Genomic DNA, 199,234 nt, shown 5'->3' with positions numbered 1-199,234 from the left:
CCGTTCATGAGTAGTTTCCTATATTATACAACATTAACGCGGTGTCGTGTGAAATTAATATTCCATAAAGAAGGCTGTCGAGACTTTCTCGACAGCCTGCATAATTTATAATTATAATTCTTCACATTATGAATAGTTCCTTGTTATACGACAGTAGCAGTCAATCAGGACAGAAACGATATTTTGACGTAAAATCAAGGAAACCGGTTTCCGAACGCATAATCCGTAGAAAAAGTAAGCATTTACCATATAAACTTCCGATTTACAGCTCAAAAGCTCATTTGACCGCGCTCCTTTCCGGATACTATAATCGGAATCAGGAAAATTCATTGGATCAGAAGCGGCAGTCGCCGCTTTATTTCAGCCTATCCGTGCAAACGCATACAATGAGCTTTTCTGTCAATCCATGGGGGTGATGGATGGTTTGGTTCAGGTAATGATGCAATAGCAGGAGGATCTTTTATTCGCTTTTTTGCAAACGTTTGCGCAGTAAACGATGGTGGCATCACACTCAATCATTTCTCAGGAGGTAGTTTATTTGCTAAGAAATCAAACGAGGCGTTTTCTTTCCTGGCTGGTTATTGTTGCGCTCTGCTTCAGCTTGTTTGTTCCATCAGGCAGTGCGTCTGCCAGCAATACCAATTATACGGTTACTTACACCAACAGTACGGCTACGGCGGTAACCCTGCACTGGACGGCCAACAACTGGTCGAGTTCTACAGACACCGCAATGACCAGAAACGGAACGACCTTCACGGCCAATTTAACCGTCGCTGAAGGGGCTACCCTGATGTACTGTTATCACATTACCGCTCCAACTGACAGCTGGGACAATAACGGCGGCAAGAACTGGACCGTAACCGTTCCCACTACCGGCAGATACGAAGCGGAGAACGCGGCTCTTTCCGGCGGTGCCAAGGTAAACACCAACCATACCGGTTACTCGGGGGCTGGCTTTGTTGAAGGATATACGGTCAGCGGTGCAGCCGCAGCCTTTACCGTACAGGCTTCAGCTGCAGGTAACTACAATGCTGTCCTACGTTATGCGAACGCCAGCGGCAGTGCCAAGACGGTATCCGTCTATGTGAACGGGACCAAGATCAAGCAAACCACACTTGCGAATCTAAGCAGCTGGGATACATGGGGCGAACAGAGCGAATCGCTCAGCCTGCAGGCCGGCAGCAATACCATCACCTACAAATACGATACAACCGACAGCGGAAATATTAATATTGATTATGTAACGATCCAGGCCGGAACGACACCAACGGCAACTCCATCTGCTACATCTACTCCAGTGGTTACTGCATCACCAACGCCTACGAATACGCCTACAGCAACTCCTACACCTACAGCAACTCCGACACCGACTGCGACACCAACAGCAACTCCTACAGCAACTCCTACAGCAACCGTAACACCGTCACCTACAGCAACGGCAGCCGGCATTACAGTCCATGTCAAAAAGCCGTCCGGCTGGAATTCAGCCATGCGCATCCATTACTGGAACCTGAGTCCGTCATCGGTACCGAACAGCGGAGCCTGGCCGGGTATTCTGATGACGGCAGACGGGAACGACTGGTACAGCTATACTATTCCGGGTGCAGCAAGCACCAGCCTGATCTTCAATGACAGCAACGGCAAACAGACGGGCGATTTAACCCGTAATGTAAAAGAGAGCTGGTACTATACAGACAATGTCTGGTATACCGCCAATCCGGAGGCGCTGAAGACACCGGTAATTACGGTCTCGCCTGCTCCAAAAACATACGATGTTGCACAAACGGTTGCATTAACGAGCAGCAACACCGGGGACAAAATTTACTATACGACCAACGGTTCTACACCTACGACAGCCTCGGCCTTATATACTGCTCCTATTCAGGTATCGTCCTCCATGACGATCAAAGCGTTTGGCGTTAATGCGGACGGCGTAGCAGGCAGTGTTGCCTCTTTCGCCTATGTGATTGACCTGAACGCCGATCTGCAGCCGCCGGTTATTACGCCGAATCTGCCGGTAGGCCAGTCCGCCACAGCGGTCAATGTCTCTTTTAACATCAAGGACAACAAAGCCGCAGCCGTAACCGCCTACTATACCGATAATGGCTCAGAGCCTACCACCAGCTCCAAGGTATACCTTACGGGGAATGTACTGGCCGGAGTGACCGGACCGCAGATTCTGATCTCCAAAACAACTACCCTGAAGTTCCTGGTCATTGACGCCGCCGGCAACCGTACGACCCAAAGCTTCGTCTACAGCATCGGCAGCAAAGGGGATTTCCGCGAGGATTCGATCTACTTTGTGATGACTTCCCGCTTCTATGACGGCGATACCAGCAACAACGTCCATTCCTGGGATGATACAAAGGCCGGTAATCCGGATACCGATCCTGCCTGGAGAGGGGATTTCAAGGGTCTGATTCAAAAGCTTGATTACATCAAGGCGCTTGGCTTCAGTGCCATCTGGATTACGCCTGTGGTGCAGAATGCCAGCGGTTATGATTATCACGGCTATCACGCGATTAATTTTGCCAAAGTCGATCCAAAATACGAGTCCGCCGGCGCCTCCTACCAGGAGCTGATTAACGCCGCCCATGCCAAAGGCATCAAGATCATACAGGATATCGTCGTCAATCATACCGGAAACTTCGGAGAAGAGAACCTGTTCCCGATGTTCAAGAAGGATGCCAGCAAGCCGGATACAATCGCCAACATGCTCAAAATCACGAACAAGCTGCCAGCCAATTACGATACCATGACACCGGATCAGCAGTATCAGGCCAGACTGGCCCTCATGAAGACCGCCGAGACTAACAATAATATCTATCACACCGAAAAAAGCCTCTCCTGGGAGTCGTACACCGTCCAGACCGGACAGATCGCCGGGGATTGCGTGGACCTCAACACGGAGAATCCGGTGGTCAACCAGTATCTGATCGACAGCTACAACCAGTACATTGATATGGGCGTGGATGCTTTCCGGGTGGATACGGTGAAGCATGTCAGCCGCTATATCTTCAACAAATACTTCGTTCCGGCATGGAAGGAGAGAGGCGGTTCCAATTTCTTCATCTTCGGGGAGGTGGCTACCCGGTACAGAGATGTGTGGAACAGCGGCATTCCGGCGATTTCGACACCGTTCTATACCTGGAAATCGGCAAAAGCCTACCCGGGCGACGGCAAAAATGACTACGCCACCAACAAACTGTCCGTCGAACAGGAATGGGCTGACAATTCCACAACGGCGGGCCAGCCGACGTCGAACAATGCTTTTCTGATCGGCAACAATTATCATACCCCGGACTACTCGATGAAATCAGGCATGGATGTGATCGACTTCCCGATGCACTGGGCATTCAAAACAGCGCAGGAAGCATTCAGCATGCGCAGCGGAGACCAGTTCTATAATGATGCTACCTGGAATGTGACTTATGTGGATTCACACGACTATGCCCCTGACCAGGCACCGGAAAATCAGCGTTTTGCCGGAACACAGGACACCTGGGCTGAGAATCTGGCGCTGATGTTCACCTTCCGCGGTATCCCGGCCATCTACTACGGCTCGGAGATCGAGTTCCAGAAGGGAAAAGCGATTGACGTCGGCCCGAATGCGCCGCTCAGTACGACAGGACGTGCGTATTACGGCGATCATATTGAAGGCAGCGTTACCGTGCAGGATTTTGGCAGATATACGAATGCTACGGGCACACTCGCTGAATCACTGAATCATCCGCTGGCCAAACACATCCGTCAGCTCAACCTGATCCGAAGAGCCGTGCCAGCCCTGCAGAAGGGGCAATATTCCACAGAGAACGTCAGCGGAAATCTGGCCTTCAAGCGAAGATATACTGATACCTCCAAAGGCATCGACAGCTTTGCGCTGGTCACCATCTCCGGCAACGCCACCTTCACGGGCATTCCGAACGGAACTTATGTGGATGCTGTGACGGGAGATACCAAGACGGTTACAGGCGGCACCATTACGCTGAACTGCTCCGGCAAAGGCAACGCCAGAGTCTACGTACTGAACGGCAGCGGCGGGATCGGTGTGAGCGGGACTTATCTAAAGTAGAAATAATGTTCCATTAACAAGCTATAGCGCCCCCTGCCGGAAAGGCAGGGGGTTATTTGTTGCGGTGTTGTGCAGTTCAACAAGGTAAGGTATGATTTGAAAATAATCATCGCTAAGTGAAATAGTATAATCTTTGGAGGCATAATTACCATGAATCAGCGTTTTCGTATCACCCGTTCAATGCAGGAAAATAGTACAGAGCCGTCCATTACATTGGATGAGTGTAAAGAGTACTTTGCAGCGAAAGCCGACTTTTCGTATTCAGATACCCTTACCGTTAAAGGGCCGGAAAGCATTATGACGATTAATGGAGATTTTTTCATGTGGCAGCTTGGGGAAGCACAAATCCCTTTTCGGCTGTACTCGGGAGATCTGTATGTGGCCGTGTCACATGAAGCGGTGGTTCCCCAAATGCTTGAAATTGCGACCGATCTGCAGGCAGATATCGTTGAAGGATAGACTGGTAAAAAAGCAGCAGGCTCCCGACAGGGAGCCTCCAGGTTTGGCGATACTGGGAGTTACCAGAAAATAATTGCTGCGCTAGAGAGATGATCCGTTGGCTTAAAATGACGTAAGGTTCCAGTCTGACAATGTCCACGATTTTGTAGCACTGGTTGGTGTAATTGTGAAAGTCATTCCACCAGAAGGGCCATCTTTATTGTAGCCAACATTCCCGCCTACACTCCATGTAATTCCTTTATCATCATACGTATGAACAAACTTTGTATTATACTCCACTTGAGTAGCCCCGGTCTTCTTGGTCACATAAACTCCGGCGTATGTGTAATCCCCTGAATACATGCGCAAATCTTCTACATTAAATAATACGATTCCTTTGCTTTTTTGGGAGATATCCATCAGTGTACTGAAATTACTGTCCGTAGTGTAATTATAAAAATCTGCACTATTGTAATCCCATTCAACACTTAAAAGATCTAAGGAACCAGTGCTTATCGGTGTGTATACCCAATTAACTTGGGCTATAATTCTGTAATAAGAATCTCCAATACGTTTTGTGGTATAAATGCTCACTTTACTATCGGAAGGAAGAGATATCGTCAATGGTTGAATGGCATTGTCTGTGTCTGTAAAACTTAAGTCGACACCCACTTTGGCCAAATCGCTTTCGATTTGATCATGGCTAATTCCTTTTTCTTCTTTATTGTGCACATACTCGGCAATGTATGCATCGAACTCTGCATCTGTCTTTGCCTGAATTTCTCGTGCCGTTCTATCATAAGTATTAAGCTCAGCTCCATAAACAGAGCTCGAGCTGACAACAAATGCGGCAAACATCAAACCGATAAATCCCAGTTTATTAAATTTCATAACTTCATCTCCTGGTATAGTTATTATTAAATATTACTTGCAAGATACATTATTTTCATTAGGTGTGATGTTGTTGCTCTTATGTATATGGACAAGGATAGTTCATCAGGTTTGCCTCCTTCTTAAATGGTCTATGAAATAGTCTTCACCTATTTTTCACTTTCTTAAGAATATCTGTTAGGAGAAAACTACTAACATCATGAGTTAATAGTCAAAACCATAAGTAGAATATATATCCATTATTGTAATATAGTTTGCTAGAAAAATAAACCATATAGATCCATTAAATCTATTAATCGGGTTACGTATGTGGATCGTGGCAGAGATATTCAGAAAACGACCATTCTTTTAAAGGGATTGAAGAAGCTGAATTGAGGTGTAGAATTGGAATTGAAAGTTATTGAATTGGCCATTGTGCTAAGCGAAGATGGACCGCAGGGCCGAGTTGAAGCTTGTGACCTGGTTGCGCTACCTTTTATTCCGAGAAAAGATGAGTTAATCCTGTGGAATGGTAAGCTCTATGTTGTAACCAATGTAATGTATTATTTCAATACAGATCCGGCCGATTATAATTATGACGCAAGTCCGTTAACACAAAGCTCTGTAGCCCATGATATAGCCTACAAGGTTTGGTTGAAATCTGCCAGATAAAGAGCCCGTGCCCAGCGCGGGCTTTTGCTATTACGGATCAAGTTCTTGTCTATTTACAATGTAAATTTTGACAAATCCCATTATAATGAATTGCAAGCGGTTTCCAAGGAGGTGGTTGTATGAGTGAAAGCGATATTAGTGACATTCCCCCGACTAACAAACCAAAAATGATAAGGAGATGCTTTTATGAGCTACAACCCCGAAATTCCAAGAAGCAGGTATGATAACTATGGTGACCGTGAATGGACACGGCTTGAACGAGATGGGCATGGCGAGCTCTTATATGAAGTACATCTTGATATTTTGAAGCGTTATGTTAAACGAACCGATAAAGTTCTGGAGGTTGGTGCGGGTTCAGGAAGATATACTAAGGATCTAGCTGCAATGTGTACTGAATTGACCGTTGCCGATATCTCCAGTCATCAGCTGGAGTTCAATAAGTCCAAAATGCGCGAGCTATCCCTGTTGGATAGAATAAAGTCATACCATGTTCTAGATGTTCTTGATATGAGTATTTTTGCAGATGCTGCTTTCGATTGCGTGGTCTGCATAGGTGGCGTAATCAATTATCTTCTGGACAAAGAGAAAGAGGGGATACAAGAACTTCTGAGAGTGTTGCAACCGGGTGGAATATTGATTGTCGGGTCCATGAGTCTCATTGGCGCTTCGCTATATTATCTTGATGGCATAAGGTATGAGAAAGACCAATTCGGGCTTGAAGCTACAAAGTGGATTCTGGATACAGGAGTTCAGGACGAAGAGCATTATCCGGTGGCAAGCAAGCATTACGTCCATATGATGCGAAGCACCGAATTGGATGCATTATTTGCGCAGTTTCCTGTAAGCGTTCTAGAGAGAAGCTCCGCTGGTTTATTTACACAAGCCGGAGATTCTGCTATAGAGAATGCCCGCAACGATCAAGACTTCTGGAAGCTGATTGTCGAGCGAGAAATTGCGTTTACCAAATTACAGGGCACTCTTGATTGTGGAATGAATATCATCTATGTTGTGCAAAAGCTGTAATTTCACCATTGGGAGGAACCGTCTTAACAACTGATATCAATCCCCTTTAAATTTATTTTTGGCACATCTCGGGATATATCAACAATTGTTCTGTAAATATCAATGGCGTTGCTTCAGTGTTGCATTATAATCTAAAGGTGTGCATTGATATGCCAAACTTGTATCTGAAAAGATTGAGATAGGATCACGTAAAAAGATTATGAAGGCTACAAAGGGAAGGGTGGTTATTTAGTGGAATATCATGTTGCAATTCATGGAAGCGATCAATCGCCGGGTACGGAGACACAGCCTTTCCGCACCATCTCCCGCGCTGCGGGATTAGCGGAGCCGGGAGATATCATAACTGTGCATGCCGGGGTTTACAGGGAATGGATTAACCCGGCTAACGGAGGAACAAAGGAGCAGAGAATTGTATACCAGTCTTCCGGAGATGGAGAAGTGGTTATTACAGGTGCCGAACCTGTAACGGACTGGAAAGACGAAGGGGGCGGTGTCTGGAGGACGGAGGTGCCAAACAGTCTGTTTGTCATCCGCAACCCCTATCAGACTAAATTGTACGGTGATTGGTTGTTTGATGGTGCGTTCGAGCCGCATCTTGGGGATGTGTATCTTGACGGAAAATCTCTATATGAGGTTGAAAGCGTTAACAGTCTGCGCAGCCCCCAGGTTTGGCCGCAGGCCAAATATGCGGAGGACTCTTTGATGCAATGGTATGCGGAAGTAAGTTCAACCACCACCACCATTTGGGCGAACTTTGGAGGCAAGGACCCCCGCCAAGAGAATGTGGAAATCAATGCGCGTCCTTATTGCTTCTGGCCCGAAAAGACCGGCCGCAACTATATTACCGTTAGGGGCTTTACTCTCCGGCAGGCATCTCCCCAGTGGGCCCCGCCAACGGCTTTGCAAGAGGGGCTTATAGGTCCCCATTGGAGTAAAGGCTGGATTATTGAGAATAACCTGATCAACGAGTCCAAATGTACCGGGATCAGCCTAGGCAAAGAAATAACTACCGGGCAGAACGAATTCTCGAACAATCGCATGAAAGGCGGAACGCAACGGGAGCAGGAGGTTATTTTCCGTGCATTGCGCAAAGATTGGCATCAAGATCATATCGGAAGCCATATTGTCCGCAATAACGTCATTCATGATTGTGAACAGGCCGGGATCGTTGGACATTTAGGTGCTGCTTTTAGCCGAATCTACCAAAACCGCATTTTTAATATTCACCACAAGCGCATTTTCCACGGCGCAGAAGTGGGGGGAATCAAACTTCATGCCGCACTGGATACCCAGATTTGCGGGAATGTCATCTATAGCTCCTACCGGGCGCTTTGGCTGGATTGGCAGGCGCAAGGCACCCGCATCAGCCGAAATATTTTTTATGACAATCTGTCCGAGGATCTCTTTGTAGAAGTCTGCCATGGCCCTTATACGGTAGATCATAACCTGTTCCTGTCGCCTATGAATTTTCGCAATATGGCTCAAGGAGGTGCGTTTGTTCACAATCTGTTTACCGGCAGATTTGTGGTGCGCTCCGAGCTTACCCGCTATACTCCCTACCATATGCCTCATGAGACAGCGGTTGCCGGATACAGCAACATCACGGGCGGCGACGACAGGTATTTCAATAACATCTTTATAGGTGATGACGATCCGGTCAAAGAACCGCTGCCTATGACCTTTTTCGAGCACCTTCCGCTCACTGAGAGGGAGGATATGGCTTACGGCAGTGACGCTGTGATGGACGGGGTACCGGATAACTCCCGCTGTTATCTCCATCCTGCCGGATTGGGCGGCTACAACGATTACCCGGGTACTCATCAAAAGCGGTGGTGGGATTATTCCAAGGAAGAAATTGCGGCTTTAAAGGAATCCGGAAAGCTATTTCAGCCCGATAAGATGGCACTCCCTGTTACGATACAGGGCAATCTGTATTTGAAAGGCGCGGTGCCCAGTGTTCATGAATCGAGTGCAAAGGTTTATGACAGCAGCGGGATCGAAATCGAAATCGACCCGGCTACCTGCAGGGTACAAGTGTATGTTCATAACCCTGAAATCATGCGTGCTGCTAATGCGGTAGTCACAACCGATCTTCTCGGCAGAAGCTATCACGCTGAGATGTTTTATGAGGAGCCGGATGGATCTTCTTACCGTTTCGACCGCGACTTCTTTCATAAGCTGCGCCCGGAAAGTAATGTAACACCCGGACCATTTGAGATATTTGACAACAGTCCGCTGAAAATTGTTCTGTAAACAGAATTACTAAAAATTAAAAACAACGGCTTCACTGTCCCAAGAGGACAGCAAAGCCGTTGTTTTTAGAAGCGCATGTGGAGACGGGAGACTACGTACAAGCTGGAGACAAGCTGTTGACGTTTGACCTTGCCGAGATTTCAAAACGTACGGCATATTTTTTATTTCGGGAGGGAATTTGGGGTTATGGATAGAGCGATCAAACCTTTTAATGATCTTTGGTTAGATTGTATCTCAAACAACCTGATAGCTATGCTTATCAGTGATAATGAATCATTCAAGAATATTCCATGTTATATGGATGCAATTTATTTAAAAAAGGTGTTAGATCAACCTTATAGTTCTGAAGCTGTACAAGGAGAATTGTTGGATCATGGTGCGTTCTTTCCTAAAATCCAATATTCGCTAGGCATACTTACTGACTTAATATACAGAGAATCATACGAATACGATATATTTAACGATCAAGTACAGAAGGTTATACAAGAAAATCTTGATCTTGGTTTCTTTGTGTTTCTTACTATCGACCGCTTTTTTTATCCTTCTGGTGTGAATGCGAAGACATCCCATATGGTTCACCCTGCTTTTATATATGGCTATAGCGATAAAGATGAGTGTTATCATGCAATTGAGGATTGTATAACTATGGGGAGGATGGACTATTATAGCATTCCCTTCACTTCTGTCGACTTATCAAGCAAATACTTGTTGAGTATCGGAAAATCTATCAATGTTTCTTATTGCAGAACAAACAAGTCAGTAAAACAATTTAAACACCAAGTAACACTATCACAGGTAATAAACTCACTGGAAATGACATTACGTGGTGGTCAGATTTATAATGAAAATTATGATTTATATTATTACAGTGGACTGGATGCACTAACTAAGTATTTGGAAGAATTTGATCATTTGTTCCTCAACTTAAAAGATGAAAACCATTTTAAGGCACGAATTCTCTCTTTCTGCCAGTTTCATGAGCGTAACAAAAAACTGACTCAGCTTATTTCAGAAAGCTATGGACTGGATATCTCGAGAGTTGATGAAACTTTTTTGAATCTACAGAATAAGTGGCAAGTATTCAAAAACAGAAGTTATTACCTGTTAGAAATGAATAGAATGAATGGTATCAATTTCAACCAGAATGATCTTGATAAGTTGCGTTCCAAACTGGAAGACATAATTGAGTTGGAGCGGAGTGCTGCAGAGAGTCTGTTGCTTTTATGTAAAGGGTATCGTCCAATGAATTGATAATTGGGCGATATTTTTTTATTTATTTTATTATATAATTGCATCTCATTGGGAGAGGTACCGCTGGTAGACAACGCAGAGGAGCAGTCAACTGTCCTGTGAGTATGCGCATTGTTGAGTAAAAGTGTATTGTACGTAATCCCGCACTTTATTAAGTGACTTATTTCACATACTACTCGTTTTTAAAGGATTACTATATTAACATTCATTATATTACTCGCCAGTAACATACTATCAACACCAGGAGGCCATCATCATGAATCAACCGTATGCACAGCTGTTCACTCCTTTCTCCATCGGCACCATGGACGTCAAGAATCGGATTGTTATGTCCCCGATGGGTACCAACTCCGCCGGCCCGGACGGGCGCATTTCACTGGATGAAATTGATTATTATGAAGAGCGGGCAAGAGGAGGCGCAGGTATGATCATTCTGGGCGCCCAATTTCTGACTGAGGATTTAGCCCAGGGCGTTCTTGAAGGCATCGTGGAAAAAGATTATGTCGTTCCGCTGCTCACTGATCTTGTCGATGCCGTACAGCAGCATGGCACCCGGATTATCGCTCAGCTCAGCTGCGGCACAGGCCGCAATGCTCTGATCGACCGTTCCGACAAGCCACCGGTCTCAGCGTCCGCCATCCCTGCCTTCGCTGACCCCAGTGTGATCTGCCATCCGCTGACCGTCGAGGAGATACACGTCATTATGGAGCAATTCAAGAGCTCGGCTGCCCGCCTGAAGAGAGCCGGCTTCGACGGCATCGAAATTCATGCCCATGCCGGTTACCTGATCGATCAGTTCATGTCACCGCTTTGGAATCATCGTGAGGACGAATACGGCGGCAGCACAGAGAAGCGGATGCGCTTTGCCGTGGAGATCGTGCAGGCCATCCGTGAAGCCGTCGGCCCACACATGCCAATCCTGTTCCGCATTGCGCTTGATCACCGGTTCGAGGGCGGCCGGACCGTAGAGGACAGCTTAGAGATGCTGCAAATCCTGGAGCGTGCGGGTGTAAATGCCATCGATATCGATGCCGGGGCGTATGAGCGGATCGATTATATTTTCCCTCCGGCTTATCTGGGTGACGCCTGTATGGATTACATGTGCGAACCCGCCCGTAAAGTTGTAAACATCCCTATTCTTAACTCGGGAAGCCATACGCCGGAAAGCGCTGTTAAGCTGATCGAATCCGGAAACGCAGACTTTGTCATGTTCGGCCGCGCACTGATCGCCGATCCCGAACTGCCGAATAAACTGCGTTATAACCTGCGCGATGACATCCGTCCTTGCATCCGCTGCAATGAGGAATGTATCGGCCGCACCATCGAACGCAATACCAAAATCAGCTGTGCAGTCAACATCCAGGCAGCCAACGAGAAGCGGTTCGCCATCCGCCCGGCGGCAGCCCCTGAGAAGGTTGTCGTTATCGGCGGCGGTCCATCCGGCTTGGAGGCAGCCCGCGTCGCAGCACTTCGGGGCCACGACGTTACGCTGTTCGAGAAGGAAGCAAGCATCGGCGGGCAGGTAACCAGTGCGGCAACGCCGGAGTTCAAGAGTCAGCTGCGCGGCCTGATCCGCTGGTATGAGCGGCAGCTCAGCCAGCTTGGCGTGAAGGTACAATTGAACACGGAGATTACACCGGATGATGCTGTGCTGGAAGAGGCTGATCATATTCTGATCGGTACGGGAGCAGTGCCGCTGGTTCCGCCGATTCCAGGGATTGACATGGGCCATGTGATTGGCGCCATTGAAGCACATCTGCAGCCTGAGCTGGTTCGCGGCAGTCATATAGTGATTACCGGAGGCGGCCTGACCGGCTGCGATCTTGGACTGGAGCTGGCCATGGAAGGCAAGAAGATTACCATCGTCGAGATGCGCCCTGAAGCCGCCCAGGATGTCATGTATATCAATCGTGCCGCGCTTATGCCTATGCTGGAGGAGTACGGCGTCCGTATTCTTGGCGGTCACAAAGTGCTCTCCTTCGAGGAAGGAGGCCTGTGGACCGAGCAAGCAGACGGCACCAAGGCTTTCCTGGAAGCTGATACCATCATCAATGCGTTTGGCATGAGAAAGAACACCCTCGTCGCCGAGCAGATCAAAGCCCGCTACGGATACAAAACCAGCCTGATCGGTGATTGTGTAAAAATCGGCAAGGTCGGTACTGCCGTCCGTTCCGGCTTCTATGCCGCCAATGCGATATAATCCCAAGAGCGGAAACGATAGCATTCCTGATTGCAAAAACCGGGGCCAGTTGCTGGCCCCGGTTTTAGTGTATTATGTATTCTCTCCGCGCTTCGCCACATCCAAAATCCCGTAAAAAAACAGATCCTGTGTCTGCTGCGCCAGTGTCAGTGGGCTTTCAAGCCCCGGCAGCAGCTTGATCAGCGTTAAGCGTTCCACAATGCCAAGCAGCGATTCGGCAAAAAATTCCGTATCCACATCCTGCCGGAAATACCCCGCCTGCTGCTCCTCAATCAAATTCTGTTCCATTAGCCGGGCTACCTCGGCCTTGATCTCCGTCGCTTCAGCAGCTTCGAACAGTCCGATCTTCGTCAGATCCGGGTGGCTCCCCAGGTAATGATAAATCTGCTCCAGCCCCTCCACAACAGACCACTTCAGGTCGCCCTGATTCTTGCCAGGCGGGACATGGCTTTGCCGGACAACCTCCGTAAATCCTCTCCGGAACTCATTTACCAATTCGGCAAATGCGGCTTCCTTATTCGCAAAATACAAATAAAAAGCAGGCTGTGTTACGCCCGCCTTGGCTACGATCGTGCTGATTTTGGTCTGATGAAATCCTCTATGAGCAAACTCTTCCACTGCGGCCTCCAGCAGCCGCTGTCTGCTTTCCGCTCCAACCGCCCCGCGCTTCCTCAAAGGCGTCTCCTCCTTTGCAAACCTATGCAGTATACGAATTAAGTATACGCCACCAGGCGGGCAAAGGAAATCTAAACCGGGCAGTTATTTACAAGCATTGGGTCTATTCGGATTCAGAACGAGAAAATCACCGGGCAGCTCGGACAGCTTGGCAACCAGTTCATCCACACCGGACTCCAGTTTGAATTCCATCTCCTCCCGGTAAAGCGGAACCAGGAAATAAACCTGAACCTGATTGCCATCTTTCGTATGGACTGTGCTGACCTCTTCCGGCAGAGCAATCAGGATCGCACCGGACAGCTCAGTGTTAGGCGCATAGGGCTCGTAATCCTCCGCGTTGGGGATGGTATGGCCGTATCCAAGCCACGTCTGATACATATGCGGGAACCGGGCAAGCATCTTCATCAGCCGGATCGGCCAGTAGTTCTCCTCCGCTTCAAAATCCTTCTGCGTAAGCGGCCAGTCCGCCGGCAGAAACATCATCAGCTCCGAACGTTCAAGATGCTTGTACTCTTCACGGATCTCCTGCGGGAGGGTCATCGGCAGATCGCTCATCCCATTAGTGTACAGCACGCGGTATGGCTCATCAGGTGTAGCTTCCATAATGTTCACATCGATATGTACGATGTCTGAAATCAGTTCATGAAACACGCCGGTTTCCCGGTTTGGAAAGACTTTATTAAAATGGTCGTTTAATTCATCCATGTACAAAATTTCGGAGGGAGGCGTAAGCTGCCGCTCATCCGGAGCGTCATAGCCGTAAATGGTGGTGCCGTCTTCCGATTTGCCCATTTCTTTGCCGCCAAACAGTTTTTTGAAAAAGTTCATGTCTTTGCGCTCCTCTGTGATTAAATTCCTGATTCTAGGAGGTTTGAAACCTCACTTGGAAGTATACCAAAAGGCATCCCCCCGGAGCGATGGGTCTTTCGATTCGAATTGCCGGAAGATGTACGATTGAATGTTGTGTGATACTGAAACAAGAATATGTTATGATCATAATAAACAACTGGGGATGGATACTCGGTTGTTTTTTATTGTCTGCGTATTAAGGTTGAAAGAGGGGACGTTTGTTGAGAGAACTTAAAAATGTAGAAGAAAGAATACTCGATCGGGCACTGTATTTAATGGGAAAGAAAAAAAGCTGCAATATATCCATCCGGGCCATCGCCAAAGAAGCCAATGTTAATGTGAGTGCCATCAACTACTATTTCAGGTCTAAAGAAGAAATGCTCAGGCTGGTCAAGGAATTCTATATTCAAAATTCACAAGGTGTGCTCTCTTTCTTAAAAAACGATGAATACACTGACGAAGAACGCCTTCTGTTAGCTTCAAACGAGATTATGGAATACGCACTACAATATCCTGGCAATATGATTATTTATACGCATTCCTTGGAATCAGCAGATTCCGATCCAACCTCAAAAATGGTTGTAAATATTTCTCAGGAAATTGGTGGACTGCTCCAGCAAGCAATGGGAGGCCTGATGTCCGAAGATAAATTCATAAACCAATATAAATATTTGATATTTATTTCATCAGTCAATTACCCCACGGAATCCGAAAGTATCGCTTCTTTTGATAGATCCTGGTTAGAGGATAAAGAAACCCGGATGAACTACATCAAAGCTGTTATTAATTCCGTGAAGTCATTATAAATTACAAGTTCGGTAAAAATTCAAACACTTTGTTTTAAACGTATTGTTTACATGCCATTTCTCTTATATAGTAGATATAAAGACCTCGTTTTAATATTTGTGAAAGTTATCACAACAAAGAGGATCTTGTATTAACTAGTAGAGGAGCATGATAGGTGGTATATCCAACGCTTTTTAGCCCGTTAAAGATTAGAGGACTGGAACTGAAGAACCGCATTATATTCCCGGCTATGGGTACCAAAATGGCTACGGAGGATCGTTTTGTCTCTCAACAGCTCATTGATTATCATGTGGCCAGGGTAGAAGGCGGCTGTGGGTTGAATATTGTAGAGGTATGTTCAGTCTACGGTCCGGCCGCTCCGAAGAAGTTTTTATCCATCGCGGATGACAAATACATACCTGAAATGAAGCGTCTAACCGATGCGGTCCATGCAGCCGGAGGAAAAGCCGGGATACAGTTGTGGCTGGGAGGTATGGCAGTAGGCAGTGATCCTGAGAGCATGTTTGTGATTCCAAGTTCTGTACCTATACCCGGAACAGAATATACGATTCCCGGAGCAACTGTTGAGACTATACAAGAAGTAACCACTGCATTTGGCCAAGCGGCTCGGCGGGCTGTTCAGGCAGGGTTTGACACCATTGAATTCCATGCGGGCCATAATTACACGCCACACTCTTTCCTAAGCCCGTTTTTTAACCGCAGAACCGATGAATACGGTGGAAATCCAGAAAACCGGGCCCGCTTCCTTATTGAGTGTATTGAATCAATCCGGCATAATATTCCAAACGAAATGCCACTGTTTATGCGTATTAGTGCACATGATGATTACTTGGATAATGGTCTTACTATTCAAGAGGTCATTGGGTTCTGTAAAATGGCAAAGCTTGCTGGCGTTGATGTGCTCGATGTATCTCGAGGCAATTTTTCATCAGCTGCAATTAAATATGAAGTTCCACCGATCGACCTTCACAGAGGGTTTAATGTAGATAATGCCGCTCATATCCGCCGAGAAACGGGGATGGTGACTGTTGCTGTAGGGCGGATTAATGCGCCAGAACAAGCAGAAGAAATTCTCGCAGGTTGCCAAGCGGATATGGTCGTCATTGGCCGTGCTCAACTGGCTGATCCTGAGTTCTGTAACAAAGCTTATAGCGGAAAAACTGAGGATATCGTAGAGTGCGTAGCCTGTAATCAGGGCTGCTATGATGGATTTGTTTCGAAAGATGTACCCTTCATTACATGCCTGAGAAATCCGGCCTTAGGTAAAGAAGTAGAATACAAACTGAAGCCTGCTGCCATGCGAAAAAAAGTACTCATTGCAGGAGCAGGGATAGCCGGCCTGGAGGCAGCAATGGTTCTAAAACGTAGAGGCCATGAGCCGATCGTTTGTGAATCCGGCGGCACACTGGGAGGTCAGTTTGCCTTAGCTGGCGAAGCGCCTAGGAAAGAAGAGATGAAGGCAGCAGCCTTATCTCGCGGTGAACAGGTGAGGCGAGAAGGCATTGAAATCCGGATGAATACTCTTGTTACCACAGAAATCTTAGAAGAAATCAAACCCGACGAAGTCATTATAGCGATAGGTGCAGCTCCGATGGAGCTAAAGGTTCCCGGTTCAGATCGCGCAATGGTCACAAATTCCCACGAGGTGTTATCAGGGCAAATAGAGGTTGGCGGAAGAGTAGTTATTATTGGAGGTGGTTTAGTAGGGTTGGAGGTCGCCGAGTACCTGCACGGCAAAGCTACGGAGATTACTGTTTTCGAAATGCAAGATAAAGTAGCTAAAGATTTAGGTGAGTTACGTTCCATTTGTGTAATGGAAAGTTTGAAGGACGCTGGAGTTCAGCTCCTCACGAACACCAAGTGCCTGGAAATCATAGAGCAAGGTGTAATCATTGAAACTAATCCTGGGCATAAGGAACACTATCCATGCGATTCTGTTGTGGTTGCTATCGGTGCGAAATCAAGAAGCTATGAATCTCTGCAGAACCATTGCGAGGAAAAGCATATTCCTTTTCACGTCATCGGAGATGCGGTGCGTGCCCGCAGGGCCCTGAACGCTGTCAGCGAAGCCCATGAAGTTGCTAGAGCAATTTAAGAATAAAAACTAGGGGTTGTCCCAGGCATCCATTTTCATGGCTTAGGGGCAGCCCCTTCTTGCCGGTACAGTTGACATAAAACTTTATCCCACGCACGCGCCTGAACCCTGGTGATATTGCGCATTTTTTGGGCGAATATGTTGTCAGGACGGAATGTTCGCAGCGGTCTGAATATTTTTCAGATCAAGCTGAATTTGCTCCGGAATATGGTAGGGGTGGTATAGGCCCCGCCGCATCATATAGTCTGTTATCTTTTCATGGGAATGAATAGCCTCGCCGAGTTGTTTCATCAAAATATCCTTGATTTCGGGGGTAGCACATTCGGTCACAGCCATGGCGTAGTTTCTGACGCTGCTCTTGGCATTCATCAAAAGATCCATTGCGATTACGTCATCGGTCAGCATATGAAGACCTGTCAAGTGTTCTAATATTGGGTTCATTTTTTCATCTCCTATACAGTTACTTTAGATAGCACTCCACCAAGTTCCTGAAGCTGCTGTTGTGATAATGTCGCATCTTGTTGCAAAAATTGCATGAGCTCCGGGTCGGTTACCAGAGCTTGCATGGTCTTAGATTTCGTTATGCAAACCGTCTTAAACGCAGCTATTTCACGGACCTCAAGCATCTCATGCAAAGCGTAATTAGAATTCATTCAGGTTGTCCTCCCATGTATCTATCCATATTCAAGGCTTTAAGATGACTTTAATGCAATCGTCCGTTTTTGTATCGAACACTTCATAACCCCGCTTGGCATCGCTGAGCGGAATGACGTGAGTAATAATGTCTCCAGGGTCCACTTTGCCGGACGTGACCAACTCATACATATACGGCATGTAGTGAATGACCGGGGCTTGCCCGGAGCGGATATTCACGTTGCGCTGCATGATGTCGCCGAGGGGGAATCCGTTATAGCGTCCGCCGTATACCCCAGTGACTTGGATGGTCCCGCCTTTACGGACAGCCTGAGATGCAATGATAAATGCGCTCATGGTGCCGCCTTGCAGTTTCAAACCGCTGGCCAGAAATTCAAGATCGCTCATCTTGCCGTCCATTCCTACCGCATCAATCACGACATCGGCACCGCCTTTGGTCATTTCCTTGAGATGGTTGCCAATATTCTTATCCTGTTCGAAGTTGACGATTTCCACATTGTTTGTTCGCTTCGCATGCTGTAAGCGGTAATCGACATAGTCAACGGCGATAACCCGCTTTGCTCCCTTCAGCCAGCAGAATTTCTGGGCCAGAAGTCCGACCGGACCGCATCCGAGCACGATGACCGTATCTCCATTCTTGACGCCGGCGTTATCTACGCTCCAGAATGCTGTCGTCATGGCATCGGCGATCAAGCTAAGCTTTTCGTCCGGTTGTTCGCAGTTCTCGGGAATCTTGAAGTGAGTAAAGTTGGCAAACGGAACCCGTAAATACTCGGCTTGCCCGCCAGGATAACCACCGGTTGTTCCAGAGTAGCCGAAATATGCACCCATATCCCCATGTTCGTTAGAATTGTCGCATTGGCTTTCCAGATGATTCTTACAATAGAAGCATTCTCCGCAAGCGATGTTGAAAGGGATGATCACTCTGTCTCCTTTCTTTACCTTGGTCACTCCAGGGCCTACTTCTTCTACAACCCCCATCGGTTCATGCCCGATGACATAGTTTTCCTGAAGGTTAGGGATCATCCCGTGAATCAAGTGAAGGTCCGAGCCGCAAATGGCAGAACTGGTGACTCTTACGATCATATCGTCCGGCTTCTCAATCTTTGGGTCCGGCACCTCTTTGACCACGACATTCTTAATCCCTTGATACGTTACCGCCTTCATGCGTTGTGTCCTCCAATATGTTCATCTGGGGTCCGATCAAACATCCCTTTACGCGACGTATCATCCGGGAACAAATTCATCTGCGCGATCATCACCGTATTTTTGGCTGAAAGCTGGTCGAGTTGGTACTGTTCGTTAAGCTCATAAGGATGGAACCATTTTTTGCGAATCATAAGCTCCGTGATTTCTTGGTGCAGTGCAATCCCCTGCATAAGATGATTGCGCAGCAGCGCTCTTACATCGGGAGAAGCCGTTTCCGTCAGGGCGATGGACAAATTTCGCACACCTTCCTTGGCACGAATAAGGAAGTCCATGGCAAAAGTCATATCTGCCATCTCCGGCATATTAAGTGCATTAATCGGGTCTAAATAATCGGTGTTCATGGGCGCTCCCCTTTTAATGAGTGATAGGCGTTGGGCTATTCGGAACAGGCGCTTGGAATGGAGCTCTTGCATAGATGGCCTGGAGCTCGGCGATCTGTTGCGTGGATAATATGACGTCCTTCTGCATTAACGCTTTCAGCTCTTGGTTAAAGACCAAGCCTTGCATAAGTTTTGACTTAGCGAGGCAGAGCGTTTTGAAGTTTAACGCTTCATGCAGTTCCATCGATTCGTGTGGCGCTAGCGTTGGCATATTCATTGAGTAATTATCCCTTCCTTTCATCAAAGTTAGATTTTCCTGCGCATTGGATTTCTATTCTAGAATGGACAACACGTTGTTAGTCGCTGTAGATTTAAATACTAATTCAATTGTGAAAACGATAAGAAGGCATAACGGTCGATCCCATGGCAGGATACAATCGCTCGAAACTTTAAAACATACTGTTTGCCCGAGAATTAAATCGACTATGACTTGTTATTATACGTAGATGTAAAGATATAGCTATGGAATTCATATCAGGAAATATATATTTCCCGATCAAAGATACATGAATTTAACAGGTGTGGCTAATATTATAATAAAACTTAAGGAGGCACTTTCATGTCTGACGAACAGAAGGAACAAAAACACGTACACCGGGAAACCTTGACGACACGTCAGGGACACCCAGTAACGGATAATCAGAATATCAGAACCGTTGGTAATCGGGGACCGGCTACACTTGAGAATTATCATTTTATCGAAAAAATTTCTCACTTCGATCGGGAAGAAGTTCCGGAACGGGTGGTCCATGCCCGTGGTGCGGGAGCGTTTGGATACTTTGAGACTTATGGGAAAGTTGGGAACGAGCCGGTAGAGAAGTATACACGGGCGAAGGTATTTTCCGGGGCCGGAAAGCGAACACCGTTAATGGTCAGATTCTCCACCGTTGCGGGGGCGAAGGATTCACCGGAGACGGCAAGAGATCCACGCGGCTTTGCTGTGAAAATGTATACGGAGGACGGGAACTGGGACTTAGTGGGAAACAACTTGAAAATCTTTTTCATACGCGATGCGATGAAATTCCCCGATATGATTCATGCATTTAAGGCGGATCCAGCCTCAAATGTATCTAATCCACAGCGGATGTTTGACTTCGTTTCCCGTACACCTGAAGCTACCCACATGATAACATTTTTATTCTCGCCCTGGGGGATTCCCGCGACTTATCGACATATGCAGGGTTCTGGTGTAAACACTTATAAATGGGTAAATGAAAAAGGCGATGCGGTGCTTGTAAAATATCACTGGGAGCCTAAGCAGGGAATCCGCAATTTAACCCAGGAAGAGGCTGACACTATACAGGCAAAAAATGTTGGTCATGCAACGCAAGATTTATATGAGGCTATTGAACGAGGGGATTTTCCGGAATGGGAACTTTTCGTGCAAATCATGGAGGATGATTACCATCCGGAACTCGATTTTGACCCGCTTGATGATACGAAGCTTTGGCCGGAAGATAAGTTTCCTTGGCGACGCGTCGGTCGAATGGTTCTTGATCGTAATCCCGTGGATTATCATGCAGAAATTGAACAGGCCGCATTCGGGACAGGAGTTCTTGTCGATGGAATGGACTTCTCCGATGATAAAATGTTACAGGGCCGTACCTTTTCCTATTCCGATACCCAGCGTTACCGCGTTGGTTCGAACTATTTACAGTTGCCTGTAAATGCACCGAAAGTGCCTGTGCATACGAACCAACAGCGGGGCCAAATGGATACCCGCAATCCGAAGGAATCTGGAGAAAGCCCGCATATTAACTATGAACCATCCATGGTTGGCGGCCTTCAAGAAGCAAGTAAAGCAGAGCGCCCCCCACACCGTCCTACCTACAATGCGGCTGTGATGAGTGAACCTATCGATCGTCCGAACAACTATGGTCAAGCGGGTGAGACGTACCGTCAGTTTGAAGATTGGGAACGAGAGGAATTGATTGACAATCTGTCCGGGGCCCTTGCGATATGTGATAAACGCATTCAGGAGGCCATGATTGAACACTTCACGCAAGCCGATGAAGACTACGGTCGGCGTGTGAAGGAAGGCATTGAAAGCAAAATGAAGGGAATTGAACAAATGAAAACAGTAAACAATGTTCCAGGTCGTGAAGCAGGCATCTCAAAATATGGCGAAGGTTCGATCGATGCAAATCAAGCGGTAAAAGATGCCATAAAAAAAAGCCACGAAGCGGATCCATATTAATATCGAATCTCAGATTATTCATAATAAAGGTTACCCTATGGACTCGTAAGAGCATCAGAAGGGTAACCTTTTTGGTGAGATGATGGATAATTAATCTTGGATGGTTATGCCGTATCATGTATGGGTTGTCGAAAACGGGGACGGTGTTGTGCTCGTTGATGCCGAACCCGAATTTCGTGGTGTTTCAGAGTTTACTATATCTGAGTGGATCTTATGCGAGAATCGGAGGGAAATTGAGCAATTCATCGGCCGGATAAGAATGAGGCTAAAGAAAGCGTCACCACTGCAGGTAAAGACGAGTGTTTGGATTATTTTGCCATCGCCTCCGTTTTACAATGAATAGTGACAGGAGTAAGATTCAATCAGCAACTGAATGAAATATAACTGTTCTCAAATGGCTGAATTCCAAGTATGGGAACGGGGGAACCAATGGTGAGTGCGGTTTTTGCTCAGGATTACTGCCGCTCACTTGGGGTGAATCCTTGCTGTGTGTTTGAGAAACGAACACAGGCAAGGTAGGGCAATCTCGCTGCCCGAATCCGTCAGCTAACCCCGTAAGCCTTGAAGAGAGAGGATGAGCGCCATGATCGATTAACCGACCACGGAGAGCCCTGCCGCTTCTGTGGTCTTTTTGCTGTGCGTGCAGACAGGGAAAATAGTCAATAAATCCTATAACAACGTTAATAAGAGTGTCGATGTTTTATCTATGCTAGGGAGGAGGGATTTTTATAGAACCTATATTTTTCGTGTGTTTTTGGGTTGGATTTCTGCTTCTGCTTAGCGGCACATTTTTTGGACATAGCTTGACGGGTCATTGGCAAATAGGGGGCGGCGATGCTGGAGGCCCGGGATTTATGCCTATACTTCCTTTGATGGTTTTTATCACGGTCTGGGGAGGCACCGGTTACGCGCTTACCCGGTTCAGCGAAATGACTATGCTTGCTGTGATGCTGCTCTGCACCATAGTTGCCTTGCTGCTCGGCAGTCTGATGTATATAGTGCTGGCCCGGGTGATGATCCGGTATGACAACAGTATGAATGAAACGGAATATGAACAGACGGGGCAACTCGGGTACATCAGCATTGCTGCAGGGGATGGAGCAGTCGGGGAAATGAAATATGTGCTGCATGGAACGATGCGCTCCATTGGAGTTCGGGCAGAAATGGGCCAGCAGCTCGCCAAGGGAGACAGAGTGATTATTTTGAAGGTGGATAAAGGGATAGCGGCTGTGACTCTCTTCGATAGGCAAATCGAACAATTATAAAAGACGGGAAGTGTCGATCAAATGGTAACACTTTATTTCATTGCTGCCATTGTTATTGTTATTCTGCTGGCTTTGTTCAGTATTGTGAATGCTTATAAAAAGGTTCCACCCAATCAGGCGATGATTGTATACGGTCTCGGCGGCAAAAGAGTGGTGCAGGGGGGCGGGACATTCGTCATTCCCGGCTTCCAGAATAATAAGACCATCTCCATGATGCTGATGAGCTTCGATGTCATCCCGGCGCAGGCGATGTTCTCCCGGCAGGGCATTAAGCTCAACCTGGAGGCTGTAGCCCAGATTAAGATCAAAAGTGATCCTACTGCGATTTTGACGGCCAGCGAGCAGTTTATCGACCGGCCGGAAGAAGACCGCGAGACGATTATCCTGCATTCGGTGGAAGGCCATTTGCGCGGTCTGATCGGGCAATTAACGGTGGAATCCATTCTGAAGACTCCTGACGAAATCAACAGTAAGATGCGGGAGACGTGCTCGGAGGACCTCGACAAGATGGGGCTTGAGGTGGTCAGCTTCACTATTAAAAAAATTACCGACGACAAAGGCTACATTGATAACATGGGGGTTCCGGAAATCGAACGAATCCGCCGCGATGCCAGCATTGCCAAGGCGGAAGCGGAACGCGACATTCAGATCAAGCAGGCCGAGGCAGAGAAGGAATCCTCCATTGCAAAAGCCATAGCGCATCAGGCCACCATCGAAGCGGGAACTGCCGCCCGCGCCAAGGAATCCATGTTCGAGAAGGAACTGAACATTAAACAGGCAGATTTTAAGCTGGAAACCGAAGTAAAAAAAGCACAGGCGGACCTTGCCTATGAATTGCAGCAGAATAAAATCAAACAGTCACTGGTTACCGAGCAGGTCAAGATCACACAGATGGAGGCGGAAGCGAACCGTACCGTACGGGAAATCGAAATTGAGCTGAAACAGAAGGAACTGGAGGCAACCGTAATCAAGCCTGCCCAGGCGGAGAATCAGGCAACAATTATGAGGGCGGAAGCGGCCAAACAGAAACAAATTCTTGAGGCGGAAGCAGAGGCAGCCACGACGACCAAACGCGGGCTGGCAACGGCGGAAGCTGAGCTGGCGAAGGGGAAGGCGAGCGCAGAAATTGTTGAGCTGGCTGGAGCGGCAGAAGCGGCGGCACTGGAGAAGAAAGCCGAAGCGTATAAACAGTTCACGCAAGCCGCGCTTACCGTGGAGTTCCTGAAGATTCTGCCTGAACTGGCTGAGAAAATCGCCTCCCCGCTGGCCAAGGTCGATAAGATCACAGTGATTTCCCAGGATGGAGCCTCATCTGGTGTGAACAGAATTACCGGCGACATTGCCAAAATCATGGCGCAGGTTCCTGATTTGACTCAAACGCTTACCGGTATGAATGTGACAGAGGCACTTAGCGGGTTGCTCGGCCGGGGGAAAGAGCAGTAGCACTATAACTTTTAGACCGGATCACGAACAGCGGACAAAAACTTTTAGACCTATGATCCGATCACACCACCGTACGTACCGTTCGGTATACGGCGTTTCAACCGCATAAGTTCAACTTACGTAGATGCTCGTACTGTGCAGGGATTAAATCCGAATTGCTTTTTTACTGCAAGAAAGGGGAACTTATATAAAAACAGAACGAAAATCGAGCTATGTGGTGTATGACACTGCAAGAAATGTCGGTGGACAAGAACATAGTCCCATTTGAGCCCGCGCCTAGCGCGGGTTCTCTGTTTTATGGGACCAAGTTCTTGTCTTTTGATAATATGCGGGCAAAATGCTTATTTCCCGTCGCTCTTGGCCGAGCCAATTTCGTAACCGAATTCGAAAGCTGCAGTAAAGGCAGGCTGCAGGCACTTTCGATCAGTATGCTATGAAGATCAGTTCACTACTGCTAATATGACCTCAGAATCGCCCTTATCTAAATGAAAAATCTATACAAGCTAATTATTTATATGTAATAATAAATAACACTTAAAATTATATATATTAACATGACTTGTGGAAAGGGGTTACTCTATGTCTATGAATGAAAATTTCAAAGACAAGAAAGTTATTACAATTGGAACCGTCTGTGAGTTGACTGGATTGTCTGCAAGAAGGATCAGATATTATGAAGAACGCGGGCTATTATTCCCTGAGCGTTCGTCAACTGGTAATCGGAAATATTCGTTCTCAGACATAGAGGCCTTGATGGAAATCGCAAATCAGCTCGAAGACGGAACAAAAACGAATGAGATCAAAAAAGAGTTGAAGAGAAAAAATATGTCAGATAATATAACATACAAAAAGACGAGGAGACAGAAAACTTTATAATTTATGTTGTAAGGACATCAGTACGTGAGTACAAGTGATTCATGTTAAAAAGGAGGAATTATAATGGAGTCGATCGATTTGCTGATTACTCATGCCAACGTGCTCACAATGAATGAATCAAACCGGATCGCGGGATCGCTTGCTGTTACAAATGGGCGGATAAGCGGAATTTGGAACCATCCGGAACCGCCGCGTCACGAGGTAAACGTCACAAAGCATACAAAGATTCTCAATCTAAATGGAGCAACATTAATTCCGGGATTCATAGAAACGCATAATCATCTTTTGCAATGCGGTTATATCAAGGGAAGTATTGATTGTGGAAGTTTACGAACCAAAACGATGGCAAGTTTACTTAATTCTATCAGCGAGAAAGTGGCCTCGACACCTGCGGGACAATGGATTCAAGGTTTTGGCTACGATGATACACTGCTGATAGAAAAGTGTCACCCTACACGGTTCGAATTGGATGAAGTATCTCCCTATAATCCTGTTTTTATCACGCATATCAGTGGACATATAGGTGTTGCCAATTCCAAGGCGATGGAACTTGCAGGAATTGATAATGATATTGCTGGAAGTAAATCGAATTTCGGACGAAACGACAACGGTGAATTAAATGGAGTATTGTATGAAAATCCCGCGATGGGGCTTGTACAGAGAGTTATCCCGATGTTGGACGATGCAACATTCATCGATCAACTTGGGGATGCTGCCCAGGATTATATCGCGCAAGGTATTACGACAAATACAGATGCTGCCATTCCCGATCTCACTACTTTAAATATTGTGCTAAAAGCGTCTGAAAAAGGACTTATTCCTATGCGCATGCAGCTGATGATCATGCACAGCCTGCTAGGGAGTAAGGGGGCCTATGCTAGCTATGATGCAAGACAATTGGATGAAGAAATCCGGCAGCGCTCAGGAGGGAAAGCGCGCTTAGACAGTGCGAAAATGTTTCAGGACGGATCGATTCAAGGGTTAACTGGAGCTTTAAGGGAGCCTTATTATTGTAAAGATAACGTATACGGAGAACTGTTTCATGAGCAAACGGCTTTCAATGAAGAGGTTGCGGATCTCCATAAGCGAGGGTTTAGGGTTGCAATTCATGGTAATGGCGACCGGGCAATTGGTTCAATTCTTGATGCTTATGAATATGCGTTAACAAATGCCCCACGGATGGACCACCGACATCGGATCGAGCATGTCCAGACGGCCACGAACGAAGATCTCGACCGAATGGCGCGCCTAGGAATAGCGGGATCATTCTTTATTAATCACGTATATTATTGGGGAGATCGGCATGAAGGGATCTTCCTTGGCCCAGAACGGGCCAAACGGATTAGTCCACTTCGGGAAGCGCTAGACCGGAGCCTCTTGTTCACACTTCACTCGGATTGTCCGATCACACCGATATCTCCTTTATTCTTGATCTGGACTGCGGTAAACCGACTTACTTCGGAAGGACGGGTGTTGGGTCCGGATCAGAGAATAGACGTACTTTCGGCAATAAAGGCTATGACAATTGACGGTGCTAGATTGAATTTCCGGGAACAGGAAGTTGGTAGCATCGAGGTTGGCAAATGGGCTGATTTCGCAGTATTAGATGAAGATCCTCTTAAAATAAATCCTTTGGGTATAAAGGATATCTCCATTCTTTACACAATTATTGGCGGACAGATTAAATATGAGAACTATAACGTCAGAGTATAAATAGATGAACTCATTTACCATATTTATTTTAAGGGGGAAGAGCATTTGAGTAGAGCGGCAGCCTTTACAAACCCAAAAATGATTATTTTTATACTTTTTTTAGGAAACTTGTTCTCTTCATTTGACCGGTTCGTCATAAACTATGGCATTGTACAAATATCTGATGAGTTTCAATTGAACGCTTCTGCCAACGGTCTCATTCTAAGCATCTTCTTCTTAGGATATGCAATCATGCAAATTCCCGGCGGCTGGCTGTCTGATCGTTTCGGTGAAAAAATTATTTTATTTATATCTATCGTTGGTTTTTCTCTTTTCACGGGACTAACGGGCTTGGCTTGGTCGGTAACTGCACTTCTTATCATTAGGTTTCTATTCGGAATAGCAGAAGGCAGTTTTTTTCCTGCAGGTTCGAAATTGATTTCGACAAGCATTGAAGAGAATAGACGTTCACGTGCGATGTCGATTTTTCTTTCTGCGTTGACGGTAGCCGGTGTCGCTGCGCCAATTCTAACAACCTTATTTCTTGTTCAGTTAGGGTGGAGAACCATGTTTATCATCATCGGTGGATGCGGGCTCTGCATCGCGGTTCTGTATTGGTTTGCTCTAAAGCCGAATGTGAAAAATATTTATAGGATATCTGAGACTCAGATGGCAACATCGAAACAATTAACCAAAGGGAGCTTTAAACGTTTGTTAAAAAACCCCTTAATCTGGCGGCTCGTAATTGCCTCCTTTGGCTATGGTTTTATCAGCTGGGGCACTTCTTCCTGGATTCCCACCTATCTGGTGAAAGAACGGGGGATCAGCCTTTCTTCTCTAGGGATATTGCAGATGATACCAGCAATTACTGGAGTTGCATTTTTCCCGATCGTTGGTGTTATTATGGATAAAGTGAAAACCGGAACAGAAAAATGGTTTGGAGCATTTAGCGGAGTTGGACTGGCAGTCACGGTTTATCTTATGTTTCGCGCAGAATCACTCACAGGAGTGATAATCTTCCAATGTCTTATTCCAGTATTTTCCGCTTGGCTTTCTGTCATCATTTATAGTCTGCCCATAAAACGTTTACCAGAGGAAACGAGCGGTTCTGCAGTCGGGCTTGTTAATATTGGAGCCCAAATCGCCGGGTTCGCAGCACCGCTTGGAATGGGTCTCATTATTGATTTTTTCAATGGTTCCTACGATGGTGCAGTCTGGTTATTGTGCACATTCGGCCTTGTGATTTTTATGTCTTTCTTAACTCTGCAATCCAACAATAAACCTGCTGCAATATTGAAATTATCTGAGGAAGGAAGATGACTATGATTGATCTAAACAGTAAGTTACCTTACTATTCCCAGCTAAAGGAATATATACTGAACCAGATAAATAGCGGAGTTTTAGAGAAGGGCAACAAGATCCCTTCGGAGTTAGATTTGGCCGAACAATACGGTATCAGTCGACCAACGGTTAGACAAGCGATCGGAGAACTCGTGCAAGAAGGCTACCTTGTTAAGAAAAGAGGTCTGGGTACCTTCGTCTCTTCCCCGATCATTACGGGGAATGCAAATGTGTTCACCACTTTCGCTGAGGAGATGATGGCCAGCGGGCTTAAGCATGGCGCGAAATTAATTAGTAATCGCATTGTGCAAGCGTCCGATAAACTGGCTTCAGAGCTAAAGATCAAGTACGGTAGTCATGTGTTCGAGATTGTTCGCCTTCGCCTGGCCAACGATGAACCTTTAGCCATCCGTACATCCTTCATTCCTTGTGAACTCTATCCCGATTTACTGCAAGAGGATCTTGAAGGAATACCGTTATATGTTCTATTTGAAAAAAGAGGGCTTATTGCGAACGGCTCCACACAGTCCTTCCAGGCGGTCTCGGCGTTACCGGAAGAAGCTGAATTACTTCAAGTCGAAGACGGTTCTCCTATGATGCTTTGCAGTGGAGTTGCCTACAACGAGAAGAAGATACCTATCGAGAAGTATAAGGCTCTACATCTTGGAAATCGATTCCGGTTTACTATCGAACAATCGATTAAAACTCCTGCTGCTTTGTTGCAAGAAGGGATAATGTCATTCGAACAAATCCACTTTTAGAGTGCGGTCAAGTATAGGGAGCGTGTTTATCACTTATCTATTCAGAAAAATTATGTTAGATATTCTGACAAAACTTTAAAAAAACTAATTCGGGCCTATTATAATGATTGCATAGTTATAGTTGTAAATACATCATTACAAGTGAGGGAATAAGATGGCTAATTCTTTGAGACAGAGTGAAAAAATGTATTCAATCAATCCCTCAACGAAGCAAATCCTTGCCGAGTTCGAGACGATGAGCAAGGAAGGAATTGAGAATGCCATTATCGTAGCTTCGGAGGCGCAGAAAGATTGGAGTCGAACGCCCGCTCCCATTCGGGGGGAGTTCCTATTTAAGATTGCTCAACTGCTGGAAGATCGATTGGATGAGTGGGGAAGATTAGTCACAGAGGAAGTCGGCAAATGCTTAAGGGATGGAATTGGTGAGATTCAGCGAAGCATTTCGTTTTTACGTTTTTTTGCAGGCGAAGGATATCGCATGAAAGGAGAAACGATTCCTTCACGACAGCCTGGAATTTTCAGCTATACAAAGCAGCAGCCCGTGGGAACGGTTGGAGTTATTACGCCGTGGAACGTGCCTCTAGCAATTCCTGTATGGAAGATTGCTCCAGCGCTAGTCGCAGGCAATGGTATCGTGTGGAAGCCGGCGCCTCAGTCGCTAATCATTTCCCGGAAGTTCGTTGAGCTCTTGGAGGAAGCAGGATTGCCACGTAACCTGGTCGTGATGCTGATTGCAGACGGGCCACTTGTCAGTGAAGTGTTTGCAGAGAACAAGCTAATTAAAGCAGTCACGTTTACGGGCTCGACTCAAACAGGGAGGACAATTCATAAAGTACTTGCTCCACGAGGCATTCGATTTCAGGCAGAGACGGGTGGAAAGAATCCCTTTATCATCCTGCAGGATGCGGATTTGGAACGGGCTTGCCAGGATATCGTATCAGGTGGACTTCTCGATGCGGGGCAGCGCTGCACCGCAACCAGTCGGATCTTTGTACACGAATCAGTGTATGACAAATTCCGTGATCAGATGGTCCGCACACTAGAGAATGTCAAGGTTGGACTACCAACGGATGAATCATCAATTATTGGTCCTGTTGTTGATCAGCGGCAATACGATACTATTCTGAGATATATTGAGATCGCAAAATCAGAAGGTGCCGTACTTCTTTACGGTGAAGATGAACCGAAAGCTGAATGGGCCAAGAACGGTTACTTCATCAAACCGAAGTTGTTTGACCGAGTGACCCAAGAAATGACGATCGCCAATGAAGAAGTCTTTGGACCAGTACTTGCTCTCCTTCAGTTCTCCGACCTTAAGGAATGCTTGAAGCTCTGCAACTCCATTGAATATGGGTTATCTTCAAGCATATATACGAAGGACATTGCTTCAGCAATGGAGTACGTCGATGAGATCGAATCCGGGCTTGTACACGTTAATATTCCCTCCACTTACAGCGAACCACAAATGCCGTTCGGAGGCATCAAGGCGACGGGCATTGGCGGTTTTCGCGAACAGGGGAGCCATGCCATCCTGTTCTATACGGAATGGAAAACCGTTTATGTACGGGCTTGAACTGTTGAACGGCGGCAGAGGGGCTGAGGAAGAATGAGCGTTAGTCTCGGGGCGGTGCTCCTTCTGTTTGCGGTACTGAGCGGTCTGGCGAAAGCTGGCTTCGGCTTTGGAGCAGGAATGCTGCTGAATCCCATTTTAACCCTCTTTGTTACTTCTACAACGGCGACGACACTGCTTGCTCCTATCCTATGGTTCAGCAATTTTACAGGAGCACGGGTTCATCGAAATTCCATCCAATGGAAGGTGGTCGTGAGGATGCTACCAATGGGGATGGTTGGAACTGCGGCAGGAACTTTGATGTTAGCCTACGTCGATGAGCAGGTCCTGAAGCCGGCTATTGGTATCGGTGCTATAGTCATGGGGGTACTGCTACTGTGGGTTCGAAAATGGAAGCGAATGTCTGAAAAAGATACCCCGGAAAAACACAGCAAAACGAAAACTGTGATCCATCAGCTTGGGGCCACTACCTCCGGCTTCGTCGGTGCAACAGCGAACTCGGGCGGACTGCCCTTGATCTTATTGTTTTTACGCGATTCATCGGTAGGTAAACAGCAGTTTACAGCGAACATCGCTATGCTTCTGGCGGTAATGGATACGGTGAAGGTGGTTTCTTATCTAATGTTGGGCGTTTTGTCGTTTCAAAATCTCCTGCTTGTCCTGCTGTTTGTGCCATTCATCTATGCTGGCGGTTATATAGGTAAACGGTTAAACGACAAGATTACTGAAAGATCCTTCTATTTAGTAGTTCATACCATCATCTTTATCACCGGGATTTTATTGATTTTTTAAATCTACTCAGAGAGGTGCCACACTACTATGATTATCGGCGTACCAAAAGAAATTAAAAATAACGAAAACCGGGTTGCGATAACACCGGCTGGTGTTTTCTCCTTCGTCAGCGCGGGTCACGAAGTATGGATTGAAGATAACGCTGGACTAGGCAGTGGAATTACGAATGAAGCCTATATAAATGCAGGAGCTAGAATAGTTTCTGCTGCGAGCATAGCTTGGTCGGCCGAGATGGTTATGAAGGTAAAAGAGCCACAGAAAGAAGAATACAACTACTTCCGACAAGGGATGATTTTGTTTACGTATCTGCATCTTGCCGCAGAGCCGGATCTTACACGGGAACTTATCACGAAGAAGGTAACCTCGATTGCGTACGAGACTATTCAATTGGATAACGGAAGTTTACCACTCTTGACGCCGATGAGCGAGGTGGCGGGCAGAATGTCCGTTCAGGTCGGAGTGCATTCTCTGGAAAAGTTTCAGGGCGGGAAGGGAATTCTGCTCAGCGGAGTGCCTGGTGTTAAAGCAGCTAACGTCGTTATTATTGGAGGTGGCGTTGTAGGGACGAATGCGGCAAGAATGGCACTCGGATTAGGAGCGAACGTTACTATCCTGGACGTTAATCCTGAGAGACTGAGACAGCTTGACGATCTTTTTGAAGGGAGAGTGCAGACCGTTATCTCCGACCGATTCCATATTGCTGAAGAGGTCAAACGGGCTGATCTCTTGATTGGCGCAGTCTTGATACCAGGAGCCAGAGCGCCGCAACTTGTTACCGAAGCCATGATCAAGGAAATGGAGCCGGGTTCTGTCGTCGTTGACGTTGCTATCGATCAAGGCGGATCTATCGCGACCGTGGATCATACAACTACTCACGATCAGCCCACCTATGTAAAGCACGGCGTCGTTCACTATGCCGTGGCCAACATGCCGGGAGCTGTTGCCCGTACATCAACTTACGCCTTGGCCAATGTAACGAGTCAATATGGACTTTATATTGCGAATAGCGGATTTGAAGAAGCGGTACTCCATAATCCTTCCATTGCGAAAGGCGTGAATACGTTCCAAGGGGCTGTGACATTTAAAGCCGTTGCCCAAGAGCTGAGAGTACCTTATACACCGTTAGCTAAGCTTGTCGCGCAGGAATCTGTATCCTGAGTCCGAATATAACAGAAGGGGAGATTGTAATGAGCATTGGAGACAAGCAACTGGAACTGATTGAGAAAGACAAAAACTATCTGTGGCATGCGTTGTATAAAGACTCGGGAAATCAAAGTCCTATGATCGCTGCGTCTGGGGAAGGTTCTTGGTTCTATGATACCGAAGGCCACCGCTATTTCGATGGGGTCTCAGGGCTGTGGTGCTTGAATCTGGGCCATGGGAGACGGGAAATCGTTGAAGCGGCTGCTGAACAGATGATGAAGTTATCCTATTCTCCGTTAACTTTGAGCCATGAACCGGCAATCGAGCTTTCTGCCAAGATCAGCGAACTACTGGGAGGAGGGAATTACAAGACGTTCTTTTCCAATAGCGGATCCGAGGCTAATGAGACCGCCTTTAAAATCGCCCGGCAATATCATGCGCAGAACGGTAATCCCGGAAAGTACAAATTCATCTCCCGTTTCCGGGCTTACCATGGCAGTACGCTGGGAGCCTTAAGTGCTACAGCACAGGCCAATCGACGCTTCCACTATGATCCTCCAGCACCCGGTTTCCTGCATGTGGAGCCTCCGTATAGGTATCGTTCGATGTTCGGCGATACGGCAGACGCGGATATGAAAGCAGCGGATATGCTGGAGCAGACGATCATCTGGGAAGGAGCAGGCACGATCGCGGCAGTCATTATGGAGCCGTTCATCTCCGGCGGTGGCGTTATCATACCTACGGATGGTTATCTGCAACGCGTCGCGGAGATTTGCAAGAAATACGATGTGCTTCTCATTATGGATGAAGTGGTGTCTGGCTATGGGCGTACAGGCAAGATGTTCGGATTCATGCACTTTGAAGGAGTACAGCCGGACATCATCACGATGGCAAAAGGGCTGACAAGTGGCTATCTTCCGCTTGGTGCGACGTCCGTCAAGGAAGAAATCTACGACAAATTCAAAGGAACGGGACCGAATCAATCGTTTCGGCATGTGTCCACATACGGCGGTCACCCTGCCTCTTGTGCGGTGGCACGGAAGAACATCGAAATTATCGAGAGAGAAAATATCGTCTCGAGAGTGGACCATTACGGCCAACAAATTCTAGGACGTCTTCATAAACTAATTTCCCATCCGAACGTAGGGGAAGTCCGCGGCGTAGGCTTCCTGTATGGTATTGAACTCGTTGAGAATAAAGAGACAAAGATGCCCATATCCGAAGCCGTCATGAGTCAAGTTATTGCTGCTTGTAAGCAAAAGGGCATCATCATAGGAAGAAATGGGGAGACTGTTCCAGGCTTCAGTAACGTGCTCATCATTGCCCCTCCGCTCTCTTCTGCGGAAGATGACCTTGTTTTTTTGATAAATACAATTAAAGAAGCAATTTACAGTCTGTGATGATAGAGAAAAAAGGTCTACCCTATAAATGGGCAGACCTATTTTTATTAAAATTAAACTTTTATGCTCTGTAGAAGGAAAAATTCCGCTGATGCAGTATTAAGCGACTGGGGACAGGGAGGTGCGAAACCAAATGATGCGAAAGGAAACATCTCCATGGAACAGCGTGACTTTCTAAGAATTTAACATAAATGTTAATTGACGGAGCGAATTGAGTGTGATAGCATTGGTTTAACTTAAAACGAAAAGGCTATGATGAGAAATAGTAGCTATTAGGGATCTCACAGAGAGAAGATGGTTGGTGCGAATCTTCATTGATCTAATAGTGAAGCAGTCTCGGAGCTGTGAACCGAACAGAGGAATCTTAGTAGGCTTCAACGGAGTTCCACCGTTATTCCGGAAACAATATCGGAGATATCCCGTATTGATAGAGTGCAGAGAAATCTGAAATTAGGTGGTAACACGGACATAATAGTTCGCCCTAAGTTGACAAGAAATATGTCACCTTAGGGCTTTTTTGTTTTATTTTTTCTCGTTTGAAAATAATAATTGAAATGGAGGTATTGAGCATGGTGAAAATGACACCAGATGAGTTAAGAAAATCTTATATTGATTTTATGAAAGGAATAGGGGCTAGCCAAGTGCCCTCTTCTGGCTTGTTACCAGAAAATGATCCCTCAACGTTGTTTACAGGAAGCGGAATGCAACCTATGGTTCCATATTTATTGGGGGAAAAGCATCCGATAGGTAATGAGATTGCTAATATTCAGAAGTGTTTAAGGACAGTGGATATTGATGAAGTAGGAGATACGTCGCATCTGACATTTTTTGAAATGATAGGTCGATGGGAATTTAAAGCAAATGAAAATAACTATAAGAAAAAGCAAATCGATGCCATTTGGAATTGGCATATTAACGAATTAGGAATTGATCCTGGCAGGCTGTATATCAGTGCTTTTATAGGAAGTGATGATTTGAATATACAGAAAGATACGGAAGCCATTCAAATCTGGTCAGAAAAATTTAAATCAGTGGGCATAGAACCTGTCATTGAAGATGATCCCTATCAATATGGGGCTTCTAGAGGTGGAAAAATATTCTTGTACGATGAAAAAGAAAATTGGTGGAGTCGAGCAGGAAGTCCACTCCATATGCCTGTTGGTGAACCGGGTGGGCCTGACAGTGAAATGTTCTATGATCTTGAACCAGGCGGTGATCCACTGGATCATCCTGCTTCTGTAAGCGAGAGGTTTTTAGAAATTGGGAACAACGTATTTATGTGTTACAAAAAAGGAGACGCAGGATTTGTAAAAATGCAAAATCCCAATATTGATTATGGAGGCGGATTAGAAAGGGTTGCAACAGCCCTTAATGGTGACAAGGATATTTATAATACGGCTTTCTTCCTTAATCCCAAGAAAAAATTGATGGAGTTAAGTGGTAAACAATATGCTGACGATTTAAAGTCGTTTAGAATCATACTTGATCATGTAAGAGCGGCTACTTTTCTAATTAATGATGGTGCGGAGCCAGCTAATAGTGATGCAGGGTACATAACAAGAAGGTTATTAAGAAGGGCGATTCGTGCAGGTAAAAAAATAGGTATACAAGGAAGTTTTGTGGGTGAGTTGTCTGAAGTTTATATAGATGAAGCAACAGCTTATGAAGATTTGATCGGTAATAAAAAGAAAGTTATCGAAATAGTCAATAAGGAAGAAAATCTTTTCTATAGAACTTTACAGCAAGGCGAATTTGAAATACAAAAACATCTTAAAAATAAGGGTAAAGTTACAGGTGCAGATGCCTTTTATTTTTACGAAACATATGGGTTTCCCTTGGAGTTGACAGAAGAGTTTCTAACTGAAAGTGGATATAGCATGGAGGACAAGGCGTCTTATATAGAGGCGGCAAAGAAGCATGCTGAAAAGAGCAGAACTGCTTCTGCGGGTAAATTTAAAGGTGGATTAGCTGAACATTCAACAGAAACAACAGCGCTGCATACGGTATCTCATTTATTACTCGCTGGTTTAAGGAAAGTTCTAGGTGATCATGTTCATCAACAAGGAAGTAATATTACTTCAGAACGATTACGGTTTGACTTCAACCATGATGAAAAACTTACGCCAGAGCAATTAGCTAAGGTGGAAAAGTATGTGAATGATGCTATTTCATCAAAAGCAGTTACCTATATTTCAGAACTGCCTAAACTTGAAGCGAAAGAAAGTAATGTCGAAGGGAATTTTTGGGATAAATATCCGGATATCGTTAAGGTGTATACAATCAAAGATAACGAAGGAAAAGTATGGAGTCGAGAAGTATGTGGTGGACCTCATGTAGAAGATACAACAAACTTAGGAAAGTTCAGTATTAAAAAAGAACAATCCTCTGCTGCTGGAGTTAGAAGGATTAAAGGAGTCATTAATACAAACGCGGAACAATAGCTGATGGTTTAGGATGGCCATTTGTAACAACGTTATGGGTTGCCGGAATCCAGGATGAATGATGAATCCGGCAATCGAAGACGGTTTGAATCGCATGGCCTTTCCGCTGGCGGTACCTGAGCACAGTATTCAAAGAAAGGGGAACATATATGCAGTTATACGTAACTTCCAGGGAATGTAAACGTCTAAATAAAGTAAGGAACGAGGAGGCAGATATTTCATGGGAGGAACGAATGTATGGGATGCGGAGTGGGAGGTTAACGAAGAGCAGGCACGGACGCTGATCGGCAGACAATTCCCTCAGCTGTCATCGAAGCAAGTGAAGCGATTGGGCTGGGGCTGGGACAATACGGTTTTTCTCATCGGTGACGAGTACGTGTTCCGGTTTCCAAGAAGAACGATTGCAGTTGGCTCGATTCGAATGGAAGGGAAGCTGCTGCCGAAGCTGGAGGCATATATGACCATCCCCTATCCGAAACCGTTGTTTTATGGCGAAGCAAGTGACGAATACCCGGCACCATTTCTTGGCTATGCCTACGTGCCAGGAGATTTCCCCATCGGTTTGACGGAAGAATGCCGGGCTTTATCGGCAGAGACGCTGGCGAAATTTTTGCGGAGATTGCATGAGTTTCCGGTGCAGGCGGCGCTGAAGTGCGGAGTTCAGCAAGATCATCGAAGCTTGACGGACATCGCATCGCGCAAAGTGAAATTGGAGGGCTTTCTATCGAAGGTGGTTGAACACTTGTCGCCGGAGGAGTCCGGTGTGATCGAAGCGTATGTTAGCAGGTTGCAAACGGACCGTGTCGAGGCGGTGAATGCACTGCTACATGGCGATCTTCATTTTAAAAATATGCTTGTGAATGAGAATGGGATCGTTTCCGGCATCATTGATTGGGGCGATCTGAGCGTAGGCCATCCGGCTTGCGATTTGAGCGTTGCCTACAGCTTTTTACCACCTTATGCTCGCGGCGTATTTTTCGAAACTTACGGAGGAGCGGACGAGGAAACGAAGCTGCTGGCGCGGCTGATCGCGGTATACATCCCCGTACTGATCTTGATGCAAGCGGTCGATGACGGGAATGAAGCGATTGCGGCAGAGGCGAAATCCAACATCATGCGAGCACTGTCGGATTAGGCTCATTATTTCGTTGCAGCTATGGAGCTATGGCTATTGGCAATTGGAGTTGCATAAGGGTTAAGGTTAGGTTGTAAAAATAAAGTTACCAGATATTTGTATTACGTATGGACATCAATATTCAAGAAATGGAGTACAAATAAAATATTGTACTCCATAAATTTATCTGCAGGTCATTCATTTGTTTTTTTAATTAAAATCATCATCGATAGCTGTGTAGAGGTGTTGGTATGTTTGTATACATATGTACAAAATACGGGTTTTGTGAAAAAGTAGTAAGTAAATAAACTGATTTAAGTGATTTCACGGCCGTTTCTGTGTCTGATTTGCTATACATGATACTGTGTGCATTTGCTCTCATTTTTGCTTTTTAGTCCCGATTTTATTGCTCGTAAAGATTTTTTAATTGCTCGCAAATTTTTTATTTGTTCGTTGTATGATTTCACGCTGCATTGCAGCGTATCTAAACATTGACGATCATAGGTTTTAAATTGATCACCTCACAACTTCTAATAAATTACCACATAATAACATTTATAAGTTATATATAAATGATTTATCCCGCAGTCATCCCGCAATCTGCTTTGGCCGCATTTGCGGGATGACTCAATTTCGTTCTACGCATTTAATTTTTGTACTAAAGCCATGATGCGGTTGTTTCTGGTTTCTTCCTTTTTGGCAAGCTCAATATGGTTGATCTGCTCCCGCTTGATGTAATCAGGCTGACTCAGGAAGGTGCTCAGCATGTCGTGGGCTGCAAGAGTGTTTGCGATGGCTTCAGGGACAACAACTTCACGCTTCCCTTCGCTTTTTCGAAGAATAACATGCAGTGTATCTCCCAGCTCTTTATGTACCGCTCTGCGAATCCATTCATTATACACAAAGTAATGCCCGTTTTTGGATGGCAACAGCGTATGCTCAAACTCATGCCCGTCGATAGAGATTTCAACCGGCACTTTACCGTTAGTACCAAATTCCTCTTTGGATGAATATGGGAAATAAACCACCTTCCATTTCATTTTGCCTTCCAGCAGCTTGATCTCACTGTCAAATTCATAAACCATCCGGATTCCGTCCCTCCTGTCTCATAACCACCTTACGGCTTCGAGACGCTTAGCAGTGAGAATGTGATTACAGCAGCCTACATGATGTTGAACATGCCGGATTTGCATCAGGACTACATCGGCTTTTGTAATCTCTGCGAACAGTACACAAGGCTCCAGCAAGCTGTCATCGGTAAGGTCATCCATAAATTGATAAGCAACACCCAATATCTCCTCTACGTACGCCGTCATTTCCGCTTGGGTAGGATAGCCGGTGCATTCCTCATCCATCGCTTCGGTTACATCCTTCCCGAGATCAGGGATGATAAACACTTCCTCCTTCTTCTGCCTGAACCAAAACTTCAAACTGGTAGTCGCGTGAAATATTTGCTTCCAGTACTTCTGGCGGGCATCCATCCATAAATCCTCCGGGCATACATCGATCAGTTGCCTCAGCATTTCCAGCGTAGGTTCAAGCTGTCTTCTTAAGACAGCCACCATCTTATCGCTCATGATCCTCAACTCCATTCTCACAATATGGAAATATACGTATATTCTAGATTACCTCGTATCAGACCTTCCCCCGATCACCTGTGCTATTGCCAAATTTGTGAAAATAAGAACCTGTGCTTTGTAGTCTTTTCTATACCGATTTATCCCGGTTATTATGGGTAATGAACTAGGAGAATGATAGCGAAAGGAGCCGCCAATGCATACAACCTACTGGAAAGAAAATGTAATCTATCAAGTCTATTTACGAAGCTTTAAGGACAGCGACGGAGACGGCATCGGCGATCTGAACGGCCTGCTCTCTAAGATTGAATATTTATCCGAGCTTGGCATTGATACGGTCTGGCTCTCCCCTGTCTATCTGTCCCCGAACGTGGACAACGGTTATGATATTAAAGATTATCGTGCGATCCAGCCTGAGTATGGAACCATCGCAGAGTGGAAACAACTCTTGGATGAGCTGCATAAGCGAAGCATCCGCCTGATTATGGATCTGGTGCTCAATCATACATCGGACGTGCATCCGTGGTTTATAGACGCCAAGTCCTCCCGGGACAGCCGCTACCGCGATTTCTATATTTGGCGCCCGGCGTCTGAGGACGGCGGCCCTCCCAATAACTGGACCTCCTATCTCGGAAAATCCGCCTGGACCTTTGATGAAAGCACCGGTGAGTATTATCTCCATCTTTATAATGCCAAGCAGCCAGACTTAAACTGGGATAACCCGGAGCTGCGCGCCGAGATGTATAAGATTATGAAGTTTTGGCTGGACAAAGGCATTGACGGCTTCCGCATTGATGCAGTGAACTCGATTTCCAAGGATCAGCGCTTTCCGGACACAGAGGAGTCGAAGCTGCAGGCCAGCGGCGAGCCTTATACGAAGAACGGTCCGCGGATTCATGAGTTTTTGCGTGAAATGAACGATGAGGTGTTCTCTAAATATCCTATTTTTACAGCCGGTGAAACCTCCAAGGTAACTGAGGATGATGTACTCATGTACACAAAGCCCGAGCGGCGTGAGTTAAGCATGGTGCTGTCGGCTGAAGCCTCCAAGCTGGCGGATCTCGATGAGGATCAGTGGCAGAGCAAGGAATGGACCCTGGACGATCTGCGCAAAGTAATGCTGAAATGGCAGAAGGACGTCGGAGAACCCGGAGGCTGGTTTGGCCTGTATTTGAGCAATCACGATCAGCCCCGCATGGTGGCCACCTTCGGTGATCAGGGGCAATACCGCAACGAGTCCGCCAAAATGCTGGCGATTATGCTGCACACCCTTAAGGGTACGCCTTTTATCCTGCAGGGCGAGGAGCTTGGAATGACCAATCATCCCGGACTGCAACGGATCGAAGACTTCAACGAACAACAAGCGCATGCATATTATGATGTGATGGTACGGGAGCGCGGCGAGCCGGAAGATCTTATTATGGAGCGTATCCGGCGGAAATCGCGTGACCATGCAAGAACCCCCATGCAGTGGGATGATAGCCCTAACGCCGGCTTTTCTGATGGAACCCCCTGGCTGCCCGTTCATCCCGATTATCCGGAAGTGAATGTGAAGGCGCAAAGGGACGACTCGGGCTCGGTGTTCAACTTTTACCGAACATTAATCCGTCTGCGCAAAGAGCATCCTGTCATGGTCTACGGTAAGTTTGATGTGCTGCTGGAGGATCATGAGCAAATCTTTGCTTACCGCCGGTATGACGAAGCTGAAGAATGGCTCATCCTGCTTAACTTCTCAGGTGAGCACGCACATTGGGAGCTTCCGGAAAAAGACGCTGCGCGGCTCGAAGGCGCCTCCTTCCTCTTGGGCAGCGATCCGGACGGGACTAAACCACCATGTCACCGGACAGGTACGCTTAAGCCTTATGAAGGGCTGGTGTACCAGCGGCTTGAGCTGCCCGGCGCCTAATAGCGAAGCAGCAGACATTATTAGCAAGTATCGCCCGGTATGGACAAACTTCGCCTTCACAGCATAATAACGAAAAGGACCTTTCGATCGAAAGGTCCTTTGTTTGCTCTACTATTCCCGCCAGCATTACCAGTTGGCGTTCTCTCTGTTCGTTTCGATCACTTCCAGGAAGCGGTCGGGATAATTCGTGTATACTCCGTCTACTCCCCACAGATATGCTTTATCCATGTTGACCTGGTAATTTACAGTATAGGGGATCACCTTGAGTCCGGCTTTCCTTACCTGTGCCACATAGGTTGCGCTGATGCTCTGGAAGTTCGGGCCGATGCCGACGGCATACGTCTTGACATCTGCCAGAAAAGAATCCGAAACCCGGGCTGCCGTATAATCGTACCAAATGAGCTGATATAGCGGAATATCAGGATTAAGCTTGTGAAACTTCCGCAGACTGGAGGCGCTGAAAGAATGGATCGCCACCTCATCCTCCAGATCGTATTCGATAATCAGATCATTGATAATGGATTCGATATTCCTGTCCGGCTTGGGTGCCTTAATCTCAAGCACATAATGAAGCTCCTTGCCGAAAGTCTCGAACACCTGTTCCAGTGTCGGAATTCGGACACCTGCGTAGCTCTCCCGGGCGAACATCGGATACGCTTCGTTGAACCAGGAACCCGCATCGAGCTGTTCAATCTGCTGCAGGGTCATATTCTTCACATACCCCTTTCCGTTCGTCGTACGGTTCACCGTATCATCATGAATGACAACAGGAATGCCATCCTTCGTCAGATGAATATCAAGCTCAACCGAATCCGCCTTCATCCCGAGCGCCAACTCGAAAGCAGGCATTGTATTCTCGGGAGCATACCCTGAGGCGCCCCGGTGGGCGATGGTATAGACCCGGTCGGCAGGATCAATCAGCTCTTTCACTTTGACCCGTATCCAGGGAAAAGAAGCATAAAGCGTCGTGAATATGAAGATAACCAATAAAACATGAATGCCGATAAAATAAGCCTTGCGTAAGTGTACCTTTGCCATAGATTGCCCTCTTCTGTATGTTTTCTTATGTTGTCAGGTTATCGCGTTCTAAATAATTCGTAATATATACCTCTATCTGATCCAGCCAGCTATCAATTGATCTTTTGGAGATAGCACTGCTGAATCTTCCCAGTTCATTATTGCTATAACTAATGACAATGGTCGGTGTATAAGCTATTTCGGGATGTGTGTTCTGATCCACTTGGATACGTTCAACTTTCAAACATGGCCGTTCCTGCTCCAATTGATCAATGATGGTATGAAATTTGCGGCAAGAGCCACAAGTTTCATTATAATAGTAATAAAGTATATATTCCATAATATCCTCACCATGTTTCGCATAAGTTCAACTATAATCCGGAAACTTGCTGAACTGCCTTTTGACGGATGTAATACAGAACTCTCGTTGAGTAGGTTGAAGCCTGGCAGCCGCACACCTCAAGAAGCTCGCTGACATCATGAATGCCAAGCAGGGTTTGTCTCTCCCGGGTCTCTTCGGCTACAAGCGATATCTCCCGGTCGTACTTTGAAGAAGCAGCATCAGCCTGTGGAGCATCTTCCATGTCTTGTTCATTAATCTTATTCCGGATTCGGTTAATCGTTCGGCTGATTGTCATGGGATATACTTGCAGCCTCTCTGCAATTTGCGCATTATTGACTTCTTCCATGATCAGCCGCATCACTTGTTTCTCAAAGTCGGAGAACCTGCTGTCCTCAAGCAGTGACTGTACATAAAGTCGGTTAGCAACGGAATCCTCAAAATCACAGGTACGGGAATCTGCAATGTCGAAATTCTCCATGCCGTCATAGTGCTCGAGATCATTGCTGAACATAGCGATTTCCCGATAGCGGTCAACGGAAACCTGAAGCAGCTCCGCCATTTCCTTTTCGTCGGGACGGTGTCCCAAGATTTCTTCAATTTCCACCATTTTTTTGATCAGATCCACCGCGCCTCGGCTTAACCGGACCGCCTGCGAATCATTATACAAGAGCAGATTGATTTCCCACAAAATCGGCCGAACCACATATGTAGTGAATTTAATGCCCCTGTGAAAATCGAAGTCACGTAAAGCAGTTATGACGCCAATGCAGGCATGCTGAAACAGTTCTTCTTCGGTTACCCGAAACTTCGTCCGCAGTTCTTCTATATTGCCTTTATAATGCATCAGAATAGAGAATATAAAGTCACGGTTAGCCATCAAAAAATCGCCCAAAAGATCCTTGTCACTATTGCAGGCTTCAAGCAACTCCATATTATGAAGATCTTGAATCCCTTTTCTGCGCAGGAGTTGATAGTTGCGGCTAGTCAAGCTGCTTACCCCCTTGCGCCGTCTTTTGATAACCGTTAGTAAGTAAGCCGCCATGGACAAAAATACAGATCATTCGCATACCTTCCAGCTCCCTGTCATCGATTTCAAATGCCGATACTATTAGTGGTCGTCCCACACCGGAGCCGGGTTGCATAAAAAAACCCCCGATATCGGGGGTGGGTTTTGGCAAACAGAATCTGTTATTTATTTCCACTAAGACTATGGGTTCCTGATCGCAGCCATAATCCGCTCAATTCTGTACAAATAAGCTTTACTGTATGTTCCTTTCCTTACATTCCCCTCTCCCTGGTTATATGCAACAATTCCAAGCCTATATCCGAACCGCTTCTGGCAGTAAGCCAGATATTTCGATCCTGTCTGTATATTGACCGATGGTTCAAACAAGCTCCCCTTAATCCCCATGTATTTTTGCGTAGAAGGCAGAATTTGCATAAGTCCGGTATCTCCATGTTCTCCGACCAACCGCCGGTCATAGGTGCCACCAGTTTCCGCTTCCATGATGGCCAATACTAAATAAGGATCAACTTGATATGCTGCCGAATGCTTAATAATGAGCGATGCATATTCATCCGATTTTTGGCGGCTAAGCTTTTGGCTGATCATGTGAGCCGCAAGGGCATGTTCCACCCGCCCCTTTTCTAATGCCAGGCTGTGGGCGGTGGCAAGGATTCGCTGATGCTGCGGTGCAGCTTTGCCCCGGTATTCCCCACTGTCAGTTGCTGAACAAGCGGCAATCATTAGCAGTAAGACAATTATGATAGACCTATACATCGTTTTCATCATAGTCGACACTCCTCCCTTTATTCCCTTCGTTAAATAGTGGTCGGGGTATAGACAGATTCGGTTGCGAAATGATGGGAGATCGCTCTAAATATGCATGCAAAAGAAGCGGGACAGTTGTCCCGCTTCTTCATGTTTATGTAATTCCGTTTTGGCTAAGTCACTCCAAACGTTTCAGGCAAACTTTAATATTGCTTAAAGTCTCCTTAAAATTACAATGAATAGTCACATCCGAATTATACAGGGTCATGTAATTCTCAGCCAGCCGCCTTTGCTCCTCGTTTAAAACAGCCTGCATCCCACAGCCGGAGACACGAAGCATATCAACGCCGACTGCCTCCGCCGACTGTCTGGCCCCCGATAACAGATCGTACACATCCCGAAATAGTAAAGACATTACAATCGCGTCCTTCCAATAACCTCAGAAGCATCATTGATATTCCCTGTACAACTGCGCAGTGAAATCTTGAAACCATTAACAAGCTCCGTCAAATTCACGCTGCATGTTACATCAGAATTCATAATGAATTCCAGCGTCTCCTCCAGCTGAGCTTTAATGGTTCGGAGGCTGTCAATGGCGGCTGGGGATGCATGCCGCATAGCATGTTCTATCTTATTCCTGGTTGCTGCAATTTCCTCAACCTGATCTGCTGCAATTCCCAGCGTATAGCTTTCAGATATCACACCAATTCCCTCCGTATGAGCAATGACATAATTATTTGCTTTGTCCATTGTGGGCATAGTAATTTTCTGCGACAAAAGTTGTATACTCCCCGTCACAGCGAACGACGGCAACAAGGATATTGTTGTCGGTAAAAGCCACATATTCCCCGTCAATAAGCTTGCATTCCTCCGCCCGGCCATATGCCATGTCAATGATCTGCTGAACACGGCCCTTACCGCTTTTTCCGTAAAGTCCATCTGAAGCGAAATACGCCTGGAAATCCCCGGGAAATGAAGGGGTGCTCACCGGATTGACATATTCCTCACCGGCTTTAATCAACTCATCCAGCAATTGCTGTTGTTCAATAAGTGCTGCCTGAGCTTCAATGCAGCGTGTCGCTTCGGCAAGAACGTTTTCGAGTTCTTCAATCCTGGCCATCATTTCCTTCAGTCGAAGCTCGTTTACAATGTGATACGGATTTATGGAAACTTCATCCTTTTGTTGTCGAAACAGATTCATATAGGTCTCCTTCGCTGATCGATTGCCTGATCATTTCCTCAATTTGTTCAACATTCAGTATCCACCAGGAGACTTTGGAGAAGGGAAGTCCCGCAGCTTCGCCAGTCGCTGTCCGAACAGTAAATACCTCGCCGTTTGTATGCATTTTCCGGAAATGCTTCATATAATGATCCTGAACTTCCGCAGCACTCTCCAGCGTGGTTTTGACAGGATGCTCGGGGTGACCGTATACCATTGCCGGATCTGCAATATGCCACTCCAGCTGTTTCTTTTCCCCGTTGTCAAAGCAAAATTCGGCCATAATCCGCACCTTCACCCGCGCGCACCTTCTTCCCTGTAGTTGTACCCGAAAAAATCTTTCAAGTGTAGTTCGATTTTCTCAAGAATTCCGGTGTTCACTGCATTAAGCCGGGTTTGGATGAGCAGCAATTCTTCCAGAGCATGTTTGCCAATCGGCGGTACCACCGTTTCTTCCCCTTCTTCATAGCGTATCCACCACCTTCTTATGGTCTCAAGCGTTAGCGTCTGATTAATAAAATTTTGACAATGCCGGCACCACAATACCAGCGTCTTATCACATTCCATTTCCTCAGGCACAAAATTAGATTCGCCTCCGCAATGGGGACAATAATTCATGAATCCAACCATGCCGCCACCCCTTTCTACAACTGATCTTCCGGTTGGAACAATGAGAAATAATCGTGCTGATCACTGATTCTCTGGTACGTATATCCGTTATCGCCGGGATAATGAGCCGTATGCAGCACTTTTGACATCTGAATCTCTTTGGGGATCCCGTTAGGAAAAGCCAAACAGGTCATTTTACTTCTTTCATCACGGTTAAAATGTCTGCAAAAAACACAAGGCGCTGTTATATCCAAAAGACTCACTCCCAAATCGCATTTAACATCCGGCGTTGTATGTTACCATCCGGAACATTGAAATCCGCCATACTGCTCATACCATTCCCATATTTTAGAATCCACAGGGACTCCGGTCATTTTTGCGGTAAACGTTTCTGGTATGAGTTCAATAGGAAACCATTTTGTCGCGTAATTACATAAATGATTGGAGATATAGGCGGCATCCGCATTGGACAATATCGTCTGGCTCCCGTAATTATCCGGATCGAGGGCAGAATATTGGTAAAACATCGATTCTCCGGCATGATGAAAGTGCAGCCAGTGCCCAATCTCATGAATAACGGTCCGCAATTGATGTGGAGAGGATTTCTGTCCGGTTTCATATTCAGCTTGGGCAATGGTCCCGGCATTTTGAAACGGATAAGTTCTGCTTACCACCACTTCATTAGTAGGAGGGTTAAAATACCCGTTTGCTCCCTGCCCGTCCTTGATATTGATATTAAGAGGATAGCGCATGACCATGTCGGCGAATCCGCCACATGTATTAAACAACAGTGCAAGAGCTTCAGTGACATAATTTGCCGCATCGGTCTTCCCCGCAAAATTGCAATGGACACCCAGTGCGCTTGCCCATGCCTCTGCAGCACTTGCTGTTTCAAACGGAGACCATGCAACAGGAAGAGAAATGCTTCCGTTGGCAGGCGGATAGGCCGGTTGTCCGCTGCCTGGCAGCTCCGGTGGCGGATCAGGATAATTCCCCAGGTCGGTTGTACCCACTAGTTCCAAATAAACCCCGGGATCAGACAACAGATGGAGCATGATCCCTATGTTTCTCGCAGCTCCGTCGGCCGTGTGAAATTCGAAATAAATCTCTTGGCCCGCTTGCACCGGCAGCACTACCTGAAAGTAGAGACCTTCCTCATAATTAAGACAGTGAATATTTCTGGCCACTTCCCTGCCGCTGACGGTTAGATTCCAGTAGTCCCTGAAATCTGTGCTGTCTGTCTTGAAGGAGACCGCGTACACTTCTGCAGATTCTGTCAGCCGAAAGCGGTCCGTGATAACCCTGCTGACATCGGCCGTTCTGGGAATCTGAATTTCCCGTCCAACAAAACACGGATACGTTTTGGTAGGCCAATATGGCGGGTCTAGACGCCCTCCTGCAATTATTCTCTCAATCATCCGGTTTCATCACCATTCCTGAGTTCTCGCTGATCCTGTGCAACAGCGTAACGTTGTACGATAGGCCCAAGCCCAAGCATGACCACCTCCCGCAATTGCCTGCTAATTATAGTGGTCGTTTCAAGCCCGGAAAAAGTTGAGCATAAAAAAAGACCCTTCACGGGTCCGGCGGCAAATAAGGAACAGTATCCGTTGCCTATTTATCTTCTTACCATAATCCTACTTAATATCACATATTTTAAAACAACCAAGGCTCCCGGTATGCTCACATTTGATCCGCGAAACACACTGACAGAAGTTTGTAGATGAGTACTTTCCGTCTTTTTTACCCTGATACTCGCAGGTATATCCAGCATCACCTGTTCAGTGACTGCCGGTTGAACCTCATACGGCATGGCCCCGATAAATTGTTCAGCGCCGCTTCCTTCTACGCCCATTGTAGCTTCTTCGGAAATATCGTTGGCTTCAAAAATCAGCACAGTTCTTGGATCATCATCATGGATCCCCCCTGCCTTTGCAGTAACAGGGCAGTTTGCCTCCAGAAGCTTATCGTTGACATGCTGCACAAAATTCGAGGTGAAATGCTCATGACTTGTCGGGTACGATCCTGCATCCAAAGTAATACTGAACTCTGTATCGTTAACATTAATTACAAACGTATCGTTGATATCTTTAACCACTAGCCGCTGAGGGGCAAGTTGGGTATTTCCCCATACCTTTATACCAGATGATGGCATATTCATGCTCCTTTCAATCCATATCTAAAGCAGTACAAAATATTTTTCTTTCACCTGTTTCAGACTGATATACATTGGGTAAATAAAAGGCGTTGTATTGTATAAAGTCAATACATTATAAAGCTGCAGATACCCTTAAACACATTTGTCTGTGACAAAAATGTTGCAGCTGTTTTTTTGATATGCTATTCTTAGTTTAATTATCCGAATATAGTTAGGCTTGACATAGTTTTTTAAATTTGGTCATGGCGCGTGATGCATGGGACTTATTGATTCCGAGATGATTGGAAATTTCCGTAGGCTTCATATCTATGCCTTCTTCAGTGAACAGCATAAATTCAATAATCTTACTTTCCTGAGCAGTGAATGAGGAGCGGTTAATACGGTAATCATTGCGGATATCGGAAATTCGATAGCCATATTCTTCTGTTTTGAAGCTGAAATATTCATTGGTTGATCCCCGCTCTTCATCCGTTCCATCGCAGAAATTCACCAAAGTAGAAGCTCTTGTTATCATTCGTTTATTTTTCCGGTAATAATCATATACAGTGCGTTGAACAACGGTGTGGGCGAAGGTAAACACATCTTTTTTGATTTTGTCATTTTCAATAGCGTTTAAGATCCTTACAATGGACTCGCTCTTCACATCCTCACGATCTTCCCGGCGCACCCCTTTTAGAACAAAATTAAAAATGGGGTTTAAAGAATTAATATCAAAATCTTGAACTGTTGTTTTATCCATACTATTCCTCCTCAGGAATTTTGCGTTAGCGAAGCCAGTACTATGAGTTGTCGCTTTATCTCTTCCAAAAGATGCAAAGTCTCTCTGGGAAATAGAGAGTACATGCTAGACTTTAAAATGTAAGCGCTTACAATTTATATTTGTTCGTTCCCGTCCTCTGATCGGTTTCCATGTGACCAGGCAAGCTTTAATTATCGGATTTTCAATGTTCAAATAAGCTTAGGTGCTTCCGTGTTTCATGCAGCATTTTTGATCAGAAAACCTTATAAAAAACAAAAAAGCGGAGTCAGAATGTCGCATGTCGTTGACAGCGATACTCCGCTCCGCTAGTAACAGTTCACTAGTAACTACGAGTAATGAGTAAAATGACTTGATTACCTTTGTTATGCAAAACCGTCAATCCTGATTGATCTATAGCTCATCTAAAAATAAGGTCTTTTGGCGCAATTTCGATATGCAAGATATTTCATAAACCTACAAATTATGATGTTTACCAGTTGTTTAATTAGTTAATAAGTACCATATAAATAGCAGTGAATACAGTATATCACGGCCACTAGATCAACTGTCAATACATGTATTACATCCCTTATTTCGTCGTTAAATGTCGAATAATAGTCTTTGCCCTTCATTTAGGATAATGTCTAAGCTTATACCACTTGTATCATTTTGAACTGCTGCCCTTTTGGGGACATTCGGAAATCATATGTATAACCTTCTCCAAAACATTTTTCATCGTTTTTCCACATTTTTCGCAATTGTAATTCAACCTTTTCCCACCTTAACCGTTTTGTTTTCCTGGGGCCCTATCTGAAAGATACCGGAAAGCCTTGCCCGCTATAATCAGTAGTGGGCTATAACATGCAAAACGTTGCGAAAGCAAAGAAAGAAAATGAACCAGCCAAAAAATATCCATTATTTGTTATTTTGCCACATTTAGAGGCACTTCTGTGTGAATACGGTTTCTCTTCCTTCGTATGATATACAGTCTGACTTCATTCCATCTATTGAAGGAGGAACTAGTATGTTATTGCATGTCAAAAGACTGGTCATGGCAGTATTGGCAGCCTTGCTGCTGGCAGGCCTGACCGCCTATTCCGGGAACGGCAGAGTGCAGGCCGCCGCCGGCGAAGGGTACTTCCACACCTCTGGCAACAAGATTGTAGATGCATCCGGCAACACGGCGGTGTTCAACGGGCTAAACTGGTTTGGATTCGAGACCGCCAATTATTCTCCGCACGGCTTATGGTCCCGCTCCATGGATGATGTGCTCGATCAGGTGAAGGCGGAAGGCTACAACCTCATCCGGCTCCCCTTCTGCAGCCAAATGTTTGACGCAAGCTCCCAGGCCAACAGCATCGATTACGCCAAGAACCCCGATCTGGCGGGCCTGAAGCCGGTTGAAATTATGGATAAGCTGATTGAAAAAGCAGGCCAGCGCGGCATCCGCATCTTTCTGGACCGCCACCGTCCGGATTCCGGCGGCCAGTCGGCGCTGTGGTATACGGCCGCTTATCCCGAGTCCCGCTGGATCAGCGATTGGGTCATGCTGGCAGAGCGGTACCTGAACAATCCCGTGGTCATCGGCGCCGATCTCCACAATGAACCGCACGGCGACGCCAGCTGGGGTACCGGTGTACTGGCTACGGATTGGCGGCTTGCCGCCCAGCGGGCCGGCAATGCGATTCTCGCCGTCAATCCGCACTGGCTAATCATTGTCGAGGGCATCGAGAAGAATGTGCAGGGCAATACAAGCGGCTATTGGTGGGGCGGCAATCTGACCGGGGTGCGCAGTTATCCCGTCGTACTGAATGTAGCGAATCAGGTGGTCTATTCCCCGCATGATTACGGCCCCGGCGTCGCTTCGCAGACCTGGTTCAGCGATCCCGCCTTCCCAGCCAACATGCCAGCGCTGTGGGATGCCACCTGGGGATACATCAGCAAGGAAGGCATTGCACCCCTGATCGCCGGCGAATTCGGCGGCCGCAGCGTGGATACGGTATCCGTGGAGGGTAAATGGCAAAATGCGCTGGTCGATTATATTGGGGCAAATCAGCTGTACTGGACGTATTGGAGCCTTAATCCGAACAGCGGCGACACAGGCGGCCTCCTGCTCGATGACTGGGTCACCTGGAATAGACCGAAGCAGCTGATGCTGGACCGGATCATAAAGCCGGTTACGTTCACTCCCATCGGAGGCAGTCCCGGCGGCGGGCCCGGCCAAGAGGTAGTCAACCTCACTTCCCTGTACCGTGTGGGTGACACGGGAACCTCTACGAATTCGATCCGGGCCGATCTGCGGCTCGCAAGTGCCTCTACTGTAGCGGTCCCGCTGAGCGAGCTGACGGTCCGCTACTGGTTTACCAGTGAAGGAAATACTGGACAAACGGTAGAGATTGATTATGCCGCCATCGGCAAAGCCAATATTATCGCCACTGTCGTGCCGTTAGGTACACCGGTCAGCGGTGCGGATGCCTATGCCGAATTCTCGTTTAAAGCGGGTGCCGGCCAGCTGGCTGCCTCCGGAAACAGCGGGGATATCCAGTTCCGTATCCATAAGAATGACTGGTCCGGCTATAACCAGGCTAATGACTATTCCTTTGCCCCGCTGTCCGCCGGCTTTGCAGCGAATGAGCGGATTACCGTGTACCGTAACGGGATACTGGTATCCGGTATGGAGCCTTGATTTTGCGGATATACTGGTGATATGACAAGAAGGCGCCCTAATGGCGCCTTCTTGTCATCTATTTACCAATTGACATCTGCCATCATTAAGTTTAAATTTAAATTGTTTAAATGTATTAATTATTTAAGGCTTTTAACTATATATCTTTGATCGGGGGACTGAGGATGGACAGCCGGGAGCAGCTTTCCCATCTCATCAGCAAGCATATGCTGACTCTGGTAGCCAGCTATACCAAGCTGCTTGACCCTGGCCTGACGGCGCCGCAGTATTTCATTTTGCAATCGCTGGCCAAGCAGGATATGCAGACGAGTTCTTCTTTTGCCGCGATGCTGGGTGTATCCCTTTCGGCCATAACAAACTTGACAGGTAAGCTGGTGCAGAAAGGCTATATCGAGCGTATTGCTTCCGAGTCCGACCGGCGACAAGTCTACATGAAGATTACCGATAGCGGGCGGGCGGTCGAAGAACAGATGCTGGCTCGTTACAAGGTGTTAACAGAAGGCGTATGGGATGATTTCTCCGATCAGGAGTTGAGCCTGCTGATTGAAGCCTATCAGAAGATGATCGGCAAGCTTGAGCAGCAGAACGGAAGCGTTAAACCACATTCACAGGAGGAATAATCATGGGCAGATTGGATCATAAGGTAGCTATTATTACAGGAGCGGCCGGAGGTATGGGCAAGGCGGATGCCTTGCTGTTCGCCAAAGAAGGCGCCAAGGTGGTCATTACGGATTTGCAGGAAGACAAGCTTCAGGAGGTTGTACGGGAAATCCGGGAGAACGGCGGCGAAGCCACCGGATTTAAGCAGGACGTCACTTCCGAGCAGGACTGGACCCGTGTGGTTGAAGCGGCTGTGGAGGCGTACGGACGGATTGACATTCTGGTCAACAATGCGGGCATTTCGGACCCTACCCCGTTTATGGAGCAAACCGTAGATCATTGGGAACGCACGATGCGAATTAACCTGACCAGTATTTTTATCGGGCAAAAAATGGTCATTCCGCATATGATTGCAGCCGGAGGCGGCTCCATCATCAACATCTCTTCGATTGCCGGCCTGACGGGCGGCAGCGGCGCTGGACCATACACGGCAAGCAAAGGGGCTGTGCGTATGCTGACCAAAGCGACGGCCGTGGATTATGCGAAGCACAAGATCCGCGCCAATTCGATCCACCCCGGCTACATCGAAACGCCAATGACCGAAGACCTGCTGAAGGATGAGAAGATGAAGCAATGGTTCTTCTCCCAGACACCGCTGCAGCGTCTCGGCACTGCGGAAGATATCGCCAAGGGTGCATTGTTCCTGGCTTCGGATGAATCCTCATACATTACCGGGGTGGAACTGCCGATCGACGGCGGATATTACGCCAAGTAAGCACTAAGCATCAATGACCGGATAACCAAAGACTCGCACGACAGGGACGGCTCCCGGTTGTACGAGTCTTTGGGCTTTCTCGGGGCTAAAAGGCCAGCTGCACAGAACCGTCTTCATAAATGTCCACTCTTTGCGCGCACAGCAGCATCCCTGGCCCCGAGGCAGTGCCATTCTCACGGATATCCCGTTCCCTGCGCTCCCAGATGTCACGGTCATGGATGATGTCGTATAAATAATAGCTTTCCGCACCCGCTGCCTCCATCTCTTCGACAAAGACAAAAGACTCGCCGAACAGCCCCTGAAACCAATCCGCCGCCTCGGCATGCGAGGCAAATGCCGGGAGGTCTTCGGCAAATGACTCCGATAAATACCGCTGCTTCAGTCTGCCGATGACAACATAATAATCTTCGAGATTATGCGGAGTAATCATGGACACGCCCCCTAGGGTTTGAAATTTCGTCTAAAATATCATACTTTCGGGCGTCAGGATATGATATTGTGCATGGTCTTACGGTAAGGAAAACCCTCTTGCATGGCCGTTAAATATCTTTACTGCTAAAGATGCGTGAAGAGAGCAAATAAGAGGAATACACCAGGATCATACAGCCCAAGGTCAGCAGCAGAACCGGCAGGAAGCTCTCCGCTGAACCTGTCGATATCCATTTACCCGCCGCAGGAAACCATTCCAGCAATTGATGAAAGGCGGAAACATTCAGCATAATCAGCATGATAAAGATAAAATTAACGATCTGTGTCCCCTTTTGCCCCAGCCAGTAGTGCAGCGGTAAATAAAACGAAGCCAGTACGAAAAAGAATAGTAGCATTAAGGCAATCTCCCGCCAGGCCGGCGGTGTATCTACCCTGCCGATTGCATAAGCGGCGGCGTACAGGACAAGTGTACAGCCGAAGCTGAACAACGCGTAAGGGACGAGCGCCATATACTTGGCCTTCACCAGATCCTGCCGCTTCAAGGGCAGGCTGACCAGAAAACGCTGATTGTTCTGCTGCACGTCCAGCGTACAGCCATTGACAAGCAGCAGCATCGCCGGGAACAGCGTAAACATCGTATATTGGTCCATTAACGTATATCCCATGATCAAGTAATAGGGGATAAAGAGCAGCAGCATTTTCTGGATCAGCACAAAGTCTTTGCGGATCAGGTGAAATGTGTTAGACATGAGCGCCACTTCCTTTTACGGTAAAATACATGATTTCTTCAAGCGTAGGCGTCTCACAAATGCCGTTGTCCTGAAAATACCGCTGCGCAGCGGCCCGGTCCTTCACGAGCCCCTCAAAGCCATGGGCATTCTCGCGGATCCCCACGAATAATCGCCGCACATCGCGGTCCAGCAGCTCCTTGCCGCCCTTCACCAGCAGGTATTGTTCGGACAGCACCTCCTTCATTTCATTAAAGACGATGCGCCCCTCATTCAGGAAGACAATGTAGTCGGCAATCCGGTCCAGATCGGTGGTGTTATGAGTGGAGAACAGAATCGACTTCCGCTCATCCTGGATGTGCTCGCTGAGCAGATCCAGCAGCTCACGGCGGAACACAGGGTCAAGGCCGGAGGTCGGCTCGTCCATGATCAGCAGATCGGCGCCGTGCGACAACGCAACCGCCAGCGAGAACTTGATCTTCATCCCTTTGGACAGGTCTTTAATCTTCTTGCCCGGCGGCAGCTTGAACCGCTCCTCATATTTCTGGTATGTATCCTCGTTCCAGCGGTCATAGAACGGGGCGAGAATCTTCTTCATCTGCTTGACTGTAAGCTGCTCATAGAAGATATTCTCATCGGAAACGTAGCCGATGCGCGCCTTATTCCGGGAGAGCTGCTCCTGACCGGCTTCTCCGAACAGCTTCACCTCTCCCTGGTCCGGATGAACCATGCCCATGATCATACGGATAAGCGTCGTCTTCCCCGCCCCGTTTGGGCCAATCAAGCCGGTAATATACCCTTCCTGGATGCCGAGATTCACACCCTGCAATTGAAAACGCTCATAGCTCTTGCCAACCTGTCTCATCTCAATACAATGGCTCATTTACGCTTCCTCCTCATACAGCAGCTTCAGCATTTCCGCCAATTCGTCATACTCCATTCCCAGCAGCCGGCTCTCGTCGATAACTTCCTTCAAGCGGCCTTCCATCACGCGCAGGCGCTGTTCCCGGATAAACTCAGGGTCCGCACCGGAGACAAATGAACCCTTCCCGACGACAGAATTAATCAGCCCTTCCCGCTCCAGCTCCTCATAGGCCCGCTTGGAGGTGATGACACTGATCTGCAGCTCCTTGGCCAGCTGGCGGATGGACGGCAGCGGTGTTCCCGACACCAGCTCGCCCTGCAGAATCATTTGGCGGATCTGCCCGACAATTTGTGAATAAATCGGTTCGCCGGAGGTGCTCGATATCAATAGGTTCATGCCTCTAGTCCGCATCCTTTGTGATTAGTGTGTTTAATGTATATATCTAATATATACATTATGGATAGTTAAGTCAACCGCCTGCAGCCCGTTGCTGGAAGGTACAGGCGGTTGTAGATTCGATTCATCACCCGGCTCTCCCGGACAATAAGGTCATAGCGTATGGAGGTTTGTTGCATTTCTGTGCGGTCTGCAGTAATCTCCTACTATATGTTACTTCACATGGAGGATTCTATGAGCATCGATCATTATCAGCTCCGCGAAGCGTTTAATCTGCATCCGGATGAACGGGATTTCACAGTGCTGTTCGCCGGGGAAGCCCGGCCGCGGCCCGGCCACAAGATCGGGCCGTCCATTCATGAATATTACCTGATCCATACCGTGCTGGAAGGTGAAGGCCTGTTCCAGAGCGAAGCCACGCCTTGGCCCTGCCGGGCCGGCGATACCTTCGTCATCTTCCCGGGCTCGCTCTTCAGCTACCAGGCGGACCAGGCCAGGCCCTGGTGCTATGCCTGGATTGCACTGCAAGGCGATGCGGTATCCGGATTGCTGAAAGCCATCGGAATCAGCAAGGAGCAGCCGGTGCTGCACTCGGCAGATCTGGCCGGGCTGCAACGCTTATACGAGCACACGCGCCTCTCCTTCCGGCAATCCCCTTATCCCCAGCTTGAAAGCCTGGAGGCTTCAGGATGGGCCCGGCTGATCCTGCATAAGCTTGCCTTGGCTAATCTGGGCGCTCTGTCCGGCCCGCCGGGACAGCTGCCGGAAGCCATCGACCGCCAGATCGATCAGGCGATCCGCTGGCTCACCCTGCAGTTCCACCGGCAGATCAGCATTGATCATATGGCGGCGACGCTCGGCTACCACCGGGCGCATCTCTCCAAAGCTTTTAAACAGCGGACCGGCATGTCCCCCAAGCAGTTTCTCCTGCATATCCGTATGGACAAAGCGAAGGAGCTGCTGCACGGTTCGTGGACCATCGACAGCATCGCCTCCTCAGTCGGCTTCAATGATGCCCTCTATTTCTCGAAGCAGTTCCGGAAATACACGGGGCTGTCGCCAAGCGGTTACCGCAGCCGGCTGCGCCGGGAGACGCTGAACTAGCTCACATATATATTTTTATGTAGACAGGGTTCAATCTCATTGATGAACAGTTATAATAAGCTGTAAACTGGAAGCTCGGCCCTCTATGCGCATCCACAGAGTGCAGAAAATGTCCGGTGCACTAAGGAGAGAATCCATTGTCCAAAATGAAAAAGGCAGCTCTTATAGGGTTCAGCTGTGCCCTGATCGGCGTTGGTCTTATAGGCTTTCACTACATCATTAACGAAGTGAATTCTCCAAGCAGCCAGCTTGACGATTATACTGAAGTGCTTGATACCTATGTTATCGATACCTATAGCTACAGATCCTACGGTCCAGGTCTGCTGGACGCTGAAGTTCTTAACATCATTGACGGAGAGACCTTGCAGGTCCGTATGGAAGACGGAACCCCGGAAACCATTAAGCTGCTGCAGATTGAGGTCCCCGAGTCCGGCCTTTCCGGTACAAGCATGGATCATAGTGCTGAGCAATACTTAAGCAGCTTGCTGGCTGGACAACAGATTGGGCTGGATACCGATGTTACGGTCCGGGATGAACAAGGGAATCTGACGGCTTCCGTATTTTTTGGAGAGATGCTGATTAATGAAGAACTGCTGAAGCGGGGCTATGCCAAGGTCTCCGGCTCGCCGGCGGACAATCTTTATACAGAGCAATATCAAGAAGCGGAGCAAGCTGCACGGTCTGCCAAGCTTGGGATATGGAACGGCCCGGCGGTCCCGGAATAGCCTGTCCACCTGTAATTTACGGCCAGATATGAATCACAGTATATACCGTTAGTTTTAGGTCAAGATAAGTGAAAACAGACTATGTTTTTCCAAATCCAGTCTTTGCAAAGGGCTGCATAGATTACAATATTGTCAATTTCATGATTTCGCGTGAAAAAGCCAAGGAAACGGTTTAAGTACATTATTGAAAAGGATTTACAATAGATATACCATTTCGAGGAGATTACCGTGGACTATAATGCAAAGCTTCAGCAGGCCATTCATGCGGGGGCAAAGATTCAGGTTCATTTAATCAGCGGGGAGACCTATCAGGGTCAATGCCTGCTTGGCGACAGGCCGGGATATTACAGCATACAGACGGGCAGAGGCCTGTTCTCCTTCCCATCCTGGGCGATTAAACGATTGAAGAACCTGTAACGGCTGCCCCTAAACCCAATATAGAACCCTTCACAAACCAGGTTTGTGAAGGGTGTGTGCGCGGAAGTTCTGCCGCTTCATTTGCTCTGCCTTATTTGGCAGCTTTGGCGGCATTCAGAATCGCGGTCAGGTATCCTTTGGTATCCACCAGGGTAGCCCCGCTGACGGCGTCGGCCATTTGCGAGATGCTCTTCTTCGCCAGAATGGCTTCGAGCTCCTTAACCGTCTTGCCTGTGGCATATTTCTCAATGGCAGCCAGGTTCTTGTCATAGCTTACTGTAGATCCTGCCTCTTCTTTCATATGCTCGCTGTAATATTTGGCATTGGCCTTCTTGGAGGCCAGCACCACGTTCGGGTCTTTATAATTCTGTCCAAAATCCTTGTCGGAATTGGGCACTCCCTTTGCTACTTCTGTGCTGAGGAATTGATAATCATCGAGCGAGGCGGCAACGATCTTCCCGTTCTGTACCACGGCAACGGCTACCGTAAAGCATTTCGTCCCATGAGCGGCTGCTTCCACGCGGCCCACTTTAAGCGGCGCACTGGCGGCTGAACTGACATTGTTCAGCACCCCGCTGTTGCCGATCCCCACAAGCGCGAGCGCTAATCCCGCCACCATCACTGACTTTGTTAACTTTTTCACAAACATTCCCCCAAACGTATGTAATAAAAGCAAACTCCCGTAATAGTTGTACCAATTTATCGACAACCTTAGCTGTTAAAAATGTTACCCCCATTGAAATATTTAGTTGCACGGGGCTACTGACCCATAACCGGGTGCGGATACTGGTTAACGCAGGGTTTTGCTGCTACACTGTTTCTATGGATTTCAGACATTATCAGGAGGTTATGGAATGATATTGAGCGAACAGGCCCTCCGGCTGCGCATGAAGCGGCAACATCTGCTGGTTCCCGCTGCTGCAGACGAATATGACGATCTGTACCGCGATCTCTCTCCCGGGCAAAATGTGTATTGGTGCGGCTTCGGCGACCCGCCGAGCCTGAGCTTCCGGGCCGATTTCGACGATAAGGAATATAACCGCGAGCGTCAGCTCAGACGCGAGCTGGTTAAGGGGCGGTTTCAAGGCGGTAATCTCGGGTGGATTGAACGGGAGGATCTGGAGCTGTTCGCCGGATTGTACCGGAAGCCGCTGGACGCTCCCACGGAGGCACAGTCGAAGCTCCTTGAGCTGATTACGGATAATGGACCGCTAAACATTCAGACGATGAAGGAAACGACCGGTCTGCTGGTGAAGGAAATCACGCCTGTGCTGCACCGCCTGCAGGAAGCATTCCTCGTGGTGGAAGATCAGTATAACGGCGAATGGGACCGGGGCTGGGAACTGTTCGCTAGAATGTATCCTGAACTGGATACGGTTAAATACTCCCGCCACGAGGCGCTCTTAATTATACTGAAACGGTATGCTTACCGGATGCCGCTGTTCGACCTTGAGATGGCCAAGTCCTATTATAAATTGCCGGCCAAAGACATCAAAGCTGCGCTGGCGGCGCTGACCGGGAGCGGCGAGCTTGTGGATACCGGCGCGGGCTACGTCCTGAGCGATGATCTGACAGAATTGACAGAACCTGGGGGTACGGAGAACCTGTATGGCGTCTTTGCCCTCCACCGCAATGATGTTCTGGTTAAATCGAATGAACACTGGCTCAAGACCTTGTACAAGCATGCACATTATGACATTCTGCAGTACCTGCTGGTTGACGGCGAGTTCAAAGGCGCGGTATGGGGACATTTCAAGAACGGGCCTTATGTACTTGAGGATGTCGTGGTTCAACTGGCCGGAGACGAAGCTGCCGCGCGTCAAGACGAGATCCTTGCGGCCATCTTCCGTGTGAACAGCCGGGAACACAGCCCGCTGCAGCGGTATATGGGCGAAGAGTTGACAAGTAATCATACATAAGAGCTGTTTCCGGCAAAATAAAAGCGGAGCAAGGGTACATTCCTGCTCCGCTTTCTGCTATGTTTACAGCCGGCTGCAGACTGCCCGGCAATCGCTTTTTGAATCCCAAATTTGTACCCATAAGTTACCATAAAAACGCTCAAAACACAAGGAAGTCAGGGCATTGCTGCCAAAAATGAACTGCCGGGGGACAAAAGCCAACGCTCTTCTAACCTGATCGCCCGCTTTCCCCCTTCTCCGGCTTTGCCTGCACCAAAGCGCTCGGCCTATAATGAAATCACTCTGCGCAGGGTGATGATGCGGAAGGAGCGGACAACGGCGATGGAAACAAGAACAACGGTGTACAGGCATATGATCACAGAAGGAACACATTATGAGGCGGGCCGGGCGCTTGGCTCTTATTTCAAGGGAGATGACCGGCTGGTCCAGTTTATGACCTCTCCGTTTATGAACGGACCGGTGCTGCATGAAGGTGCCATTGCCAAAGCCATGGCCCGCATCGAGCAAATCAATCCGGGACTGAATCAGGAAATCCAGGGATTTGCCGACGAGCTTGCAGTAAAAGCTGAGCAGGTTGTCTTCTACTATTCTTATCTCCAGCCGCAAGGACATTGCAGCCAGGCTGCAGTTCACTTTAAGTTACCGGCGGGCGGACGCACCTATCACATGCGGACCTATGACTATGGCTGGGAGGATGAGCCCTATAATCAGCTGCTGCTCACCACGACCCGGATTAAGGGAAAACCGCGGCATATCGGCTTTGCGCTGCAGCTATTCGGAAGGTATGACGGAATGAACGACGAGGGTCTCAGTGTGACGACCACCTCGGGAAGAATCCGGCCGGAAATGACGGAGGAAGGCTTTGTCTTCCCGGCAGTCGTTAGGGCACTGCTCGACCAGTGTACGAGCACGAAAGAGGCCGTCACCTTGATCAGCAGCATCCCGATTTGCGACTACCGTAACTATCTCATAGCCGACCGCACGGGTGAACTGGCTTTGGTTGAAGCTGCCGGCTCGCAGATTGCGGCGGAATTTATCCATACCTCTCCGGACCGGGAGTGCAAGCTGGCCGTATCTGCCAACCACTATACCCTTCCCGCCATGCTGCAGCATAATACGTACATAATGAATAACTCCAAGGCGAGAAACGACGCACTCACCTATGCTCTCTCCCGTCTGGAAAGCGCCGAGGAAGCTGTGGCTCTGATGAAGCAATTGGCGGGGCAGCCCGCACCGGACGGGGTATGCTGCCATCATTACAGCGAAGGGTTCGGAACGCTCTGGTCGATGGTCTTTGACAATGCGGGGCGGGAGGCGCATATTTGCTTCGGCTCACCGGGGCGGAATGACTGGCGGAGCTTTGGTTTCAGCGGACCGGCAGGCGTAAGCGAGTATAAAGCCATGCTGCCGGATGAACGTTCGGATGATCAGTTTTGGCGGAATGTACTGTAAAGAGAGCTGTAAGAAGATTAAATAGCTTCTGATAAACCGGCTTCACGCAAAATTCCCTGTACAAAAGCAGTCTTTGCAGAACCATAGCCCTCTCTGTCCTCCCGGAACTGCTCCGCAAGGGCCAGCTTCAATTGTCCGTAAGCATCGCGGGCGTCCGGGTGATCACGCAGGTGATCGCGGAAAGCGATGTGCTCCAGGTATCCTTTTCCGTCCTTGGGACACACATAAAGATGATATGGCATAAATCCGTCATCCCTGGTGGCGCGAAACGCTTCGCGGCCTTCGATGCCCATGTTCCCCTCATGGACATAGCCGTGTAGACCCAGCCGCTCAATGATCACAGGCAGAGTGTCATAGCTTTCCATCACCAGGTCAATATCAATAATAGGCTTAGCGGGTAGCCCTTCCACCGATGTACTGCCCACATGTTCAGCGGCAATAATAAGATCACCGGCAATCTCCAACATACGTGCTTGGATACGCCGGAACTCATTTTTCCAGACGGGGTCGTACGGAACAATAATAACAGGATTCCGGTCCGCAGAATTCGGCATGGGTTGTCACCTCACATATCGGATTTTATCCACCTGATTATAACAGAGCCGTCCACCGCCCGGCAGGCATAAAACGCACGCCTCCTTCTCATATTAACGAAAGACAAATGGAGGTGATAGCCATGCCTAAAAATAATTCTGATGCCAAATACAGCCGCGCCAACAACCATGCGGACAGCAAAGATAACCGTTATGACGCCGCACATTTTACGGAGGAAGCCGAGCCTTTAAAGGACAGCAAAGCCGCCGATTATGTGCCGAGCCTGAACAATGTGACCAAAAATGAAACCTGATTAGCACGGAACTGCTTGATCTGTCGGTATAGACGGTCAGGCAGTTTTTTAATATACAAGCTTGCGGAAAGCTGCCGTTCATTGACTTGCCGGGGCTGGCGGTGATAGTGTTGGTCCTAGAAGAGAGTAAAGGAGCGGCAGCAGATGAAAAAGAAAGCAACACTTAAGGACATCGCCGCCCTGGCGAATGTATCGGTGGCGACCGTAAGCTATGTGCTGAACAACGTTCCGAACCAGACCATTGCGGACCATACCCGTGAGAGCATCCGGCAAATCGCCAAGGAATTGAATTATGTGCCCAATCTGGCCGCCCGGTCGCTGGTCAAGCAGCGCAGCGGTCTGGTTGGAATTCTGCTTAACAAGACAAGCGGCCTCCCTTTCTGGAGCCGAAACAGCCATATGAGTCTGGTCGAGAGCCTGGAACAGCTGCTCACCGGAGCCGGTTACCATACCCTGCTGGTCAGTCTGATCCCGGAGGCGCCCGCGATGGATATTATCCGGGAACGTAAGCTGGAAGCCGTATTTGTCGTGGACCCAAAAGATGATATGTTCTATCGGATTTCCTCGAACTTTATGGAAGGAGTTCCGGTAATTCTGCTGAACAGCAGAATCGAAGATCCGCTGTTTAATCAGGTGAACTATAATTACCCGTTAGCGCTGGAGTATGCAGCAGCAGCTTCTACGGCCCCTCCGTGCCTGATTATGGAGCAATTTCATAATGCCGCATTGACGGAGTGGATCGCTGTCAATTCCCGGCTGTCCCGGCAATACATATATGAAGTATCTAATGAAAGCGGCTCGTCCGAAGCGCTGGAACAATTCATACAGATGAACAATGACCGGCATTTTATCATCATCAATGAATTTCTGGCGGCCGTGATTGCTAAGATAATTCCCGCCTCCCGACTGACCGTGCTTTGCACCTGCGGCTTACCTGAAATAGTGCCAAACGGTATACGGACCGTCACTTTCCGGAATAACCGGGCAGAGACCGCCTTCGAGGTCATGCAGGCGCTGGGATCCGGAGATTCCCTCCCTCTTGCTGGCGCCAACCAATTTTTGGTTGATGTTGCGACTTAAATCTTTTATAATAACTTAAACGTTTAAGTTAAGTCGTTGAGGAGGTTATTATGAATGGATTCGTCTAATCTTTCCCATGCCGCAGCTCCAGTACCTGCACAGCATTCGTATCCAGTGCTTTATAAGAACAAAGTATTTCTGCTGCTGTTCAGCGCCAGCACCTTTACGGTGCTCGGCAACGCCTTCCATAGTCTGGCGCTCAGCCTCTGGGTACTTCAGGTCACCGGCAGCGCCGCCATGATGAGCATCATGACTGTGACCAACATGATTGTCTGCTCGCTGCTGGGCAGCATTGCAGGCACCATCGCCGACCGGGTCAGCCGCCGCAAGCTGATGCTAGGCGCGTATCTGGTGCAATGTACGGCTGTGCTGGCTATTGCCTCGGTGATGACCATGGCCTCTCCCCCGTTTACACTGTTTGTCTGTCTTACGGCAATCGTTACGGCTGCCGGGCAATTCCATGCCCCGGCCTTCCAGGCATCCCTCCTGAACGTCGTCGGCAGGGAGCACATTCAGCAAGCTGCCGGATGGATGACCTTGTCCGAGAATATCTCCCGCTCGGCCGGCTATGCACTCGGAGGTATCTTCGTCGCCGCCTTTGGAGGGGCTCCGGCGATTCTGGTGGACGGTCTGACCTTTCTCCTGGCATTCGTGCTGGTCACGATTGCCGGGCCATTTGCGGCCACCGCCGCCACCGGCCGGACGAAGCGCCCCTTCAAGCAGGACATCCTCGGCGGCTTCCGTTATATCTGGGGCAATTCCTTTGCGCGGGCGATCGTCTTTATGCTGCCGGTATTGTCCTTGTTCTTCCTCTCCTGTCTGATGCTTACCCAAGTCATGGCCGTACAGGTCTGGAGGGCGACACCCTTTCAGTTCGGCCTGATGGAGAGCTGCATTCCGCTGGGTTACATGCTCGGCTCTGCGCTCATTCTCTCGCTCGGCAATAAGCTGCACCGACGCGGAGCTGTGGTCTGTGCCGCCATGCTTGCATTGGGTCCTTTGTATGCCCTCCTTTCTCTAGTTTCCTCTATGGTTATTGCCATTGCCTTCATTCTCTTCATCGGTGTTATGTTCTCCTTCTGCACCTTGCTGATCAATATTATTTTGCGGCTGGAGGTTCCGGATGAGCTGCAGGGCCGGCTGTTCGGCGTGCTTAATTCAGTAATGACAGTGGCGCCGCCGCTCGGTCTGGCTTTGTTCTCCACCGCCTCTGACGCCTTCGGCCCGCCTTGGGCCATGCTGACGGCAGGCCTCCTGCTGTTCCTTCTATCCGGCTTGTCCGTGCTGAAATTCAAGGCGATCCGGGAATACCGCTGAATCGTAAAAAAGATCCTATCCTGAATCCCTGGGAATATAGAATGAGATATAACCGGCACCTGTAACTACTCCCTTTTCACGTAAGCTGGTAACTCACTATCCGGATAAAGGAGCTTACGCTGCTATGAGCGTTACCGCGGAGAGCCTTTTCCTCCGCCGCCGTACCCGCCGGTACAGACCAACAACAAGGCGGTCTCCGCCCTGGTGCTGGGTATCCTCGCCATAGTAATTCCCTGGATCGGCATGGTCCTGGGGATCATCGCCATTTTCCTTGCCGCTCTCGCCTTTAAAGAATTAAACAGGCGCCGCGAACGGAGCCATGGGCTGGCCATCGCCGGACTGGTCTGCGGAATTATCGGAACTTTGTTTGTATGAATGATCATCCGCATGACAAGAAAAAAGGGTGTCCGTAAGCCATCTTTAGGCTTATAGACACCCTTTTCGCGAGCCTCACTTTGGAGGACAATTGCTATATTCTAAATCATTACCGGGCTGACGCCACTGCTTCAGCACCTCGGTCAATCCCGGCACATCCAGGCCGTCGAGGGCAAACGCTTTGCGCAGCAAGTCATGAGGAATGAACTCGTCATATTTGCCGAGATAGGGCGCTTCATCCGGTCCGAGCAGCATCAGCGGATCGGCCGCTGCGGCCGTCTCCGCCATAATCTCTTCCTCCAGGGTCTCGGCGTCCGCTTTACCGGCGACCACCATATAGTAGGGCTCCATCGGCATCACGGTGCGCAGACCCAGCCTGCTCTTCAGATTGTTCTTGAGCAGGCGTTCCAGCGTCCGGAACTGGCGGCTGCCGGCCCAGGGCAGGATGAATACGGAGTCGCCGCCTGCCGGCAGCACCGAGCGGGTCAGAAGCCCGCTCTCCTTGGCGAGCCGGCGGGCCCGCTCCAGCCGCGCAGCGGCGCTCGGCGCCAGGTACGGATACAGCGCGGTTGATCCCAGCACTTCACTGATCTTGGTCATGATCCGGGTGTGGATGTCTCCCCCGCCGCCAAGCCAAAGGGTATCAACCTTGCCGCGCGAGCCCTTGACATAGACTGCCTTGTGGCGGTTGTCCACCTCTTCCACCTTCCACAGCTTCCCGGCCAGGGAGAAGCAGTATCCCGGCGGCGGAACGGTAGTAATCGAGCCAATCTCTTCCGTCCCGTTATAAACAACATGTTCCTCATCGTCTTTGAACACGGCGTAGAAACGGAAGTTGTTGACGATCTTCTCGCCCGCGAGGCCGATCAGGAGCCCTCCCTCGTCCAGCTGCTCGATGTGGCCCATCCCGAGCATGTACTCCATAAAGGCATCATAGTCTTCGGAAGCGATGCCCCGGAAAGAGGGCAGGCTCAGCACAGCTGCCTTCAGGTCCTCCGGCTCCGCCTCGCCTATGCTTTTGAGGATGCTCATCGTCTGATGATAGAGCAGTCCGACCGGGAGCTGCCGCACATTCAGCGGCTCGACCCATTTCTCCCGCACGTAAAGCTCGATGACGGCGATGGCCCGCAGCAGCGTCCACGGCATCCGTGCCGGGAGCTGTGCTTCTTCGTCCTCTTCCTCCGGCGTGACGAAGACCATCTCGGAGGCGGCATCGCCGCGCCGCCCGGAGCGCCCGAGCCGCTGCACGAAGCTCGCGCAGCTGTACGGCGCGCCGAGCTGCACCACGCGCTCGAGCTCGCCGAGGTCGATGCCCAGCTCCAGCGTCAGCGTCGCTGCGGCTACAGCGGGACCCGGACCCTGGCGGAGCGCCGCCTCCGTCTCTTCGCGCAGCATCGCGGAGATGCTGCCGTGATGTACATGGAACACGTCGCGCTCGCCGCGCTTCGCGGCGATCCGCCGCATCTCCAGTATCGCCTCCTCGGCGTCGCTGCGGCTGTTGGTGAAGATCAGCGCCTTCTTCAGGTGCGTGTGATCATACACGAAGGTGTGGTAGGCCTGCTTCGCCCGCTCCAGATGCTCCGCCTGCTCTTCATTGCGCGCATCCGGGAACGAGAAGTGCTCCACGCTGAGGCGCAGCTTGCGTCCGCCCTGGGGAGCGGACACTTCCACGCTCTCCCGCGTACCGGCAGCGAGCCACTCCGTCACGGAAGCATAGTCACTCAGCGTGGCCGACAGGCCGATCCGGCGCGGATGGCAGCCTGCCATCCGCGAGATGCGCGCCAGCTGGCTCAGCACCTGAATACCGCGATCGGCGCCCATGAAGGCATGGACCTCATCGATGATGATGAACCGCAGATCATGGAACAGCGCAGGGATCGCGTTCGGCCGGTTCATGAGCAGCCCTTCCAGCGACTCCGGCGTAATCTGCAGGACGCCCGAAGGGTTCTGCATCAGCTTCGTCTTGTCGGCCTGCGGCACATCGCCATGCCAGTGCCAGACCGGGATATTACCTTCGCGCAGCAGGTCATTCAGACGGGCGAACTGGTCGTTGATCAGCGCCTTGAGCGGCGCGATGTACAGAATGCCGACCGAGCGCGCCGGCGACTCATGCAGCTCGGTGAGCGCCGGGAAGAACGCCGCTTCCGTCTTGCCTGAGGCCGTGCCGGAGGCAATCAGCAGATGATGCGGCGTATCGAACAGCACGCGGCAGGCATCAACCTGGGCTTCGCGCAGCGTCTCCCAGCGGTGCTTATAAATAAATTCCTTAATAAACGGCGCCAGACGGTGAAACGGGTTCCCGCTCATAGGTCAAACTCCGCCAGGAAGCCGTCCAGCCCGCCTTCGTCCGTTTCCGCCGGCTTGACCTTGCGTTCTCCGACCAGCTGCTCAAACGTAAGATCGGGATGCTGGCTCAACGTATGCAGCAGGTCCATGAAGTCACGCACCACTTCTCGGGGGGTGAGCAGCTCGTCCGCGCCCAGCCGGCCGACCGCCTCCTCCATGAAGTGGACCAGCTGCGCCTGGGTCAGCATCGGCGCATAGCCGTAATGCAGCGCATGGATATCGCGCAGCTTCTGCAGAAGCACCAGGATCTCTTCGTGCGAGAGCATCTCGAGCGCAATGATCGGGCCGGTGTAATTGTTCAGCCCGGCGCCGCCGTAGCGGCCGGCGACCAGCCGGGAGCGCAGCGCCTCATAGCTGAACAGGCCGCGCCGGCCGTCCTCCACGAACTGCGGCGTACCTCCGATGAAGATGCCCAGCCGTTCCGCCTTGCCCTGCATCGTATCGTTGAACATGGTCAGCAGCTTCTCGTAGTTGCTCTGACGCGAGACGCTGTTCGTGATCTTGTACAGGTTAACCCCTTCGTCGATAAACAGCAGCAAGCCCTTATAGCCGATGGCGCCGGTAAATTCCGCCCACAGCTTCATATAATCGTACCAGTTGTCGTCGTCGATGATGACGCCGACCCCCAGCGCATTCCGCGCTTCGGTGCGCGTAGCGAACTCGCCGCGCAGCCAGCGCAGCGCATCCTGCTTCTGCCCGTCGTCGGCCAGCTTATGGCCGTTCCAGTAAGCGGCCAGCACCTTGGCGAAGTCGAAGCCGTGCACCAGCCCGCGCATCTCTGCGGTCACCGCATAAATCCGCTGCTCCACCTCCGTCCCGAGCTCTGGAGAACCGGGAGCATATCCCGTCTCCTGCATCGCCGCCTGCTGCAGCGACATGATCCACTTCTGCAGCATCAGCTCCAGCGCCCCACCGTCCGGCCGGGTACGCGTAGAAAGATGGCTCATAAGCTCGCGGTAGGTGGCGAGGCCCTGTCCTTTCGTACCGACAAGCCGCCGCTCCGGCGAAAGGTCGGCGTCTGCAACCACGAAATCGCGGTCCATGGCGTAGTTGCGGATCATTTGCAGCAGAAAGCTCTTGCCGCTGCCATACCGGCCGGTAATCAGCTTGAAGGCGGCTCCGCCCTCGGCGATATTGTCCATATCGCGCAGAATCGCCTCCACCTCAGGCAGCCGGCCGACAGCGATATGCTCAAGTCCGATGCGCGGCACTACACCCGCCGTCAATGAATTGACGAGCGCGGTGCTGACGCGCTTCGGTATTCTCAGTTCACTCATGCCAGATTTCACCTCTTCATAGATTGCAGCATAGGCAGCCATTCTTCATTAACCGCCTCGTTATCGATCAGCAGATCGCCCAGCCAGTCCATGGCCAGCCCGTTAATCTCGTCGAACAAGAGCTCAGTCATTGTGCCGGCAGCAGCTGCGATCCGTTCAGCGGCGGATAAGTTTTCTTCCGCCACAGCCAGAATCACTTCCCGCTGGAGCGAGGTCAGGCTGGTAACGAACCCGCTCCAGGCCGGATCTCCCGCTTCCGCTGGTGTTTCGTCCACTGCAGCCAAATTGGCAGGTCCGGCAGATACTGCAGCGGGATCACTCGGAACTGCGGCGGGATCACCCGTAACTGCGGTAACGCCTGTAACTTCTGGGGAACCGCCCGCAGGAGCAGCGCCTGTTCCGCTGAGCACCTTACCGCTTACTTCATCTATTGTAATCGGATGCTCTGCAGCCATCGCCGGCAAGGATTCTGCAGCCTGCACTTCTGCGCCGCCTTCACTCAATGCTTCCGGCTCCGTATCCTCTACCGTCAGCAGCGAGCGGACCATCTCCGAATCGCTCTGCAGCCGCTCCAGCTTCTCCCGGTCGATGACGACGGCGGGCCCTTTGTTGGCCTGCTCCGCCTTGCGGAATTCATTTCGCAGGAAACGCGTAACCAGCTCCTCCATATCGGCGTCGACCCTGACATCCTTCAGCCGCCCGCGGAAGCCCAGCAGCTCCCGCAGCTTGTTCTCGGTCAGCCGGAACAGCCGGGTGACCAGGCTGCGCAGCGGCGGAGACTTGCTGATCCGCACCACCGGCACGAGCACGGAGTATCCGTACAGCGAAATATCGTACACCGCGCTGCGGAACAGATACCGCTCCCGCGGAATGGCCGGGCCGGGCGGAAACATCTCCAGAAGCGTCTGGCCGTGCTTACGCTTCACATAAGCATCGATCAGGGCGACCACCATAGGAATGTATTTCTCTAAGGCTTCCTTGCCTTCCCCGGCATAGAATTTGGATTTGCTGATATCGTAGTCGGACATCACCGTCAGCGCATCGAAGGTTAACTGCTCGGATGCTCCGGTGAGGCAGCGCATCAGCTCCAGCTCGGCGAGATCCCCGGCGAGCCCGCGCGAGCGGGCAATGATGCGGGAGAGCGGAATATCCAGCTTGTGGACGAAGGAGAAATCGGCAATCCAGCCGCCCAGATACTGATCCAGACGCTTAAACTGCTCACGGTAAGCCTCCCACAGCTCCCACAGCTGGCGCAGCCCTTCTTCGGGTACGTCCCAGCCGACGCCGTTAATCAGCTCGTACACATGCAGGAAGATATAAGAGAGATCCGTCTTAAGGTAGTTCCCCGCCCTCGCCTCATCGCGCCAGAAGAAATACCAGCGGCTCTGTGCGCCGGTCATATGGCCGTAGGTCGGCCAGTAACTCTTGAACGGGACGAACAGCGCCGCCGGCTCCTTGTGGTCTGCAAGCTCTCTGGCCCGCACCACGAACTGGCTCTCGGTCGTCGTCACCGGCTCCGTCTTCGTCTCCATATCCCAGAGCTGCAGTTGAACAGCCGGCTCAGCCGCTTTCTTCTCCCGCTCTGTCACGGCAGCCTGCGGCACTTGTGCCCGGTCGTCTTCCCGGGAGGGAATCGGCAGATTGTGCTCCGTATTCTCCCAGACCAGCTCTGCGAAATGCGGCTCACGCCCGTCATTCTTCATAGGTCATCACTCTCGATCCATATTATAAATAACCCCACAAAGTGGTGCCTTTACATGGAGGCTAGCCCCGGAAACTTATAAATTCTGTATAAGTAAAAAACGGTTCTGTTCACAAAGTGTGAAGAACCGTTAAAGTAAGCTCTGCTTGTTCCATCAAGTCTGCTGCTCATTTCACTTCTCTCATCTTATCATTCCCGCTTATAGGCAGCAAGTTAAAATAAGAATTAGTGTTCCCGTTGTTCAGGATAACTCCGTGCCTTTGGTCTCTTTGCCGAGAAACAATACGGCGAGCGCGCCGATAATGATGGTCACGAAGAAGATCATAAAGATCGAGCCGATGTCTACCGATCTGGCAACCAGCAGGCCGACCATCGAAGGGGCCAGTATGCCGCCGATCCGTCCGAAGCCCGCAGCCAGCCCGGTTCCGGTGGAGCGGACCGCTGTCGGGTACAGCTCGGGGGTGTAGGCGTACATGCCGCCCCAGGCGCCGAGGTTGAAGAACGAGAGGCAGATGCCGGCCGCCATCAGCATGCCTTCTGTATCAGCGTTCCCGAACCAGATGGCGCTGAACGCCGTGAACAGCAGGTAGATCACGAGCACAAACTTGCGCCCGTATTTCTCAATGAAATAAGCGGCTGTGAAATAACCGGGCAGTTGCGCCAGCGTCATAATGAGGACATACTCAAAGCTCTTGACCAGACTGAAGCCTTTAAGCACCATAACGGAGGGCAGCCACAGAAACATTCCATAATAAGAGAAGACGACGGTAAACCACAATATCCACAGCATGATCGTCGATTTGCGGTGCTCGGAGGACCATACCGCCGCCACACGCTTACGCAGCGATACCGGAGCCTGCTTCACCTGATTGAACCGCGGGGAATCATCGATGGCCTTCCGCAGATAGAGCGCGTATAGCGCCGGCACTGCACCAATCAGAAAAGCCGCCCGCCAGCCGTAATCGGGAATGACGAAATAGGCAATCAGCGCGGAGGCAATCCAGCCGATGGCCCAGAAGCTCTCCAGCAGGACAACCGCCCGTCCGCGTTCCTTGGCAGGCACGCTCTCGGAGACGAGCGTCGAGGCAACAGGCAGCTCACCGCCCAGGCCGAAGCCGGCGACAAAGCGCAGCATGCACAGCACCGCGTATCCCGTGGCGAACGCCGATAAGCCGCTGGCGGCCGAGAAGATCAGCAGCGTCCAGAGCAGCACCGATTTACGGCCGAACCGGTCGGCCAATAGTCCTGCCGCAGCGGCGCCCACCGCCATCCCCACGGAATTTAAGCTCGTTAAATATCCGATTTTTTCCGGACCCAATTCCCACTCCTTGGCCAGCGCGGCCACCACAAAAGAAATCATTCCCACATCCATGGCGTCAAACATCCAGCTGAGGCCCGCACTCATCAGCAGCTTGCGGGATTTCGGCTCACGGAGCAGCGTCATTTGACTCATCTACAAGGCACCTCTTCCTTCAACCCGTACTCTTATTGGTACAACTTGGGTTTCACTACCACATTCTAAAATTGCAGCACTTAAAAATCAAGGAATAATGCGGCGTTAAAATACTGCCGTGCCAGCGCCTGAAAATAACAGGCCTGTACGGAGACCGCTGCAATCATGAGCATATTCCGCACAGCCTCGATCTGCGGCCGGGTGAGATGGCTGAGACGCTTCATTAAATTATCCGCCGCCGCCTTCAGCGGGCTGTCCGTTTTTCCGTAATATGCCTCCAGCGAACTGAGCTTAATAAGGCCCTGGGCCTGCAACTCGGGATTGCGTTTGATTTCTTCAAACAGCTCGGCATACCCGAAGTACAGCTGCGCCGGTTCCACCAGGTCATCGTCATCGCGTTCCGGGGCCAGAAACAGGATGCGGAACAGTTGGCGGATGCTCTCAAAGTCGAGTGACGCTTTCAGGTCATCGACCATGAACAGCATTGCGGCCTGGTTGAGCGAATATTTTTTGCCGATGCGCGGGGCTCCGAGGTACTCCTTAAAATCGCGTTTCACCCAGTTCTGCATCGCCGAAGCGGACAGAGTCGAGTATTCAATAAGATGGCCAAGCGCGGCAATATCACCCAGGGAAAAGCCTTTGACGATGCCGCCTTTAATGATCTTCTGCAGAATCGGCGGAATGTCCGTAGACAAAAAAGCCGGGAGGGTCCTGCCTTTTTCCACCTCTTCCGGATGGAATTTCGACCAGGCTTCCTGCAGAATTTGCAGCGGCTTATGCTCGGAGTTACCGGTGAGCGCAAGCAGCAATCCCGACATCTCTCTTCGGCTTAACGTAAAAGTTTCCATGATGGCCTCCCTTCACCATTTGATCTTTTAACAAAAAGTTCGTACAATAGGTTCATATGAACTCATAATATGAGTATAACCTATTTTAACGACGAGAGGGATGGTAAAGATTTTATGGGTATAGGACTTAGTTTAACGCTTGTGGCAATTCTGATTATTTTAACCGCTTTTTTTGTGGCTTGCGAGTTTGCGATGGTGCGGCTCAGAAGCTCGCTGATCAGTCAGATGGTGCTGGAGGGGCGCAAGAATGCGCTCGCGATTCAGAGGGTCTCGGCCAACCTGGACGGTTATCTGTCCGCCTGTCAGCTGGGCATTACGATTACGGCGCTGGGGATCGGTGCGCTGGCGGAGCCCGCATTTGAGCAATTGCTGCTGCCTGTATTCGATGCTACAGGGATCAGCCACAATGTATCGGAGCCGCTGGCTTTCGCCCTGGCCTTCCTGATCGCAACTTTTCTCCACGTGGTTGTCGGGGAGCTTGCACCTAAGACTGCAGCTATCAATATTCCGGAAAAAATCAGTCAGATTACCGCACCGCTGATTATTTGGTTCTATAAAATTCTTTACCCCCTGATTTGGCTCATGAACGGCTCGGCCAACCTGCTTGTCCGGATGTTCGGCATGAAGCCGGCCAGTGAACACGGGGATGCGCACTCCGAGGAAGAGATCCGCCTGATTCTGTCGGAGAGCTACGAGAACGGCAAAATCAACAAAGCCGAATACGGCTACGTGAACCGGATCTTTACTTTTGACGAGATGCTGGCCAAGGAGATCATGGTGCCGCGCACCGACATGGTCTGCCTCTTCACCGACCATTCGCTGCAGGAGAATTTCAGCATCATCCGCAAGGAGCAGTACACCCGTTTCCCTGTTGCGGACGGCAGCAAGGACAACATTATCGGGATGATCAACACCAAGCAGCTGTATCTGCAGTATGACAATAACCCTGATTTTGACTTCAAAAAGCTGATCCTGCCGATTCTGACCGTATCTGAAGTAACGCCGGTCAAGACGCTGCTGACCCGCATGCAGAAGGAACGCGTACACATCGCCCTTCTGCTCGATGAATACGGCGGTACCTCTGGCCTGATTACCATCGAGGATATTCTGGAAGAGATCGTCGGGGAAATCCGCGACGAATTCGACGGCGACGAGAGCAAGAACGTGGAGACTCTCGGCGACAATCATTACATCTTTGACGGCAAGGTTTCCCTGCTGGAAGTGAAGCAGCTGACCGGCCTTGATTTCCACGACGACGAAGTGACGACGATCGGGGGCTGGCTGTACAGCCACATGCCGGAGCCGGCCATCGGCAAGAGCATGATCCACGACGGCTTTGTCACCCTTACCGTGCGGGAGATGAACAAGAACCGCATCCGCAAGGTTGAGGTGTTCATTGACCGGCCGCTGAACGATGAAACGGCAGAACTGCTTTCGGAATAATAAATTTTTATTAGTAAAGGCGCTCCCGCGGGAGCGCCTTTTTTTAGACTTATTAAGAAAGTTTATACCGGGGTCCCCGCAAAGCACCTGAATCAGCTCCTTGCCAAAGCCCCATTTTGTGGGGTCACATTATTAGCTGCATATGTATTAGATCGTGAAGGCGGAGGTGCTGTCAGTCTGCCTGCAATATTTTACCCATATAGTACTCATCCACCCATGCCCCGTCCACCTTCAGCGATTTCTTCTTGAGACCCTCAATCTCGAAACCGTTCTTCGTATAGAGCGCAATCGCCCGTTCATTATGCACCATTACTGTAAGCTCCAGCCGGACCATGCCGGCACGCCGCGCCCAGGTGTCCAGCTCGCAGAACAGTGCAGAGCCGATGCCCATCCCCTGATACTCCCGCAGTACTCCTGTAACCAGATACGCGCTGTGTCTGATCCGGTTCGCCTCTCCACCGCCGGCCGACAAATAGCCCGCAAGCTTACCTGCGGTCTCCGCTCCGATCAGGAGCGAATTAGGCGCTTCGGCATACCCCCGGATCATCGACTCCACCTGCTGGACGGTTCGCTTGCGCTCCCCCGGCTCCAGCATCATAAACGCAGACTCTTCATCGAGACTATGCTGCAGGGCCAGCAGCTCCGAAGCATCCGACGAAGTCAATTCTCTGATTGCAAATCCCATCTTGTAAACACCTTCCCATCCTCACTGATTATCCTTTAATTCTTGTCCGTCATTCGTGAGCTTCAGCATCTTGGTGAACAGCCTGCTGCGGTCCCCGTCATACCCCAGCCTCTCATAGAAGCGGTGGGCGTCCGTTCTCCGCGCGTTGCTGGAGAGCATGATCTTCTGCGCGCCGTGCGCGCAGGCCACTGCTTCCGCATGGCGCATCAGCGCCTCGCCAACCCCTTGTCCCCGATGCTGCGGCAGGGTGACCACCCGTTCGATGACGGCAAACGGGCGGTCACCGCACAGCGCATCCATGCATAAATGCAAATGGGCTGTAGCCACCGCCTCACCGTCTTTTTCATAAATATAAAGAAAACTGCCCGGATTTGCGGCAATCTGCCCGATTCTATCGGGAAGCACCTTAATCCCTTCGCGGTCCGGCAGCAGGATGCGGTATAACACCTCCAGGGAAGACGCATCCTTAGCCGCTGCCTCTCTAATCATTCCATCTCCCCTCTCCGCCTCTATCCGGTCAGCATCTGCAGATCATAAGCACATTGCCGTCCGGGTCCTTGAAGTTGAACCAATGGTCATGTTCAATGTCGGTAATGATCTCTGCGCCGCTTGCTTTGACATAATCATAGGCTGCATCGATATCTTCCGTATTCAGATGAAACGCAGGGATTTTCAACACCGTTTCCGCCGTATAGATTTTGCTGTCGAGCACAATATTCGGTCCTTCCATCGGCAGTACATACAAATGTCCGAACAGGACTTCGCCGTCCTCCGGAAGCTCCAGCAAGCTGCAATACCAGCTTTTCGCCTTCTCAATGTTGCTTACCGGAATAAAGACTGCGCCAATCTGATTCAGAATCGGACTTGTCACCGTATAAACCTCCTCATGAGATGCTGGAAATGAATTGTCCTGTAATGAGTTCGCTAAAATCAGCCAATTTCCTCCCCGCTGTCGGAAGGCGGGTGCAAGTTATGCTATAATCTTGGAAGATCATTATCGGACGTCAGGAGAATGAACTTTGGCTAACCTATCCTTCGGACATATCAGACTTACACCGCCAAAAATACTGTCGCTGGGCTTTGCGGCACTCATTCTGATCGGAACCGTGCTGCTCTCGCTGCCTGCCGCTTCTACGGGCGACCGAATTTCGGTCATCGACGCCATGTTTATGGCCACGTCGGCTACCTGCGTCACCGGGCTAGCTGTCATCGACACCGGCACCCAGCTCACGGTATTCGGGCAGATTGTTCTGCTGGTCCTGTTCCAGTTCGGCGGGCTCGGCTTTGTAACGATGGCCACCTTGATTACCCTTGTGCTTAACAAACGGATCTCGCTAAAGGAACGCCTGCTGCTGCAGGAATCCATGAATCAGCACTCGATGCAGGGGATTGTGAAGCTGATCCGCAGGGTGCTGATTTATTCACTGGTGATTCAGCTGGGCGGTGCCGTGCTGCTGGCTGCCAGGTTTATGCTTGATATGCCGGCAGGCAAAGCCCTGTACTATGGCATCTTCCACAGCATCTCCATCTTTAACAACGCCGGCTTCGATTTGTTCGGCGATATTCACGGCCCGTTCGCCGGTTTGACCCGGTATGTGGAAGACCCGGTCGTCAACATCACCTCGATGCTGCTGATTTTTCTTGGCGGCATCGGCTTCATTGTGCTTTCGGATCTTCTGGATTATCCGAAGCGCAAGCGTCTTACGCTGCACTCCAAGGTAGTGCTGACCGCCTCCGCAGCCCTTATTATTCTTGGAGCAGCACTCTTCTTCATGCTGGAGCTGTATTCCACGCTGGCGCCGCTGCATCCGGGCGGCAAGCTGATGGCCTCCTTCCTGCAGGCGATTACGCCGCGCTCCGGCGGCGTAACCACCATCGATATAACGCTGCTGCGGGAGTCGACCCAATTCATGCTGATCCTCATGATGTTCATCGGTGCCGCTCCGGGTTCCACCGGCGGAGGGATCAAGGTGACCACCTTTGCCGTGCTGATCAGCACAGCCTATGCCCGTATCCGCGGCAGAGAGGATATCGTCATGTTCCGCAACCGGATTTCCAAAGAGACAGTCTACAGGGCCATCACCATGACCTTGCTGTCGCTGATGCTGGTATCGGTTGCTACAATGATCCTGTCCGTGACAGAAAGCGCCGATTTCCTGACCGTGCTGTTCGAAGCGGTATCGGCGTTCGGGACCTCCGGAATCACAATGGGTCTGACTCCGCAGCTGACCACAGCCGGCAAGCTGCTGGTGATTCTGCTGATGTTCGTCGGCCGGACCGGACCGCTGACACTAGCCTACGCCATTAAGCCGAAGAATAATAAGGAATTGTACCGCCATCCGGAAGGCAATATCACGATCGGCTGAATTCGGCTGAAATATTCCTTATTTCATAGAAATGCGTTCCTGTGCGCGGCGGGGTTGCCGTATACAGGAACGCATTTTTGAGGTTTATGGTTCTTCCGTTGCTTCCGCTTCGTTGTCCAGTGCGGCATCAAGCAACTCATCGAACAAATCGTCATCCGTCTCCAGCAGAGCATCCAGCGACAGAAACTGCTCTTCGCTGCCCGGCTCGCCGGCAAAGCTCAGACTATAATCCCAGTCTTTCCCCTTTTTGCTGAAAAAGGTGATTTCATAAGGAGCTTTGTGGTCACTGTAATGAAATACCGTCTTCCCGATATAATGGTTGTCCTCATCGCGGCCCATTGCCGCCCTGACGATCTGCACGCTCATAGCCTGTCCATCCTTTCCTCGCTTCAACATTTTCACCAACTCAGTATAACACTGAAATTACCGCAAATCCTATGTTTGTCAGCATAATTGACATTTTTCATCCGGCGGTTAATAATTTAATACAATGCTTATACGATAGAAGAAATCAGTAATGGAGGAGAAGATATGACCCATTTCGAAACACAGCTTGATCAGTACGCTGAACTCGCGGTAAAGATCGGCATTAATATTCAGCCGCAGCAAACGCTGGTCATCAGCGCCCCCATCGCCGCTGCGGAATTTGTCCGCCTGATCACAGCCAAGGCCTATGCCGCAGGAGCAAGCCTGGTAAAGGTTAACTGGAGCGATGAAAGCATTACGCGCCAGATGTTCCTGAATGCCGCTCCTGAAGTGCTCACGACAGCACCAACCTGGTTCGCCGGTGAGATGACCGAGCTGGCCGAGAATGGCGCCGCCTTCCTGAGCGTTGTTGCCGAGGATCCCGATGCGCTGAAAGGCATTGATCCGGGCCGGATTGCCGCCTACCAGAAGACACGCGGAGCAGCGCTTACCAAATACCGCGAATATCAGATGTCCGATAAGGTCAGCTGGAGCGTCATTGCGATTCCGACGCAGGCCTGGGCGGATAAGGTGTTTCCGGATCTTCCGGCGGAGCAGCGGGTCGACCAGCTCTGGGAAGCCATCTTCCATACGGTACGGCTTGATTCCGCAGACCCTGTAGCCGCCTGGCAGACCCACTTGGACACACTGGAAGCGAAATCGGATGTATTGAACAAGAAGCAATACAAAACGCTGCACTACATAGCTCCCGGCACCGACCTGACCATTGATTTGCCGGAGAATCATCATTGGGCCCAAGGCGACAGCATCAATGCCAAAGGCCATACCTTCGTAGCCAATATGCCGACGGAGGAAGTGTTCACCGCCCCGCTGAAGACCGGAGTCAACGGCACCGTTCACAGCACCAAACCGCTGAGCTACGGGGGTAACATCATCGACGACTTCTCCATTACCTTCGAGAATGGACGTATCACAAGTGTCACTGCCGCAAAGGGGCAGGATTCCCTGGAATATCTGATCAGTCTGGACGAAGGCGCCAAATATCTGGGCGAGGTTGCACTTGTTCCGCACAAGTCACCGATCTCCGAATCGGGCATCCTCTACTTTAATACGTTGTTTGACGAGAATGCCTCCAACCATCTGGCCATCGGCATGGCTTATGCCTTCTGTCTGCAGGGCGGAAAGGATCTGAACCAGGAAGAACAGGCTGCCCGCGGCCTGAACCAGAGCGTAACCCACGTCGATTTCATGATCGGCTCGGCGGACATGGATATCTACGGAATTCTGCCGGACGGAACCCGTGAGCCGGTCTTCCTCAAAGGGAATTGGGCATTTTAAGCAAACAGAGACAGTTTATGGAGGAGAGAATGTACATGCTGAATTTTAAGCAAAAGCTGGAGAACTATGCACTGCTGGCAGTTAAAGTGGGAGTCAATATCCAGCCCGGTCAAACGCTGGTCGTCAATGCTGATATTGCCGCAGCCGAACTGGTTCGCCTGGTTGTACGCAAAGCCTATGAAGCCGGCGCGAAGCTGGTCAAAGTCAATTATACCGACGAATATGTAACCCGGTCCCGGTACGATCTGGCTCCTTCGGAGAGCTTCCTGGAGCCGCCGACCTGGCAGGCCGACGAGCTTGAAGATTTGGCCCGCAAAGGCGCTGCCTTCCTGACGATTATTTCAGCCGACCCCGATCTTCTGAAGGGTGTGGAAGCAAGCCGCATATCCGACCAAATGCGCACCGTAAGACAGGCGCAAGCGCCATACCGCGAGATGATGATGTCCAACCAGGTCAGCTGGAGCGGCATCGCCTTCCCTTCTCCTTCCTGGGCAGCCAAGGTATTCCCGGATGTACCGGCTGAAGAGCAGGTAGAGCGGCTGTGGGACGCTATCTTCAAAGCGGTGCGCGCGGATCAGGAAGATCCGCTTGCCGCCTGGAGCAGCCATCTGGATGGCCTCCGGCAGCGCTGCGAACTGCTGAACACCAAGAAATACCGCAAGCTGCATTATACCGCAGCCGGAACAGACTTGACCGTGGAGCTCCCTGAAGGCCATATCTGGTGCCAGGCCGGAGCTGTCAACGGCAAAGGCGTTCCTTTCCTTGCCAATATCCCGACCGAGGAAGTGTTCACCGCTCCGCTGAAGAGCGGCGCGAACGGAAAAGTGAGCAGTACCAAACCGCTTAGCTACGGCGGCAATATTATCGACCGTTTCACCCTGACGCTGGAGAATGGCAAAGTGACCGGATACAGTGCCGAAGTCGGCCAGGAAGCGCTGGCATCCCTGCTATCGATGGACGAGGGCGCAGCTTATTTTGGCGAAGTTGCACTTGTACCGTACCATTCGCCGATCTCGGAGAGCGGTATTCTGTTCTACACTACGCTGTTCGACGAGAATGCCTCCTGCCACATTGCCTTGGGCGCAGCCTATGCCTTCACGCTCCAGGACGGAATTCATTTGACCCGGGAGCAGCTTGACGCCAAAGGCATGAACCACAGCCTGACCCATGTTGATTTCATGATGGGCTCCGCCGATATGAATATCGACGGAATTACGGACGACGGCACTGCCGAACCTATCTTCCGGGGCGGGGACTGGGCTTAACAGCGTTCCTATATATGCGAGTAACCGCCTTCCTAAGCCGGAGGGCGGTTATTTGTTGCGGGCAGCTGCCCTTAATCAAGGTCTTTACTTGCATTCTTGATGGACCGTTTGACGAACAGCAGCTGGACCCAGGTCATGACGAGGAAGAAGACGGTGCCTCCGGTCAGATTCTCCAGAAGCGTCATCAGCAGGTTCTCACCCCCGCCACTCTCCACTACATCAGATCCAATCATTAATGCCGTATACAGCACGGCAGCTGTGCCAGAAGCCAGCATATTTACTTTTTTGAACTCTTTCAGCTCTGACATGCTGTCTGAGGGCAGGTAAAGCCCGCCTCTCACGGCACGGAATGTATAATATACGCAGGCCGCCATCACGATCAAGAAGCTGTCCAGCCAATACCGCAAATCCCAGCTGAGAATGAATACTTTTACGAACACACTCACCAACGCCCCGGCAAATAGGATCACAAAGGCGTGTGATCCTATTCTTTGCAGTTCACTGACTACACGTTCGTCGGTTATTCTCCGTCCCTTCATGCCTGATCCTCCCAAAATAATTCATTTAATGTAACCCCGAGCACCTGGCAAATCGCAATACACAAGCGGATCGTCGGATTATATTTGCCCGCTTCGATCAGTCCGATCGTTTGCCTTGTAACGCCTACAGCCTCCGCCAGCTGTTCCTGGGAAAGCTGCTTTTCCGTCCGCGCCAGCTTCAGTTTGATATTCTTCTGTTCTTTCACCGCATCCTCCCGGTTTATCTTATTTGCAAGTATTGTAATCTATAACGGTCATTATGTAAATTATATATTGCACATAAAGGGAAAAGTGATCCTGCAGCGAATCATTTCGCTTAAAAGCTGCTCCTGGGCAGAACAGCCACTGCATTGGAGGAGGTGATTATTTGAACGAACTGGTTATTGAATGCTGTACGCTGGACGACCTGGATCTGCTGGCTGCACTGAACAAGCAGCTGATTGAGGATGAACAGCATGACAATCCGCTGAATGTTGCCGGGCTTAAGGAGAGAATGCGGGGCTTTCTAGAAACGGATTACCGCGCTTACAAGTTCATGGCCGGGCCCGCCGTCGCCGGGTACGCTCTGGTCAACCACAGCCGTAAGCCCCTGTATTTACGGCAGTTCTTTATTGGCCGGGACAGCCGAAGGAACGGTTATGGCAGACAGGCCTTCACCAAGCTGCTGGAGGTGTTAAATGCAGAGGCCATCGAAGTAGATGTATTGTCCTGTAACGAACGCGGAAGGCTGTTCTGGACAGCACTCGGCTTCCGGGAGCGCAGCATCTGTATGCGGCTGAGTGAAACCGATAAATATAGAACGAGCAACGGTAAATGCCCGCAAAACACCCCCAAAATTGAGCTTTAGTAAGAAGTTGATTTAAGCGATTTGCACGAACCCCGGTATATATTTTCTGTAAGATCAAAAAAAACACCGCCTGACGGCGGTGTTTGCTCTTGGGTTCAGCCAAAACGGCCCATAATATATTCCTGCGTCATCTGATTATCCGGGTTGCTGAAGATCTTCTCCGTCTTGTCATATTCAACCAGCGATCCAAGATAGAAGTAAGCGGTGAAGTCCGAGATCCGCGCCGCCTGCTGCATATTGTGGGTCACAATGACAATCCGCAGCTCTTCCTTCAGTTCCTTAATCAGCTCCTCCACCTTGCCGGTAGAGACCGGATCCAGCGCCGATGCCGGTTCATCCAGCAGCAGAATCTGCGGATTGACGGACAAGGCGCGGGCGATGCAGAGACGCTGCTGCTGCCCGCCGGACAGAGCCAGCGCGGAGTCCTTCAGGCGGTCCTTGACCTCATCCCACAATGCTGCGCGCCGCAGACTGCTTTCAACGATCTGGTCCAGTTCCTTCTTGTTCTTAATGCCATGGTATTTCGGGCCGAAGGCAATGTTGTCGTAAATGGATTTATAGAACGGATTCGGCTTCTGCCAGACCATACCGATCTTCTGCCGCAGCTTGATGACATCGGTGCCTGGAGCGTTGATGTCAACGCCGTCGATCCAGATGCTTCCCTTGGTCGTTGAGCCGGAAATATCGTCGTTCATCCGGTTCAGGGAACGCAGGAAGGTCGATTTGCCGCAGCCCGAAGGACCGATCAGCGCTGTAACTGTATTCTGGGCGAAAGGCAGGCTGATCCCCTTCACTGCCTCGTAGGTTCCGTAAAAAATACTCAGATTCTCCGTTTGAAATGATTCACGCACTGCAGCCGCTGTTCCCATCCATACTCCTCCTCAGTCTTCCTCTATAAAAGTCTTAGTTCATCCGCTTGGAAGCGGTCAGCTTACGGTAAATATAGCGTCCGAAGAAACGGGCGGCCAGGTTGAAGATCAGCACGGTGATGACCAGCACGGCGGATGCGCCAGCGGCGATCTCCGCAGCATCCGGAGCCAGGCCTTCACTGTTGACCTTCCAGATATGCACGGCCAGCGTCTCAGCCGGGCGGAACGGGTTCAGCGGTGAAGATGGGCTAAGCGGGTTCCAGTTGCTGAAATCGAGGCGCGGGCTGCTCATGCCCGCTGTGAACATCAGTGCCGCCGCTTCCCCAAAGACACGTCCGGCGGAAAGGATTGTGCCGGTGATAATCGTCGGCAGCGCCACTGGAAGCAGGACGGACGTAACGATCTTCCACTTGGATAGCCCAAGTGCAAAGCCAGCTTCCTTCTGCTGCTTCGGCACAGCGCGGAACGCCTGCTCCGTAATACGTACCATCAGCGGCAGGTTGAAGACGGTCAGCGCCAAGGCACCGGACACCAGCGAGAAGCCCAGATCAAAGTAATTGACGATCAGCAGGAGACCAAACAAGCCGACGATGATCGAAGGAAATGAGGACAATACTTCAACGATCAGGCGGATGAAGTTGGTCAATCTGCCCGGACGTGCGTATTCCGCCATGAAAATACCTGCACCAAGGCCCAGCGGCACGGTGATCAGCAGTGTCAGCACCAGCAGGAACAACGAGTTGAACAGCTGCGGACCTACCCCGCCCCCAGCGCGGATCTTCTGCGGCGCAGAGGTCAGGAAGTCCCAGCTGATATGTCCCAAGCCGCGGACCAGAATATATCCCAGCAGCCCGATGAGGATGGCTACGATAAGTAAAGCTAAGGCTACAATAACGGTAGTGGCTATTTTGTCAGCGGTTCTCGGCTTCAAATCTTATTTCTCCTTTCGAGCATTCTTACGACGAGGACAAACAGGAATGTCATCAGCATAAGAACCAGCGCCATGCTCCACAGCGCGTTATTGTGGGTAGAGCCCATAGTGGTATTGCCCATGCTAAGCGTAATGACGCTCGTTAAGGTTGAAGCCGATTCAAACAGTGACTTCGGTACGAACGGGGCGTTCCCGATAACCATCTGCACAGCCAGCGCCTCGCCGAACGCGCGGGCCATGCCCAATACCACACCAGTCATAATAGCCGGGAAGGTCGTTGGTAGAATCACCCGGGAGATCGTCTGCCAGCGGGTAGCGCCGAGCGCGAACGAGGATTCCTTCAGGTTCTGGGGCAAAGCGGCCAAGGCATCCGCGGCCACACTGGTGATCGTCGGCAGAATCATAACCGACAGTACGAGCGCGCCCGCGAATACCCCGATGCCTTGTCCTGGGAACGTGTCGCGCAGGAAAGGCACGATGACACTCAGTCCCACAAAGCCGTATACAACAGACGGAATCCCCGACAGGAGTTCAATGACCGGCTGCAGCAGCTTTTTGCCCCAGCTTGGAACGATTTCAGTCATGAACAGCGCCGCGCAGATGCTCAAAGGACTGGCGATAAGCGCTGCAAGCAGCGTGACCAGGAACGAGCCGGAAATGAACGGCAGTGCACCATAGGATGGGGTTTCCGCATCAGGAGCCCATTTGGTGCCTCCAAAAAATTCAGACAGCGAAACTTTGCCGCTGAAGAAATTCGCCAGACCCTTTGACGCGACAAAATAGACCATTGATACAATGATCACAACTAATAGCAGGACGCATAAGGACATGTAGGAACGTCCGATGAGATCCTCGATATGATGCTTCTCAAGCCTTGTTTTCTTTGGTTTTACGCTCAAGCTGCTCCCTCTTTCTAAAGTGAAAAGAGAGGCAGAAGAATTCCGCCTCTTATCACATGAAGTTCAAAACATTCTTAATGGATAGTGCCTGAAATGCCCAAGATTTACTTTGTGGTTACATTTCCCTCAACATCGCGGGATACCTGCATCTGGGAAGCAGGAATGTATCCAAGCTCAACCACGTCGGTGGTCTGCACTTCGTCAGTCAGGAAATAATCAAGGAAAGCTTTCACAGCGCCGGTAGGCTCGCCGTTAGTGTACATATGCTGGTAGGCCCACACCGGATAGTCACCGGAAATTACATTGTCAACGGATGGCTCTACGCCGTCGTAGTTCAGTGTCTTCACGGAGTCATCCAGGTAAGACAGGGCCAGATAACCGATGGCTCCTGGAGTTTCGCCGATCATTTTCTTAACGGTGCCGGAGGAATCTTCCTGAATGGAGCCTTGAAGGTCTTCCGTTTTGGTTCCCAGGGCAAAGGTTTCAAAGGTAGCGCGTGTGCCCGAGCTGGCCGGACGGTTGATGATCTGGATCGCCTGATCGGCGCCGCCTACTTCGCTCCAGTTTTTGATTTTACCGGTGAAGATATCAACCAGCTGCTGCTTGGTCAGGCTGTCCACACCGGCATCCGGATGGGATACAGCCGCGATAGCTACTACCGCTACCTGGTGGTCAACGAGCGCTGCAGCTTTTTCCGCGTCGTCATCCTTCAGCTTCTCTTCAGCGAATACGTCGGAGTTGCCGATATCGACTTGCTTCTCAGCCACCTGGGTGAGACCTGTGCCGGAGCCGCCGCCCTGTACTTGAATATCTACGCCGGTGTTGGTTTCCATGAAGCGTTCAGCGACCTGCTCAACGAGCGGTTGCAGCGCCGTGGAACCCGAAGCCAGAATCGATCCGCTTAATTCTGCGCTGCTGTTCTGTGTGTTGTTTGCAGCGGTGTTGTTGCCTGTGTTATTGGTTGCCGCATTATTTCCCCCGTTGTTGCCGCATGCCGAAAGTGCTACTACACTGGTTAAAGCCAAAGCCATGATCCACGATTTCTTCTTGAATTGCATTGTTGGTTGTCTCCTCCTGAGTGTTTTTCCGTACGCCTGCTTCTGCGGCCTTTTTATCTGTGCCGTTTACAGCAGTTGCCGGGTTTTGTGAGTTGTCAGCTGCATGTGTTGCTAATCGTACAAAACTCACTTTTGGAAGCTGCGCCGGATAATGATGGTTCTCGTATCTGACATTTCTTATTCTAGAGCTCGTTCGTTAGATAAAAGTATTGATTTTGTAAAGTGAAAGATAAAAATACAAATAGTAATTGAATAACTCTATAGATATAATCTATATTAAGCAGATGATTTGTTAGTCATTTGTAATTTAAGCGGAGGAAGAGCCATGAATATTGTGAAATTGCAGATCGTTGTGTTAATTGAAAAATACAAAAAAGTGACGGATGTCGCCGCCGAGCTCGGGCTGAAGCAGCCGACGGTATCCTTTCATATGAAGAGTCTGGAGAACGAGCTGGGGGTCAGCCTGTTCCAGTACCGCAGCGGACGGGTCCTGCTGACGGATGCCGGGCGGGCGCTGCACCAGTATGCGGTTCGCATTGTCTCGCTTACGGCGGAAGCGCAGCGGAGTGTGCGCCAATTCTCTTCCCTCTCCTCAGGACATCTGGAGCTTGATGCGGCCTATATACCCGGTACTTATATTGTTCCTAAAATAACCGCGCGATACATGAACCTGCATCCGGGAATCCAGATTTCTCTTTCCGTTCTGTCCGACCATGTCGTGCGTGAACGGCTGCGGTCGCGGGAAATCCAGCTCGCCGTGCTGCACGGAAGCGAGAATGCTGACGAGACCATCCATACGCTGCCCATCTGCCGGGACGAGATTGTGCTGATCTTTGCGCCTGATCATCCTTTTGCCGGTAATGATGAATTGACACCGGAGATAGTGGCGCGCGAGCCATGGATCAGACATGATCCCACTTCGTTTATGCGGGGTTACGCCGACCGCTGGGCACAGCAGAACCAGGTCCGTCTTTGGAGTAATGTGGTGATTAATTCACCAGAGGCGCTTAAGCGGATGATCGGCGAGGGTGGGTGTGTCGGACTGTTCTCCAGAACGGGAATCGCCTCCGAGCTGGCGGCAGGCACGCTGAAATGTGCGGCTCTGCCCGGGTCACCGGTCGAGAGCAGCCAGATCTTTCTGGCCTGGCGCAAGGATTATACGCTGACTCCGCTGCAAGAAGCGTTTGCGGCGCTGGCATCAGAGCAGGAAAGTGGCCCGCTGAACATTAATCCCATTACTAATTAATCTCATTAATAATATTCAAACAATAAAAAAACCGGCCAGACCCGCAGCATGCAGCCATCCATGCGGTTCTGACCGGTTCGTTCAGTTAATGCGGCTTGACCGCCGCCAATGTAAACGTCTTGGGAATGCCTTTATCGTAAACGTCCGATGACAGGTTGGGCTCTTCCGCCAGTTCCCTGATCATCAGACCGGCCTGTGCTGCAGCCGTAACGATCTCGCCCAATGTCCAGCGGCGCCAATACACGACGCTGTGTCTGCCTTCCTCCCCTGCTTCGCCTCCGGACGAAGGCAAATATTTGGAGTATGAAACCCGCTTCTCCTCCAGTGCCGTGTCGAAATAATCGCCGCTTACCTTGTGCTTGCGGACTTTAGCCGTCGAACCTTTGGAGGAGATCAACTTGGTGGTCACCGGATGGAAATCGCGCAGTACGAATCTCCCGCCGGGAGCGAGCAGCTCCATCACAGTCTTCATGAAGGGCTGCAAATCGGTAAAATAGTGTACGATTCCCATCTCCGCAAAGACCAGGTCATAAGTTCCTCTCTTCACTGTATCCGGCAGTTGCAGTACATCGGCAACAACATACTCCAGTTCTACGCCGGCTTCCCGGGCGAGTTCACGCGCATAACGCGCGTTGGCTTCCGAGAAATCGGCCACCGTCACCTCTGCACCCAGAAGAGCAAGCGCCACCGCCTTCATCCCGTTCGAGCCCATCAGGTTCATCACCCTGCGGCCTTCTACTTCACCTAAATAATCATTCAGCGGGAAGAGCCTTCCCGCCGGCTGCTGTGCCAGCTTGGCCGCTGCCTCCGCCGGCGCTCCGAAACGGGCAACCCAGGCAGTATACGTATCCTCGTTCCACAATTCCTCGCTTGTAGGCCCATCCGGGCGGGATGGTTCCCGCGATTCGTTATATTCATTCATGCCATGAAATACTCCTTTAATTCATCAGATTTCAATCTTATGAAGCTTCGGAAAGCTTGCTCTCGGCCTTTGTGGTGCGTTCGCGTCCCGTATACAGGTAACCGGCCAGACCGCCGAGAACGAGAATGCCGCCGGCCCATTGCAGAGCCGTCAACCGCTCACCGAGCAGCACAAACGCCAGCAGGCTGGCGCCCACAGGCTCGCCCAGAATATTCATGGACACTGTTGTGGCCGAAGCGTACTGCAGAAGCCAGTTAAACAGAATGTGCCCGAACACTGTAGGCACAACCGCCAGCAGAACAAAGATCCCCCACTCACGGGCAGGATAGGCGAAGAAAGCAATGCTGCCCAGCAGATTATACACGGCAAACACAGCGCCGGCTGTAATAAACACAAGCAGGCTGTACAGATACGCCGGCATACGGGAGACCAGTCTCTGCCCGAGCAGCATATGTACGGCCACTGCCAGCGTGCCTCCGGCGGACAGAAGGTCGCCCTTAATGTTGTCGGCGGATAAGCCGATATCGCCCCAGCCGATGAGGGCAATCCCGGCAATGGCAACTACCATGCCGAGAATGGAGGCTAGGCTGGTCTTTTCCCGGTAGAGGAGGTAGGCACCCAGCATAATGAATGCCGGCTCCAGCGCAACAATCATTGTAGAACTGGCTACGGATGTATACTCCAGTGAACCCATCCAGAGCAGAAAATGCAGGGCAAGCATAAACCCGGAGCAGGCGATCAGCAGCCAATCCTTACGCCTTAATTGCAGTAGCGCCCCAGTGTAAGGCCGGGCAAAAGGCAGCATCAGCAGCGAAGTGAAGAGCAGCCTGTACATACCCTGCACAGAAGCGGGTGCTTCGGACCATTTTATAAAAATGGAAGAAAATGAAATGGCAACGATACCGACCAGCATCAGCAGGGGTACCGGAAGCGGGGGTTTCTTACTGTTCACGATTGAAGCTTCCTTTCACCTGAAAATAAGTCACTATGTAAATTTACCGCAAGTCGGCAGGAAATGCAGCAGGTAATTTTCATTATATTCACACTTCCGGCCGGCTGTCCCGTCAAAATAAAAAGCACAGACCGTAAGCTTCCAAAGGTCCATGCTTTTCCCCACCGGGCTCCTATGGCTTCAAGATAACCTTGATACATTCTTCCTTCTTATCATTGAACACATCATACCCGTGCTCTGCGCGGCTGATCGGCAACTGGTGGGTAATGATATCGGTCGGGTCGAATTTGTTCTCCTTGATCATCTTGTACAGCATTGGCATGTAGTGGATGACCGGCGCCTGTCCCATCTTCAGGGTAATATTGCGTTCAAACAGATGGCCCAGCGGGAACATATTGTAGTTCAGTCCGTATACGCCTACCAGCTGAATGGTTCCGAACTTGCGGACAACCTCGGAAGCGATGCGGAAGGCTCCGAGCGAGCCGCCCTGCAGCATCAGTGTGGTTTCGATTTTCTCCATCACCGACTTCTTCGCGTCAAGTCCGACACAGTCAATGACAACATCGGCGCCGCCGTTCGTAATCTCCTTCAGGTGCTTTTCGAAATCTTCCGTTTCCTCAAAATTAAAAATCTCCACGTTGTTCGTCTTCTTGGCATGAAGCAGCCGGTATGGAATGTGATCCACCGCAATGACCCGTGCAGCCCCCTTCATCCAGGCGAACTTCTGGGTCAGCAGGCCGACCGGTCCGCAGCCGAGCACGATTACCGTATCCCCCGGCTTCACGCCGGCATGCTCTACGCCCCACCAGGCAGTAGGCACAATATCGGAGAGGAACAGCAGCTTCTCATCCTCCATCTCCGCGTCCTCCGGCACGACAAACGGGCCGAAGTTACCGTAAGGGACACGCAGCAGTTCTGCCTGCCCGCCGGCAAATCCCCCGTAAGAGTGGGAATAGCCGAGATAGCCTCCGGTATCCTTGGTGTCATTGGCATGATCGCATTGGCTCTCCATCTCATGCTGGCAGAAGTAGCATTGGCCGCAGGCGACGTTGAACGGGACGATGACCCGGTCGCCCTTCTTCACCTTCGTGACCTCGGGACCGACCTCTTCCACTATGCCCATCGGCTCATGGCCGATAATATAGTCGTCATTCATGCCGGGAATTTCCCCGTTAAAAATATGCAGATCCGAGCCGCAGATCGCCGTCGAGGTAATACGTACAATAATATCGTCTTTCTTCTCCAGTTTGGCGTCGGCGACTTCTTTAACCTCTACTTTCTTCTTGCCCTGATAGGTTACTGCTTTCATGTGATGGACCACTCCTTCGGATGTTGGATTAGAAACATAGCTGCCTGAATGGTTAACGCATACTATGTTATAACCCTAAAACTCCGGAGTTTATCCGCTTTTCCTGTAAAAAACTTACGTTTTCCCCTCCCTGCTCCGCAACGCTTCAGGGATTCTCCGCAGCAGCTGAGGGCGGATGAAGCAGCGGGGAATACATCATCAGCGCATGATTCTCCGCCACCGGTTCGTCACTGGCCAGCTCGCCGGAGCGGGTATACCCTTTGCGCCGGATCCGGTTACTGCGTACATATCCGCCCCAGGGCTCCATGTGAATGACATGGTCGGATTCGTAGATTTCATAGGAATATAACGGCATACCGTCACAGCGCCATTCTCCGTGCAGATGGGTGTCATCCAGATGCAATCGCAGCTGGTAAGTTTGATCCGTCGGATTATACAGCTGCAGATTCAAATAATTATAGGCGCAGGTGGCACCGCTGCCGAAGGGCTGCGTCCGCTGCTCATCCGGGAAGACATCATAGCTGTGCCGGTGCCGTTCCGTCACCGTAAGCGGAGTGTGCAGCGCCATCCAGTAGATCAGATTGGAAAGCTGGCACAGCCCTCCGCCCGTACCGGGCCGGAAGCCGCCGTAATACAGCACCATTCCCTCCAGATAGCCTTTGCGTCTTGTAGGCTTGCCGATAGTGCGCCAATAAGAGAAGGTCTCCCCCGGGTGGATCAGCAGACCGTCCAGCCTGGCGGTGGCTAGGCGCAGATTCACGATCTTGTTGTATTGCAGCTGCATATCCACATTGCGCAGACGGCGCAGCAGCGGTGTTGCGTGGCTTGCCGCTGTGAACGGCAGATTCTCCGCGTCGCGCGCCTTTGCCCTCCTGCCCGGTGAAGCCAGCCAGTGCATATAACGCTTCATTGTAAAATAACGCTTTCCGGCAAATTGCCGCAGGCGCGAGCGCCGGATAGGCCGCAGATTCGCGGATGCCCCGCTCATACAAATCTGATCTCGTGCTCCGGCTTCAGCACGGCGAACCGGCCGCCCAGGACAGAATTATGGTGCTTGACGATTTCTCTGGCAGTGAACCGGCCGTTGCCAAAGGTACTGACGGCATCCTCTACAAGCACGCTCGAATAACCGAGACTGTAGGCCCGGCGACAGGTTGTATCTACGCAGAACTCGCTTTGCAGGCCGCAGATGACCAGGCTTGTGATCCCCCGGCTCTGCAGCTCCTCGTGGAGCGGTGTGCGGTGAAAAGCATCCCAGGTCGGTTTCTCCACAATAAGTTCACCGCTCCGGGGTGCGATCATCCGGCTGATCTCCCAGGTGGGCAAGCCCCTGGTGAACTCCTCGTCCTCCGTATGCTGGATATAAACCACCGGCGCCCCGGCCTCGCGCGCCTTCTGCAGCAGCGAAGCGATCCGTTCCATGACCCCTTCCTCGTCATACATCTTCTCGTCATAAGAAAACATCGCTTCCTGGACATCAATAATCATCAGTGCGGTTGTCATTCGCGCAGTGCTCCCCTCGATAAATTGCCTGCCGCTGCTCTTTAGCTGCTCTTTTAGCTGATCATCTTCTGATTATATCAAAAGCAGCAGAGAACACACGCAGAATTTCCGGGACTTTGCATAGTCCCCCACAAAGTGGGGCCTTGGCATAAAGTCGATTCAGGTACTTTGCGGGGAACCCGTTACGTCCTTTCGGGCATGTCAAAAAAGCGGGGTTCCCAGGAACCCCGCTAAAGATAAACTTATTTCCCCCGCTTGTTATGCCAGATGAGGGCATGCAGCTGGGGCAGTACCCGCACCCGGTTCATTTCCGGGTCAGCAATAACCAGCTGGAACAGCCATTCCAGCTTGCCCAGCAGCCGGACCGAGATATCGCCTTCCTCCGTCACATTATCGTTGCCCGGCTGCAGGAACAGCGGCACCGACGGGTAGCGCAGATGCACTTGCTTCGCATAGGCATAATCCGCCGCATCAAACACAACCACCTTTAAGCTGTGGGCCCCTGCTTCGCTTCCTTCCAGCTTGGCCATAATATCATCCAGTCTGTCCCAATCCGTCTCCATTCCCGAGCTTGGCGGTTTGGGGCTAATCGTCAGGATATCTACCTCAAGGAACCACTCCTGCCACCGGCTGCCCTGGGTCTCGATTGCCGCCCGGAGCCCGCGCGCATGCAGATCCCCGATGAACTGCCCCATCGCATCGCCGATCAGTGCCGGATTGCCGCCGGAAATGGTGACGCAATCGTAATTGCCGCCGGCAAGCTCGTCCAGTGCGGCAACAATCGCTTCCGGTTCCATCAGCTGTACCTGGTCTTTGGCCGAGCCGTCCCAGGTAAAAGCAGAGTCGCACCAGCCGCAGCGGTAGTCGCAGCCGTAGGTGCGGACGAACATCGTCTTGACCCCGATGACCGCTCCTTCGCCTTGAATCGTTGGGCCGAAGATTTCAATCACCGGAATCTTACTCACAATCACAGCCTCCAAACCTGCGGTAGGACGGTCCGTCCTCCGGAATATCGGCAGCCAGCACTTCGGCCCAGGAGGTCGGTGTTTCCCAGAGCTTAACGGAATAAAGCGGCAGGGCAGCTTCCTTCAGCTTGTAGGCGATATAAGCCGCCATATTCTCCACTGTCGTCCGGAAGGAGAGCAGCGCCACCTTCGAGCCGGTGGCCTTAAGCGTCTCCAGCACCGGCTCATTGCCCATAGCCAGGAAGGCATGGTCCAGCCGGTCCACCAGGCTCGTCTTCACTATTGATTTAATATCGCCGAAATCAATGACAAAGCCTTCACCGGAGTCGCCGGCAGTCTGTGAAGGAACTCCCTTCAGCACAACCTCCAGCTTATACGTATGGCCGTGCAGATTGCTGCATTTGCCCTTGTGTCCGATCAGCTGATGAGCGGCATCAAAGGTGAATATCTTACACACCGATACTTCGTTCAGCATGGCGGTGTACCTCTCTTTCCGCTTCATACTGCGCCAGTCCCCGGCTGCGCAGCTGGCAGGCGGGACAAGTCCCGCAGCCGCTGCCGATGATACCGTTGTAGCAGGTCAGCGTATGCTCACGAATATAGTCAAAGTGGCCGAGCTGGTCGGCGAGCGCCCACGTTTCTTTTTTATCGAGCCACATCAGTGGGGTATGAATGACAAATTCAACATCCATCGACAGATTGAGTGTCACATTCAGCGATTTCACGAACACATCGCGGCAGTCCGGGTAACCGCTGAAATCGGTCTGGCATACGCCTGTCACAATATTCGCGTAACCCAGCTGCTTGGCAAGAATGGCGGCGAAAGACAGGAATAAGAGATTCCGTCCATCAACAAAAGTCGTCGGCAGCTCGCCCTCAGCCCCGGCTTCAATCGCAATGTCACTGCGCGTCAGCGCGTTGGGTGCCAGCTGATTCAGCAGGCCCAGATCAAGAATATGCTGCTTTACGCCGAATTTGCCGGATATCGCTTTGGCCACTTCAATCTCGGCGGCGTGGCGCTGATTATAGTTAAAGGTGACGACCTGAACTTCCTCAAACTGCTGCAGGGCCCATACGAGACAGGTGGTGCTGTCCTGGCCGCCGCTGAATACGACTAACGCTTTTTTATTCATAAATATCTCCCTTTCCCGATGACTTACCGGTTGTCGACTTTCTCCGGGTACAAATCGTGGTTCATCAGCCGGTGTTCGGCCATGGCCTCGTATTTGGTTCCCGGACGGCCCCAGTTGCAGTAAGGATCAATCGAAATGCCGCCGCGCGGTGTAAATTTGCCCCACACTTCAATATAACGCGGCTGCATCAGGGCGATGAGATCATTCATAATGATGTTGACGCAATCCTCATGGAAATCGCCATGGTTGCGGAAACTGAACAGGTACAGCTTCAGCGATTTAGATTCGACCATTTTGACATCCGGAATATACGAGATATACATGGTGCCGAAATCCGGCTGTCCCGTTACAGGACACAGGCTGGTGAACTCGGGACAGTTAAATTTCACGAAATAATCGCGGCCCGGATGCTTGTTGTCAAACGGCTCCAGCACCCCGGGATCATAACCGAAGTTGTACTTTGTCCCCTGGTTTCCCAGCAAGGTAACCTCCGGCATTTCCTCTTTCAATCTTCCTTCTGACATGACAAAAAACCCCTCTCTTTTCCTCCGGCACGGCTGCCGGGAATGGAAAGAAGAACGAGATTTCGGAAACATGGCTCTACTAAGAAGCTGTCTTAGTTTTTTATAGAGGGAGTTTGCGAACCTCTCCTGCGCAGTCTGCACAGAATTCTTCTTTAATCATGCTGCTGCCAGCGTTTGAACTATACCATGGCGGAAGCAGGGTTGACAAGTCTGTGGCCAAAGCGATGGATTCAAATTAGCCAAAAAGGGTAACTTATCTTTGATAATAACCGCAACCTGATGGAATGGGGGCACAGATATGGAACCAACCGTACAACTGCTAAAGGATTGGCTGGAAGCTCAGGTGGGCGCCACGCTGGTGATTACGAAGCAAGAGCTTGAAGATAAGGACATTGTCCATTTTCATCTGGAGACTGTAGAGTTCCGTGATGCGGAAAGCACCCTTGACGATTACCTGGACAGTGCCCTGATTCTGAAGGGCTCCGGAAATACGATGAATGCGGATGGCGACTTGGTCCCGCTGCCGCAGAGCACTTATGAAATTGCCGTTGAGGGGCTGAAGGTCGTGTCCTCCTCGGAGCATGGTGCAGAGCTAAAGTCAGAACGGGCCAAATATACACTGTCTGTAGACTGATTCTTCCTAAGCAAAGAGGCTGCGGATTTCCGCAGCCTCTTCTTCGTGTAGATTATAGGTCATTCTTCGCCGATGATTTCAACCTCGGTCTCCAGCTCCACACCGAACTTGCCTTTAACGGCTGCCTGTACATGCCGGATTAAACCGATGTACTCTCCGGCCGTGGCATTGTCCACATTGACAATAAACCCGGCATGCTTGCGGGAAACCTCGGCACCGCCGATCCGTATTCCCTGCAGTCCGCTCTCTTGGATCAGCTGCCCGGCATATAGCCCCGGCGGACGTTTGAAGACGCTGCCGCAGGAAGGGTATTCGAGCGGCTGCTTCGACTCTCGGAGGAACGTCAATTCATCCATCTTCGCTTGGATCAGCGCTTTCTCACCCGGCTGCAAGGCAAAACGGGCCTCCAGCACAATGTATCCCCCGCCGGAGAAGATACTTTTACGGTACCCCCACTCCAGGTCTTCACCTTGAAGTGTTACCATCCGCCCAGCCTTGTCAATCACCAGTGCGCTGTGCAGCACATCTTTGATTTCCCCGCCGTAAGCTCCAGCATTCATATACAAGGCTCCGCCTACCGTACCGGGAATGCCGCAGGCAAATTCCAGGCCGGACAGACCCTGCTCCAGGGCATAACGCGAAACGTCGATAATCTCCGCACCGCAGGCGGCATAGAGCAGCCCGTCCTTTATTCCGGTCTCCACCATGCCGGCGGTCTGCACCACAATCCCGCGGATGCCCCCGTCACGAATAATGACGTTAGAGCCATTGCCAAGAACCGTCAACGGGATGTCGTGTTCGCGCGCATATGTAACGACCTGATGAACTTCCTCATACGAAGCCGGTATGGCTAAAATATCTGCTTCTCCGCCCATGTGTGTAAAGACATGCGGTTTCAGCTCTTCCCGGCGCTTAACCGTCCCGGAGGAAACCAGCTGCCGCAGGTCTTCTTCAATCTTCAGGATATTCATACGTTTTGCTCCTTTAAATACGATAAATAAAATGACCGTCTATGTGACTGCCGTACCATTCGTTTCACAACTTTAACAACGAACAGGCTCCCTTGTCAATGACAGGAGCCTGAGGCCAAGTGTATAATTTTGAAAAGTTCCGTGAGCCTTAAGCCTGCTTCTCCGCCGCCGCCCTTCGGAATTCCGTCCTGCGAGCGGCCCGTTCCTCTTCCTTCAGCCGCGGGCAGGTGTAACAGTAGCTTCCGCCTTCCGTACGGTAATATTGGCAGCAGCGGTTGCGCATGTTGACGCTCTTGTCCGGGCTGTCCAGAGCCTCGATCTTGCGGACCGTCACTTGAAACGGATTGCGGCGGAGACCGAAGATCGAGCTGTCGAGCTCTTTAAGCGCACTGTAATCCTCCAGAATCCTTCCGGCAGGCAGGCGGTCCCCGCTGCCGTTAAGGTCCGTTCCGCTGGAGGACAGCAGTTCCACGTAGTAATTGAATTTGGTCGGCTGCTGTCCCCAGATTTCGGTAAGGGCCAAGCCGCTGACAGCAGACAGGGTTGACAGCAGCGGTGCGGCATGCTCGTGATAGAACGTCTCAAAGACCTTGCTGCGCCAAGCCTTACGCTCCTCCTCTCCTTCAGGCGCAGTGGCCATGCTCCATGGCTCCAGGGAGAAGGCAACCCGGCAAAAGCCATTGGCCGGAATCAGGTGTACTGAAAGATTCTGAAGGATAATCACCGGAACGGCCGAATATACGGAAAGAGAATATTGCACAGCAAGCGCCACGCTGGCGAACCAGCCGCCGAAATATGCCGCCGTCGCTTTGTCGTCCAGCGCTTTCATCATGGGTCCGTAACAGGCAAGGAAAGTCCTCATCCCTTCGGGCTCCAGCAGCTCCGAAGTACGGAACGTGTGCTGCGCTTCCTGCGGCGGCGCGGGATGAAGATCGAATTTGCCGCTGATGTCTTTGATTTCTGCTTCCCACATCACTATTCCTCCTCTGTTCTCCTGCAGCTCTGCTGTGTGTTACATTCCAACAGCTTTATAGGCCGCTAGCTCATACGGCAGGCACAATGGAACGCCTGTGCGCGGATCGGGCACAATATCCGCTTCGATCCCGAATACCTCGCGGAGGACGACAGGTGTCATAACCTCGGTCGGTGCCCCTTCACTGATGACCTTGCCTGATTTAATGGCAACCATGTGCTGGGCGTAGCGGGAGGCGTGATTCAGGTCATGCACCACCATCACGATCGTCCGGCCTTCCTCCTCATTCAGCTTCTGCAGCAGCTGCAGCACTTCCAGCTGATGGGCCATATCCAGGAAGGTCGTCGGTTCATCCAGGAACAGAATGTCCGTCTGCTGTGCCAGTGCCATGGCAATCCAGGCGCGTTGGCGCTGCCCGCCGGACAGACGGTCAATCGGCCGGTCATGGAAGGCCTCCATGCCGGTGACGGAAATCGCATTCGCAATGATCTCGCGGTCCTCGGAAGTCATCGTGCCGAAGCCCTTCTGGTGCGGATAGCGGCCGTACCCTACCAGCTCTGCGACAGTCAGGCCGTCCGGAGCCGTCGGATTCTGCGGCAGGATGGCAAGCTGGCGCGCCACTTCCTTGGTGGATAACGTGTGAATCGATTTGCCGTCCAGCATGACACTGCCGCTCTTCGGCTTCATGATACGCGCCATCGTCTTCAGGATGGTGGATTTGCCGGAACCGTTAGCCCCTACCAGCGCAGTAATCTTACCAGTCGGCAGCGACAGGTTTAGTCCCTGCACAATCGTGGCCTCCGCATAACCTATACTCAGCTGTTCCGTGTTCAATCTTTCCGACATTACCTTCACTCCTTAATTAGGTAGAAATATGTATTTAAGCCTTGGCTTTAGATAACAAATTCAAGAAATGAATGAGTATGATTCTCATTATCGCAAAAATCAACAGGTTGTACAAGCTTTCACGACTATATAACTTTTCAGTTAAAAAAGCTGCCTCCCAATTTCCCGGAGGCAGCTTGCTGCATTATTTATGAAGGTGGAACGGCACGGTGGCGACGACAATATCCTTTTGATTCATCAGATAAGAACGGATGAACAAGCTGGTCTGGTTATGCAGCACAGCCTGCCACCAATGCTTGGTGATAAACTGCGGAATCAGAATCGTAATGTGATCGGTAGAAGCGGTCTTCCATTCAACGGTGTCGATGAACTTGACCAGCGGCCGCAGAATACTGCGGTATCTGGAGCGCAGCACGATCAGTCTTACGCCGGGATTCCACTCTTCCCATTTCTGCTCCATCTTGTGAATTTCTTCTTCGTCGAAGCCGACATATACAGCTACTACATTATCGGTAAGCGATTTGGCGTAGCTGATGGAATGCAGAACAGCCTTGGTTACACCCGACACCGGCACGACGACTGTGCTGCCCTTAATGCAAGGCTTATCGGTAGCCGGACAAATCCGCAGCTCATCCGCCGTGTTCTGATAATGCTTGTGAATCCGGTGAAACATGTACATGACGACCGGCAGGAAGATGAACGCCATCCACACGCTGGAGAATTTCGTGATGATAAAGATCATCGTGATGGTGAGCGTCGTCAGCATCCCGATTGTATTGACGGTGAATTTGCCCTGCCAGCCCTTAGGCTTCTCTTTCAGCCAGTGGAACATCATGCCCAGCTGCGACAGCGTAAACGGAATGAATACGCCCACAGCATATAGCGGAATCAAGCCGTCGGTATTGCCGTGGAAGGCGGTAACGAGCAGTGCGGACAGTACGCCGAGAAAAATAATCCCGTTTGAGAAGCCCAGCCGGTCCCCGCGCACCATGAAGGCATGCGGCAGATATTTGTCCTTGGCGAACATGAATGCGAGCAGCGGAAAAGCGGAATATGCCGTATTGGCGGCCAGGAACAGGATGACTGCGGTAATTCCCTGAATGAAGAAATAAAGTCCGCCACGGCCGAATGTAGCTTCAGCGATCTGCGAGATCACCGTCGCCTTCTCATCCGGCGTAACCCCGTACCAGTAGGCCAGCAGTGTGATGCCCGTAAACATCAGCCCCAGAATGACGCCCATCATCAGCAGCGTCTTGGCCGCATTCTTCTCAGCCGGCGCTTTGAAGTTCGGAATGGCGTTCGATACCGCTTCAACCCCGGTAAGCGCCGAACAGCCGGAGCTGAACGCCTTCAGCAGGAGAAACAGGCTGACATTGGATACGGCGCTTCCGAATTCAGGCACTTCGGCATGGGCGCCGCCGGTCGCATATTTTATAATACCGGAAATAATCAGGACAAAGATGGAAAAGACAAATAAATATACCGGGATAGCAATAAAGGATGCTGATTCGGTCACCCCGCGCAAATTAATTATGGTCAGGAAAACAATAACAGCTACGGCGATCAGCACCGTATGATCATGCAGACTTGGAAAAGCCGATGTAATCGCATCGGTCCCGGCGGACGCGCTGACCGCTACGGTTAGGATATAGTCCACCAGCAGAGAGCCGCCGGCAAGCAGCCCCGTAGGCACACCCAGGTTTGTTTTAGCTACAATATAAGCGCCACCGCCCTGCGGGTAGGCAAAGATGGTCTGACGGTAAGAAAGAATCAGCACAGCCAGCAAGAATAATACGGCGAGCGCAATGGGCAAAGAGTACCAGATTGCCGTGAAGCCCGCAGCCACCAGTACAATCAGGATTTGTTCCGTTCCGTAGGCTACTGACGAGAGCGCGTCGGAGGAGAGAACAGCCAGTGCTTTCACCTTAGATAACTTTTCGTGATCGAGTTCGTTCGACTTCATCGGACGCCCGATCAGCAGTCGTTTTACCTTGCTTACCATTGTTGATAACAATTCCTTTCTGGGTGTGTTGAACGGTCATGCCGTGCGCTGTTTTCATAGCGGGTTTCATAAATGCAGGCAGCAAAATAAGCATACGGAAATGATCCGCATGCTTAAAAGCATCGTCATTATCCCACCGTTGCTTACGAGGTTAGCTGGCGGATTCGGGCTGTGGTAGCCCTACGGAAGGTCCCGTGTAAGGACCCGCTCCGATTCACCCCTTTGGCAGACTTGCCAAGTTTGGTTCCCCCGTTTTTCCTGCGGAAAATTCAGCGCGTATTCAACTTCTCACAAGGACTAATATTAGTCTACAAACCGTTCCCAGTAAAGTGCTGAAAGTGATGAAAAGAAATGAAAAAACATCCAAAACACCCGATTCCATCACGGGGGGACACAAGCTCTTTCATTCTCGCGTATTATCCCATTTTCCCGTGTTTTTAGAGTGTTTTGGATGTTATTTGTGACAATAAATGATGAAAATAATTTCTGCCTAGTTCCCTGTTATTGTTCAGTGTCCTGCGCTTCTTCCTTACGCCCTGTCCATAGGAGAATGGCGATCAGGGCAAAGGCGATTAGCGCCAGAAGCGGAATGGTGATGAAGCCGAAAAAATTTAAATAGTCCTTGTTGCAGGGTACGCCAACCGTACAGGACGCCACCCGGCTCAGCGCCGGAATCTTTTGCTCGGCATAATGGAAGATCGAGATGCTTCCCCCAATGAGACTGAGCGGCAACACATACGGGATAATCCGCTTATCGTTCCGGTAGGTCGCAATGCCGAGCAGGATCAGCTGGGGATACATGAATATCCGCTGAAACCAGCAGAGCTTGCATGGCTCGTACTTCAGCACTTCGCTGAGATATAGACTCCCCGCCACCGCTATGACCGAAACAAACCAGGCCAGATAGAGACAATTCCGTTTACAAAAAGCAGCGAAAGAACTCACTCCGCGCTCACCGCTTCGGCTGCGGCTTTAATCTGTTCATCGATGGCCGACGTATTAAACGGCTCGGCCAGTTTCACTCCGTTGACATAAAGCGATGGCGTCGAGGTCACACCGGAAGCTTCCGCCAATGCGATGTCTGTATTGAGCTTATCCAGATAGGTCTCTTCTTCGATGTCTTTGCGCAGCAGGTCGTAGTCAATGTCCAGGTTCTTCTCCTGCGCCAGGCTGACCAGATAATCCTCCGTGGCCCACTCCTCACTCTCTTCGCCCTGATTCGCATAGAGGGCATCGTAATATTCCCAGAAAGCATCATTGTTCTGATGGTATACCGACAGGGCTGCAAGGGAGGCTGTCTTGGAATCCGCTCCTACAAAGGCCATGTTGACAAAATAAAGGGCTGCTTTATCCTGTTCAATGTAATCCTGAACGATCTTCGGCTTAATGAGTCCCGCAAAATCGGCGCAGGCCGGGCATTTGAAATCGCCGAACTCGACCAGCTTGACCGGTGCGTCCTCGCTGCCGAGTCTTGGTAACGTGCTGTAGTCGAACTCGACCGCTTCCCCGGAGGTGGAGGCTGCCGGCTTATCCTGGGCGGCCAGCATGCCGAGCCCTACAAAGATTATGACCACCAGCGCGATCGTTCCGATGATCAGAAATCTCGTTTTTTGCTTTTGTTTCTCCAGTTCGGCCTGGCGTTTCTCCTGCTTCTTCATTTGGGGAAGCGCAGCGCTTTTACGTTGGTTTGTGCTCAAAGAGACTTCCTTTCTGTCCGGTTGGACCACTGAATTTATATCACTACCTTTCAAAATTATATAATTAAACTTCTCATTTTGGCAAACTTCATGACACCGCTTCGGTTGCCAATTGTTTACGGTTCTCTGATATTGCAGGTTCCGGCTGTCGGGTAACAGCACATTTGCGGAGTTTAAGCCTCACTGTAAAAATCATGCCGCTGCCGGCTGCCGGCTCTGCAGTAATCTCGCCGTTCATCAATTCCACCAGCTTGCGGCAGATCGCGAGACCCAGGCCTGTACCGGTGTATTTGCGGTTATGGGCGGCATCGACCTGGGAGAACGGCTGGAACAGCAGCTTCAGCTTATCGGGAGGAATGCCTATTCCCGTATCGGTGATTTGAAATTGCAGGGATGCTGTACCTTCGTCGTATGCAAGCTGCTTGGCGGAGACCCGGACAGTGCCGGTTTCCGTGAATTTGATCGCGTTGCCGATTAAATTCACCAGAATTTGCCGGATGCGGGCTGCGTCACCCTCCAGAAGTTCGGGAAGATCCTCATCCATGTGCAGCTTAAAGCCGAGCGCTTTATCTTTGGCGTTGGCTTCAAACAGGTTCATGCTCTCCAGCAGCAGCTGCTGCAGGCTAAAGGGATCCTCGTGCAGCCGCAGTCCGCTGGCTTCAAGGCGGGTAATATCCAGAATATCGTTCATCACAAGCAGCAAGGCATGACTGCTGCTGTTCTGCAGATGAAGCAGTTCCCGGTGCTCCGGATCGCGGATCTCTTCGGAGAGCAGCTGATTGATCCCGATGATTCCGTTCAGCGGCGTGCGGATTTCATGGCTCATGGTGGCCATAAATTCACTTTTAATCCGGGCGGCGCTTTCGGCCGCTTCTTTTGCTACAATAAGCTCCTGCTGATATTTGGCCAGTTCGCTGATATCTTCAGCGACAATATATATGAGACGCTGGTCCCTGTTAATCAGCGGGAAGACCGTCGTGCTGCAGATCATTGTACCGCCTCCCTTGGTTGCCACGGACAGTTCAAGCTTGGCGTAATGTCCATGGGCGGCGCGTTCTACAGCGGCTTTCAGCGCCGAGCGATCCTCGGGGCGGTTAAGAATATGCTCATAGTCCCGCAATTCCTCGCTGGAGTATCCTGTCATTTTTCGCAAGGCCGGGTTGGCACTTAACACCTTTTTCAGCTGCGGATCAATACAGACCACCATATCTGGATTATACTCGAACAATGCCATGTAACGCTGCTCGCTGAGCATCGCGGAGCGGAGCACCCGCTGCCGGTCCCTATAGAGCATAATCAGGACAATAGACGCGATGAGGACAAAGACTCCTCCCAGAATCATTCCGAAGAGCCAATCATTGAGCAGCGGGCCGTTGACAAGAAACCGGGGCGTTTCTGTAGGGACAAAGGAAGCACCGGCCATGACGGTATAATGCGTGCCGATAAGTGCGCCGGTCAGGATCAGGACGAGCGCTGTTTTTTTGAGTGAAAGAATATTGTAGGGATTAGCTGTCCACTTCGGCTGATAGGAAGCAGTAACGACGGGAACGATCAGGGAGAACAATACAGATGCAAGCACGGATTCAGCGGTCTGTCCGTATTCCGCCGGAAGTCTCAGCGCCATCACGCCGCTGTAATGCATGATCAGAATGCCCCCGCTGAGCAGCACGCCGCCGAATCCGAGAGAAGCGGAACTGCGAGTACGCGGATTGTTCAATAGACTGAACAGCACATAGGCTGCCGAGGCTGGAATCAATAAGGAAAATATTAATATAGGAAGGTCATAAGAGACCGGATACTTCATGTCCATGGCACGCATGCCAATAAAGTGCATCCCCCACATCCCGATGCCCAGAATGCATGCTATCATCACTATAAATGCCTGACTTTTAGAGACGCGCACTAAGCGGTCAGCCAAATCCACTGCTATGAAACAGGAAAGTAAGGCGATCGCCATCGAAAAGAGGACCAGCAGAAGATTATGCTCCACCAGGTGAATCCCCAATAGTTTCCTCCCCCTTCACTTACTCTGAACCGCTCTATCCAATACTTACATTACCTTTACCCGTCTCCATTCGACGCGAATCCGGAAGATTATGGTACAGTTTGCCGGCATGGCAAAAAGCATGGCACCTGAGGAAAGGCACCATGCTTCAAATGCGGCGGTTACGCTCCGGCTTCTTCAGTCATAAACTGAAGCTTCAGTAGCTTAATCCGTGATATCCGCTTATTCTCCGTTTCTTCGACAACAAACAAATGACCGTCGAATTCTACAGTCTGGTCTTTCTGCGGCGGGCCGCCTTCCAGCCTGGAATACAGCCAGCCGCCAATCGTATCATAATCATCCGTATCCATATGCAGACCCAGCTTCCCGTTGATTTCCTCGATTAGCATCAACCCGTCTACGGAATACTCATCTGCCCCCAGCTTCTCGATTCCGGGGCGCTCCTCGTCGAATTCGTCCTGAATTTCGCCGACGATTTCTTCCATAATATCTTCGAGCGTGACCAGCCCGGAAGTACCGCCATATTCATCAATCAGGATAGCGATCTGTGTCTTGGCCCTTTGCATGACTTTAAGCAGCGCGCTGATCTGAATGGATTCCGGAACCGTCAGGATCGGGCGGATCAAATCGCCGAATCTTGGCGAGTTGTCGCGGATCAGGTCCTTAATATGAATAAATCCAAGGATGTGGTCCTTGTCGCCGTCACACACAGGATAACGGGTACGCATGCCTTCAAATGCAATCTCCAGATTCTCTTCCGCGCTAAGATGATTATTCAGACAGATCATCTCGGTGCGCGGAATCATAATCTCCCGGGCCATGGTATCGGCGAACTCAAAGATATTGTCCACCAGCGCCATTTCCGTATTGTCGATCAGACCATTCTTGTTGCTCTCCTGCATAATAATCCGGATCTCTTCCTCCGTGTGTGCCGTCGCCAGCTCCGAGGCCGGAGCCAGGCGGAAGAATCGCAGCAGTCCTCCAGCCAATCCGTTGACAATCCAGATAAAAGGATACATGAGCCGGTAGAACAGATTGATGGCTCCCGAAGTTAACAGAAGTACAGACTCGGCTTTGTTGACCGCCATAGTCTTCGGAGCGAGTTCACCGAGCACAATATGCATCACTGTAATCAGCACTAAGGCCAGAATCAGCGAAAGCACATTGACCGTGGCTGTGCCAAGACCCAGGCTTTCCAGCGCCGGACCGGTAAGAGCGGCGATCGCGGGTGCTCCAAGCCAGCCGAGGGCGAGCGAAGCCAGCGTAATCCCGAGCTGACAAGCGGACAGATAGCCGTCGAGGTTGTTGACGATCTGGCGCGCGGACACCGCCCGCTTGCTGCCTTCCTCTATCAGCGTATCGATGCGGACGCTGCGCACCTTGACCATTGCGTATTCCACCGAGACAAAAAATCCGTTTAAGAGGACAAGTAACAAAATAAGACCAACATGTAATATACCGGGTAAAGGGTCGCTCAAATTAACTTCCTATCCGCTGCTGTTCACGACCAGGAGCGGATAGGCCCACCTCCTTCGTCTGTTCAAAATTGTGGCAAGTGCAGCACCGACAAGTCCTTTCTGATTCAATTTCCCAATGGTCTCAACTCCTGACTGCAGTCACGATAATTAAAATATAGATTTATTATATTAGTGTATTAGGGCAAACCGCAAGCATGCCTGTCCCTCTTAAAATAACAGCATATGCGCCAAAACGGCAAAAAGCAACGGCGAACCGCCCGAAGCAGCGGTTCGCCGTAAATTGCAAAACTTTAGGAATGCCCTTCCGGGCAACTGTTTAACGATAGTTGCGGGTGGTCGGCGGATTGCCGATGACACCTGGATATTGGTAGGTCAGCTCTTCGTTGAATGTAGCGTAATCGAAATTCACCATCAGCAGTACGATCCGCTGTCCGGTTTTCGGGTCGCTGATAATGATATGGTCGCGGCCCGCAGCCTCAAGTATACCGGTGAAGACCTTGGCATTCCATTGACTGTTGTTTTCGTAAGTAAAATAGAAGGTACCGAGCTTACCCAGATTAAGACGGAATATGTTCTCAATATACGACTGTTCAAACACTGGGGACGTGGTAGGCACTACTGTCCCTGAAGGCATCATCGGGCTGCCGCTGGTAACCTGCGGGGGCACCGTTCCCATCTGGCCCATGCCCATGGTTCCGCCCATGGTGCCCATCTGGGGCATAGGGGCCGGTCCGCTCGAAGTAGTGCTGCCGATCATGTACGTTACCGGGCGATAAGGTTGCTGAGAAATCATTGGTCAAAACCTCCTGAAGTTTGGATGCACGGACATACAGCTGCCCGCATATGGTTGTAAATCACTGATGCTGATTGCACTGATTGCTGCTAATAAACAGCCGGACAATCTTCGCCGGACGGTGCGAAGAAGCAATGCGCTTTGAAGCGGCCGGTGTTCTGCTGGTTATACCAGGTTCCCGGGCAAGCGCCTACCGGACGGAAGAACCACAGTGCATTGGATGCCGGCCAGGTTCTCTCCCCTCCGATGGCTCTTTGCGCCAGCCGGATATCCCTGTCTCTCGCCTTTTGGTAGAAATATCCTTTCTGCGGCGCTTCGAACCCCCCCGGACTCTGGAAGACCATGTCGTCGATGCTGCGGATGTTTCTGAAATCGAGGCAATTGCCGAGAATCCGGTTGACCCCGACATTGCCGACCATCAGCATGCCCTGATCTCCGTCCTCTTCGGCTTCCGCCCGCATCAGCCGCGCCAGTACCTTCACATCCTCCGAATTTGCTTTGATGACGGCCACGCGCTCTCCTCCTTGATTGGCTTTGTAAGCATCCCCTTTTCCTTGCTGCTCGCTGTATTGTATGTGCATCCGCCTAGTGAGGTGACAGTCCAGCCCAAAGTTAATCCGTTAATCGGCTGGACGGCTTAGGGTTCATAAATCATTTTGCGTGTCATTCCTCCGTCAATCACCAGCTCCGCTCCGGTCACAAAATCATTTCCGGGCGCCGTCAAATACAGACATGCCCGGGCAATATCCTCCGGCTTACCAACCCGCCCGGAAGGATGCTGTATATGGTCTATCTCCCGCAGCTGTCCATATTCCCCGGTCTCAATCCAGCCGGGACTGATGCAATTTACGGTGATCTTGTCCGGTCCAAGCGTAACCGCCATAGCGTGGGTTAGCGCTGCTATCGCCCCTTTGGAGGCAGCATAGGCTTCGGTATCGGACTCGGACATATGCGCCCGTGTGGAAGAGAGGTTCACGACAGCTCCCCCGTCCGGATTGTTGCGCATAAGCTTCGCCGCTTCCCGGGTGGCAAGAAACATTCCCCGGACGTTGGTGTCCATCACTTTATCCCAAGCTTCGGCCGTCAGCTCATAGAAGCTTGCGGTGTGCGCATCCGCAATTCCCGCATTGTTGATCAGAATATGGATGCTACCAAAGCGTTCGGCAGCAAATTCCACCATCCGGATAATTTGCTTCTCATCGCTGACATCACAGGAGATGAATTCGGCAATGCCTCCTGTTTGCCTGATCTCCTCAGCCGCTTTGCGTCCGGTTTCCTCCTTAACTTCGGCAATAACCACATTTGCCCCTTCGGCTGCATAAGCCGCCGCGACGGCCCGTCCGATGCCCTGCCCGGCTCCGGTAATGACAACGGTCTGATGTTCATAGGTTCCCATCGGTTCACGCTCCGCTTCGTTAGATTATGGCACAATATAAATATCCCCTTGCTTCCGGCAACGGAAACAAGGGGAATTGTACAGGAAACTTTACGGGTTTGTAAAATGACCGGACGTTACTCGGCGGTGGAATAGTACCGGGGCTGGCGCTGAAACCCGTAATACCGGGTACCCTGATAGGTCAGCAGCCCCCGGTCGCCTTCCGCACTCATTCCGAATTCATCCCCGTTGACTTTGAATTCCTTACGTATGCCACCCTCAGTCTCATAGGTCAAGTAGTACACTGTGGCCGAACGGCTGACCTGGTTATCGTCCGGCGGCCGCTGGCGGACTTCGCTCCGCTTGCTGACAATGCGGGCGGGTACGGACAGCAGGGGCGAGCTGTTGTTACGGCTCCACTGAAGCAGTCCCTTGCCTGCAGATACAGCGACAATGCCAAAGATCAGGGCGGCAAAAATCGGAATGACCGTTCCGGTAAGATCGAACATCCATGATGAATCCGGGCCTATTCCCATGACATCTTCCCCCTTGCTTCCATAAATTCCGGCCGCGGGATGCATGCAGCTCTTCTATATATATATATATGCCTCTGCCGGTCCATAAATCATCACAAAACCGGAGCCTGGCAGAAATATATCATTATTCTCTAATCAAACACAAAGACCGCCGTCTCTCAAGGAACGAGAGCAAAGCGGTCTATGGTAAGAAGAGTGCACAATCTATTAAGCATGAACAAGGTCCAGGAATTGCTTGGTTTCGTTCTCTTCCACAGGCATCATGCCGTTGTCGGCCCAGCAGGCTCTGCACTGTTCTTCGGTCTCGCACAGATGGGCATCGTCACAGTTATAGCACAATTGCAGCAGGTTGCGGGTAGTATAATCATCTTCAAAAAGTTTCATAAGTAATCTCTCCATTCGGATGAAAGTTTGTGTTTTGGCTTTGTGAAATTTTGAACTTGCTTTCTATGTGTTAAATATATCACAAGCTCAAAGAGTTGTCATGTGATTTTTTTCACATTTTAAAGAAAAATTTAAAATATACCGATTTAATTAAAAAGCCGCCCGGAGGCGGCCTTGTTACTATTATTATCATACTTCTTTTAAGCCTATAACACCCGCCAGCTGACTCCCCCATTGGTCGTCTGCAGCAGTATAGAGCGGCGGTCCTCTTCTTTCTGGATCAGCAGCCACCCGACATCCCTGGAGATGAACTGCAGCTTCACAATTTCCGGATACTCCAGCAGCTTGGATTGAAGCACACTGCTGGTCGGCAGAGCGGTCCAGGTCGTTCCGCCGTTCACCGTCTTGTATAACCTGTCGTCATTTATGATCCAGCCGGTCTCGGCATTCAGAAAATCCGGAGCAATATGCCGGTTAATGCCGGTCTGATCCCGGAAATTAAGAGAGACGAACTTCCAGTTCATCCCGCCGTTGGCCGTGAAGTAACCGTTATAACTGATGCTCTCCTGCTTCTCCTTCTGGCAACCGACCGGCATCCAGCCCGAAGTGTTTCCCCCTGCAAAAAACTGGGGTTCACCGGTAATCACCCTGTCACAGCCTGCCAGCTGCGGGTTGACGAGAAAGTCCTGGCCCTGGATCCAGGTGGTACCGCCATCCTGTGTCATATAGATTTTGGGCAGCGCCCCTGTCTGAAGCGTGACAAAGCCCCGCAATGCATCGCGGAAGATCATCCCCGTCGTTACCCCGTTCATCGGAAGGGTGGTGTTCGGCAGGCTGGGATTATATTGCTCATTCTGCATGACCATGTTCCAGGTAGCCCCGCCGTCGCCAGTGGCATACAGCGCTTTGCTCTCTTTGGTGGAGCTGGCATCCCAGGAGGTCATGAGCCAGCCGTGCTGTGTATTGTAGAAATAAATAGACGAGATGTTATTGCTGTCGGGAAAAGAGGAGATCTTCCAGTGTTGACCGCCGTCGGACGTCCGCAGCACTACAGTCTCGGTTAACCCGAAGGCACTGCGGATAATCCAGCCGTTATCGGGGTCAGTAAAAAAGATTTCCTGGCCATAGACCGGATTAGCCATAAACTGAACATTGGCAGATGGAGAGATATTCGACCAGGTGCTTCCGTTATCTCTTGTCATATACATCCGCAGCTCATTTTTAGTGACGCCCCAGGCCAGCCCTGCCGATTCGTTCAGGAGCCGGAAATCCGTCAGGCGGGTCTGAATCTGATATTTCGGGGCGCTCTCGTTGTCGACGTTCTTGGCATCGGGCGGCGTAATCAAGGTAATGGTCTGCCCTTCCTCCGGCGCTTCCGTCGGCTGCGGAGCGAAAGAAGGCGCCGGCGGCGGAGAAGAGGAGCAGGCTGCAATCAGCATGAACACCAATATGACTGCCAATACAGCCGCAGCTTTATAACCGGCAGATTTGTTAGTCATCCCAGTCTCTCCCCTCCTGCTGAAATATAGTTTAACGGTTGTTCTGATTCAGCTTGCTGTGCTTGTATCCGTACAAAGCATATATAACGAGACCGATCGCCAGCCAGATCAGGAAGCCGATCCAAGTCTCTCTTCCCAGATTATACATCAAATAGCCGCACGCTGCCGCACTTAGCAGTGGAATCACCGGCACCCACGGCACCCGGAAGCCTCTCTTCATGTCCGGATGGGTACGCCGGAGCACGATGACACCGAGCGACACGACCAGGAAAGCGAACAAGGTACCGATGCTGGTCAGGTTGGCCAGACGGTCGAGCGGCACAAAGCCGGTCATGACAGCAATTATCCCGCCGACCATCCAGGTGCTGCGCACAGGGGTATGTGTCTTCTCGCTGACTTTGGACCAGGCCTTCGGCAGCAGTCCGTCCCGTGAAATTGCGTATAAGAGGCGTGTCTGGCCGAAGAGCAGTACCAGCAGAACCGTCGTCATGCCGGCAATGGCGCCGACGGAGATCAGTCCGGCAATCATATTCTGGTCGACAAAGCGCAGTGCGAACGAAACCGGATCGCTGACATTCAGGCTGGTGTACGGAACGATGCCTGTCAGGACCAGCGAAACCAAAATATAAAGCACGGTACAGATAGCCAAAGATGAAATGATACCGATCGGAAGATCTCGCTGCGGCCGCTTGACCTCTTCGGCCGCCGTAGACAAGGCATCAAATCCGATATAGGCAAAGAAAACGGTTGCCGCACCGTTAACCACGCCGTCGAACCCGAACGGCATGAACGGAGTCCAGTTCTCGGGTTTTACATAAAATATGCCGGTAAAAATAAACAGCAATATTACCGCGAGCTTAATGACAACCATCACGGCGTTGAACCTTGCAGTCTCCTTGACTCCGCGGGTCAGCAGAAAGGAGATCAACAGAATAATAATGACTGCAGGCAAATTGATAAACGTTCCTTCGTCCGGATTATACGTTCCGGAAAGTGCCTTAGGCAAATGCAGGCCGAAGCCCTCCAGCAATCCCTGAAAGTATCCTGACCAGCCGCTGCTGACTGCAGCCGCGGCAACGCCGTATTCCAGCACCAGGTCCCAGCCCAGCATCCAGGCCAGCATTTCACCGAATGCTACATAGCTGTAAGCATAGGCGCTGCCGGATACGGGCAGGGTAGAAGCAAACTCGGAATAACAAAGTGCGGACAGCACGCAGGCCATTCCGGCCAGTACAAAGGACAGCACAAGTGCCGGTCCGGCATGCTCCGCGGCGGCAACACCGGTCATCACGAAGATGCCGGTGCCGATGATCGCCCCGACGCCGAGAGTGGTCAGATCAAAGGCCCCGAGGGTTTTGCTTAACTTGACATCGCCGCCCTGCGGCAGGGTCAGCGGTTTTTTGCGGAATAAATCCATTCTTTCGTTCTCTCCTGTCAACTATGAGTGAAATTGTAAATTCTTAAGGGGAAGTGGTCAGCAGCTTCATGCCGAGCCCCACATAAATGACTCCTGCAGCAAGATTAGCCCCTTCCTGCACCCGCGGCTTCTGCAGAAGCTTCGCACTGAACACCCCGGCAAAAAACGCCAGCGCGCCGAAGATGACGGCAGTCAGCACGATAAAAATCAGACCCAGCACGATCATCTGGAGCGGCACCAGCCCTGCATCATAATTGACGAATTGCGGCAAAAAGGTCAGGAAGAAAATCGCAACCTTGGGATTGAGCACATTCATCAGCAGGCCTTTGCGCAGCAGAGCGCGTTCATTTCTCTTCTCGCCTTCCGGTACCGTCAGCCCGGCTTTGCGGTTCTTCAGCGATTTATAAGCCAAATGGAACAGATAGAGCGCGCCGGCGATTTTGAACACAGTGAACAGCATCGGCGAGGTTTGCACCAGGATCGACAAGCCCAGCGCCGCCGCCAGCGTATGGACCGTGTTCCCCAACGCCAAGCCGGCAGCTGTGTACACCCCGGCCTTGCGCCCGTTCGTGATGCCCTGCGTAACGGCAAAGATCAGATCCGGCCCCGGGATAAGTATCAGTACGATGGCCGCCCCCATAAACAGCAATAATCCGGAAATACTAAACATACTCTTCCCCTCTTTCACTGCATGCTAATTAGCTTGCCCCTAATCAGGGTAATGGATAAAATCAGGCAGCTTGAAAACACTAACCTTTGCGATTATGATGGATAAGATTGGACACAAAAAATTCGAAACTTTTGGAGGAGATGAAATTATGGCCCCCAAGCCTAATCGTGTCGTCGTCATCGGCACTGGTGCCGTCGGCACCACAACCGCTTACACTTTGCTGCTGCGCAGACGCATGCCGGAGCTTGTCCTCATTGATGTCAATCACCAAAAGGCGCTCGGCGAAGCGCTGGACATGAACCACGGCATGCCGTTTGTCGGCGGCGTGAAGCTATGGGCAGGTACCTATGAAGATTGCCGGGATGCAGATATTATCATCGTGACCGCCGGCGCCTCCCAAAAACCGGGTGAGACCCGGATTGACCTCCTGCGCAAGAACATCTCGATTTTTCAGGACATTATCCAACGTATCGCTAAATACAACCAGCATGCGATTGTGCTCGTAGCCACCAATCCGGTGGACATCCTGTCTTATGCCACGCTGAAGATCAGCGGTTTCGACCGCAGACGGGTGATCGGCTCCGGAACGGTGCTGGACAGCGCACGTTTCCGTTACTTGATCGGCAAGCATAAGGAAATTGACCCGCGCAGTATCCACGGACAAATTATCGGCGAGCACGGCGATTCCGAGCTTCCGGTATGGAGCCTGGCGAACGTGGCGGGCATCGATCTGGGCTTTGACGAAGCGGAGCGCAATGAGATCTTCGATGACACAAAGAACGCCGCCTATGAAATTATCAATGCCAAAGGGTCCACTTCCTACGCAATTGCGCTGGCCCTGGACCGGATCGTCGTTTCCATTCTGCACAATGAGGGCGCTGTGCTGAATGTGTCCACTCTGCTCAACAACTATAACGGCGTATCCGATGTATTCCTTGGTGTGCCGTGCATCGTTGACCGTACCGGTGTGCGCGAGGTACTTGATCTGCCGCTCAGCGACGATGAACGCGCTTTGTTCCAGCAGTCGGCCGAGAAGCTGAAAGCCGAAATTTCCAAGCTTGATCTGTAACCAGGCTGCCTGCTGATTACAGAGAGAGGGCTGTTCCATGCTACCGGACTGGACCTGCATGAACAGCCCTCTTTTGCGTTCGCGCACAAAAGAGCCGCCCTCTGAAGTGGAAATGAACCACCACGAAAAGGACGGCTTTTCTACCATTAATATAACATGAAAGAGTAGGTCTGCCAATAACTCACCTTATTGATGTACCGGACGCTGATAATACTCGCGCAGAATAACTTCCGCTTCCTTGCCGTAAATATCAAAGCCGACATTGCTGCCCGCATCATCCTTATCATATAAAACCGTGCTCCAGTCCCACCAGAAGAAGCCGGCGAACCAAGGCTCTTTCCAGAAGCATTCCAGTGCGGATTTATAGAAATTGGCCTGCTCGCTCTGGGAGACCGGCAGATGCTTATGACTGAAATCCCAGGGCATCGTCGCACAGCCTTCGGCACTCCGGCAGCCGATTTCAATAAATACAAGTTGCTTGCCGAATTTCTCGGACAATGCTTTCAGGCGCGGCTTCTGGCGTTCCCAGGCGGCCAGCATGTTCTCGTAGCTCTCCCCCGGAGCGGACGCAACCGGATAGTAGGCGCTCGTGCCGATCAGATCCACTTCATCCAGCCAGGCGATCCCCTCTTCCTTGCCGTGGTTGGCATTGTATACAATCGGTCCGCTGTACAGACTGCGCGTCTCGCGGATCACTTCCCGCCACTCTGCTTCTCTGCCTTCCGTAGCCACCATCTCGCAGCCAATGCAGAACATTTCGCATTCCAGCTCTTCCGCCAGTTCAGCATAGTGCTTGAGGAAGTTCGTATAGTTGCGGAACCACTCCGCCCAGTACACATCCCCATCCTCGGGAAAACCGATCCGCGCCCGCCAGATGCCGTCACGCGAATTCACGACCGGCTTCAGGCATACCTTAAGGCCCAGCTCTTTGGCCAGCTTCACTGTGTGTGCAATGTCGCGGTCCGTCGGGGTATATCCGTAATCAAAGTAAATGTTGGTCGAGAATACAGTGTCCTGCCAGGTCCAGAAGGACAGAGCAATCCATTCGCTGCCGGTTTCGGCCAGCTTCCGCAGGGAATCCTCCGCCTCTTCGGTGCGGTACACTCCTCTTGGCGTTTCCCATCCGTATGTCATTCCTTTAAAAAACACTTCCTGCACTGCCGTCTCCTCCTATCATCGTAAAAACAAACTTGTGTAGACGGTTACATTCATTAAGCTGCTGCCTAATAAAAATAAGTCCTTAATAATTGTTAGAATAAATCATTGTCATAATAATAACAAGTTATTTTTCTGTTATTGATGATAGTTGTGACAACTTATACGCAGTGAACCTTATTTGGTTAACATAATATTATTTATGTAACTCTCGAATGAGCAAGCAGCGTTAATCTGCCTTGCGTACCTCTTGCGGGAGTTTGATTTGCAGCCTGGACATGGCCTCTTCTTTTTCCCGGTTCGTGATATGGGTGTAGACCGTAGTAGTTTGAATGGACGAGTGCCCCAGCAGCTCCTGCACCGTACGCAGATCCGCGCCTTTGCGCAGAAGCATAGTGGCGAAGGAGTGCCGCAGCTTATGGCTGGAATAGGCGCGGCGGTGCGGCGGCGGTACTTCTTCCTGGAAGCGGGCAAAAGCGGCGGCCGCGATGCCTTGAATACAGCGGATCGACAGCCTGCGCCCCTTCTGGGAAATGAACATCGCCTCTTCCTTTCCGCGCCAGGGCGCAAGGCGCTCAGCAAGCGCCTGTTCCAGAAACGGGAGCACATCCGCAGGCACTGGCACATAACGCCATTTGCGGCCTTTTCCGAACACGCGCAGCATTTGCCGCTCGGCATCGTAATCGCTCAGATTTAAGGTGTGCACCTCTCCGACGCGCAGTCCCATATAGGCCATTAGCAGAAAAATGGCAAGATTACGCGTGCGGTATTTCCCTTCCACTGCGCCAAGGAACCGCTGGAGATCGCCTTCCTCCAGAAAGACCGGTTCACGGTTCTTGTCCGTCTTCGATTTCTTGATCCCCGAGGCCGGATTGGCCTGCAGCAGCTCCAGCTCGATCAGGGCCTTGAACAGGCAGTGAATGGAAGCATGCTTGCGGTTACGCGTAGCATCACTGACCCCGCGCTCGCGGACAGATGTTAAATAGGAAACGACATGCAGCTTTTTGACCTGTTCAAGACGCTTGCCGTTCAGGCTGTGCAGAAATTCCCGCACATCGGCAAGATAGGATTTCTGGGTGTAAGCCGTATAACCGGCATCCTTCATCCAGATCAGAAACGCGTCCAGTGCTTCCTCGTAGTCAACTTCCAGCTCATTCATTGTGCCTCTCTCCTTTTCCCGTTTAAGCCGGTTAAGCCTGCTTAGCCGTATCCGTAATATCTTCCCGCCAGCGGGCAGCATGCTTCTGCACCAGGTTAAGAAATTCCTCCAGAGCCGGTGAAATCCATTTCTTATGATAGACCGCCGTCTGCGTGGCAACCCGCTGCATGTTGTGATTCCAGTTCAGGCGGGCCAGCCTCCCCTCTTCAAGCTCCTTCCTGACCGTGATCAGCGGCAGAAATGAGATCCCGAGTCCGGATATCACACATTGCTTGATTGCTTCAATGCTCCAGAACTCCAGCTTCGGGTCAGGAAACACGCCATGCTGATGGAGATACTGCTCGAACAGCGTGCGGTATGTACATCCGGTTTCTGTATGCAGAATTGTCTCGTTCATTAAATGTCGGGGTTCAATCTCCGGAAGCAGGCAGAGCGGATGATTCAGCTGAGCCACCAGCGCCATGGCCTCATGAATGAGCGTTGTCGTCGTCAGATCCTTATATTCCGTTTCCGGCTGCAGCAGAAAAGCGACATCCAGCTCGCCGGAACGGACGGAATCGGCCAGCTCCCAGCAGACGCCCGGCTTCAGCGTGATCTGTACCGCCGGATACCGGCCGCGGAACTCCTGGATGATGCCGGGCAGCCTGAAGGCGGCCAGCGATTCCGGTGCACCGATCCGGAGGCTCCCGGCCAGCTCAGCTTCCGGATGCAGCGCCTGCTGAGCCAGATCATGCATCCGCGATATCTCCTGCGCGTAAGGCAGCAGCCGGCGGCCGGCATCGGTCAGCAGGATCCGCTTGCCGATCCGGTCAAACAGCGGCTGGCCCAGCTCCGTCTCCAGCGCCTGGATCTGCGCCGTAATGCTGGACTGCGCATAGTCCAGCCGCTGCGCGGCGCGCGTGAAGCTGCCGGCTTCCACCACAGCCAAAAAGGTGAACAGATGCCTGGATTCCATAGTTTTCTCCCGCTTTCCATCCATCGGTTTTTTGAATCGATGTCATTCAAAGTTTCTGTTTTTCCAATGGAACTATTATCTGATACTCTATAACTAATTACAAGCAAAGGCAGGAATACCTTATGAGCAAAGCTCCAACCTCTTTACAACAAAATATTGGCCTACCGCAGGCCATCGCCCTCTATATCGGGGCCGTTCTGGGCTCGGGGGTGCTGATCGTGCCGGGTCTGGCCGCCGAGCTGGCGGGTCCGGCTTCGCTGCTGGCCTGGGGGATGATGACGCTCCTGATTCTGCCGCTCGCCTTATCCATGGGGCTGCTCTCAGCCAAGCATCCGAATGCGGGCGGTGTCTCACATTTCGTAACGCTGGCCTTCGGTCCCCGTGCGGGAGCACTGGTCGGCTGGTTCTTCCTGATGTCCGTGCCGATTGGCGGTCCGGTAGCCGCTTTGACGGGAGCCGGATATTTGACCGCAGCCATGGGCTGGGGAGATGCCGCCAGGGTGGCCATTGCCGGAGGCATGCTCACAGCCGGACTCCTCGTCAACTGGATCGGGATGAAAGTAGCCGGCAAAGTACAGATTGCGGTAGTCATCGCCATTATCGCCGTGCTTGTCTTCGCTGTATCTGCGGCCATGCCTGAGATGGACAGATCCGCCTTCACCCCTTGGATGCCGCACGGCTGGAACAGTGTCGGGCAAGCCGCAGCTATCCTGTTCTGGTGCTTCATCGGCTGGGAGGCCGTATCGCATCTGTCCGAGGAATTCAAGGACCCGCAGCGTGCCGCCATTAAAGGCGTCAGCATCGCCGCAGCGATTGTCGGCGTGCTGTATTTTCTGGCCGCGCTGGCGACGGTGGGCACCCGAAGTTACTTGCAGGGCGGAGCGGATTCTTCCCTGGTGCGGATGATCAGCGGTCCGCTCGGTGCCTGGGGCGGTTATATTGCCGGATTAACGGGGGTGTTCATTTGTACTGCGACTATCATCGCCTATACCGGTGCGGCTTCCCGGGTCGCCTATGCCCTGGCACGCCAGCAATTTGCTCCTAAAGCGATGGGCAGGATCTCCGGCCGGTTCCATACGCCTACCGGAGCTATCGGATTTTTGCTGATCTGTTATGTGCTTGTACTGCTTCTTTATGGCAGCGGCACCGTAAGCATCACAGAGCTGATTCAGTTTCCGAATGCCACATTCATTCTGACCTACATCGGAGGCTGCGCCGCCGGAACCCGGCTGCTGCGGGACAGCCGGATCGGCCGTGCCGTCAGCTGGATCTCCCTGCTGGCCACGCTTGCCGTGCTGCCTTTTACAGGCTGGGCGATGCTCTATCCGCTGATGATCATGCTGGTGTTCATGATGATTACATTCCGCCGGAGTCCGAAAGCACAGAAAGCATCCGTAGCTCATAATCAGCAAGCTCCGCAGCGGGAGCGTAAAGTTCAATAACACAGCAAATACCGCCGACTGATCCGGGATGAACCGGCAATCGGCGGTATTTTACTGTACAGCAGCTGTAGTCAGGGTACTTCAATGGAGAATACGGCACTAGTCTGGTTCAGAACGTACACGCCATCATCTGTCATCCAATTCGCGGAATACATATAATAGTATCTTCCGCTCTCTTCCGGCGCCGTGAACAGCTGCCCGGATAGAGGCACCTGCTCATAATTGCCGTTATCGATCCAGCGGTATAACAGCTCTTCGGTGGGCGCCGGAGAATAATCAAGGAGGATTTGCAGGCGTTCTCCCGGCTGAACCGTCGTTGGCTCTACCTGATCCAGCATCCCGGGTATTCCCACGTAATCCGCACAGCCCAGATAATCCCAGCAATAGCTGTTCTGCATTACTGTAACATCCGCTTCGGCTGCATGTACGGAAGGAAGCGGCGGCTTTGCCCTGTACTCCGGCAGGCTGTGAGTTACTTGCGGAACAGGGGTGTTCAACCCGGCCTCCAGGCCCGGCTCCCCTTGCTGCACAGCTGCAGCGGTTGCCGATGCGGCCAGCACAGGCGGAGTTGCCTCCGCTGCCTGCTCTTTGCCGGCTGTCTGTTCGTCATGTCCGCAGCCTGACAGAATCAACGCCAGTATGGCTGCCAGAATAACTATGCTTAAGGGTATCGGTTTCATTGTATTTCACCTCTGCCTATACAGACGCATTCCCAGCGCAGAAAGTTTCCTCATATTGTAATTTCATGAACTGTAATATGGACAAGCAAAAATAGATTTACATATTATTTATTATGTTAACCTTGTGAACATATATAATCTCATCTCTCTTCATATATGTAATTCCTCCCATTATCATGCAGCCATTCTGCCAGTTCCCAGTCTAATATTAAAAGAACTTCCAAGTCTTATTTCATTTCGGAGCTGACGGTTGCCGTCTTCATGGATGGCGAGTACAGAAAGGCTATGCTCTAGTCCCGAAACAAGAACTGACCGTTAACAAGCCGGCCCCCAACCAGACGGGACCGGCTTGAATGATAAGGCCGACAGATATTTACACTTTATTAGGTTTACATAATATTTGATATGTTAACCAACAGACTTATCCATTACTATTTCCGCAAAAATGCCCCGATCCGCTGCGCCGCCTCCAGCAGCCTGGCCTCCTCTTCCACCAGCGCAATCCGCACATAGCCTGCTCCCTGTGCACCGAAAGCGTCACCCGGAATGACGGCAACTCCGGTCTCCAGCAGCAATTCACGGGCGAAGCCGCGCGAGCGGCCGTCGCTTAGCCCGCCTCCGCCATAGGTCTTAGGCAGCGGTGCCCAAATAAACATCGTCGCCTTGGGCTTCGGCACCAGCCAACCCGCCGAGGCGAGTGCTTCCACGAAGATGTCACGGCGGCGCTCATATAGCGGCGCAACGGATAGTTGGCCGTCTCCCTTCATCGCCAGCTCCAGCGCGGTCACCGCCGCCTCCTGTACCGGCTCAAAGACGCCGTAATCGATGTTGCTCTTCAGCTCCCGCAGTGCACCTACTGCGTCACGGTTGCCAGTCAGGAAGCCGATGCGGCAGCCGGCCATATTGAAGCTTTTGGAGAACGAGTGAAATTCCACAGCAGTATCGATTGCCCCGGGTACCTGCAGAATACTGAGCGGCTGATAGCCGTCGAAGCCCATCTCGGAATACGCCAGATCATGAACAATCAGCACCTCCCATTTCCGCGCCAGCTTCACCAGCTTCTCCAGATATATGAGGTCCACGGTGACAGAGATGGGATTACCGGGAAAAGCAAGCAAAATAAAGGACGCCTCCCGCCAGATTTCCTCCGGAATGCTGTCCAGATCAGGCACCCAGCCGTTCTTCTCCAGCAGCGGCAGCGGCCAGGCTTTTACCCCGGCAATGGCCAGAGAACCGGCATAAATGGGGTAGCCCGGGTCCGGCACAATCGCCAGGTCTCCCGGATTGCAGATGGACAGGGCCAAATGGGCCAGCCCGTCCTGCGAACCCATCAGCGATACCAGCTCTGACCCGGGATCGACGGCGACACCGAAGCGCCAGTTCATCCAGGCTGCGGCTTGCCGCCGGAAGGCCTCGCTTCCCCGTGAGGCCGGATAAGCATAACTGCTCTCCTTCAGCACCGCTTGGCTAAGCTGCCGGCGCACTTCCGGCACCGGTGCCCGGTCCGGGCTGCCGATGCCCAAATCAATAATATCTTTCCCGGCCGCCGCAGCCTCTCTTCTCCATTCTGCCACTTCGGCAAAAATCGAGGAGCCCAGCTGCTCCAGTTTATCTGCTCTCCATTTCGGTTTTATTCTTGTTGTCTTCAAGCGTCATCCACCTACTCATTTTTTTGAACTATTATAGCATGGAGCTTACCTGCTTGACTGCTGCAAAGCAGTAAAACATATAAAATTACATAAATGGGGTTTTTAGAGCATTAATTTCTATGACTACTTGTCCAAATAGGAATAAAAAATCGGCTTAAAATAGAAACAGCGTATAATTTATATTATACGCTGTTTTTTACGGCGGATTTTTGGCGGTTTTAAGCGAAAAAGCAGCCTCTGCTTTCGCCAATCCAATTCGCCAGCACATATTCCTTTATTTGTATGGCGACTTCACGTGGAGCAGTAAAAGTTGTATCCATAGTCGGCATCGGCGGATTGCAAGCTGTCTGGATATATGTAGTTGCGGTCGGGATAAATTTAAACAAGATAGACAAATGCCGCCTCCACGGGCATAGAATAGAGCATCAATCGTTAAAGGTGGGTTATGCATGGCCAAGAATAAACGCGGCAAAGCACTGTGGCGTCTGCCTTCGCGGGCCAGAGGCACCTGTCCGATCTGCGGCAGCACACGCATTAAGCTGCTGTACATCGGTAAGGGAGCCCAAGGGGAGAAGCTGGATGTCTGTAAAAAATGCGACGGAAAACAGATTCAGGCCGTCTGATTGAATGCACATGTACAGCGAACAAAGTTCTTCTTCATGGCCGTTAAAGTAAATAACCGTGAAAAAGGGACTGCCGCATTAAAGCGGCAGTCCCTTTTTTACAGCCTATACCCTTATTCCTGCTGCGGCACCCAGTTGGGCACTCCGTTATCCTCCAGAATGCCAAGGGTCACATCGGAGATGTACGGATCGGCCAGCAGCTTGTCCCTCACCTTAAATTTGATATCGTCGGCATCTGCCAGCGTCATGCCCCGCTTCAGCTCAATCAGACCTTCTACATGATAGTAGCGTCCTTCCTGCAGAATACGCAGCTGATAAATATCCGTCACCAAGGGCTCATCGAAGATAATCTTCGATACCCGCTCCTCAATTTCCGGCGGCGCGGCCACACCGATCAGGCCAACCATATTGTCATAGCCGACGCGGAACGCCACCCCGACCATCATAAAGCTGATCAGGATACTGGACACCCCATCGAGCAGCTTAAAATCGGTCAATGCTGTCACGAGCACTGCAATCAGAGCCAGCAGCCCGCCGCTGGTTGCCACCATATCCTCATAGAAGACCAGACGCGTCGGCGGTGCAGCGCGCTTCACATTGCGCAGCGAAGCGGTGAATTTACCGAAGCCCTTGGCTTCCACCCGCGCATCATGCAGCACTTCATTCATAGCCTTCACCCATACGAAGCCGTCGGTTCCAATGGACAACACCAGCACTAGAACGTTGATCCAGTATCCTGAAGACTCCGTGTTGGGATGCTGCAGCAGATGCCAGCCTTCAAGCATCGTTTCATAGGCCATGATCGTGACGACAATCACCGCCACCATGCAGAACAGGTTGATGACGCGTCCGAACCCGTCAGGGAAACGTCGGGTCGGTCTTTTCTCAGCCAGCACACTGCCGGTAAAGACGAACATCTGATTGACCGCATCGGCAATCGAGTGCATCATGGTGGCAAACATCGAGCCGCTGCCGGTTATGGCAAAGGCCACCCCTTTCACTACAGCTATGCAGGTGTTGCCAATGGCCGCAGAGCCCGAGGACTTGTTGCCTTTCTTAATTAAGCTTCCTAAAGTTTCACGATTGTCATTCATACACCCGAATGCCTCCTTTGCGCCAGTCCGGTTGGGATGAACCTCCGGGCATCCGCAGCTTCTCATAGTTTGTATGTAACTATTTAACCGCGTAAAGGATTTTTTTATCACCGGCATTCCGCACATATGCCCGTTTATTGCTCCGCATAAGGACCAGATACGCGCTCCGGAAACCCGGGTTTGATCCACAGCCTGGAGATATCAAGAAAGCCGAAGGAGCCGGTATGCAGGCCGAACAGGCTTTGATTCAACTGGGCCTGCTTCTTCATATGACATCCATGCAACAGCCAGCATTGCTTGTACAAGAGTTGTTCGCCCTGCAACAGCAGCTTTCTACGCCCTTCCGCCGCAAGCGAAGTAATCCCGTTAAGCTCTGATTCCAAAGCCTTGAGCTGGTCCGGGAGCAATAAGGTATGCAGCAGATTGGACTTGTTGACAAAATAGTTGAGCATCCCCCATTCCCAATCATCCTCCAGAACCTCTTCAGCCATAAATATATCGGCCTTATCTATGATGGCCTCCATCTGGAATCTGTCATAGGTAAGCAGACGGAGACGCAGCCCGGCTGCTTCCGCTCTCCGCTGCAGCCATAGTGAGTCTTCGCGTTCCTCTGCCTTAAATGAAGCATAAGCAAGCGTGATCTCTTCTCCCTGATAGCCGCTCTCCAGGAGCATTTCCCGAATCTCCGGCAGGGATGATTCACGCCATTTATGGACTTGGCTCTCCCAGGGCATGAAGCTGGACGCCGGAAACGAGCGTTTCCCGCGCAAATCCCGGATCAGTGCCGGCGGATGGTACAGTGCCTGCAGCGCCCGGCGAAATTCCAGCTCATGATGAGCGCCCTGCCGCTGAAAATTAAACATCATATAGCGGCTGCCAAGTGCAGGGTAATCAATATTGTTGCTGCAGCCTTCCTGAGCGGAATCGTCCGCGGAAAGGCCCGGCAGTTCATACTGCCGCACACCGGAGCCCATTTCCGGCAAATACCACACCTCCACCCGGTCGAGCAGCGGACGGTAGCCGTAATAATCGTCGAAGGCAGCCAGTACGAGTCCGTCCTCACTCAGCTCAGCTAACCGGTAAGGACCCGTTCCGACCAGCCTGGCCTCCGGATCACTGTCATAAGGCAGAATCGACATGTAGACCGAACTCAGCGTATGCAAAAAGAATACATTGGGCCGCTCCAAATCAAAGCGGATCCGGTGCTCCCCGAGTATTTCCACCTGCTTGACGTCCTTGAAATGGTCAATTGCGGGACTGTTCCGGTCCCTCAGCCGTAAATAGGTCTCCTTTACATCTCTGGAGGTCAACACGCGTCCATGGTGGAAACGAACTCCCTTGCGAAGATAAAAGATGTAGCCTGTATGGTCTTCGTTCACCTCCCACATATGGGCCAGTCCGGGCTGAAATTGCTTGTCCCCGGCATCGAAGGTCAACAGGGTGCTGCAAATCTGCTCAATGATAAAAGCTTCAAAAGCAGTATAAACCGTGCAAGTATCCAGAGGCTCCAGCCGCCGGCTCATCGAAATCCGCAGCGTGTCGAGTCCGGTTGTCGTCTCCGCTTCACTGTGGTAGCCCATTTGTTTGTTGAGCAGGGCCAGCAGCCGCTCCTGCAATGCGGCATTGCCGCTGAGCTGGCTGATCAGCTCGATGCCCTGCTTGATTTTTCCTTTGCCGATCAAATCCTGCAAGGCCTGCTCCATCACCTCGTCGATGCCCCGCAGAAAGGTTATTTCCGAAGTATGCCCCCGACCCCGGCCCGGCTGCCAGCGGATCGTACCGCTCTCTTCAAACCGGCGGAGGATAAACTTGACATTGCGCGGTGTACAGCACAAAATCTCTGCCAGCTGCTCAATGGAGACCGCGATCGGTTCAAGCATCCTTTGGGTGACATTCAACGCTCCCGCCAGGCGGCTATAATGATTCATTTGTTGGTCCATACTTTCCGCTCCTTTAAAGGTGAAACAAACCCCGAAAACCTTACACTTTTATTTCCCCCTTTTATCACTACAATTATACCTAATGCAGCAACAGGCAGGTATACATAAAATTCGTGTCAAGATTAGGAGATTCACAGATATGAAAAAGCAATTGCAGCAAGTCCATCCTCTGGCCTGGACCATTATCATCGGAACGATGTTCGGCCGGCTGGTGACATCCATGAGCATTCCGTTTCTCTCCATTTATTTAACACAGGTGCTTGGCGCTTCATCGACCCAGACCGGCTTCACGGTGGCCGTCAGCTCGCTGGTTGGCGTCATGGCCAGCTTCTACGGCGGTTATATCTCCGATGTCATCGGGCGCAAAATCGTCATGCTGGTCTCTGTATTCGGGTGGGCCCTGGTGTTCTTCGGCTTCTCCGCCGCCCAGCACCTATGGGTGTTCTTCCTGGTCAATATGCTCAACGGTTTATGCCGCTCGGTCTTTGAACCGACTTCGCGGGCCCTGCTCTCGGACCTGACGCTTCCCGAGAACAAGCTGCTCGTGTTCAATCTGCGGTATGCGGCCATCAATTTAGGTGTCGTGTTCGGGCCGATCATCGGCCTGCAGCTCGGTTCGACGCAATCCACCTTTCCGTTTATGATTGCCGGAATCGTCTACATCGTTTACGGGGCTGTGCTGTTCCTGCAATTTAGGGTCCACGGCTCCAGCATGCCGGCTTCCCCGGTGAAAACGGAGGCCCCACGTCTGCGTGAAGCACTGGCCGTTACCGGGCGGGACCGCGTCTTCCTGCCGGTTCTGCTGGGAACCGTATTCTGTGTTCTGGGTTATGGACATTTCAGTTCCACACTGGCACAATATTTAGCAATGAATCCGCAGTTTGCGAACGGCAGCCAGCTATTCTCCTTCATGCTGTCGCTCAATGCAGTAACTGTGCTGGTGGTGCAATACCCCGTCGTGCGTACCGCCCGGCATTTCCCGCCGATCGTTCCGCTGATTCTCGGCAATCTATGCGTCGCCTTGAGCATGCTGCTGTTCGGTCTATCCGGCGGAGTTGCGCTCCTGATGTTCAGTGTCGTATTGTTTACCGTAGGCGAGGTACTGCTCTTCACTATGATGGACATGCTCATCGACCGGATTGCCCGGCCGGAATGGAAAGGCACTTATTTCGGTACGATGGGCTTCAACAATCTGGGCAATGTACTGGCCCCGGTGCTCGGCGGACTGCTGCTGGACCAGTTCGGCGGCGGCAACGGACCTGCCGTATTTATTCCGCTGGCCCTGAGCACGGCTCTTGGCCTGCCCTTCTTATTGACAGCCCATAAGCGTCTTGCTTTACGGGAGCGTCAAGAAGGACAGGTACATTCCGTACCCGGTACCTATACCAATTAGAATTTGCGGGAGGCGCACACATGATTGAGTTAAGAGAGATGACCATTGAAGATTATGACCAGATGTATGAGCTTTGGCAGCGCTCGGAAGGGGTGCACGTCAGCCAGGCGGACTCCCGGGACAGCATCGCCGGCTATTTACGCCGCAACCCGGGGCTGAGCTTTGTCGGCGAATCCGGCGGCCGGGTGGTCGGCACGATTCTGTGCGGGCATGACGGGAGAAGAGGCTTCATTTATCATATGGCAGTGGACCCGGATTACCGGCATCAGCAGCTCGGCCAGCGCCTGGCGGAAGCAAGCTTGAACGGGCTGTCTGCCCAAGGGATCGATAAATGCCATATTTTTGTGATCGACGATAATGCTTCCGGCAACGGCTTCTGGCAGGCGGTCGGCTGGGAGAAGCGCAGCGGCTTCTCCGTGTATTCCAAGTCCTGTTAAACTGTCGGCTGCTCAGGTAACGGAGTACATAACCGCCCATTGCCGCAGACGTTCCCGCATGTACTCCCTTAGGACAAGAGGCTGCAGGACTTCAGCAGTGGGCGGCAATGTCAGAATCTCCGTACAAGCATGATGGTAATCATAGAGGTTGAACGTAATGATCATCCTCTCCTCCTCCTCCTGTATACCGGTAATCTCCAATTGTTTGCGTAAAAGTATGTCCTCTCCCTCTGAACGGTTGAAGCGGACAACGACAGGATAGCATTCCTCCTTCCGGCGGGCAGAGATGAAGCTTTGCTCCTGTTTGCGCCAGTATTCCTCCAGGGAGAAGTGTTCCGGAATTTCAAAGGTTTCTGTTAGCTCGTTCAGACTCGTAATCCTTCCGCATTTAAAGGTTCGCAAGGCTTGTGCCGCTTCGCAATAAGCGACCAAATACCATTCCTCCTGCTTCACAACCATCCCGTACGGACGGACACAGCGTTCGCTGATATCCCCGTTAACCTTGCGGTACCCGATAGCCAGCTTACCTGAACGCAGCAGCGCTCCGCGCAGCGGCTCAAGAAAGGGATGCTCTGCCTGCCCGGTCCACCACGGCGTTTCATCGAAGAAAAAGCGGCTTTGCACCTTGTGCAGATCGGCCTGATAAGCCGGAGGCAATGTTTTTCCCAGCTTCATCAGTGCGTTCATAAGCTTCAGCCGCGATTCTTCCGTATTCCCAGGACGCAAGCCCATGCCGTTCAAAAAAAGCTGCAGCACCTCTTCTTCATGCAACTGGCGTAAATTTACCGTATATCCGGGCATCAGCGAAACTCCGCCCCCGGGTCCCGGAGCAGATGTCAGCGGAATCCCCGATTCCGCCAGTACAGCGATGTCCCGGTAGATGGAACGCACCGAGGTTTCCAGTGCCTCAGCCAATGCACCGGCCGTCATTCTCCCCCGCGACTCCACCAGTAATAGTATGGCAATCAGACGATGCAAGCGCACCCTCGCATTCCTCCCTGCTAATAAAAGTAAAGGCCATATAAACCCTGACAATCACTTGTCAACATTATAGCTGTACTATAAGTACATATCCAATGAACATTTCAATATATAAGGAGCTGCCAGTGACTATGAATATCGGTATTTTAGGAACAGGATTCGGAGGTTATCATGCCCGCTTGCTCAGCGAAATGGGCCAGGCCGGACAGATGACCGTCTTTGGAAGAAACCGTACAAAGCTCGATGAACTGGAAGCCGCTTATGGGGTGAGGACTACACAGTCCGTAGAGGAAGTTCTGCAGGACCCATCGATAGATCTTATCGATATATGCCTGCCTTCCAGTCTGCACAGAGAATACGCCGTCAGGGCGCTGAAGGCCGGAAAGCATGTATTTTGCGAGACCCCTGTCTGTCTGAGCACGGAGGATATCCAGGCGCTAAGCGAAGCCGAACAACAGTATGGTACCAAAGTGATGGTCAACCAGTTCATCAAATTCGATCCGGCTTACCGCTACTTGTATGATTCCGTGCAAGCCGGGACATACGGACGCCTGCTGTCCGTCACACTCCGCCGGGAAACGCCTCCGCTCTGGGGCGATTTAGGCTTGGCGAATATCACCACCAATCTGATGATTCATGAACTGGATATGCTTTGCTGGCTGCTTGGCCCCACAGAGATATCTTCGGTATGGGGTACAGCAGACGCCGATAACCGCCAGTCTCTGGTCCGTGCGCAATTCATCGGCCAGCATACCTATGCGGACATTGTCGTCTCCTCGCAAATGCCGGAGAGCTACCCCTTTACTGTAAGTTATGAGGCCTACTTCGAAGGCGGCAAATTGAGCTTCCATGAGAGCGAGGATGCTAAAGGGAATGTTGACACGGCACTGATCGAGCATACCGTTAACGGAACGCAGCATATAACGCTGCCCAAGCATAACCCCTATGAGCAAAGCTTGCGGTACGCGCTGGACCATTTTGCAGATTCGTCTTCCTCCATAATCTCGCTGACATCTGCGCTGCAATCGATGAATCTGGCTATGCAGCTCAGAGACAGGCTTTCATCAAAAGGGGTTTAAAGCATTCCCTGCTGGCCTCCCCTCCCTTATTCAAAATGGTGTAATAGTTAATTGGGAGGTTGTTGTAGATGTATGGAAGAAAGTTTATAGGGAAAGGTAAGGTGTTCTTTTATGAATTTTTCACATGGTGAAATATAGGAAAATGAAAATATTTCTATTGTTGTTTTTCGCACTCCTTAGAAATCATTTCGTTAAATAAGTTACATATTTTATGTTATGTTAACCTTTTAATCGTAATTGCTATCTGACTTAGCGGAACCTTTATCCACGGTATAAAATGCCCTGCCCTCAGCTGCAGTCCGTTGAGAGCAGGGCATTCCTGTTTTTCACACTGAAAATTATTTTGAAAAGCGGCTACCGGCCTGATTCTAATATCACTGATAATGCTCCGTGTAACGCCCCAGCTCAAAGATGACATCGGCGCTTAGCCCGGTCCACTCCTCACAAGATGCCTGCGGATGCAAATCCAGATAGGATTTCACCATTTTATAGCCTTCGCTGTAGCCGTAGGCATACGGGATTTCCGCCCCATCGCCGTACAATATTAAGCTTTGCTTATTCACGTCAAAAGTTCGCAAATAAGGCTCAATCTTGGCCCAAAGCTCTTTGTCGTACTCCGGATATACATAGGAGAAATCAATGTCCGGATACACCAACTTCTCGAATAGGACTGCCTTCCCTTCAAAGACGATATTATCCAGTATACGGAAATACGTTCCGGCCGATCGGTACTTCTCCGCCCACACCGAATGGTGGTACTCATGGGCAATCCCGGCCCTCATGGTATCATCGGTATACAGCCAGTTATACTTTACAAAGATCTTTCCTGAGCCTGCTGTCGTCATGTGTGAAGCGGAAGACGAGATCGACGGGAACACACATACATTCTGCTCTTTCTCCCCCGGCAAAAGTGCAGCGGATTTCAGCAGCGCTTCCCGGATCACTCCGTTGATAGAGTCTGCTGACATCGAATCCACCAATTGCTTCAGCTCTTTTAACCGGTCCGGCGGCTCGTTCAACTGGGATTGAACCATATGTATAAATTCGGCATCCTGAAAACAGTAGCTGTAGACGGGCTCAACCACCTCCCGCTGGTATATCGCTGACAGCTCCGGGTTAGATCCGGTCTTGGCCTCAGCAATATAGTTGTCAAACAGCTTGAACACGCTGATAATATTGAAGGTCTGACCGGTCTCAGCACTGTTGAAGGTATATATTAGCCCATCAGCCGGAGAGTCCGCTTTCCGGGAGGAATGGATTAAGAACGATACCAGCAGCAGCAGTAATAATATGGACAACCTTTTGATGAATTTAGGCAAATGAATTGGACCTCCTCTTATGTATAGTTGTTAACTTAACAGGGCCAAGAAAGGCTAGCAAGTGCAAAAGTCCTTTTCATAGCTCATTTGGACAGAAAAAAGAAGAAGCACCAGAGACCTTCTCCGGTACTTCTTCAACTTATATAGGGATAAGGATATCCCCGCCCGCCTAAGTCTGCCCCACCCAGTCCTGTCCGGCGATGGCATGCCAGCGTGCGCGGATTTCGTCATACAGCTCCTGCGGCAGCGGTCCGTTCTGCAGGAGTGCGGCATTTTGCGGCCAGCGGTCCGGGTTACGCGTACCGACAATAGCTGTGTGCACGCCGGGGGTGCTCAGTGTAAAGCGCAGCGCGATCTCTACGCCATGCTGAACATCGTCCAGGAAGCCAAAGCCGAGCTCTTGTAACCGCCTCCAATAGACGTAAGCATAATCGGTCTCGGCTACTTGGGCCTGGGCCCAGGCCGCATTGGCAATCGGCCGTTTGGCGGTCACACCCATTCCGCGCTCTGCCGCTTTGCCCAGTGTTAAATTAATGACCTCCTGATCGGCAATGTTTACCGAGGTCTCCAGGCTGTCGAACACTCCGGACTCCACAGCATACAGGGCATCGTTGCGGTCTCCGCTATAGCCGATATAGCGGGTCTTACCCGCCTGCTTGGCCGCTTCCAGCACACGGATCACTTCCCCGCGCCGCAGGATTTCCTCGCTGCAGCTGTGTAAATGAATAACATCGACATGGTCGGTGTTCAGGCGCTGCAAGCTCCGGTCAATGCTCTTCTCCAGCAGAACCGGGTCCCAATCGGCATATTCCAGACCCGCCGCGTGTCCACATTTAGTGAAGAGGTAATAATCATCGCGGCGTCCGGCCAGCGCTTTACCGATCAGTTCTTCGCTGCGGCCGTAGCATTCCGCCGTATCAATCAGATTCAGACCACCCTCCAGCGCCTTTCCCAGCAGACGGTCCACCGTCTTTTCATCTGCTCCGCCGATTTCCGAACCGCCGAAGCCGAGGGTACTGACGTACATGTCGGTGTTCCCGTATTTGCGTCGTTCCATGATGTCTCCTCCTTGAATTAATCAATATCGGCGATCTTCCATGTCCCCTGCTTGTCCGGCAGCATGGCTATCGTGAACCCCCTGTCGATAACATACCCATCCGGAGAAGTCCAGTAATAGTCCACTTGAAAGCTCGCCCACCTCTCTTCTTTAAAGGGTATGCCAAGCACAGTCATCTTGTAGAAATGATAGGAGCCCTGGTTATCCACAAAATGGCGCAGATTGTCTGCGGTTGCCGCCGATTTCATCGTAGCTGCAAATTTCCCGTAATCTTTATCCGCGATAGCTTGGATGACATCCATCGCTTCCTGCAGCGCCTGCAGCTTCCCCGGGTCATTACCCACATCCGGTTCCTCCAGAAACACACCTGCTTCCAGCGGGCCCAGCTTAACGAGAAATTGCGAGCTGCGCAGCATCTCCAGAAACAAAGGCAGCATCGCGCTGCGCTGTTCATCCCCGGTCCGGATAAACACATCGTAAGCCTGTCCCTGGACTTCAATGGTAAATTGATCGAGCGTAGCCGTACCATCCTTGCTGCTTCCCTCATACTCTTTGTATTTCAGTAAGTCTGCCGACTGTCCGGAAACCGGGGGGGCCTTCGCCGGATCGGCTGCCTGCTTTACCATCGCAATATAATTCTGCTTGTCAGCTGTTCCCCAAGCGGTGCCGCCTGTAACAGTAAAGCGTGACATCGTGTCCGGCATGTACAAGCCAACCGGCTCGTCCACAGCCCCGGAGAACGAAGTCGGCACATATTCGTCGCCCATCTTGAACTGGGTTTCACCGCCGCTGTACTGCGAAACACCGCCTTCCAGCAGCGCCTCAGAGTGTGCAGGGGCTGGTGAAGCAGCGGATGCCGCAGGGGCTGGTGAAGAAGCGAATGCCGCAGGGGCTGGAGATGCAGTCTTACTCGCTGCAGGTGCAGCGGATATGCCAGGCGTCTCTCCAGATGGAGCTGCACTGCCGGTGTGGGCTGCGTCATTGTCACTCCGGCCAGAGTCATGCTGAGCTAAGTTCTCTTCCCCGCAGCCCGCCAACAGAACTGCCAGAATTGTCACGCAGCATACCGGCCGGCTTAGCTTCCTAGATATCTTCATTCCAATCACCTCAATGACCAGACGCTGGAATTTACCGGAAGTTGCGGTCAGCGGAGCCGCAAAGCGGTCGTTTTTATTTCTTCACCCTATTAATGCTTAATGTGCTGAAATATTGGCTGGGATTGCCCTGCCGGGGATTGAAGCGTTCCTTGAACTCTCCGCCCGTATACTCGCCGATGACCTTATGCCAGAAGCTGCGCGCGGGCGCATTGGCCCGTACCTGCGACACCTTCCAGTCCCCGGGAAACATATCGAACAGCCGGTGGGCAGCCCAGGTGCCCAGGCCGGAACGGCGGTATTTCTGCATCACGAAAAATTCGGTCATATAAAATTGCCCTTCGGAGCTGCGCAGCAGCCGGTCCACCAAAGCAAACCCGGCAATCCTCCCGTCTGCGGTAAACAGGTACGGAAATTTGTTGTTCCCGCTGTTCCAATAGGCATCCAGACCGGGATAGGCGGGAAATTCCCCGTTCTGATCCACTTCAAGCTCCAGGTAGCGGGTGAAATCATACAGATATAACTGCATCAGCCTGCTGATCGTCTCTTTCCGCTCCTTCGGCACCAGTTCCAAACCTAGTTCCATTAGAGTTCACCTCGTGCGTTTATGTTACGTGTGCTTCAACATATTTTACCCAAAAAACCTTCATAGAATAAGAATCCGCGAGACCGCTCGTATAGACAACGCCGCTCTTCCTACTCCCCTATGGTCTCATCTTTCTTCATCCTTAGTGTCCCGGCTTTAGATTTGGCAACGGGAGTGATCAGGGCATTTTCCATTTCATATTTGGCCAGGAATTTATGTCCCTCCTTGGAGGTTTGAATCTTCTCATATCTGGCGCCTGCTACTTTGACCTTCTCCAGAATTCCAAAGGACATTAATTTGGGCGCAACATGATAATACAGTGCGATTCTGCTGTCACTTTCACCTGTCCCGTTCGTGATCCCGGTAGCAAATGTGTTTGACAATGTAATCAGCACTTTTAGCAGACTGACATTTTTTTTGGTTTTGGTGCTGGAAACCTCCTTAGGCAATGTAACAATTGTCGTATCGAGTATATTCTTCAATTCCTCATAATCGAAGCCATTAATCAATACCCTTTGATCCTGCTGCTTCTTCAGCCGGTCTAAATCAGCCTTCAGCCTGCCGTTTTCCTTCAATAAAGCGGTGTTCTCTCTCAGCGCCTCTTCTACATTGTCCGCCAGGTCCGGCTTTCTCCATCCGGTCAGAGTCTCATCCGCTTCGAATTCCCTTAATGACTCCAGCGCAATCAACCGGATATCCTTTAAATCTTCAAAGAACGTAAAGCGCTCCCCCTTAACCTGTTCTTTGAAATTCATATAGGCCGAATAGTTTATCCTTTCCAGGTAAATAGGATTCTCCCTCGTCTTTTCCTGCAGTTTATGGTCATTAAGGACGACTGCAAAGCGGTGTTTACCTAATGCTCCGGCGTAGTCATATTCCCAATGGGCAAAGCTCTTGCCCGATTCTTCCTCAATGCCCCCGTATCTGCCGCCCAGGATCAGCATAAATACATCCGATTCCTGTATCCAGCGCTGAACCGCTGCTTTGTGCGAGCTGTCCCCTGACTTAAATAAATCCATCCCTGCCGGAATATGACCCGCATTTAGCACCGCCAGGACCGCCGCTTCTCTTTCTGCAAGCATTTCTGTATGGGTTGAGGATATATAAACCTGAAGTTTCTTCTTCATCTGTAACGCCCCTTATTTAGTTCAGTCCCTTGATTATACAATAAGCTATAAATTTAGACCTCTACTGTTTGCAGGCATGGTAAAATAAAGACAAGATGTTTTAAAAGAACCTCAGAAAGCAGGTGATATTCATCAGTATCCAAAAAGTCAATGACCGCAAGCAGCTCGATGAGCGCCTGCCGCTGATGCCCTGGTTCGTGCAGCAATTTATCGATTTCAAGCGTCCGGACCTGTCGCCCTCCACACTGCTGGAGTATCTCCGCGACTATGATTCCTTCTTCAGCTGGCTGCGGGCGGAAGGCTTGTCCCAGGCGGACAGCAATGCCGGCATTACTCTCCTTGACCTGGAGACCCTGCGCATGGAGAGCATCGTCGGCTACCGGCTTTATTTGACGACCCGCAGCGAGAACGCCAATTCCAAAGTGACCGTCTCCCGCAAGCTGTCCGCCCTCCGCTCTCTGTTTCACTACTTGAGCCAGATTGCCGAGGACGAGGATTTCTACCCGCTGCTGAAACGCAATATTATGGCCAAGGTGGAGATCAAGCGAATCCATAAACCGAAGGATACGGCGGCCAAGCTCAAGGGCAAAATTCTCGAAGACGAAGAGCTGCTGGAATTTATCGGCTACATTTACGAGGGCTACGGCCGCGACGTGGAGGGCAACAAGCAGGCGCATTATGCCCATCTGCAGAACCGCGAGCGGGATGCCTGCATCGCCAGTCTGATTCTGAATTCCGGCCTGCGTGTCTCCGAGGTGGTCAATCTCAATGTGGACGATCTCGATATGAACAACAAGCTGCTGTATGTTTACCGTAAAGGCAACAACGATGAGACATTCAAGACGCCGGTCTATTTCCGCGAACAGGCCAAGGATGATCTCACCCAGTATTTAAGCCTGCGGCAGTCCCGCTACAAGACGCCCAAGAAGGAAAAAGCCCTGTTCATTGCGCTCCGCAACGGCAGCAAGGAAGGCTCACGGATGACCAAGCGGGCCATACAGGAAATGATCATCAAATACGCCAAGCGCTTCGGCAAGCCGTATTTAACGGTGCACAAGCTGCGGCATTCGTTTGCGACCGATTACTATCTGCAGAATGATATCTACAAAACAAAGGAGCAGCTCGGCCACGCCTCTACCGAGACAACGGAGGTCTATGCCCACCTGACGGATAAAACGATGTCCGAGGCCATTGAGCGCCGCCTGGAGGAAGCCTAATGTCAGATCTTCACAAAATATCGCCTGCCCCTGCAGGCGCTGCGGCGCGTGAAAGGCTATCCGCCGACTGCGGGAGCTGCTTCGGCTTATGCTGTACGGCGCTCCGCTTCAGCGCGTCCGCCGATTTCGCCGCCGACAAGGCTGCCGGACAGCCTTGTCCCAATCTGCAGCCTGATTTCCGCTGCGGGGTCCATACCCGCCTGCGGGAGCTCGGCTTCCGCGGCTGCACCGTATTCGACTGCTTCGGCGCCGGCCAGTTCGTCTCCCAGGAGACGTTCGGCGGCGTCAGCTGGCGCGAGGCGCCGGAGACCGCCGAAGCCATGTTCGCGGTCTTTCCGGTCATGCACCAGCTGCATGAGCTGCTGTGGTACCTGGAGGAGGCGCGCAGCCTGCAGGCTGCGGAGCCGCTCGCCGGGGCCCTCGCCGCTGTGCAGGCTCGCGTAGAAGCCTGCACGCAGCTGCCGCCCGGCGAGCTGCGCTCCCTTGACGTCGCCGCGCTGCGCGGCGACGTCAACGAGCTGCTGCTGCGCAGCAGCGAGCTGGCCCGCAGCGCGGCGCTGCGCGCGCTGCAGCCGCAGCCGGGGCGCCGCAAGGCCTACGGCCGCGGCGCCGATTTGATCGGCGCCAGGCTGCGGGGCGCCGATCTGCGCGCCCTGAGCCTGCGCGGCGCCTACCTGATCGCCGCGGATCTGCGCGGCGCGAGCCTGCAGGCCGCGGATTTGATTGGCGCGGACCTGCGCGATGCCGACCTCAGCGGCGCCGATTTAACCGGCGCCATCTTCCTGACGCAGGCCCAGCTGAACGCGGCCAAGGGCGATGCCGGTACGCGGCTGCCGCCCGCGTTCACCCGGCCGCCCCACTGGACCGTATAAAACAGCAATAAGCACAGCGACCGTTAGCCGGTCCTGTGCTTATTGCGTTTGCCCAGCCGCCCCACCTTTTTCCCGTTGTACGGGTGAAGATTAGGGAGCAGAATTCGGCGGGCAATATTGGGTTTATTATTGTGAATTTTTCATATGTTGAAATTTTGAAAATAAAACCGTTGCTGCCATAACCATTCCGCTATTGCCGCCGTATCGTCGATGCTGAATAATCGGAGGTTTGTCTTGCGCACAGCCGCTGCGAGGCGGTCATTTCCCGGCCAGACCGCCGCTGCGGCTGCGTTCGGCGCTTCCAGCAGCGGCAGGTCCTGCTCCGTGCGCAGCAGCACCACTTTAGGATAGCCGGCAGCCTTGAAGCCTTCGACCAGCACATAATCATAGGGTGCCATAGCAGCAAGCAGTCCTGTAAGCGTACTTCTGCGTTCCTCAATCAACGCGGTTCTGTGCGGCGAGGTTATGGCCACTGCCGCAGCGCCGGCTTGTCGGTGGCGCCAGGTGTCCGTATGCTCGCGGTCTGCCTCAAAGTCATGCGCATCATGCTTAATGACCCCTACCTTGCAGCCATGTGCACTTAGATAGGGCAGCAGCGCACAAATGAGCGTCGTTTTCCCGCTATTCTTATAGCCGACAATCTGGCATACAGGCGGGGCTTGTCCGGCACTGCCGTTAAATGAAGATATTCTGCGCCCGGACCGGCCGCGGCTTCCTGCAACCCTTGCTCCGGCACAGCTCCCCGCCCTATTGCTTCTTCCGCCTCGCCTTCCGCTCCTGTGCGCCGCCCGTCTTCCGCTCCTGTGCGCCGCCCGTCTTCCGGTCCTCATCGCACTCCCGGCAGCTTCAACACCGACACCTTGGTCCCGGCTGCAACGCCGCGCATTTCCGGCGGGACAATCACCAGACAATCGCTGTCCTTAATCGTGACCATCACAGACGATTCATCGATACGCGCCGGATACGCGCAAAGCCTGCCGTCTTCGATTTCCAGCCGGGCACGCACGAAACGGGTGAAATTGTTCACCTTGGTGTAATCCGCCCCCAGCACAGCAGTCCATTCCGGCAAGAACGGCTGGGCCGCCCCCTGCATCCGCGCGATCACCGGGCGGGCGAACAAATGGAAGCCGACAAAGCACGCACCCGGGTTGCCCGACAACGCAAGCAGCAGCTTACCGCCGCGCACTGCCGCTGTAGTTACGCTCCCCGGACGCATCGCAACCTTGTTGAACAGCATCTCCCCGCTGTTCTCCCGTACCAGATCGCCCATAATGTCGTAGTCGCCCACGGAGACGCCCCCGGTCGTAATCACCAGATCATAGCTTTCGAGCGCCATCTGTACCTTGCTGCGCGCAAGGTCAAGGTTGTCGGTGACCGCTCCGAGCATGACCGGCTCGCCGCCGGCTTCACGCACGAGCGCTTCCAGCATCGGAGAGTTGCTGTTGCGGATCTTGCCGGGCACAAGCGGCTCATCCACTTCCAGCAGTTCTGAGCCGGTGGCGATGACCGCCACCTTCGGCCGCCGGCCCACCTTCACCGTATGGACGCCGAAGGCGGCGAGCGCGGCAATCTCACCCGGCGTAATCAAGCGGCCGGCCGGCAGAACTTCATCGCCTTCACGGACCTCGAACCCTTCCGGGGTTATATTTTTAGCGGCTTGCTGGGGTTTGCGCAAGCCAACATAGGAAATGCCGCCCTCTTCTTTGACCTCCGTCACTTCGATCATCGCCACCGTATCTGCGCCTTCCGGCACCTGCGCTCCGGTCATAATGCGCGCAGCGGTTCCCGGTGTCAAAGACACCGACGGCACTGCGCCGCAGGGGATGTTGTCAATAACCTTCAGCCAAACCTGCTGGCCGTTTCCGCAAGCTGCGGTATCAGACGCGATTAAAGCGTATCCGTCCATTCCGGAGCGGTTGAAGGCCGGAAACGGATGCGGCGCAACCACCGGCTCAGCCAGATAGCGGCCACAACTGGCGCTTAACGGAACCTCTTCCGGTTCCAGCAGTTCAGCGTAAGCCATGACTTTGTGCTGGGCATCCTTCACCTGAACCGCTCTGCGCTGAAATTTGCCGTCTTGCGGGTTCTCCTGAGTGCTCATAAGTTCCTCCTGTTCATGTCCAAAATGAATTTCCAACCTATTTAACCGTGTCCGGCACATAACAAGCACTATTTTAACATGGGTCTATGTAAAGTAAAATCGGTGAAATCCCGCACAGTCCCCGCTCCCGTCTCCCGGAAACAACAAAAGCGGAGCCTCTGCCGCTTGGGCAAAGGCTCCGCCTGCTTCCTTCCGTACGATCTCCCCGCCGGTTAAGAGCCGCGGATCACACGCACATCGGCCGGGATCATCCGCTCTCCCTCATACAGCATAAACCGGCCGTTCTGCCACTCCAGCCGCAGCAGATGGGAGTCATCCGACTGGTATTGCCAGACATGCTGCTGGCCGCCGTTCATAAACGGGGTTTGACCCGCCACCGCCACATATCCCTCGTACTCTTCTTCCAGATAGAAGGTGCGGTCATCCAGCTCCAGCGTAGCCGGAACCTCCGCCGGATTGTCAAGTCTGCCGTCAATCGGCAGATACAGCGTATACTGCAGCTGTTCCCGCTGCTCTACATGCAGATAGGAGATACGGCTGCCGTCGCGCAGCGTCAGTACCGCCGCGTTCCGCCCGCTTGTCTTGGTCCGGCCCGTCACTTCATAGGTTATTAGCGACACTTCGCAAATATCGCCGGGCGACAGATCCAGCATGCTCTTCGGCGCAGCCGGAGCCGGCGGCTTGGAGAACAGATTGCCGATTCTCTTAAAGATTCCCAATGTTATCTCAATCCTCCTGATTTCTAACCGTACCTGCTGTTCGTCTGAATGACTAGCTAAGTATAAATGCTGCAATAATCACTGCACCGGTAACATGGAGCGTCCCCGACAACAGGCCGTATCCGATCTTGCCCAGCTGGGTTCCATGATCCAGGTCTATTCTGCCCATCCGGCCAAGCAGCCAGTGAACGGTCTTCTCAAGTATAAACAAAAGCCAAAACGAAATAATAGAGAACTGGAGCGCATCGCCCAGACTGCTCGAAGCGGCGATGGAAGCCGCAAGAATGCAGGCTTGCGACAACAGTTTTAATATGAAGCGGGTCGTGACCGCCATATTACCCGCCTTCAGTTCCTCCAGGTCATTGTAACGGGTAAACAGCGAATCAACGACCATCAGCACACTCAGAAGCGCCGCTCCGCTTGCCGTCCAGACCGCCATGGACACCATGGTGTGGAAATCCATTGCATTGCCCCCGCTTACTCAGTCTTGCTGCCACGTCCGGGCAGCCTACAACAAACGAAGGAGAAACCGCTGTTGATCGTCTCTCCTTCGCGCTTCAACTATCCTGTTGTTAACGGTACATGCCGTTATTATTGCTTCTCGTACTGTTTCATCAGGGCTGCAAGCTCATCTTCCACAGCCTGGTCCTTACCCAGCTTCTCGAATTCATCGTCAAGCGATTTGTTGCCGGATTGCATTTCGTTGCTGGCCTCGGCCTGCGCTTCGGCAGCCAGCATCTTCTCTTCCATACGCTTCAGTCCGGCAGAGGCCGAGTCGGAGCTGAATCCGCTCATGGCTTTGTTGATTTCGGTCTGCGCCTTGGCGGCATTGTAACGGGCCACCAGTGTTTCGCGTTTGTTCTTCATCTGGGTCAGCTGCTTGCGCATTTCTTCCAGCTTGGCGCGCAGGTTGTCCGCAGAAGCTTTGTTCTGATCAAAGCTCGCTTTGTATTCCACCAGCTTGGCTTCAGCAGCTTTCTTCTCTTCCAATGCACGGCGGGCCAGATCGGCGTTGCCGGCTTGTGCGGCGGTATGCGCCTGCTGATTGCGCTTGGCTACGAGCGCTTCCTGCTCCTCGTACAGCTGCTTGAACTTCTTCTCGATGGCGATTTGTGCGGCTACCGCCTTCTCGGCATCCTCCAAATCCTCGGTCATATCACGGATATACTGGTCAGTCATTTTAATCGGATCTTCTGCTTTGTCGATAATCGCATTCACATTGGACATCGTTAAATCACGCAATCTCTTAAAAATAGACATGGGTCATTCCTCCAGGTTAAAAGTAAATTCGTTATTTGATTATCTTTTACGCAAAGGAATCATCTACGTTTCAAAATTGTTGCGATAAATATTCACCGACCTTGGCGTGTACGATTCTTACGGCTTCAGCAATTCCTTCCTTGCTTAGATCATCATAATGAATCCCCATCACCACGGTTACCGTCCGGCCCAGCCTCTCGGCCGCCAGAAGGGCGATGCCTTCACTGATGGTATGCTCCTTATGATGGGGCACTGCCGCAGTATCCGCCTTCCACTGCCCGCCGTCTTTATATGCGGTGCTTGCAGCTCCGATGTGGCGGACACCGCCGGTAATCAGCAGCAACAGATCTTCGCCGACCTCCATTGCCGTCAGTGCAATATCCGTAAAATCCGGGTTAGTGTCAGACATCCGCCTTCTCCCTCCTCCATTATATTACCCAGGGGGCGGGCAGAGTTCACAAATCCGTATCCGGCTCCGCGCGGTATATTCTCACACAATCCCGCGTATTTCATCCAGCGAGGAAATATTCTCCTGAATCATCAGCTGCTGCAGTTCTTCCACCAGCTTGCTTCCCGCCCGCAGATTCATGAAATTATAGGTTCCCACCTGAATCACTGAGGCGCCGGCCATTATAAATTCGAGAATATCGGCCGCGCAGGTGATGCCCCCCATGCCGATCACCGGTATGCTCACCCGCTTCGCCGTCTGATGGACCATGCGCAGCGCCACAGGCTTCACGGCGGGTCCGGACAATCCGGCATACAAATTGTCAAATACGCTGCGGCGTTTGCGGATATCGATCTTCATGCCGGAGATGGTATTGATAAGCGAGACAGCGTCCGCGCCCTCCTCCTCGCACATGGCCGCCATTTCGGCGATATCCTCGGCGTTCGGCGACAGCTTCACCGCCAGCGGCAGATTCGTTGCGGCCCGTACCGCCCGGACAACCTCCCGGGCCGCTACGGTCTTCACACCGAAGGCGATCCCACCCTCCTTCACGTTGGGACAGGAAATGTTCAGCTCGATCATATCAACGGCCGGCTTGCCTGCCTGCAGGCGGGAGTCCGCATCCTCCTGAATCAGCTCCGCTCCGCGGACGTACTCCTGCAGCGTGTTACCGCCCAGATTAACGATCCGCGCCGTGTCCAGTGTCTCCCAGTAGGGCAGCTCCTTCGCCAGGAACGCCTCGACCCCGGGATTCTCCAGCCCGACGCTGTTCAGCATGCCGGAGGCTGTCTCATATACGCGCAGTCCGGAATTCCCGGCTTTGGGATTCAGCGTTAAGCCTTTGCCGGAAATGCCGCCCAGCAGGTTCACATCATACAGCTGTCCGTACTCCCGGCCAAAACCGAAGGTGCCCGAGGCCATCACAATCGGATTCTTGAAGTGTACCCCTGCAATGCTCGCTGTTGTATTAACCATGGAAGACCACCTCCTCGGCTAGAAAGACAGGGCCGTCCGTACAAGCCTTACGCTTGCCGTCGCGGCAGGAGACGCTGCAGACCAGGCAGGCGCCGATGCCGCAGGCCATGCGGTTCTCCAGCGACAGATAGACCTTCGGCTGCCGGCCGGCTGCCTCAGCGCTCATCACCTTGAGCTGTGCAGCCTGCAGCATCAGCTGGGGACCGCAGACGAAGACATGGTCATACTGTGTAAAGTCGATATCCTCCAGAATGTATCCGCCGACATTCACTGTCAGTTCGGCCGCCAGCGGACGGAAAGCCTCTGTCAGATAGGCTTCTCTGCTGAAGCCCAGGTAGATGTCGCTCCCGGGGAGCTCTTGTGCACAGTAATACAGCGGTGCGACACCGATGCCGCCGCCCACCAGCGCCACCTTGCCCGAAACAGCGGGGAACCCGTTGCCGAACGGTCCTTCCAGGCCCAGCGAATCCCCGGGCTTCAGTTCCGCCAGGATCGCCGTCCCTTCTCCGACCACATGATAGAGGAATTCGATTCCGTCCCCGTTAACCCGATGGATGCTGAGCGGTCTGCTCAGCAGCGGATAGGCTCCCCATGCCCGCAGCATGTAGAATTGACCCATCGCGCCGCCGTAGTCCCCCCTGACCCGCAGGTGATACACGCCGTTTGCCAGCCGCTCGTTACTGATTACTGTCGCCACGTTATCAAGCTCCTTCAAATTTAATCTTATTAACCATGCCTTAGTAGGAGTTTAATTTCCGTGACAAATATCACAATAAACCACGACTATTTCCGCTTCCACACACCGCGCTCATATGGAGCAGGAACATGCGCTTTAGCTACGCCGCCCAGTGCCTCCTCGGCATGCAGCGCCCAATACGGGTCGCTGAGCATCGCCCGGCCGACTGCGACCAGCTCTGCCCGGCCACCGGAGACGACAGCCTGGGCATCCTCGTAGGCATCCAGGCGGCCGACTGCGATCACAGGTACGTCCAGTCCGTTCCGGACGGCCTCGGCCAGCTCCGTCTGATACCCCGCACCGGACCCGGGCACTCCGCCCGAGCCAATCGGTCCTTCTCCGCCGGAAGAGACATGGAACAGATCCACTCCCGCCTCTTTATACCGGCGGCAGAATTCAAGCGCATAATCCAGACCATACCCGCCGTCCACGTATTCCTTGGCCGATACCCGCATCAGTACCGGCATGTCAGCCGGCAGCGCCGCCTTGACCGCACGCACCACCTCTTCCCCGAAAAGAATGTTGTCCGCACCGAATTTATCGTCCCGCCGGTTGGTCAGCGGAGAGTGAAACTGGTGGATCAGGTAACCGTGCGCACCGTGGATTTCCACTGTGTCAAATCCCGCCTCCGCCGCCCGCTTGGCCGCCGCCCCATATGCGGCAATAAGCTCCTCCGCCTCTGCCGTGGAAAGGGCCCGCGGCGTCTTCGAACGCTCATCAAAAGGAATGGCCGAAGGAGCAACTGGCGGGTTGGCATCCTGCGCCTTGCGTCCGGCATGGCCGAGCTGGATGGCAATCCGTGATCCGTGGGCGTGAACGGCCTCCGTAATTCTGCGCCAGGCGGCAGTCTGTTCGTCGTTCCAGATCCCCGTGTCCCCGTCCGTAATTCTCCCGTCCGGATGAATCCCGCTCATTTCAACAATAATCAGGCCGGTGCCGCCGACTGCGCGGCTGACATAATGCACATAATGCCAATCGCCGGGCATCCCGTCCTTCGTCTCCACTGCATACTGGCACATTGGGGGCATCACAATCCTGTTCCTCAGCACCAGCCCCTTCAGTTCATAAGGCGTAAATAAATCCGTCACTGCTTCTCCACCCTTCCTTATTAATATGTAATCTTCCGGGCATGTCTCCCGTAAATCCAGTATACACGCTGGATTTGCTGCAAGGAAACTTCCTCATTCCACAGGCGGCATAATGTGCCGGACGGATGGACATAACAAAGGAAACTGACGGTGCGAAATCAAGCTTTGGGGGGGATACGGCATGAAGCGAAGACAGATCGGCCGGGCAACGCTGATTCTGGCACTCGCATTATTAATGGTCAGCGATCCCGTTTCGGCTGGCCGTTCTGCTGTGCTGGCCGCGGGACAGCCGGTAGCGGAGATTGGCGGCAGCAGCCGCGAGCTGAACAGACAGAGCGGCGACGCGCTTCCCGCTGCCGCCCGGCGGCAGCGGCGCAGCAAAGGCTTGTCCTTGGGCCAGCTTAAGCGCAAATACCCGGATACGCTTATGGTACAGGGGCCGCGGCTAAGGATTGTGGCGCTGACCTTTGACGATGTGCCTGACCCGCGCTTTACGCCGCAGCTGCTGGAGGTGCTGCGCCGGAACCATGTGAAGGCCACCTTCTTTGTCGTGGGCAGCCGGGCGGAGAAGCATCCGCGCATCATTGCGCAAATGGTAAGGGACGGCCACTCCATCGGCAACCATTCCTATAATCATCCTGAATTCGGCCGGCTCAGCATGCCGGAATTCCAGTCGCAGATTATCCGCACGGAGAATATTCTGCGGGCGCAGACCGGCTTCAAGCCACGACTGATCCGTCCGCCGTACGGGGACATCAGCGAACCCCAGGTGCGATGGGCCAGGGACCGTGGCTACAAGATTGTGAACTGGAATGTCGACTCGCTGGACTGGAAGAGTCTGCCGAAAACGCAGGTCCGCAACAATATTCTGGCCCATGCGGGCAAAGGCGCAGTCATCCTGCAGCATGGCGGCGGCGGACAGAGCAGTAATCTGCAAGGGACGATCCAGGCCCTGCCGGAGGTCATCCGGATTTTACGCAAGAGGGGCTACACCTTTGTTACTGTACCGCAAATGCTGGAGTACGGCGGCGCCCAGAAGAGCAAATAGCCTCAGACATAATAAAAAGGAAACGAGACACTGTTGCAGTGTGCTTCGTTTCCTTTTGTGCAATTATTATTTATTCTACAAAATATAAATTTACGTACTGGAAGCCGAAATCCGAGACAAAGCTTTGGCTGCCGGGTATAAAAATATCGATCCGGTTGCCCTTGATAGCACTGCCGGCATCCGTCGCCGTAGCGATAAACGCCTGTTTGGGCAGGCCGGCATGGGAGTGTCCCGTGACCAGTACCTTGGTCCCGAAGGGGATGACGCTGGGATCAACGGCGATCGTACCTAGCTTCAGCGGGTTGCCGAAGTAATCCACGGGTCCCCATCCGCCATTCTCGCTGGCTGCGGAGGAATAAGCCGTCGCTTTTACCTGCAGCACTTTCGAGTAGCTGAACGATTTGCCCCAGGCTTCCACCGTTTTGGCGGCAGGCGTTACGTTCAGGCTGGCGGAAATGATCTCCTTCTCCGTTGTGCTTTGGGCGGCGACCGTCTTGGCAGACGCAGTGCCGGGAATGCTCAGCTTTAGTCCGGGGTAAATGTTGCTCTCATGAACAGACGGGTTAGCTTGCATCAATTCGTTGATACCAATCCGGTAGTACTGGGATAAAGTATAATAAGTAGTGGAAGTTCCGGCAATATGTATGCTGTCCGCATGGGCCGGAGCAGCGGACAACCATGTGCACGCACCAATCCATGCGGCAGCCGCTACGGCTCCGAGTCTGAATTTCATAGGCTCCTCCTTTATGTACCTGCATTATGCCTGATAAATAAGTACAGCGTTATGTTAAATGACTGTTTTGAATATATCACAATTTTGTAACCTATGGGCATGAAAATGTTACCATTCCGTTAATACTACTGATTCCAGCGGGTTTTTCAGCGAAATTAGTGATTACATTTTGTTATTTTTACTGAAATCATGTTTATAAGAATCAAATGCCCGTAAACCGCTGATGACAGATTTTACACAGCGTTAACATTTCACCCAGCTTTGCATAGTAGAATATAGTATGATGTAATCTCAATTCTTGAAAGATTGCCGTGAAATCAATAGAATATTAGTCAAGATGCACAATTTGGAGGGTCTATTACGTGAATACAGATGATAAGAAAAGCAATCAGAGCAGCCCTGCTTCCGCCTATCTGAACCGCGACCTCAGCTGGATTGAATTTAACCGGCGGGTACTGATGGAAGCGCAGGATTCCGATAACCCGCTGATGGAGCGGGCCAAGTTCCTGGCCATCACTTCCAGCAATCTCGATGAATTCATCAGCGTCCGCGTGGCAGGCATTCAGGACCAGATCAGAGCCGGCTATACCAAGATGGATTTTACCGGCTACACACCGTCCGGCCTGTATAAACGTCTGATCAAGCGTGTAGGCAAAATGGTCAACGATCAATACCGTACGTTCCGTGAGCTGACCCGGCATCTGCATAAAGAAGGCATCGTCTTTGTCGACTATGAGGACCTGACCCATGCCCAAGAACAGGCCATTGAAGAATATTATCGGGATATCATTTACCCTGTTCTGACCCCCATGGCGGTGGATCAGAGCCGGCCGTTTCCGCTTGTCCACAGCCAATATATTTACCTCGCTGTCGTGCTGACACGCAAGGACAGCCAGGAGGATGAGCCGTATTTCGCCATCCTGCAGATCCCTTCCAACCTGCCGCGCTGCGTGCCGCTGCCCCACCGCACGAACAGCAAGAAACGCCAGTTCGTATTCATCGAGGATGTTATCCGTCATCATATCCAGACCCTGTTCAGCGGCTATGAGCCTGTAGCGGTCAACGAATTCCGCTTAACCCGGAATTCGGATTTGACGATTGACGAGGAGGGCGCCGAGGACCTGCTGGAGGAGATCGAGAAGGAGCTCCGTAAGCGCCGCCGGGGCGTTCCCGCACGGCTGGAAGTGCAGAAAGACATCCATCCTTACGCCCTGGAACAGCTGCAGGCCGAGTTCGAGCTAGAGGACTTTGTGTTTGAAATTGACGGTCCGCTCGACCTCGGATTTCTGCGCGGCTTCGCGGGCAGCCTGAAGGGCTTTAACTATTTGTTTGAAGCTCCGATTGAGCCGGTCTATCCTGCGGAATTCGATGAGAACGAGGACTTCTTCGAGGTGCTGAGGGAGAGGGATGTGCTTGTCTATCACCCTTATGAATCCTTTGACGCCATGGTGGATTTCATCACCCAGGCCTCCGAGGATGAGCAGGTAAGAGCGATCAAGATGACGCTTTACCGTGTCAGCGGCAACTCTCCGCTGATCGCCGCGCTGGCGCATGCCGCCGAATCCGGCAAACAGGTTACCGTCGTGGTGGAGCTGAAGGCCCGCTTCGATGAAGAGCGGAACATTGCCTGGGCGCGCAAGCTGGAGCAATCCGGCTGCCACGTCGTATACGGCCTTGTCGGCCTCAAGACGCACGCCAAGGTCACGCTGATTGTCCGCCAGGAAGGCCCGGAGCTGCGCCGCTACATCCATGTAGGCACGGGCAATTATAATGACAGCACCGCAAAGGCCTATACCGATATCAGCCTCTTCACGGCAAGTACGGAAATCGGCCTGGATGCCTCCGAATTGTTCAACCAGATTACCGGATACTCGGCTAATTATGATTGGAATGCGCTGGTCGTCGCTCCAACCAATATGAGTCTGACCCTGCAGAAGCTCATTATGCGCGAGGCCGAGCATGCCGCTGCCGGCAGACCGGCGCGGATTATCGCCAAGATGAACTCCCTCTCCAACCAGGAGGTCATTGACAGCCTGTACGGTGCCGCCCAGGCCGGCGTGCCGATTGACCTGATCGTGCGCGGGGTCTGCTGTCTGCGGCCGGGCATCGAGGGCTTAAGCGAGCGGATCAGCGTCCGCAGCATCGTGGACCGCTTCCTGGAGCATTCCCGCATTTATTATTTCGAGAACGGCGGACAGCCTGAAGTGTTCTTATCCAGTGCGGACTGGATGACACGCAACCTCACCCGGCGGATCGAACTGATGTGTCCGGTGAAGGATAGCCTGATTCAAGGTCAGCTCGTCAAGATTCTGGAGCTGTCGCTGAACGACAACGTGAAGTCCAGCTTCCTGCAGCCCAACGGATATTATGAACGGCCGGACGACAAAAAGGCCCCGTTCCGGAGCCAGTTCGTCGCGATGGATGTTACACGCTGGAAGGGAAGTCGAGCTTTACCTTCACTCCCCAAGCATTCTTGAACGCCTTGACGGCATTGTCGATATCCTCCTGGCCGATAAGCACCTCGCCTGCCCCCTGCAATACTATATGCAGTGTATTGCCGTGCAGGCGGGCTTCCAGGCCGCGGATATAGCCGATCTCCGTGCTGTCCAGCGCCATGCTGAGCTGAACCAGCGTCCCCAGCTTATGAATCCATTCCTCGTCGGAAGTCAGCAAAATGTCCTTATGTGCCTGGGACAATTTCTGCTTCCGGCTTTTTGTGCTGTATGAGGTGATGAGCGCACACAGGATCAGCTGCCGGTGGCTGAGGCCGCGGATCGGCGCATTCATCAGCCAATAGCGGGTATGGCGCTTGGACTGATAGTAATTGATATTCGAGCCGGTACGATGGAGCATCACGGCAACATAGATCAGCATCTCCTGCTCTTTGCGGTCCCCTTCATGAGGAAAGGCTGAGAAGAGACTGAGCGCCAGCTTGTGAATATGCTCAAGATGACGCTTCGGCGTATGAATATCGAAGTGCATCAGTGTGGCAAGACTGTATTCCAGCGCACTTTCTTTCACCGGCTGCTCCGGCTGCAGGAGATCATGCAGCATACCCTCGCGCAGCCCTTCCCCGCTGATAAAAGCCTGATTGGCCCCGATGTAATGATAGACGGTATGAAAGATAATCAGGCCGGAGACGATGATATCCGCCCGGCTCTTGGACAGGCCGTCCAGGTCTTTGCGCTTGTCATAGGACAGCGCCGGCAGCACTTCCATGAAGCGTTCGATAGTCTCTCCCGAAAGACGGTAACCATGAGAGTTGGGCAGGGAGTAGTCCCGGTTCTTCTGGTCCAGCTTGCCCAGCGAGCGCAGCGTGCCGCCAAGCCCGTAGAGCGGAAGGCCCGCTGCACCGCTCAGCCAGTCATGCTCCACCAGCCTGCCCGTAACATAAGCCTGAAGCTTGCGCACCTGCTCCGGGTTCCAGTTGCCGTGTTGACTGAACAGCAGATTCGTATTTACGGCGCCGAAAGGAAACGAGAAGCTGTGCTGGTAACGCCGGTTACGGAACAGCGTAACTTCTGTGCTGCCGCCGCCGATGTCGATAACAAAGCCGTCCTGTACATCGAAGCTGTTAATGACGCCCAAAAAGCCAAAATAAGCTTCCTGATGGCCGGTGATAACCTCGATGTTTATATTCGATTCCTCCGAGAGGTAAGCGATAATCTCCGTGGAATTGGCCGCATTGCGGATCGCCGCCGTCGCCCCGGCGCGGATGCGCTCCACACCGAAGGAGCGGCAAATCTCCTTGAATTGCCGCAGCACCGGAATGATCGTATCCATATCGCGTTTCTCCAGCCGGTTCTCTGATGTTATTTTCTCGCTGAGGCGGGCGGAATATTTGCATTCCTTAATGATCTTGTAGCCGCCTTCCGCCGTTGTGTCGTAAATGACCAGGCGGATGGAGTTGGAGCCTATGTCAATAATGCCGATCCGGCAAAGTTCGTCGCTCATGGGATTATGTACTCCTTTGCTGTTAGTTTAGCCGTTTATTTATATACTATATCACCCATTTCTCTCTCCGCCAAAAGCAAAAACGGCCGCTGATCCGAAGTCAGCCGCCGTTCCTCCTCTGTCCCCTAGAGGACTTTGCTCAAAAAATCCTTGGTCCGGGCATGCCGCGGATGGCCAAATACCTCAGCCGGCGTACCCTGTTCGATGATATATCCGCCGTCCATGAACAGAATGCGGTCACCCACCTCACGGGCGAAGCCCATTTCATGGGTGACGATGACCATCGTCATGCCCTGCTCCGCCAGCTTCTTCATGACTTCCAGCACCTCGCCGACCATTTCGGGATCTAGCGCCGAGGTCGGCTCGTCAAACAGCATGACATGCGGCTGCATGGCAAGCGCGCGGGCAATGGCAATCCGCTGCTTCTGCCCGCCGGAGAGCTGGGCCGGATAAGCGTCCCGCTTGTCCTCTAGCCCGACCGTACGGAGCAGGTCCATCGCGATCCGTTCGGCTTCGGCGGAAGCGACCTTTTTAACCTTGACCGGAGCGAGCATAATATTCTCCAGCACAGACTTGTGCGGAAACAGGTTGAACTGCTGGAACACCATGCCCATTTTCTCACGGGTAACATTAATGTCATGCTTCTTGTCGGTAATCGACTGACCCTCAAAGGTAATCGAACCGCCGGTCGGCACCTCCAGCAGATTCAGGCAGCGCAGAAAGGTACTCTTGCCCGAGCCGCTGGGTCCAATGACGACAACAACCTCGCCTTGCTTAATCTCAAGATCAATGCCCTTCAAAATTTCCAGTTTGCCGAAATGCTTTTGCAGACCATTAATGGCGATCATCCGTATTCAGCCTCCTTTCGACCATGCCAAGCAGCTTCGACAGTGTAAATGTCAATACGAAATACATGACAGCGATGACTACGAGCGGACTGAGACCCTCATAGGTGATGGTTGTAATGGTTCTGGCCTGGAACAGCAGGTCCGCCACGCCGATCATCGATACGATGGACGATTCCTTAATGATGGTAATGAACTCGTTGCCGATGGCCGGCAGCACATTCTTCAGCGCCTGCGGCAGCACAATGTAACGCATGGTCATCCCTTGACGCATTCCGAGCGACCGTGCCGCTTCGACCTGTCCCCGGTCCACTCCCTGGATACCGGCGCGGAAGATTTCAGCCAAATAGGCCGAGCTGTTGATGGTCAGTGTAATGGCGCCTGACTGGATCGGGGAGAACTCCAGACCGAACTCCGGCAGTCCATAATGAATCAGGAACAGCTGTACCAGCATCGGTGTCCCGCGGAGAAACTCAACCCACGCGGAGGCGATGAAGCGGAGCACCCTCCACTTCGACATGCGCAGCAAGGAGACGATAATCCCCAGCACAAAGCCGAAGCAAACGCCCAGAACCGCCAGGAGCAGCGTGTACCTTAAACCGGAGAAGAAAAAACTGCGGTATTCATAAGCAAGATCAAAGAAATTCATTTCCGGCATAACCTCCCGTCATCCATATTTATAATTATTCAAAAAAATAGAAAACGGCGGATTGCCGCCATTTTCCGTAAAGGTTTAGCATTCGCTGCGTATATCTGCAGCTTCTGTGACGGGCTCAGCGCCCGGAAATCACGTTTAAAGTGACTTATTCGCTCTCGGCAAGCTCACTGGCTGCAGCTACATACTCGTCGATTTTGCCTTCATCCTGCAGGCGCTTGAGTGTAGTATTCACTTGCTCCAGCAGCTCGTCGTTGCCTTTCTTCACGCCGATTACATAACCGTCGTCTTCAACCTCTGGCACAGCATCGGCAATAACCAGGCCGTCTACATTCTTGACGAAAGATTTGGCAACCGGTCCTTCCATGATGGAGGCGTCCACACGGTTAGACTGCAGCTGCAGGACGATTTCGGAAATTTTGCCCAGGGATGTCAGCTGTGCGCCTTCAATCTCCTTGGCGATCTCTTCCTGGATGGAGCCGGTCTGGACACCAAGCTTCGCACCCTTCAGCGCGTCCATCGTTGCGAATTTGTCTTTATCGGCTTCACGGACCACTACGGCTTGCTCCGCCTGATAGTAAATATCGGACAGACCTACCGCTTCAGCGCGTTCCGGAGTCGGGCTCAGACCGGAAATAACGATATCCACGCGTCCGCTGGACAGCTCGTTCAAGAGGGAATCGAAAGGAAGATCCTTGATTTCCAGCTCTGCGCCCATATCCGCTGCGATATCCTTGGCGATGTCAATGTCAAAGCCGACAATGGTATCCTTGCCGTCGATCATTTTATGGAATTCATACGGAGGGAAATCCGCGCTGGTGCCCAGAATCAGCTTCTTGGCCGCAGCACCGCTGTCCGAGTTCCCCGCAGCAGAGTTATCTGTGTTGTTAGAGCCGCATCCGGCCAAAAGTCCACCTGCAAGCAGCAGTCCCAAAGAAAGTTTACCCCATTTGTTCATCTCTGTATCTCCCCTGTTCTCTCATTAGTCTCGTTGTCAGCAACCCGATTTATTATAAAGGACAACGCATGAATATGCAAAGAAAAATTTGTGACAACAACATTCCTATTTTGCAAAGCCCCATCCCCTGAGGGTATACTAGCTAATATCTCCACCTGCCTTAAGATTAACCGGAATTGATTCATGACGGCTCCGGTGGTGGTATTAACTAGCTACGACACTTTTAGGAGGTGCTGTCATGCTCTTGGAAGCGATGTACCATGTCCCCCGTGACAAGTGGGCGTATGCCTACGACAACAAAACGATTCATTTGCGTGTCCGCACCAAAAAAGATGATGTGGACAGCGTTGTAGCCCTCACCGGCGACAAATATGACTGGAAAAACACTTCGTGTGAAATCCGGATGGACAAAGCGGCATCGGACGATATGTTCGATTACTGGGAAGCCGCGGTCCGGCCGCAATATAAGCGTCTGAGCTATACTTTCCGCGTCAGCAGGGAACAGGAAAGTGTATATCTGCTGGACAACGGTATCCGCAGCGATTGTCCCGCACCTCCAACCCACTTCTACGAATTCCCCTACATACACGCCGTCGACCTGTTCCGGGTACCCAACTGGGCCAAGGATGCAGTCTTCTACCAGATCATGACCGAACGGTTCGCCAACGGCGACCCGGACAACGATCCCGAGGGCACCGAGCCCTGGGGCGGGACCCCGAAGTACGATAATTTTTTTGGCGGGGATTTGCAGGGGGTACTGAACCATTTGGACGATCTCCAAGAACTCGGCATCAATGCGATATACTTCACTCCTTTATTTGTCTCTCCTTCCAACCACAAATACGACATTGTTGATTACAAAAGGGTCGATCCCCACTTCGGGGACAATGACCTGCTCAAGAAGCTCGTCGAGGAATGCCATAAGCGGGGTATCCGGGTCATGCTGGACGCCGTGTTCAATCATTGCAGCGACAAGTTTCCTCCTTTTCAGGATGTGCTGGAAAAAGGCGAATTCTCCGTCTACAAGGACTGGTTCCATATCAACGCCTTTCCGGCCTGCACGGTGAACGGCATCCCGACCTATGACACCTTTGGCTTCTACGGCAATATGCCGAAGTTCAACACCGCCAACCGGGAAGTCAAAGCTTATTTGCTTGAGGTCGCCGAATATTGGATTAAGGAGATCAAGGTGGACGGCTGGCGGCTCGATGTCGCCAATGAGGTTGACCATCACTTCTGGCGCGACTTCCGCAAGGTCGTCAAGCAGGTGAATCCCGAAGCCTATATCGTCGGCGAGGTATGGAGCGACTCCCTCACCTGGCTGCTCGGCGACCAGTTCGACTCCGTCATGAACTATCCTTTCTCCGGGACGGTGCTGGAATTCTTTAACGGAGGTATGGACAGCATCACCTTCGGCGAGCGGATCGGCGGGCTCCTGATGCGTTACCCGCAGCAGACGAACGAAGTCGTCTTCAACCTGCTGGGCAGCCACGATACGCCGCGTCTCCTGACCGTCGTCGGCGGTGACCGGCGGCGTCTTAAGCTGGCTGTAGTCTTTCTGTTTACTTTTATGGGAACCCCCTGCATTTATTACGGCGACGAGATCGGCCTGACGGGCGGCGAGGACCCGGACTGCCGCAAATGCATGGAGTGGGATGAACAGAAACAGGACCGTGAGCTGTACGATTTCTACAAGCTGCTGATTGCCCTCCGCAAAGACAACAAGGCACTGCGGGAGGGCCGGTTCCGGATTCTTGAGGCATGCCAAGGCGACCCATGCATCGTCTATGAGCGGGCGGACGAGATTAACCATTTTACAGTGTGGATGAACAATTCCCCGCAGCCAAGGACCTTATGCCACCCGATGGAGACGGACGACTGGCAGGATGCGCTGACCGGAGAACCGGTTGCACCGGTGGACGGTATTATGCATATTTCGCTCGATCCTTACGGTTACCGGATTCTCAGCCGGCAGCTGGGTTAAGCATTTACGCATGGGAGGGACGTTAGTGTGGAATACCGTAACCTTACAAAGCCTCCTTGGCGTCAAGACACCGGACATCTTTCGCAAAAGGAGGCCTTCGCCTGGTTTGACGGGCTGGAGCCCGCCGGAACGGAGCATCTCCGCGGACGCTGGCGCGGACGGGGGCTGTTCTCCGGGCATCCCCTCGACGGGCTGCTCGAAGCCCTCAACTGGTATGGCAAGGAGTTCATTGACGATGAGACCGTGCATCCGCTCCTCTTCTCCCGCCGCAGCGGACGGCTGCTCCGCTTGAATCCGGGCTTATTGCCGCTTAGCCTTCCGTTTGGCGCGATTCCGCGCGCTCCGGCCGGAGCGCTGTTCCGGCTCTTTTCGCCGCTCTTGGGAACCCGTCATGCCAAAGCCAGGCTGCGGTTCATCCAGTACCGGGGGAAGCTGGGCGCCGCCATGGTCTATGACCGGCAGCCGATCATCGATCATTTCCGCAGAATCGACGGAGATACACTGCTGGGCGTAATGGACATTAAAGGAGAGTCCGGTCCCCGTTATTTTTTCGTGCTGGAGCGGGAAACCAAGGAGATTAAAGTCGGGAAACCGGATCAAGTACATTAATTTATGGGCGAATCCCTATAAAAGCATCTGTAATTATTGGCAGAATTAAGTACTTTGCCGGTAAACAAAAAGCACTTCCCTGCCTTTGCGGCGATGGAAGTGCTTTTTACTGTGCACGGCTATAGCTATTCGGAAATCTCGCTGTAAATATCGATATACTGCTGCGCGGAGACGTTCCAGCTATAATCGCCTGCGAACGCATTCTTGGCAATTTTCCGCCAATGCTCCGGCTGATGATAGTAACTGACCGCCCGGCGCAGCGTATACAGCATGTCATGCGCATTGAAATTCAGGAACGTGAACCCGTTGCCCTCCCCGGTCTCCTCATTGTAAGCCTGAACCGTATCGTTCAGCCCCCCGGTCTCCCGCACCACCGGAATACTGCCGTAGCGTAGCGCCAGCAGTTGGCTGATGCCGCACGGCTCGAACATCGAAGGCATCAGGAAGATGTCGCTGCCGGCGTAGATTTTGCGGGACAGGGCGTCACTGAAGGTAATCTGCGCCGAGAGCTTGGATGGATGGCGGTATGCCGCTTCCCGGAACCAGTTCTCATACAGCGGATCACCCGTACCCAGCAGCACAAACTGGATATCGTCGAAGTACAGCAGCTCATCCAAGACGCGCAGCACAAGATCAAGGCCCTTGGAATCCACAAGCCGGGTGACCATGGCCACCATCGGGATGCTGCCATCTACCGGCAATCCCAGTTCTTGCTGCAGCCCGGTCTTGTTCTCCGCTTTCTTCACGAGGTTCGAACGGTAGCGCGTATAGATCTGCGGATCGGAGCTCGGATTGTACGCTTTGGTATCAATGCCGTTGACAATGCCGACGAGCCGGTCCGAACGCGAGCTGAGCAGCCCGTCGAGGCCATATCCGTAATGCTGTGTCCGGATCTCCTCGGCATAGGTCGGACTGACGGTCGTCACATAGTCGCTGTACACAATGCCGCCCTTCATGTAGCTGATGTTGCCGTAATACTCGACTCCCAGGAAATAATTGTCCGAGAGCCCCAGGAGGTCGCCCAGCACGGAATATGGGAAAATCCCCTGATAAAGCAGATTGTGGATAGTGAATACCGTCTTCATCCCGCTATAGTAAGGATCCTGGCGGTAGTGCCCTTCAAGCAGAAGCGGAATTACAGCCGTGTGCCAGTCATGGGCATGCAATACATCCGGCTGAAAGTCAAGCACCGGCAGGCATTCCAGCACCGCCCGGCTGAAGTAGGCGAAGCGCTCACCGTCGTCCATATAGCCGTAAATCCCGTCCCGGGCACCGAAATAATACTCATTGTCGACAAAATAAACCGGAACGCCTTCCAGCACCAGCTTCTGGATGCCGCAATACTGCCGGCGCCAGCCTACAGGCACTTCGAGCACGGCAACCGTCTCGAGCTGGCTGGTGTAAGCCTCTGGAATTGCTTTATATTTAGGTAAAATCACCCGCACATCCACCCCCGCGCTCTTCAGCGCTTTGGGCAGTGCTCCAATCACATCGGCCAATCCGCCTGTCTTGACGAACGGATGCCCTTCAGCTGCGGCGAATAGTACTTTCATGCATTTTCCCCCTCATCAGATTCGATCGGACCAAGCTATTCTTTGTCTGTCTTCGTCTTGCGCCCCGCCTTCTTAAGCACAATGAAGCTTAGCGGAGGAAGTGTCAGCTCCAGGCTGTTCGGCTGGTTATGCCATTCCTGCTTGACGCTCTTCAGCGGCGGATTATGGAATCCCGATCCCCCGAACTCCGTGTTCTCCGAACTGAACAGCTCTTCATAGATGCCCGGACGCGGTACGCCGATCCGGTAGCTCTGCCGCTCTACCGGCTGGAAATTGACGAGCACAATCAACGTGTCGACCGGCTTCTTGCCCCGGCGGACGTAGGACAAGACACTTTGGGCGCTGTCATCAGCAGTGAGCCATTGATAGCCGGCCATATCATGGTCGAGCTCCCAGAGCGCCTTCTCCGAGACGTACAGCTTATTGAGCGCCGCTGTGAACGCCAGCATCCGGCGGTGGCTCTCGTAATCCAGCAGCAGCCAATCCAGCTGATCCTGATCCTTCCATTCGATGAACTGGCCGAATTCGCCGCCCATAAAGAGCAGCTTCTTGCCGGGATGGGTGATCTGATAGCCCAGCAGAAGCCGCAGACCCGCGAATTTCTGCTCGTAGGCGCCGGGCATTTTGTCCAGCAGCGATTTCTTGCCGTGTACAACTTCGTCATGCGAAAGCGGCAGCGTATAATTCTCCGAATAGGCATAGGCAATGGGAAAGGTCAGCAAATTATGATGATGGGGCCGCGCCCAAAAATCATGCTCTATGTAACCTAATGTATCGTTCATCCAGCCCATATTCCACTTGTAGTTAAACCCGAGGCCGCCTTCATGAACCGGTGCAGTTACGCCCGGCCAGGCGCTGGATTCCTCAGCCATCATCAACGCTTTCGGATAATAACGGAAGATGGCCGTATTCAGGCGCTGAATGAAGCTGATCGCCTCCAGATTCTCCAGGCCGCCGTTCACGTTGCGCCTGTACTGGTGGCTGCCTTTTTCAAAATCGAGACGCAGCATACTGGTCACCGCATCGACCCTCATGCCGTCGATATGATACATTTCGAACCAGAAGAGCGCATTGGAGATCAGGAATGAAGAGATTTCCGGTTTGCTGAAATCAAAGGACAATGTCCCCCAGCCCGGCTTCTCCGCCAGCATTGGATCAGCGTATTCGTACAGCGGCGCCCCGTCGAACATCCGCAGCCCGTGCGCATCTTTGGCAAAGTGGGCCGGAACCCAATCCAGGATCACGCCGATGCCCGCCTGGTGGAGGTGGTCGATCAGATACATCAGATCCTGCGGCTCCCCGTAACGGCTCGTAGCGGCAAAATACCCCGTCCCCTGATAGCCCCAGGATAAATCGTAAGGATGCTCAGCCAAAGGCATGAACTCCACATGGGTATAGCTCATTTCCAGTAAATAAGGGATCAACAGATCCGCCAGCTCGCGGTACGTATACAAGCTGCCGTCTTCCTTCTGGCGCCAGGTACCGGCATGCATCTCATAAATATTGACAGGCTGGCTGTAAGGGACTTTGGACCTACGCCGCCAGGCGGCATCCCCCCATGTATATCCGCCAAGGTCCGCCACAACGGACGCGGTATTCGGCCTTACCTCGGCCTTAAAAGCATACGGATCGGCTTTCAGGAAGCTGGTGCCGTCTGCACCGGTGATTCGGTATTTGTATAAAGTTCCCAGTTCAACGCCCGGAAAAAAGCGACTCCAAAATCCCGATTCGGGTATCTTATATAACGAGTCCGCATCGCTTGTTCCGTCCCAGCCATTGTGATTTCCAGCAATTCCTACATATGTCGCATGAGGAGCCCAGACGGTATAGCGTACCCCCGCCTCCCCATCTTCAGCGGCAATGTGCGCGCCCAGCGTCCTGTAGCTGCGGTAATTAGTGCCCTCATGGAACAGGTAAATATCATCGGAAGTCGGTAAGTATTCCTGATTCAGGATGTCAGGCAAATGTCATCACCTCTATATATTTGGAATGCACCTAATACATTACCCGAATGCCCGGCGTTTGAAAATGATTTGTAGTCATAATTGGGAGTTTTCCGGAATAAAAAAAATCTGTGCAATTTTTTGTGCAAACTGCGCAACTATTTTGCATTAAGTCGTTTCAACGGCTTCCTGTCCGTTTATATTACAAGCATTGACAAAAAAATGGGAGGGATAACAAATGAGTAAGAAAGAATGTATCGCCATGCTCCTGGCAGGCGGGGAAGGCCGCAGACTGGCCCCCTTAACCACAGCTATGGCAAAGCCTGCAGTCCCTTTCGGAGGACAGTACAGAATCATCGATTTTCCGCTCAGCAATTGTGTAAATTCCCGGATTGATACTGTCGGGGTGCTGACGCAATATGAGGCGAACTCCTTGCACCATCATATCGGGGAAGGGGAACCATGGGGACTTCATACGAAAAAGGACAGTGGCGTAAAACTGCTGCCATCGGGAGTGGACGGCCGAGATAGCTACACCGGTACAGCAGATGCCATTTATAAAAATATTGCATTTATCGACGAGCATGCGCCGGAGCATGTGCTGATTCTGTCCGCAGACCATATTTACCATATGGATTACCGGAAGATGCTGGACTATCATGTCCAAAGGGCGGCAAAGGCAACCATCTCCGTGATGGAGGTGCCTTGGGACGAAGCGAGCCGCTTTGGCGTCATGAATGTGAACGCGGAGCTGAAGATTTCCGAGTTTGCCGAGAAGCCGAAGGAGCCGAAGAGCAATCTGGCCTCCATGGGCATTTATTTGTTCCGTTGGGATTATCTGAAGGAGCATCTGCTGCGCGATGCGGAAAATGCTGAATCCAGCCATGACTTCGGTAAGGATGTCATTCCGGCGATGCTGGAAGGCAATGACGACCTCTTCGCCTACCGCTTCGAAGGCTACTGGAGAGATGTCGGCACCGTTTCCAGCCTCTGGGATGCTCATATGGATCTGCTCCAGGAGAACAACGGCTTCCGGCTCGACAATGCCCACTGGCCGATGTACAGCCGGGCGCGCCGGATGAAATCCGTCCATAAGCCGCGTGTGCCGGTGCTGGCCGCGGATTGCCTGGTGAACGAGTCCTGCCTGCTGGAAGGCAACCTGCAGCGTTCCGTTGTCTTTGGCGGCGTGGAGATCGGCAAGCTGAGCATGATTAAGCACAGCGTCGTGATGCCGGGCGCCCGCATCGGGCGCGGCGTGCTGATCGAGAATGCCATCATCGGCGAAGGCGCCGTTATTAAGGACGGAGCAATCATCAAGGGCAGCCCCGACAACATTGTCGTCGTCGGTCCTCATGAGATCGTTGCCGCCAAACCGGTCATCCGGACCCAGCCTTCGCGTCTTCTGCAGGAGGTCTACGAGAAGACCGGCAGACTGCGAGCTGAAGGCCTTCCTTCCTAACATACTTAAGCACTGCAAACAGGGCTGTGTCCCGGTCATCCGACCGGTTCACAGCCCTTATTTATTGGTGTGTGATGCAATCCCGCTGCCGCCTGACGGATGAGTCTTATGCATCCGGCTCATTCCCGCTGCGTTCCGGGCTTTCCGGCGCCGGCGGAGTTTCATCGGTCAGCGGCAGAAAAACCGTGACCCGAGTCCCTTTGCCAAGTTCGCTGTCCATCTTCAGCTTGCCGTGGTGCAGCTCTACGATCTGCTGCGAAATGGCCAGCCCGAGTCCTGTGCCGCCGTTCAGTGAATCGACCTGATAGAACCGGTCCCGGACGCGGGCCAGATGCGCTTCACTGATGCCGATGCCGCTGTCGTGCACGGTAACAGCCGCTTCGCCCGCAGGCAATGCCTCTGCCGACAAGACGATGCTGGAGTCCTCCGGCGAGAACTTCACAGCATTGTCCACGAGATTCAGAAATACCTGCTTTAGCCGGTTCGGATCCCCCTTGATATAGATAGGTTCGCCGCATTCCAGCACGAGCCGGATCCGCTTCTTCTCCGCCTTGGCCCATATATTCAGAATCGTCTCCTGCAGCACTACCTTTATATCCACCAGCCCGATGGAGAGCTTCATCTCGTTTTGCTGCAGCTTGGCGAAATCGAGAATCTCTTCCACCAGCCCGATCAGCCGGTCGCTCTCCCGTGAGATGATACTCATTCCGAGCTTCGTTTCCTCCGGATCATAACCGCCCGAGATCAGCGTCTCGCTCCAGCCTTTAATGCTTGTTAGCGGTGTGCGCAGCTCATGGGATATGGAGGAGATGAATTCATCCTTGATCTGGTTGCTGCGGATGATTTCATCGGCCATATAGTTAAGCGTGGAGGCCAGATCCCCGATCTCATACCGGTAATCTCCCTTGATGCGGGTGGTGAACTTCCCTTTGGCCATCTGCGCCGATACCGCCGTTATATTATTTAGCGGCTTAACGATCGAGTTAGCCAGCCCGATGCTGAATAAGGCAACCACCGCCATGACTGCAGACCCGATGCCGATGGACACGAGTGTAAGATTAAGCAGACTGCTGTCGATATCCTCCATGGAGGTCAGATACCGCATCACATACGTTTCACGGCCGAGCTGTACCATTTTGGAGACCGCCATTACGCTCTCGTTCGTGCTCGGCTGTCTGCCGACCCAGCGCCCGATGCTGCCGCCGACTGCTTCGGGAACATCGCTGGTTGTAATGGTACCATTCTGCTGGAAGCCGGTCGAGGTCGTCAGGATATCGCCGTTCACATTCAGTATCTGCAGTTCCGTATTCGTCATCGAGAAGAAATCAAGCAGCTTCTGCAGCTGATCGGGAGACGGTTCTCCCGTGAACCTGTACATGACAAAATTCTCGGCAGCGCCGATCTGGGTCTCGATTTTGCTGTACACACTATCGTAGTAATAGGTCCGGATCGCCAGCAGGAAGATAACCTCAACGAGGAGAAGCGCCACAAAGACCACCAGAATATAGTGCAGTACAATCTGTCTGCGCATCCCCTTCTTGATCATTGTCCTTGGCCCTTCCACTTATAGCCGTGTCCCCATACGGTCTGCAGGAATTCCGGCTCTGAGGGGTTGCCTTCGATCTTCTGGCGCAGCCGTCGGATGTTGACATCCACGATCTTGGGGTCGCCCATATATTCCTTGCCCCAGACATGATCCAGCAGTACATCACGGCTAAGCGGCGTATTCTCCTTCTCCAGGAAAAACTGCACCAGTGAGAACTCGGTTGGTGTCAGTTCAATCAGTTCTCCGTTCTTCTTAAACTGCTTGGAGATCAGATCCAGCGTAAACGGTCCCGAGTGAAACGAGACCTTGGCCGACTGCTCGCGGTGCACGTTGACCCGGCGCAGCAGTGACTGAATCCGCGCAATTAATTCGGTCGGACTGAAGGGTTTGCTGACATGATCATCAGCCCCCACTGACAGCGCATAGACCTTATCCTGCTCCTGCACTTTGGCCGTCAGAAAAATAATTCCGATCCGCTCGTTGGTCTCCCGGATGCGCCGGCAGACCTCAAACCCGTCGATCCCGGGAACCATGACATCCAGGAGGGCAATATCAATATCGGGAACGGAAGTCAGCTTGTGCAGCGCCTCGTTGCCGTCAGCCGCTTCCAGCACCTCGAACCCGTTGCGCTTCAGGTTAATGACGATAAAACTGCGGATGGATTCTTCATCCTCCAGAATCAAAACTTTACTCATCGATACCCTTCCTTTCAATGGGGGCAGTAATTTTGCCTTTGTCTCCCCCGCTTGTACTTTGCTCCAGTTCACCTCGGTAGCCGATAAACTTATCCAAATCGCGGCCCAGCAGCTCCCAGCCGTCCGTTCTCGCCCGGCTCCACTCGTCCTCGGTGAAGAAAGAAACCTCCGCCACCGTCTCCCCCGTATCAGCCATGATGAATTTCAGCGATTCGTTCAGCACGGACCGTGTATCCACCGTCACCTTCTCGTTCCATTCCGGCGAAATATTGATGACGAAACGGTCCGCAGGATCCTGGTACAGCTTAGCCGCAAAGTCCAGTCCATCCTTGCCGTCCCATTTGTAATACGAATTGAAATACGGGATGGTCTCCGGATCGAAATACTCCCAGCCTTTGGGCGGTTCAAGCAGCCCGATCTCGATGATGCCGTCGTTGTCGATATCCTTGCTGACGATCTTCCGGTCTTTGAAGGTACGCGCATCGCCGGGAATAACTACCCGCAGCTTGTTGTTCTCCATAACAACCAGGGTCGTATAAGCAGAGCGGGAATCTACCGCAGAATCCAGTACAATACCTTCTTTGTTCTTGGCCACTTTTCCTGAGACAATATTGTAATAATTACTGAAATACGGATCGATGTCATCCAGCGAATCGAGTACCTTAAAGCCTTCATTATATTGATAAGTCGTAATCGTAGCGATCTCGTTGCGCTTGAAATAGACGATTGTAACATCCTCAATGCCGTCTTCGTTCAGGTCATCCAGCAAATATTTCGTATAGGGCTGGTTCAGCAATTCATCCAGCTCGCCGCCGGAATAGTTGTAGACCACCATCCCCTTCTCCTCGCCGCGCGAATAGCCGGCAATGATGTTCTTCGTGCCGTCTCCCGACACATCGCGGATATCCACGGAATCAAGCTGGGTGCCTTTTCCGTCAAATACAAGCTTCTTGACCCACTCACCCTCCTGCTTCTCCAGGAGCAGTCCATGGATCAACACAGCTTCATTGGGGGTCAGGTAGAAGACCAGCGTATCCATCCTGCCGTTATTGTCGAAATCATCGGTAAAAATGGAACTGTCATTATCTCCGTTAATCGGCCGGATCAACGAAGAACCAGCCGGAATCCAGGAATTGATCGCCGTCATCAGTGAAGCCTTGTCTGCCGACAGCTCCGGCGCCTTCATCTGCGAAACAGGGTCGCTGATGAAGGTGCAGGCCGGCAGCATGCCCAGCATCAGCCATGCCGCTGCAAGCCGCCTTACCACGCGTTTATTCAACTTCATCACTCTTTCCTTGTCCCGTGATTCCGCCGGCTATAACTTCAGACGCTCCTGCGAAGTCAGACGGCGGCCTTTCACATCATACTTGATTCTTCCGTCTTCCAGCACCCACAGCCGGGTGGCATAGCGCTCAGCCAGTTCCAGCGGCAGTACAGTGATCACCGTAAGTCCAGTCTCCTTGCAGAGCCTGCGCAGCGTCTCCAGGACGCCTTCAGCCGTGCGGGGGTCAAGCCCGGTTACGGGCTCGTCCGCCAGAATGACCTTGGCTCCGTGCACAAGCGCCCGGGCGATAGCCACACGCTGGCGTTCGCCGCCGCTGAGCTGGCTGGTCTTCAGCTTGGCCTTGTCCAAGAGTCCCAGCGCATCCAGCTCATCCATGGCTCCCATATAATCGTCGGAACGGACCATCCCGGTAACCATCCGCCAGAGCGGGGTCTGGGAGGCTTGTCCGATCAGTACGTTCTTAAGTGCGGTGCGGTTCGGATTGAGCTCCGCATTCTGTTCCAGATAAGCCCATTCCTTGCGGATCTTCTTCCTTCCGCTCCAAAAGCTCTTGTGAATATCGATGCCGTCTACGCGAAAATTTCCCCGGTCCCATTTCTCGCGCAGCGCCAGGCAGCGCAGCAGGGTTGATTTGCCGCTGCCGCTGGCCCCCAGCAGAACGACGAATTCCCCCGGCTCCAATTGAAATCCAATATCCTGCAGCACGGGAACGTTGTCTTCGCCGACCGCTTTGGCCAAATGTTCGACTGTAATCATTGCTTCAGCCCTCTCCCTGTCTTCAACTCTACTCTATAGTGTACTCTGAAAGCGGGATCAAATTCCATGCGAGCACTCGTTCTTAGTTTACCCTATATCATTCTTCGTGGCGAGTGGAGAGAATAATAACCCAAGCAGACCGAACAGAATATATAGACCGCCCATCAGGGCGAATACGCCTCCGCTCCACCCGAATTGCAGCAGCAGGCCGCCGATGCCGGGACCGGCAATGCTGCCTAGGCTGAAATGGAAAGAACCGACGACATTGGCGGCAGGCAGCAGATGGCGCGGCAGGATATCGGCGGCATAGCTGAGCCCAAGCGAGAAAAAGGAGCCGACCAGACCGCCGGCTATCATCAGTAGTACGAGTGTAAGCGCAAAATGGTCGCCCGCCAGCGGAAGCAGGCTGAAGGCAGCTCCTCCCCCTACTCCGGCCATGATCAGAATTGTCTTCCGGCCGAAGCGGTCGCTCCAGATGCCGAGCGGCAGCTGCAGCACCAGACCGCCGATACCGGCAAACGGCAGAAGCGCGGCAATCTGGTCGGTGCTGTATCCGATCCGCAAGCCATAAACAGGGAAGTTGCTGTTCAGGCTGGCCTCCATGTAACCATACAGAAGGGCCGGAATCAGTGCGTACCAGGCCAGACTGTAGCACCGGCCGAACCGCCGGACCTGATTCTCACCGTGCTCTACCTTGTCCGGATGCGAATCCGGAAGCTTGAAGAGGACCAGAGCCAGAACGAGCACGAACAGGACAGCGGTAAGGATGAACGGGGCGGCATCGCCAAAACGGAGCAAGCCGAGGCCAAGCGGTCCCAGGCTGAAGCCCAGCCCGTAAGACATTCCGTAAAGCGAGATGTTACGCCCGCGGTGTTCGGCAGGCGCCATCAGCAGCACCCACAGCTGGGCCGCATAGTTAATGGCAGAATCGCCGATGCCCACCAGCAGCCGCAGGACGAACCAGGCTTTTATACCGGGAAACAGCGGAAACAGGATTAGCGTAACCAGCACCAGGCTCAGGCCCCCGGCAATCAGCTTCTTGAAGCCGACAGCGCCGAGCACCCGCTCCGCAACCAGCGTCATCGCGAAGGAGCCGACATACAGCGCGGCTGCGTTTAAGCCGTTCAGCGATGAGGAGACCCCCTTCTGCTCCAGCAGAATCGACAGCACCGGCAGCAGCAGCCCCTGGCTGAGCCCTGCAGCGATAATAGTCGTTATTAAAATCATGTAATTCAGTCGGCCGCCCGCAGCGGCCGGCGCCGGAAGTTTGTCTGACACGGATGAATCCCCCTAAGTAAAAATGCTTATGTAAAGTGACGCCGATTCCACAAACACCGAACATTATAGTGGACAAGCCTCTTTGAAACAAGAGATAATATATAGAAGTGACAGATTCCGGGAGGTCAAGCTTCATGAGTTATGAGCTGAAAATCGACGTTTCGCCTGTGTATGAGCTGCTGGACAGCTTTATGCTATATGTTACGAAAAAATGGATTTCCAACCTGGATATCGGCATCGATTGGATACGTGATCTGGACGGGCGCATTCCGCCGCAGCAGGTGGCAGCGCTCCGGCAGGCCGCCGAGTGGCCGTTCGGCGACTATGATGTGCTGTATGCACTGGCCTATAACCGCGGTTCGGCGGTGAATGTGGGCCAGTTCCTCGATGACCTGGAAGCCGCGTCGCCGCAAGCCTGCCTCGAGCGGGTAACACAATACTTGCCGGAATTGACCGCAGAGGAGTGCGTTCGGATCAAGAACGGCTACGGTCCGCTGCTGCGGCTGTGGTATGAGCAGTATTTCCGGCATGCGGAGAACAAAATCCTGCCGCTGCTGATTGAAGACGCTTCGGAGAAGAAGCTGCTGGAGAGCAAAATGGACCCCGCAGCCCTGATTGAATACGCATCCGGCGGTGTGGTTATCGGCGACATCACCGGGCTGGAGACCATCGTGCTGCTTCCAACCGTGCATAACCGGCCAATTAATACTTACTGCTTCTACAAGACGCTGATTATCATTCAGTATCCGGTCGACGTGCCTTCCGAAGACGAAGATGAACCGCCTACCGTGCTGCTGCGGCTGACCAAAGCGCTCTCGGACCCTACGCGGCTGCGGCTGCTCCGATACGTTGCCCATGAACCGAAGACGCTGTGGGAGATGCAGTATGATCTTCATCAGACCAGCGAGATGCTGATGCACCATCTGCTTATTCTGCGCGTCGCCGGCCTCTTGCGGGTGCATCTCAGCGATGACGGGGAAGGCAACGAGCGGTTCAGCATCCGGCCGGACGGCGCGTCCGAGCTGCAGATGTTCCTGGAATCCTACATTCGTATTTAATGATATTTGCCGGCAGATCCGGATACAAAGATAAGGAGTGAACCCGATGAGTACCTTGAAACAACAAATCATCTTTGATCTGGATGATACCCTAGTCCACTGCAACAAATATTTCGATCTCATCCTCGGGCAGTACTTTGAGCTGATGAGCGACTGGTTCGGAAGCGAAGGCATCACCACCGGCGATATCCGCACCAAACAGGTGGAAATTGATGTGGAGACCGTAAGCACAAGCGGTCTGGCCAGCGAAAATTTCCCGAAATCACTGATTGCCACGTACCGCTATTTCGCGGCTAAATACAATCGTTTGACCGATCCGCAGAAGGAGGAGCAGCTTATGAAGCTCGGCCTTAGCGTATACGATCAGGAGATCGAGGCGTATCCCGGAATGGTAGAGACACTGGACACCCTGAAGCAGGAAGGTCATGAACTGTATCTGTATACAGGCGGAGACGATATGATCCAGAAGCGTAAAATCGAGCAAATGAAGCTTGGCCTCTATTTCGACGACCGCATCTTTATCCGCCAGCACAAAAATGTGGAGTCGCTGGAGGATATTTTGCAATCCCACCGCTTCGACCGGACACGCACCTGGATGATCGGCAACTCCCTGCGCACGGATGTGCTGCCGGCCGTTACGGCCAGAATCAACAGTATTTATCTGAAGCAGCAGAATGAATGGCTGTACAACCTGATCGAGCTGCAGCGCGAAATGCAGCAGTCGGTGACGACCATTTCTTCCATCACCGAGGTTCCGCCGGTGATTCGCAGACGGGCGCAGCGCACTAATCACGGCTGATTAAGAGCCGGGACTGCAATGACCTACCGTTTTCCTTTTGAAGAACACTGTAACAAATGACATAGGCAGCCTTCCCTGGACATGATTAGAATATTTGGTGGGAAATCACCGAATCATAGTCCTGGAGGTAAGGTATGAAACGCAATGCTGCAAAGCAAAACCCGGCCCGGCGAAGCCGTCTTCTGCCAATGCTGCTGGGAGCGGCCGTCATTCTACTGCTGATCCTGCTGCTCTACATGCTGACGGCCACCAAGAATACTGCCGGCGCCGACCTTGAAGGACTGCCGAACTACACGGATGTCAAAGGTACTTTTGTTGTGGACGGCCTGAAATATGAGAAGCAGCCAATGCTCGGCAGCCCGGACGCCAAAGTCAAGGTCATGGAGTTCGCCGACTTCAAATGCCCGGCCTGCAAGAAATGGACCGAGGCCTACCTGGACTCCTTCATCAGGGATTATGTGGATACCGGCAAGGTACAGCTGTACTTTATGAACTTTGCATTTATCGACCGCGACTCTTATCTCGCGGCCAGTGCCGGTGAAGCGATTTACCGGCAGAGCAATGAGAAGTTCTGGGAATACGTGCACAAGCTGTACGAACAGCAAGGCGACGAAAGCAAAATCTGGGCTACCCAGAAGTTCATCCTGAATTTCGTCAAGGAAAACATCAGCGGTATTGATTATGAGCAATTTGCCCGGGATTTGCAGGATCACACGTACATGTACGATGTAAAGGAAGATTTCAAGATTGCCGGGGCTTTCGGCGTAAACGGCACCCCGAAATTCATGGTGAACGGTGAACTGCTGCCCGATTCCTCGTATGAGGGACTTACGGCCGCCATAGAGAAGAGTCTGGCGGAGTAAGCAGGTCCCGCTCTTGAACAAGACAAGAGGATGCGTCCCGTGGGATGCATCCTCTTGTGCTTTATTCAGCGTTATTCCACGTTCAGCCGTCCTGTGGCAGGATCCGCTAGCACCAGCTTGCCTTCCCGCGGAGAGCCGTCTTCGGCGGTTAATTTCAGCTTACCCGTCCGCCCCTTCTCGACAATCGCCTTGACCTGGGCGTCCGTCAGCGTCCGGCCGTGGTTCTCCTTCCATATGACAAACTGACAGCCTTCCTTGTAATGCGAGCAGCCATAGCCTTTACGGCCCATGAAGATCATCCCGCCGCAGCCGGGACGCGGGCATGGCCCGATAATGCTCGGTCCGCCGGTGTCCGGTTTGGCTTCAGCGGCTTGCTTACGGACCCGGGCAGCCGTCTGGCCCTCAGCCTTACGGGTACGCGCTGCCGGCTGGCCCTCCGCCTTACTGGCGCTTCCCCCGCCTCTGCGGGCCTTGGCCGGCGGCGTCTCCGATTCAAAGGAAGTCTTGTCGGCACGCGACTGCCGGCGCACCTTGTCGACGATCATCGATGCGAAGCGCTTCACATTCTCCATGAACTGCAGATCGGAAGCGGAGCCTCTGGCGATTTCGTTGAGCCGCCGTTCCCACTGGCCGGTCATTTCCGGCGAAGTCAGCAGCTCAACGCCGGCGCCGCGGATCAGCTCGATGGCGGTGCGCCCTTTTTGCGTAATCACGATCTTCTTGCCCTGCATCTCGATGTAACCGACATTCTTCAGCCGTTCAATGGTGGCAGCGCGGGTAGCCGGCGTACCGAGTCCCGAATCCTTCATGGCATCACGCAGCTCTTCATCCTCAATCTGCTTGCCGGCACTCTCCATCGCTTTGAGCAGGGTCCCTTCCGTATACTGCTTCGGCGGCTGGGTGTCCTTCTCCTTAACGACGGCGTCTGCACACTGCACGCCCAAATCCGGAGTTATCGCGAAAGGCTCATTGACCTCCACTTCCTCTTCCTCTTCGTCGTCCTTTCCTTTGCCCTTGGCCGGCTTGGGCTTGTCCTTCTTCTGGTCGGCATAGATGACTTTCCAGCCGAGGCTCAGCAGCTCTTTGACTGTGGTTTTGAAGGTTTCACCCTCTACCTCGGTCAGCACAGTATGCACTTTATACTCCGCCGCCGGATAGAACTGGGAAAGGAACCGCCGGACGATCAGATCATACAGCTTCATTTCGTCCGCACTGAGCCCGGAGGCTTTGCGGGGAGTCGGCAGTATGGCATGGTGATCCTCGACTTTGGCCGGATTGCAGACGAATTTATTGCCCTTGTGCACCAGATTGCGGTTCGCTTTCCTGACCCACTCATCGTAGGATGTTCCCTGCAGCGCCGAGAGCGTCTTATGCATCTCCGGAATATTCTGCTCGTTCACATAGTTGGAGTTGGTCCGGGGATAAGAAATAACCTTATGCTTTTCGTACAGCGCCTGGGCGATATCCAGCGTTTTCTTGGCGGAGAAGGCAAACTTGCCGTTCGCTTCGCGCTGCAGCAGGGTCAAATCGTACAGCTTATTCGGATACTCCTTCGTCTCCTTGACCTCATAAGAGCCGATCCGCCCCGGTTTGCCCTTAACCTTGGCAGCAATCGCATTCGCCTTGGCCTGCTCGGTGATCCGCTCTCCCTGCCACATTCCTTTGTAGGCCAGCTCATTTTGCGTAAAATGGCCTTCCACCTCAAAGAATTTCAGCGAGGAAAAGGCCTCGATCGTCTTTTGCCGGTCATAAATGAGCGCCAGTACCGGAGTCTGTACCCTGCCGACCGACAGCAGCACATTATGCCTGGTAGTAAACGCCCGTGAGCCGTTCATCCCAATCAGCCAGTCCGCTTCGCTGCGCGCTTTGGCCGCTTTGGTCAGGTTCTCATACTCCGCACCGTCCTTCAGCTCCTGGAAGCCTTTGCGGATCGTCTCCGGCGTCAGGTCGGAAATCCACAGCCGCTTGACCGGCTGGCTAAGTCTCAGGTGCCGCTGGATGAGCGAAAAGATATGCTGCCCTTCACGCCCGGCGTCGCAGGAATTCACCAGAAGATCGCTGCGCTTGGCAAGCTCGGCGATGACCTTCAGCTGGTCCAGGGTGCGGCTGTTCGGCACCAGCTTGAATTCCTCGGGGATAATCGGCAGATCGTTAATATTCCATTTCTTATACTTGCCGTCATAAGCCTCAGGCTCGGCCAATCCGATCAAATGCCCGATCGCCCAAGTGATGATATACTGCTCCCCTTCCAGATAAGAGCGGTAATTTTTAGCCTTCGGTTCTATTGCGGCGGCGATATTCCGCCCCATATCCGGTTTTTCCGCAATAATGAGTGTCTTCAAAAAGAATCGCTCCTTGCCTGCTTTATCAGTCTGAACATCTCGCAGTATTCTATTATAGCATTTTTGGGCGGTTTTTTTTAGAAGACTCTCAAAAACGACGGTTTTGTCCAAGCAATGGCGCCGGCAATTTCTCCGTGTAACCGGAATCACCTGCCTTGTGGAGGGGGATTAACCATGGCCCTATTGCGTTATCCCTCCGGATCCTTTCAGTGCCAATATCCGGCTCACACCCTCCTCCAGACTGATCAGCTCCTTCACGCTTTCCCTCCGGCTCTTCCACTCGACTTTCCGGCCTGCCGCGTCTTTGCCGACGACCACTGTAACCGGGATACCCATCAGCCCGGCATCCTTGAATTTGACGCCGGCCCGTTCATCCCGCTCGTCAAGCAGCGTCTCAATACCCGCACGGGTCAAAGTCCCGTAAAGCTCCTCGGCAGCGGCAGTCTGCTCGGTGTCCTTCATGGACATCTGCAGAATATGCACCTGATAGGGAGAAAGCGCAGCGGGCCAGATCAGCCCTTCCTCATCGTGATTCTGTTCTGCTATTGCACTTAACAGCCGGGAAATCCCGATCCCGTAACACCCCATAATCATCGGCCGGCTGGTGCCGGAGGCATCCAGATAGCTGGCACCCAGCTTCTCGCTGTACTTTGTTCCCAGCTTAAACACGTGGCCGATTTCAATTCCCTGTTCGAAGTTCAGGCTTGCTGCTCCGCATTGCGGACAAGCCTCTCCTTCCACTACATTGCGGAAATCACCGACATGACTCAGGACGAAGTCTCTGCCCGGCACCACACCGCGCAGGTGGTAATCCTTCACTCCGGCACCGGCAATCCCGTACGGCATCGCGGCTACAGCGGCATCGACCAGCAGCGTCAGCTCAAGACCCACTGGGCCGACAAAGCCGCTTTCCACCCCGGCAAGCCCGGCCACCGCCCCGTGCTCGGCCAGCACCAGTCCGGTTATACCGGTGGTTTTCTGCAGCTTAATCTCATTGACTTCATGATCGCCACGGACCAGGACAGCGAATGACTGGCCGCCGCCGGTATAGATGAGCGTCTTGATAATCTGCTCAGGTACGATGCCTAGCCTATCGTGTAGCTCACCGATCGTGCGGATACCCGGTGTGTGAAACCGCTCCAGAAGGGGCCGACCGGCTTCATCAGCGTGCATAGCGGTTACTTCTGCAGCAGACGCTTCCGCCTGCTCCAGATTGGCGGCATAGCCGCAGGCCGGACAGACGGCAATCGTGTCCTCGCCGATGCCGGCTATTGCCATGAACTCATGGCTGCCGCCTTCGCCGCCGATCGCTCCCGAATCGGCATGCACCGCCCGGTAATCGAGCCCGCAGCGGTCAAAGATGCGCTGATAAGCCTCGAACATCCTCGTGTAGGAGGCATCCAGCCCCTCCCAGTCCGGATCAAACGAATAGGCATCCTTCATCAGAAATTCGCGGCCTCTCAGCAGCCCTGAACGCGGCCGCCGCTCATCGCGGAATTTGGTCTGAATCTGGAACAGCGTCACCGGCAGCCGGCGGTAGGAAGCGAGCTCTCCGCGGACCAGTGAAGTTATCACTTCTTCATGGGTAGGGCCGAGCACAAATTCCCGTTCGTGACGGTCCTGCAGCTTGATTAACTCTTTCCCGTACACTTCATAGCGCTCCGACGCCTGCCACAGCTCGGCAGGCTGCATGGAGGGCATCAGCAGCTCCTGGGCTCCGGCAGCTTCCATCTCCTGCCGGACAATTCCCTCCAGCTTCCGCAGCACTCTCTGACCTAGCGGCAAATAGGTATAGATTCCCGCCGCCAGCTGGCGGATGTAACCGGCACGCAGCAGCAGCCGGTGGCTGGCTGTCTCCGCTTCAGCGGGAGCTTCACGCAGGGTTGTGGCGAACAATTGGCTTTGACGCATTTCCTTCATTCCTCTCATGGCTCATGTATTATAAACCACAGCGCAGCTGTTCTGCCGCGAGACGCAAAAAGGCACATCCGTCAGGGACGAATGTGCCGTGGTACCACCCTTATTCAACCGCTTGGCATCCTTGGCGCCGTGGCAGTCCTTCATCCGGGTAACGGCCGGTGCCGGCGGCGGCTTCAAGCCCGGAGGCCGAAGTGCCGCAGCTTCCCAAGGCAGGGTATGCTTCTGTCGCTTACGGAGGACCTTTCAGCCGGTGAGTCCTCTTTCTGTACAGGCGATTTGGGCGAAGCATAGATCCTTGATCAACGCTGCTCTGCATATAATATTTAATAATCTACGGGATAAAACAGTTTCCGTCAAGACTATTCCTGCAACGCATTACCGCAGTTCTGTTCCGGCAAACAAAACAGCCGCCCTCCGGGTCTTTCCGGATGACGGCTGTATCCTATAACTCTATTAGACAAGAACTGTCGAACCCATCAGGTACTTATCGACCTCACGGGCGGCTTCGCGCCCTTCATTGATCGCCCATACGACCAGGCTCTGTCCGCGGCGCATGTCACCGGCAGCAAATACCTTGTCAACGCTGGTGTTGAACTTGCCGTACCGCGCCTTGACATTCGTGCGCCGGTCCGTCTCCAGGCCAAGCTGCTGCACCAGCGTCTGCTCCGGTCCGTCAAAGCCGATGGCGATGAGGGCAAGCTGGGCGGGGAATGCACGTTCCGTGCCGGGAACCGGCTGATAAATCTTGCGTCCGGTCTCATCCACCATCCGGTGAATCTGAACGGTGTGCACTTCCTTCAGGTTGCCGGCTTCATCGCCGACGAACTTGGTCGTCATGATGGAGAATTCGCGCGGGTCTTCCCCGAAGATCGCCTTAGCTTCTTCCTGCGCGTAATCGAGCGTATATACGTTCGGGAACTGCGGCCACGGATTGGCAATCGGGTCACGGGTCAGCGGGGCTTTCTCGTGGGTACCGAATTGGGTGATGCTGCTGCATCCGTGACGCAGCGCTGTGGCGACACAGTCTGAGCCGGTGTCCCCGCCGCCGAGCACAACTACATCCTTTCCGGCAGCCGACACGTATTGGCCGTCGGTCAGGCCGGAGTCCAGGTAGCTCTTGATGGTGCCGGTCAGGTAATCCATGGCATACATTACGCCGTTCAATTCTCTGCCTTCCACATTGAACTCACGCGGCTTGGTTGCACCGCCGCACAGCACCACCGCATCGTACTCTTCGACGAGCTGCTGTGCAGGGATATCCTTGCCGATCTCCGTATTCGTAATGAAGGTAATCCCTTCGGCCGCCAGCAAATCTACACGCCGCTGTACCACGCTCTTATCCAGCTTCATCGTCGGAATGCCGTAGGTCAGCAGCCCGCCGATTCTGTCGCTGCGTTCGTAGACGGTCACTGAGTGACCGGCCTTGTTCAGCTGTGCGGCGGCGGCGAGTCCTGCAGGGCCGGAGCCGACAATGGCAACCTTCCTGCCGGTACGTTTCTCCGGCGGGTTCGGAACGATCCAGCCTTCTTCAAAGCCCTTGTTCACAATGGCCAGCTCTATGGTCTTGATTGTAACCGGCTGGCCGATCAGACCGACGGTACAGGAGCCTTCGCAAGGCGCCGGACAGATGCTGCCGGTAAATTCCGGGAAGTTATTCGTCTTATGCAGGCGTTCCAGCGCTTCCCGCCACAGCCCGCGGTAAACCAGGTTGTTCCACTCCGGAATCAGATTGTGCACAGGACAACCCGATGTGCCTCCGGACATGTCGATCCCCGTATGGCAGTATGGGGTTCCGCAATCCATGCAGCGTGCACCCTGTGTCCGAAGCTCGTCCTCGGATAAATGATGATGAAATTCTTCCCAGTCCTTCACGCGCTGCTCGGGATCGCGGTCTCCTGGGAGCTGGCGCTTATACTCCATAAATCCAGTAGGTGTCGACATATCTACGTTTCCCCCATCCGTTCTCTTCTTGTTGATGTATAGTACATTGTATCATAAGCCGGCGGCATTATCTCTAAGTAGTGTTGATTACCTGCACAGCCTATACTATCTTCAACTTTAGCATTCCTAATTTTAATTATAGTAGCATCCAATACTTTCGTACTGTAATGGATTAATCTGCTGATTATTTGTACTATTTAACATGTTGTGTTAGAGAAAACGTAAATTTTTATATATTCTTAAACAGAACGTTCATATACATAGAACCGGTAATCATGCGGATTCTGTTCATCACGGATCCCCGGTACATTCGAGACTTCGCGCCACTGGCTCCAATCGACCTCCGGAAAGACCGTCTCTCCCGGAAAATCCTCATCGATACGTGTAACAAGCAGCTTATCGGCATACGGCAGCATCATTTTATAGATTTCAGCCCCGCCGATCACCATCAACTCATCGTCTTTGCGCCCTTCCGCCAGCGCTTCCTCCAGCGTATGAATGACCCGTGCCCCCTCAGGCGCGAAGCTCCGGTCACGGGTAATTACGATACTCGTCCGGCCCCTCAGCGGCTTGCCACCCAGCGAATCCCAGGTTTTACGCCCCATCAGCATCCGCTTCCCCAGCGTCTCACGTTTAAAATAGTCGAAATCCCGCGGCAGATGCCAGGGCATATCATTGTCCTTGCCGATCACACCATTCCGGGCCATCGCCCAAATCATGCTGATACTCATGCAGCATCCACTCCTTCGCAGGTTCTCCCGGACCGGGAGGGTTATATGGCTACCGGCGCTTTAATGCCCGGATGATGCTCGTAGCCTTCAAATTCGAAATCTTCAAAGGTGTAATCAAAAATGCTGTCCGGCTTTCGGCGGATATTCAGCCGTGGCAGCGGATACGGCTCCCGGGCCAACTGCGTAGCCACCTGTTCCAAATGATTTGTATAAATGTGCACATCGCCGCCGGACCAGATAAACTCTCCCGGTTCAAGGCCCGTCTGCTGCGCCACCATATGCGTCAGCAGCGCATAACTGGCAATGTTAAACGGTAAGCCGAGGAAGGTGTCTACAGAGCGCATCGTAAGCATGCAGGAAAGCTTGCCGCCGGCCACATAGAACTGGAACACAAAATGACAGGGCGGGAGCTTCATATTCTCAATCTCGGCCACATTCCAGGCACTGACGATATGCCGGCGCGAATCCGGATTCTTCTTAATCGATTCAATTACCTCAGCGATCTGGTCAATACGGCGGCCGTCGGCGCCCTCCCAGGCCCGCCATTGCGAGCCGTAGACAGGACCCAGCTCCCCGTTCTCGTCGGCCCATTCGTCCCAGATGGAGACGCCATTCTCTTTCAAATAAGCGATGTTGGTCTCGCCTTTCAAGAACCATAGCAGCTCATGCACCACCGATTTCAGATGGATGCGCTTGGTCGTTACCAGCGGAAAGCCTTCCGCGAGATTAAAGCGCAGCTGACGCCCGAACACCGAAAGGGTGCCGGTGCCGGTCCGGTCGCTTTTGGCTGTACCGTGGTCTAGAATATCCTGAAGTAAATCCAAATAATTACGCAAGCTGCCCCGCACTCCTCTCTAATGATCATATTACAGTTTACCATGACCTGACCTCGCTTGTAACTTGCAAAGAATTAGAAAAATGCAAATGACCGCGGTTACTCCCAAATCCGCAAATGAATATCGCCGGAGCCGGCTTTCAGCGCCGCCCTTCCTCCAACTGGGAACGTGATGATCGGTGAGGTATGCCCAAAATTCACATCAGCGATAACGGGAAGGCGGGCGAGCTCTTTTTTGCTGCGGATAATAGTTGTCAGAAGCTCCCGGCTCATACCCGAACCGCGCTGAAAGCGGCCGATCACCAGACCTCTCACCTTCTCAAACCCAGGCTGCTGGATCAGCGAGACCAGGTCCCGGTCAAACGTCGCCGGGTGGGACTCGAAATCATCCTCCAGAAAAAGAATGGCATCTTGCAGGCTCGGCATAAACTCCGTTCCTTGCAGCAGGTTCAGCGTGCACAGATTGCCGCCGATTAGCAGGCCTTCCGCTTCGCCGCCGTTAATGGCATAAGGCCCGGAATTCGGTTCGAACACACGGTTCTCCTGATCCAGGTACCAGGAATCGTCGCTCCATTGACCAGAGGGCTCAATGGCTACAGTACAGTCTTCCGTCATCATCTTCTTGAAATAATCAAGCGTATAATCAAAACCATGGATCATGCCAAATGTGGAGAAATGCGGACCCGAGTAGGTGATTAGGCCTGTCTTCGCGTATATGGCACCGCTCAGCGCAGTGATGTCCGAATAACCGCATAGCCGTTTAGGATGGGCCGCAATCAGATCATAATCAAGCTCCCGCAGCAACTGGTTGCAGTTATAGCCCCCCAGCGTCGTAAGGATGCCCTTTACAAGGGGATCGGCAAAAGCAGCGTGGATATCACCGATCCGTGACGCAACAGAAGAGGAATCAAAGACATCCTTCTCATAGGCATTTGCGGCAAAAGTAACCTTAAATCCCAGCGCATTCAGCCTCGTTACCGCCCGCTTCATCTGGTCCTCCGCAATGATGGCCAGGCTGCTGGACGGTGAAATGATCCGGATTTCATCACCCGGCTGTAATTTAGCGGCTTTCATAGACATTCCAATCAACCTCCATTTAATGATGCTTCTCTCTATTTATTGCCGGCCTGATCCTGGTAAATTATATTCCTAAATTGTAACATACACCGTTATTTCCGCCAGCAGCAAAAAAGAGACGCTGCCGGCCAAGTAAATGACCGGATAGCGTCTCTTTCCATACCGCAGAATGCGGGTAAGTTATTATTTCACAACATGAATCGGATGGCCTTCTACCAGCTCAGCCGCTTCCATAACGATTTCACCCAGGGTCGGATGCGCATGGATGGTCAAAGCGATATCTTCAAGCGTAGCGCCCATTTCGATCGCGAGACCAAGCTCGGCGATCAGGTTGGAAGCTTCCAGCCCGACGATTTGTGCGCCCAGCACCAGATTGTTGTCGGCATTCGCCACAATCTTGATGAAGCCGTCCGGAGCGTTCAGGGATACGGCGCGGCCGTTGCCCGCGAACGGGAATTTGCCGGCTTTTACCTTGATGCCTTTGTCCTTGGCTTCCTTCTCGGTCAGACCGACGCTGGAGCATTCCGGATCAGTGAAGACTACGGCAGGAATCACTTTGTAATCCACTACGGATTTGTGGCCGGAGATGGCTTCGGCAGCAATCTTGCCTTCGTAGGAGGCTTTATGTGCCAGGGCCAGACCGGGAACAATGTCACCGATGGCATAGATGTTAGGAATGTTGGTACGTCCCTGATGGTCAACCTTGATCAGACCACGGTCGTCCAGTTCTACGCCGATCAGATCCAAGCCCAGTTCGCCGTCGGTGTTCGGACGACGTCCTACAGTTACGAGCAGATAGTCGGCAGTAACTTCCTTGGACTCGCCGCCCACGGAGTATTTCACTGTAACTTCCTTGTCGTTCTGTACGGCACTTTCAGCCTTGGCGTTTGTAACGATCTCGATGCCGGTCTTCGCCATATTCTTGGCTACCAGACGGGTCATGTCCTTATCGAAGCCTGGCAGTACAGTATCCATACCTTCGATAATGGTTACCTTGGTTCCGAATTTGGAGTACATCTGGCCGAGCTCGGCGCCGATGTAGCCGCCGCCGATAACGATCATGCTCTTCGGAATCTCCGGCAGATCCAATGCTTCGGTCGAGGACAGAATGCGTCCGCCGAACGGGAACGGCTTCAGCTCGATCGGACGGGAGCCGGTCGCGATGATGCAGTTATTGAACTTGTAACGCGGAGATTCATGCTCATTGAACAAACGGGCTTCGTTTGCGCTGATGAACATGGCTTCGCCGCTGAATACTTCGATCTTGTTGCCCTTCATCAGGCTGGTTACGCCGTTAGTCATTCTCTTGACAACGCCGTTCTTGAATTCCTGAGTCTTGGCCCAGTCCACCTTGACGTTCTCGGCAGTTACGCCGAATACTTCGCCGTGCTGAGCAGCTTCATACTGATGAGCTGCCGAGATCAGCGCCTTGGAAGGAATACAGCCGCGGTTAAGGCACACGCCGCCGAGCTCCGATTTATCCACGATGAGGACCTTCTGGCCGAGCTGGGCGGCACGAATTGCCGCCACATACCCGCCGGGACCTGCACCAATAACCAATGTGTCGATTTCGATTGAAGCGTCTCCGACTACCATTAATTACACCTCCATAACTAACATATCAGGATTTGCAAGCAGGGACTTGATATAGTTCATAAAGTTCTGAGCGGTTGCACCGTCGATGATGCGGTGGTCAAAGCTCAGGGACAGCGCCATAACCGGAGCCGATACGATTTCGCCGTTCTTGACAACCGGCTTCTCGGTGATGCGTCCTGTACCGAGGATCGCCACTTCAGGGAAGTTGATGATCGGTGTGAAGAACATACCGCCGGCGGAACCGATGTTGCTGATGGAGATCGTGCTGCCCTTCATTTCATTAGGAGCCAGCTTGCCGTCGCGTCCGCGCAGGGCGAGGTCGCTGATGGCACTTGCGATCATCCAGATGCTCTTACGGTCGGCGTCCTTGATCACAGGAACGATCAGGCCGTTGTCGGTGTCTGTAGCGATACCGATGTTGTAGTATTTCTTGTAGACGATTTCGTTCGCTTCTTCGTCGATCATGGCATTGAGAGCCGGGAACTGGCGGGAAGCGGCCACAAGAGCTTTAACGATGAACGGCAGGTAAGTCACCTTGACGCCCTTCTTCTCGGCTACCGGTTTCATACGGGCACGGAAGGCAACCAGCTCGGTTACGTCCACTTCGTCCATAATGGTTACGTGAGGAGCGGTGTAAGCCGATTTCACCATAGCATTGGAGATGGCTTTGCGGATGCCCTTGAACGGTACGCGTTCTTCTTCCAGGCTCACATTGCCAGCAGCTGCAGGTGCTGCTTCTTTCTTCGCTTTCGGTGCTTCCGCTGCTGCTGCTGGAGCCGCTGCCGGAGTTGCAGCCGCCGCTGCAGGTGCCGCTGCAGGTGCCGCTGCGCCGCCCTTCATGAAGGCTTCCACGTCTTCACGGCTAATCTTGCCGTTCTTGCCGGTGCCGTTCACTTTGGAGATATCAACGCTGTTGTCACGGGCGAATTTGCGCACGCTTGGCGTTGCCAATACGTCGCGGTCAGGAGCCGGTACCGCTGCTGCAGTAGCTGCGCCGCCTTTGGCAGCATCCGCTTCCTGTGCGGCTGCCTGTGCCGGTGCTGCAGCGCCTTCCTGCTGCGGAACTTCGCCTTCTGCGGCGATAATCGCCACAACTTCGCCTACATGGCAGATTTGGCCGTCTTTGGCGAACACTTCAAGCACAGTGCCGTTAACCGGGCAAGGCACTTCGACTACGGCCTTATCGTTCTGCACTTCCATGATGATATCGTCATCGGTCACTTTGTCGCCGGGTTTGATGTGCATCTTGATAATTTCGCCTTCATGCAGACCTTCGCCCAGCTCCGGGAACGTATACTGGAAATTCGCCGAGCTTGCAGTTGCAGGAGAAGAAGTAGTATCCGCGCTGCCTTTAGCCGCATCCGCTTCCTGTGCGCCCTGGGCTGCCGCATGGCCGCCTTCCTGCTGCGGAACATCACCTTCCGCTTCGATAACCGCTACAACTTCACCTACGCGGCAGACCTGGCCGTCTTTAGTGAAGACTTCCAGCACGGTACCGTTAACTGGACAAGGCACTTCGACTACCGCCTTGTCGTTTTGAACTTCCATGATAATATCGTCGTCGGTTACTTTGTCGCCGGCTTTGATATGCATTTTAATAATTTCGCCTTCATGCAGACCTTCGCCCAGCTCCGGGAACCGGTACTCAAATTTAGCCACCTTGATAACCTCCTAAATGTTTATGGGCGTGATTTCCGGGTAAGGACAATCACGCCGTTAAATATGCGCTTAATTAAAATTCCATTACTTTCTTCACGGCTGTAATGATACGTGCAGGAGTCGGAATCCAGGCATCCTCGATTTGGGCGAACGGATACACAGTGTCCGGTCCGGCTACACGCAGCACAGGCGCTTCCAGATGAAGAATGGCCTTCTCGTTGATCTGCGCAATCACTTCGGCGGCTACGCCGGAGCTCTTCTGCGCTTCTTGCACCACAATGGCGCGGTTAGTCTTCTTGACGGAAGCCACAATGGTGTCGATATCGATCGGGCTTACTGTCCGCAGGTCGATAATTTCAGCTTTGATGCCTTCCTTTTCCAGCTGCTCGGCCGCTTTGGTAGCGGTATGTACCATCAGGCCGTAAGCGATGATCGTTACATCCGAACCTTCACGCACTACATTGGCTTTACCGAGTTCAACCGTATATTCACCTTCCGGAACTTCCGTACGGAAAGCATGGTACAGGTTCAAGTGTTCCATGAAGAATACAGGGTCATTGTCGCGGATCGAAGCGATCAGCAGTCCCTTGGCATCGTATGGGTTGGACGGAATCACAACTTTGATCCCCGGGCTTTGTGCAATCAGACCTTCAAGGGAGTCCGTATGCAGCTCAGCTGCTTTGACGCCGCCGCCGAAAGGTGTGCGGAATACGACCGGAGCGTTGTATTTGCCGCCGGAACGGTAGCGCAGACGAGCCGCCTGAATGACGATCTGGTCCAGCGCTTCGTAGATGAAGCCGACGAATTGAATTTCAGCGACCGGGCGGAAGCCTTGTACAGCCAGGCCGAAAGCCAAACCGCCGATAGCCGATTCAGCCAGTGGAGTGTCAAATACGCGGTCTTCGCCAAAATCTTTCTGCAGCCCTTCCGTTACACGGAATACGCCGCCTACAGCACCAACGTCTTCACCGAAGGTCAGAACGTTAGGGTCACGATTAAGTTCGACGCGCAGCGCGTCGCGGATTGCTTCTTTCATGTTCATTTGTGCCATTGCCAGGATCCCCCTTATTCAAAATCGGCTTTTTGCTCTTCCAAATGTTTCGGAGTCGATTCAAACATGCTGTCGATCAGGCCCGAAATCGTCATTTTCTCGGTTTGCTCCGCTTTCTTGATTTGCTCGTTCACAGTCGCCTTCGCTTCTTCCTTCACGCGAGCTGTATCTTCATCGGTCCAGAGACCTTTTTTCTCCAGGTACTTGGCCAGACGGGCAATCGGATCTTTCTCGTTCCACTGTCCTTCTTCTTCCTTCGTACGGTATTTGGACGCGTCGTCGGAAAGGGAATGCGGACGGAAACGGTAAGTTACAGCTTCAATCAGTGTAGCGCCTTCGCCACGGCGGGCACGTTCAGCGGCTTCCTGTACGGCGGAGATTACGGCAAATACGTCCATGCCGTCAACCTTGATCCCCGGAATGCCGACCGCTACCGCTTTATGGGCGATGGATTTCGCTGCCGTCTGCTTCGAGAACGGAGTTGTGATGGCATAGCCGTTGTTTTGAACAAAGAAGATCACCGGCAGTTTGAAGCGTCCGGCAAAGTTCAGGCCTTCGTAGAAGTCACCTTCGGAAGAGCCGCCGTCACCTGTGTAGGTGATCGCTACATTCTGTTGTTTCTTCAATTTAAAGCCCATTGCAATCCCGGTCGCGTGCAGAATCTGCGCGCCGATGATGATCTGCGGCATCAATACGTTGACGCCGTCCGGAATCTGGCCGCCATGCTGATGGCCGCGGGAGTACAGGAAAGCCTGATATAATGGAAGCCCGTGCCATACCAGCTGCGGAATATCGCGGTAGCCCGGGCAAACGAAGTCTTCCTTCTGCAATGCGAACTCACTGCCCACCATCGTTGCTTCCTGGCCGGATACCGGCGCGTAGAAGCCCAGACGTCCTTGGCGGCCAAGGTTAACGGCGCGGTCATCCCAAGTACGGGTAAATACCATACGGTACATGATTTCTTTCAGTTGGTCATCGGTAAGTGCAGGCATCTTGTCCTTGTTGATCACTTCGCCATCAGGGGAAAGGACCGAAAGGGCCTCCACGTCCTCTGTATACACTTCATAAGGAACTTTAGTCATCATCTTCACCTCAATAAAAATATTTGAATATCAGTGGGCTCTGTTATAGAATTATTATACACCTGTTTTATACGATTCGTCAAAGAATTACGCATAAAATTTATGTTCTTTTCTTTTTTGTATATATAACAGGTTTTACAATTCTATATTACAGTTTAATGTTTTTTACTTAAGTAAATGATATTTAACACATCTGCAACCCGGGCACGACAAATGGCGGAAGTATTGACCAAGCAAGAATTACCGCGAAATTCGACAAGAAAGGTGATGATTCAACAATGAGTGAACCTGTTTTTCTGAAACGGACAATTGTGAAACAAACCATCTGGAGCGAGCATTTGCAGGAAGAACGCAAGCTGCGCATTTACCTCCCGCCTGGTTATAATGAAGCTTTAACTTATCCGGTGGTCTATTGCCAGGACGGCGAGGAATTCTTCAACTTCGGGCGGATTGCCACCATCACGGGCCAGCTGATTGAAGAGCGAGGCATCGAACCCTTCATTATAGTGGGCGTTGAAGTGAATGTCCCGGTCCGGACGGAAGAATATGCCCCCTTCGGCAGCCGGTTCCGCCAGTACCTCGCATGCTTTGCCGAAGAGATTATTCCCTATGTAGAGCACAATTATCCGGTCCGGCGCACTCCCGGAGAGCGGATTATCGCCGGCGACTCGCTCGGCGGCAGCGTTTCGCTGCATATTGCGCTGGCCTATCCCGGATTGTTCAGCCGCGTGCTCAGCTTATCCGGCGCCTATTATCCGCAGTCGCGCGAAATCATTGCCCGGGAGGATGATTTATCCTGGCTTGACATCAACATGGTAGTCGGACTGCAGGAGACGGAATACCAGACGGATACGGGTGTCTACGATTTCGTGCAAATGAACCGCGAGACCCGGGACTTGCTGGAGAGCCGCGGCGCCACCGTCTCCTACCGTGAGAAAGACGGCAAACATCTTTGGGGATTTTGGCAAAAAGAGCTCCCGGAATCATTACTCTATTTTTTCGACCGTTGAAACAGGCTTTTCGGCCTAAAAAGTGAACAAAGTTAGAACGAATGTAATGTTCTCTCACTGTTTGCGCTTTCATGTCGAAGCATTACTTACCCGTCTCCATCTACAGGGCACAGTCCTGTCGGGAGCCGGGTAGGCCTGCTAACTCCGCTTATTCCACCTGTTCATGGATGATCCGTTCCAGCAGCACATCGCAGCCGGCATTGATCAGCTCATATACCTGCTCAAAATTCCCGGTGAAATACGGATCAGGCACCTCGCGCAGCTTCTCATGCGGCAGAAGATCCATAAAGAAGAGCAATTCCGCTTCCTCGCCCCCGGCAACCTTGCGGACATTTGCCCCATTAGACTGATCCATGCACACTATGTAATCAAATTGTTCAAAATCACTGCTCCTGACAATCCGGGCAGCCATGTTCTCATAGCTTATCCCGTTCGCATCCAGGATCCGGCGGGTCCCTTCATGCGGCGCCTTACCGATATGCCAGTTCCCTGTACCTGCGGAGTCCACCGTAATTTGCCGGGTAAGCCCCCTCTCAGCGATCTTGTGGCGCAGCACGGCCTCGGCCATCGGCGAGCGGCAAATATTGCCCAGACATACAAACAATACACTGACGATTACTCTCACCTCCTGCCCTCATTTTTCCAAAGTAAGTTTCAATGCAGAAACGTACTATATTTATTTTAGCGTCCGATCACGGATTGTACAACTTTTCGATCTGGATTATACTGGTCAGGGTGACAAACGATACAGATATATAAGGAGGGACTAGCCATGCCTGCAGGCCGTGTTGTCATAGTTGCCGGAGGCCGCCTGTCCGAGGAACTGCTGCGGTATATAGATGAAGAGGATTTCATAATCGGAGCTGACCGGGGCGCTTTGTTCCTGATCAACCACGGAGTTACGCCAGACCTGGCCGTTGGCGATTTCGACTCCATCCCGCCTGAAGCGCTTGGGACGATCCGCGCGGGCAGCCGTGAGATGTTGGCCTGCGATCCCGTCGACAAGGATTTGACTGACAGTGAAATGGCGCTCGACCTGGCGCTGGCCAGACAGCCTGATTCCATTTTGCTTGCCGGGGTCACCGGAACGAGACTGGATCACACGCTCGCGAGCATCCAGATGATGACCCGCGCGCTGCAGCGGCAAGTGAACTGCTCTGCGGTCGACAGCAACAATTATATTACACTGACCGGATCACAGGCACTGGTGCAGGAACGGGGATACACCTATGTATCCTTGCTGCCCATTACTCCCGAGGTGACCGGCATCAACCTGGAGGGCTTTCAGTACCCGCTGGTGAACGCAACGCTCAAGCTGGGTCAATCTCTTGCAGTCAGCAACCGGCTGGAAGGAACTGAGGGCACGGTCAGGATTGAGAGCGGCTTGCTGCTGATCATTCAGAGCAAAGACTAACAGCAGTACATAGCAATTCAAAGACAGGTCTGTAACTTTTGATTCACAACCAAGAAACGTGGAATCCCCTTGTCCGGCAAGGGATTTCCACGTTTTTTTGTGATGTTATTCTACTTAATTATTAATATTTTGTAACTTTTAATGCATTTTTAATAAAACGCTTCCAATTCAACTCCGGCAACGGTTTGAGCTGCCCAGACCATAATTTAGGGAATGAAATACCTGCTATACTACGAATCAGGGCAAGACAAAAGAAAGATAGATACAAACCTGGGAGGTATATACAACATGAAAAAGCAACAATGGTTGAAGCAAGCAATTGTGGTAGGGATGTGCACCACGATCGGTCTGGGCTCGCTGATGGCTACTGGAGCCGGTACGGCCCCCGTTGCTGCCGCATCTGTGAGCGCAACCTCTAAAGCAACCAACATCATTTCCTTCGGCAAAAAATATTTGGGCACTCCATATAAATTCGGTGCATCCACATCGACGACAAGATATTTTGACTGCTCTTCCTTCACTAAATATATTTTCGCCAAATACGGTGTTAAACTGCCCCGTACTTCCGTAGCCCAATCGAAAGTGGGGACTGCGGTATCCAAAGCGAATCTGCGCGTAGGCGATCTGGTCTTCTTCTCAAGCGGCAGCAGAGCGAACGGTAAAAACGTTACCCATGTGGCGGTATATGCCGGCAACGGTAAAATTCTGCACACCTACGGCTCGCCGGGTGTTACCATTTCCAATCTGAACTCCGGAACCTGGAAACGGACTTACCTGAAAGCACGCCGCGTACTGTAATTTCTATTAATTACAACAGGCGATAATTGATGCTGGTAGTGCAGTCAGCATGTGGCGCCGCCCTGCGGCGCCCGCATTACATAACCGGTTCCCCGCACCGTATGAATTAATTTATTCCGGTGCCCCCTGTCCACCTTGGTGCGAATATGTTTAATATAGACATCCACCACATTGGTATCCGCATGAAAATGGTAACCCCACACTTGCCGCAATATCTCGTCCCTGGGACAGACCTGTTCCAGATGGGCGGCGAGATAATAGAGCAAATCGAACTCCTTGGGGGTCAGCGCCAGCTCTATCCCGTCGCGGCTGCACAGCCGCCGGCCGGGGTCCAGCAGCAGACCGTCCACCTTCAGCAGTGCATCCTGGCCGCGGCGCCCGGTCAGCTTCAGCAGGTTCAGCACTCTGCAGCGAAATTCACCGGTATGTACAGGCTTTGCCAAATACTCATTCCCACCCGCTTCAAATACTGCCACGGCGTCCTCTCCGCTCCTGTCTGCTCCGGACAGGATCATCACCGGATAATAGCTCCCTTGCGCCCTGATCTCCGCAATCAGGTTCCATCCCTCCCAAGCGCTGACCTCCGTCAGCTCAGCAAGGAGCAGCACAGGCGTCATGCCGGCCAGCAGCAAGCGCAGATCCTCCAGATCTGCGCTTGCTGCCGTCTGCAGGCCCAATTCCCGGAGCACTCCACGCACCGGCTCTTCCTCCTGAGCGGTGTCCGCACCACTGCCCTCCCTAAACCAGGCTATGACCTCATTCATCTTCGTCCTCCGCAACCTTCAGTGTTGGCCGTTACCCGGTTCCGGGAATACTCGCCTGCCTATAGATTTCCCGCAAAACAAAGCGGCCATTCCAGTGAATGGCCGCTTTGTCCTCATATGCAGTAATTAGAAACTATCCGAAATAACGGTGATAAAAGCTGCGTGCCGCCGCAATATCGCTGGTACCGTGCACCAAAGCCCGTCCATCCGCAAACACGACCATCCGCAGCGCTTCCTCGGTGAAGGAGACCAGATACGGATTACTCTCTACCTTCCCGGCGGCCAGCCGGGAGAGACGCTGCGCCGTCTCTTCCAGATTCAGGTTCTGCCGCCATGCAGGCCGGATCTGTACCGTATCCCGGCCGCAGAGCACGTCGCTGCGCTCCGTATTGGCTGCAGTGAGATACGGGTAGACCGGATGGCTGCCGCAGGAAGGACAATCCGCATTTCTGGCGGCCTTGACGCCGATCTCCTGATGCTCGTTGCGCCAGACATCGAAGCTCAGCAGCTTTCCGCGCAGCTGCTCTCTGCGCCCGCCGAGCAGCTTGAGCGCTTCGGCGGTAACATTGGCGGTTACCAGTTGCACCGCCTGAGGCAGAATACCTGCGGTGTCGCAGGTGTCACCGCCGAGCGGAACCGTGCCAAGCAGGCAATTCAGGCAAGGCGTTTCCCCCGGCAGAATCGTATAGGTGATGCCATAGCTGCCGACGCAAGCCCCGTAAATCCAGGGAATGCGATGCTTCTGGGCGATATCGTTAATGATCAGCCTGGTGTCGAAATTATCCGTTCCGTCAAGAATCAGATCCACGCCGGACACCAGGCTCTCCAGCTCCTCCGCCCGCACATCGGCCACATGGGCTTCAACTGTAATTTCCGAGTTGATCTGCTCCAGCCTTTGCTTGGCGGCTGCCGCTTTCGGCAGGCGCAAGCGGGCATCCTCCTCGGTGTACAGCTGCTGGCGCTGCAGGTTGCTCCATTCCACGTAGTCCCGGTCGGCAATGATCATCCGCCCTACTCCGCAGCGGCCCAAGGTCTCGGCAATTCCCGTGCCGAGCGCACCCGCACCAACAATCAGTACGCAGGCATTCGCCAGACCTGCCTGCCCCTCAGCCCCGAACGGGCTGAAGCGGACCTGGCGTGAATATCTGCCGTCCCTGGCATGGGCAGGCATAGAACCCTCTTGTCTCCGATCCAAATCATTCATTGTGTTAACAGCCCCCTATGCTACAAACCGGGGCAGCGGCGGATACGCGCTGTTCCCGAACATGCTTTCGATATATAAGTATATATTGTATCACACGCAAGCGCTTTGCCGGAATAACAATCTACTTCGAGCCTCTCCTTATGGACAACATAGTGCGCCGCTTGCCCATGGTCCCCGCGAGCATCCGTTCCATCGCTTTCGTCAGACTCCCGTTACCTGCAAAGGGATCTTCTGCCGGCGGCAAGGCAAAGATACGGACGCCGGGCAGCGCCGTTTCAAGGAGCGCTTCCGCACGGTGATCCGCCAGCGGCAAGGCAATCCGCAGGCGGGAGTCCGGCTGAAAGCCGGCCCGCCTCAGCCAGCGCAGCAGGTCTTCCAGCCGCCAGTCAGCGCCGGAGGCGACCAGCACCTGGACATCACAGGCTGCGAATTCCTCCAGTGCACCGCCGTAACCGCCAGTGCCCATATCGAGCACTGTACAGGAATAAGCATCCGGTAAGTTCGCAGCAGTGTTGTCCGCTGCCGGCCTGGACCACAGATCCACGCCTTTTAGGCATAACCGATCCCCTTTCTGCCCGGAAGCCTCCAACAGTCTGTTCATCCGCCTGTATACGGAGCCTTCCGGGCTCCGTTCGACCCATGCCGCCGGGCCGCTGCGCGCCAGGAAGCGGGCGACGGCAAACGAAGTGAACGTAGTGCCGAGCCCGGGGGCAGTTCCCAGCACACCGACCAGAGCCGGCCGGCGTGCTTCTGCAGCGGGCGGCCCGGACGGCCGCTTGCCGGGGCTTATGCCGCTGCCTGAACGCCCGCCTGCATCCGGCGGGATTAAGCCATCCAACGCTTCGAGCGCTGTTCGCACTTCCAGCGCGGATGGATAGCGCTCCTCCGGATGATGCCGCAGCAGCTTACGGATAACCGGAATCAGCTGCCGGGGAAGCCCGCCGGACAACGTTGCTTCCAGACCCGGCTGCCACCCGCTCCGGGCTCCCCCGGAGGCCATATAAAGCATTAGTGCGCCAAGGCCGTACAAATCCGCTGCCGGTCCGCTCTGTCCGCCGCCGTATTGTTCCGGCGCCGCAAAGCCGACAGTACCGAGCTTCACCGTATCGCCTGCACCTTCCTGCTTGAAGCTGCGGGCAATGCCAAAGTCAATCAGCATCAGATGACCGCCTTTCGTCAGCATTACATTACCGGGCTTTAGGTCCCGGTAGATAATGGGCGGACGACGCCCGTGCAAGTAATGGAGCACCTCCAAAAGCGCACAGGTCAGGCGTATAATCTCCTGTACCGGCAGAGGGCCTGTGCAGGATTTGACGTATTCCTCCAAAGTAACACCTTCGATATAATCCATAATCAGATAACAATACCCCTCCGAGTCCGGCGGAAAAAAATCGGTAATCCGCGGTAAATGCGGATGGCTCAGCGTAATCAGCATTTCAGCCTCGGCCTGGACGTCACTGGACAGCAGCGGCTCAGCCCTGCTCTCCTTAATTGCCCAGTGTTTACCCGGCAGCCGCAAATCCTCGGCGAGATAGACCCTGCTCATCCCGCCGGTACCGATCAGCCCTATAATCCGATATCTGTCCCGGAACAAATCGCCTTCTGACAACCGGGTTTGAAATTTAACCATATTAACCTTCACGCCCATTTCTTTATAAATTGCCAAAACAAATAGGGAAAGCCTTCCACGCATGCTGATCTCCAACCGGCATAACGCCGGCGGCTCTCAGTTGCGGGATGCTTTCCCTGTAACCAGTTCATTATTCGGTTCTGCTTAATACTTAATCATATAAAGCGTAATTTCATCGCGGTTATGGAACAGCTGCTTGGCCCGCTGCACCTGCATCCGGTTGTCTTCAAAGAGTGCAATGATCTCCTTGATGACCGCCATCGGCTTCTTGTGCATCAGCTTAACGGTTACCACCGCGGTACCGCCCGGCATCAGGCTGTAGAGCAGACCGCTTACGAGCTTTGCCATCAGCTTCGGGCTCCAGCTCATATCGCAGACCAGCAGGTCAAATTCATTGTCGCGGAACTTGACTTCACCGGCGTTCTTGCGCAGAATCTTCAGCCGCGGATGACTGCGCAGCGATTCATGCATCAGCGCCGGGTCCACTGCCGTTACGCTTAACCCCCGTTCCAGCAGGAACGAGGTCCAACCGCCCGGCGATGCACCGATATCCAGCGCATTCCTGAAGCCGTCGAACGGGATGGCAAATTCCTTCTCCGCCTCCATCAGCTTGAATTTGGCCCGCGAGATCTGCCCGTCTTCCTTCCGGAAGCGGATCATGCCGCCGTTCCAATCCGACAGATTGTCCTCCGGCCTGGAAACGCCGGCGTAAAGTGCATCGCCGTCGGCATAGACAGAAACCACCCACGCCGGTTCCTGCACCGTAAAATCAGCGCCCAAACCGGATATCCGTTTCTGGAGCCACTCCCGCAGTTCGCCGGGGCTCTCTGTCCAGAAGGATGCTGTGCCTTTGCGTACATGCAGCGCCACACGCCCGCCGTCAAGCTCCTTGCGGTTGTTCAGGAAAGCCGCCAGACGCTCCAGAGCAGCTGGTTCCCCCAGATCCTGAAACTGTACCGGCTGAATATGCCGCAGGAAGACAGGCGGGTGCTGGCCCAGTACCCGTGACACCTCCCCCGGCTCTGCTTCCAGGGTCGCCAGGAAGATCTCGCCCGGCACAAGCAGGGTGCTCTTTACCGCCCCGAACAGGCGGCGCAGCTCCTCTTGGGCATAGGGCGCAAAGCCGTGATTGGCCGTGCATATAAATCTTGATAACACGCTTGCTTCCGCCGGATCGGGTGTTCCTGCATCCAGCGTATAGGCTTCTTCATTTATCTCGTTCAAATCAGGTGGCCTCCAGCTACGATTTTAATCCAGGGACGCCCGCCATCCCATTCCACTTCCACAGGCACATCAAAGGTTTCGCGGATCATTTCCTTGTTCAGAACCTCCGCCTTTGGTCCGGAACCGGCTAACTTCCCGTCCTTGATCAGCGCCACATGGGTGAACAGCGGAACAATTTCCTCCACATGGTGGGTGACATAGACGACGGAGACATTACGCTGCTTGAGCCGGTTCACTTCGGCCAGCATTTTCTCCCGTTCATACAGGTCCAGGCCCGCGCAAGGCTCATCCATGATCAGCAGCTTCGGCTCCGCCATCAGGCAGCGCGCCAGCATGGCCTTCTTGCGCTCCCCTTGCGACAGCGTTCCGAAGGCATGTTGGGCAAGCTCGCCCAGATTCATGTCCTCCAGCAGCTGCAGTGCCTTCTCTTTCACATCTGCCGGAATTCTCTGATAGAATCTAAGGTAGGCGAAGGCGCCCGTTGCCACAACCTCCCAGACGGGGTCGCTCAAGGACAGCTTCTCCATCAGCGAAGGTCCGATGTACCCGATTTCCTTGCGGACTTCACGCAAATCGCACTCGCCGTATTTATATCCAAGAACCTTGACCGAGCCGCTGCTGGGAAACAGATAGCCGGTCATCATTTCCAGTAGGGTGGTTTTGCCCGAGCCGTTTCTGCCGAGAATTACCCAGTTCTCCCCAGCATTCATCTCCAGCGATACATCATTTAGGATCAGGCTCTGTTCCCTGCGCAGCGTAAGATGCTCCAAAGATATCATTATGAGGTCACACTCCTTATGTAATGCAGCATCTGCTCTACAGAAACCATCCGGTAGTAAATCTTCATGCCGCTACTCCGCACCGCAGGCAACGTCAGTAGTGCCGGCACACTTGTGATCCGGTACCGGTTCACGAGAACAGGCAGCATATTGACATTGGCGGCGGCAAATTCGGCTTCGCCTGCAAGCATATGCTCCGCAATCTCCAGCATGCGCCGAGCAGCCTTGCAGGTCCCGCAAAACGGTGTGTATAGAAACACGGTCAGCGCCTTGCCGTCCTGTTCAATGGCTTCCAGCAGCTGTTGTTCGCTCAGCTCTTTCATAGGCAGCTCTCTGCCAATTGACGCAGCCGTTCGACGGATAATGGACCATGATGCAGCTTCGTCTCCCGCGGAATGGCCGGGTAAAGGATTTCGTACATTTCCCGGCGGCCCCGGCTGCTTGAGGTGTGCAGCGCAATTTCGCGCGGAAAGAGATGTTCCAGCACCATCCGCGCAGCAACCTCCGTCCCGCTAAGGCTTCCCGGACCCATATCGTAATCCAGCGAAAGCACCGCAATCTCGCATTCACGCAGCATCAGAAGGCACTCCTCTACACTCCTCGCCAGCGCGAAGCCGGGCGGCGCTTTCCGGAGATCGTCCATAAACACATTAATCATGTCTCTCCCCGCTTTCAAACCAGCCTCGGACTAGGGCAATTTCCCGGCGGTGGGTACCGTCTGCGCCCTTTCCGGTCTCCAGCACTGCAGCTTTTCCTTGAAAATACGCGGCTGACAGCAGCTCGTGCAGCCCCGCTTCGCCGATCTTGCCTTGTCCGATCCCGGCATGCCTGTCCTTGCGCGAGCCGAACGGATACAGTGAATCGTTCAGATGGACGGCAACGAGATGCTTCCAGTACCCCAGCTCCCGGCCGCGTTCCAGGAACCGGTCAGTCTCCCGGGGATCCCAAACTCCTGCAGCAAAGGCATGGCAGGTGTCGAGGCAAAAGCCGATTCCTTCCGGATACCTGCTGAGTTCACGAATCTTCACCAGCTCCTCCAAGGTCCGGCCTTCGCCGCCCTGATGGCCTGCCTGGTTCTCGATCAGCAGCTTTGCTTTGCCGTTCCAGCGGTTCAGCGTCTCATTGATACATTGTATAATATTTTGATAGCCCTGTAACGGCTCAAGTCCGCCAAAATGGCCAAAATGCACCACAATGCCCAGCGAACCGCAAGCTTCGGCGATTTCCAGATCATTGAGCAGTGAAGCTACCATGACCTCCCGCCCTGCCGTCCCGCCTGCTCCGGCAGCCGGATTCGTCGGATACGGCGTATGGGCAATGGAGAGAATCCCTTTCTCCCGGCAGTAAGCGGCGCATGCTCCCGCCTCGCGCAGATCAACCGGCTTCAACTGCAGGCTCCGCGGATTCTTCGGGAAATACTGAAAGCATGCCGCTCCGCTCTCCCAGGCAACACGGGCTGCCCGCCCGTATCCGCCGCGGATGCTGACATGCGCCCCGAATTTGGGGCTATGCGTCATGCTGGCAGTCGGGGCAATAGAACACTTTGCGTCCCGACAGCTCGAGCTTTACAATCGTTCCCCCGCCGCGCAGGCACGGCTCGCCTTCGCGGTCATACACCTTGCACTGGTCGTTGTAGGTGCCTGTCACCGTATCTCCCGCCATAAACGGCATTTCCATGTAGCCGCCGATGTCGGTCGCTTCGGTCAGCACCTTGAGCATGCTGTCGTACAGCCGCCGTACCGCTTCCGGCGTAAGATTCTGCACCTGCGCCGTAGGCAGCAGCCGTGCCTCAAAAGCGATCTCATCGGCATAGCAGTTGCCGATGCCGGCCATCACCTGCTGATTGACCAGCAGGCTCTTCAGCGCCCCGCGCCGCCCCTTCAGGAGTGCGGCGAACCGCTCCGCGTTCATGCGCCGGTCCAGCAGCTCCGGTCCCAGCTTGCCCATGGCCGCTTCGCTTTCTTTGACCGACAGCAGATGCAAATAACCGAGGCGCAGCCCCATAAAGTACAAAGTACGGTTGCCAAAGACCAGCTCTACCTGCGTGCTGCGGTCCGGCCGCTCTTCTTCCGGGCCGTAGTACAGGATTCCGCCCAGCATCAGATGCAGCAGCAGACGGCGTCCATCATGCAAATGAAACAGCAGATGCTTGGCCCGCCGCTCCACGTAAACCACCCGGGCCCCGACCAGAGCCTTGACGAAGGCTTCTGTATCCATATTGATCGTCTTCTCCCGGTTTACAGTAACCCCCGTTATCGGGACATTTATTATATGCTGGCTGAGCAGCCTGCGGTAATTCTCCATTTCCGGCAATTCCGGCATATCGACATCAACTTCCCTTCAAAGATAGGTAAAGAACACGCTTTTGCCATTATACACCGAGCATCGTCATAAGTTCAGCTAAATCGGTATAAATTTCATCCGGCACAGCGCCGGTAACCGTCCGGTAGTGCTCGTAGTTCTCTTTCGTCGTCAGACCCGTCAGCACGAGAATTGTCCGGCAGCCTGCATTCATCCCGGCGGAAATATCGGTACGCATATTGTCGCCGACAACGATGGCCTCTCCCGGAGTAATCCCCAGTACAGAAGCAGCATAGGTAATCAGCGGCGTCTGCGGCTTGCCGATGACCACCGGTGATACTCCGCTGGCCGCTTCAATGGCCGCCCCGAGCGTGCCCGCACCGGGCATCACTCCATCGTCCGAGGGAAGCATCAGGTCCGGGTTGGTAAGCACGAATTTGGCCCCTTCGCGAATCCAGCGGGATGCCCGGGCCAAAGATTCATAATTAAAGGTACGGTCGATTCCCTGCACCACATACTGGGGTGCCTCATCCACCAGAACCAGGCCTGCAGCGGCACATGCCTGACGCAGTCCTTCTTCTCCAAGTATCGCCACTCTCGCCCCCGGCAATTCTTCAGCGATATAGCGCGCCGCAGCCAGTGAGGAGGTACAGACTTCTCCGGGATCGGCGGCAATGCCCATGCTCCGCAGATGGGCGGCAACGCCTTCTGGTGTCCGTGAAGAGTTGTTGGTTACGAATAGAAAGGGAATCTCCGCACGGCGGAGTCCCTCGATCAACCGGTCCGAGCCGGGAATCATCACCCCGCCGTGGAACAGAGTTCCATCCAGATCAATCAGCAGTCCCTTGATTTCTTCCATTGCTAACGGTTCACCTCAGCCCGGTAAATATAGTTTATGACATTAATCTTTAATAGGATTAAACCATTTAGTTATCCTGATAACTGCATGCTATAAGCAACACTTTTATTGGTTTTAATTTTGTACAACTTGCTGCTTTAACCATTCCAAGTTCAACGCCTTTCGCCCTATTCAGTGATTAGCTCATCCACGGTGCGGCCTTCATTTTTGCCGCAGCCTTTCGGCATTATCTCCAGACGTTCGTGCAGTTGAGACTAAATAAAGTTTAAATTTTAATAAATAAAGTCGAACGGTAGCGAACGCCAGCCCTCCGGCGTTTATTTTGACAGCACCCTGTCATTTCCTGCGCTTTCCCGGAAAATAATTACGGCCGCAAGCTCATTTCCCAGCCTGTTTCGCTTGTCCCTTACCTCCTCCGGAACACAGGGAAACTGCGGAATTCTTCTGCCAACTGTGTGTTCGGGAAGACCGCCTGTGCCTCTTCCAGCAGCGGCGCCAAATCATCCGGGGTGATATATCTGGAGCTGAAGTGAGTCAGCAGCAATCCCCGGGCCCCCGCTTCTCTGGCCAGCTCAGCCGCCTGCCGGGCGGTACTGTGATGGTACTGGCGGGCCATCTCGGCCAGCTCATGAGCGAAGGTCGCCTCATGCAGCAGCAGGTCCGCATCCTGCGCCAGCGGCAAAGCCCCTTTGCAGGGCCGGGTATCGCCGAGTATGGTGACAATCCGTCCCCGTTTCGGTTCATTGACGACGGAGGCGGCGGAGATGAGCAGTCCATCGTCGGTAAGCACATCTTCCCCTCTCTTCAATCGTCCATACAGCGGACCGGGCTTTAGTCCATAGCTAAGCAGCAGCTCTGTATTCAGACTTCCCGGGCTGTCTTTCTCTGTGACCCGGTAACCGTAGCTGTCCACCCGGTGGTCCAGCAGCCCGGCTTCAACTTTAAAGCCGTCATCCTCAAAGATAAGGCCGCCGCTGTGCTCTACGATGTCCAGCTTGTACGGAATCCGCGACTGGCTGACCGAAAGCGAGATGTCCAGAAATGCCTTGAGGCCCGGCGGCCCGTAAATAGTTAGCGGAGCAGTTCCGCCCTGATATCCGCGGCTGGACAGCATTCCGGGCAGGCCGAATAAATGGTCGCCATGCAGATGGGTGATAAACAGCTTTTCCAGCTTGCCCAGCCGAAGCGGAGAGCGCAATACCTGATGCTGTGTGCCTTCGCCGCAATCGAACATCCAGAAGCTGCGCCGCTCTTCCGGCAGCCGCAGGGCTATGGAAGTTACATTGCGCTGCAGCGTCGGAACTCCCGCATTGGTGCCTAAGAAATATAGGTCCACCCTAACCCCTCCTTTCCTTATAAATAACGAATTAAACCGGTTCATTATGATTTCATCCGGCCATGCCGGCAATTCTTACTGTTTCCACTGCAGCAGCTCCCGCCTCCCTTAGGATACGGAATCAATCCAGCATCCATGCGGACGAAGGGTCAACAAACCGTTCAGTAAAAAACCTCCCGGAAGCCGGGAGGTCCCACAAAGCGGGAGAAGCACCGCTCCGGAAACAGTCTGTGTTCCAAGCCAATCCGATCAGATTTATTGCTTCTCCACATTGAAATACTGTGCCTCCGGATGGGCAAAGACCATCGCCGAGACCGAAGCCTCCGGCTCCATCATGAAGCCGTCGGTCAGATGCACGCCGATATCCTCCGGCATCATCAGCTTGAACAGCGGTCCCTGGTCCTCCAGATCCGGGCAAGCCGGATATCCGAACGAGACGCGGATTCCCTGATAACGCGCTCCATGCCGTTGCTTCATTGTCATATCCGCCGGGTCCGGGAACCCCCACGTGTCCCGCATCATATGATGAACCCGCTCAGCCAGTCCTTCCGCTACCTCGAGCGCCACAGCCTGCAGCGCATGGGAACGCAGGTAGTCACCTTTGTCCTTCAGCTCTGCCGACATTTCACGGACACCATGTCCGGCCGTAACCACCAGGAAGCCCACATAATCCATAATACCGCTGTCTGCCGGTTTCAGGAAATCAGCCAGACAGAGATACGGCTCTACCTTCTGCCGGGGGAAGGTAAAAGTATGCAGCACTTCGGATACATCCTGCGGATTGTAGATCAGTATATCATTACCCCGCGATTGAGCCGGGAAAAACCGGTACATCGCCTGCGGCTTAATCGTACCCTCCAGCATCCCCTGCTGCAGAATGTCATCCACCGTCTCCTTCAGCTCCAGTGTGCGCTGATCGCCGGAGGCGAGCAGCGACTCTACCGAGCCTCGCACGCCAAGATGATGGCCGAGCAGCATCTGCATATTCACGTAAGGCACGATATGGCCGAGCGGATAATTCCGCAATACGTGGCGTTCCAGATCCGGCGGGGTGAATACAGGGGCATCCGGCGAGATATTAGAGCGGACAGCCCGGGTCAGCTCCGGCAGCTCCTGCGGTACCGGAGCTGCCGCCGCCGTTTCGGCCTCAAGCCGGACCTCTTCTTCCAGCTTGACGCGTTCCGCCGGATTCATCAGCCGGTTGGCCAGATCCAGCCCATCCATGGCATCCTTGGCATACAGCACCAGGCCGTCATATTCCGGTCGGATCCGCGTCTTCGTGAACTTGCGGGTCAATGCCGCACCGCCGACCAGAATCGGTACGTCAATGCCGGCTGTGCGCAAATCCTGAGCGGTCAGAACCATCTGCTGCGCTGACTTCACAAGCAGTCCGGACAGGCCGATGGCATCGGCCTTCTCCCGGCGGAAGGCCTCGATGATGCTTTCCGGCGGCACCTTGATGCCGAGGTTGACGATCTGGTAGCCATTGTTCGAGAGGATGATCTCTACCAGGTTTTTGCCGATGTCATGTACATCTCCCTTAACGGTGGCCAGCATGATCTTCCCTTTGACCGAGCTCTCGTCCTTTTTCATGAATTGCTCCAGATGAGCCACGGATGCCTTCATCACCTCAGCGCTTTGCAGCACTTCAGCGACAATCAGTTCATTGTTGTTGAACAGGCGGCCTACCTCCGACATCCCCGCCATCAATGGACCGTTGATAATTTCCAGCGGAGCCGAGTTCTGCAGCGCTTCATTAAGGTCTGGGATCAGACCTTCCTTCGTGCCTTCCACTACATAAGAGGCCAGGCGTTCTTCCAGAGAGAGATTCGAAATCTTCTCCCTCTTCTCGACCTTCTTCTCCCGGAAAGCGGCGACAAAGGCGGCAAGTGTATCATCATTGGTATTATAGATGAGCTCTTCGGCGAGCAGACGCTCTTCTTCCGGAATAGAAGCATAACGCTCCAGCTTCTCCGTGTTGACGATGGCATAATCGAGTCCCGCTTTCGTGCATTCGTACAGAAACACTGAATTGAGCACTTCGCGGCCGGCTTCCGGCAAACCGAATGAGACGTTGCTGATGCCGAGGATCGTATGCACACCCGGCAAAGCCTCCTTGATCAGCCGGATGCCGTCGATCGTCTCCTTGGCGGACCCGATATACTGTTCATCCCCGGTCCCGACCGGAAACACCAGCGTATCAAAAATCAGATCCTCCGGCTGCAGCCCATACTTATGTACAAGCAGCTGGTAAGATCTTCTGGCGACGCCCAGCTTCGCTTCCGCCTGGATAGCCTGTCCCGTTTCGTCGATGGTACCGACAACCACTGCTGCCCCGTACTTATGGATAAGCGGTGCAACCTTCTCGAATTTCTCTTCACCGTCTTCAAGGTTAATGGAGTTAATGATTCCCTTACCCTGACAATACTGCAGGGATAAATCGATGACTTCGGGGTCTGTCGTGTCGATCATCAGCGGCACCTTTACCTTCTTGACGACCAGCCCCAGAAACCGTTCCATATCGGCGCTCTCATCGCGGTCCGGATCCTGTACGCAGACGTCGATCACCTGCGCCCCGCTCTTGACCTGGGCCCGGGCAATCTCGGACGCTTCTTCATACTTGCCTTCGACGATCAGACGTTTGAATTTGCGTGAGCCGAGTACATTGGTGCGCTCCCCGACCATATACGGGCGGTTATCGTTCTCAATATAGACAGGCTCAATGCCAGACAAGGCAGGGGGATGTATTCCGTTTAGCTCACGAGGGGCATAAGCTTCCATTACCTCGGCAATCGCCCGGATATGCGCAGGAGTCGTGCCGCAGCAGCCGCCGGCGATATTCAGCCATCCTTTCTCGGCAAAGCCGCCCAGCTTGCGGGCCAGTGATTCCGGTGACTCGTGATAGTTTCCGTTCTCATCGGGTAATCCCGCATTCGGATAGCAGCTGACCGCAGCGGATGAAATCCCCGCCAGAGACCGGATATGATCGCGCATGAATTCCGGTCCGGTAGCGCAGTTCAGCCCCATAGAAATCGGATGCAAATGCTCCAGCGAAATGTAAAAAGCTTCAATATTCTGGCCGGCCAGCGTTGTGCCCATCGGCTCTATCGTACCCGATATCATGACCGGAAGTGTAATGCCCGTGCTGACAAAAGCATTGCGGATGCCGATGCTGCCGGCCTTCACGTTAAGTGTATCCTGAGACGTTTCCAGAAGCAGCGCATCTACCTGCCCTTCAATGAGGGCGACGGCCTGTTCCTCGTAGCTCTCCACGAGCTGGGAGAACGTGACGCCGCCTGTAACGGACAGCGTCTTCGTCGTCGGACCCATGGCGCCCACCACGTAGCGGGGACGTTCCGGTGTTTCGTATTTATCGGCGGCATTCCGGGCCAGCCGGGCGGATTGCAGATTGAGCTCACGCGCCTGTCCAGGAATATCATACTCTGCCAGAACGACCGAGGTCGCCCCGAACGTATTGGTTTCAATCAGGTCAGCGCCTGCTTCCAGGTACTTTTCATGAATACTCTGAATCACATCGGGCCGCGTCAGGGACAGCATTTCATTGCAGCCTTCCAGCTCATCCCCGCCAAAATCTTGGCCGGTCAACGGCACCTGCTGGATCATCGTGCCCATTGCCCCGTCCAGAATCAATATACGCTCCCGCAAGCTTTCAGCGATTGTCTTCTTAGCCACATCTTATCCCCCCACCAAAACATTAGAGTAAGTTTAGCAGAATAATGAGAAATCGGAAAGCCCGGGAACCGCATGCATACAAAAAGCGGCCCCTGTGAGCCGCTAATTTCAGTAAAACTATAATGTGGCTAAGAGCGGAAGCAGCTCAGCGAGATGGCTGATGACATAATTCGGCTCGATTTCCGGATCAGTGTCTTTGGCCGTCCGGTTGATCCAGACCGTTGTCAGACCCGCACCGTTGCCGCCAAGAATATCCGTGGTCAATTTATCTCCGACCATAACCGCTGCCTCCGGGGATGTCTCCAACAATCCCAGAGCATGTCCGAAAATCCCCGGATCAGGCTTGCCTTTGCCGAAGCTCCCGGAAATGACGATATGGTCGAAATACGGAGTGAGTTCAGGCACGCCGTCCAGCTTCTCCTGCTGCAGGGCCGGGCAGCCGTTGGTGAGCAGCAGCAGCTTGTATTTACCGCGGAGTTCGTTCAGGACTTGAAGAGTCTCTTCATACATATACGGACGGCTGCGTCGTTCGGCGGCGAACTGGTCTGCCAGTTTTTCGGAAAGCTCCTCATCCTCAACTCCCAGCGCAGCCAATCCGCGCCGCCAGGATTCCTTCCGGTACACCGGAGCCAAATGTTCCAATTGCCGGAACTCGGGCTGTTCACCTGCCGTAAAATTCCCCCATAAAGCTTCAAAGGGGTTAATCCCGATCTGCTTAGTAAACGGAAATGTATCATACGACTCATAAAGGCTTCTCGCCTCCTTACGGACAGCGGCCTCCAGCAGCTGCGGATCGACAGAACCGCCTGCAGCTTCGCAAGTGCTGCGGAACGCCTCCTCCACACTGCGCTCGTCCCAAAGCAAAGTATCGTCAAGATCAAATAAAACGGCGCTAACCGGCATGTTCATCTCCCTCTCCCTAAGCATCTCTTTACTATTCGTGAATGACTTCGATCTGGTTGGCCTTCCCGAATTGCTCCAGGCGCTCGGCCATCGCAACGGTGTTGTAACGGTTAATCCATTTGGAGAATACCCATTGCTTGCGTTTCCCTTTATGTTTAATGAACACAGCACTTTTGGACAAAATGATCTTCTCGATTTCAGCAGCCTGCAGCCAGCGTTCGCGGTTGAACTTAATCGTCGATACTCTGGCCCGTTCCACTTTGAGGAACGGACGGCGGAAGAAGACAAGAGCCGCCAGCGCGAAATACAGTACAATGCCGACCCAAGGCGCAAATATTCCGGATTGATCCGTCTGATCGACGGTACTTACCATCCAGAACATGATGCCGAGCAGCACCAGAATGACCGGGAAAAAGATGTTGCGGCCTTTGAAGACATCCGCTCCTTTGCCGGCAGACGTTCCGGCTGGCGCATATGAGCCTTGAATCGTTTCTTTGCCTTGCTTCTTTCTTAAACTGTTGGCCTGTTTCGTATTACGCTGGACCATTCTTTCCCAAGATCGGGACATTGCAGTTCCCCCTAGTCATTCATGAATATCTATGAAAAGACCGGCTCCGGCCTGTGAGACCTGTGCCTGTCTTGTTCACACCAGTTATTCCTTATCTACAACTTCTATACTGTCCAGTTGCGCCCGGAAATTCTTGCGGATATTGCCGAGATACACTTCCCGGAGCTTGGCGCGTTCCGCCACTTCTTCTTCACTGAGGCCGCCGCTCTTCTGTTTGCGGGCTAGTTCGTTGATCCGTGCGACCAATTCATCAATATTCAACTTATTTCCCTCCCTTTGAATTCATTCTAACTGTGCCATGAGAAAAAGAGCTTGTCAAGGTCCGCTCCCTGAAAGCTCTTCGGGTATTCTATCATCAATCTTTCTTATTTAAACGTCGTATTGTATCCCGTTCCTAATAGTATTTAATATACCGGCAGGGAGAGCACATCTCCGGCCATAATATCATTGTTCGTTAGTCCGCTGGAATGCTTAATTCCTTCTATATATACAGCCGTGTCCATCTTGGATGGCTTGTTCTCCAAGGCGATGCTCCAGAGCGTATCACCCGACTCGACAACAATCCGCTTCTCTTCGCGGAGCATTGAGACAGAGCCGGCAAATACATTGCCCACAACAGCAAACCCCGAGATCACCAGTAAGAGTACCAATGACAGCTTCATAATCCCCGCCTGGCGCAGAACCCGCATAAGCTTCGGAGTAGAGGCGCCGGAATGCTTCCGGTCTCGCGGAGATACCTTAGCTGATTGGTTACCTGCATTGCTCTCTTCGTAGATACTGCGGTAGGTGCTGTATTTTAACATGGGAACATGACCTCCAAACACTTGTTCTTAATTTCAAATTCACTATAACACGAACATGTGTTTTGATCAATAGCTTTTTTCGAACAATTGTTCCCTTTTTTTCAGATTACCAGGTAAGCCCCTTAGAATATCAGCCTGAAAACGCGCTATTTGTTAGAACTTATGTTTGTACGAACGGAAGTTCTATGTTATAATTTTCCCAAACATATGATATGGGGTTGATTCCGATGTCGAAGATTTCGAGTCGCCAGCTGGCGATCCTGGAATTTATACGCAATGAAGTCCGCAGCAAAGGCTATCCTCCTTCCGTTCGGGAAATCGGCGAAGCTGTCGGGCTAGCCTCCAGTTCTACCGTACACGGCCACCTGGACCGGCTCGAGAAGAAAGGTTTAATCCGCCGGGACCCTACGAAGCCGCGCGCTATTGAACTGCTGGGCCAGGAGGATTCAGAGAACGTCCATCAATTCGTTCAGACGGTTACCCGCGTTCCCGTTGTGGGTAAGGTAACAGCCGGGTTGCCTATTACAGCTACTGAGAATATTGAAGATTACTTCCCGCTTCCATCCCACTACGTAGGCGATAACAAGGTGTTTATGCTGTCTGTACTCGGCGACAGTATGGTCGAAGCCGGCATCATGAACGGCGACTACGTGATCGTCCGCCAGCAGCAGACTGCAGATAACGGCGATATCGTCGTTGCGATGACGGAAGACGACGAAGCTACCGTGAAGACCTTCTACAAAGAACGTGATCATATCCGGCTGCAGCCGGAGAA

191 protein-coding genes, 3 riboswitches and 1 other annotated feature (1 of these 195 running past the window's edge) are annotated in these 199,234 nt (G+C 52.4%); of the genes, 62 read left to right on the top strand and 129 right to left on the bottom strand.

From position 1 onward, the window contains the following. Nucleotides 1-538: 538 nt before the first annotated feature. Nucleotides 539-4,072: an alpha-amylase family glycosyl hydrolase gene (locus tag F1381_RS19265; protein WP_151736463.1), complete on the top strand. Its 3,534-nt coding sequence runs from the start codon at nucleotides 539-541 to the stop codon at nucleotides 4,070-4,072. A 150-nt stretch (nucleotides 4,073-4,222) separates the two neighbouring features. Further along, entirely contained in the window at nucleotides 4,223-4,531 is a 309-nt protein-coding gene (locus F1381_RS19260) for a hypothetical protein (RefSeq protein ID WP_151736462.1), read from the top strand. Between the two features lie 102 nt (nucleotides 4,532-4,633). Here the strand turns inward: F1381_RS19260 and F1381_RS19255 are convergent, their stop codons facing one another. Then, nucleotides 4,634-5,401 carry a hypothetical protein gene (locus F1381_RS19255; protein ID WP_151736461.1) on the bottom strand — a complete coding sequence of 256 codons (768 nt, stop codon included), beginning with the start codon at nucleotides 5,399-5,401 and terminating at the stop codon, nucleotides 4,634-4,636. Nucleotides 5,402-5,791: 390 nt separating this feature from the next. Here F1381_RS19255 and F1381_RS19250 point away from each other — a divergent pair, with 390 nt between their 5' ends. The 5 genes from F1381_RS19250 (at nucleotide 5,792) to F1381_RS19225 (ending at nucleotide 12,779) form a co-directional block, all read left to right on the top strand. Further along, a complete protein-coding gene (locus F1381_RS19250) occupies nucleotides 5,792-6,052 on the top strand; it encodes a hypothetical protein (RefSeq protein ID WP_151736482.1) in 261 nt (86 codons plus the stop codon). A gap of 186 nt (nucleotides 6,053-6,238) precedes the next feature. Continuing rightward, entirely contained in the window at nucleotides 6,239-7,075 is an 837-nt protein-coding gene (locus F1381_RS19245) for a class I SAM-dependent methyltransferase (protein ID WP_151736460.1), read from the top strand. Between the two features lie 231 nt (nucleotides 7,076-7,306). Next, nucleotides 7,307-9,328: a right-handed parallel beta-helix repeat-containing protein gene (locus F1381_RS19240; protein WP_151736459.1), complete on the top strand. Its 2,022-nt coding sequence runs from the start codon at nucleotides 7,307-7,309 to the stop codon at nucleotides 9,326-9,328. A 186-nt stretch (nucleotides 9,329-9,514) separates the two neighbouring features. Then, on the top strand, nucleotides 9,515-10,579 hold the full coding sequence (locus tag F1381_RS19230) for a hypothetical protein (RefSeq protein WP_151736457.1): 1,065 nt from the start codon (nucleotides 9,515-9,517) through the stop codon (nucleotides 10,577-10,579). Between the two features lie 256 nt (nucleotides 10,580-10,835). Next, nucleotides 10,836-12,779 carry an NAD(P)/FAD-dependent oxidoreductase gene (locus tag F1381_RS19225; protein ID WP_151736456.1) on the top strand — a complete coding sequence of 648 codons (1,944 nt, stop codon included), beginning with the start codon at nucleotides 10,836-10,838 and terminating at the stop codon, nucleotides 12,777-12,779. 72 nt (nucleotides 12,780-12,851) lie between these two features. On the opposite strand, the gene F1381_RS19220 is transcribed toward F1381_RS19225, so the two are convergent. Next, on the bottom strand, nucleotides 12,852-13,454 hold the full coding sequence (locus tag F1381_RS19220; protein WP_151736455.1) for a TetR/AcrR family transcriptional regulator: 603 nt from the start codon (nucleotides 13,452-13,454) through the stop codon (nucleotides 12,852-12,854). 84 nt (nucleotides 13,455-13,538) lie between these two features. Continuing rightward, nucleotides 13,539-14,282 carry a suppressor of fused domain protein gene (locus F1381_RS19215; RefSeq protein WP_151736454.1) on the bottom strand — a complete coding sequence of 248 codons (744 nt, stop codon included), beginning with the start codon at nucleotides 14,280-14,282 and terminating at the stop codon, nucleotides 13,539-13,541. A gap of 242 nt (nucleotides 14,283-14,524) precedes the next feature. Between F1381_RS19215 and F1381_RS19210 the strand changes: the two genes are divergently transcribed. Beyond that, nucleotides 14,525-15,109, top strand: a complete 585-nt coding sequence (locus F1381_RS19210) for a TetR/AcrR family transcriptional regulator (protein ID WP_151736453.1) — start codon at nucleotides 14,525-14,527, stop codon at nucleotides 15,107-15,109. 155 nt (nucleotides 15,110-15,264) lie between these two features. Then, complete coding sequence (baiCD, locus tag F1381_RS19205; RefSeq protein ID WP_151736452.1) at nucleotides 15,265-17,205, top strand: bile acid Fe-S flavoenzyme BaiCD; 1,941 nt, start codon at nucleotides 15,265-15,267, stop codon at nucleotides 17,203-17,205. Nucleotides 17,206-17,349: 144 nt separating this feature from the next. Here baiCD and F1381_RS19200 read toward each other — a convergent pair whose 3' ends face one another. From F1381_RS19200 to F1381_RS19180, 5 genes are read right to left on the bottom strand one after another with little or no spacing between them, the layout of a single operon-like run. Continuing rightward, nucleotides 17,350-17,646 carry a spore coat protein gene (locus F1381_RS19200; RefSeq protein WP_151736451.1) on the bottom strand — a complete coding sequence of 99 codons (297 nt, stop codon included), beginning with the start codon at nucleotides 17,644-17,646 and terminating at the stop codon, nucleotides 17,350-17,352. Nucleotides 17,647-17,657: 11 nt separating this feature from the next. Then, nucleotides 17,658-17,858 carry a hypothetical protein gene (locus F1381_RS19195; RefSeq protein WP_151736450.1) on the bottom strand — a complete coding sequence of 67 codons (201 nt, stop codon included), beginning with the start codon at nucleotides 17,856-17,858 and terminating at the stop codon, nucleotides 17,658-17,660. Nucleotides 17,859-17,889: 31 nt separating this feature from the next. Further along, nucleotides 17,890-19,026 (bottom strand): zinc-dependent alcohol dehydrogenase, encoded by a 1,137-nt coding sequence (locus tag F1381_RS19190; RefSeq protein WP_151736449.1) that lies wholly within the window; start codon nucleotides 19,024-19,026, stop codon nucleotides 17,890-17,892. Next, complete coding sequence (locus F1381_RS19185) at nucleotides 19,023-19,409, bottom strand: spore coat protein (protein WP_151736448.1); 387 nt, start codon at nucleotides 19,407-19,409, stop codon at nucleotides 19,023-19,025. Before F1381_RS19185 ends, F1381_RS19190 begins: the two co-directional genes overlap by 4 nt. A 13-nt stretch (nucleotides 19,410-19,422) precedes the next feature. Further along, a complete protein-coding gene (locus F1381_RS19180; protein WP_151736447.1) occupies nucleotides 19,423-19,665 on the bottom strand; it encodes a spore gernimation protein GerQ in 243 nt (80 codons plus the stop codon). Between the two features lie 342 nt (nucleotides 19,666-20,007). Here F1381_RS19180 and F1381_RS19175 point away from each other — a divergent pair, with 342 nt between their 5' ends. The 13 genes from F1381_RS19175 to F1381_RS19115 all read left to right on the top strand — a co-directional run bounded on the left by F1381_RS19175 (nucleotide 20,008) and on the right by F1381_RS19115 (nucleotide 37,504). Continuing rightward, nucleotides 20,008-21,645: a catalase gene (locus tag F1381_RS19175; RefSeq protein ID WP_151736446.1), complete on the top strand. Its 1,638-nt coding sequence runs from the start codon at nucleotides 20,008-20,010 to the stop codon at nucleotides 21,643-21,645. Between the two features lie 386 nt (nucleotides 21,646-22,031). Beyond that, nucleotides 22,032-22,221: riboswitch (cyclic di-AMP (ydaO/yuaA leader) on the top strand. 146 nt (nucleotides 22,222-22,367) lie between these two features. Further along, on the top strand, nucleotides 22,368-22,910 hold the full coding sequence (locus F1381_RS19170; RefSeq protein ID WP_484549337.1) for an NfeD family membrane protein: 543 nt from the start codon (nucleotides 22,368-22,370) through the stop codon (nucleotides 22,908-22,910). A 21-nt stretch (nucleotides 22,911-22,931) separates the two neighbouring features. Continuing rightward, a complete protein-coding gene (locus F1381_RS19165) occupies nucleotides 22,932-24,353 on the top strand; it encodes a flotillin family protein (RefSeq protein WP_151736444.1) in 1,422 nt (473 codons plus the stop codon). A 579-nt stretch (nucleotides 24,354-24,932) separates the two neighbouring features. Next, complete coding sequence (locus F1381_RS19160) at nucleotides 24,933-25,229, top strand: MerR family transcriptional regulator (RefSeq protein ID WP_151736443.1); 297 nt, start codon at nucleotides 24,933-24,935, stop codon at nucleotides 25,227-25,229. 63 nt (nucleotides 25,230-25,292) lie between these two features. Next, the gene (locus F1381_RS19155) at nucleotides 25,293-26,942 is read left to right on the top strand and encodes an amidohydrolase (RefSeq protein WP_151736442.1); all 1,650 of its coding nucleotides are present in this window, start codon (nucleotides 25,293-25,295) and stop codon (nucleotides 26,940-26,942) included. Nucleotides 26,943-26,987: 45 nt separating this feature from the next. Continuing rightward, on the top strand, nucleotides 26,988-28,241 hold the full coding sequence (locus F1381_RS19150; RefSeq protein ID WP_151736441.1) for an MFS transporter: 1,254 nt from the start codon (nucleotides 26,988-26,990) through the stop codon (nucleotides 28,239-28,241). Nucleotides 28,242-28,243: 2 nt separating this feature from the next. Next, nucleotides 28,244-29,023 (top strand): GntR family transcriptional regulator, encoded by a 780-nt coding sequence (locus tag F1381_RS19145; protein ID WP_222850463.1) that lies wholly within the window; start codon nucleotides 28,244-28,246, stop codon nucleotides 29,021-29,023. 154 nt (nucleotides 29,024-29,177) lie between these two features. Beyond that, nucleotides 29,178-30,596, top strand: a complete 1,419-nt coding sequence (locus F1381_RS19140) for an aldehyde dehydrogenase family protein (RefSeq protein WP_151736439.1) — start codon at nucleotides 29,178-29,180, stop codon at nucleotides 30,594-30,596. A 33-nt stretch (nucleotides 30,597-30,629) separates the two neighbouring features. After that, nucleotides 30,630-31,385, top strand: a complete 756-nt coding sequence (locus F1381_RS19135) for a sulfite exporter TauE/SafE family protein (RefSeq protein WP_151736438.1) — start codon at nucleotides 30,630-30,632, stop codon at nucleotides 31,383-31,385. Nucleotides 31,386-31,412: 27 nt separating this feature from the next. Continuing rightward, a complete protein-coding gene (ald, locus tag F1381_RS19130; RefSeq protein ID WP_151736437.1) occupies nucleotides 31,413-32,543 on the top strand; it encodes an alanine dehydrogenase in 1,131 nt (376 codons plus the stop codon). Between the two features lie 29 nt (nucleotides 32,544-32,572). After that, nucleotides 32,573-33,928, top strand: a complete 1,356-nt coding sequence (locus F1381_RS19125; protein ID WP_151736436.1) for an aminotransferase — start codon at nucleotides 32,573-32,575, stop codon at nucleotides 33,926-33,928. Nucleotides 33,929-34,171: 243 nt separating this feature from the next. Further along, nucleotides 34,172-34,415: a binding site (T-box leader), on the top strand. An 82-nt stretch (nucleotides 34,416-34,497) separates the two neighbouring features. Further along, entirely contained in the window at nucleotides 34,498-36,369 is a 1,872-nt protein-coding gene (locus tag F1381_RS19120; protein WP_187355453.1) for an alanine--tRNA ligase, read from the top strand. Between the two features lie 220 nt (nucleotides 36,370-36,589). Beyond that, a complete protein-coding gene (locus F1381_RS19115; protein ID WP_151736434.1) occupies nucleotides 36,590-37,504 on the top strand; it encodes a phosphotransferase in 915 nt (304 codons plus the stop codon). Nucleotides 37,505-38,121: 617 nt separating this feature from the next. On the opposite strand, the gene F1381_RS19110 is transcribed toward F1381_RS19115, so the two are convergent. Together F1381_RS19110 and F1381_RS19105 are read right to left on the bottom strand one after the other, a co-directional pair. Beyond that, complete coding sequence (locus F1381_RS19110) at nucleotides 38,122-38,568, bottom strand: YdeI/OmpD-associated family protein (protein WP_151736433.1); 447 nt, start codon at nucleotides 38,566-38,568, stop codon at nucleotides 38,122-38,124. Nucleotides 38,569-38,589: 21 nt separating this feature from the next. Continuing rightward, entirely contained in the window at nucleotides 38,590-39,060 is a 471-nt protein-coding gene (locus tag F1381_RS19105; protein WP_187355452.1) for a DinB family protein, read from the bottom strand. A gap of 196 nt (nucleotides 39,061-39,256) precedes the next feature. On the opposite strand from F1381_RS19105, the gene F1381_RS19100 reads away from it, so the two are divergent. Next, nucleotides 39,257-40,966 (top strand): alpha-glucosidase, encoded by a 1,710-nt coding sequence (locus F1381_RS19100; protein WP_151736431.1) that lies wholly within the window; start codon nucleotides 39,257-39,259, stop codon nucleotides 40,964-40,966. Nucleotides 40,967-41,092: 126 nt separating this feature from the next. Here F1381_RS19100 and F1381_RS19095 read toward each other — a convergent pair whose 3' ends face one another. From F1381_RS19095 to F1381_RS19035, 12 genes are all read right to left on the bottom strand, one after another. Continuing rightward, the gene (locus F1381_RS19095) at nucleotides 41,093-42,004 is read right to left on the bottom strand and encodes a glycerophosphodiester phosphodiesterase (RefSeq protein ID WP_151736430.1); all 912 of its coding nucleotides are present in this window, start codon (nucleotides 42,002-42,004) and stop codon (nucleotides 41,093-41,095) included. Nucleotides 42,005-42,029: 25 nt separating this feature from the next. Further along, nucleotides 42,030-42,323: a thioredoxin family protein gene (locus F1381_RS19090; protein WP_151736429.1), complete on the bottom strand. Its 294-nt coding sequence runs from the start codon at nucleotides 42,321-42,323 to the stop codon at nucleotides 42,030-42,032. Nucleotides 42,324-42,354: 31 nt separating this feature from the next. Next, complete coding sequence (locus tag F1381_RS19085) at nucleotides 42,355-43,314, bottom strand: sigma-70 family RNA polymerase sigma factor (protein ID WP_246188102.1); 960 nt, start codon at nucleotides 43,312-43,314, stop codon at nucleotides 42,355-42,357. Nucleotides 43,315-43,533: 219 nt separating this feature from the next. Continuing rightward, entirely contained in the window at nucleotides 43,534-44,118 is a 585-nt protein-coding gene (locus F1381_RS19080) for a transglycosylase SLT domain-containing protein (RefSeq protein ID WP_151736428.1), read from the bottom strand. Nucleotides 44,119-44,275: 157 nt separating this feature from the next. Then, on the bottom strand, nucleotides 44,276-44,512 hold the full coding sequence (locus F1381_RS19075; RefSeq protein ID WP_151736427.1) for a hypothetical protein: 237 nt from the start codon (nucleotides 44,510-44,512) through the stop codon (nucleotides 44,276-44,278). Continuing rightward, on the bottom strand, nucleotides 44,512-44,847 hold the full coding sequence (locus tag F1381_RS19070; RefSeq protein ID WP_187355451.1) for a hypothetical protein: 336 nt from the start codon (nucleotides 44,845-44,847) through the stop codon (nucleotides 44,512-44,514). The genes F1381_RS19075 and F1381_RS19070 overlap by 1 nt, the downstream gene beginning before the upstream one ends. After that, nucleotides 44,831-45,298, bottom strand: coding sequence for a hypothetical protein (locus F1381_RS19065; RefSeq protein ID WP_151736425.1), 468 nt, complete (start codon nucleotides 45,296-45,298; stop codon nucleotides 44,831-44,833). The genes F1381_RS19070 and F1381_RS19065 overlap by 17 nt, the downstream gene beginning before the upstream one ends. After that, a complete protein-coding gene (locus F1381_RS19060) occupies nucleotides 45,270-45,614 on the bottom strand; it encodes a hypothetical protein (RefSeq protein WP_151736424.1) in 345 nt (114 codons plus the stop codon). The genes F1381_RS19065 and F1381_RS19060 overlap by 29 nt, the downstream gene beginning before the upstream one ends. Then, a complete protein-coding gene (locus F1381_RS19055) occupies nucleotides 45,611-45,946 on the bottom strand; it encodes a hypothetical protein (protein ID WP_151736423.1) in 336 nt (111 codons plus the stop codon). The genes F1381_RS19060 and F1381_RS19055 overlap by 4 nt, the downstream gene beginning before the upstream one ends. Nucleotides 45,947-46,221: 275 nt before the next feature. After that, entirely contained in the window at nucleotides 46,222-47,343 is a 1,122-nt protein-coding gene (locus tag F1381_RS19045) for a hypothetical protein (RefSeq protein ID WP_187355450.1), read from the bottom strand. A 200-nt stretch (nucleotides 47,344-47,543) separates the two neighbouring features. Further along, on the bottom strand, nucleotides 47,544-48,086 hold the full coding sequence (locus tag F1381_RS19040) for a hypothetical protein (RefSeq protein ID WP_151736421.1): 543 nt from the start codon (nucleotides 48,084-48,086) through the stop codon (nucleotides 47,544-47,546). 208 nt (nucleotides 48,087-48,294) lie between these two features. Beyond that, a complete protein-coding gene (locus F1381_RS19035; protein WP_151736420.1) occupies nucleotides 48,295-48,822 on the bottom strand; it encodes a sigma factor in 528 nt (175 codons plus the stop codon). Between the two features lie 1,024 nt (nucleotides 48,823-49,846). Between F1381_RS19035 and F1381_RS19030 the strand changes: the two genes are divergently transcribed. The 3 genes from F1381_RS19030 (at nucleotide 49,847) to F1381_RS19020 (ending at nucleotide 52,883) form a co-directional block, all read left to right on the top strand. Beyond that, nucleotides 49,847-51,508: a cellulase family glycosylhydrolase gene (locus F1381_RS19030; protein ID WP_151736419.1), complete on the top strand. Its 1,662-nt coding sequence runs from the start codon at nucleotides 49,847-49,849 to the stop codon at nucleotides 51,506-51,508. 164 nt (nucleotides 51,509-51,672) lie between these two features. Beyond that, nucleotides 51,673-52,128: a MarR family winged helix-turn-helix transcriptional regulator gene (locus tag F1381_RS19025; protein WP_151736418.1), complete on the top strand. Its 456-nt coding sequence runs from the start codon at nucleotides 51,673-51,675 to the stop codon at nucleotides 52,126-52,128. A 2-nt stretch (nucleotides 52,129-52,130) separates the two neighbouring features. Continuing rightward, nucleotides 52,131-52,883 carry an SDR family NAD(P)-dependent oxidoreductase gene (locus F1381_RS19020; protein WP_151736417.1) on the top strand — a complete coding sequence of 251 codons (753 nt, stop codon included), beginning with the start codon at nucleotides 52,131-52,133 and terminating at the stop codon, nucleotides 52,881-52,883. Nucleotides 52,884-52,968: 85 nt separating this feature from the next. On the opposite strand, the gene F1381_RS19015 is transcribed toward F1381_RS19020, so the two are convergent. The 4 genes from F1381_RS19015 to F1381_RS19000 form a co-directional block, all read right to left on the bottom strand. Next, complete coding sequence (locus tag F1381_RS19015) at nucleotides 52,969-53,313, bottom strand: hypothetical protein (RefSeq protein WP_151736416.1); 345 nt, start codon at nucleotides 53,311-53,313, stop codon at nucleotides 52,969-52,971. Nucleotides 53,314-53,422: 109 nt separating this feature from the next. Further along, nucleotides 53,423-54,061 (bottom strand): ABC-2 transporter permease, encoded by a 639-nt coding sequence (locus F1381_RS19010; protein ID WP_151736415.1) that lies wholly within the window; start codon nucleotides 54,059-54,061, stop codon nucleotides 53,423-53,425. After that, nucleotides 54,054-54,923, bottom strand: coding sequence for an ABC transporter ATP-binding protein (locus F1381_RS19005; RefSeq protein WP_151736414.1), 870 nt, complete (start codon nucleotides 54,921-54,923; stop codon nucleotides 54,054-54,056). The genes F1381_RS19010 and F1381_RS19005 overlap by 8 nt, the downstream gene beginning before the upstream one ends. Then, nucleotides 54,924-55,301, bottom strand: a complete 378-nt coding sequence (locus F1381_RS19000; protein WP_151736413.1) for a GntR family transcriptional regulator — start codon at nucleotides 55,299-55,301, stop codon at nucleotides 54,924-54,926. A gap of 234 nt (nucleotides 55,302-55,535) precedes the next feature. Between F1381_RS19000 and F1381_RS18995 the strand changes: the two genes are divergently transcribed. The 3 genes from F1381_RS18995 to F1381_RS18985 all read left to right on the top strand — a co-directional run bounded on the left by F1381_RS18995 (nucleotide 55,536) and on the right by F1381_RS18985 (nucleotide 57,547). Further along, the gene (locus tag F1381_RS18995) at nucleotides 55,536-56,405 is read left to right on the top strand and encodes an AraC family transcriptional regulator (protein ID WP_151736412.1); all 870 of its coding nucleotides are present in this window, start codon (nucleotides 55,536-55,538) and stop codon (nucleotides 56,403-56,405) included. 146 nt (nucleotides 56,406-56,551) lie between these two features. Continuing rightward, nucleotides 56,552-57,130 carry a thermonuclease family protein gene (locus F1381_RS18990; protein WP_246188107.1) on the top strand — a complete coding sequence of 193 codons (579 nt, stop codon included), beginning with the start codon at nucleotides 56,552-56,554 and terminating at the stop codon, nucleotides 57,128-57,130. 228 nt (nucleotides 57,131-57,358) lie between these two features. After that, nucleotides 57,359-57,547: a hypothetical protein gene (locus F1381_RS18985; RefSeq protein ID WP_151736410.1), complete on the top strand. Its 189-nt coding sequence runs from the start codon at nucleotides 57,359-57,361 to the stop codon at nucleotides 57,545-57,547. 91 nt (nucleotides 57,548-57,638) lie between these two features. On the opposite strand, the gene F1381_RS18980 is transcribed toward F1381_RS18985, so the two are convergent. Beyond that, nucleotides 57,639-58,190: a hypothetical protein gene (locus F1381_RS18980; protein ID WP_222850462.1), complete on the bottom strand. Its 552-nt coding sequence runs from the start codon at nucleotides 58,188-58,190 to the stop codon at nucleotides 57,639-57,641. Nucleotides 58,191-58,401: 211 nt separating this feature from the next. Between F1381_RS18980 and F1381_RS18975 the strand changes: the two genes are divergently transcribed. Together F1381_RS18975 and F1381_RS18970 are read left to right on the top strand one after the other, a co-directional pair. Then, nucleotides 58,402-59,466: a hypothetical protein gene (locus F1381_RS18975; RefSeq protein WP_151736408.1), complete on the top strand. Its 1,065-nt coding sequence runs from the start codon at nucleotides 58,402-58,404 to the stop codon at nucleotides 59,464-59,466. A gap of 243 nt (nucleotides 59,467-59,709) precedes the next feature. Next, a complete protein-coding gene (locus F1381_RS18970) occupies nucleotides 59,710-60,918 on the top strand; it encodes a C45 family autoproteolytic acyltransferase/hydrolase (protein WP_187355449.1) in 1,209 nt (402 codons plus the stop codon). Between the two features lie 17 nt (nucleotides 60,919-60,935). On the opposite strand, the gene F1381_RS18965 is transcribed toward F1381_RS18970, so the two are convergent. Beyond that, the gene (locus F1381_RS18965) at nucleotides 60,936-61,472 is read right to left on the bottom strand and encodes a GrpB family protein (RefSeq protein WP_151736406.1); all 537 of its coding nucleotides are present in this window, start codon (nucleotides 61,470-61,472) and stop codon (nucleotides 60,936-60,938) included. A 122-nt stretch (nucleotides 61,473-61,594) separates the two neighbouring features. Between F1381_RS18965 and F1381_RS28420 the strand changes: the two genes are divergently transcribed. From F1381_RS28420 to F1381_RS18950, 4 genes are all read left to right on the top strand, one after another. Next, on the top strand, nucleotides 61,595-61,765 hold the full coding sequence (locus F1381_RS28420) for a hypothetical protein (protein ID WP_187355448.1): 171 nt from the start codon (nucleotides 61,595-61,597) through the stop codon (nucleotides 61,763-61,765). A gap of 144 nt (nucleotides 61,766-61,909) precedes the next feature. Next, nucleotides 61,910-62,845, top strand: a complete 936-nt coding sequence (locus F1381_RS18960) for a LacI family DNA-binding transcriptional regulator (RefSeq protein ID WP_151736405.1) — start codon at nucleotides 61,910-61,912, stop codon at nucleotides 62,843-62,845. Between the two features lie 54 nt (nucleotides 62,846-62,899). Next, a complete protein-coding gene (locus F1381_RS18955; protein ID WP_151736404.1) occupies nucleotides 62,900-64,162 on the top strand; it encodes an MFS transporter in 1,263 nt (420 codons plus the stop codon). 201 nt (nucleotides 64,163-64,363) lie between these two features. Next, nucleotides 64,364-64,537 carry a DUF4190 domain-containing protein gene (locus F1381_RS18950; RefSeq protein WP_151736403.1) on the top strand — a complete coding sequence of 58 codons (174 nt, stop codon included), beginning with the start codon at nucleotides 64,364-64,366 and terminating at the stop codon, nucleotides 64,535-64,537. A gap of 75 nt (nucleotides 64,538-64,612) precedes the next feature. Here F1381_RS18950 and F1381_RS18945 read toward each other — a convergent pair whose 3' ends face one another. The 5 genes from F1381_RS18945 to F1381_RS18925 all read right to left on the bottom strand — a co-directional run bounded on the left by F1381_RS18945 (nucleotide 64,613) and on the right by F1381_RS18925 (nucleotide 72,163). After that, a complete protein-coding gene (locus F1381_RS18945) occupies nucleotides 64,613-66,844 on the bottom strand; it encodes a DEAD/DEAH box helicase (RefSeq protein WP_151736402.1) in 2,232 nt (743 codons plus the stop codon). Beyond that, nucleotides 66,841-68,160 carry an ATP-binding protein gene (locus tag F1381_RS18940; protein ID WP_151736401.1) on the bottom strand — a complete coding sequence of 440 codons (1,320 nt, stop codon included), beginning with the start codon at nucleotides 68,158-68,160 and terminating at the stop codon, nucleotides 66,841-66,843. Before F1381_RS18940 ends, F1381_RS18945 begins: the two co-directional genes overlap by 4 nt. Before the next feature lie 8 nt (nucleotides 68,161-68,168). Beyond that, nucleotides 68,169-69,863: a TerB N-terminal domain-containing protein gene (locus F1381_RS18935; RefSeq protein ID WP_151736400.1), complete on the bottom strand. Its 1,695-nt coding sequence runs from the start codon at nucleotides 69,861-69,863 to the stop codon at nucleotides 68,169-68,171. Nucleotides 69,864-70,103: 240 nt separating this feature from the next. Further along, a complete protein-coding gene (locus F1381_RS18930; RefSeq protein ID WP_151736399.1) occupies nucleotides 70,104-71,315 on the bottom strand; it encodes an MFS transporter in 1,212 nt (403 codons plus the stop codon). Between the two features lie 80 nt (nucleotides 71,316-71,395). Then, nucleotides 71,396-72,163, bottom strand: a complete 768-nt coding sequence (locus tag F1381_RS18925) for a DUF1836 domain-containing protein (protein WP_151736398.1) — start codon at nucleotides 72,161-72,163, stop codon at nucleotides 71,396-71,398. A gap of 114 nt (nucleotides 72,164-72,277) precedes the next feature. On the opposite strand from F1381_RS18925, the gene F1381_RS18920 reads away from it, so the two are divergent. Further along, nucleotides 72,278-73,606 carry a hemolysin family protein gene (locus tag F1381_RS18920; RefSeq protein WP_151736397.1) on the top strand — a complete coding sequence of 443 codons (1,329 nt, stop codon included), beginning with the start codon at nucleotides 72,278-72,280 and terminating at the stop codon, nucleotides 73,604-73,606. A 172-nt stretch (nucleotides 73,607-73,778) separates the two neighbouring features. Here the strand turns inward: F1381_RS18920 and F1381_RS18915 are convergent, their stop codons facing one another. The 3 genes from F1381_RS18915 to F1381_RS18905 are packed head-to-tail and all read right to left on the bottom strand — an operon-like array spanning nucleotide 73,779 to nucleotide 75,162. Next, complete coding sequence (locus F1381_RS18915) at nucleotides 73,779-74,291, bottom strand: GNAT family N-acetyltransferase (protein ID WP_151736396.1); 513 nt, start codon at nucleotides 74,289-74,291, stop codon at nucleotides 73,779-73,781. A gap of 21 nt (nucleotides 74,292-74,312) precedes the next feature. Beyond that, the gene (locus F1381_RS18910) at nucleotides 74,313-74,780 is read right to left on the bottom strand and encodes a GNAT family N-acetyltransferase (protein ID WP_151736395.1); all 468 of its coding nucleotides are present in this window, start codon (nucleotides 74,778-74,780) and stop codon (nucleotides 74,313-74,315) included. 28 nt (nucleotides 74,781-74,808) lie between these two features. Continuing rightward, nucleotides 74,809-75,162 (bottom strand): VOC family protein, encoded by a 354-nt coding sequence (locus tag F1381_RS18905; RefSeq protein WP_151736394.1) that lies wholly within the window; start codon nucleotides 75,160-75,162, stop codon nucleotides 74,809-74,811. Between the two features lie 148 nt (nucleotides 75,163-75,310). Between F1381_RS18905 and F1381_RS18900 the strand changes: the two genes are divergently transcribed. After that, nucleotides 75,311-76,657: a TrkH family potassium uptake protein gene (locus F1381_RS18900; RefSeq protein WP_151736393.1), complete on the top strand. Its 1,347-nt coding sequence runs from the start codon at nucleotides 75,311-75,313 to the stop codon at nucleotides 76,655-76,657. Nucleotides 76,658-76,741: 84 nt separating this feature from the next. On the opposite strand, the gene F1381_RS18895 is transcribed toward F1381_RS18900, so the two are convergent. After that, complete coding sequence (locus tag F1381_RS18895) at nucleotides 76,742-77,023, bottom strand: hypothetical protein (protein WP_151736392.1); 282 nt, start codon at nucleotides 77,021-77,023, stop codon at nucleotides 76,742-76,744. A gap of 165 nt (nucleotides 77,024-77,188) precedes the next feature. Here F1381_RS18895 and F1381_RS18890 point away from each other — a divergent pair, with 165 nt between their 5' ends. Then, nucleotides 77,189-78,421: an aminopeptidase gene (locus F1381_RS18890; RefSeq protein ID WP_151736391.1), complete on the top strand. Its 1,233-nt coding sequence runs from the start codon at nucleotides 77,189-77,191 to the stop codon at nucleotides 78,419-78,421. 35 nt (nucleotides 78,422-78,456) lie between these two features. Next, nucleotides 78,457-79,686, top strand: coding sequence for an aminopeptidase (locus F1381_RS18885; protein WP_151736390.1), 1,230 nt, complete (start codon nucleotides 78,457-78,459; stop codon nucleotides 79,684-79,686). Nucleotides 79,687-79,757: 71 nt separating this feature from the next. On the opposite strand, the gene F1381_RS18880 is transcribed toward F1381_RS18885, so the two are convergent. Both F1381_RS18880 and F1381_RS18875 read right to left on the bottom strand, forming a co-directional pair. Continuing rightward, the gene (locus F1381_RS18880) at nucleotides 79,758-80,225 is read right to left on the bottom strand and encodes a DUF6773 family protein (protein WP_151736389.1); all 468 of its coding nucleotides are present in this window, start codon (nucleotides 80,223-80,225) and stop codon (nucleotides 79,758-79,760) included. Then, complete coding sequence (locus F1381_RS18875) at nucleotides 80,222-80,431, bottom strand: helix-turn-helix transcriptional regulator (RefSeq protein WP_151736388.1); 210 nt, start codon at nucleotides 80,429-80,431, stop codon at nucleotides 80,222-80,224. Before F1381_RS18875 ends, F1381_RS18880 begins: the two co-directional genes overlap by 4 nt. 161 nt (nucleotides 80,432-80,592) lie before the next feature. Here F1381_RS18875 and F1381_RS18870 point away from each other — a divergent pair, with 161 nt between their 5' ends. Then, the gene (locus F1381_RS18870) at nucleotides 80,593-81,072 is read left to right on the top strand and encodes a GNAT family N-acetyltransferase (RefSeq protein WP_151736387.1); all 480 of its coding nucleotides are present in this window, start codon (nucleotides 80,593-80,595) and stop codon (nucleotides 81,070-81,072) included. Between the two features lie 95 nt (nucleotides 81,073-81,167). Here the strand turns inward: F1381_RS18870 and pstB are convergent, their stop codons facing one another. From pstB to F1381_RS18850, 4 genes are all read right to left on the bottom strand, one after another. After that, nucleotides 81,168-81,941, bottom strand: a complete 774-nt coding sequence (gene pstB, locus F1381_RS18865; protein WP_151736386.1) for a phosphate ABC transporter ATP-binding protein PstB — start codon at nucleotides 81,939-81,941, stop codon at nucleotides 81,168-81,170. Between the two features lie 34 nt (nucleotides 81,942-81,975). Beyond that, complete coding sequence (gene pstA, locus F1381_RS18860) at nucleotides 81,976-82,872, bottom strand: phosphate ABC transporter permease PstA (RefSeq protein ID WP_151736385.1); 897 nt, start codon at nucleotides 82,870-82,872, stop codon at nucleotides 81,976-81,978. Continuing rightward, on the bottom strand, nucleotides 82,869-83,771 hold the full coding sequence (pstC, locus tag F1381_RS18855; protein ID WP_246188100.1) for a phosphate ABC transporter permease subunit PstC: 903 nt from the start codon (nucleotides 83,769-83,771) through the stop codon (nucleotides 82,869-82,871). Before pstC ends, pstA begins: the two co-directional genes overlap by 4 nt. A 104-nt stretch (nucleotides 83,772-83,875) precedes the next feature. Further along, on the bottom strand, nucleotides 83,876-84,829 hold the full coding sequence (locus F1381_RS18850; RefSeq protein ID WP_151736384.1) for a phosphate ABC transporter substrate-binding protein: 954 nt from the start codon (nucleotides 84,827-84,829) through the stop codon (nucleotides 83,876-83,878). A 325-nt stretch (nucleotides 84,830-85,154) separates the two neighbouring features. Between F1381_RS18850 and F1381_RS18845 the strand changes: the two genes are divergently transcribed. After that, nucleotides 85,155-86,075, top strand: a complete 921-nt coding sequence (locus F1381_RS18845; RefSeq protein ID WP_151736383.1) for a LysR family transcriptional regulator — start codon at nucleotides 85,155-85,157, stop codon at nucleotides 86,073-86,075. Nucleotides 86,076-86,160: 85 nt separating this feature from the next. On the opposite strand, the gene F1381_RS18840 is transcribed toward F1381_RS18845, so the two are convergent. The 9 genes from F1381_RS18840 to queF all read right to left on the bottom strand — a co-directional run bounded on the left by F1381_RS18840 (nucleotide 86,161) and on the right by queF (nucleotide 93,383). Further along, nucleotides 86,161-86,997, bottom strand: coding sequence for a class I SAM-dependent methyltransferase (locus tag F1381_RS18840; protein WP_151736382.1), 837 nt, complete (start codon nucleotides 86,995-86,997; stop codon nucleotides 86,161-86,163). A gap of 37 nt (nucleotides 86,998-87,034) precedes the next feature. Next, nucleotides 87,035-87,949 carry a DMT family transporter gene (locus F1381_RS18835; protein WP_187355447.1) on the bottom strand — a complete coding sequence of 305 codons (915 nt, stop codon included), beginning with the start codon at nucleotides 87,947-87,949 and terminating at the stop codon, nucleotides 87,035-87,037. A 172-nt stretch (nucleotides 87,950-88,121) separates the two neighbouring features. Further along, complete coding sequence (locus F1381_RS18830) at nucleotides 88,122-89,258, bottom strand: zinc-dependent alcohol dehydrogenase (RefSeq protein WP_151736381.1); 1,137 nt, start codon at nucleotides 89,256-89,258, stop codon at nucleotides 88,122-88,124. Between the two features lie 145 nt (nucleotides 89,259-89,403). Then, a complete protein-coding gene (locus F1381_RS18825) occupies nucleotides 89,404-90,246 on the bottom strand; it encodes a VanW family protein (RefSeq protein ID WP_151736380.1) in 843 nt (280 codons plus the stop codon). Next, complete coding sequence (locus F1381_RS18820) at nucleotides 90,243-90,761, bottom strand: cysteine hydrolase family protein (RefSeq protein WP_151736379.1); 519 nt, start codon at nucleotides 90,759-90,761, stop codon at nucleotides 90,243-90,245. Before F1381_RS18820 ends, F1381_RS18825 begins: the two co-directional genes overlap by 4 nt. A gap of 242 nt (nucleotides 90,762-91,003) precedes the next feature. After that, nucleotides 91,004-91,729, bottom strand: coding sequence for a 7-carboxy-7-deazaguanine synthase QueE (gene queE / locus F1381_RS18815; protein ID WP_151736477.1), 726 nt, complete (start codon nucleotides 91,727-91,729; stop codon nucleotides 91,004-91,006). Beyond that, the gene (locus tag F1381_RS18810) at nucleotides 91,719-92,201 is read right to left on the bottom strand and encodes a 6-pyruvoyl trahydropterin synthase family protein (protein ID WP_151736378.1); all 483 of its coding nucleotides are present in this window, start codon (nucleotides 92,199-92,201) and stop codon (nucleotides 91,719-91,721) included. Before F1381_RS18810 ends, queE begins: the two co-directional genes overlap by 11 nt. Continuing rightward, complete coding sequence (gene queC / locus F1381_RS18805; protein ID WP_187355446.1) at nucleotides 92,176-92,859, bottom strand: 7-cyano-7-deazaguanine synthase QueC; 684 nt, start codon at nucleotides 92,857-92,859, stop codon at nucleotides 92,176-92,178. Before queC ends, F1381_RS18810 begins: the two co-directional genes overlap by 26 nt. 23 nt (nucleotides 92,860-92,882) lie before the next feature. Further along, nucleotides 92,883-93,383, bottom strand: a complete 501-nt coding sequence (queF, locus tag F1381_RS18800; protein ID WP_151736376.1) for a preQ(1) synthase — start codon at nucleotides 93,381-93,383, stop codon at nucleotides 92,883-92,885. An 86-nt stretch (nucleotides 93,384-93,469) separates the two neighbouring features. Next, nucleotides 93,470-93,513: riboswitch (PreQ1 riboswitch) on the bottom strand. 168 nt (nucleotides 93,514-93,681) lie between these two features. Here queF and ymzB point away from each other — a divergent pair. After that, nucleotides 93,682-94,017 (top strand): protein YmzB, encoded by a 336-nt coding sequence (gene ymzB, locus F1381_RS18795; RefSeq protein WP_151736375.1) that lies wholly within the window; start codon nucleotides 93,682-93,684, stop codon nucleotides 94,015-94,017. A 59-nt stretch (nucleotides 94,018-94,076) separates the two neighbouring features. On the opposite strand, the gene murB is transcribed toward ymzB, so the two are convergent. The 16 genes from murB to F1381_RS18720 form a co-directional block, all read right to left on the bottom strand. After that, complete coding sequence (gene murB / locus F1381_RS18790; protein WP_151736374.1) at nucleotides 94,077-94,988, bottom strand: UDP-N-acetylmuramate dehydrogenase; 912 nt, start codon at nucleotides 94,986-94,988, stop codon at nucleotides 94,077-94,079. A gap of 148 nt (nucleotides 94,989-95,136) precedes the next feature. Then, on the bottom strand, nucleotides 95,137-95,961 hold the full coding sequence (locus F1381_RS18785; RefSeq protein WP_151736373.1) for a (2Fe-2S)-binding protein: 825 nt from the start codon (nucleotides 95,959-95,961) through the stop codon (nucleotides 95,137-95,139). A 39-nt stretch (nucleotides 95,962-96,000) separates the two neighbouring features. Next, nucleotides 96,001-96,807 (bottom strand): ABC transporter ATP-binding protein, encoded by an 807-nt coding sequence (locus F1381_RS18780; protein WP_151736372.1) that lies wholly within the window; start codon nucleotides 96,805-96,807, stop codon nucleotides 96,001-96,003. Between the two features lie 184 nt (nucleotides 96,808-96,991). After that, nucleotides 96,992-98,809 carry an APC family permease gene (locus tag F1381_RS18775; RefSeq protein ID WP_151736371.1) on the bottom strand — a complete coding sequence of 606 codons (1,818 nt, stop codon included), beginning with the start codon at nucleotides 98,807-98,809 and terminating at the stop codon, nucleotides 96,992-96,994. Nucleotides 98,810-98,934: 125 nt separating this feature from the next. Continuing rightward, nucleotides 98,935-99,094: riboswitch (cyclic di-AMP (ydaO/yuaA leader) on the bottom strand. A gap of 216 nt (nucleotides 99,095-99,310) precedes the next feature. Further along, nucleotides 99,311-99,754, bottom strand: coding sequence for a disulfide oxidoreductase (locus tag F1381_RS18770; protein ID WP_151736370.1), 444 nt, complete (start codon nucleotides 99,752-99,754; stop codon nucleotides 99,311-99,313). Further along, the gene (locus F1381_RS18765) at nucleotides 99,751-100,506 is read right to left on the bottom strand and encodes a DsbA family protein (RefSeq protein ID WP_246188099.1); all 756 of its coding nucleotides are present in this window, start codon (nucleotides 100,504-100,506) and stop codon (nucleotides 99,751-99,753) included. The genes F1381_RS18770 and F1381_RS18765 overlap by 4 nt, the downstream gene beginning before the upstream one ends. Nucleotides 100,507-100,594: 88 nt before the next feature. Next, nucleotides 100,595-102,376 carry an ATP-binding protein gene (locus tag F1381_RS18760; RefSeq protein WP_187355445.1) on the bottom strand — a complete coding sequence of 594 codons (1,782 nt, stop codon included), beginning with the start codon at nucleotides 102,374-102,376 and terminating at the stop codon, nucleotides 100,595-100,597. 296 nt (nucleotides 102,377-102,672) lie between these two features. Further along, nucleotides 102,673-103,989: a hemolysin family protein gene (locus F1381_RS18755; protein ID WP_151736368.1), complete on the bottom strand. Its 1,317-nt coding sequence runs from the start codon at nucleotides 103,987-103,989 to the stop codon at nucleotides 102,673-102,675. A gap of 316 nt (nucleotides 103,990-104,305) precedes the next feature. Further along, complete coding sequence (gene gerQ / locus F1381_RS18750; RefSeq protein WP_151736367.1) at nucleotides 104,306-104,782, bottom strand: spore coat protein GerQ; 477 nt, start codon at nucleotides 104,780-104,782, stop codon at nucleotides 104,306-104,308. 89 nt (nucleotides 104,783-104,871) lie between these two features. After that, entirely contained in the window at nucleotides 104,872-105,294 is a 423-nt protein-coding gene (locus tag F1381_RS18745; RefSeq protein ID WP_151736366.1) for a cell wall hydrolase, read from the bottom strand. A gap of 125 nt (nucleotides 105,295-105,419) precedes the next feature. Continuing rightward, nucleotides 105,420-106,178, bottom strand: coding sequence for an SDR family NAD(P)-dependent oxidoreductase (locus F1381_RS18740; RefSeq protein ID WP_151736365.1), 759 nt, complete (start codon nucleotides 106,176-106,178; stop codon nucleotides 105,420-105,422). A 116-nt stretch (nucleotides 106,179-106,294) separates the two neighbouring features. After that, a complete protein-coding gene (locus F1381_RS18735) occupies nucleotides 106,295-106,687 on the bottom strand; it encodes a DUF2500 domain-containing protein (RefSeq protein ID WP_151736475.1) in 393 nt (130 codons plus the stop codon). 213 nt (nucleotides 106,688-106,900) lie between these two features. Then, entirely contained in the window at nucleotides 106,901-107,077 is a 177-nt protein-coding gene (locus F1381_RS28415; protein ID WP_187355443.1) for a hypothetical protein, read from the bottom strand. 206 nt (nucleotides 107,078-107,283) lie between these two features. Continuing rightward, nucleotides 107,284-108,576 (bottom strand): WD40/YVTN/BNR-like repeat-containing protein, encoded by a 1,293-nt coding sequence (locus tag F1381_RS18730; protein ID WP_151736364.1) that lies wholly within the window; start codon nucleotides 108,574-108,576, stop codon nucleotides 107,284-107,286. A 31-nt stretch (nucleotides 108,577-108,607) separates the two neighbouring features. Beyond that, the gene (bcaP, locus tag F1381_RS18725) at nucleotides 108,608-109,993 is read right to left on the bottom strand and encodes a branched-chain amino acid transporter BcaP (protein ID WP_151736363.1); all 1,386 of its coding nucleotides are present in this window, start codon (nucleotides 109,991-109,993) and stop codon (nucleotides 108,608-108,610) included. 43 nt (nucleotides 109,994-110,036) lie between these two features. Beyond that, nucleotides 110,037-110,663 (bottom strand): LysE family translocator, encoded by a 627-nt coding sequence (locus F1381_RS18720; protein WP_151736362.1) that lies wholly within the window; start codon nucleotides 110,661-110,663, stop codon nucleotides 110,037-110,039. 148 nt (nucleotides 110,664-110,811) lie between these two features. Between F1381_RS18720 and F1381_RS18715 the strand changes: the two genes are divergently transcribed. After that, entirely contained in the window at nucleotides 110,812-111,732 is a 921-nt protein-coding gene (locus tag F1381_RS18715; protein WP_151736361.1) for an L-lactate dehydrogenase, read from the top strand. A 186-nt stretch (nucleotides 111,733-111,918) separates the two neighbouring features. Here F1381_RS18715 and F1381_RS18710 read toward each other — a convergent pair whose 3' ends face one another. The 3 genes from F1381_RS18710 to F1381_RS18700 all read right to left on the bottom strand — a co-directional run bounded on the left by F1381_RS18710 (nucleotide 111,919) and on the right by F1381_RS18700 (nucleotide 115,001). After that, nucleotides 111,919-112,866, bottom strand: coding sequence for a glycoside hydrolase family 113 (locus F1381_RS18710; RefSeq protein ID WP_151736474.1), 948 nt, complete (start codon nucleotides 112,864-112,866; stop codon nucleotides 111,919-111,921). A gap of 250 nt (nucleotides 112,867-113,116) precedes the next feature. After that, nucleotides 113,117-114,046 carry a tyrosine-type recombinase/integrase gene (locus F1381_RS18705; RefSeq protein ID WP_151736360.1) on the bottom strand — a complete coding sequence of 310 codons (930 nt, stop codon included), beginning with the start codon at nucleotides 114,044-114,046 and terminating at the stop codon, nucleotides 113,117-113,119. 31 nt (nucleotides 114,047-114,077) lie between these two features. Continuing rightward, nucleotides 114,078-115,001, bottom strand: a complete 924-nt coding sequence (locus tag F1381_RS18700; RefSeq protein ID WP_151736359.1) for a LysR family transcriptional regulator — start codon at nucleotides 114,999-115,001, stop codon at nucleotides 114,078-114,080. A 122-nt stretch (nucleotides 115,002-115,123) separates the two neighbouring features. On the opposite strand from F1381_RS18700, the gene F1381_RS18695 reads away from it, so the two are divergent. Continuing rightward, nucleotides 115,124-116,443: an amino acid permease gene (locus tag F1381_RS18695; RefSeq protein WP_151736358.1), complete on the top strand. Its 1,320-nt coding sequence runs from the start codon at nucleotides 115,124-115,126 to the stop codon at nucleotides 116,441-116,443. A 71-nt stretch (nucleotides 116,444-116,514) separates the two neighbouring features. Here the strand turns inward: F1381_RS18695 and F1381_RS18690 are convergent, their stop codons facing one another. Together F1381_RS18690 and F1381_RS18685 are read right to left on the bottom strand one after the other, a co-directional pair. Further along, complete coding sequence (locus tag F1381_RS18690; protein WP_151736357.1) at nucleotides 116,515-117,123, bottom strand: hypothetical protein; 609 nt, start codon at nucleotides 117,121-117,123, stop codon at nucleotides 116,515-116,517. A gap of 431 nt (nucleotides 117,124-117,554) precedes the next feature. Next, complete coding sequence (locus F1381_RS18685; protein ID WP_246188098.1) at nucleotides 117,555-118,772, bottom strand: aminotransferase class I/II-fold pyridoxal phosphate-dependent enzyme; 1,218 nt, start codon at nucleotides 118,770-118,772, stop codon at nucleotides 117,555-117,557. Between the two features lie 449 nt (nucleotides 118,773-119,221). Between F1381_RS18685 and F1381_RS28410 the strand changes: the two genes are divergently transcribed. Beyond that, a complete protein-coding gene (locus F1381_RS28410) occupies nucleotides 119,222-119,395 on the top strand; it encodes a hypothetical protein (protein WP_187355442.1) in 174 nt (57 codons plus the stop codon). 113 nt (nucleotides 119,396-119,508) lie between these two features. Here F1381_RS28410 and F1381_RS18680 read toward each other — a convergent pair whose 3' ends face one another. After that, the gene (locus F1381_RS18680) at nucleotides 119,509-120,489 is read right to left on the bottom strand and encodes a cation diffusion facilitator family transporter (protein WP_151736356.1); all 981 of its coding nucleotides are present in this window, start codon (nucleotides 120,487-120,489) and stop codon (nucleotides 119,509-119,511) included. A gap of 134 nt (nucleotides 120,490-120,623) precedes the next feature. Further along, on the bottom strand, nucleotides 120,624-122,429 hold the full coding sequence (locus F1381_RS18675; RefSeq protein WP_151736355.1) for an ABC transporter substrate-binding protein: 1,806 nt from the start codon (nucleotides 122,427-122,429) through the stop codon (nucleotides 120,624-120,626). 139 nt (nucleotides 122,430-122,568) lie between these two features. On the opposite strand from F1381_RS18675, the gene F1381_RS18670 reads away from it, so the two are divergent. Then, a complete protein-coding gene (locus tag F1381_RS18670) occupies nucleotides 122,569-123,822 on the top strand; it encodes an MDR family MFS transporter (protein WP_343043435.1) in 1,254 nt (417 codons plus the stop codon). A gap of 20 nt (nucleotides 123,823-123,842) precedes the next feature. Then, nucleotides 123,843-124,259, top strand: coding sequence for a GNAT family N-acetyltransferase (locus tag F1381_RS18665; protein ID WP_151736353.1), 417 nt, complete (start codon nucleotides 123,843-123,845; stop codon nucleotides 124,257-124,259). Between the two features lie 12 nt (nucleotides 124,260-124,271). On the opposite strand, the gene F1381_RS18660 is transcribed toward F1381_RS18665, so the two are convergent. Then, entirely contained in the window at nucleotides 124,272-125,243 is a 972-nt protein-coding gene (locus F1381_RS18660) for a helix-turn-helix transcriptional regulator (protein ID WP_151736352.1), read from the bottom strand. A gap of 128 nt (nucleotides 125,244-125,371) precedes the next feature. Here F1381_RS18660 and F1381_RS18655 point away from each other — a divergent pair, with 128 nt between their 5' ends. Next, nucleotides 125,372-126,319 (top strand): Gfo/Idh/MocA family protein, encoded by a 948-nt coding sequence (locus F1381_RS18655; RefSeq protein ID WP_151736351.1) that lies wholly within the window; start codon nucleotides 125,372-125,374, stop codon nucleotides 126,317-126,319. Nucleotides 126,320-126,693: 374 nt separating this feature from the next. On the opposite strand, the gene F1381_RS18650 is transcribed toward F1381_RS18655, so the two are convergent. The 5 genes from F1381_RS18650 to F1381_RS18630 all read right to left on the bottom strand — a co-directional run bounded on the left by F1381_RS18650 (nucleotide 126,694) and on the right by F1381_RS18630 (nucleotide 131,502). Further along, nucleotides 126,694-127,617, bottom strand: coding sequence for a DUF2268 domain-containing putative Zn-dependent protease (locus tag F1381_RS18650; RefSeq protein ID WP_222850461.1), 924 nt, complete (start codon nucleotides 127,615-127,617; stop codon nucleotides 126,694-126,696). Between the two features lie 190 nt (nucleotides 127,618-127,807). Further along, nucleotides 127,808-128,695, bottom strand: coding sequence for an aldo/keto reductase (locus F1381_RS18645; RefSeq protein WP_151736349.1), 888 nt, complete (start codon nucleotides 128,693-128,695; stop codon nucleotides 127,808-127,810). A 17-nt stretch (nucleotides 128,696-128,712) separates the two neighbouring features. Continuing rightward, on the bottom strand, nucleotides 128,713-129,753 hold the full coding sequence (locus tag F1381_RS18640; RefSeq protein WP_222850460.1) for a hypothetical protein: 1,041 nt from the start codon (nucleotides 129,751-129,753) through the stop codon (nucleotides 128,713-128,715). Between the two features lie 112 nt (nucleotides 129,754-129,865). After that, the gene (locus F1381_RS18635) at nucleotides 129,866-130,375 is read right to left on the bottom strand and encodes a GNAT family N-acetyltransferase (protein ID WP_151736347.1); all 510 of its coding nucleotides are present in this window, start codon (nucleotides 130,373-130,375) and stop codon (nucleotides 129,866-129,868) included. Nucleotides 130,376-130,485: 110 nt separating this feature from the next. Further along, nucleotides 130,486-131,502, bottom strand: coding sequence for a DUF4062 domain-containing protein (locus F1381_RS18630; RefSeq protein ID WP_151736346.1), 1,017 nt, complete (start codon nucleotides 131,500-131,502; stop codon nucleotides 130,486-130,488). 131 nt (nucleotides 131,503-131,633) lie between these two features. Here F1381_RS18630 and xerS point away from each other — a divergent pair, with 131 nt between their 5' ends. Together xerS and F1381_RS18620 are read left to right on the top strand one after the other, a co-directional pair. Beyond that, entirely contained in the window at nucleotides 131,634-132,719 is a 1,086-nt protein-coding gene (gene xerS, locus F1381_RS18625; RefSeq protein WP_151736472.1) for a tyrosine recombinase XerS, read from the top strand. Further along, a complete protein-coding gene (locus F1381_RS18620; protein ID WP_151736345.1) occupies nucleotides 132,719-133,591 on the top strand; it encodes a pentapeptide repeat-containing protein in 873 nt (290 codons plus the stop codon). The genes xerS and F1381_RS18620 overlap by 1 nt, the downstream gene beginning before the upstream one ends. Nucleotides 133,592-133,731: 140 nt before the next feature. On the opposite strand, the gene mobB is transcribed toward F1381_RS18620, so the two are convergent. From mobB to F1381_RS18575, 9 genes are all read right to left on the bottom strand, one after another. Further along, complete coding sequence (gene mobB, locus F1381_RS18615) at nucleotides 133,732-134,421, bottom strand: molybdopterin-guanine dinucleotide biosynthesis protein B (RefSeq protein WP_151736344.1); 690 nt, start codon at nucleotides 134,419-134,421, stop codon at nucleotides 133,732-133,734. Next, nucleotides 134,418-135,692, bottom strand: a complete 1,275-nt coding sequence (locus F1381_RS18610) for a molybdopterin molybdotransferase MoeA (RefSeq protein WP_151736343.1) — start codon at nucleotides 135,690-135,692, stop codon at nucleotides 134,418-134,420. Before F1381_RS18610 ends, mobB begins: the two co-directional genes overlap by 4 nt. A gap of 212 nt (nucleotides 135,693-135,904) precedes the next feature. Beyond that, nucleotides 135,905-136,411 (bottom strand): DUF4178 domain-containing protein, encoded by a 507-nt coding sequence (locus F1381_RS18605; protein WP_151736342.1) that lies wholly within the window; start codon nucleotides 136,409-136,411, stop codon nucleotides 135,905-135,907. A 52-nt stretch (nucleotides 136,412-136,463) separates the two neighbouring features. Continuing rightward, nucleotides 136,464-136,874, bottom strand: a complete 411-nt coding sequence (locus tag F1381_RS18600; protein ID WP_151736341.1) for a DUF350 domain-containing protein — start codon at nucleotides 136,872-136,874, stop codon at nucleotides 136,464-136,466. Nucleotides 136,875-137,002: 128 nt separating this feature from the next. Beyond that, complete coding sequence (locus F1381_RS18595) at nucleotides 137,003-137,671, bottom strand: PspA/IM30 family protein (RefSeq protein WP_151736340.1); 669 nt, start codon at nucleotides 137,669-137,671, stop codon at nucleotides 137,003-137,005. A gap of 70 nt (nucleotides 137,672-137,741) precedes the next feature. Further along, nucleotides 137,742-138,080: a prenylated flavin chaperone LpdD gene (gene lpdD, locus F1381_RS18590; protein ID WP_151736339.1), complete on the bottom strand. Its 339-nt coding sequence runs from the start codon at nucleotides 138,078-138,080 to the stop codon at nucleotides 137,742-137,744. An 81-nt stretch (nucleotides 138,081-138,161) separates the two neighbouring features. Next, complete coding sequence (locus F1381_RS18585) at nucleotides 138,162-139,094, bottom strand: dihydroorotate dehydrogenase (RefSeq protein ID WP_151736338.1); 933 nt, start codon at nucleotides 139,092-139,094, stop codon at nucleotides 138,162-138,164. Continuing rightward, complete coding sequence (locus tag F1381_RS18580; protein WP_151736337.1) at nucleotides 139,087-139,791, bottom strand: dihydroorotate dehydrogenase electron transfer subunit; 705 nt, start codon at nucleotides 139,789-139,791, stop codon at nucleotides 139,087-139,089. The genes F1381_RS18585 and F1381_RS18580 overlap by 8 nt, the downstream gene beginning before the upstream one ends. An 86-nt stretch (nucleotides 139,792-139,877) precedes the next feature. Beyond that, on the bottom strand, nucleotides 139,878-140,918 hold the full coding sequence (locus tag F1381_RS18575; RefSeq protein ID WP_151736336.1) for an oxidoreductase: 1,041 nt from the start codon (nucleotides 140,916-140,918) through the stop codon (nucleotides 139,878-139,880). A 181-nt stretch (nucleotides 140,919-141,099) separates the two neighbouring features. Between F1381_RS18575 and F1381_RS18570 the strand changes: the two genes are divergently transcribed. Continuing rightward, nucleotides 141,100-141,966 (top strand): polysaccharide deacetylase family protein, encoded by an 867-nt coding sequence (locus F1381_RS18570; protein WP_151736335.1) that lies wholly within the window; start codon nucleotides 141,100-141,102, stop codon nucleotides 141,964-141,966. A gap of 70 nt (nucleotides 141,967-142,036) precedes the next feature. On the opposite strand, the gene F1381_RS18565 is transcribed toward F1381_RS18570, so the two are convergent. Further along, complete coding sequence (locus F1381_RS18565; protein ID WP_151736334.1) at nucleotides 142,037-142,699, bottom strand: 3D domain-containing protein; 663 nt, start codon at nucleotides 142,697-142,699, stop codon at nucleotides 142,037-142,039. Nucleotides 142,700-143,061: 362 nt separating this feature from the next. Here F1381_RS18565 and ppk1 point away from each other — a divergent pair, with 362 nt between their 5' ends. Then, a complete protein-coding gene (gene ppk1 / locus F1381_RS18560) occupies nucleotides 143,062-145,176 on the top strand; it encodes a polyphosphate kinase 1 (protein ID WP_151736333.1) in 2,115 nt (704 codons plus the stop codon). Here the strand turns inward: ppk1 and F1381_RS18555 are convergent. From F1381_RS18555 to F1381_RS18540, 4 genes are all read right to left on the bottom strand, one after another. Then, the gene (locus F1381_RS18555) at nucleotides 145,124-146,653 is read right to left on the bottom strand and encodes a Ppx/GppA phosphatase family protein (RefSeq protein ID WP_151736332.1); all 1,530 of its coding nucleotides are present in this window, start codon (nucleotides 146,651-146,653) and stop codon (nucleotides 145,124-145,126) included. The genes ppk1 and F1381_RS18555 overlap by 53 nt on opposite strands. 125 nt (nucleotides 146,654-146,778) lie before the next feature. Then, complete coding sequence (locus F1381_RS18550; RefSeq protein WP_151736331.1) at nucleotides 146,779-147,501, bottom strand: amino acid ABC transporter ATP-binding protein; 723 nt, start codon at nucleotides 147,499-147,501, stop codon at nucleotides 146,779-146,781. Further along, complete coding sequence (locus F1381_RS18545; RefSeq protein ID WP_151736330.1) at nucleotides 147,488-148,147, bottom strand: amino acid ABC transporter permease; 660 nt, start codon at nucleotides 148,145-148,147, stop codon at nucleotides 147,488-147,490. The genes F1381_RS18550 and F1381_RS18545 overlap by 14 nt, the downstream gene beginning before the upstream one ends. A gap of 154 nt (nucleotides 148,148-148,301) precedes the next feature. Continuing rightward, nucleotides 148,302-149,111 carry a transporter substrate-binding domain-containing protein gene (locus F1381_RS18540; RefSeq protein WP_151736329.1) on the bottom strand — a complete coding sequence of 270 codons (810 nt, stop codon included), beginning with the start codon at nucleotides 149,109-149,111 and terminating at the stop codon, nucleotides 148,302-148,304. Nucleotides 149,112-149,349: 238 nt separating this feature from the next. Between F1381_RS18540 and F1381_RS18535 the strand changes: the two genes are divergently transcribed. Continuing rightward, on the top strand, nucleotides 149,350-151,095 hold the full coding sequence (locus F1381_RS18535) for an alpha-glycosidase (RefSeq protein WP_151736328.1): 1,746 nt from the start codon (nucleotides 149,350-149,352) through the stop codon (nucleotides 151,093-151,095). Nucleotides 151,096-151,122: 27 nt separating this feature from the next. Next, nucleotides 151,123-151,704, top strand: a complete 582-nt coding sequence (locus tag F1381_RS18530) for a DUF4334 domain-containing protein (RefSeq protein WP_151736327.1) — start codon at nucleotides 151,123-151,125, stop codon at nucleotides 151,702-151,704. A 125-nt stretch (nucleotides 151,705-151,829) separates the two neighbouring features. On the opposite strand, the gene glgA is transcribed toward F1381_RS18530, so the two are convergent. Further along, complete coding sequence (gene glgA / locus F1381_RS18525; RefSeq protein WP_151736326.1) at nucleotides 151,830-153,257, bottom strand: glycogen synthase GlgA; 1,428 nt, start codon at nucleotides 153,255-153,257, stop codon at nucleotides 151,830-151,832. 35 nt (nucleotides 153,258-153,292) lie between these two features. Beyond that, the gene (glgB, locus tag F1381_RS18520; protein ID WP_425495283.1) at nucleotides 153,293-155,209 is read right to left on the bottom strand and encodes a 1,4-alpha-glucan branching protein GlgB; all 1,917 of its coding nucleotides are present in this window, start codon (nucleotides 155,207-155,209) and stop codon (nucleotides 153,293-153,295) included. Between the two features lie 229 nt (nucleotides 155,210-155,438). Here glgB and F1381_RS18515 point away from each other — a divergent pair, with 229 nt between their 5' ends. After that, nucleotides 155,439-156,659, top strand: coding sequence for a glucose-1-phosphate adenylyltransferase (locus F1381_RS18515; protein ID WP_151736324.1), 1,221 nt, complete (start codon nucleotides 155,439-155,441; stop codon nucleotides 156,657-156,659). Between the two features lie 106 nt (nucleotides 156,660-156,765). On the opposite strand, the gene F1381_RS18510 is transcribed toward F1381_RS18515, so the two are convergent. The 5 genes from F1381_RS18510 to F1381_RS18490 form a co-directional block, all read right to left on the bottom strand. Next, nucleotides 156,766-158,205 carry a sensor histidine kinase gene (locus tag F1381_RS18510; RefSeq protein WP_151736323.1) on the bottom strand — a complete coding sequence of 480 codons (1,440 nt, stop codon included), beginning with the start codon at nucleotides 158,203-158,205 and terminating at the stop codon, nucleotides 156,766-156,768. Beyond that, nucleotides 158,202-158,900 (bottom strand): response regulator transcription factor, encoded by a 699-nt coding sequence (locus tag F1381_RS18505; protein ID WP_151736322.1) that lies wholly within the window; start codon nucleotides 158,898-158,900, stop codon nucleotides 158,202-158,204. The genes F1381_RS18510 and F1381_RS18505 overlap by 4 nt, the downstream gene beginning before the upstream one ends. Next, nucleotides 158,893-160,179 carry a hypothetical protein gene (locus F1381_RS18500; protein WP_151736321.1) on the bottom strand — a complete coding sequence of 429 codons (1,287 nt, stop codon included), beginning with the start codon at nucleotides 160,177-160,179 and terminating at the stop codon, nucleotides 158,893-158,895. Before F1381_RS18500 ends, F1381_RS18505 begins: the two co-directional genes overlap by 8 nt. A 36-nt stretch (nucleotides 160,180-160,215) precedes the next feature. Next, nucleotides 160,216-160,941, bottom strand: a complete 726-nt coding sequence (locus F1381_RS18495) for a phosphonate ABC transporter ATP-binding protein (RefSeq protein WP_151736320.1) — start codon at nucleotides 160,939-160,941, stop codon at nucleotides 160,216-160,218. 87 nt (nucleotides 160,942-161,028) lie between these two features. Further along, a complete protein-coding gene (locus F1381_RS18490; protein WP_151736471.1) occupies nucleotides 161,029-162,168 on the bottom strand; it encodes an MFS transporter in 1,140 nt (379 codons plus the stop codon). Nucleotides 162,169-162,353: 185 nt separating this feature from the next. Between F1381_RS18490 and F1381_RS18485 the strand changes: the two genes are divergently transcribed. The 3 genes from F1381_RS18485 (at nucleotide 162,354) to F1381_RS18475 (ending at nucleotide 164,939) form a co-directional block, all read left to right on the top strand. Further along, nucleotides 162,354-163,277, top strand: coding sequence for an ArsR/SmtB family transcription factor (locus tag F1381_RS18485; RefSeq protein WP_151736319.1), 924 nt, complete (start codon nucleotides 162,354-162,356; stop codon nucleotides 163,275-163,277). A gap of 46 nt (nucleotides 163,278-163,323) precedes the next feature. Continuing rightward, complete coding sequence (locus F1381_RS18480) at nucleotides 163,324-164,076, top strand: HAD family hydrolase (RefSeq protein ID WP_151736318.1); 753 nt, start codon at nucleotides 163,324-163,326, stop codon at nucleotides 164,074-164,076. A gap of 134 nt (nucleotides 164,077-164,210) precedes the next feature. Further along, nucleotides 164,211-164,939, top strand: a complete 729-nt coding sequence (locus F1381_RS18475; protein ID WP_151736317.1) for a DsbA family protein — start codon at nucleotides 164,211-164,213, stop codon at nucleotides 164,937-164,939. 71 nt (nucleotides 164,940-165,010) lie between these two features. Here the strand turns inward: F1381_RS18475 and F1381_RS18470 are convergent, their stop codons facing one another. From F1381_RS18470 to pdhA, 10 genes are all read right to left on the bottom strand, one after another. After that, complete coding sequence (locus F1381_RS18470; RefSeq protein WP_151736316.1) at nucleotides 165,011-167,281, bottom strand: type IA DNA topoisomerase; 2,271 nt, start codon at nucleotides 167,279-167,281, stop codon at nucleotides 165,011-165,013. Nucleotides 167,282-167,461: 180 nt separating this feature from the next. After that, the gene (locus F1381_RS18465; RefSeq protein ID WP_151736315.1) at nucleotides 167,462-169,192 is read right to left on the bottom strand and encodes a proline--tRNA ligase; all 1,731 of its coding nucleotides are present in this window, start codon (nucleotides 169,190-169,192) and stop codon (nucleotides 167,462-167,464) included. Between the two features lie 462 nt (nucleotides 169,193-169,654). Continuing rightward, nucleotides 169,655-171,142 carry a glutamate synthase subunit beta gene (locus F1381_RS18460; protein WP_151736314.1) on the bottom strand — a complete coding sequence of 496 codons (1,488 nt, stop codon included), beginning with the start codon at nucleotides 171,140-171,142 and terminating at the stop codon, nucleotides 169,655-169,657. 239 nt (nucleotides 171,143-171,381) lie between these two features. After that, nucleotides 171,382-171,873, bottom strand: coding sequence for a dihydrofolate reductase (locus tag F1381_RS18455; protein ID WP_151736313.1), 492 nt, complete (start codon nucleotides 171,871-171,873; stop codon nucleotides 171,382-171,384). Between the two features lie 41 nt (nucleotides 171,874-171,914). After that, entirely contained in the window at nucleotides 171,915-172,709 is a 795-nt protein-coding gene (locus tag F1381_RS18450) for a thymidylate synthase (protein WP_151736312.1), read from the bottom strand. Between the two features lie 98 nt (nucleotides 172,710-172,807). Further along, a complete protein-coding gene (locus F1381_RS18445) occupies nucleotides 172,808-173,782 on the bottom strand; it encodes a S66 family peptidase (protein ID WP_151736470.1) in 975 nt (324 codons plus the stop codon). A 186-nt stretch (nucleotides 173,783-173,968) separates the two neighbouring features. Continuing rightward, entirely contained in the window at nucleotides 173,969-175,381 is a 1,413-nt protein-coding gene (gene lpdA / locus F1381_RS18440) for a dihydrolipoyl dehydrogenase (protein ID WP_151736311.1), read from the bottom strand. Between the two features lie 3 nt (nucleotides 175,382-175,384). Beyond that, complete coding sequence (locus F1381_RS18435) at nucleotides 175,385-177,040, bottom strand: 2-oxo acid dehydrogenase subunit E2 (RefSeq protein WP_151736310.1); 1,656 nt, start codon at nucleotides 177,038-177,040, stop codon at nucleotides 175,385-175,387. A gap of 73 nt (nucleotides 177,041-177,113) precedes the next feature. Further along, nucleotides 177,114-178,091: an alpha-ketoacid dehydrogenase subunit beta gene (locus tag F1381_RS18430; protein ID WP_151736309.1), complete on the bottom strand. Its 978-nt coding sequence runs from the start codon at nucleotides 178,089-178,091 to the stop codon at nucleotides 177,114-177,116. Nucleotides 178,092-178,105: 14 nt separating this feature from the next. Beyond that, the gene (gene pdhA, locus F1381_RS18425) at nucleotides 178,106-179,173 is read right to left on the bottom strand and encodes a pyruvate dehydrogenase (acetyl-transferring) E1 component subunit alpha (protein WP_151736469.1); all 1,068 of its coding nucleotides are present in this window, start codon (nucleotides 179,171-179,173) and stop codon (nucleotides 178,106-178,108) included. A 278-nt stretch (nucleotides 179,174-179,451) separates the two neighbouring features. Here pdhA and F1381_RS18420 point away from each other — a divergent pair, with 278 nt between their 5' ends. Then, the gene (locus F1381_RS18420; RefSeq protein WP_151736308.1) at nucleotides 179,452-180,183 is read left to right on the top strand and encodes an alpha/beta hydrolase; all 732 of its coding nucleotides are present in this window, start codon (nucleotides 179,452-179,454) and stop codon (nucleotides 180,181-180,183) included. Nucleotides 180,184-180,331: 148 nt separating this feature from the next. Here the strand turns inward: F1381_RS18420 and F1381_RS18415 are convergent, their stop codons facing one another. Beyond that, nucleotides 180,332-180,799, bottom strand: a complete 468-nt coding sequence (locus F1381_RS18415) for a low molecular weight protein-tyrosine-phosphatase (RefSeq protein WP_151736468.1) — start codon at nucleotides 180,797-180,799, stop codon at nucleotides 180,332-180,334. A 156-nt stretch (nucleotides 180,800-180,955) separates the two neighbouring features. On the opposite strand from F1381_RS18415, the gene F1381_RS18410 reads away from it, so the two are divergent. After that, the gene (locus F1381_RS18410; RefSeq protein ID WP_151736307.1) at nucleotides 180,956-181,597 is read left to right on the top strand and encodes a thiamine diphosphokinase; all 642 of its coding nucleotides are present in this window, start codon (nucleotides 180,956-180,958) and stop codon (nucleotides 181,595-181,597) included. Between the two features lie 288 nt (nucleotides 181,598-181,885). Further along, a complete protein-coding gene (locus F1381_RS18405; RefSeq protein WP_151736306.1) occupies nucleotides 181,886-182,395 on the top strand; it encodes a C40 family peptidase in 510 nt (169 codons plus the stop codon). Nucleotides 182,396-182,439: 44 nt separating this feature from the next. Here the strand turns inward: F1381_RS18405 and F1381_RS18400 are convergent, their stop codons facing one another. The 16 genes from F1381_RS18400 to F1381_RS18325 all read right to left on the bottom strand — a co-directional run bounded on the left by F1381_RS18400 (nucleotide 182,440) and on the right by F1381_RS18325 (nucleotide 198,459). Beyond that, nucleotides 182,440-183,159, bottom strand: coding sequence for a response regulator transcription factor (locus F1381_RS18400; protein WP_151736305.1), 720 nt, complete (start codon nucleotides 183,157-183,159; stop codon nucleotides 182,440-182,442). A 133-nt stretch (nucleotides 183,160-183,292) separates the two neighbouring features. Next, entirely contained in the window at nucleotides 183,293-184,363 is a 1,071-nt protein-coding gene (locus tag F1381_RS18395; RefSeq protein WP_151736304.1) for a ThiF family adenylyltransferase, read from the bottom strand. A 121-nt stretch (nucleotides 184,364-184,484) separates the two neighbouring features. Beyond that, nucleotides 184,485-185,993, bottom strand: coding sequence for a serine/threonine protein kinase (locus F1381_RS18390; RefSeq protein ID WP_187355441.1), 1,509 nt, complete (start codon nucleotides 185,991-185,993; stop codon nucleotides 184,485-184,487). Nucleotides 185,994-186,137: 144 nt separating this feature from the next. Further along, nucleotides 186,138-187,187, bottom strand: coding sequence for an SAM-dependent methyltransferase (locus F1381_RS18385; RefSeq protein WP_151736467.1), 1,050 nt, complete (start codon nucleotides 187,185-187,187; stop codon nucleotides 186,138-186,140). Nucleotides 187,188-187,213: 26 nt separating this feature from the next. Next, nucleotides 187,214-187,996: an ABC transporter ATP-binding protein gene (locus F1381_RS18380; RefSeq protein ID WP_151736302.1), complete on the bottom strand. Its 783-nt coding sequence runs from the start codon at nucleotides 187,994-187,996 to the stop codon at nucleotides 187,214-187,216. Continuing rightward, nucleotides 187,996-188,319 carry a thioredoxin family protein gene (locus F1381_RS18375; RefSeq protein ID WP_151736301.1) on the bottom strand — a complete coding sequence of 108 codons (324 nt, stop codon included), beginning with the start codon at nucleotides 188,317-188,319 and terminating at the stop codon, nucleotides 187,996-187,998. Before F1381_RS18375 ends, F1381_RS18380 begins: the two co-directional genes overlap by 1 nt. Further along, nucleotides 188,316-188,654: a cyclic-phosphate processing receiver domain-containing protein gene (locus F1381_RS18370; protein WP_151736300.1), complete on the bottom strand. Its 339-nt coding sequence runs from the start codon at nucleotides 188,652-188,654 to the stop codon at nucleotides 188,316-188,318. The genes F1381_RS18375 and F1381_RS18370 overlap by 4 nt, the downstream gene beginning before the upstream one ends. Then, nucleotides 188,647-189,513 carry a deoxyribonuclease IV gene (locus F1381_RS18365; protein WP_151736299.1) on the bottom strand — a complete coding sequence of 289 codons (867 nt, stop codon included), beginning with the start codon at nucleotides 189,511-189,513 and terminating at the stop codon, nucleotides 188,647-188,649. The genes F1381_RS18370 and F1381_RS18365 overlap by 8 nt, the downstream gene beginning before the upstream one ends. Further along, nucleotides 189,503-190,318 (bottom strand): Fpg/Nei family DNA glycosylase, encoded by an 816-nt coding sequence (locus F1381_RS18360; RefSeq protein ID WP_151736298.1) that lies wholly within the window; start codon nucleotides 190,316-190,318, stop codon nucleotides 189,503-189,505. Before F1381_RS18360 ends, F1381_RS18365 begins: the two co-directional genes overlap by 11 nt. 49 nt (nucleotides 190,319-190,367) lie before the next feature. Beyond that, nucleotides 190,368-191,156 carry a TIGR01457 family HAD-type hydrolase gene (locus tag F1381_RS18355; RefSeq protein WP_151736297.1) on the bottom strand — a complete coding sequence of 263 codons (789 nt, stop codon included), beginning with the start codon at nucleotides 191,154-191,156 and terminating at the stop codon, nucleotides 190,368-190,370. Between the two features lie 406 nt (nucleotides 191,157-191,562). Then, complete coding sequence (rnz, locus tag F1381_RS18350; RefSeq protein ID WP_151736296.1) at nucleotides 191,563-192,492, bottom strand: ribonuclease Z; 930 nt, start codon at nucleotides 192,490-192,492, stop codon at nucleotides 191,563-191,565. 255 nt (nucleotides 192,493-192,747) lie between these two features. After that, nucleotides 192,748-196,125 carry a methionine synthase gene (metH, locus tag F1381_RS18345; protein ID WP_425495282.1) on the bottom strand — a complete coding sequence of 1,126 codons (3,378 nt, stop codon included), beginning with the start codon at nucleotides 196,123-196,125 and terminating at the stop codon, nucleotides 192,748-192,750. 177 nt (nucleotides 196,126-196,302) lie between these two features. Further along, on the bottom strand, nucleotides 196,303-197,088 hold the full coding sequence (locus F1381_RS18340; protein WP_187355456.1) for an HAD family hydrolase: 786 nt from the start codon (nucleotides 197,086-197,088) through the stop codon (nucleotides 196,303-196,305). 31 nt (nucleotides 197,089-197,119) lie between these two features. Next, nucleotides 197,120-197,656 (bottom strand): hypothetical protein, encoded by a 537-nt coding sequence (locus tag F1381_RS18335; protein WP_151736293.1) that lies wholly within the window; start codon nucleotides 197,654-197,656, stop codon nucleotides 197,120-197,122. A gap of 84 nt (nucleotides 197,657-197,740) precedes the next feature. Further along, on the bottom strand, nucleotides 197,741-197,917 hold the full coding sequence (locus F1381_RS18330) for a DUF896 domain-containing protein (protein WP_151736292.1): 177 nt from the start codon (nucleotides 197,915-197,917) through the stop codon (nucleotides 197,741-197,743). A 143-nt stretch (nucleotides 197,918-198,060) separates the two neighbouring features. After that, nucleotides 198,061-198,459, bottom strand: a complete 399-nt coding sequence (locus tag F1381_RS18325) for a LysM peptidoglycan-binding domain-containing protein (protein WP_151736291.1) — start codon at nucleotides 198,457-198,459, stop codon at nucleotides 198,061-198,063. A gap of 227 nt (nucleotides 198,460-198,686) precedes the next feature. Between F1381_RS18325 and lexA the strand changes: the two genes are divergently transcribed. After that, nucleotides 198,687-199,234 carry the 5' portion of a transcriptional repressor LexA gene (gene lexA / locus F1381_RS18320; protein ID WP_151736290.1) on the top strand. Its footprint extends 79 nt past the window's final position, so 548 of the gene's 627 nt are visible here — the first part of the coding sequence; the start codon lies at nucleotides 198,687-198,689; its stop codon lies beyond the right edge, outside the window.

The organism is Paenibacillus tengchongensis (genome assembly GCF_008973665.1).
Taxonomy (GTDB): Bacteria; Bacillota; Bacilli; order Paenibacillales; family Paenibacillaceae; genus Paenibacillus_AQ; species Paenibacillus_AQ tengchongensis.
This window is presented reverse-complemented; position numbering and strand designations above follow the sequence as displayed.

What these genes read in the sequence shown, in the direction of transcription:
- F1381_RS18380 (WP_151736302.1), bottom strand. Translation starts at nt 187,996, where the DNA reads ATGATATCTTTGGAGCATCTTACGCTGCGCAGGGAACAGAGCCTGATC.
- F1381_RS19025 (WP_151736418.1), top strand. Translation starts at nt 51,673, where the DNA reads ATGGACAGCCGGGAGCAGCTTTCCCATCTCATCAGCAAGCATATGCTG.
- murB (WP_151736374.1), bottom strand. Translation starts at nt 94,988, where the DNA reads ATGAATATCCTGAAGATTGAAGAAGACCTGCGGCAGCTGGTTTCCTCC.
- F1381_RS18925 (WP_151736398.1), bottom strand. Translation starts at nt 72,163, where the DNA reads ATGGAAACTTTTACGTTAAGCCGAAGAGAGATGTCGGGATTGCTGCTT.
- F1381_RS18405 (WP_151736306.1), top strand. Translation starts at nt 181,886, where the DNA reads ATGAAAAAGCAACAATGGTTGAAGCAAGCAATTGTGGTAGGGATGTGC.
- F1381_RS28415 (WP_187355443.1), bottom strand. Translation starts at nt 107,077, where the DNA reads ATGAAACTTTTTGAAGATGATTATACTACCCGCAACCTGCTGCAATTG.
- F1381_RS18430 (WP_151736309.1), bottom strand. Translation starts at nt 178,091, where the DNA reads ATGGCACAAATGAACATGAAAGAAGCAATCCGCGACGCGCTGCGCGTC.
- F1381_RS18510 (WP_151736323.1), bottom strand. Translation starts at nt 158,205, where the DNA reads ATGATCAAGAAGGGGATGCGCAGACAGATTGTACTGCACTATATTCTG.
- F1381_RS19255 (WP_151736461.1), bottom strand. Translation starts at nt 5,401, where the DNA reads ATGAAATTTAATAAACTGGGATTTATCGGTTTGATGTTTGCCGCATTT.
- F1381_RS18365 (WP_151736299.1), bottom strand. Translation starts at nt 189,513, where the DNA reads ATGACGCATAGCCCCAAATTCGGGGCGCATGTCAGCATCCGCGGCGGA.
- F1381_RS19080 (WP_151736428.1), bottom strand. Translation starts at nt 44,118, where the DNA reads ATGATGAAAACGATGTATAGGTCTATCATAATTGTCTTACTGCTAATG.
- F1381_RS18930 (WP_151736399.1), bottom strand. Translation starts at nt 71,315, where the DNA reads ATGAGTCAAATGACGCTGCTCCGTGAGCCGAAATCCCGCAAGCTGCTG.
- F1381_RS18585 (WP_151736338.1), bottom strand. Translation starts at nt 139,094, where the DNA reads ATGGTTAATACAACAGCGAGCATTGCAGGGGTACACTTCAAGAATCCG.
- F1381_RS18465 (WP_151736315.1), bottom strand. Translation starts at nt 169,192, where the DNA reads ATGCGTCAAAGCCAATTGTTCGCCACAACCCTGCGTGAAGCTCCCGCT.
- F1381_RS18830 (WP_151736381.1), bottom strand. Translation starts at nt 89,258, where the DNA reads ATGAAAGCAGTAACCTATCAGGGCAAGAAGAAAGTAGAGGTTAAAGAA.
- F1381_RS18665 (WP_151736353.1), top strand. Translation starts at nt 123,843, where the DNA reads ATGATTGAGTTAAGAGAGATGACCATTGAAGATTATGACCAGATGTAT.
- F1381_RS19145 (WP_222850463.1), top strand. Translation starts at nt 28,244, where the DNA reads ATGATTGATCTAAACAGTAAGTTACCTTACTATTCCCAGCTAAAGGAA.
- F1381_RS18960 (WP_151736405.1), top strand. Translation starts at nt 61,910, where the DNA reads ATGAAAAAGAAAGCAACACTTAAGGACATCGCCGCCCTGGCGAATGTA.
- lpdD (WP_151736339.1), bottom strand. Translation starts at nt 138,080, where the DNA reads ATGTCTGACACTAACCCGGATTTTACGGATATTGCACTGACGGCAATG.
- F1381_RS18975 (WP_151736408.1), top strand. Translation starts at nt 58,402, where the DNA reads ATGATATTGAGCGAACAGGCCCTCCGGCTGCGCATGAAGCGGCAACAT.
- F1381_RS18715 (WP_151736361.1), top strand. Translation starts at nt 110,812, where the DNA reads ATGGCCCCCAAGCCTAATCGTGTCGTCGTCATCGGCACTGGTGCCGTC.
- F1381_RS19135 (WP_151736438.1), top strand. Translation starts at nt 30,630, where the DNA reads ATGAGCGTTAGTCTCGGGGCGGTGCTCCTTCTGTTTGCGGTACTGAGC.
- F1381_RS18410 (WP_151736307.1), top strand. Translation starts at nt 180,956, where the DNA reads ATGCCTGCAGGCCGTGTTGTCATAGTTGCCGGAGGCCGCCTGTCCGAG.
- F1381_RS18515 (WP_151736324.1), top strand. Translation starts at nt 155,439, where the DNA reads ATGAGTAAGAAAGAATGTATCGCCATGCTCCTGGCAGGCGGGGAAGGC.
- F1381_RS18490 (WP_151736471.1), bottom strand. Translation starts at nt 162,168, where the DNA reads ATGATTTTAATAACGACTATTATCGCTGCAGGGCTCAGCCAGGGGCTG.
- F1381_RS18810 (WP_151736378.1), bottom strand. Translation starts at nt 92,201, where the DNA reads ATGCTGAACGAAGTATCGGTGTGTAAGATATTCACCTTTGATGCCGCT.
- F1381_RS18335 (WP_151736293.1), bottom strand. Translation starts at nt 197,656, where the DNA reads ATGTCCCGATCTTGGGAAAGAATGGTCCAGCGTAATACGAAACAGGCC.
- F1381_RS18730 (WP_151736364.1), bottom strand. Translation starts at nt 108,576, where the DNA reads ATGACTAACAAATCTGCCGGTTATAAAGCTGCGGCTGTATTGGCAGTC.
- F1381_RS18885 (WP_151736390.1), top strand. Translation starts at nt 78,457, where the DNA reads ATGCTGAATTTTAAGCAAAAGCTGGAGAACTATGCACTGCTGGCAGTT.
- ymzB (WP_151736375.1), top strand. Translation starts at nt 93,682, where the DNA reads ATGGAACCAACCGTACAACTGCTAAAGGATTGGCTGGAAGCTCAGGTG.
- F1381_RS18390 (WP_187355441.1), bottom strand. Translation starts at nt 185,993, where the DNA reads ATGGTTAAATTTCAAACCCGGTTGTCAGAAGGCGATTTGTTCCGGGAC.
- F1381_RS19110 (WP_151736433.1), bottom strand. Translation starts at nt 38,568, where the DNA reads ATGGTTTATGAATTTGACAGTGAGATCAAGCTGCTGGAAGGCAAAATG.
- F1381_RS19185 (WP_151736448.1), bottom strand. Translation starts at nt 19,409, where the DNA reads ATGAACACCGATTATTTAGACCCGATTAATGCACTTAATATGCCGGAG.
- F1381_RS18825 (WP_151736380.1), bottom strand. Translation starts at nt 90,246, where the DNA reads ATGAGCGGGGCATCCGCGAATCTGCGGCCTATCCGGCGCTCGCGCCTG.
- F1381_RS19160 (WP_151736443.1), top strand. Translation starts at nt 24,933, where the DNA reads ATGTCTATGAATGAAAATTTCAAAGACAAGAAAGTTATTACAATTGGA.
- F1381_RS19225 (WP_151736456.1), top strand. Translation starts at nt 10,836, where the DNA reads ATGAATCAACCGTATGCACAGCTGTTCACTCCTTTCTCCATCGGCACC.
- F1381_RS19125 (WP_151736436.1), top strand. Translation starts at nt 32,573, where the DNA reads ATGAGCATTGGAGACAAGCAACTGGAACTGATTGAGAAAGACAAAAAC.
- F1381_RS19230 (WP_151736457.1), top strand. Translation starts at nt 9,515, where the DNA reads ATGGATAGAGCGATCAAACCTTTTAATGATCTTTGGTTAGATTGTATC.
- F1381_RS18780 (WP_151736372.1), bottom strand. Translation starts at nt 96,807, where the DNA reads ATGTCGGAAAGATTGAACACGGAACAGCTGAGTATAGGTTATGCGGAG.
- ald (WP_151736437.1), top strand. Translation starts at nt 31,413, where the DNA reads ATGATTATCGGCGTACCAAAAGAAATTAAAAATAACGAAAACCGGGTT.
- F1381_RS18695 (WP_151736358.1), top strand. Translation starts at nt 115,124, where the DNA reads ATGAGCAAAGCTCCAACCTCTTTACAACAAAATATTGGCCTACCGCAG.
- pdhA (WP_151736469.1), bottom strand. Translation starts at nt 179,173, where the DNA reads ATGACTAAAGTTCCTTATGAAGTGTATACAGAGGACGTGGAGGCCCTT.
- F1381_RS18940 (WP_151736401.1), bottom strand. Translation starts at nt 68,160, where the DNA reads ATGAGTGAACTGAGAATACCGAAGCGCGTCAGCACCGCGCTCGTCAAT.
- F1381_RS19020 (WP_151736417.1), top strand. Translation starts at nt 52,131, where the DNA reads ATGGGCAGATTGGATCATAAGGTAGCTATTATTACAGGAGCGGCCGGA.
- F1381_RS18775 (WP_151736371.1), bottom strand. Translation starts at nt 98,809, where the DNA reads ATGGTAAGCAAGGTAAAACGACTGCTGATCGGGCGTCCGATGAAGTCG.
- F1381_RS19000 (WP_151736413.1), bottom strand. Translation starts at nt 55,301, where the DNA reads ATGAACCTATTGATATCGAGCACCTCCGGCGAACCGATTTATTCACAA.
- F1381_RS18565 (WP_151736334.1), bottom strand. Translation starts at nt 142,699, where the DNA reads ATGAAATTCAGACTCGGAGCCGTAGCGGCTGCCGCATGGATTGGTGCG.
- F1381_RS18995 (WP_151736412.1), top strand. Translation starts at nt 55,536, where the DNA reads ATGAGCATCGATCATTATCAGCTCCGCGAAGCGTTTAATCTGCATCCG.
- F1381_RS19045 (WP_187355450.1), bottom strand. Translation starts at nt 47,343, where the DNA reads ATGATTGAGAGAATAATTGCAGGAGGGCGTCTAGACCCGCCATATTGG.
- F1381_RS19035 (WP_151736420.1), bottom strand. Translation starts at nt 48,822, where the DNA reads ATGGATAAAACAACAGTTCAAGATTTTGATATTAATTCTTTAAACCCC.
- F1381_RS19180 (WP_151736447.1), bottom strand. Translation starts at nt 19,665, where the DNA reads ATGAATATGCCAACGCTAGCGCCACACGAATCGATGGAACTGCATGAA.
- F1381_RS19005 (WP_151736414.1), bottom strand. Translation starts at nt 54,923, where the DNA reads ATGAGCCATTGTATTGAGATGAGACAGGTTGGCAAGAGCTATGAGCGT.
- F1381_RS19140 (WP_151736439.1), top strand. Translation starts at nt 29,178, where the DNA reads ATGGCTAATTCTTTGAGACAGAGTGAAAAAATGTATTCAATCAATCCC.
- F1381_RS19195 (WP_151736450.1), bottom strand. Translation starts at nt 17,858, where the DNA reads ATGAATTCTAATTACGCTTTGCATGAGATGCTTGAGGTCCGTGAAATA.
- F1381_RS18785 (WP_151736373.1), bottom strand. Translation starts at nt 95,961, where the DNA reads ATGTGGGAAGCAGAAATCAAAGACATCAGCGGCAAATTCGATCTTCAT.
- F1381_RS18475 (WP_151736317.1), top strand. Translation starts at nt 164,211, where the DNA reads ATGAAACGCAATGCTGCAAAGCAAAACCCGGCCCGGCGAAGCCGTCTT.
- F1381_RS18535 (WP_151736328.1), top strand. Translation starts at nt 149,350, where the DNA reads ATGCTCTTGGAAGCGATGTACCATGTCCCCCGTGACAAGTGGGCGTAT.
- F1381_RS18460 (WP_151736314.1), bottom strand. Translation starts at nt 171,142, where the DNA reads ATGTCGACACCTACTGGATTTATGGAGTATAAGCGCCAGCTCCCAGGA.
- F1381_RS18910 (WP_151736395.1), bottom strand. Translation starts at nt 74,780, where the DNA reads ATGATTAGAGAGGCAGCGGCTAAGGATGCGTCTTCCCTGGAGGTGTTA.
- F1381_RS18655 (WP_151736351.1), top strand. Translation starts at nt 125,372, where the DNA reads ATGAATATCGGTATTTTAGGAACAGGATTCGGAGGTTATCATGCCCGC.
- F1381_RS18920 (WP_151736397.1), top strand. Translation starts at nt 72,278, where the DNA reads ATGGGTATAGGACTTAGTTTAACGCTTGTGGCAATTCTGATTATTTTA.
- F1381_RS18480 (WP_151736318.1), top strand. Translation starts at nt 163,324, where the DNA reads ATGAGTACCTTGAAACAACAAATCATCTTTGATCTGGATGATACCCTA.
- F1381_RS19115 (WP_151736434.1), top strand. Translation starts at nt 36,590, where the DNA reads ATGGGAGGAACGAATGTATGGGATGCGGAGTGGGAGGTTAACGAAGAG.
- F1381_RS18355 (WP_151736297.1), bottom strand. Translation starts at nt 191,156, where the DNA reads ATGGAAGAAATCAAGGGACTGCTGATTGATCTGGATGGAACTCTGTTC.
- F1381_RS18945 (WP_151736402.1), bottom strand. Translation starts at nt 66,844, where the DNA reads ATGAGCGGGAACCCGTTTCACCGTCTGGCGCCGTTTATTAAGGAATTT.
- F1381_RS18720 (WP_151736362.1), bottom strand. Translation starts at nt 110,663, where the DNA reads ATGTTTAGTATTTCCGGATTATTGCTGTTTATGGGGGCGGCCATCGTA.
- F1381_RS28410 (WP_187355442.1), top strand. Translation starts at nt 119,222, where the DNA reads ATGGCCAAGAATAAACGCGGCAAAGCACTGTGGCGTCTGCCTTCGCGG.
- F1381_RS19015 (WP_151736416.1), bottom strand. Translation starts at nt 53,313, where the DNA reads ATGATTACTCCGCATAATCTCGAAGATTATTATGTTGTCATCGGCAGA.
- F1381_RS18375 (WP_151736301.1), bottom strand. Translation starts at nt 188,319, where the DNA reads ATGAAAGAGCTGAGCGAACAACAGCTGCTGGAAGCCATTGAACAGGAC.
- F1381_RS19095 (WP_151736430.1), bottom strand. Translation starts at nt 42,004, where the DNA reads ATGGCAAAGGTACACTTACGCAAGGCTTATTTTATCGGCATTCATGTT.
- F1381_RS18540 (WP_151736329.1), bottom strand. Translation starts at nt 149,111, where the DNA reads ATGAACAAATGGGGTAAACTTTCTTTGGGACTGCTGCTTGCAGGTGGA.
- F1381_RS18820 (WP_151736379.1), bottom strand. Translation starts at nt 90,761, where the DNA reads ATGACAACCGCACTGATGATTATTGATGTCCAGGAAGCGATGTTTTCT.
- F1381_RS18495 (WP_151736320.1), bottom strand. Translation starts at nt 160,941, where the DNA reads ATGATTACAGTCGAACATTTGGCCAAAGCGGTCGGCGAAGACAACGTT.
- F1381_RS18370 (WP_151736300.1), bottom strand. Translation starts at nt 188,654, where the DNA reads ATGATTAATGTGTTTATGGACGATCTCCGGAAAGCGCCGCCCGGCTTC.
- F1381_RS18850 (WP_151736384.1), bottom strand. Translation starts at nt 84,829, where the DNA reads ATGCAATTCAAGAAGAAATCGTGGATCATGGCTTTGGCTTTAACCAGT.
- F1381_RS19010 (WP_151736415.1), bottom strand. Translation starts at nt 54,061, where the DNA reads ATGTCTAACACATTTCACCTGATCCGCAAAGACTTTGTGCTGATCCAG.
- F1381_RS19055 (WP_151736423.1), bottom strand. Translation starts at nt 45,946, where the DNA reads ATGGTTGGATTCATGAATTATTGTCCCCATTGCGGAGGCGAATCTAAT.
- F1381_RS18710 (WP_151736474.1), bottom strand. Translation starts at nt 112,866, where the DNA reads ATGACATACGGATGGGAAACGCCAAGAGGAGTGTACCGCACCGAAGAG.
- F1381_RS18955 (WP_151736404.1), top strand. Translation starts at nt 62,900, where the DNA reads ATGGATTCGTCTAATCTTTCCCATGCCGCAGCTCCAGTACCTGCACAG.
- F1381_RS18420 (WP_151736308.1), top strand. Translation starts at nt 179,452, where the DNA reads ATGAGTGAACCTGTTTTTCTGAAACGGACAATTGTGAAACAAACCATC.
- F1381_RS18645 (WP_151736349.1), bottom strand. Translation starts at nt 128,695, where the DNA reads ATGGAACGACGCAAATACGGGAACACCGACATGTACGTCAGTACCCTC.
- F1381_RS18670 (WP_343043435.1), top strand. Translation starts at nt 122,569, where the DNA reads ATGAAAAAGCAATTGCAGCAAGTCCATCCTCTGGCCTGGACCATTATC.
- F1381_RS18700 (WP_151736359.1), bottom strand. Translation starts at nt 115,001, where the DNA reads ATGGAATCCAGGCATCTGTTCACCTTTTTGGCTGTGGTGGAAGCCGGC.
- F1381_RS18760 (WP_187355445.1), bottom strand. Translation starts at nt 102,376, where the DNA reads ATGATAGCATGCATTCTGGGCATCGGGATGTGGGGGATGCACTTTATT.
- F1381_RS18690 (WP_151736357.1), bottom strand. Translation starts at nt 117,123, where the DNA reads ATGAAACCGATACCCTTAAGCATAGTTATTCTGGCAGCCATACTGGCG.
- F1381_RS18445 (WP_151736470.1), bottom strand. Translation starts at nt 173,782, where the DNA reads ATGAAAGCCGCTAAATTACAGCCGGGTGATGAAATCCGGATCATTTCA.
- F1381_RS18740 (WP_151736365.1), bottom strand. Translation starts at nt 106,178, where the DNA reads ATGGGAACCTATGAACATCAGACCGTTGTCATTACCGGAGCCGGGCAG.
- F1381_RS18595 (WP_151736340.1), bottom strand. Translation starts at nt 137,671, where the DNA reads ATGTCTATTTTTAAGAGATTGCGTGATTTAACGATGTCCAATGTGAAT.
- F1381_RS28420 (WP_187355448.1), top strand. Translation starts at nt 61,595, where the DNA reads ATGCCTAAAAATAATTCTGATGCCAAATACAGCCGCGCCAACAACCAT.
- F1381_RS19215 (WP_151736454.1), bottom strand. Translation starts at nt 14,282, where the DNA reads ATGAACTTTTTCAAAAAACTGTTTGGCGGCAAAGAAATGGGCAAATCG.
- F1381_RS19120 (WP_187355453.1), top strand. Translation starts at nt 34,498, where the DNA reads ATGGTGAAAATGACACCAGATGAGTTAAGAAAATCTTATATTGATTTT.
- F1381_RS18890 (WP_151736391.1), top strand. Translation starts at nt 77,189, where the DNA reads ATGACCCATTTCGAAACACAGCTTGATCAGTACGCTGAACTCGCGGTA.
- F1381_RS18545 (WP_151736330.1), bottom strand. Translation starts at nt 148,147, where the DNA reads ATGAATTTCTTTGATCTTGCTTATGAATACCGCAGTTTTTTCTTCTCC.
- lpdA (WP_151736311.1), bottom strand. Translation starts at nt 175,381, where the DNA reads ATGGTAGTCGGAGACGCTTCAATCGAAATCGACACATTGGTTATTGGT.
- F1381_RS18360 (WP_151736298.1), bottom strand. Translation starts at nt 190,318, where the DNA reads ATGCCGGAATTGCCGGAAATGGAGAATTACCGCAGGCTGCTCAGCCAG.
- F1381_RS18880 (WP_151736389.1), bottom strand. Translation starts at nt 80,225, where the DNA reads ATGAAGGGACGGAGAATAACCGACGAACGTGTAGTCAGTGAACTGCAA.
- gerQ (WP_151736367.1), bottom strand. Translation starts at nt 104,782, where the DNA reads ATGATTTCTCAGCAACCTTATCGCCCGGTAACGTACATGATCGGCAGC.
- F1381_RS18840 (WP_151736382.1), bottom strand. Translation starts at nt 86,997, where the DNA reads ATGAATGAATATAACGAATCGCGGGAACCATCCCGCCCGGATGGGCCT.
- F1381_RS19030 (WP_151736419.1), top strand. Translation starts at nt 49,847, where the DNA reads ATGTTATTGCATGTCAAAAGACTGGTCATGGCAGTATTGGCAGCCTTG.
- F1381_RS18990 (WP_246188107.1), top strand. Translation starts at nt 56,552, where the DNA reads ATGAAAAAGGCAGCTCTTATAGGGTTCAGCTGTGCCCTGATCGGCGTT.
- F1381_RS18705 (WP_151736360.1), bottom strand. Translation starts at nt 114,046, where the DNA reads ATGAATGAGCTGGAAGTTGACTACGAGGAAGCACTGGACGCGTTTCTG.
- glgA (WP_151736326.1), bottom strand. Translation starts at nt 153,257, where the DNA reads ATGAAAGTACTATTCGCCGCAGCTGAAGGGCATCCGTTCGTCAAGACA.
- F1381_RS18400 (WP_151736305.1), bottom strand. Translation starts at nt 183,159, where the DNA reads ATGAATGAGGTCATAGCCTGGTTTAGGGAGGGCAGTGGTGCGGACACC.
- F1381_RS18675 (WP_151736355.1), bottom strand. Translation starts at nt 122,429, where the DNA reads ATGGACCAACAAATGAATCATTATAGCCGCCTGGCGGGAGCGTTGAAT.
- F1381_RS19105 (WP_187355452.1), bottom strand. Translation starts at nt 39,060, where the DNA reads ATGAGCGATAAGATGGTGGCTGTCTTAAGAAGACAGCTTGAACCTACG.
- queF (WP_151736376.1), bottom strand. Translation starts at nt 93,383, where the DNA reads ATGTCAGAAGGAAGATTGAAAGAGGAAATGCCGGAGGTTACCTTGCTG.
- pstB (WP_151736386.1), bottom strand. Translation starts at nt 81,941, where the DNA reads ATGGGAACAGCGGCTGCAGTGCGTGAATCATTTCAAACGGAGAATCTG.
- F1381_RS18340 (WP_187355456.1), bottom strand. Translation starts at nt 197,088, where the DNA reads ATGCCGGTTAGCGCCGTTTTATTTGATCTTGACGATACTTTGCTTTGG.
- F1381_RS19200 (WP_151736451.1), bottom strand. Translation starts at nt 17,646, where the DNA reads ATGAACCCAATATTAGAACACTTGACAGGTCTTCATATGCTGACCGAT.
- F1381_RS18620 (WP_151736345.1), top strand. Translation starts at nt 132,719, where the DNA reads ATGTCAGATCTTCACAAAATATCGCCTGCCCCTGCAGGCGCTGCGGCG.
- F1381_RS18550 (WP_151736331.1), bottom strand. Translation starts at nt 147,501, where the DNA reads ATGATCGCCATTAATGGTCTGCAAAAGCATTTCGGCAAACTGGAAATT.
- F1381_RS19090 (WP_151736429.1), bottom strand. Translation starts at nt 42,323, where the DNA reads ATGGAATATATACTTTATTACTATTATAATGAAACTTGTGGCTCTTGC.
- F1381_RS19040 (WP_151736421.1), bottom strand. Translation starts at nt 48,086, where the DNA reads ATGAATATGCCATCATCTGGTATAAAGGTATGGGGAAATACCCAACTT.
- F1381_RS18895 (WP_151736392.1), bottom strand. Translation starts at nt 77,023, where the DNA reads ATGAGCGTGCAGATCGTCAGGGCGGCAATGGGCCGCGATGAGGACAAC.
- F1381_RS19100 (WP_151736431.1), top strand. Translation starts at nt 39,257, where the DNA reads ATGCATACAACCTACTGGAAAGAAAATGTAATCTATCAAGTCTATTTA.
- F1381_RS18610 (WP_151736343.1), bottom strand. Translation starts at nt 135,692, where the DNA reads ATGAGCACTCAGGAGAACCCGCAAGACGGCAAATTTCAGCGCAGAGCG.
- F1381_RS18600 (WP_151736341.1), bottom strand. Translation starts at nt 136,874, where the DNA reads ATGGATTTCCACACCATGGTGTCCATGGCGGTCTGGACGGCAAGCGGA.
- bcaP (WP_151736363.1), bottom strand. Translation starts at nt 109,993, where the DNA reads ATGGATTTATTCCGCAAAAAACCGCTGACCCTGCCGCAGGGCGGCGAT.
- F1381_RS19065 (WP_151736425.1), bottom strand. Translation starts at nt 45,298, where the DNA reads ATGAATCTGTTTCGACAACAAAAGGATGAAGTTTCCATAAATCCGTAT.
- F1381_RS18485 (WP_151736319.1), top strand. Translation starts at nt 162,354, where the DNA reads ATGAGTTATGAGCTGAAAATCGACGTTTCGCCTGTGTATGAGCTGCTG.
- F1381_RS18505 (WP_151736322.1), bottom strand. Translation starts at nt 158,900, where the DNA reads ATGAGTAAAGTTTTGATTCTGGAGGATGAAGAATCCATCCGCAGTTTT.
- F1381_RS18635 (WP_151736347.1), bottom strand. Translation starts at nt 130,375, where the DNA reads ATGGAACTAGGTTTGGAACTGGTGCCGAAGGAGCGGAAAGAGACGATC.
- F1381_RS19165 (WP_151736444.1), top strand. Translation starts at nt 22,932, where the DNA reads ATGGTAACACTTTATTTCATTGCTGCCATTGTTATTGTTATTCTGCTG.
- F1381_RS18555 (WP_151736332.1), bottom strand. Translation starts at nt 146,653, where the DNA reads ATGAGCGACGAACTTTGCCGGATCGGCATTATTGACATAGGCTCCAAC.
- F1381_RS19245 (WP_151736460.1), top strand. Translation starts at nt 6,239, where the DNA reads ATGAGCTACAACCCCGAAATTCCAAGAAGCAGGTATGATAACTATGGT.
- F1381_RS18455 (WP_151736313.1), bottom strand. Translation starts at nt 171,873, where the DNA reads ATGAGTATCAGCATGATTTGGGCGATGGCCCGGAATGGTGTGATCGGC.
- metH (WP_425495282.1), bottom strand. Translation starts at nt 196,125, where the DNA reads ATGGGCACGATGATCCAGCAGGTGCCGTTGACCGGCCAAGATTTTGGC.
- F1381_RS18630 (WP_151736346.1), bottom strand. Translation starts at nt 131,502, where the DNA reads ATGAAGAAGAAACTTCAGGTTTATATATCCTCAACCCATACAGAAATG.
- queC (WP_187355446.1), bottom strand. Translation starts at nt 92,859, where the DNA reads ATGAATAAAAAAGCGTTAGTCGTATTCAGCGGCGGCCAGGACAGCACC.
- F1381_RS18935 (WP_151736400.1), bottom strand. Translation starts at nt 69,863, where the DNA reads ATGAAGAATGACGGGCGTGAGCCGCATTTCGCAGAGCTGGTCTGGGAG.
- F1381_RS19175 (WP_151736446.1), top strand. Translation starts at nt 20,008, where the DNA reads ATGTCTGACGAACAGAAGGAACAAAAACACGTACACCGGGAAACCTTG.
- F1381_RS18570 (WP_151736335.1), top strand. Translation starts at nt 141,100, where the DNA reads ATGAAGCGAAGACAGATCGGCCGGGCAACGCTGATTCTGGCACTCGCA.
- F1381_RS18325 (WP_151736291.1), bottom strand. Translation starts at nt 198,459, where the DNA reads ATGTTAAAATACAGCACCTACCGCAGTATCTACGAAGAGAGCAATGCA.
- F1381_RS18915 (WP_151736396.1), bottom strand. Translation starts at nt 74,291, where the DNA reads ATGGGATTTGCAATCAGAGAATTGACTTCGTCGGATGCTTCGGAGCTG.
- F1381_RS18965 (WP_151736406.1), bottom strand. Translation starts at nt 61,472, where the DNA reads ATGCCGAATTCTGCGGACCGGAATCCTGTTATTATTGTTCCGTACGAC.
- mobB (WP_151736344.1), bottom strand. Translation starts at nt 134,421, where the DNA reads ATGAGGACCGGAAGACGGGCGGCGCACAGGAGCGGAAGACGGGCGGCG.
- F1381_RS18395 (WP_151736304.1), bottom strand. Translation starts at nt 184,363, where the DNA reads ATGAATGATTTGGATCGGAGACAAGAGGGTTCTATGCCTGCCCATGCC.
- F1381_RS18680 (WP_151736356.1), bottom strand. Translation starts at nt 120,489, where the DNA reads ATGAATGACAATCGTGAAACTTTAGGAAGCTTAATTAAGAAAGGCAAC.
- F1381_RS19260 (WP_151736462.1), top strand. Translation starts at nt 4,223, where the DNA reads ATGAATCAGCGTTTTCGTATCACCCGTTCAATGCAGGAAAATAGTACA.
- F1381_RS19070 (WP_187355451.1), bottom strand. Translation starts at nt 44,847, where the DNA reads ATGGACAAAGCAAATAATTATGTCATTGCTCATACGGAGGGAATTGGT.
- F1381_RS19190 (WP_151736449.1), bottom strand. Translation starts at nt 19,026, where the DNA reads ATGAAGGCGGTAACGTATCAAGGGATTAAGAATGTCGTGGTCAAAGAG.
- F1381_RS19075 (WP_151736427.1), bottom strand. Translation starts at nt 44,512, where the DNA reads ATGTCTTTACTATTTCGGGATGTGTACGATCTGTTATCGGGGGCCAGA.
- F1381_RS19155 (WP_151736442.1), top strand. Translation starts at nt 25,293, where the DNA reads ATGGAGTCGATCGATTTGCTGATTACTCATGCCAACGTGCTCACAATG.
- F1381_RS18845 (WP_151736383.1), top strand. Translation starts at nt 85,155, where the DNA reads ATGAATATTGTGAAATTGCAGATCGTTGTGTTAATTGAAAAATACAAA.